Source organism: Thalassobacillus pellis, from assembly GCF_016908295.1.
In the GTDB taxonomy this organism is placed as follows: Bacteria; Bacillota; Bacilli; order Bacillales; family Halobacillaceae; genus Thalassobacillus; species Thalassobacillus pellis.
The window spans coordinates 1-230,686 of record NZ_JAFBDO010000005.1; the positions used below are offsets into that span (position 1 = coordinate 1).

The following is a 230,686-nucleotide window of genomic DNA, read 5'->3' on the forward strand; positions in this document are numbered from 1 at the left end:
AGGTCACACCTGTTCCCATGCCGAACACAGCAGTTAAGCTCTCCAGCGCCGATGGTAGTCGGGTTTATCCCCGTGAGAGTAGGACGCCGCTAGGCTTTTTTTCTTATATTTTTTGAAATAAAAGTAATACCAGAGCATATTTTGTATTCACTAACCAAAGATATACATACTTGCCAATTATTCCACCTTAGCTAAGCCGAACACCTTGAATTGACTGCGAGTAAGGCTTTGCACGAGCATCCAGCACGACGAGCACTTGGGTTTCTGGCTAAAACACAATGATATCCTATTAAAATTATTCCACCGTAGCTCAGTGGTAGAGCAATCGGCTGTTAACCGATTGGTCGTAGGTTCGAATCCTACCGGTGGAGCCATCTGCTTCCATAGCTCAGTGGTAGAGCACTTCCATGGTAAGGAAGGGGTCGCCGGTTCAAATCCGGCTGGAAGCTCTTCTTGTGAAACTGTCGAGATATTCTCGACAGTTTTTTTAGTTTTCGCTAAAAATGTTGAACACAATAAACCTTCTTATGAGCGCCCCTTCTATAGACCTATCTTTATATGCGTTTTTTCCTCTTTTTTCCTAAAAATGTATCCTTTTGTGTAATAATTTAGTAACTTTATGGCAACATCTTAGGGAAATTTTCCGAAATTAAATAAATTAGAAAGGAGGCAGAGTGGGCGGAAGTTTCTATTAATAATTAAAATGGAGAGGGGTTTTGCATTGGGCACGAAAAAAAGGTTATTAAAATGGCTAAGTATTGCATTGGCTTTGTTAATGGTATTTCCTTTTTTCAATTACAACAGTGCCACAGCTAAGAATTCCCCAAGTGTATCCATCAAAGACAGCAAACAGGTGAGCAGTAAAATCAATTCAGATTTATCTGTACAATTTGATAAGCAAAAGGAAGTAACATACCTTGTTAAGATGAAAGAGCAGGGCAATACGAAAAAAGCAGTTAAGCAAGCTATGGAAAAAGCCAGAAAGAATAAGGCTTCCTTATCTGCTCAATCTCTGAAGCGAATTAAAACTTCAGCTGTTGTGACGGAGTTACGTGCCACGGCGGTAGACACCCAACATAACTTAAAGAAGTTACTAAAAGAGGCTGAAAAGGCGGGAAAGGTTTCTTCCTACCATTCTTACTACATTGTCAATGCAATGGCAGTAACCAGTAATGAAGCAGTAATGAAGCAGATTGCCGCTTTACCTGAAGTGGACAAAGTGCTCCCGAACAGAACGCGGCAACTTCACCCTCAAGTCGCTGAAGCAGCGGTAAAACAAAAAGCAGCAAAGGCTAAGAAAAAGGCAGAGACGAACAGTGTGGAATGGAATATTGATCGGATCGGCGCTCCACAAGTATGGGAAGAAACTGGTATCGACGGCACTGGTGTAGTGGTCGCTAATATCGATACAGGCGTCGAATGGGACCATCCGGCACTTAAAGAGAAGTACCGAGGTTTTGATCCTGCCGCTCCTGGTGAACCCGACCATGAATTTAATTGGTTCGATGCTACAGCAGGAGAGGAAGCCCCCTATGATGATCATGGTCATGGGACACATACGATGGGAACTATGGTAGGAAGCGGGGAGGATGGGGAAAACCAAATCGGTGTAGCTCCCGGTGCTACCTGGATCGGCGTCAAAGCGTTTACGGCAGCAGGAGGAACGGATGTTGACTTGCTGGCGGCAGGGGAATGGATCCTAGCCCCTAAGGATGAAAATGGAAACCCACATCCAGGAATGGCTCCTGATATCGTCAATAACTCTTGGGGCGGAGGACCTGGACTTGATGAATGGTATCGCCCTATGGTACAAAACTGGAGAAATGCAGGAATTGTTCCAGTATTTTCAGCTGGAAACGATGGACCAGGGGACGGGACGATTGCTGCCCCTTCCAATTATCCGGAATCCATTGCAGTCGGTGCTACCGATGCCAGTGATGGTCTTGCCAGTTTTTCCTCTCGTGGACCGTCACCATATAATGGAGAAATAAAACCGGATATATCTGCACCAGGAGTTAATATTCGGTCTTCAGTTCCTGGAGGAGGGTATGAAGGTGGATGGAATGGCACTTCCATGGCAGGCCCACATGTAGCTGCTACAGCTGCATTACTTCTTCAGGCAGACAGTTCCCTGACTATTGACGAGCTGGAAACGATTTTATTAGAAACGGCGGATACGACTACAAACGGGCAATACCCGGAGGATCCAAATGAAGGATTTGGTCATGGGATTGTCAATGCTTATAATGCCGTATCTGCGGTTGTAAGCGGTCTCGGGGAGATCAAGGGGCACGTTTATAAAGAAGGGGAAGATACGGAACCCCCAGTCATAGAACATCAAGCACCTAGTGAAACATACGAAGGTGTTCCTCTGCCGTTATTGGCAGCAGTTAGTGACAATATAAGTGTAAGCTCGGTCGAACTTTCCTATCGATTAGATGGTAATGGTCAATGGCAAACGCTTACCGCCGAATTAGTCGAAGGTGATTATCTGGAAGGTAATTACCAGGCAGTTTTGGAGTCAGGGATAGTTACAGGCAGTCAACTCGAATATAAGTGGGTTGTCAATGACTTTGGCGGTAACGAGATCGAGTCAGAAATCTATTCCCTTGAAATCAAAGAAGCCATTACTATCGGCTACCAACAGGATTTTGAAACAACACCTAGTGGTTGGATGTCCTTTGGTGCTAACAATAGCTGGCAATGGGGCATTCCACAAGACGGACCGGAAAGCGCCGCTTCTGGAGAAAAAGTGTATGGTACTAATTTGACAGGCGAATATGACGATGATGCCAATATGACCCTTGTCATGCCGCCTGTTGATATAGGAGAAGGAAATACTTTTCTCCAATTTAATTCATGGCATAACCTCGAAAATAACTATGATTATGGCCATATAGTTGTTTCAACGGACATGGAAAACTGGGAACAGGTTGCCGAATTCAATGGAACAACGGATGGTTGGGAACAAACGGAAGTGGACCTTTCTGGTTATGCGGGGCAAAGAGTCTATGTCGGGTACCATGTCGACACAGACTATAGTGTCGCAAGGGAAGGCTGGTTTATCGATGATGTGACCTTATCCGATGAACCACTAGGAACATCTGCTTCCAAAAAGAATAAACAAAGTAAAAAAGTAGACACCGGTAACGACCTGAAACTACATGGAAAAGACTCTAAACAAATGAAAAAACCGGTAAATGCCAATAAACTTCTACCGGATAAAGTGGAAAACGTAAAAGCACCTGCGTTTGGTGGGGGCAAGGTTAAGGAAAAAGGAAATTATCCTGAAGCCCTGCCATTGAATGCAACAGTTACAGTGATGGAAACGGAACGATCTGTGAACACGAATCCTGCTGATGGCAGCTATAGTCTGGTACATGCTGCAGGCGACTTTACACTCCAGGCAAATGCGTACGGTTTTTACGCCAGCGAACAAACAGTGACCGTTCCGGATGATGGATCGATCCGTGCAAACTTCACTTTAGAACCGATTCCTAAAGGGACAGTAGAAGGAACCGTTACAAATGAACAGACAGGAGAGCCAATTGCTGATGCGACCATTATGCTTGTTGAGGATGCGGCCGTAGCTCCGGTTATGACCGACGAGGAAGGCAACTTCACTTTAGAAGCATATGAAGGGGATTATACTCTCAAAGTATTGGCACCTTCCTATCACAGCAAAGAAACTGCCGTGACCATTGAAGGTGGAGAAACTTCCACGGTTTCTATTGAGCTTGCCCCATTTATCGGATATCCTGGCGAAATAGGTTATGATGATGGGACAGCTGAAAATGCCCGTGCTTTCTATGATGCAGGCAATGGCTGGGCTGTAAAAATGTCTTTAGAAGAGGGGCAGTCTTCAGCGATGGTGACAGGCGGCCTGTTCCGTTTCTGGAATGAAGAATGGCCTGTGCCAGGGGGTACGGAATTCCAGGTGGCAGTCTATGACGCAAGTGGACCTGATGGGGCTCCTGGAGAAAAGCTTGGCGGCCCATACGATGCAGAAGCATTACGTAATGGGGAGTGGACCCACGTGGATTTGGCTGATAAAGGTATCGTAGTGGAAGGCGACTTCTACATGGTATATATCCAGTCCAACCCTAACCCATATGCCCCCGGCCTTGCAACAGATGAAGATGGTGACTATGCAGGACGCAGCTGGCAGCTTGTTGGCGGCGGCTGGAGTCCATCTCCTGAAGCAGAAGGTAACTATATGATTCGGGCAGTGGTTAATTATGCAGCTGAAGCACCTATCATAGAATCACCGGCTGACGGCACCCATACCAATGAGAAAACCGTTACGGTAGAAGGTGAAGCTGCACCAACGACCACGGTAACCGTTCATAATAATGGAGAGGAAGCTGGAAGCACGACAGCTACGGAAGACGGTCGTTTCAGTCTTGATATTTCCTTACAAGCTGGGGAAAATGAACTGACCGCTGTTTCCTCCACAGATAATGGTTCCACTAATCCTTCAGCTCCAGTAACCATTACTTTGGATCAGGTTAAACCTGAATTGACGATCACTTCACCTGAGGATGGAGATAAGACCAATGATGAAGTGATTACTGTGGAAGGGCAAGTTACCGAAGAGAATCTAGACCGAGTGGTTGTAAATGGCAAGCGGGCAGAAGTCGGGGAAGATGGAACCTATTCAAAACGAATCATGTTGTCAGAAGGCGAAAATGAAATTAAAGTCAAAGCGTTCGATTTAGCAGGAAATAAAAAGACGAAACGTGTAACGGTTGATGCTAAATTCGAGGCAACAGAGATAGAAAATGTTCAACCGGAGGAAGACACCTATTTGCAAGCCGGGGAATCGGTAAAAATAGAATTTGACGCTGACCCTGGCCTTGAAGCTACATTCTACATCCGTATGCCGTTAACTAATTTTTTATCGCAGGCGACAGAATTACCAATGATGGAAACAGAAGACGGCCATTATGTCGGTTACTGGACAGCTACTTCAAATCTAGTGGCAGAAGGAGCCGAAATAATTGTGAAAGCGGAAGATGAATACGGAAATGTTGCAGAAGAAGCTGCGGCGGGTAAACTTTTTATTAATGTAGAAGAATAAACACAGGACGCCCCCTCCTTTGCCGGGAGGGGGTTTTTCTACCTGAAAACATCCTTTCATGACAGGTGCTGAGCGTTTCTTGAAAAAAGATGAATTTTCTCTTTACAAAACTTGTCCCGTCTGTATATAATAATATTTGTCAGTTTGAGAGCAGAAGCTTTTATGAGCTTTTTCGCTGCTGAAACGGCCCGTTGGTCAAGTGGTTAAGACACCGCCCTTTCACGGCGGTAACACGGGTTCGAATCCCGTACGGGTCACCATTCATTTGGAGGATTAGCTCAGCTGGGAGAGCACTTGCCTTACAAGCAAGGGGTCGCAGGTTCGAACCCTGCATCCTCCACCATGACGCCGGTCTAGCTCAATTGGTAGAGCAACTGACTTGTAATCAGTAGGTTGGGGGTTCAAGTCCTCTGGCCGGCACCATTAAAAGTTTTCTAACTACGTCGAGTATACTTCTCTGTTAGAAAACAATTGTAGTGCTTTAGTGCACCATTAAAAGTTTTCTAACTACGACGATTACACTACTTTGCTAGAAAACAATGGTAGTGCTTTATTGCACCATTAAAGGTTTTGCATTTGGCATTTGGCATAAATTACCCTTTGACGAATATACGGGAAAAATGTTATATTTATATAGTCGCTGTAAAAAGCATTTTATACTTTGGAGGGATAGCGAAGTTGGCCAAACGCGGCGGACTGTAAATCCGCTCCCATCGGGTTCGTAGGTTCGAGTCCTACTCCCTCCACCATATACTTACTTAAATGAATTAAATTAGGAAAAATGTAGATAGTACTTATAGAATGTACTATTTTTTTCTTTTGGTTATTGGGCCATAGCCAAGCGGTAAGGCAGCGGATTTTGATTCCGTCATGCGCTGGTTCGAATCCAGCTGGCCCAGCCATTTTTATTATTATAGATACGAGCCATTAGCTCAGTTGGTAGAGAAGCCGTAATACTTCTTGAGTTCTCTTCATCGTAGGCTTTGCGAGGAGCGCGGGCGTCACCGAATAAGCTACCAACGTGACGAGCACCATACTCATAGTGATTGTATTACTACTTATAAATTCGAGCCATTAGCTCAGTTGGTAGAGCATCTGACTTTTAATCAGAGGGTCGAAGGTTCGAATCCTTCATGGCTCACCATGATATTCTCCGATAAGCGGGAGTAGTTCAGTGGTAGAACACCACCTTGCCAAGGTGGGGGTCGCGGGTTCGAATCCCGTCTCCCGCTCCATACAAATACGGGGCCTTAGCTCAGCTGGGAGAGCGCCTGCTTTGCACGCAGGAGGTCAGCGGTTCGATCCCGCTAGGCTCCACCATACATAAGATGAAACTGACGGGTGAAAGCCAGGTCAGTTTTTTTATGGCAGAAAACAAAAGTATCAATTATTGTAGGTAATTCGTGTATTCAATTTAGGTTCGCCAATGAGCGAAATATGCTCGCCCAGTTACTTTTATGCTCGCCAATCAGCAAAATATGCTCGCACAACCTTAATCGTTGACCTGCCTATCTCCAGAATGTCATCTATATTATCCTTATTTGTCCTGAAAAATCGTATTCGTTCAACGTGCTTTTAAAATGACATATATTTGGAAATTTTCGTATATATATGCAGAATCCTGTCTAGTTGAGTCAATTGATGTTAAAACTCTACAATAGTAGGTAGTAGAAAAAGGAGGATAATAGATGAAGAAATTGACGATCGTTGGAGTTCCTATGGACCTTGGACAGAACCGCCGCGGGGTAGATATGGGACCAAGTGCCATTCGTTATGCTGGTGTATTGGAACGTTTAGAACAATTGAAATATGATATCGAGGATCTTGGAGACATTGAAATCCCTTATCAGCGGGGGGAACAGCTGGAAGATAACTTGCGTAACCTGAAAGAAGTGACAGAAGGTAATGCTAATCTTGCTCAGAAAGTAGACGATGTCGTTGCTGAGGGAAGTTTTCCACTTGTACTGGGAGGAGACCACAGTATTGCCATCGGAACGCTTGCGGGTGTTTCTAAGCATTACAAAAACCTTGGCGTTATCTGGTATGATGCCCATGGTGATTTAAATAACAATGAAACGTCTCCTTCAGGTAATATTCATGGTATGCCACTAGCGGTTAGTCTTGGAATTGGACATGAGCAGCTGGTAAACATTCACGGGTATCAGCCGAAAGTAAAACCTGAAAACATCGTCATTATCGGTGCTCGTTCTTTGGATGCAGGTGAACGTGAATTAATTAAGGAAACTGGTATGAAAGTATACACAATGCATGAAGTAGATCGTATGGGAATGTCCCAAGTTATGCAGGAAACGATTGATTATCTGAAGGATCGGACAGATGGACTGCATTTGAGTCTTGATCTTGATGGATTGGATCCTGACATTGCTCCAGGTGTCGGCACACCTGTAATGGGAGGTTTGAACTACCGCGAAAGTCACCTGGCAATGGAGATGCTTCATGAGTCGAAGCTTGTCACATCCGCGGAATTCGTCGAGGTGAACCCGATTCTTGATGAAAAGAATAAAACGGCGAGTGTTGCGGTCGGATTGATGGGATCTTTGTTCGGAGAAAAACTGAAATAACTTTCATAAAAAAAGCAGCAACTTATTATCCATTAATAGGTTGCTGTTTTACTTTGCATTTTGATATTTGTTTAACAGATCATCCAGCTGCTTGCTGATGGATACGACCTCCTTGGATGACAGGGCAAGTTTTTTTGACATGGCGTTCATTTCTTCACGGCACTTTTCAATTTCAATTAAAATTCCATTTTTTCGGTCCATATTTCCTCCAATAATTAACGTAATGTCATAATTTTCTTTATTTTTATATACTTCGAGTCATACCCATGTTAAAAAGATGTTAAACTTGATTCAGGAAGTTTTTCTTAAATAAATTTTTTTTTGGAAAAAATGAAACCTCATTAAGTGGTCATTCGTAAGTAGAGGGACCGCAAGTGCGGCGGAGGTATAGATATGGAAACAGTTATAAAGCAAAAAATAAAACAGATAAAAAAAGGAGATCATGCTGCATTTGAAGATGTAGTCACTTTTTATCAAAATAAAGTATATCAGATATGTTTCCGTATGATTGGAAATAAACACGAAGCAGAGGATCTTGCACAAGAAGCCTTTATTCGGGCATATACCAACATTGACCGGTTTGATGAAAAGAGGAAGTTCTCTACCTGGCTGTATCGTATTGCTACCAATTTGACGATTGATCGAATCAGGAAAAAGAAGCCTGATTACTTTCTTGACGCGGAGGTAAAAGGTACTGAAGGTTTGAACATGTACTCCCAGTTGGCCGCAGATCAGGCGCTGCCCGAAGAAGAAGTGGAAAGTCTGGAGCTGCAGACATACATCCACAAGGAAATATTAGCTTTGCCTCCTAAATATCGCAGTGTCATTGTGCTGCGGTTTTTAGACGAACTGTCCCTACAGGAGATTGCCGATGTGCTTGAAATTCCTGTAGGCACAGTAAAAACCCGGATACATCGGGGGAGGGAAGCGCTTCGTAAAAGGCTTCGCCATGTGTAAAGGAGTGAGAGGGAATGGATTGTAAGAAAGAAGCCTTGGCTTTGATGCATAAATATTTAGACGACGAGTTGACTCAAAAAGAAGAGAGAAAGTTACGTGGCCACCTCCAAGCTTGCGGACAATGCCAAAAACATTTTCATGAATTGAAACGGACCATAAGTCTTGTGCAGAGTTCCAGTCAGGTCTCTGCCCCGCCTGATTTCACGAAAAAGGTAATGGAACGTCTGCCTAAAGAGAAAAAGCGGACAAATTATTCCCGCTGGTTCAGACACCATCCTTTCCTGACGGCAGCAGCCGTATTTTTCATTTTGATGTTCGGGGGTGTATTTTCCGCCTGGAATGATGATCAGCAGGTTTCTGTTTCTAAACAGGATAATCTGGTCATCCAAAATCAAGTAGTTATTGTGCCGGAGAATGTTACCGTGGAAGGGGATCTGGTTGTCCGAAATGGAGACCTTAGGATTGAAGGCTTGGTAAATGGCGATGTTACAGTTATCAATGGCGAAATATTAGAAAAAGAAAACCAGGATAATCCTCTTGATGGTGATAAATATATGGCTTATGTCAGTGGGGACGTAAACGAAGTGAATCAGGTGTTTGAGTGGATGTGGTACCAGGTTAAAAAGACGGTTACGAATATTTTTACACTAGAAGAAGAATAGCGACACTTTTGAAGAGACTGCAGTTTTGCAGTCTTTTTTTATATTTGTAAAAGGATTAAAATTTGACTCCCGCAGTTGGCATAGCTTTCTTATGATGTAAATCTTTTATATGCTATAATTATTAAGGATTTGAATTTTTTTATTTTGGCAATCATTCATAGAAGGAAGTGTAGGCATGCTTGGTGGGGGACAAGAATTTTTCGATTATTTACTTATAGGTATTGATATTGCCCTCGTCTGGTTTGTTGTCTATAAATTGATCATGTTGATCAGGGGAACGAAGGCTGTCCAGCTGTTGAAAGGAATCTTTGTTATCCTGGCGATATGGCTGTTTAGCAACTTGTTCGGGTTGACGACACTTAGATGGCTTACCTCTCAGGCGATCACCTGGGGGTTCCTGGCTATTATTATTTTGTTCCAGCCTGAATTCAGACGTGCTCTGGAGCAATTGGGAAGAGGGAGCTTTTTCAGCAGAACCTCATCTGAAGAGCAGGGAGTGGATAAATCCATTCAGGCAATAATAAAGTCATGTAATTACATGGCGAAACGACGCATAGGTGCGTTGATTACGATTGAGCGGGAAACCGGTATGGGAGATTATGTGGAAACGGGTATTCCGATTGGTGGACGGCTGACGAGCGAATTACTTACAAACATATTCATCCCGAATACACCCTTGCATGATGGGGCAGTCATTCTCAGAGGGGAAGAAATTGTCGCCGCAGCGTGTTATCTCCCACTATCTGAAAGCCCATTTATATCAAAAGAATTGGGAACGCGGCACCGGGCCGCACTGGGAATCAGTGAAGTGACCGATGCCCTGACGATCATTGTTTCTGAAGAGACAGGAAATATCTCCTGCACCAAGAATGGAGAATTGCATCGTGAGCTGGACCAGGAAAAGCTGGCTGACATTCTCCGAAAGGAATTGGATGTAACTGCCAAAGCCCCTGCTGCAAAAGGATGGAATTGGAGGGGGAAGAAAGATGGATAATTGGTTGAAGAGCCCCTGGTTCATTCGAGTCATCTCCCTATTGATGGCTGTTTTATTATGGACCACAGTCAATCTGGATGACAGCAACCAGTCAGATGCCCTGTTGATCAATGATGGTTCAGAGGATGTCGAAGTCCTGAATAATGTACCTGTGGAAGTCCGCTACGATGAAAAATCCTATACGGTAAGCGGCGTGCCGCAAAATGTCAGTGTTACGCTGCAAGGCCCTAATAGTGTGTTAGCGCCGGTAGTGCGGCAAAAGAATTTTGAATTGTATGTCGACCTGGAAGAGCTCGGTCCGGGAACTCACAGGGTCAACATCCAGCATAGCGGGATATCGAACCGGCTTGCTGTCCAATTGGAACCAAAAACGATCAATGTGACGATAGCTGAACGGGTGAAAGAAGAATATCCGGTCAGTGTAGATTTTACCAATGAACAAGAATTACTCGAAAACTACAATGTAGGAGAGCCAAAAGTGAATCCTTCTGAGGTGACGATTACCGGTGGGGAAGATTTAGTCGACAGCGTTGCCCTGGTACAGGCGATTGTCGATGTGAGCGGCGCGACGGAAACGATTGAAAACGTCGAAGCCCCGGTAAAGGTTTATGACTCGGAAGGAAATGAACTGAATGTACTTGTGGAGCCGACGACCGTCCAGGTAAAGGTACCAATCGAGACGCCGAGCAAAACAGTGCCGATTGAAGTAAAGACTACAGGAGAAGCTCCAGAAGGGTATGCTGTTAAAACCGTAAAACCAGAGGTACAGGAGGTAACGGTTTTCGGACCGGACCAGGTACTTGAAAAAATTGAAAAAATAGGTAATATTACTGTAGATGTATCAGATATCACTGAAACGACCACAGTAGAAGCAGAAATACATCTCCCAGAAGGGGTCAAAAGTGTCGATAAGGAAACGGTAGAAGTAACAGTTGAGATGATGAAAGTGGAAAATAAGGAAGAAGCAGCGCTTAAGGAGATTGATATCGAGGTAACTAATCTTCCGGAAAATCAATCCATCGATTTTCTTAACCCGGAAGGTCAACAGATTGATATCACCGCGATAGGGGAAAAAGAGGCGTTAGCTGACCTGACCGCTGAAGATATTACAGCAAGTATCGATGTGGAAGGCTTGGAGCCAGGCGAGCATCAGGTTCCAATCTCACTAAGCGGTCCTGACAATATCGCGCTTAAAAGCAGTAGTGAAAGTGCCACCATACGTATAGGATAATTAGGAATGCCTGTTTGAATGAAGGAGAGATATAACATCATGGGAAAATATTTTGGAACAGATGGAGTACGAGGAATTGCTAATAAAGACCTGACACCGGAGTTAGCTTTCAAACTGGGACGTTTCGGAGGCTATGTCGTTACAAAAGGCGTAGAACGACCAAAAATACTTATCGGACGTGACACAAGGATTTCAGGACATATGCTTGAAGGCGCTCTTACTGCCGGACTTTTGTCCATTGGTGCCGAAGTAATGCGGGTTGGAGTGATCTCCACACCAGGGGTCGCGTATTTGACGAAAGCACTTGGAGCGGCAGCAGGAGTCATGATTTCTGCTTCTCACAATCCGGTTGAGGACAATGGCATCAAATTTTTCGGGCCGGACGGTTTTAAACTGTCCGACAGCCAGGAGAACGATATCGAGGAACTTCTGGACAAGAAGACCGATGATTTGCCGAGACCAATTGGAACAAATCTTGGTCAGGTAAATGATTATTTTGAAGGCGGCCAGCGTTACATGCAATACCTGAAACAGACAGTCGATTATGACTTCGATGGCCTGCATATTGCGCTTGATTGTGCTCATGGTTCGACCTCGTCGTTAGCATCCCATCTATTTGCAGATCTTGAAGCCGATATCTCTTCCATCGGGTCTTCTCCGGATGGACTGAATATCAATGATGGAGTGGGATCCACACATCCGGAAGCTGTCCGCGAGCTTGTACTTGAAAAAGGGGCTGATGTCGGTCTGGCGTTTGATGGAGATGGAGACCGCCTGATCGCTGTGGATGAAAAAGGAAATATCGTAGACGGGGATCAGATCATGTACATCTGTGGTAAGCATATGAATGACCATGGTTACCTTAATCATTCGACGGTTGTATCTACCGTGATGAGTAACCTTGGCTTCTACAAAGCGATTGAAGCACAAGGCATGAAAAGTGACAAGACAGCCGTCGGAGATCGTTACGTAATGGAAGAGATGCGTAAAGGCGGCTATAATCTTGGTGGCGAACAGTCCGGTCATATCATATTTCTTGACCATAACACCACAGGAGATGGCATGCTGAGTGCCTTGCAGCTGGTGAATGTCATGAAAGAGACAGGGAAACCATTATCTGAGCTTGCAGGAGAAATGAAAAAGTATCCTCAAATATTGAAGAATGTCAGAGTCACTGACAAAAACGCAGTACAGACCCATCCGCGCATCCAGGAAGCTATTCAGGCAGTGGAAGAGGAAATGGGTGACCAGGGCCGTGTGCTTGTCCGTCCATCGGGAACGGAACCGCTTGTACGGATTATGGTAGAAGCACTGACGATTGAGGACAGCGAAAAATATGTCAACAAAGTTGTGGAAGTCGTACAGGAAGAATTAGGGTTAGTGGAATAACTATAAGCGCAGGCCATTATGATGGCCTGCGCTTTTGTTACGATGGGATGACTTTTGTGTTAAAGGAGAAAATAATGATTGACCTTTAAAAACATTCTCGCGTACAATGATTAGTAGCCTTGTGTTTTTAATTTCCAACACGTTTACTTTCAAGCGTTTGCGGTTAAAGACTAAGGTGCATTCATAGAAGGTAAGGAGGATAGGGGAAAACAGTAATATAAAGCGCCAGGACTATTTTCGAACGGAATGAAAATAGTTGACGAGGAGGAGGTTCATCGAGCTTTCGGCGGATGCCTCCCGGTTGCCAGGCACTTCAACCGTTTGTCCAGAATCTAAAACAAAGAGGCGACTCTTTTGTACAACCGATCTGGATAAAGTGCAACTTAAATGACACGAGAATGGGGCTGATCGACGCCCCTCATGGGTGTCGGGATGCCCTTTTCCTAAGGAGGAAATACCGACATGTGTGGAATTGTAGGATATATTGGATACGATGATTCAAAAGAGATTTTACTAAAAGGGCTTGAAAAACTGGAATACAGAGGCTATGACTCAGCAGGTATTGCTGTTATGAGCAAAGAAGACGTCTATATTTCAAAAGTGAAGGGACGCATTGCGCAGCTTCGTGAGGCGGTTGACGGGAATGTCCATGCGACACTCGGGATCGGGCACACACGCTGGGCGACTCATGGACCGCCGAGCCAGGAGAATGCGCACCCGCACCAAAGTAAATCAGGGCGTTTCAGCATCGTTCATAACGGTGTCATCGAAAACTATCTGGAAGTTCGCGATGAATACCTTTCCGGCATCGAATTGAAGAGCCAGACGGATACAGAAATCGTTGTACAGCTGATTGAAGTACTGTATAACGAGATGAACGATGTATCTGCTGCCTTCCGTAAAGCAGTTGAGCTGTTAAAAGGCTCTTATGCGATTGCGCTTATTGATGCAGAGGATGCAGAGACTATCTATATCGCTAAAAATAAAAGCCCATTGCTCGTAGGACTTGGCGACGGCTTTAATGTTGTAGCAAGTGATTCTATGGCGATGCTTCAAGTAACTGACCAGTATCTTGAGTTAATGGATAAAGAGACCGTCCTTTTGCGCCGTGAACGCGTAGAAATCCAAAAGCTCGACGGTACTGTTGTGGAGCGTGAGCCATTCACAGCTGAACTCAATGAATCTGACATTGAAAAGGGTACGTACCCTCATTTCATGTTGAAGGAAATTGATGAGCAGCCACTTGTCCTGCGTCGAATCATCCAGGAATACCAAGATGAAAACAACGAAATTAAATTGGACCCGGACGTGCGCCAGGCGATGAAAGATTGCGACCGTATTTATATCATCGCAGCAGGTACCAGCTATCATGCTGGACTGATTGGAAAGCAGTTCCTTGAAAAATTCGCGCAAATCCCGGTTGAAGTACACGTAGCAAGCGAATTTTCCTATAATATGCCTTTGTTGTCTGAAAAGCCATTATTCGTTTATATTTCTCAAAGTGGTGAAACGGCAGACAGCCGCGCAGTCCTTGTACAAACAAAAGAATTAGGACATCCGGCACTTACGATTACGAATGTGCCAGGGTCCACCCTTTCTCGTGAAGCGGATTATACCCTGCATCTGCATGCAGGGCCGGAAATCGCTGTAGCTTCTACAAAAGCTTATACAGCTCAAATGGCGGTCTTAGCCATTCTTGGTGTAGACACTGCAAATGCAAAAGGAATCGAGCTTGACTTCGATCCTATGCAAGAATTAGCTATCGTTGCAAATGCCATGGAAGCAATGGCTGATCAGAAAGATGTATTTGAAGATCTGGCCCGTGAGTTCCTGGCAACCACACGCAACTGTTTCTTCATTGGACGCAGCATCGATTACTACGTAGGAATCGAAGGTGCCCTGAAGTTGAAGGAGATCTCTTATATCCAGGCAGAAGGCTTTGCCGGAGGAGAATTGAAACACGGGACCATCGCTCTGATTGAAGAAGGTACTCCAGTCATCGCGCTGGCCACACAGGCTGGTGTAAACGACTCGATCCGTGGTAACGTCCAGGAAGTCATTGCACGTGGAGCCAATGCCTGCGTAATCAGTATGAAAGGACTCGATAAGTCAGGTGACAGTTTTGTACTGCCGCAGGTACATGAAATCCTGACGCCGATCGTTTCTGTGCTGCCATTGCAGCTTATTTCCTATTATGCAGCGCTTCACCGTAACTGCGACGTCGATAAGCCGCGTAACCTGGCTAAAAGTGTAACAGTAGAATAACAAAAATTCCCCGGAGAATAATTCCGGGGAATTTTTTTATGGGATATGTATAACCTGTTCTTTATTATCCCCAACGTTGACGATTTTATTCGTTTCCAATGCTTCTAGCATGGCAAGAGAAATAGACAGGGATTCGACGCTATCCTGGTAGCTGGAGCGGATAGGTTCCTGACTCTTTTCTTGTATGGCTTTGGAAAATGCTTCAAGCTCTTGTTTATACAGTTCGTCTTCTTCTACGTAGGAAATGCTATCCCCATCGATATGTCCTCTCACACTGCCTTCCGCCAGATCCAGTGTAAGGTGCATGTCGCTTGAAACAAACGTAAACTGGCATACAAAGCCCGAGTAGACCCATGAATGGGTATGCGTCTGGAGTGGGCCGTTCTTATAATTCAAGGCAAGGCTGAAGCTGTCCTCGATAGTAAAATCATGGCTTTTCTGTATGTGTTTATTCCCTTGAAATCCGCAGACCATTTCTACTTCGCCGAGCAGGTAACGGGATAAGTCGAAGATATGGATCGTCTGGTCAAATATCGGACCGCCGGAAATACCTTTGTTGAAAAACCATTTTGGCCAATTTTCCCTCAAGGCAATTCCGTCCAGCATGGTGCTTTGTACATTGGTTATGGATCTGCCAGCTAACAGTTCCCGGCATTTTTCGGCAGCTTTACTATAGCGGTACATAAACCCGACACTATTGATGATCCCCGTTTTATTAATGACTTCTGTTACTTTTTGAGCTTCCTCCAACGTGCGGGCCGGAGGTTTTTCAATAAAACAATGGATGCCACGTTCGGCAGCTTCCCTTACAAGCTCCAGCCTGACTTCTGGAGGGGTGACAAGGATGACTCCTTCCGGTTTTGTTGCTTCGAGCATTTCCACATAATTCTTGTAGACTGGGACATTGAATTTTTTTAGTACTTTGGTCAAATGGTTTTCATTTAAGTCACAGACACCGACTAATTCTATCTGGTCAATTTGGGTGATGGTATTGATATGACCCTGACCATGCCAGCCGGCGCCGACTACAGCAACACGCACCATGCTATTCACGCTCCTTTTTATTATGATGAGTGGGTATGGCTGCTAAGTAAATTCTCCGCTAATATTCTTCCGTTCTCACATTCCTTTAATGGATTGCGGTCGGCCGCTTCATTTTCAATAGATAGGAAGCCGGAATAGCCGATATCTTTTAGGACAGAGATACACGCTTCTATGTCAACAATCCCTTTCCCCGGCTCCACTGTATAATGCCTGCCAGAGGCGTCTACGTCTTTCAAATGGACGTGGAAAAGGTGGTTCTTCAGATAGGACAATGCTTCCTCAGCCGGGAACCCTTGAGTCCCGAACCATCCGGTGTCCACACCTGCTCCAATGTAATCTCCATATTCGCCAATGATCTGGCGAATTTCATCGGGGTGTTTTTCTGGATGGTTTTCAACGGCCACTCGGATATCAAATTCCTTGCAAAGCTCATACACATAAGGAGCTGCCTCTTTCGATATGCCGCTGGTTATCAGATCGATTCCCAGCATTTTGCTAGTCTCGAAACATAACCTGGTCCAATGGGGGAAATGGATGGGATCTCCTAACGAGCAGGAATAACTGATTGCTGTTAAGTCATGTTCTTTTAAGATATCTTTCAGTTCATCGGCCCAGTAGGATGTCATGTGTTTTGGAAAGGCATGCCCCATCCACAGCTCTATGTTTTTGAATCCTGCCTGATATATGTCCTCACAAATCCTTCTGAATTCCATAAGACTGAAGTTTTCGATGATACGTCGTTCTGCGGCTCCCCAATCGTCGATAGAAGTCTGGTAGTTCGATGCCCGGGCAAAAAAGTTAGCCGTATGAAAGGCAGTCTGCATTTTCATAATCACCTCTAATAAGTTTAAAAAATATCCACACGAATCAAAATAATATTTATGGGTTTATGTGGATTACACCCTCAACTTTACCAATTAATGTTTGAATAGTCAAAAAATTATAGAGGAAGCTTATAACGTTATACGGTTATCATGGTTGATTCCACGATGAACGAGTGGCCGTGCCCGCGGTAAGCGACTCATGAGAATCAACAGCAAGCTTTAACAGTTTCCTTCGATTATAAAGGATCTTTTCAGCGGCTTCTTATGGGCACTGGAAGTCTATGATCTTTGTGAATGGTGATAATGATTTTGTGAAATTCAGCAGCCGTTTCCGCCTGGTTATGGTAATATGAATATGATTCACCAAATGTGTTTTCCAATATGTTTTATTTCCCGGATGCAGGGAACATATCATAGGAATATGAACGCGGAAAACCTTCATATCTTGAACTGTCCTGTGATATAATTTTATAAAGATAGAAAGAATTCAGGATGGGAGATTTTATAGGAAACAAGTGATTTCCAAGCGGCAGATGCCGTTTGGGCTTGTGGATTGTAACTATCTCAAAGGAGTGTATATATGTTAAAGGAATCTGACTTTCCGACTGATGAGCTGAGGGAGCAATGGATCAAGGTAAGAAACAAGAAACTGGAAGAGATGGGTCAATATATCCAGAGATACTTCCACCTCACTAAAGTTAGAGAGAATAAAGGAAGTTATGAGGTGCAGGGGTATGTATACCAACCAGGCTATGGCGAAATAAAGATGGCCTTCGAATTCACTTACGAAAATGTAGCTAAATTTACAGATGCCTTTGAAGATTTGAAAGCTCAATAATGATATAGGCAGATTACCAGGAGCCCGGCTTACTTTGAGCCGGGCTCCTGGTATGATCAGCATAAATCAACAGTATCCACCGTCATTTCTCCGATTTTCCGGATATCAACATTTCCACCTGAGATAACCACAGCCATCTTCTTTCCTTCAAATGGCAGCTTATTATTCATGATGGCAGCAACGGCGACAGCGCTGGAAGGCTCAATCAGCTGCTTCATCCTTTCCATGACAAAGCTGAATGCAAGCTTGATTTCTTTTTCCGAAACCAGGAAAAGGTCGTCCAGGTATTTCTGTAAAACCGGGAAGGTCAAATCTCCTGGCTGGGAAGCTCTCAGGCCATCCGCAATTGTCTGAGTAGGAGGTATAGTGGTTATTTTACCGTTCTTAAGCGATAGGAAAGTGTCATTGGCAGTTTCCGGTTCCACACCATAAACCTTGATACGTGGTTGTGTTTCCTTAATGGCTGTCAGGATACCGGATAAAAGGCCGCCACCTCCAACAGGGACTACTACGGCATCAACATCCTCTATTTGTTCCATTATTTCCATACCCACCGTTCCCTGACCTGCCATCGTGTACGGGTCATCATAAGGAGGGATATAGACGCCTGAAGTTTTTTCAGCAAGCATCTTTGCCTGTGGTATCCGTTCTGCAGACGTTGTGCCGCAGGTTTCGATTTTACCCTTGTAAGCCCGGATGGCATCGACTTTGCAGGGAGTGGCATCCTCTGGTACTACAATCGTCGCAGGGACACCAAGACTATCAGCAATATATGCAACTGCCTGGCCGTGGTTACCGGAAGAAGCAGCAGTAACCGACTCTGCCCCTGCCCTTACTGCCTCTGTAACCTTATTGGTGGCTCCACGAATTTTGAAAGATCCTGTTTTCTGTAAGTGTTCGGCTTTTAGAAAAACATCGTTGTTACATAGTCTGGATAACTGGTCGGACTGAAGGATGGGTGTTGTATGGATGGTGTTTTCAATCGTTTCCCGAGCCTGTATGATATCGGCAATATGGATCATGCTTCATCACCTTTCTAGGTTTTTCCGTATAAATTTCATTCTAGAGAAGCAGAAAGGTATAATCAATTTTCAGACTTTCTCGGTCGTATTATGATGGCGGAATGCCACAATATCAGCCAGGCAGGCTGCAACACCCTCTGCATCAGAAATTGTATTCTGTTTACCAAAGGATATGCGTATGAATGTTTTGGCAGCTTCTTCTGAATATCCCATGGCAAGTAAGGTTTTTGCAGGTGCCTGCTCATTGATGGAGCAAGCGCTCCCTGTCGAGATGGCATATCCACGACGATTGGCTTCCAGCATCGTCCATTGCCCCTCGATACCTGCCAGGCAAATTCCCAGGATAGGAGATTCCTCCAGAGGGGTTCCGACCAATGTAAGTTTATCCCATATGGGTTCCAGCGTTTTAATAAAAGTTTCCTTTAATTTCCGGATGTGTGCAGCCTGTATTTGTATGCTATCGATACAGTCTGTCGCAGCAGTGGTGAATGCCGCTATTCCCGCTACATTCACCGTACCTGGACGGACACCGCTTTCGTGGGTGCCATTCGGGTAAAAAGGAGAATAAGAGATTCCAGGTCTTATATAGACTGCTCCGACACCTTTTGGCCCGTACACCTTATGGCTCGATACAGAAAAGCTGTCCATGAATCCGGATACCTGTTTTAAGTCGCTTTTACCTAAGGCTTGCACACAATCGCTGTGAAAAAAAATTCCTGATTTTTCACAGAGAGCACCAATCTTTTCCACAGGCTGAATGGTTCCGATTTCCGCGTTTATATATTGGATGGAAACCAATCCTGTGTCCGGGCGAATTTCAGCTTTCAGCGTTTCTATATCAACTGTTCCCTGTTTGTTAAGGGGGAGCTTCGTAATCTCAAAACCTTCCCCTGATAATTTTTCAAGAATGTTGTGAATGGAGGAATGTTCCGCCTGAGAAGTGATGATGTGCTTTCCTTTTCCTGCGTGGGCGAGGGCATAAAGGGCAATTCCATTGCTTTCTGTTCCTCCGCTCGTAAAAAAGATCCCCTCTGAATCAACCCCTGACAGATCGGCGAGAGTCTGCCGGCAATGCTCCAATAAATTTCCTGCCTTCGTCCCGGTGTCATGCATGCTGCTTGTGTTGCCGAAATAAGCTCTGGCAGCTTCGTTATAAATCTTTAAAGCTGCATCATCAATGGGACATGTTGCCGCGTAGTCAAAATATTTCATTTCTCCACCCCTTTTTTTTGCCATCAAGGAAAAATCACTTGTCATAATTGTAATTCTGTGTAAATATAAGTGTCAAGACACATGTAAAAAATCAGAGGTGACCTGATGAAGCGTGTAGACGTAATTGTAGTCGGAACTGGTATCGGTGCGTTACAGCTGCTAAAGAATTTACGTACGGAATTGAATGTGATGGTTCTCACAAAGTCAAGTATAAAAACGAGTAATTCCTCTAAAGCTCAAGGAGGAGTGGCTGCAGCGATAGGATCTGATGACAGCTCATATGATCATTACTTGGACACCTTGGAAGCGGGGCGGTTCATTAATGACCATGAAGCGGTCATTCAAATGACAAGGGAAGCACCTGAAATTATTGGAGAGTTACTGGGGGATGGCTGTCGCTTTGATAAAAGAGAAAATGGCATGATCTCTCTTGGACGTGAAGGATCCCATCATAAAAATCGCATCGTCCACGGTGGTGGCGACCAGACTGGGAAACGCATTGTGGAAAGTCTGCTTAAGAATGTTGGATCGAATATTACTGTTAAGGAGAATGAATTTGTGTATTCCTTGCTCACTTGTGAACAAGGAAGCTGCATGGGAGTGAGAAGTAAAGACAAAGCCGGGTATGTTAACACCTATACAGCCCCTCATATTGTTCTTGCAACAGGTGGATGCGGTCAGGTTTTTGCTTCCACATCCAATGCGGAAACGGTGACAGGTGACGGACTCGCGCTTGCTTATCAAGCGGGAGCGGAACTTGTTGATATGGAGTTTGTCCAATTCCATCCGACTTTGCTTCAGGCTGGAGAATCGGCAAAAGGTCTCGTTTCTGAAGCAGTCAGGGGGGAGGGAGCCATTCTTGTGACGAAGGATGGAGTACCGATCATGGAAGGTGTACACCCATTGAAGGATTTAGCACCACGGCACGTCGTTTCCCAGACAATCTATGAAAATATCAAACAGGGAGAAGATGTATTTTTGGATATTCGTCCTGTCCGTCATTTCGGTGAACGATTTCCCACTGTCGCCCGCCTTTGTAGCAGATATGGCGTTTCATTGGAGAAAGGGAAAATCCCTGTGGTACCGGGCTGTCACTTTTTAATGGGCGGGGTAAAGACTGACGCTCATGGAAGAACGAATGTGAAGGGACTGTATGCTGTAGGGGAAGTCGCCTGCACAGGGGTTCACGGAGCGAACAGACTGGCGAGCAATTCGCTGCTGGAAGCACTTGTCTATGGAAAGCGGCTTGCCGCCCATATCAACAGTCAGCCAGTCGTTCGTGCCTGCAGTGAAGTTATTGTTTCTTTAAAGAATAGGGAGGCAGAACTGAAACTGCCTCAGGCAATAGAAATCAAAGAGTCCATGATGGAGCGGGTCGGTATCATGCGTTCTAAAGCAGATTTACTCACGCAGAAAAAATGGCTGGATTCCTTTGCCTTTCCAGATAACCTGGATTCTCTATCCAAAGAAGAGACAGAAGTAGTGTTTATGCTGGTAACGGCAAGGCTGATTACAGATGCAGCAATCAAAAGGGAAGAAAGCCGCGGCGGACATTACCGGAAAGACCTCCCTTTTGAAAGAGAAGAATGGCGGCATAAGCATATTCATTTTCAAAAATATAGAAAGCAGGGTGAAATGTATGAATCGGTTAATGCTCCGGCGCTCACTTGAAGAGTTTTTTATAGAGGACATCGGGGAGCGGGATGTAACGAGTGATCTATTGTTTGATCCAGGCACACCTGGAGAAATCCAGTTCCTGGCAAAGCAGGATGGTGTACTTTGCGGGACAGCGGTGATTCAGGAGGGTTATAAGCTGCTCAATGAAGCGATTGAGATTAATTTATTCCTGAAAGACGGCGACAGGCTGGCTGCCGGGGATCTGATTGCACGTGTCAGGGGAGATATGGCCGCTTTACTGAAAGGAGAGCGAGTTATCCTTAACCTGTTGCAGCGGATGAGCGGAATCGCTACGCTGACTCAGCAGGCTGTGCGGAATCTGAACAGTTCCCATACGAGAATCTGTGACACACGAAAGACGACCCCTGGTCTTCGTATGCTGGAGAAATATGCCGTCCGTACCGGAGGTGGATTCAATCATCGGAACGGGCTGTACGATGCTGTGATGCTGAAGGATAATCATATCGCCTTTGCAGGTTCCATCACGGCGGCAGTTAAAAGATTGCGGACAGAGCTCGGGCATATGGTGAAAATCGAAGTGGAGACCGAAACCCAGGAGCAGGTGCTTGAAGCTGTGGAAGCAAAAGTGGACTGCATTATGTTTGATAATCGTACACCGGAAGAAATAGCCAAATTCGTAGAGCTCGTCCCGGAATCTATAACAACAGAGGCATCAGGCGGCATTGAGCTTGATCAGCTGGAATTATATGGGGGCTCCGGGGTGGACTACGTATCCATGGGATGCCTGACCCATTCTGTCAAAGCGCTTGATATCAGTGTGAAAGTACCAAGCTTAGAAAGGACTGCTGCAAAATGAACATATTGGAAGCTTTGGAAAAGAAAGTACCGACACTCCCGGAAAAGTATAGGCAGATGAGTATGGAGGAGCTGGAAGAGCGTGTCCGTAACGTGAAGACACGGATGGGAAACAGACTGTTCCTGCCTGGCCATCATTATCAAAAAGATGAAGTCATTCAGTTCGCTGATGCCAGAGGAGATTCGCTGAAGCTTGCCCAGTTATCTGCTGAAAATAAGGAAGCAGAAGCGATTATCTTTTGCGGCGTCCATTTCATGGCGGAAACTGCTGATATTTTGACGCATCAGGATCAGAAGGTTTACTTGCCTGATATGCGTGCCGGCTGTTCGATGGCTGACATGGCTAATCTAACACAGACAGAAAAGGCATGGAAAAAGTTGATGGATCTCTTTCATGATACAATCCTGCCACTGACCTACGTAAACTCAACCGCAGCCATCAAAGCATTTGTCGGAAAGCACGATGGTGCCACGGTAACCTCCTCCAATGCGGAAAAAATGGTAACCTGGGCTTTCACGCAAAAAGAGCGGATCCTCTTTTTGCCTGACCAGCACCTGGGAAGAAATACAGCATATAACCTTGGTATCCCGCTCGAGCATATGGCAGTATGGGATCCAATTAAAGAAGAACTAGTCTATGATTGTGCACTCGAAGACGTCAAAGTGATTTTGTGGAAAGGCCATTGCTCTGTTCACGAGAATTTCACAGTAGCTAACGTCCACCAGGTTCGAGAACAATATCCAGATATGAAAATCATCGTTCACCCTGAATGCCGTAGGGAGGTAGTCGCTTTATCTGATGAAGCCGGATCAACCAATTTCATCATTAATACTATCGAAAAAGCCCCTGCCGGAAGCTCATGGGCAATCGGAACGGAAATGAATCTTGTCAAACGGATCATCAGCGAACATACAGACAAACATATCATCTCCCTGAATCCGAATATGTGCCCGTGCCTGACGATGAATCGGATAGACCTGCCGCACCTCACGTGGTGTCTGGAAGCCATCGAAGCAGGGGAACCGCACAACTTGATTGAAGTGACACCGGAAATAGCAGAGGATGCCAAAAAAGCACTGGATCGGATGCTGTCCAGAGCCTGATAACGAACATGGTTTGAGTAAAAAAGACAGAAAAACCAGCCCGAAATGAAATGTAACCCAGACAATGGACATTTCAAATAGGCTGGCTTTTCTTTTAATTAGGGGTTAAGCAAGGCGCTTCCGCTTTTGTCTCATCCAGCTGCAGCGCCTACCCCCTCGAGGTCTTAAGTCAATCCTCTCTGTGACACAGAACGTCACGCCGAGGCTTGACTTAAGCTGGTCGGGGGTGAGCAAGGCGCTTCCGCTTTAGTTGTTAGTGGCGTTTGTGGAGCCATAATACGCCAGATTTTGCCAGGCGTGGTAATAGTCCGGTAACCGGTTTTTGCAGCATGTTGCCAAAGCCGTCGGATTTTCCTAAGGAGCCAAGGGAGCCTTTCAGCTTCAGTTCTTTCGGCTCTTCTGGTTCTTTTCCTTTTAAGACAGCATCCAGAATATCTGCAATCTGCTCTCCTTGCTGCCCGGCGAGCTGGGCGCTTGGGGAGTGAACAGATGATGCACAATCGCCGACCACATAAACGTGTGGTGCTTCCGGAACTTGATAGAGCTCATTCACAACGACTTTTTCCTGGGAATCTTTTTCGTATGGCAGCTCGCGTGCGAGATGATTAGGTCTGACGCCTGCAGTCCAGATGGTGACATCGTTGACGTAGCAAATGCCATTATTACAGACACCGTCTTTCTCGACATACTCAACGTTGGCGCCGTGAATGACTTCTACATCATTTTTTTCAAACCATTCTTCTACGTACTCCTGAATTTTGGTATCGAACGCCCTGAGCACGGTTTCCCCGCGGTCAAGCAGTCGGATGTTTAAGTCTGGTCTGCTTTCCCGTATTTCTGAAGCTACTTCGATCCCACTGAGACCTGCCCCGACGACAGAAACTTTTCCATAAGCCTTCAAGTTTCCAACTGCTAGGCCAGCACGTCTAGCCCGGGAGAAAGACTGCACACTTTCAGTGAAATCATTTGCTCCTGGAATTCCATGATAATTATCTTCACAGCCAAGCGCTATGACGAGAAAGTCGTAGTTTACAGGCTCAACAGTCTCATTCACATGAATCTGCTGTTTTTCGGTATCAATTGTTTCGATTTCTCCAAAAACGTAATCGACCTGATCGTGTTCCGGAAAAGAAATGCGGGCATTTGTATCTGCTTCCGTGCCTGCAGCGATCGCATAAAACTCTGTTTTCAAAGAATGGTATGGATTGCGGTCAACAATAGTAACGTGGACGTCTTTAGGCAGCTCTTTGTCCAGCAGTTCCAATAGAATTTTCAGTCCGCCATAGCCGCCGCCCAAGATGACTAATTTTCTCATTAAATAAACCCCTTACATAACGTTTTATATAGGAATGAAGCGTTGATATATCTGCATATTCGCTTAAGCGCTTTCGAATATTAGTCCACTTTACAGATTACCAAAAAATAATACGAAAAACTAGACTATGATAGTATTTCTAAACGTTCTTTTTCCTTATTTAAAAATGTTCCCTGCATCTATATTCTGAAACTATTTTCCATTATAAATACAGAAATGCGTAAGGAAGTTCATAACAGCGTATGAGTGGTGTCGAATCAGGAGAGAAATTAGTTGTTTAAACGTTTGTTGAATTTACCTTAAGGCCTGATATAACAACAGCACTTCTCTTAAAAATTCTTCCTTATACCGGGTCTTGCTGCCAATCCTGGCCACCCATTCATCGATGGTGTTAATCGGAGGGTCATTGATTAACCCGCTTGTTGTACTGAGAACACTTTTCCAGTCGTCAAATTCCCAGTGAGCCATTTCATTTTTATATGGAATACGGCATTCAAGCAAAGGGATGGGATGAATATTTTGCTGAGAGCCCTCTGCCACCTTTAAAAAGTAATCTATTTCAATTGGTTTCGTTTCGTAGAACTGTTGCGACTTTTTCCCATTCGGCCGATGATAATTAACCTCAATCGATAAATCATCAGTTGTAATCTGAACGTCCGCTGCTGGAAAAAAACCGCTATGTGGTTCTTTTATAAAACCAGGATGAGAGGGTTCAATCAAAATTGGTTCAAGCCATTGGTCGCCTAAGTCACAAAGGAATCTGTTTCCATAGATGTCCAGCGCAATCACAGCTACGTGGACGTGAGAGGAGTCAAGATTGCTTCCGATAGGATAAGCTTCTATACCATCTTGTTTAAACTCGTCCAACAGCCATAAAGCAAGGTCAAAGCAATTTCCTGTGATTCCATAGGTTTCCCTGTGTTCTTTCATCAGTGCCACACTGCGCTGTTTTTGCTGTGTCGACTGATGGAAGAACCAAAGCTTGGTCAATGTCTCCATCGGAAAATCATCGAACTTCCTCCACGTGGCAAGAATCTGATCCGGTGCTTTCATCCATCACTAACCTCCATCTTTATCTATGCTTTCAAGTTAGCATTCCTACTCCATAAAAGCCAGAACCTTTTAATTCTAAAAATATTGAATATATAATTCAATTATTATAGAATTATTGTGAGGTGATAGGAATGGAAATATTTTCAGCAACCAGCAGGCCGCGGGAAACATACAAAGTGGAATTGGAATACTCATTATTGTGGGAATGTGCACTTGGAATAGCTGCGATCACTAATACAGCTCTCCTCAAGAGTCTGGAAAAAGAGAAGGAGTATTGGAAGGGGATTAAACAGTCTTTATCTGCTGAAACGAGAAAAGAGCTAGAATATGTCCGAGAGAGGAACACCTGGAAGGCATTACTGCAGCTTTTGCACGAGCGTAATTTTAAGAGTCTGGATGAGTACCTTTCTTATATTGAAAATTTATCGGAAGAAAAACTGAGGTTCATTTGCATTCCATTTCTCGGTGACAATCACCAGCAAACAAGGCAAAGAGCAGCAAATGGGGAAGGGGAAGCAGTCTTAGCCTTGCAAAAAATAACAAAGGAAAATCCTTTTTTTCCCGAGTACATTTCTTTTATAAGCAAGGCTGATATCCATGAATTAAAGCAGCACCTGATTACAATTATGGCTTCCTGGTATGATTCGGTAATCAGACCGGAGGAGGAAAGAATTTCTGATATCCTCGATCGAGATCACATGATAAAGGGGAGAATGGCAGAAAAAATGTCCAGCCAGGCATTTGTTGAATGGGCGACAGGGGGGATTCAATATCCGCCGGAGCCAGGTGTTTATCAAGTAATCCTAATTCCCCACATCATTTACCGGCCCTGGAACGTGGAGGCAGATATCGAGGGAACAAAGGTCTTTTATTATCCTGTTTCCAATGATAGTCTTCACCCTGACAGGAGAGATATCCCTGATATGCTCCTTGTTCAGAAACATAAAGCGCTTGGTGATGAAGTACGTCTGCGAATCCTTAAGCTCCTTTGCAAAAAGGATCACACCTTGCAAGGTTTAACAAACGAATTAGGCATGGGTAAAACTACCGTACATCACCATTTGAAAATGCTTAAATCAGCCAGGCTGGTTGTAAATGAAAAATCTATTTACCGGGTAAAACAGCATGCGCTTACATCCATGGCTCAAGAACTTGATATATACCTGGAAGGAATGTAAGGGAGCGGGAAGCGTATGGAACAAGCTAAAAAGAAGCAGAAACAAATACCGACTTTCCGAAGAAATTATCCTGCTTTCCGGTTGATTGGGGGAAACCTCATCTCTTTTTTAGGTGACCAGATCTACCTGATCGCCTTGCCTTTGATTGTCTTAGCTTTGACTGGATCGCCAGTAAGTATGGGTATTGTTGCAGCACTTGAAAGGCTTCCTATCCTGTTCCAGCCGTTGACAGGAGTATTAGCTGACAGATTTGACAGAAAGAAATTGATGCTCCTGTGCGATTTCGGAAGGGGATTATTGCTTGGTGTAATGGGGCTGAGTCATATTTCAGGAATACTTGAGCTATGGCATTTATATAGTGGAGCCTTGATGATTGGCATGCTGAGCCAGGTATACAACACTTCTCAATTTGCTTCCGTTCCAAGCCTGGTGAGAAAGAAGGATCTGCAATGGGTAAATGCGTTAAATACAGGCTTTTTTAACACGGCAATATTAGTGGCACCTGGACTTGGCGGATTGCTTCTCAGCTTTTATCATCCCGGATATGCTCTTATCATTAACGCTGTCAGTTTTTGCCTTGCAGGAGTCCTCGTAAAAACTATTTCGGTCGTACCATTGCATTCCACTAAGGAACATAAAGCGTTTTTGAAAGATATAAAACTGGGATTTCAATTCGTTTACCAGACGAAGGCAATACTGTTTACGAATGTAGCCCTCCTTGCACGGGTATTCGGTCTGACGCTTTTTCTTACATTAATGATTTTCCATTTAAAAGATACGATCGCGATGAGTACAGCACAAATTGGAATACTTTTATCCTTAGGGGGAGCAGGCGCAATAGGAGGAGCTTTAGTCACTAATAGACTCAGCAGAACTTTTTCTTATCGGAAAATAATGTTTACCGCATCTGTCTGTGGTGGGGGTTCCATTATTTTGTTCAGTATCTCGGAAACATTTTTATTCTTAGTCTTCTACAATTTAATCGGTACAACTGCAGCAGCGATGCTGAACCCTTGTATTGCGACATTGAGGCAGACATTGACCCCGAAACACATGCTAGGACGGGTCCAGGCAACAAGCCAGTTTATGACCTGGTTACTCATGCCTGCAGCAGCACTGGGGGCAGGATTAATAGCTGAGCAGATTGGTACATCTTCTACTATATTGATTGGCGGCAGTATCGCAACGATAGCCTCTTTTCTGTATCTTCATCCTGCAATTGATCAAAATTGCCGGAACAGAGAAGAATCGGTATCATAATCAACAAGGAGGCGCATTATGAATAAAAAATGGTGGAAAGAAGCTGTAGCTTATCAGATTTATCCAAGAAGTTTCATGGATTCGAATGGGGATGGAATTGGTGATATCCAGGGTGTGATATCAAAGCTCGACTATTTAAAGGAGCTGGGGATTGATGTAATCTGGATCTGCCCGATCTACACCTCACCAAATGACGATAATGGGTATGATATCAGTGATTATAAAGGTATAGCCGAAGAATTCGGAACTATGGAGGACTTTGATGAGCTTCTTGAGGAAGTACATAAGCGTGGAATGAGGCTGATCATGGACCTTGTCATTAATCATACTTCTGACGAGCACCCGTGGTTCATTGAGTCCAGGTCTTCGAGGGGTAACCCATACCGGGGTTATTATATTTGGCATCCTGGGAAAAATGGCGGGGAACCGAACAACTGGGAATCGATTTTCGGCGGTTCTGCCTGGGAGTATGATGAAAAGACAGAGGAATATTACATGCATGTTTTTTCCCGGCGGCAGCCTGATTTGAATTGGGAAAATCCGAACGTAAGAAAAGATTTATACCAAATGGTCAATTGGTGGCTGGATAAAGGGATTGACGGCTTCCGGATCGATGCTATTTCCCATATTAAAAAAGTTGCTGGTTTCCCTGATGTACCCAATCCTGACAAGAAAAAATATGCTCCTTCCTTCAAAGGACATATGAACCGTGAAGGAATTCATGATTTTCTTAAGGAACTGAAAACGGAAACCTTTGATCATTATGACATCATGACCGTAGGCGAAGCGAATGGTGTCAGTGTCGAGCAGGCGGATGAGTGGGTCGGGGAAGAAGAGGGAAAATTCAATATGATTTTTCAATTCGAGCACCTCGATCTCTGGGGCAAGGACACCTCTAAAGGGCTTGATATCCATGGGCTGAAAAAAACTCTGACAAAATGGCAGAAAGGCCTTCATGGCAGAGGCTGGAATGCACTTTTCCTTGAGAATCATGACCAGCCAAGATCTGTTTCTACGTGGGGAAATGATAAAGAGTTCTGGGAAAAATCGGCCAAATGCCTGGCTGTCATGTATTTTTTCATGGAAGGAACGCCGTTTATCTATCAAGGACAGGAGATCGGCATGACCAATGTGCAATTTCCATCCATTGAAGATTACGACGATGTAGCCATCCGGAACATGTATGAAGAAAAGCGGGCTGAAGGGCAGTCTAATCAGGAAGTAATGGAGGTCATCTGGAAGACAGGAAGAGACAATTCCCGGACGCCGATGCAGTGGGATGCAAGGGAGAATGCAGGATTTACGGACGGGAAACCATGGCTGAAAATCAACCCTGACTATAAGACTATTAATGTAGAAAAAGAAATGTCTGAAGAAGGCTCTATTTATCACTTTTATAAAAAATTGATAGAGCTGCGAAAGTCTTATTCGGCACTTATTTACGGCGAATATGAACTACTATTGGAAAATCATGATAAAATTTATGCTTACACAAGAACGCTCGATAAGGAAGCTTTCCTTATCATCACAAATCTGTTTGCCGAAGAAGCCAGTTTTGAACTTCCACAGCATCTGACTAAGCCATCCGCTGAATTGATATTGAGTAATGACTGCGTGGATACAGATGAAAATATAAGCAAGCTGACTCTGCGTCCATATGAGGCCAGAGTTTACAAATTACAGCGATAACAAGTAGTAGGCCGGCAAATGTGCAATGTGTCTGTAGGTTATTATTAACTTCAACAGTTGACGATTGCCAAAAGGTGATCATCTTCGCGGAAAGAAAAAACGGTCTGGATGGATAGAGAACTCCATACAGACCGTTTTTTAATTCATATCTTTTCTAAACCTTTAGTTTCTCAGCAGTCTTGGCGAGGCTTGTCTTAAGCTCGTCCGGGTGAGAAAAGCGCTAGCGCTTTCTTTACTATTTTTCCTTAGTGGCTGCTGCTTCATTCGCGGCATGGCTTTGGGCATTCAGCCGGATTTGTTCACGAACCGATGTAACATCTTCATAACGCTTATGCCCTGTATGGTAAAGCTTTTCACGCTTTACCTTGTATCTCGCCTTGGCGTTTGCAAGTAAGTTCGGATTGTTACCGACCTTACGAGGGTTCTCCACTTTTTTCTTCGGAGCGATCATGGATCCACTGAAAAAAGAAGCAAGGAAAATGGACCCGAGCATCGCCCATTTTTTTTTATTTGCGGGCGGTTGTTTGTCTTTCTTCATGATGACAATCTTTCCTGTGTCATATCCTTCAGTGCTTTACGCTTTTGTGTGAAATAATAGCCTAAAGCTACAGCGCCGTATAACCCGCCAAGGTCCTGACGATGCGCTGTTTCTTTTCCTTCTGAGGTGGTTTTTTTCCAGGACATGGTGACATCAACCAGCGAGGAAGAAAGCTTTCTTGAGGATTCCCCAATATCCCCGACAATGTAAAACAGTGGGCTGAGAGTCCTGATTTTTTCATTTACGTCTGCAAGGGTATCGTTACTTTTGTTCAACAGCTGCCCTGTTTCCTTCATGACATCATCCAATTGATCTGGCAGCTTCTGTACCGTTTTATTGACCCCGCTTAAAACTTTTGACAGGTTTACGAGCACCTTTGCAAGGAAAATTGCCAGAATGATGAATGCAATTCCGATGATCAGTACCCCGATTCCTACTAAATCCATTCTAATCCCTCATTTCCTTAAAAATTTTCGCTTTTCCTTTGGTTATGGGCTTCCATCTGGCCGGTAATACCGGCCATTTTCCATGTGGCATAGACACCCGCTGCCGCTTCACCCCAATGTATGAATTTCAGAATATCATCCTTTCGATGGGATGTATGATAGGAAAAGTTATCTGCAGCCCCGCTCAAAACATGGTTCAGGTTTACTACTGATTTCCCTACATCATGCAGAGAGTCGAACAGGCTGTCGGTTGAATCAATTTTATGGTGAAGGTCATCGGTGATGGCATGAGTTTTTTTAATAAGCTCTTCTGACTCCGTCGTAATACCATTCATTTGTCTTTCCATTTCATCCATCGTGGTATCCAGACTTTCAATCGTATTGGTAACTTTATGGAGAGTAATGACAATGAAAATGACGATAAATGCAAATGCCAGTGCAGCCAGAAATGTACCGATATATACAAGATCCATCTGCTTCACCTCCTCTTTAGGTTCTTTACCCATTTTTACCATGTTAAAACGGATAATTCCATTGATCAGTTTGCTTTGTTTCAGCAAAACAAGGTTATAATCCCATTTATTGTGGGTAAGGAAATTACACACACTGATAAAGATCAGGGAGGCTGACTATGAAATTAAAAAATTATATTAAAGAAGTAATACATGAGTTCCAAAAAGATGATGTGCCAATATTGGCTGCTGCACAAGCCTATTATTATCTATTGGCAATTGTACCGTTGATGATTTTGTTACTTTCCATCATTCCCTATCTGAGTATCGATCCGGACCGGGCTGTCCGTTTTATCAGTAATAACATCCCGGGCCAGACTGCAGAAATTTTCAAGGAGAATATTATCAGTTTGGTGAGCCAGCCGAAAGGTGGGTTGTTGAGTATCGGTATCATCGGTACTCTTTGGGCAGCTTCCAATGGTATGAATGCCTTTATGAAAGCGTCTAATCATGCCTATGAGGTTGAAGAGACTAGGTCCTTCATTGTAGCCAGGTTATTGTCTATCATTTTGACGATAGGAATGATTATTGCTTTTGTTGTAGCTCTGGTTCTTCCCGTCTTTGGAAAAGCTATCCTGTCTTTCTTAGATTCAGCATTGAATCTGCCGATGGAAATTATGATACTTTTGCACTTGTTACGATGGATTGTCAGTCTTATAGTGATGATCGGTTTATTAACTGTCTTGTATAGAGTCGCGCCTAACAAGAAACTGCCGTTTGGTCATATTATACCTGGAGCCATAACTGCTACAGTGCTCTGGCTGCTGATTTCGTGGGCGTTTTCTTTTTATGTCAGTAATTTCGCTAATTACTCAGCTACTTATGGAAGTTTAGGCGGTATTATAATCCTGATGCTGTGGTTTTTCCTGACCGGACTGATTCTGGTGCTTGGCGCAGAGGTCAATGTGGTGCAGCACAGAAGAAAGTTGAATGAAAAGTATTTTGAAGACAAAAAAGCCCAAGAATCATGACCTCTCCCCGGGACAACCAGATATTTCCACCCCGGGACAACCAGATATATACAAAAAAAGCTGCCGAGAATTTTCTCGGCAGCTAAATTTTTATATAGTGAGTTATCTTACGGCTGCATAGGAATTGATGCGGCCATGTTCGAAGTAATAGCCAGTACCACTGATCGCGTCAGCAGTTTGTTCAATGTCCTGGCGGATTTGCCAGTTGCTCTTGCCTTGGGCAGCAAGTAATCCGGCAAGACCGGCTACGTGCGGAGATGCCATGGATGTTCCGGACATGTAAGCGTATCCCCCGTCAGGTACTGTAGAGGCGATGTCTACGCCTGGTGCGGCAACATCCACCCATGTACCGTAATTGGAGAAGGAAGCTAATTGGTCATAGCGGTCGACAGCAGCAACAGCGATGACGTTGCTATAGGAAGCAGGTTCAAATGTAGTGGATACACCATCATTCCCGGCAGCGGCAATGACAACAGATCCTTGGTTCCACGCATAGTTTACTGCGTTTTCAAGTGTAGCTGTATCACAGTTACATCCGAGGGAAAGGTTGATGACTTCTGCATCCTGGTTGGCAGCGTAGACGATCGCATCAGCAATGTCAGCTAAGGAGCCGCTTCCGCTTGCATTAAGGGCACGGACAGCAAGCACCCTGGTGTTTGGTGCCATGCCGGCAACACCTGCAGAGTTATTCGTCTCAGCCGCAGCAGTACCAGCAACATGCGTACCATGGCCATTTTCATCCATTGGATAGTAATCGTCATCTACAAAATCATAACCTCTGATAGTCTTACCATCTAAGTCAGGGTGCGTATAGTCCACACCAGAGTCGATGACTGCGATTTCCTGGCTGCTGCTTCCACGGGTGATATCCCATGCCTGCTCTGTATTCGTAAGCTGCGGTCCATACTGATAACCGCTATAGTAAGTATCGTTCGGAACCCAATTCACTTCAAACGTATAGTTTGGTTCCGCATATTCTACATTTGGGTTATTACTCAGCGCTTTAGCGACTGCCTCTACGTTTCCAACTTTAAGTACTTTAAAAGAAGAGTCGACTGGGTCCTTATCAGGAACCATTTTTGCACTGATAGAATTAAGTACTTTGTTTTGTTCGGAGCGATTGGCACTTTCCTTGAACTTGACAATGACCTCACCTTTTACATATTCCGCGGCATTTTTTTCTGTTTTCTTAGCGGGCGAAGCATCTGATTCAGGGAGGTCAGCCTGTACAGCTGCTTCACTTACTGCTGGGAAAACGGCCAATGACAATGCGAGTGACAACGACAAACTAGCAATCTTCTTAAACTTCATTCAACATCCTCCTTTTTTGGGGTTACTTAGAAATTCATGGTGGAGGCTGTTGAATCCTGCTGATTTCTGTTGAGAAAAACCGGCCAAAATAATGGTCTTATCCGCATTTTTCGAAAGAATTTGCGCAACCGGTAAAATAAGTCGAATGATAGATTTGGGTATATGTACCTAAAAAAGTCATAGAACATAAGTACACTTTCTGATTTATTAGATAAAGGATTAAGGTAAAATTAGGGTAATGACTTTTTAATCTTCTTAAAAAGAGAGATGTGCTCATCAGGAATTGGAGGGGCTGACGTGTTACTGGCAGATAAATATAAGAAAGTAGATTACGGCAAGCTTATTTATCTGGAAAGAGTAAAACAAGGATTAACCCAGGAACAACTTTCCCGTGGCGTTTGCTCAATCACTTATTTGAGTAAATTGGAAAATCATCGTATCAGTGATCCTAATCAAGAAACCGTTGAATTGCTACTGAATAAACTCGATCTCACTTACTATGAACAGGAATCCATTGTAGCCGAATGTCTGGAAAATATGGAGCGGTTGTATAAAAATATAACCAGCAAAAATGAGTTGGACATGAAAAGATATTACAAACGTTTGAAAGCGCTTTCCGAAAGTTTTTCTCCGGATCTTTCCATCTGGTCTGATTTAGTTTCAATTCGTTATTTTGTTTATTGGAAAAACTTCCAATCAGCGAAAAGATTGCACGCCAAACTACATAATATCCAAGACAAGCTTGATGACTATCAATCTTTTTACTTCCACTATTTTTCCGGGCTTGTCCATTGTCTTAATAAAAAATATGACCAGGGGACAACTGATCTGCACGTGGCAGAAAAGCTTGCAGCTGCTCATAACCTGGTCGATCCCGAACTTTTCTATCATCTCGCACTGACCTACAGCCATTTGAACAATGCCTCACTCGCCATCTATTATTCTCAGACCGCCAAAAGCCACTACGACCAGTCCATGAATATTTACCGAAGTCTTGATTGCCAAGTGATCGTGGGAATCAATTATTTACGGATTAAACGCTATGAAAAAGCTGAAAGAGTGTTCACAGATATTCTGGAGGTTGCCGGATCCATTCAAAATTCCTTTATTACCGGAAAAGTCTGTCATAATCTAGGCTACTTATATGCTGAGAAAGGAGAAACCAGCCTTGCCCTGAACTATTTCCATCAAAGTTTGGAGAATAAGGAGCAAGGGACGGAAAACTATTACCGAACCGTACTGCAAATCGTAGAAACCCATCAGAAGGCTGGCGAAATCCAGGCGGCAATGGACTGGGTGGAAAAAGCATTACTGGATAGCCGGGTGAATGACAACGAGTTGAACATTCCGTTCCAGTTGAAAAAGTTAGAACTGGAAGGGGATAAAAATGCTTATTACACGTATATCAAAGAGACCGCAATCCCCCACTTTTTAAGAGTCAACAATCGTAAGGACGTCAAGAAATATGCAGAGAAAGCAGCTCTGTACCTGGAGGAAAACTTTCATTACAAGAAAGCCAATCATTATTATAAATTGATATTAATGCAAGGAGGTGATTCAGGATGAAAAAAGGTTTGTTGAAATTAATGCTGCTTTTATTCGTAAGCAGTTCCGCAATTTATAGCATGCAAGGGCTGGATGATGTACAGAAGCTTGGTGCAGCAGACCAGCCAAATTATTCCGATGAAGACCATCCGGAATATTAATACTTAGAAGCGGACGGGGCAAAACTCTTCCCAAGAAGGAGGCAGCCCCGTTTTTCTATTTTCCCTCTTCCCCGGGAGAACCAGAATCTGGTTCTCCCGGGGAAGAGGGAAGGGGTTTGGCAATCCTTCGATTCGTGGAAGCTTTTTAACCGATGCAGGTATTTTAGCGAATCCTGTAGAATAATGAATTGATTGCTAGAAAAAGGAGTGTTGTTGATGAAATACCAGGCTACACCTTACCTGATGTTTGATGGAAAAGCGAAAGAAGCTCTTGAATTTTACAGGGACGCCTTTGATGGTGAAATCCTTGCAATGGAGACTTTCGGTAATGCCGATTATCCTACTCCTCCTGAAGCAGAAGACCGCATCATGCACGCCCAGTTTAAAAAAGGTGAGCTGTTTTTGATGGCATCGGACAGCTTTCCGGATCAGAAAGTTCAGGTTGGGGATAATGTCTCACTGGTATTGGAGTTTGAGAGTGAGGAAGAGATCAAAAAGCTTTATGACAGATTCCGTGAAAGAGGGACTGTCTTGATGGAACTGCAGGATACTTTTTGGGGAGCTAAGTATGCCAAAGTAAAAGATCCGTTCGGTGTCACCTGGGATTTTAATTACACAATATCTGCAGAATAGCGAGTTTTTTTCACGTTTAATAGGAAAGAGCCACGTGAACACAGTTGTTGCGTGGTTCTTTTTTATAAGAATCTGAACTTGCCGTATTCTCGGCTTTGGAAGAAATGTTCCGATCTATGAAAAAAGTGACAGGTTATATTGAGTTATAAGGAGGCGCTTCCATGACTGCTAGAATTACATTATCTTTTTTCTTCTGGTTAACCAGTTTTCTTGCACTTATTCATTTTTTACATCCGACCCTCCATAAGTACATATTTATTGTTTCCGTAATACCTGTTTTCTTCTTTCTTTTACTGAGAAATCAAGTCACTTTCCTTATAATGATTGCCTTTACGATACTTTCCTCTCTTACCTTCTTGGGAATTGCTTTCTGGTGGGGGTGGTCATCAGGTAATCAACTGACTTGGATTGGTGTTCACGCCCTTCTGATGCTGCATTTTTGGTCTGTGTACATATTAGCAAGCAGTATTCGTTCTTTAACAGAAGCAAACAAGTCACTAAAACGCCGTATAACGGAATTGGAAGAATACGTGTCTGGTACAAAGGCACTGTCCAGAAGGGAATTCGAAAAGCAGAGTGAGATTATCATCAACACAATGAAAAGAAGACAGGAAAAGGGATATATGGTATCGGTGGAGTTTGGGGAGCTGCCGGAAAGGGTCAAACCGACAAGCTTTGCCAAAATAGCGACCGCCATTTATGATTCTATTCGCAAGCATTATGATCTGGTAGGAAAATACGATAACGAGACAGCCATGTACCTGCTTCAAAACACGAATGAAGAAGGTTTACAGTTGGTGAACGATCGAATCATCAGGAAACTGAAAGAAAGCTTTACGGATGAGGCGATTTCCTTGATGAACTGGGTGACTGAAGAAATAGGGAAACCAGATGATCAGGCCAAGAAGGGGATACATTTATGAAAAAGGCTTTTATAGTAATCCTGTTCGCCTTTACAGGGCTCGCCGTTTTATCTGTTATAGGATGGTTGACTGTGGATACCATTTTCTTATTTACCACTGGATTATTTGTAAGCTTATTGTTCTATTACTCGTTACTTGCAGTAGCGGGATTATATTATCGTTCCAAAAAGACAGGAAGTAAGACTCTTAAACACTATCCCCGTGTGGATATACTTATCCCGGCCCATAATGAGGCTGTAGTAATTGAGGATACTTTAAATGCCATGGTGGGGCTCGAGTATCCTGGTGAACTGAACATATATGTGCTGAATGACAATTCCACCGACGGGACAGCGGATATTGTGGAGCAGTATGTACGAACCTACAGGCATCTTCATCATATCCAGGTCCCCCGAGGGGAACCAAAAGGAAAATCCAGGGTGCTGAACCATGGGTTGTCCATATCAAATGGAGAATTGTTTTGTGTGTATGATGCCGATAATCAGCCAGAACCACAGGCTCTCAGGCTATTGGTCGAAACGGCTATGGAATCTGAAAATGCTGCAGGAGCTGTGGGCTATGTAAAAACTTTAAATGAAAAAAAGAATCTCCTGACAAGGATGATTTCAATCGAATTCCAGGTATTCCAACTGTTAATGCAGTCCGGTCGCTGGCAATTATTTCGAACAGGTTCTCTGACAGGAACGAACATGCTGGTAAAACGGTCAGTGATGGAGGAATTGGGGGGGTACGACCCATATGCCATTGCGGAAGACGCAGAGTTAACGCTCCGCATCACGAGACAAGGTTTCTACTTACCGATTGTACCTCACTCTGTAACATGGGAGCAGGAACCGGAAACCCTGCCAGTCTATATTAAGCAGCGGACAAGGTGGCTTCAGGGGAATCTGTATATCGTTGAACAAACATTACGCGTCCCCGGCTACTTCCGTGGGAAATTGAAGATACACTCCATTCATCAGCTGATGGTATATGTGGTCTTTTGGATCTTTCTCATCCTATCGTCCTTATGGTTTATCTTAGGTGTGCTGGGTGTTTTTTATGTCTCTTATTCCGTCCCGTTATTATTTATCTGGTATGTTTCCTACATCATCTATACGGCGCAATTAATGAGTGCCCAGGCTGCTGAACGATCTTTCACGAGTGGTAATATAGCTGTCAGTTTCATCATGTATTTCACCTATGCCCAGATGTTTTCTTATTTGTTCGTACGAAGTCTATGGCTCTATTTAAAAGCCAAAAAGAATCAGCAGATAATCGGGTGGGATAAAACATCACGCTTTAAGCAAAAAATTTAGCGTTCCTCTTGTAAGAAATTACAGGAATGATGGGACAAAAAAATCTTATTCAAAGAAAGACCCGAACCACGTGTGCACAAATGGTTCGGGTCATCTTTCTACTTTAGGATTTTTTTTTATTTCTCATTTTTTAGAGGCCAGAGTTACATATAACTGCTGATAGGCTTTTGCTTCTTCCGGCATTCCTTTTTCATTATAAATTTTTGCAAGCCACTGGACAGGAACGGGGTCATTCTTTTTCAGCTCCATTTCCCAGCTGAAGCAATCAATTGCGCCATCGAGATATTGGAATTGATAATACATCTCTCCGAGGAGAAGCTGACGATCAGGGTCCTCAATTAATGTTTGGATAGTATTCACTTTTTTGATGATTGGCTGGGCCTGAGGTATCGCAGCAAGCGGCTGAAGCCAATGGGTTACGTATTCCAGGTCATGCTCTTTCATTAGTAATGTAACAGCTTGATGCAGTAAACTGGAAGCCTTAACTGGATGGGAAGGAAAGAGTGATACGAGTAAGCTGTTCAGCATATCGCTATGGATGGCAGCTGATTTAACATCGACTTTGTCTAACAATCTAGTCAGCTGATCGCTCTGCTTCTTCGTGAGTTTCACATTTTGTTCTCCAATCAGTAAAAGAAGCTTCTCGATTTGTTCATTGTTTAAATAGTGGTGTATCAGGTCTGCATGGAGAGGAGTAAAGGCAGGAAGGTGCTGATAAAGCCCTTCAAGGAAGCGGCTTATTTCGTTTTCATTGAAATGGTTGTTCAGGTAAGTGATGAGAGATGCATACTTTTCTTCAGAAGGGTCGGTAATCAATGCGTCAATGGACAATGCAGTATAGTCGATCCACCTCTCTTGCTGATTTATCAACTCTGCTAATCGATCGTACCTTTTGCTCGAAAACAGTGCTTTCTCATAATAAAGAGGATCTTTTGCTGCTAAATCCGTATCAAGCTTTTCATACTTCTCCTGGTATTTTTGTAATTCCATCTCATTTATCAATCCACTGGTCCATTCTTTGAGTGGTTCAAAATCTTCAAGAACCCGGATTATTCGGTAACAGGAAAATAATTTCCCTCCACGACGGTCCTCGTAATATAGGCTTTGTATATGTTTCGTTAATGTCTCGTCTGGTACATAGGATTCAAAAAATGTAGCTATCATTACGGATTCTTGGGCGGAATAATAATTATTTAACGAATGGAGCAGCTTATTTATGCCTGGTTTTTTGATGGGCTGGTTAACAGAAGCTATAGAAAAGATTAAAGGGTGGGGAGATTCAAAGATGATGCCATGCCTAAAAGCTTTCTCGATATAGGGTCCTGAATGATTACTGTCAGGCTGGACGACCGTCAGAAAACGGTCCTTGTAATAAATGGCAAAATAGGGGTTGTTAGTTGAGTCATAAGCCTCGAGTATTTGGCTTTGCAGGTAGACAGCCATCCTTTCCACCTTCAAAGGTATGGTTTTTTTGTTATCTTTCAAAGACAGGATGATTGATTCCACACTATCCCTCCTTCTAATTAGTTCAACTATAACACATTAAGGACTTCTACTGATGAAAAGACTGACCAACCTAAATCAGGGAAGACATAGCCTGAGGAAAAACAACTTTTCTTCCGCAAGTTTTTCTTACGACCAGGTGCGATAGACACTTCCCTTTCCGCGGACGAGCGCCCGAGCTTTTTCGCAAAGCCCACGCTTGGCGATCTCGGCTCACTCGTTCTTCCGCAGGAGTGGATGTGTCCTCGCTCCTTGGATATAATACATAAGTCTAAATAAATTTAGACAGCAGAAAAATAAATAGAGACTCCCATGCAAGCGGAAAGCGAAGGCTGTTGGGGGTGCAGTCTGCTGTAAAGTGTTTTATCACTATCAATTCTTATAATTACCTAGTGGAAAACCCGAACAATTTACACATAAATTGTTCGGGTTTTCCACTAGGTAATATTTTTTGTATCAGATTTGTGAATGCCTATGTCAGGCCATTCAATTGATGGGGATTATTCGAATTTGCTCGGGAAATTCGTCAAATCAATCCCCCATACAGCCGGGAGCAAGAAGTAAATGAAAATTGCTAGGACGACAATCGATAATAAGTTAAGCCATACACCAGCCTTGGCCATATCTGGGATCCGCAGATAACCTGATCCAAACACGACCGCATTTGGCGGGGTGGCGACAGGAAGCATGAAGGCACAGGATGCGGCGACCCCTGCAGCAATCATAAGACTGTATGGATGAACACTTAGTGCGGATGCAAGGGAAGCCATAATCGGGAACATCATCGTTGCAGTAGCTGTATTAGATGTGATTTCGGTCAAGAAAATGACCAGTGTAATGACTGAAAGCAGGATAACGAAGAATGGAACGTTATCGAGTACGGTCAGTTGTTCCCCAATCCATTGGGCAAGTCCTGACTCCACGAACCCTGCAGCGATGGCAAGTCCACCACCAAATAGTAACAGGATGCCCCAAGGCAGCTTTTTCGCTGTGTCCCAATCAATCAATGCTTCACCCTTATAACGTTTGGAAGGGACGATGAACAGAACAATTGATGCACTGATAGCAATAATGGCATCGTTAATTCCTGGAACAATTTCATTCAGGAAAAAAGAGCGGGTTATCCAGGAAAAGGCAGTCAGCACGAAGATCGTCATGACAGCTTTTTCTTCTGGGGACATTCCGCCCAAAGCCTTTCGCTCGTCCTGTATCACTTTTTTGCCGCCTGGCAGCTGATTCAGCTTCATTTTGAAAGCGAATTTAGCCAAATAGACCCAAGTAATGAGTAATAGCACAATAGCAATCGGTACTCCGAACAGCATCCAACGGGCGAATGAAATTTCTATTCCATAAAGCTCAGTGACCATTCCGGCAAAAATAGTATTCGGCGGTGTGCCGATCAACGTTCCAAGTCCGCCAATCGATGCCGAATAAGCAATCCCTAACATCAGCGCCTTGCCAAAATTGAAATTCATCGGGCTTGTATCAATGCTGTCATCGTCCTTTAGAATATCGGACACTTGGTAGATGATCGCGAGCCCGATCGGTACCATCATCATGGATGTTGCGGTATTAGAAATCCACAAGGATAAAAAACCGGTAGCAACCATGAATCCTAGCACAATCCGTTCCGTATTGGTGCCAATAGCTGCAATTATGGCGAGTGCTATCCTTTTATGCAGGTCCCAACGCTGCATGGCGAGTGCGATAATGAACCCACCCATGAACAAGAAAATGGTGTCATCCCCGTATGAGGAAGCAGTGGGACCAATTTCAAGGCCTCCAGTTAACGGGAACAGAACGATTGGTAACAAAGACGTCGCTGGAATAGGAATAGCTTCTGTTATCCACCAGGTGGCAATCCAGATGGTTGAAGCCAATATAGCGATTCCTTGCTGAGAAAGGTTCTCCGGGTCAAAAAACAATAATATAAGAACAAATAAAAGCGGTCCAAGCCAGAGTCCAACCTTTTGCCTTGTGTCCCATCCAGGCGGTTCTTCCTGATTGGTATTCGCTGTTTTGTCTTTGGAATCCGATGAATTCCAGTGCTCTGTGTTACCGCTTGCAAAAAAACGAATCAGATTTTTTACTTCTGCATGCTTTTCCCAAAGCAGCTGCCATAAAGCAGCAATTCCGTATGCGGCTTTCATCATACAACCTCCTGTAATAGTAGTTGGAAAAAATAAGATAAAGATATCTCTTACTTTTTCCCTATTCCAAATGAAAATAAACCATTATTTTCCCCCATCTCACTTTTTTCTGCTAATAGTGAATCTATTTTTTACATGGAATATGAAACTTTTACCATATACCGCCCGTATAAATAAGAAGATCGCACCAATTCAGGAGAGGATGTGATAAAGATAGAAATAGTGATTATCTACTGGTGGTTATTATGGGGAAGCCTTGGGGCCGCAGTTCTTTCCCTGTTTTTTAGTGAGTTGATCGAAGGCCTGTTTGGTGGGCTGGATGAATTATTCCATCCGTTATTATTATTTGGCACTTTATCCGTTATAGGTGGGGCTGGTGTTCTGTTGACTAAGTATACCGGTCTTGGAACAATTATTGTTTCACTGGTCAGTATTATCGCTGGTATAGGTGCTTATATGATGATTTACCATTACTTAGTCATTCCAATGTCGAAGGCGGAATCCTCTACAGCTATATCTGTCCAGGACTTAGAAGGGAAGATTGGGGAAGTGATAACGACCATTCCATTAGATGGCATGGGAGAGGTGTTCATCGAGTCCACGAGTGGAAGCAGGAGTGAAAGCGCCAAGAGCTTTGAAGAGAAGACAATCAAGCAAGGCTCACGAGTAGTTGTGGTAGAAGTAAAGGAGCACATATTGTATGTATCAGAATGGGAAGATCAATTAGGGTAGGAGGAGAAGTATGGATTTATTAATAGTATTAGGTGTAATTGCCGGTGTCATTCTGGCGTTCTCAATTATGTTTATCGTCAGATATAAAACTGTCGGAGCAGACGATGCCATGATCATAACTGGCAGCTTTCTAGGCAGTAAGAACGTACATAGAGCCGATGATGGGAGCGGGATAAAAATAGTCAGAGGAGGCGGGGCATTTATCCTCCCTGTTTTTCAACAGGCTGAATTGATCAGTCTGCGCTCTCACAGCCTGGATATCTCTACGCCGAATGTTTATACCGAAAATGGCGTTCCGGTCATGGCAGATGGAACGGCTATCATCAAAGTTCAAAGCACAACTGAGGGTATTGCAACTGCCGGGGAACAATTTTTGGGAAAAGATGATTCTGAGCTTCGTAAAGAAGCTCAGGAAGTTCTTGAAGGTCATCTCCGGGCTATTCTCGGTACGATGACAGTGGAAGAAATCTACAAAAACCGGGAACGTTTTGCCCAGGAAGTACAAACCCAGGCAGCGGTTGATCTTAGAAAAATGGGGCTTCAGATTGTTTCTTTTACCATCAAGGATGTGCAGGATGAAAATGGCTACCTGGAAGCTCTAGGAAAGCCTCGTATTGCAGAAGTGAAACGGGATGCGCAAATAGCAGAAGCAAATGCTATGCGAGATGCCCGCATCCAAAAGGCGAGTGCAGAGAGGGAAAGTAAACGGGCCGAGCTTCAGAGTGAAACTCAAATTGCCGAGTCTTCGAAGGATAAAGAGTTGAAAGTAGCTGCTTATAAACGGGAACAGGATACCTCGAAAGCTGAAGCGGACATGGCTTATAAATTGCAAGAAGCAAAATCCCAGCAGCAAATCAAAGAAGAAGAGATGCAAATCCAGCTTGTAGAAAAAAATAAATTGATCGATCTGGAAGAGCGGGAAGTACGAAGGAAAGAACGTCAATATGAAGCGGAAATTTCCAGAAAGGCCGAAGCTGAAAGATATGCTGCCGAACAAAAAGCTGAAGCAGATAAACTGACTCGGGTCAAAAAGGCAGAGGCTGAAGCGGAACAGATTCGACTTGATGGTCAGGCAGAGGCAGCTGCAATCAGACAAAAAGGTCTTGCCGAAGCGGAAGCCAAAGAAAAATTAGCTGACGCCATGGAAAAATACGGGGAAGCCGCTATTCTGGAAATGATCATCAAAATGCTGCCAGAGTTCGCTGGTAAGATAGCTGAACCAGTCAGCTCCATCGATAAAGTGACAGTAGTCGATCACGGAAATGGAGAAGGCGATGGGGCAACCAGAATGAGTAATTATGTTACGAGTTTAATGAGTCAGCTTCCTGAAACGTTGAAGGATGTGTCAGGATTTGATATGAAAGGTATGCTTGATAATGTAGCTGCCAACAGCGAGAAAAAAATCAATGACAGCTTTCGACAAGCAGAGAAACAGCCTGTCAAGACAGAATAATGATATTTGTGAAGTAACCAAAAAATCTCTCGAAGAAATTTTCATTTTCTCCGAGAGATTTTTTTTGATTGTACAGGAATTATTAATATAGTTTACCCTGGCGATAAAGAATGGTTGACAGTTTTGTCACAGAGTGAATGTAACAGTTTTGCCTTAGAGGAAATGGGTCCCCGTAGAATTGCGGCAGGATAGTATCCAGTGTGTGCTGCATTTTATCGTATAATAATTCGTATATTTCATCTTCGTTATAAAATTGTGTTTCCCTGCCCTGCATCCATTCGAGATACGATACGATAACACCTCCGGCATTGGCAAGGATGTCCGGGATGATTACTACTCCTTTTTCACTTAAGAACTGATCTGCATCCTCTGTAATCGGTGCGTTCGCTCCTTCGACAATCATATTTGCTTTTATATCTTCTACGTTATTCATATGGATCTGATCTTCCAGAGCAGCAAGTACTAGAGTATCGACCTCAAGAGTCAATAGGCTGTCCCTATCTAAAATGTCAGCTTTTAAATCATATTCTTCCAGTGCATCTTTGGTAGTCGGCAAATCGCCATCATGCTTGGAAGTATATTTCAACAGCCCGGGGATGTCCAACCCTTCTGAGTTATAAACGGTTACGTTCTGGTCACTGACCGCAACAACTTTATTTTGCATGTGATTACACTTATAGGCTTCCATAGCCGCCACGGAACCGACATTACCGAAACCTTGGACAGCCATAGTCAGAGGACGGTCGATATAACCAAGGGCCGTTTTTGCGAATATATTGTCCCCTTCAGAGAGCCAGTTCTGATTCTCTTTGACAAAATTATGAAGCATGTAACGATAGCAGAAATAGACACCTTTCCCGGTTGCTTCCCGTCTGCCTAAGGAACCGCCATTAATGACACTTTTTCCGGTGAAGCTTCCCCGATAGGGCTGGCCAGGATGGATTGTTTTGTATTCTGCCATCATCCAGTCCATTTCCCGTTCGCTCGTACCGACATCGGGTGCCGGAATATCCTTATCTGTGCCGATGATATCGGAGAAATACTGGACGTATTTTTTACAAATCAAATTCAGTTCCTTTGTGGAATAATCCCTAGGTTTAATGATGACTCCGCCTTTTCCGCCTCCGAATGGCACTTCGTGAAGCGCGTTTTTCAATGTCATCAGCTTAGCGAGATTCGACACTTCATCTTCGTTGACAGATTCGTGGAAACGAATACCGCCTTTGTACGGTCCTAGGGTATTATTGTGCTGGACGCGAAAAGCAGGAACACGGACAACTTGTCCATTTTCTAACGCGATACGGAGAAAGGATTTGTTGATATGATTGGGGGTGGATAAGATGGATGCTAGGGACTTGAAGGCCTGCTGCCTGGTATCACCCTGTAAATCAGGTAAAAAATTCTCATCTTCAAGTAATGCGTTCAATGATTGCTGTATGATGTCTTCTGTCTTTTTTTCCATCATAAAAAAATGACCTCCTTATTATTAATTTGAACGAAGAGTAATAGGAAAAAAGGGCATAAGAAAATGCCCCCTATAAACTCAGTCTCTCGACCCACTACTATAATCCTTCCCCGTTTTTCATTACGATTAATCCTTTAATCTGCTTTTAAAAGAGTAATAGTAAAATAGGAGAAGGATACACATAGATAGCCATGCCGTCTGGCAGCCCGAACATCATGGCACAAAAAAACTCCCAGACTATTGTCCGGCAGATGGTAAGGCAATTATTCACTTTCTGTTGGGATTGGTTGTCAGACGCAGATTCCTCCTGCCATCATATAAATTTCAATCCCGGGTTGGTTTTTCCAAAGCTGGTATATTGCAATGCTGACTTTCGCAAAATAGTCTTCGGAAAATTCAGTTAGCTTAACCTGATTAAAGCGGTTGCACCTACCAATGTTATACAGCATATTATTTTGTTTAAGAAACCATGGATGTGGAAAAATGAGGTCACAGGGGAAGGAGGATAATCATGTTAATTCGTTTCGGCTATGTAGCACACGCCCTCGATTTATGGGAAGCATCTCCGCAGAAAACGTTGACGTTTGCGCGCTGGAGTAAGCTTGGATCAGAGGAACGTAAACTCCGGCTGGAGGAAGTTACTAGAAAAAACCTGGAACATACCATTCGAGCGCTCCATTATAATATTGCTCATGAGATTGATATTTACCGCATGTCTTCTTCCATCGTCCCATTAGCAACGCATATGGAGGTCCCTTGGGATTACATCAAACCTTTTAAAGAACTTTATCAGGAGATCGGCGAACTTGTTAAAAAGCATAAGCTTCGGACGAGTTTCCACCCCAACCAGTTCACCTTATTCACCAGCGACAAGGGACATGTAACAGAAAATGCCGTCCGGGATATGGAATATCATTACGCCCTGGCTGAAGCGATGGGCCTGGAAAAAATGATACATATCAATATTCATGTTGGCGGGGCATACGGGGACAAAAAGAATGCGGTAGCCCGCTTCCATGACAATCTGCGTAAACTTCCAAACCATATTAAAGCCCAGATGACTTTGGAAAATGATGATAAAACCTATACTGCTACAGAAACATTGGAAATCTGTGAAAAGGAGAATATTCCGATGATGTTCGATTATCATCACTTTGCGGCAAATCATGAAGACGATGAGTCGTTAGAGGGTTTGCTTCCAAGAATATTCCAAACCTGGGCAGGAAAGGAATATGTGCCGAAAGTCCATGTTTCTTCACCAAAATCAGAGCAAGCTTTCCGCAGCCATGCTGAGTATGTAGACGTAGATTTTTTAATGCCTTTTTTAACAGAACTGAAGAATATAGGTCAACCAATAGATTTCATGGTAGAAGCAAAAGGGAAGGATCTTGCATTGCGAAGGCTTGTAGAGGAAATTTCAGCTATTCGGGGAGTGAGACGTGTAAAAGGGGCGGCAGTGGAATGGTGATCTGCCGCCGATCCATCAGGGACATTCCCTGCTATTAACTTCATAAGCTGTTCGTATGCCCGATTCAATAGCTCCTTCAATCCAGCCATGGAACGAGGAAGTGTGCTCTCCTGCGAAATGCAGTCTTCCCTCAGGCTGCTGGATGATTTCCTTGAAGTTTTTCTGTTGAGGCGGTGTGAAAAGCGTGAAACATCCGGCAGAAAATGGATTCTGTCCCCAGTTAAAGGAAACCCCCTGCAAAAATTCTCGATAGACTTGTGGTCCATAAACTTTCGACAGACCATCCAATGCATAACTGATATGTTCACTCTGCGGCAGACTGTTCCAGAGTAAGGCATTTTGCCCCCAGGTATAACTGGCAAGCATTACACCTGGCCCTGGGGTGCCGATGTTATGACTGGGTATATAGGAAAAATTCGTGAGAGTGTCGGTTGTTGCATTTCCCAGGTTTTGCTGTTCCCAGAATTTATTCCTGAATTCTATACCGATTTTAACTGCCGGGAGGACATTGAGTTCTCGTATCGCTCTTCTTTTATTAAAGGAAATGGAATTGTGGGGAATGACATCTACAAACTGTAATGATGTAAACGGAATAGTAATAATCGCATAGTCCCCAGTAAAGCTATGTGTAGCACCTGTCATTGGATTTCTCGTTTGCATGATGACCCCATTGTCCGTCTGGATGATTTTTTCAACCTTCTGGTTATAAAGAATATTATCTTGTAATCTAGCTACAAAGGCTGCCGGAAGCTGGTCGTTCCCGCCGGTGATCTCGTAAAATTGAACTTCTTCACTAAAGATCGGGTAGGCAACGTCTGTCAGGATATCTACAAAAGAAAACTCTGGGAAACCTTCTATCCCCAGAAGCACGCTGATGCTGGCGATGGCAGCTGGAGATAACGACCTGCCATAAGGATTATCTGATAAAAACTCTTCCATCGAATAAGAAGAAAATTGCTGTTCCATCTGTTCCTTTTCTTCATCGCTTGCCTGCCTATACCGATCGAGAAATGGACGGACAGCATTCAGGAACAGATCCTGGGCAGTTATTCCCTTTTCCCAATCTTCCACGGGGAATTGGAGTATATCGGGGTTCTCGTTGTAAATGGCGCGTGTAGTCAGGATATTATTCGCGAAAAATAAATCCTGTGGATTTGTGTTGTTGAATTTATTGACAGGAAGGTTAAAACGACGTATGTATTCAAAAACAAGTTTATGGGTATCTGGAAGCCGCATCGCTCCCATTTCCATGTAGTTTCCGGGATGAAACGGCTCCCTGATTGTATAAACCCGTCCACCAAACCGGCCGTTCCCTTCTAGTATGGTTACTTCGTTCCCTGCTTCTTTCAACAATAGTCCCGCAACCAGACCCGCCATGCCGGCCCCGGCGATAAGCACTTTTTTCGGGCAGTTGGTTTTTGGCAAACCATCCCGGATAAGGGCTAACATATCTTCTGGATACTCCAAATCTGCATATCCCTTTCCGACGGTTGGAGAATCTCGGTTCATAGCGTCACCCCGCTTTTTCTTCATATTATTCATATGAAAAAGCAAATATGCTCCTGTGCTCTGCAGGCAAGAAAAAACGAGCCCAAATCCAGGCTCGTCTCAGCTTATGGAGAAACCCCTGGTTTTCCCCGAAGCCATTGAAGAAGTTCTTTCTAAATGAGTTGCTAATGTTAGTTGTTCATTCCCAAGAATCGCTTGTCTGTGGATGCTTGCCGTGTCCTCTTTTCCCCAAGCCAGCCTTTTTCTTATCGCCACGAGCGAAAGACCCATCCCTTTTCGTGGACGAGCGCTCGAGCTTCCTCGCGAAACCCACGCTCGGTTGTTGTTCTATTCTTAATTGGAACAAAAAATCACCGCCTAAATAGATTATGATCAACAAGATAACAATGAATAATGAAAGAAAGCAGAAAAAAATCAGGCTGCAGAAACTTTCCGACAGCCTGAAACGAGCATACGAACCTAAATTCAGGCTCGTATGTTTATCATAAATTTTCATTCATAAAGCGGAGGTTAATACTAACGGAGCAGCTTTTCGATATCTTTTTCGATACTCTCCGGGTTTGTTTTTGGCGCATAGCGTTCGAATACTTGTCCATCTTGATCGACTAGAAACTTCGTGAAATTCCACTTAACCTGATCGGAAACTACTCCTGGAGCCTGCTTAATAAGGTATTGAAAGAGGGGGTGGGCTTCCTTGCCTCTTACGTCCGTTTTGCTGAACATTGGGAAGCTAACACCGTAATTAAGCTTGCAGAACTCCTGGATTTCCTCATCGGAACCTGGTTCCTGGTTCATGAACTGGTTACTGGGAAAGCCGAGTACTTCGAAACCATTTTCATGGTATTTATCGTACAATTCCTGCAGGCCTTCATACTGGGGGGTAAACCCACATTTGCTCGCAGTATTGACAATCAACAGCACCTTACCGGAATATTCGCTTAAGGGTTTTTCTTCGCCGGTGATTGTCTTGGCTGAAAAGTCGTGAACACTCATGTTTAAACGCCTCCTTTTATTAAAAAACTAGCAATAACCAGCCTGTTCGTCAAAAATTTATATGCAAATCCAGCTTGTAGAGAAACCACGTGTTTTCTACGAGCTTTTTTTGTGCGTACCGGGGATTGAATACCACTCGCTTTCCGAGGGCGAACACCCGAGACCCTCGTGAACCCCCACACTGCAGGGGCTCGGATCGCCTGTTTTTCCGCAGGGTGGGGGATAAAGAAAGAGGCTGTCCCAAAAGGTGGAAAGGGAATCGCTTCCCATTCCAATTTTCCGGTATCAACTATACAGAAAAGGCTGCCCCGATTCGTCAATTAATGACTTAGGGGCAGCCTCATCCTCTGGATTCGTCTTTAGTTGTTAGCAGCAGCTGAATCAGCAGAGTGTGTTACCGAGATACCATGTCCGTCGGCCTTGAGGAGTTCGATTTCATACCCTGTCTGGAATTGGCCGGTCAATTTTTGTTTTATCCGTTTTCCTTTTCCGGAAGGGGTGAAGCATAGCAGGATCGGGCCAGCACCGCTGATGGCTGCGCCATAAACTGGCAGTTCATCGATTAAAGCGAGCAGCCTCTCCCACTCTGGTATTACAGAAGCCCTGTAAGGCTGATGGAATAAATCTTCGGTCATCATTTTACCTGCGAGCTCCCAGTTATTTTGTATTAATGCTGCAACCAGCACATTACTTATACTACTGGCTTCCACTGCTTCTGGATAAGAGAATTGTCCAGGAAGCAGATCTCGTGACTCATCGGTTTTTAACTCATTTGGCGGAATAACAGCCAGAATATCGACCTCAGGGACACCGCCTGTGACAATGTAAGTAGAATGTTCCTGATGACAGCCGATGATAAGCCCGCCATATATAGAAGCAGACACATTATCCGGGTGACCTTCATATAAGCTTGCCAGTCTGGCTTTTTCCTTATTAGTCAGCATCAGATTCAGCAGCTGGTTGGCGAGCTCTATCCCTGCAACGATCGCAGAGGCACTGCTGCCAAAGCCTTTGGACATCGGAAAGTCACTGTAAACGTGCACTAGTTTCGGAGGAAGCTCTTTTCCATAAACATCTGCAACCTTGGCAGCTGTCTTATAAATAAGGTTTTCGGTTCCAGAGGGCAGACCTGACAAATTGTCACTTTTTGTATGGAATAGCCACTCATCGTTATCATATACCTTTAAGGTCAAATAACGGTTGATTGCTAAACCGACAGAATCAAAGCCTGGGCCAAGGTTAGCTGTGCTGGCCGGAACGGTTATGGTGAACATTCCACTCGCTTTCATTGCGGGACACGCCCTAAAATATGGTCAAAAACAGTCTCTTCCTCATTAGGGAGTACTTTCGGCTTAATGGTTGAGTTGTCAATTGCGCAATCCGGATCCTTCAGTCCATTACCTGTCAGTACAGCAACCACTCGGGAACCTTTTTTGATTTTTCCCAGTTCTAAGTCTTTTCGGATACCTGCGATGGAAGCACAGGAGGCTGGTTCGGCAAAGACACCTTCTGTCTTAGCCAGCAGCTGGTAGGCAGAGAGTATCTCTTCATCTGTAACGGAATCAATCTTCCCGTTTGATTCACTCGCCGCCGAGATGGCTTTGTCCCAGCTTGCCGGATTACCGATCCGGATAGCTGTGGCCAGTGTTTCTGGATGCTCGATGACTTGATTACGTACGATGGCTGCAGCCCCTTCAGCTTCAAATCCATGCATTTCAGGCAGACCGGTGTTTTTTTGTTCATGATACTCTTTGAAACCTTTCCAGTAGGCTGTAATGTTTCCGGCATTGCCGACCGGGATGGCAAGTACATCCGGCGCCTTACCGAGTTGATCACAGACTTCGAATGCAGCAGTCTTCTGGCCTTCAATCCGGTAAGGGTTTACCGAATTAACCAGGGTGATCGGGGATTGTTCACTCAGATTCCGTACCATTTGCAGGGCATTGTCAAAGTTACCTTTGATCGCATATATTTCAGCTCCGTGCATAACTGCCTGAGCCAGTTTTCCCATCGCTATTTTTCCGTCGGGAATGACAATGATGCAGCGCATGTTTGCTCGCGTAGCATAAGCGGCTGCCGCAGCAGAAGTGTTTCCGGTAGAAGCACACATTACAGCCTCACTGCCCTCTTCCTTTGCTTTTGCAACAGCCATTACCATTCCACGATCCTTGAAAGACCCGGTCGGGTTCAGTCCTTCGTATTTTACATAAAGTTCGATTCCTAACTCTTCTGATAGGTTATCGAGCGGGATAAGAGGGGTATTTCCTTCCCACAAAGACAGTTTAGGTGTTTCCTCTGTCACTGGTAAATAATCTTTATAATGTTGTAACAGACCTCGCCAGACCATTACTATTCATCTCCTTCGACCCGGTAGCTGCTTTTGATTTCGGAAACGACATCCAGACCTTGCAGCTGCTCGAGGATCATTTGATAGTTTCGCTTAGATACAGTATGAGTGGTCATCACGATATCTGCAAAACCTTTTTCTTCTGACGGCTCCTGCAGAATTTTTTCCAGACTCACTTCATACTTGGCGAATAGGGAGGTCAAGGCTGAAAAGGTACCTGACTGATCCTCTGCCTTGATTCGTAAAAAGTATTTAGCTTCTATTTCATCATCGGTTTTCAGATTCTTTTTGTATTGAGGAATAACGGCACTGTTACCATTAACCCCAAGTCGTATATTTTTGACAACTTCTACCAGATCCGATACAACTGCAGTCGCCGTTGGCAGTTTACCAGCCCCTGGTCCATAAAACATCGTCTCCCCAACAGCTTCTCCATACACGTAGACGGCGTTAAACTCTTCGTTCACAGCTGAGAGCGGGTGATTATCCGGGAACAAAGCCGGCTGGACACTGACTTCGACTTTATTTACGGTACGCGAGGCGATACCGATTAATTTCATCGTATACCCGAGCTGCTTGCTATATTCCAGATCTTCTCTGGAAACAGAAGAGATCCCTTCGATTGCCACATCTTCCAGTTCGATATGCATGGAAAAGCCGAGCGTTCCCAAAATGGCAATTTTTCGGGCTGCATCAATTCCTTCAACATCGGCGGTCGGATCCGCTTCTGCATACCCTAAACTCTGAGCTTCCTTCAGGACTTCTTCATAGTCTGCGCCTTCCTGTGTCATTTTGGTCAGAATATAGTTAGTTGTACCATTTAATATACCCATCATTTTGGTGATGCGGTCTGAAGAAAGCCCTTCTACAAGGCTCCGAAGGATTGGAATTCCACCGGCTACACTGGCTTCGTAAAATAGATCACAACGGTTTTGGGAAGCTGTTTCTAATAGTTCGCTCCCATAGACTGCCATCAAATCTTTATTGGCGGTTACAACGTGTTTTTTATTCTTGAGTGCCTGGACAATATAGTCGCGGGCAGTTTCAACTCCGCCGATCACTTCAATAATGATATCCAGTTCTGGATCGTTCAGGACATCGTTGGCATCCGTAGTCATGGTAACTCCATCCAGGGGAATGTCGCGTTTTTTCTCTGGGTTATTTACAAGGACTTTCTTTACCTTTACGTCACACCCTACTTGATGCTTCAGCTTATCCTGATGCTCTTCTATAATATGGACGACACCGCTTCCTACCGTGCCTAATCCGAGCAATCCTACTGAAATGGTTTGTGTCATGTCCATCGCCCTCTCTTTGTATATTCAGAAAATACACTCGTTTACGTATAAAGGACATTATAGTAATGGGGAGATTTTTTTACAACCCTTTTGTTTAAATCTTTTGAAAAAACATTCGTTCCGTGGAATATAATCCCAGTTTAGACAACTAGGTTTAAGAACTGTTCGATTATGGGAATCTAATCAGTAGTCAGTGGAAAAGAAAGGATGGAATAATATGATCCGGACGATTTTAATGATCATCGGTGCGATTGTAGTAATTGGTGCAATCCTATCTATGTTATAAATCAAAATTTTGATCTGAAAACGACATCTTCTTTAGGAAGTGTCCTCGGCTTGTGGAGAACCCCTTGGTTTTCCGCAAGTTTTTTTTGTTTAAAGATTCACTTAGTCAAGCGATCTTCTTGACCAGGAAGGCTTGAGGCCGTGCCCGCGGGAAGCGAAGTGCTTGGAAAAAGCAGTGCCAAAACTTATTTATCGGAAAACTCCCGAACTGATTTCAATGAAATTTGTTCGGGTTTTTCTTTTCCACGGAGTTTTCCAAGCCCTAAAAAAGCAGGTGTTTACACTTTGAAAAAAGATAAGGGTTTTTTCACCAGATGATAGGGAAGTTCCCCGATTACGGAAAATCCGACCGCTCACTATAATTAAATTATCAAGAGTTACGGAAGAAGGGGAATTCAAATGGCAGAAACTGCTCTAAGAAAACCAGTAAAAGTTGCGCATTCCTATAATGGCGCATTCGCATCCAAATTTGCAAAGTCAATGTTTACTACAGTCACCTTGCTCGTCATCCTTTCCTTTATTGGAACGAGAATGTTCACACACGTGGACTTGAATCTATATGGTTACATGGTCGGAACGTTCGTGTTCCTTGGCGGCTTTTTTTACCGCTTCATCGCCTGGGGAGAACGCCCGCCGACAAAGATCATCATTACAAAGGGAATCAAACTGATGTTTCGGAAATCAACGCCGAAAACGTCCGTAGAACACCTGGCCACCTACAAATTCATCTGGAATAGGGGAATTTACCGATGGACTCAGCATGTGATGCTGGGGTGGGGCTGCATCCTTTCCTGTCTTGTCACTTTCCCGCTTGTGTTCGGCTGGATGTACTTCACGATGGATGAAGGAGGATACTACACCGTTGTCGCAATGGGAGTAAACGTTATGACAGTAGATGCAGATGGAATCATCGCTTTCTTTTTCTATAATGCGTTGAACTTCACCGCCATCATGGTGATTATCGGAGTATGTATGGCATTGTATCGCCGGCTGAAAAACATGCAGGCACGGGCAGAGCAAAAATTCATGTACGACTTCCTGCCGCTTTACTTACTACTGTTCATCAGTATTACCGGTCTGATTCTGACCTTCATGAACGTATTTCTTCACGGAGCAGGTCATTACGCCATGTCCATGATCCACCAATATTCTGTGGTAGTAACTTTAATTTACCTGCCATTTGGCAAGCTTGCCCATATCCCATTCCGCCCGCTCAGTGTTTTCGCAAGGAACTACCGGGAGCATTATGGAGAACAATCCATGAAGAAATGTAAAGTATGCGGCGACGAATTCGTATCAACAGAACAATCGCAAGACGTAATCAATGTACTGGGAACGAACGAAATGGATTTTACAATGGAAAAAGACGGCTTCAACCTTGCGGAACTATGCCTGCCATGCCGGAGGAAATACCGCATTGCCAGATTCTCAGGGTTCGCAACCCATGAGGTGAAAACCAAGGAGGCAAATCAGAATGCAAAGGGATAAATTCTTCCGTGAAATAGAAAACGTCAGGCACCCAAATGAAAAGCTGATTAAAACGCACTGCAGCTATTGTGGTATGCAATGCGGAATGAACCTGCGGGTGAATACGATGACGAATAAAATCATTGGTGTCGAGCCGCGCTATGATTGGCCGGTGACCGTCGGAAAAATGTGTCCGAAAGGGGTTACTGCTTACCAGCAGACCAACCACAAGGACAGAATACTTCGCCCGCTTATCAGGGATGATGCTTCCTTGAAAGGAACAAAAGAAGGCTTCCGTGAAGCAAGCTGGGAAGAAGCTTACGATTTGATCGCGAAGAAGTTCACGGAGATGCAGGCCACTTATGGAAAAGATACACTGTCTGTTTTCAGCGGAGTATCGATGACAAACGAAAAGTGTTATTTGACAGGGAAATTCGCAAGGGTAGCCCTTGGAACGAGGTATATCGATTATAATGGCCGTTTCTGTATGTCAAGTGCTGCTGGAGGGTTCCTGCGCTCCTTCGGCGTCGACCGTGGTTCCACACTTCCATGGACGGATATTCATGAAACAGACTGCCTGTTCATTGCTGGAAGTAATACTGCGGAGTGTCACCCGACATCCATGTTCCGTGTCTGGCATGTACAGGAGCGCGGAGGCTACATCATCGTCGTCGACCCGCGTGAAACGCCAGTAGCAAGACGAGCTGACTTGCACCTTGACCTGAAGCCTGGTACTGACCTTGCTCTTGCTAACGGCATCCTGCACTTATTGATTGAAAATGGTTATGCCGATGAAAATTTCATCCATGAACATACCAATGGATTTGAGGAAACAAAAGAGCTTGTGAAAGAATTTACGCCTGAATATACGAGTCTATTAACAGGAGTTGCCCCGGAGAAAATCATCAAGGCAGCTGAAATTTACGGAAAAGCACCGAATGCTGTCGTCATGTTTGCACGCGGAATCGAACAGCAGCATAAAGGTGTAGATAATGTTTCTGCCTATACAAACATGGCTCTAGTAACAGGAAAAATTGGAAGACCGAAATCAGGAGTGGCAACATTCACAGGACAGGGTAATGGCCAGGGAGGCCGCGAACACGGTCAGAAATCCGACTTACTGCCAGGCTATCGTAAACTTACGAACCCAAAACATGTCGAAGAAGTCAGCAAAGTGTGGGGGATTAAGCCAGAAGAGATGCCGAAGCCAGGTGTATCCGCTTATGAGATGTTTGAGCTGATGAATGACAAGACGATTCGAGGGTTATATCTACTCTGCTCGAATCCAGCCGTTTCCGCCCCTAACCTAAATGTAGTCAGAAAAGCATTGAAATCCCTTGATTTCATGGTTTGTGCCGACTTTTACCTTTCAGAATCTGCCGAATTCGCAGATGTGATCTTGCCATCCGTCACCTGGTCAGAAGATGAAGGAACAGTGACGAACCTGGAAGGGCGGATCATTAAAATCAATAAAGCACAGGAGCCGATCGGAGAATCGAAGCCAGACTGGCAAATGCAAGTAGAGCTGGCTGAACGATTGGGAAGAGGAAAATACTTTTCTCATCTACAGACAGCAAAAGATGTTGCCGACGAGTTCCGCTTCGCATCAAAAGGAGGTTATGCCGACTACTATGGTGCCACATGGGATAAAATCGACAAGCAAGACGGCGTATTCTGGCCATGTAAAGATGAAAATGACAAAGGCACACCGCACATGTTCCTGGATAAAAAATTCTATCACCCTGATGGGAAAGCTAAAATCTGTGCTCTGCCTTACCGGCCACCGGCAGAAGAACCTTGTAAGGAATATCCGCTTCGTCTGACAACTGGGCGAGTAGTCTATCATTACTTGTCTGGTAACCAGACTAGAAGAATTCAATTTTTAAAAGATATGTGTCCCGAGCCTTATGTGGAAGTACATCCGGAAACAGCAGCCAAGTATGAAATGGTCCATGATGAGCGAGTGCGATTGTATACACGACGGGGCGAAAGCATATATAAAGTGAAGATAACGGAAGCAATCCGCAAAGATACCGTATTTGTCCCTTACCACTTTGGCCATGAAGCATCTATCAACCTGCTGACAATTGCAGCTCTTGATCCGATGTCACGGATGCCGGAATTTAAAGCATGTGCTGCGCAAATGCAAAAACTAGAACCTAAGAAGGTGCTATAAATGAAGAAGAGATTATACATCGAACTTGAAAATTGTATTGGATGCCGTTCCTGTCTTGCCGCCTGTACTCAGTGCGGCGGGCATGAACAACGAAACAGGAACTACGTCTATGATGTTAATCCTCATGTCAGCCGTCAGACTATGCCCCTCATGTGCCTGCACTGTGAAAACCCGGCATGTGCCAGAAGCTGCCCAGCCCAGGCTATCCAGATCCATGAAACAGGTGCTGTTCTTTCGGCACTGGTAGAAAAATGTATCGGATGCCAGAACTGTACAATTGCTTGTCCATACGGTATTCCTAAGTTTGATGAAGAAGAGAACCTAATGTATAAATGTGACCTTTGTATCGACCGTACAAAAGATGGCATACCGCCGATGTGTGCCAGTGTATGCCCTTCGAATACCCTCCAATGGTTGACTGAAGAAGAAATCGAAAGAAAACAGCAGCAGTATGACCTGGATAATGGTAAATGGGTGACTAGTATGCCGTACTTAGAAGGCGCCACTAACGTCAAAGTCAATCTCCCTGGTATTTTACAAGGGACGGAGAAACTCTTTTAAGGAGGATTTATCATGAATGATCGGAACAATAAAATCCCATTCGATGAAGATAACTACACCCATAATATTAACAGGAACAACGAACGGCTGCTGGACCGGAGAGGGTTCATGAAAACACTGGCAGGAGCTGCCGGAGTTTTCGCAGTGTCCACTCTCCCATGGGGAGCTGTCGCTGCAAAGGAACTGCTTGGGCTCGGTGATAAAGAATATCCTCATCAGAAAATAGCGGATGTAAAAGACATCGCGGTAGGAGATTCCGTCAAGTTCCATTTTCCAAGCGAACATGACAGCGCGATTCTGATTCGTCTCAGTGAGAATAAATATGTCGCATATCAGAATGCATGCACACACTTGAGATGTCCCGTCTACTGGGTTAAAGAAGAGAAAGAAATGATTTGTCCATGCCACCATGGGAAGTTTGATGCCAGCACCGGAGTGCCTACTGCCGGTCCGCCAAGACGACCACTTCCGGGGATTGAAGTGAAAGTAGAAGGCGGGGCAATTTTTGCAGTAAGGGTGAAGCGTTATGAAGCGTAGTTATCTAGGAGTGCTCGCACTCAGTGCTGTTTTGATGTTAAACATCGTATTTACACAAATGGTTGTCCACCAGTATTATTATGAAAACTATGCGATTACAATTCTATATGCCTGCGTAAACATTTTATTGTTTCCGATCGCAATCTTAATTTATAAGAAAGAAAAAAACAGGGGAGGCGGCAATGGTTATGAAAAATGAAACATATCTCGACTTTTGTTTCATCCGGTCACTGGCAGGTGGTCTTGCTGCCGAAGTAGAAAAGATGTTTACGGATTTGTTCAAGAACCAGCGTCTGAACTGGTATTTGGATTACAAAGTCCAGGATGGTGCAGAAATCGTTGTCGCTGAAGTGAAAGGAATGAGCAGCTGGAAGTCAGAAGAAGCAGTCATTGACCATCTGGAGACCAATGCAGATGATTCCTTCTGGAAAGTGCTGCAAGGTTACCAGTTCCATGTTTATCCGGCAAAGGGGTGCAGTACTTGTGGAACGCGTTAGACAAGAGGATTTGAATCGGTATATTGCAGAGTCTGTAAAAGTGTGTATCCATGGTGGACAGGGAGAAGATATGGCACCGTGGCTTGATAAGCGTATCAAGCGCGTGGGCCTTTGTCCCGATCAGACCCACCTCCGCATTTTTTTTGATGACCATTATTTCTTTGCCGTTCCGCTATCAAGTGAGGTCAGCCAAACGGAACAGGAATGGTCTGCTTATGATCGTTATGCAGGTTTATATTATGTAGTGAGAAACAAGGAGGAGTAAAAACCATGGTAAAACAGCTTCAACTACCGTTGCAGACAATGAACCTGATGGTTGGATTCATGGTCTGGGTGCTGATTTCATCTCTTTTGCCATTCATCACGGAGGATATTGCCATAGCCCCGGATCAAATCGCCTGGGTAACTGCCATCCCGGTTATTCTCGGGTCATTGCTCCGTATCCCAATGGGGTATCTGGCTAATCTTCTCGGTGCGAGGCTGATTTTCATAAGCAGCTTCATTCTATTGATGTTCCCCGTATATTACATCAGTATCGCTGATAGTTTTAATGATTTGTTGATTGGCGGTCTGTTCCTCGGAATTGGCGGGGCAGTGTTTTCCGTAGGAGTCACCTCCTTGCCGAAATATTATGGTAAAGAGCGTCACGGGTTCATCAACGGAATTTATGGGGCAGGGAATATTGGTACAGCAATCACTGCTTTCTCCGCTCCGGTAGTCGCAGGTGTTCTTGGCTGGTCTGTAACGGTACAGTTATACATGGTTCTGCTTGGTGTTTTCATCATCGCAAACTTTTTCCTTGGTGATAGGCGTGAAGTGAAAGTAAAAGCTCCGTTGATCGGTCAAATCAAAGGAGTCTATAAAAATGAAAAACTATGGCTTTTCTGTTTATTCTATTTCATTACATTCGGTTCATTTGTAGCGTTCACTGTCTATCTTCCTAACTTCCTGGTCGCGAACTTTGGACTGGAAAAAATAGACGCAGGATTAAGAACTGCAGGCTTCATCGCCCTTGCTACATTCATGCGCCCAGTAGGTGGATGGCTTGCTGACAGGTTCCACGCGCTGATTCTGCTGATGTTCGTATTTGGTGGATTTACGTTTGCTGCAATGCTTTTGTCCTTTGCTCCATCCCTTGAATGGTATCGAGTAGGGTGTTTAGCGATTGCCGTAGGATCTGGAATAGGCAATGGTGTTATTTTTAAATTGGTCCCAATGTATTTCCAGAAGCAGGCAGGTATCGCCAATGGTATCGTTGCAGCGATGGGTGGATTGGGAGGCTTTTTCCCACCGTTGATTCTGGCAGCATTGTTCCAATTGACCGGACATTACGCAATCGGCTTTATGGCGTTATCTCAAATCGCTCTTGCCAGTTTCGTAATTGTTATCTGGATGTATTATCAGGATAAACTTACATTGTCCCATCAGGTCATGGAAACCACACCGCTTGGTATGATGGTGACAGATACTAATGGGAAAATCATTGCCGTGAATCCTGCTTTCACAAAGCTGACTGGTTACAGTGCGGAAGAATCAATCGGAAAAAGTGCCAATATCCTGAAATCAGGCAAACAGAAGGAGTCATTTTATAAAGAAATGTGGAGTGCTTTAGAAAAGCAAGGATACTGGCAGGGACAGATTTGGAATAAACGGAAGGATTGCAGCCAGTATTTAGAATGGCTGACTATCAATGCAATCAAAGACGATTCCGGTGAAGTGATTCAATATGCTGGCGTGTTCAGTGACGTAACAGAGGCTAAGAAAAGAGAATTCAGCTGATTTTATATTGGAGGAGGATGGAAAATGGAGCTTAACGCTGCGAATCATGCGTGCTCGTATATCATTCAGTCGCAGGAAGATGAAATCAAAAGGATAGCGCTTGAGCTCCATGAAGGTATCAACCAGAACCTTTATAGCCTCTATACAGGTCTTGGCTATCTCGAATCAGGCATCAAAGAACCTCACATGAAAAGCTATGCCAAAGAAATGGCTTCCCTGATGGAGCGGACTATCCAGGAGGTACGTTTGTTATCAGTAGGACTTTACCCGAATACCATAACAACACTTGGGTTAGAAGCTGCGATAAAAAGCTATGCAAAGCTGTTTACAGATACTTTTGGAGTGCTGATTGCTATCAAGTCAAGTGGCAGGGAGCGGACCATGGCCGAACAGCGAAGTATGACAGTTTTCCGCGTATGTCAGGAAGCCTTGATCAACATTGCCAAATACGCGGATGCCTCTTCTGCTGAAATACAGTTTACATGGAAAGAAAAATCGTTGAAAATAGAAATTAAAGATGCTGGAAAAGGCTTTAATTTGGAGAGTGGGATAGAGCGTTTCACTGGCATAGCTGCTATGAAAGAAAGAATGCTGATTGCAGGCGGCCAGTTCTATATCTCTTCAGAAGAAGGGAAAGGGACGACTGTTACCATTACTCTGCCAATTTAGGAGGGGATAGCAGTTGATTAAAGTTTTATTAGTCGACGACCACGCTGTAGTAAGAATGGGTCTGAAAATGTTATTGAATTCCCTTGAAGATATGGAAGTAATCGGGGAGGCATCAGAAGGCAATGAGGGAATCGAGAAAGCGCTGGCGGAAAAGCCCGATGCCATTTTGATGGACCTCAGTATGCCGCATGGTATGGATGGGTTGTCAGCGACCCTGGAACTGAAGAAGCAGCTGCCAGAAACAGCCATTCTTATCCTGACTATGCATGATGATGAAGAATATCTATTCCGTGCCATCCAGGCTGGGGCCTCCGGGTGTGTTTTGAAAAGCGCTCCGCATGATGAGCTGGTAAGTGCGATTCGCTCTGTCTACAACGGGAATGCTTATTTGCACCCATCCGCTACGAAGCGATTGATGGAGGAGTATCTGGGTAACCTGAAGCAGGACGGCTCAGACACCTATCAATTGTTATCGGAACGGGAAAAGGAAGTTTTGACCCTGATTGCCAAAGGTTATTCCAATAAGGAGATTGGAGAGAAGCTGGTCATCAGTGTCAAAACAGTGGAAACGCATAAAAGCAATTTGATGGAAAAGCTCCAAATGAAAACGAGGCCAGAGCTGGTGGATTTTGCTTTGAAAAAAGGTTTGCTTGGCTATGGCATTCAATAAAGACGAAGCAAACAGGCAAGCTTTGATACTCGATGACCTGACTATACTGGAAAAAGCACTAGCATGTGATTTTGTCGGTGTTGCCCTTCAGAAACAAAAAGGTTTGGAAATCACCTGGCCATTTGTACGAGGTAATCGTAATGAAAAGTATAAATATATTTCCATCCGGTATGGTAAGGGGATTGCCGGAAAGGTTATTGCTACCGGAAGCCCGATGGAAATCAATTTATTTCCCGTGAATATCTCTGGAAAATCAACGGATTATCCGATTATGCTGGCGGAACAATTGAATTCTGCCTATGCCTTGCCACTCTACTGGAACGGGATTCCAAAAGGGGCGCTGTTAATAGCATCCAGAACAGGGCATTTTTTTACGGAGGATGAAAAGAGATCGGCAGACCATATCAAGAGGCAAATAGAATCGCATCTGCCTGAATATTTTAACCAGGGCGAGGAGGGGTAGCCATTGAGTGTCCGAAACTATAATAACCATCATTCAACAGTCAGGACTTTAGATGAAGCTACTTTTGTGGTGAATGGGGAAGGATTCATCCAATCGGCTAATGAAGCAGCAAAGGAGCTTTTTGACATCAATGAAAAGCCTGCTCTTCATATTCAAAATATATTGCCTGATATTGACTTATCCGTGCTGGAACAAGGAACAGTTGTCCAGCATTTTGGCGTTGGAGAAGCAGAGCGGACCTTTCCTGTTTTTTTACGTAAAAATACCTTTGAATTACACGGAAAACAGTATGACCTTCTAACTGTAAATCGGAATAACGCTACCAGTTCCATTTCCGGATTAGACCCTCAGCAAGTCATGAATGAACTGCTGGATATGAAATTTGCATTGGATGAGTCGACAATTTTAGCCATTACAGATCAACGGGGAAAAATAAAATATGTAAATGATAAATTCTGTGACATTTCCAAGTATTCAAAAGACGAACTGATTGGTCAGGATCACCGTATTATCAATTCCGGTTATCACGACAAAGCATTTATGCGTCATTTATGGCGTACGATCGCTAATGGCAAAGTATGGCGCGGAGAGATAAAGAACAAGGCAAAAGACGGGACTTATTATTGGGTGGACACCACCATCGTTCCGTTTTTAGATAATAAAGGAAGGCCGTATCAGTACTTGGCGATACGGAAGGAGATCACTGAGTTTAAGCGTGTCGTTGATGAATTGGAACAATCGATGCAGGAACTTGTCGATCTGAAATTTGCTCTGGATGAATCTTCGATAGTGGCGATTACGGATAACCGTGGGGTCATTACCTATGTCAATGACCGGTTTTGCCAGGTGTCCAAATACACAAAAGAAGAGTTGATTGGCAGAGATCATTCTCTCATCAACTCCGGTTATCATCCAAAATCATTTTTCAAAGATCTGTGGCGGACAATCGGCAGCGGTAAAGTATGGAAAGGAGAAATCAAAAACAAAGCAAAAGACGGTACATATTATTGGGTTGATACTACGATTGTGCCATTTTTGAATGATAATGGAAAACCATACCAGTATTTAGCGATTAGGTCAGAGATTACGCAACGTAAGCGTGTGGAAGCGGAGTTACAACAGACAATGACTCGAATTATCGATGTGCAGGAAGAAGAAAGAAAGCGCCTGTCCCGCGATTTGCATGATGGTATTGGCCAGAACCTGTACAGCCACTTAATCACAATCAGCCGTCTAAGTTCGGAAGTAACTCATCCGCTCATTGACCAGCTTCGAGACGAAGCTACTGCGCTGATTGAAGAGGTTCGGGAAATTTCATGGGAGCTCAGGCCATCTGTATTAGACGATTTAGGTCTGTTGCCAGCTATCCGCTCGTTCTTAAACCGTTATTCAGAGCATTATGATATTGATGTCTACTTTGAGTGTGTACTAGGGCACAGGCTTCGTGATCAGGTGGAAATCACGATTTATCGTATAATTCAGGAAGCATTGACGAATATTCGTAAGTATGCCCGGGTCAATGAGGCTTCTGTTACCATCCGTGAGTTAGATGATGGCATCCGGGTCATGATCCAGGATAAAGGCGAAGGGTTTGACATGCAAAGTCTTCCAACCGGCGTAGGTCTTGTCAGCATGGAGGAAAGAGCTAAATCTGTCGGGGGGAATTTGGAAATTCACTCTCAGCCGGGCGAAGGAACAAAGATCATCTTAGAAATACCGAATTAAAGAACCGTCTGAGGCTGGATAAAGGTCTGGGCTATAAGTAAATCAATGGTATCAGAAACGAACGTTTAAAATTGAATAGTATTTACGCATAGTATTAGCGTAGTCCAAATACGCAGTCTCCAGCGGGAGCAGCACGAGTCGAAAATCCACTTGGTCAAGCGACCTTCATGACCAAGAAGGCTTTAGGCCGTGCCTGCGGAAAGCGAAGTGTTTGGACGGAGCGTTGGTCTGGCATACATATAATCCGAACTGATTTTTAACAAAATCGTTCGGATTATTTTATGTATTAAGAATTATAAATTTTTGCAAAGAAGTTTTTCGACGTAGGGAAAATTTTAAAGTTTCAAGTATTGGAAGAACTAACGCAATCCGCAGCGAAGCCCCGTTTCTTCCATGATGGTATATCTCTTCGTTTATCTGCATTGATTATTATAAAGGAAAAACTAACATAACCTTTTGATAAAATATTCCAAAAATAAATGAAAATAATGGTAAGATAAGGTTGAATCACCCGTCACATAAGTGTATTATTACACCAATAGGAACATAAGTTATTTAAAGCGAGGGGGATTAGTATGGGGGAGCCCGGTAACAGGAAGAAGCTGGTTAGGGATGAAATGCGTAAAATGCTCCAAGAAGAATTCATAACTAAAAATGACTATGACTATTTCATGGCTGCCTATCAGGATTACTATTTACATCACGAAATTCAGCCAAACCCAGAACCTGGAGAAATTAAGCAACAGCTTCCTGAAGCACCTGCCAAAGAGGAGGCACTTAAGAAAAAGCCTAAAAAGGAGAAGAAAGTTCGGACTCCAGAGCAGATTCGGGAAAGGAATATCACCTGGTCTCTAATTCTTGGTGTATCGTTGCTGTTGATCAGCGGGCTTGTCATTGCTACGAGCAACTGGGACCAGATGAGTGATGAGGTGAAGACAGGTTCCATAGCTTTTGTTGCTTTATTTTTCTTTGTCTTAAGTGGAATTGGCAGTAAGGTGCTTAAGATTGACAAAACGGCTTTCGCATTTTTGACACTTGGCAGTCTATTGCTGCCGATCACTGTTATTGCTATTGGTTTTTTTGAGTTGTGGGGTCCCTACCTCTCTTTAAAAGGAGAAGGAAAATACATATTGGGTTTACTCGGTACGCTGCTCCCGCTTCCGTTATATGTGTGGAATGCCTATAAACATCAGTCGCGTCTCTTTGTTTGGGTTTCCTACCTATTTTTGTCCGGAACAGTAAGCTTTGGGTTGGCTGCTTTTGATATCTCCATCGATCTGTTCTTTTTATTAATGATGGGTTTCAATGCTGCTTTACTTTACAGCTTTTATAAATTACGAGACAAAAAAGTATTTATTTTATTCACTAAGGAACTTCCTGCCTATGCTCAACTTAATTTGATTATTTCAACGTTGCTGCTGCTGTTTTTTTATGACAACGGTATGTTTTATAGCTTCAATCTCTTACTGACGGCGGCAATCTATATTGCCATGGTATTTGTCTATGATACGAAAGAGTATCAATTTGTATTTTCGTCCCTGTTTGCCTATGGGGCCTACCAGCTTGTGGAAAATACTATGCTTGAGAATGTTGATTTTGTTGTCTATGCCATCGTGGGTTTTCTTTACCTGGGGTTTGCAATGGCATCACAAAAAGAAGCGAGTATTGCGAGAATGTTCCGTTACACGAGTGGAGCAGTGTCGGTCCTCGTATTCATTTATATTAGTTATGAAGGAATAATGCTCCGGGCGGAAAACAGCAGTACATTGCTTTTGCTTGGTTACATTATAATCACCGCTAATTATATCGCGCTTGCCTATCTGACCCGGCATCAAATTTTTCGGTATCTCGCTTCTGTCTTCTTATTTGTAACTGGCTTCCAGACATGGGATGTTATCAATCAGATACTTCATTTGGGAAGCCCGGCCATTTACATGTTTCTTTATGGATCAGCAGTATTGCTTCTGCTTGGGATCTTTACTGAAAATAAATACCTGCTCCCGATAAAAACAGCGTGTTTTTATACAGCAGTTACTGTAATCGGATTTTGCGTATTATACAGTTACGCCTCCAGCAGTTTTTTAAAGCTCGCATTTATGCTTGCTGTCAGCAGTGGGCTAGCCTATATCATTTATAAAACAAGGCCGAATTTAAGGCGGTATGCTTCCTGGGTAAATGGATTAAGCATGGCGGCAGCACTTTTGTCCCTTGGCCCTGAATTGTTTGAGCGTTTCCCTGGCTATTCTCAGGCTTTTCATTGGCCGGCTCACCTTGGAATGACGGGTCTGATTGTACTGGCTGGAAGTGCGGGATGGGAAAGGGTTAAGGAAACAGGACTGGCGCACGCTGCTTTCTACTCCGGACAGGTGACCTATATGCTAGGCTTGTGTGCTCTTGCCAGTCTATTTCCAATAGATGGATATATCGTTAGGCCGATGATGTTGTTGATTGGAATAGCTTTGTCAGTATGGCTGGTGCATAGGGCAGGACAGTCTATCTTATGGGTGATTGTCCCTGTACTCACTTTTCTGTTCTATTTTTCCATGATTATTCCGTTAAGGTTAGATAGCTTCCCGGGAGTAATTACATTTCTAATGGGTTCACCTGTCTTACTCCTTGCGGTCGAGCGAATGGACGGCCGTAATAAGCGGGCATGGAAGCCTTACTTTTTCTGGTTTGCACACGTAATTACATTTCTTTTGACAGCGGTCATTCTATTAGATCAAACGTTTGTTCAACGAATTAATCCTCTGCTGTTGCTAGTGCCTGTGCTCCTGTTTATGTATAGCGCTGTCATCAGGCTTAGGGAATGGCAGAAAAAAGCATTTGTCTATGCAGCCATGACAATGATACCTTTGCTGATTGTAACGAATGCCGCTTATTTCCATCTGTTTCCTTCCGTTCCGGATACCTATTTCTGGTTTATTTCAAGTTTGGTTATGGCAGTCATATGGTTAGTCGCTCAGGAAGAATGGCAAGGAAGAATGATCGAATATTTGATTGTGTTTTCCAATGTCGGATTATATGCCATGATTATAGAACGTGGCTCTTTTCCAGCACTGGAAATTATACCGATCATTGCTTATATTTTGTTAAACCTGTACTTCCTCCATTACAGAAAATGGACATGGGGAGCCATACTGCCTTTATTTGCGTCTATTCTTGCATGGGAGCAGGAGAGGTTTGTATGGAATGATTACTTTTTAATATCAGTCAGTATCGCAAGCTATCTTGTGCTCACCTTGATCGGAAGGGAATTTTATAAGCAGTTTTACAGGCATGAAAAAGGAGACCACCATTTAGACTGGTACTCTGTTGTCGCATTGCTTTATATTTTTTACACGGGGACGTACATTGATTTGCAAGAGTCCGTCTGGTTACAGATTATCCCGTTTTTTATGCTTGCACTATGGCTTCTCGTTCAAGTGGAACGTTTTCCGAGGAAGGTGGTCCAGAAATCGATTCAGACAATGGCGCTCCTTAGTTTACTGCCTCCATATTATCTACTCGCAGACAGTTATGAGATGTGGATTCCTGGTCTGTTATCTGCAGAAGTAAGAGCGCTTCCAATACTTGGACTTTCCGTCCTGCTGAGCACTCGTACGTGGAGTAACTACCAAAAAATCATGGCTTACGTACAGCTTGCCGTTTTACTTTTTGTCACAGCCTATTTGGTGATTGATGCTATACAAAGCCACACGCTTTACGATGCGATTATAGTTGGAGTTTTGTCGTTGTTTTCCATAGTCGCGGGGATGCATTACCGGGTAAAAGCTTACTTTTTTGTAGGTATCGGGGTTCTGATATTCAATGTGATGTACCAGACCAAACCATACTGGGGAAATATGCCCTGGTGGGGTTACCTTCTGTTTGCGGGCTTCACATTAATAGGAATAGCCAGCTATAACGAGTGGCAAAAACAGCGGAACAAGCAAGGTAAAACAGGAGTGCTTGAACAGAAATTAAAGCAATTGGTGCTTTCCTTTAAGAATTGGGATTAATTCTTGGCCAGCCCTCTTGTTGATAAACACATGACGGCTGGCCAGGATTAATCTCTGCCGACTTTTCTTCCTCTCATCATCTTTTCAAAAGGTTTCATTTTCGCGCTCGTTTGCAGTTTAATGCGCGGTTTGTGACGATGGAATTCTTGTGATTGCTCGACCACGATTCCCGTTTGCTTGCCTTCAGGGTCACTAATGATGCTTTCGATTTCTCCGTCAAAATGTGGGGTTGTTTCCACATGCACATTTCTATCTTCTGGCATAAGATCAATTCCTTTTTTATTTTTAACATGTGGAATTCAGGTAAGATTATGCGGCATGGCTTGCCTTATAGGTACATAGTATGTTTATACGGAAATGAAAAAGGAGGAGAGATCATTCGCTTATTTCACGAATTCCGTCAGTTTGTAAAGCGAGGTAATGCCGCAGATATGGGGATAGGAATTGTGTTAGGAGCAGCCTTCAGTGGGTTTATCGATTCTTTGGTTACGGATATTCTCCTGCCGCCTATTGGGCTGGTCCTTGCCAAAATAAACTTTTCAGATTTGTACATCAGTTTAAATGGAGGTAACTATCCATCCTTATTGGCAGCTAAAGAGGCTGGAGCTGCTACTGTCAACTATGGCCTCTTTCTCACCGCTGCCGTCAGATTTTTACTTGTCCTATTTACGGTTTTTTTGATTGTTCGACAAATAAATCGGTGGAAACAGCCGAATCAAGATGCCATTGCAGCTATGACGAAAAAAGAATGTCCATACTGCTGTACTTCTATTCCATTCAAAGCAATAAAATGTCCCAATTGTGGAACCTTATTGAAAACACCTAAAGGTTATAGTCGAATGTCGGGGTGAAAGCACCTTTGACTAGTAAAAGCATGTATCCAGCTGTTCAATCGGCTGGATGCATGCTTTTTACATATATTGGTGGGCAGCCTCAGAATAGTTCTTAACACATATGGGAGAATACAACTTATATAATTCTTTTATACAGTCAGGGTAAGGTATGAAGGAATGAATAAAGGTGCAAGGTGGAGAGTAACAGATGGATAAGAAAAAGAAGTGGGACCTCATAGCATTAGCCTCCATTCCCTTGGTGATGACCTTGGGTAATTCTATGTTAATACCTGTTTTACCTATCATCGAAAAAGAAATCAACATTTCCGCATTCCAGTCGAGTTTGATCATAACCGTTTATTCTGTTGTTGCCATCATTTTGATCCCGATAGCCGGTTACTTATCCGATAAAATTGGCAGAAAGAAAGTAATTATACCCAGCTTGATCATTGCCGGAGCAGGCGGGGTCATCTCTGCTTATGCCGCCTGGAAAATGGAAAACCCTTATTTCATGATTCTGGTGGGAAGGTTTCTGCAAGGAATTGGTGCTTCGGGGGCTTTTCCAGTTGTAATTCCTACGGTTGGGGATATGTTCAAGGATGAAACAGAGGTCAGTGAAGGGCTTGGTTTAATAGAAACCTCTAATACGTTTGGAAAGGTATTAAGTCCGATTTTAGGTGCTCTACTAGCCGTCCTCATCTGGTTTATTCCATTTGCAGCTATTCCAGTTCTATCCTTGGTATCAATTCTGTTGGTTCTATTTTTGGTGAAGGTACCTAAAGAGGAGAAGGAGGAGCCAAAAAAAGGATTTGCTGAATTCAAGGCTTCTATCAAAGATGTCTTCCATCATAACGGAAGGTGGATATTTTCCATATTTATCATCGGTTGCATTAATATGTTTGTGTTGTTCGGTTTTTTATTCCACTTATCCTCCTTGTTGGAAGAAAAATATCAGGTCGTTGGAGTCAACAAAGGTTTGGTGCTGGCGATACCACTATTATTTTTGTGTATCGCTTCCTACATTTGCGGTAAGAAAATAGGTGAAAATAAGACTTATATGAAATGGGCAATTGTGATAGGAAATGGGGCGGCGGCAGCTTCCCTGTTATTCGTAAAAACAGACAGCAGATTGTGGCTGCTGGTTGCATTCCTATCCATAGCCGGAATTGGAATCGGTGTATCCCTGCCCAGTCTGGACTCTCTAATTACCGAAGGAGTGGAAAAAGACGTAAGAGGTTCTGTCACTTCCCTTTACAGCAGTATGAGATTTCTGGGAGTGGCTGCTGGTCCTCCGATCATCGCTATCCTAATGGCAAAATATCCTGGAGGGCTCTACATTACTCTGGCTTGCCTCAGTGCTCTGGCAGTTCTTGTTACTTTTTTTGCGGTACGTCCATCTAATGAGGAACCACAGGTCACACCAGAACCAGGTAATTAAAGAAGGGAGTGCGTAGTAATGGATATGCTCGAACTATCAGGCAGGGTGGTAGTAATTTTTGTCGTACTATATGGATTGGCACGGACGCTGAATAAAAAATTGATTTCTCAAATGACTTTCTTCGACTTTGTAGCGGGAATTACACTGGGTTCCATGACAGCCACTATTACGTTCAATACTAACCTTGAATTCTGGAAGGGGCTACTTGCCTTAGTGCTGTTCGCGGTGCTTGTTTTCCTGATTGAAATGGCTACGTTGAAAAGCTTTAAAGCCAGAAAAATTTTTAATAGTGAACCAACTATTTTGATAAACAATGGTCAGATTTTGGAAGATGGTATGGCAAAAGTACGGATGAACGTGGATGAGCTGTTATTTCAATTAAGAAAAAAGAACTTTTTTTATTTAAGCGATGTGGACAGTGCCGTTTTAGAAACAGATGGGACTGTCAGTGTACTTCCGAAGACTTCCGCCCAGCCGGCTACTAAAAGTGACGTCAACATAAGCCAACTTTCGAGGAATATTCCCCAGACCTTCATCATCCAGGGGAATGTGCTTGAGCACAGTTTGAAAGCAGCTGGAAAAGACAAAGCTTGGGTCAAACAATTAATGAACCAATGGGGGATCAACAAGCTCGAAGACATTATTGTTGCTCAGGTTGATCAATTAGGCGGTGTATATATCGACACCAAGACTGATGTAATCAGCTTCGCAGGCGATGAATGAATTTATTGTGATAAGAATTGAAATCGGTGGCCTGCATACACCCCGGGAGAAACATTTTTTTCCAGGGTGTTTTTTTATTTCGAGGGTTTCATGAGTTTTTTGGAAAGGGGGTAGACACCCAGGCTTTGCACCACTAGGGAAATCAATACGGCTGCAAATCCCAGCGAAAGAATCATATCTACTTCTCCTGATCCTTTGGATTGAAGGTTTAATAGGAGATAAACAGACATCGTTCCCTTTAAACCGGACCAGGTGAGCATGATTGATTCTCTCCAGCTGATTTCTTTTCTCCAGTGAGGGAAAAGCTGGGTTGTCCCGTATATGATTAGGAAACGTACAATCAGGGAGAGTGCAAAAATGATTAATACAAAGCCCCATGCTCCAAATACAAGGTGCTGGGCAGATTGAATACCAATTAAAAGAAAAATCAGTGCTAACACAGTCAATTCAATGATATTCCAGAAGCCATCCAGTTTGTCCCGCAGGTTATCTTCCTTGATTGTGTGACCAAATTCAAGAGAAAGCATAATCCCAGCGAACACTGTGGCAAGTACTCCAGAAAAATGGAAGCGTTCAGCCAAATTGAACACACCAAACGCTAACACAATAGATAACATGACTTGGTATTCACGGTTGTGTGTAAAGTGAACAGCCTTACTTACAAGCCAACCGAACAAGACTCCAATGAAAACCCCGCCGAGGGATACAAGCAGGAATTCACCTAAAAACGAAAGAAGGCCGAATGATTTCCCCTCTGTCAGCATTCCCGCCAGTACAGTAAAAATGACAATGCTTGTTCCATCATTTATCAGCGATTCCCCTTCTACTACATCGGCGATTTTTTCATCTCCGGTGGAATACTTTAGTATGGAAGTTACGGAAACTGGATCCGTAGGGGTCAAAATGGAGGCCACCATCAAGGATCCAACAAATGACATGGATACAAACGGACTGCTGAGCGCAAATAAGGCAGCACCAAGCAGAATGACGGTAAGTATGATACCAATTGATGCCAGTACGCTGATGATTCCTGCATTGTTTTTAAAGCCCTTGGCAGGGAAGCGGTATGCGGAAGTAAATAACAACGGAGGGAGGAAGATATGATATATTAAATCTTTTGTCACTTCCATGGAAGAAAAGTAAGGGATCAAGGAAAGGCCTATCCCAAGAAGAACTAAAATTGTAGGAACAGGAAAGTTTTTTTGTTTCTTATCAATGGTAAAGATAATGTAGCCGACGAAAATCAGCAAAATATAATGCGTTGTATGCAAAACAGCGTCTCCCCCTCTAATTACAATTCCACGAACAACTAGTCCCCTTATAACGGACAATGGATAATTCCAGTTGTCCAGGAAGTTACAAAAAATGGATAACTCTTTTACGAAGGTCTTCATCCAGTACCAGCGCCTACCCCCTCGAGGTCTTAAGCCGATCCTCTCTGTGACAAAGAAACGTCACGGCGAGGCTTGGCTTAAGCTTGTCGGGGGTGAGCGAGGCGCTTTTAGCTTTTGTTCTTATAGTGGTTGATTATCCGGTTTATCTTGGTATAAAACTTCCTCTTATAGCCGATTTTTAGAAGGTTCACAAATGAGTGGACAGGGTATAAAGGTATAAGACTGGAGGGGAGTAAATGACAGAGAAAAAAGATGATCGTAAGAATTTAGATAGAGAAATGAAGGAAGCGGAAAAGACTCCGATAAAAAAGGCGGATAATCCAGATCGCCAATTTTATATTCCCTCACAAATTGTGAATGAATTCGGGGAGAAGGGGAGAGACCATCTGGCAAAACCATTCCGTGCACAGATGCTGTTGGCATTTACTGCAGGATCGTTTATGACATTTGGAGCAGCTTTTTCCATCTTACTCGGTATTGATATAGAAGCTGAAGGAATTTACTATTTGTTATCCGGTCTCGGTTTTGCCGCTGGTTATGCGATGGTGTTTATTTCGGGAGCGGTTTTGTTTACGGAGATTAATGTGCTTCTTCCAACCTATAAATTCCATATTGCCGGCTTGATGCATAAGAACATGGTGAAATTCTGGCTGGCTACCTATCTTGGTAATATTGTGGGTGCACTGTTTGTTGCTGTTCTGATTCAAACCTCCGGATCATTATCTGACCCATTTTATATGGAAATGCGAGAATTATTGCATAAAAAAATGAAGTTCATGCAATTTGGCGTGAAGGGCTGGTTTGAAGTGATCATTTCCGGTATCCTGGCAAATTGGATGATTGGTATGGCAGCATTTTTAACGACAGCAGCCCGTGACATTACTGGGAAGCTGTTAGGGACAACCTTGCCAGTCATATTGTTCGTTGCGGGAAACTTCCAGCATAGTGCAGCAAATATGGGTTATTTCAGTCTTGGTGTACTTTCTGATACACCTTATGCCTGGTATGAGTTCATATTATTCAACCTTATTCCAGCCAGTATAGGAAACATCATAGGAGGAGCACTGCTGGTAGCATTGATATTCACCTATGCCTATAAAGAGGATTTGAGCTCACAAAATGACAATTAAAAAAGCCCCTAACAATTGGTGGGGCCTACTGAAAAACTGAAAGGTTATAAAAAGGTGTGATTTAAAAAACGGTCTGTATGGAGTTTTGTATCCATACAGACCGTTTTTGTCTTTAACATATTATGGTTGATTCCACGATGGAGCGGGAGACTGTGCCCCCGGCAAGCGTTTCGTGAGAATCAAAAGCATGAATCAATTGGTGGACACGTTGCTCGATGATAAGATTCTCTTCAAGCCTTTTTTAAGCGATGGCTATTTTCATAGTGATTCCGAATGGGTCTTTTACCTGTACGCTGTCTGCCAGCATCTCAACGGAAGCACCGGTATTTTGTAAATTCTCGAGTACATGATTATAAGTTTCTTCATCAGGCACTTCAATCGTGTAATATTTCAGACCATATCCGCTACCTTCCATAACATCCATAGCTTTTGTCCAGGTATTGAGAGCGATATGATGGTGATAACCACCAGCTGACAAAAACAATGCGCTTCTTCCCATTTCAAACATTTTGTCAAAACCGAGTCCATCGACATAAAAATGTTCAGCAGCAGATAATTCTCCGACATGGAGATGGATATGTCCAATAGTAGTTCCTGAAGGAAGACCGTTCCACGTTTTGCTCTCGGACTCCTTCAGTAAACCTTCAGCATCCAGAGGATAAGTGGCGGCAGTGATATTACCGGAAGTGTCTTTCGGCCAGTTGTCTCTTGGACGATCGGCATAAATCTCTATCCCATTATTGTCAGGGTCCTGTAGATACAGTGCTTCACTGAAGCCATGGTCAGAAGCACCTTGCAAAGGATAATTCTTTTCCAGCAGCCGGCGTAATGCGAGTGAAAGACTGGTACGATCCGGCACTAAAATTGCCAGATGATAAAGCCCGTCAGATACTTTATTTTCCGATAGCTTTCCGTTACCTTCCTCCAGCCATATCAAAGGTTTCTGCCCGTCTGCTGATAAAGACACAATGTGTTTCTTCTTTTCGAGAATTTCAAAGCCGAGATAATCCACATAAAAATGTATGGAGCGTTCAAGATCTTTGACAACTAAATGGACAGCGCCGATTGCTGTATCAGGGTGAATGTTCATATCGTTATACCTCCATCATATAAATTAGAAGATGATTGCATCTACAGAATAAGTTCCTGCTCCAATAAGTGCAACACCGATTGCTGCAACAATGATGATAGCGTTATATTCATAGCCGCCCTCTGTTGCCCAGAAACCGTTTGATCCGTGCACTTTTGCGATGGCGACAAGCATTGGAACGACAATCAAAAGAGCTGCCAATGGTGTCAAAAGACCAAGCGCAAACAATAATCCGCCAATGACCTCACTTATACCGGCTGCAAGTGCCATTGTTTTCCCAGGTTTGATTCCGATAGATTCGAAAAATCCTCCTGTACCTTCAACTCCATGTCCGCCAAACCATCCGAACAATTTTTGTGCACCATGAGCGGCAAAGGACAATCCAAGGAATAAGCGGATGATTAACAGGCCCAAACTAGCTAATGCTGTCATAATGTAACTCCTCCTTTATCTTTTGTATGATAAAAATATAACAGGTTACTAAAAGTAAGTCAAGATAAAAAACTAAATTAGTTACTTTTTATCACCTTAAACCCAAAAAGAAACCTCTCCTTAATAAATCAGAAGAGATTTCTATTATTTCTCGATCCATTGATCAGCCCAATATTGGATTTCTGACAAGGCTGGGGTAATGGCAATGCCTTTTTCTGTGAGGCTGTATTCAATTCGTACAGGTGTCTCCGGATAAACTTTGCGTTCGACAAGTCCGTTTTCCTCTAATTCCTTCAAACGTTCTGTCAGCATTTTTTTGCTGATTTCCGGGATCTGGTTGGCGATGGTGTTGAAACGCATTGGTCCTGATTCCAAAACGTAGAGAATAACTCCCATCCATCGTTTGCCGAGTATTTGGAACGCTTTTTCGAATTTTGGACAAAGTGATTTGTATTCCATAATCTCCCCCCAGGCCTGATAACTTCTTGTTATCCTCATTATAATACAGTTCTTTGATTACTAAAAGTAATTTAGTCTATTAACTATACCTGAAGAGGGAGTTTTTCAGTCTTCCATGACATTTCCTTGGGCTGGAATCGGATTTTCTTTTAAAATTTTGGCAAGATGGATGAGGTTGTAAGCTTCCATGACTACATGATTGCGTGTGAATTCATTTTCAATTCCATCTGCTTCTATAAAGGAAGGTCCCGGACCAGCTGTACCTACCCAGTAAGTATCAGCGTTCGGCGGAATATTGAATCCAAAATGAGAAAGGGCAAACAGGATGGAGCTTGCTGCATTTTTAGCCCCGTCTTCATTTCCTGTAACCACCGTACCGGCAACTTTATTATAATAAATGGATTGACCTTTTTCATTTGTTACCGATGCCCCGCCATTAATTCGTTCGATAGCAAGTTTGGCGAGACTGCTTTTTTCCCCGGCCCATACAGGAGTGGCAAGAATCAGGATGTCTGCTTCCTTAATTTTTTCAAAAATTTTCGGCCATTCATCACCTTCTCCCAGGTCATCGCTCACTCCGTATTTAATGTTATAGTCAGCGAGTCTGATGCTTTCATGGTGTATGCCTTCTTTATCAAACACATTTGTCACTTCTTTGGCCAATGCCTCGGTGTTCGATTCTTCATCCTCGCTTGTTTTAAAGGATGCATTCAATATAATTGCTCTTAATTCGGTCATTTACATTCCTCCTTTTACCAGTTTCCTATCTTCCTTTTCCCGAATTGGCCAAATTAAATCTGGCACCATTTACCTTATAAAAGATGGTAAAAAATGCTTAGAACTTTCCTATTGCTCCATGGCTTTCTCGTATGTTAAATTTGCATTAAATAAAGGGGAATAACTCTATAACGTCGCAATGCATAAGAAACATTCTGAAAGTTGTGAACGTTACATTCCACCTTTATGATGCCTGGTTAGGGGGCTTCTATACTAGGATGGAAGCAACCTAATACACTTAAAAAAGGAGGGTGAGCTGCTGTGACGATCCTGTTTACCAAAGGCCGCGAACTGTTTGAACAAGATTCCAAGAACCAGGCGTTCAACAAACAGACTGAAGAAACTCAGAAGCCTAAGACGCGTAGTCGTAAGATGTTTAAGAGAAAGCGTAAGTAAGTTATGTTGAGGCATGGTCTTTGGAAAAGTGAATATCGGCAGGATCAACGAAGCATGGGATGAGAGACAGCAGGTCATCAATAGAACTAAACATCAGTCCTTGATGTTAAAATTCCAATATTGCATTTTTAAGTGGCATTGACCCAAGATAATCCTATGTTTGCAGTTGACATTGCAAAAAAAGAAAATCGATAAATTCATTAATGCTGTTCTGAAAGTGTTCCTCACTTTTGGAACAGCATTTGTTTTTAGGGTGGCTCTCTGCCCCGTTTCTCGTAATGTGTTCATGAGAAATAACAAATCCTTTTTAAAGGAATCTTTCAGTGGTTCAGAGACGTGAGACGTAACGTCTTACAAAAATTGGTTGATTTTTTAAGTTTTAACTAATTAAATACGGGAATCGCCTAATACATTTCTTAAAAGGAGGGCTGATCAAATTGACGATCCTGTTTACCAAGGGCCGTGAACTGCTTGAAAAAGATGCTAAAAACGAAGCATTCAAAAAGCAGGCAGTGCAAAAAGGCCAAGTACAGACAACCAGCGGTAAAGTCACTAAATTTTCCAAGCGAAAATAACATTGTTCTGTGAAGAAATTTAATAGGTACAGGATCAACTATTTCATGGGGATGGCTTAGTGGCAGTCATGAACCGATGGCGATGCAGTAGTATCGCTACTAAAAATCTTTATTGAGGATGATAATAATTCAACTACTCATTCGATTTTTACACGAAGTCCATTTACGACCTATGTTTTTAGTTGTTTCAACGACATGAGGCAGAACCTTTTTACCATGGAAAAAAGGTTCTGTCTTTTTTGATGCTTTAAAAAAGTTTTACTTTGTCAAAGGATTAAGTTTAAGTAAAACTGAGGTTTTCCCTATAAGGACTTGGCGACAAGCCAAGTTTTTCTAATGGAAAGTTCGTGTTAATTCCCCTTAATCAGCAAATGATAAAAAGAACACTCATTGCCGGAAAAAAGGGGGGATTATGATGAAAAGATGGATGAATTATACTTATATTTTTGTTGCTTTTCTAATTTTACTGCCTTCTGGCGGTGAGGCCTATCATGCTTCACTGGTAGTTGAGGAAGAAACGATTGCAACAACTGCAAAGAACGGAAAATTGGAAGTTCATTTTATTGATGTCAGTCAGGGAGACAGTATATTTGTAAGATTCCCTAATGGGAAAACAATGCTTGTAGATGGCGGTGACAGAGAAGCCGGTAAGAAAGTGGCCAGTTATTTGAAGAAAGCAGGCGTTTCTAAAATTGATCAAGTTGTTGCCACACACCCGGATATCGACCATATCGGCGGATTGCTGGAAGTTTTAGATGAATTCAAGGTGAAAAAAGTACTCGATAGTGGGAAAACCCATACAACGGACACATATGCAGCATATTTGAAAATTATCGCAGCAAAAGAGATTCCCTTTCATATCGCTAAAGAAAGGCAAAAATTGAAACTTGACTCTGATGTAAAGGTGCAAGTTCTACATGTTGATCGGAACGAAGAGGAGAATAACCCCGCGTCGATTGTCTTAAAGCTTACCTATGGAGAAATGGATATACTATTGGCAAGCGATACAGAAACAAAAAATGAGAAGGAAATGATGAAACGATATGATGTCCGTTCAGAGATTCTGAAAGTTGCCCATCATGGCTCGTTCACGAGTAATTCACAGGCGTTTATCGATAGGGTAAATCCGGAAGCCGCCATTTTGTCATACGATAAAAATAATGATTACGGTCATCCTGTCAGCAAAGTGGTAGCAAGATTTTATCACCTCGGCACCACTCTGTATTCAACTGCAGAAGCAGGGGATATCGTCGTAACAGTGACAAAACAAGAATACGAAATAGATGCGGATCCATACATGCCAAAGTTCAAACCTGGGCCAATAGAAAAGGAACCCACCCTGAATGAAACTTTCAATTAAGTCCTTAGTTTCTATATAGAAATAAAACGCCCCGAGCAATGCGCTCAGGGCTAATTTTATTCTAATGTCCTATTCATTTCATCAACGTCGAGCCGTTCGCTTGGCTCTGGGCTTTCTCCCTGGAGAAATACTCCATCACCACCGCAGATACTGCACGTGTATCGCCATTCCTCATCATCCATCAATAGTCCGGATCCATCACATGCTTTGCAAATATTATTACGTTGTACCATTTTATATTCCTCCCTTAACTTCTTTTTTATGTCTTGCTTTTACCCAGTTAATCAATCCGCCTTTAAGCATCATATCAATCTGACGTTCCGATAAGGCGTGTACTGCCGTGAATGACTGGTTGGTTCCCTTAACTGTGACTTTCACTTCTTTACCGTTTTGAATAGTGGTCCTTAAATCCTCGAGCAGAATAGTATCTCCCTGGCTTAAGGAATCATAATCGCTATCATTTTTGAAAGTAAGTGGTAATACTCCAAAGTTGACGAGGTTTTGCCAATGGATACGGGCAAAGTCCTTGGCAAGAACAACGCGCAGTCCGAGATATCTTGGCGCAAGCGCGGCATGCTCCCTGCTAGAGCCTTGTCCGTAATTATAGCCGCCGACCAAGGCATGCCCTGTTACATCCCGAATCTCCATTGCTCTGTCATAATAAGTGTCATCGATGATTTCAAATGAAAACTTGCTGATTTCCGGAAGGTTGCTTCGGTAGGGAAGGACGCGGGAACCACCTGCAAGGATTTCATCTGTTGAAATGTTATCGTTCATTTTTAATAAAATCGGAACCTCCAATTTATCCGGAAGAGGTGACATTTCCGGAATAGATGCGATATTCGGTCCCTTCTCAAGGCTGATATTTCGTGCCTCTTCCATTGGTAGTGGTTTTTGCAGCAGTCCATCATCAATGGAAGGGCGGGATACTTCCTTTACCTTAGGATATTTCATATCGAGGGTACGGGGGTCCGTGACTTTTCCTGTTAATGCGGAAGCAGCAGCTGTTTCTGGGCTGCACAAAAAGACACTATCCTCGCGTGTACCTGACCGTCCGGGGAAGTTCCTTGGTGTTGTACGCAAACTGTTGCGGCCGGTTGCAGGAGCTTGTCCCATCCCGATACAACCATTACATCCAGCCTGATGAAGTCTGGCACCTGAAGAAATTAGGCTGGCAATATGGCTTTCTTTGACAAGATCGGTGAGCATTTGCCTGGAGGATGGATTAATATCGAAAGAAATTCCATCTGCAACGTGTTTTCCTTTAACAATTTCAGCGGCGATGGCAAAATCTCGATAGCCAGGGTTAGCTGATGAACCGATGTAGGACTGATAAATCGGTTCCCCTGCTATAGCTGTAACAGGTACAACATTCCCAGGGCTGGATGGTTTGGCGATCATCGGTTCAATCGTCGACAGATCGATTTCTTCATTCAGATCGTAGGTTGCACCATCGTCAGCAACAATTTCCTCCCAATCTTTCCCTCGGTCCTGACTTTTCAGGAACCGGTGTATCTCTTTATCTGATGGAAAAACCGTCGCTGTAGCCCCAAGTTCAGCACCCATGTTGGCAATAACGTGACGATCCATTGCACTCAAATGCTCAAGCCCAGGTCCGTAGTATTCGATTATTTTTCCTACCCCGCCCTTTACATCGTGCCGTCTTAACAGCTCCAAAATCACATCTTTAGCACTTACCCAATCTGGGAGCCTGCCTGTGACTTCAATTCCCCAGATTTCCGGCATCTTTACGTAAAATGGTTCTCCCGCGATGGCCATAGCCACATCGATTCCGCCTGCTCCCATAGCCAGCATCCCCATACAACCATTGGCACAAGTGTGGCTGTCTGAGCCGAGTAATGTTTTGCCGGGTTTAGCAAGCTGCTGCATATGGACGGGGTGGCTGACACCGTTACCTGGCCTGCTATAGTAGAGCCCAAACCTTCGAGCAGCACTTTGTAAAAATAAATGGTCATCTGGGTTTTTGCTGTCTTCCTGAATGATATTGTGGTCTACATATTGAGCCGATGCCTCTGTTTTTGCCCTGTCCAGGTTCATGGCCTCCAGTTCAAGCATTACCATGGTTCCTGTAGCATCCTGGGTCAGTGTCTGGTCAATCTTTAGACCGATTTCTGTTCCGGGAACCATTTCTCCGGAAACAAGGTGGTTTTTGATTAGTTTTTGCGATACGTTCATTGCCAACGTTGTTCTCCTCCTATTAGTCCAATTCTAAGCTTTAAGATTGCCTATTTTTGGTGTTTTTATGTATGAATCGTCTGGTATAAATGATGGGCTTTCTCGTACATTAAGAAAGTACAAAATTCCACAAAGAAGCATTGCGGCGTAGTGAAAAAATCCTAGTATAAGTAAAACTAAGGCTACTGCCATTAGGACTTGACGACAAGCCAAGTTTTTACTAACAATACTATATCGAAGGGGCACGGTTATGGAAAAAGGGAAGAAGGAAAATAAAAAAATACAATGGTGGCAGCTCTCTTTGATAGGTGTTGGATGCACAATAGGAACAGGTTTTTTTCTTGGATCAGCGCTAGCTATCAAACGTGGAGGTCCAGGGGTTCTTCTTACGTTTCTTCTCGCAGCGATAGGTACATATCTCGTTTTTGACGCGCTGGCGAAAATGACAGCAGAACATCCTGAAAAAGGATCGTTCCGCTCCTATGCAAAGAAAGCTTTCGGAAGGTGGGCGGGTTTCAGCAATGGGTGGGTATATTGGTCATCTGAGCTATTAATCATGGGCAGCCAGCTTACTGCATTAGCAATATTTTCTCAGTTCTGGTTTCCGGGAATGCCGCTTTGGCTGTTATCTGCTATTTTTGGCGGGTTAGGTATAGGTGTCATCCTTACCGGTGTTACTGGTTTCGAACGCTTTGAAAATGTGTTTGCGGTTATTAAAACCGCTGCGATCCTCATGTTCATTATCATAGCTGTTCTTGCGGTTTCAGGAATGCTTGAAGGGGGAAGACCGGACAATACGGTTGAAATGAGCGGGGAGGGGCTGTTTCCAACAGGTCTGACGGGACTGTGGGCAGCTTTTCTATATGCGTTTTATGCATTCGGTGGAATCGAAGTGATGGGGATTATGGCCAATGAACTAAAGGAACCGAAAGACGCGCCTAAATCCGGGAAAGTTATGCTTATCACTTTGGCAGTTATCTATATACTGTCTCTCGGGCTGGCAATATTTCTGATGTCCTGGAAAAAGTTCAACCCTGACGAAAGCCCGTTTATTACTGCCTTGAGTAAGTATGATCTTTCTTTTGTTCCTCATATATTTAATGGCGCGCTTATTATCGGAGGCTTTTCTACTATGGTCGCTTCTCTTTATGCGATAACAACCATCTTGTCCACATTGTCAGAAGACGGGGATGCTCCGGCATTTTTTGCAAAAACCGGGAAGCGAGGTGTGCCGTTCCATGCCTTATTTCTTACCATCGGTGGACTTGTTGCATCCATACTTGTCGCTCTTATACTTCCGGAAAAAATTTACGAATACTTGACGACTGCTGCTGGTTTGATGCTTTTATATACTTGGCTGTTCATTTTGATTACGTATCATAAGCTGATGAAGCTGAACGGAAAAGACCAAGTTAAACGCCTTGTCGGCATGGTCTTGATTTTATTGGGGGTGAGCGGGACATTATTTGATGCCACAAGCAGAATCGGATTTTTCATCAGTTTGTTATTTTTATTGGTAATTGGCGCCATCACACTGTGGATGAGGAAAAAATGGCGGACTTCTCATAGTCCTCAGTAGTTTTTTTATTCAAGTCGGCAAACGGGAATCCGCTTATCGAGCTTTAATTATCGCCAAAAGCCGGCTGAGCCAATCATGCTTTTTCAAGCTTTGTTAGTTGCTCTGCTGTAAACAAAACGGACTTGGCAGTACCATCCTTTCCGTTATAGCCTGGTAAACGAGGAAGGTCGGGCCTGTCCTAAAGATGAAATAACAGTTTGACTGCCTGCATACCAAAATAGAATGCAAAACCGAATAAGCATAACCCTGACAGGACAGAAATCCCTCTTAATGCTCTGGTATTGAGGAACCTGCGGAATCCGCTGGAAATACAAGCCATGGTCACATCCCACAGCATCAAGCCGACCAGAATAGCACCGCCGTATAAGACTAAATGAAAATGGTCATAGCGGTTGATTGTATTGGCAAGTACAGAGCCGTAAATACCCAGCCAGAACAAAATGGATAGAGGATTCGTGATTGAGATAAGGAAGCCGGTCATAAACGTTTTTCTTAACGAATCCTTATTTCTGCTGTGACTGACCTCTAATTTTTGTGAATTGGCAATACTTTCAAAACCTGTATACAAAAGAACAAAAGCGCCGAAAAGCCAGAGGAAGGTTTTCATAAACGGAATTTCTAAAAAATGTACAACACCGAAAAAAACGGCGATGATAAAAAATAGTTCTGCCAGAATCGAGCCAAGTCCGATCAGCCAAGAATGAAAAAAACCGTTTTTAATTCCCTGGTCGATTTGGGCTGCATTAATCGGGCCGAGCGGAGCGGCCAAGGATAATCCGAGCAGGACATAGCTGATGAATACTGTCAAAGCCTTACCTCCTCAATCTTTAGTAGCTTGTACCAATGTATTCATTCATCTAGGTTTATATCACCTATGGCAAAAAGAAAGAGTACCCTGCTTTTATTTCACAGGATACTCTCAGTTTTCTTCACTTTTTTAAAGCCTGGTTCGTTTCTTCGATTAAGCGCAGCAGGTCTGTCGCCCGCTGCATCGCTTTCTCATCTGTAAACGATGGGTCATGCTTTGCTGAATTCAGTACTTCTTCAGCATGCTTTACATGCTGCTGGGCTTCCGTAAACCCCGCCTGATCCTCCTGGGCGCGTTCCACTGCAAGTTTCGCGTTGTTCAATTCATCCAAAACACTATTGAAGTCATGTTTTTCTGGGCTCATTTTTCTTCCTCCTTATTATTTATTTTCATGGTTTCTGCCGTTTTTTATGCAGAGGTATGTAAAAAGAAACCATCCCTCAGAAGGGATAGTTTCTTTGGATGGTTGTTTAATTAGAAGCCAAAGCCCCCACCATAACCACCACCGTAGCCTCCGCCGTACCCACCACCGACGTAAGAAGCTCCGATAATGATCAGTAGAATGAAAAGGACGACCAACAGGGCAAATCCAGATCCGTAATTAGAACTCATCAAACCACCTCCTTTCTATGTTTATATGTCAAAAATAGAAAAAGGGGTGGGTTTTCCAGGCAATAATGTTTATATGTTTAGAAAGTATAAATGTTTTTGCAAAGAAGCCCCTGAAAAAAACCAGACGCATTCACGAAGGACGAGCGAATGTGAGTTTATTATAAACCAATACATGGAATGAAGTTATGGATGCCTGATGCAGGTTTTTATAGGTACCAAAACGAATTCTTTATAAAGGGGGGAGTTTTTTGTCAAAAAAACACGAAATAAACGTTGCCGGACTGGAATTTTCATGGAATATTAATAAAGGGCAATTCCTTTATGAAGGAGAAGAAGCTGTCCTGTTTTGGATAACTTCCGCGATGAAATCATTTTTAGATACCATAGAAGAAATATCCGGTGAAGAGGCGGCGAACCTTGTCCTTGAAACGACAGGTTTCCGGCAGGGTACTGTTGTAGGTAACTATTTTGCCAGCAATTCAATTGATATCCATGAAGTCGCCGAAATCATACCTGATACTTATGCCTCAGCTGGCTGGGGACTTGCCAGGGTAACGGATATCGATATAGAAAGCCAAACTTTGTGCGTCCATTTGAAAAACGACTGGGAGTACAAAATAAACAAAGCCCAAGGGAAAAAAACAGGTGGAACCTTTTTACCTGCCCATTATGCCGGAATATTTACAGGAATGTTCCAGACAAATATCTGGTATGAAGTAGAGCATTCTCAATTGGAAGGATATGACGAAAGCGTTATCCGCTATTTCCCTTCAGAGATAAATGTACAGCAGAATATCCATCAGTTAATTCGAAAAAAAGAAGCTGAGCAGATCATACATTTAGAGGGGCTCGTAGAAGATAAGACTCGGGATCTAAAAGAGCTGGTAAAAACTTTGTCTTCTCCGATCATCCCCGTATTGGAAGGGATTGTCGTCGTACCATTGCTTGGAAGGTATGATGAGGAACGGGCGGAAGAACTGATTTCACAGACCCTTCAGCATTTGCCAAAACATAAAGCGGAATTTCTTATTTTAGATCTCACCGGAATCAATAATTTATTGACCCCTTACACCATTAGCTTTATTGAAAAAATGGGATCAACAGCCTCCTTGATCGGAATTAAGCTTGTTCTGGTAGGCATTTCACCAAAATTAGCTCAGAGCATTACGGAAACTTCCATCGACTTATCACCATTCGATTGTTTTCAAAACCTGCAGCATGGTATTCATTACGCCCTTGCACAGAAAGGGAGGAAAATTGTATAAAAATAAAAAATGTGCATTCCAGGAATTGGATTGCACATTTGTTTTAGGATCGAAGAGGAAGGGTAAACATATATCAAATAAACACTAATATCACACAATGGGGTGAAAGTAATGGGAAAACTTCTTAAAAGGGTTTTCAAATATGGCCCGGTCATTTATCCGATGATCCGGAAATTCTTAAATAAACGTCGCCATTAATCAAACAGTTTTTATAGATGCTGCTCTATCCTGAACAGGGATAGGGCAGCTTTTTAATTGTCAAAATTGATGGTTATAATACACCTCTGCAGCAGACTTCTTTTATTTTCAGCGCCTGTCATCGAAAGTCTTACTCTTTGTGACAAAGCTCGTCACGCCAGGGTCGTCTTAAGTATGTCGGGGGTGGGCATGGCGCGTCCGCTTTTAGGTATGTTATTTGCGCAATTTTTCCAAGTTTTCTTCGTGAAAACTGGATCCTTCGACCTCATTTACTACGCTGAATGGATTACCATCTGGGTCCAGGAATTCAAAGCAGCCCATACCCGAGTAATCCGAAATCTCACTGACGACCACGCCTTTTGTATAAAGAGAATGATGGGCTTTGTGAATGTCAGTAACGAGAAAGTTATAATAACTATTTTTTTTACCTTTTTTAACTTCAAACTCTGTTGGCTGGGGACGGTCCACTTCAACCAACCCTAGTTGGGCATCCCCTTTTTTGAAGACAAACCCTGCACCACGCTCACCGAAATCCCACCTGTCAACAAAAATTGCTCCCAAATAATGTTCATACCATTTAATCGATTCATCCAGATTAGAAACAGGAATGAAAATACTTCCAACTTTGAACATGGCACTCATCCTTTTCCTTTTATTATTTTTACTTTTCGATTAGGAGAATATGTTTTCCTGCTTGCAAATAGAAAAACCGCTTCTAATATTTGTCAGGTCGTATGCCACATGATAACAGGTAATTGTGCAAGAATATGTAAAAAATGGAGGCGGGTAATATGAAAGTGGCAGTAAGTTTGGTTTTGATTTTGTGTCAATTCCTCCCATTCCCTTACGTGGGAACAGCAGCTGACTTTGAAGGAAATAAACCTGGTCATAATCAAAAATACCACATGCATTTTATGAAGGAATTTAAGGAGTATGAAAAGCAAGGCTATGAGAAAGAAGATATTCGTAAAGCAATTCTGATATCCAAATATGCAAAAAAGGATATCGGAATCATACTAGCAAAATTTAAAGAAACGGGATCCTGGGAGGAAACTGCCGAATATTTTGGGGCTGATTTAATGAATTTGAAAGAAGCCCTTAAAGAAAATAGGCTGGGATTCCTGGAGGAAAACAAAGATAAAGTCATAGCTCAGTTAAGTCAATATACTGGCGAAAGTGAAGACGTTCTCGCCGATCACTTAGAAGGAGGTATCCCGCTACATTTCCTGGTAAAAGCTGCTGTCTTATCAAAATTGGCAGAAGTTGAATTGAGCCGGATCATCCAGGATAAGCAAAAGGGCAAAAGCCTGAAACAACTGACTGAAGAGATGAATATTGAACGCCATAAATTGAAATTAGAGCTTCGAATGTTTATGGAAGCAGTTAAGTCTGGTCACTGAAGTAAATATCTGCTTTATCGAGTAGGAGACATGCGATTAATTGGATTAATCCCGATTGGTCTAGTATGCTTTTAATAAATCATAACTAGGCTGGGGTGAATAGAATGAATGACTTATATCGTCCATTTATTAAAAATGACAGTCATAGAAAATATTTCGATAAAGCCGGGCAGTTATCCTCCAAGGTGAAAAACCGGGCAGACAAGCAGGATGAAGCTGCAGTATTTTCTCCTGAGAACCTGAAGGATCTAAAGACGGCCAGATACTTTTCTCTCCCGCTGCCTGAAGAATACGGCGGCGAAAACATTTCGTTATATGAATTCCTGCTGATGCAGGAAAAACTGGCAGAAGGTGACGGAGCCGTAGCGCTGTCAGTCGGCTGGCACCTTGGAATCGTGATGGAACTAAGAGATGAACAGTTATGGGATAGTAAAATGTTTGAAAAGATCGCACAGGAAATCGCCTCATCCCAAAAAGTATTAAACAGGGCTGCTTCAGAGCCGGCAACTGGTAGTCCAACCCGGGGAGGCATTCCAGAAACCCGCGCCGTCCCACAAGATGGTAAATATATCATTAACGGGAAAAAGACCTTTACGACCATGGCAGATGTTTTAGATTACTACGTCGTGTCCGCTTATATAGAAGATCGCGATGCTGTCGGCTGGTTTCTGATTGAAAAAGGACTTAGCGGTGTTCAGGTAGATCATACATGGGACACCCTGGGTATGCGTGGAACCGGAAGTGATGACCTCGTATTGACTGATGTGGAAGTAAAGGCTGACAGTCTTGTCGAAATGGCAGACGGGAAAAAGTCTAATCCTAAAGGTTGGCTGCTGCATATTCCCGCCTGTTATCTGGGTATCGCAATTGCAGCCCGGAACGATGCCATTGCGTTTGCCAAAAACTTTCAGCCGAACAGCCTGGATCACCCTATTTCTGAGGTAGGACATATCAAACAGAAAATCGGCGAGATGGAATTAAAGCTGATGAGTGCACGCTACTTCATGTACTCAGTTGCTGAAAGGTGGGACAATGAGCCAGCTGAAAGAACACATATGGGAGCTGAACTGGCAGCAGTGAAAGTAGTAGCGACCAACGCAGCAAACGAAGTTGTCGATCTTGCCATGCGGATAGCTGGCGGGAGAGGATTATCTAAAAAGTATCCCTTTGAAAAATATTATCGCGACGTACGTGCAGGCCTCCATAACCCGCCGATGGACGACGCTGTCCTCAACATGCTTGCAGCCCGCACTTAAAAGCCAGGCACTCCAGAGAATGGGGTGCCTGGTTCCTTTTCGGTCGAAAGTCTGAGGTTTTTCCCGGTCGTTTTCCGCACAGTTTTTTCACACCTATCACCGATGTGCTTTCTTATCTTTACCCCTACAATAAAATCAACGCTATTATCGAAAGGAGAAATAATGAAATGGAAAATAAAGTTGTGTTGATTACAGGGGCATCAAAAGGGCTTGGGCGCGCACTTACATTGGCATTTGCTAAAGAAGGGGCTAAGCTTGGCATTGTTGCCAGAGGGAAAGATAGCTTGTTAGAAGTAAAGAAGGAGGCGGAAGCGCTAGGAGCAGAGGTAGTTGCTGTTACAGGTGATGCTGCTGATGTAAAAGATGTGGAGCGTTTTGTGTCAGTTGTTGAAGGAGCGTTCAACCGGATTGATGTTTTGATCAATAATGCATCCATTTTTGGTCCTGGACCAACTCTTCTTGCTGACTATCCACTTGGTACATTTGAAGAGGTGATCCGGGTAAACGTCCTCAATCCATTCCTTGTGACGAAACGTGTGCTACCGGGAATGCTTGCTCGAAATGACGGATCCATCATCAATGTCACTTCAGAGGCAGGACATACTGGATTTGGAGAATGGGGGGCATATGCAGTATCAAAATTTGGACTGGAAGGAATGACAGAAGTTTGGGCAGATGAACTAAAAGGGACCGGGGTTCGGTTAAACATGGTCGATCCAGGAGAAATGGACACGGATATGCATGATATGGCAGTACCTGATTGCGATTATGCATTAGCCGATCCCGCTGATATTGTCGGTGTGTTCCTTTTTCTTGCCTCCGAACAGGCAAAAGGTGTCCATGGTACAAGAAAAGAAGCCCAATTGTTTATTCAGGAAGGCAGGGAAATATGATGCAGGCGGTATCTTATCCTTTTGATATACCGGAAAAGCTGAACGCTTCCATTCCGGCTGAACTGAAGAAAGGATCGAGGGACCAGGTGAAAATGATGGTACTCGATCGTACAATAGGGCATACCAAGCATGATGATTTTTTTCATATCGATAACTATTTGCAGGAAGGGGATTTGGTCGTCCTGAATAATAGCAGGACAATTCCTCCTGTCCTGTTTGGCAAGCAGGGTAATACGACAATTGAAGTTCGTTTGTCACGGACCTCAGATCCATCAGAATGGGAAGCTCTTTTAATCGGTGATTTCATCCAGGTTAATCAGCCGATTTCCTTTGGTCATGGCTTGCAGGCAAACATTATAGGACCGGGGGCAGAGCGCCCATTAGTGAACTTGAAGTTTTCTGAGCAGGGTCCAGAATTAATCGATTATATTTTTAAATACGGCGAGCCCATCAGGTATGAATATATTGATACCCCATGGCCGCTTGAGTATTATCAAACGGTTTATGGATCGGTACCTGGTTCGGTAGAGATGCCTTCAGCTGGCAGGGCTTTCTCGTGGCGGGTCATCAATAAACTGAAGCAACGGGGTGTCAAAATCGGCTATTTGCAGCTGCATACAGGTTTAAGCTATTACGGGAAAGACCGGTGGCCGGATCCGAAGGCTCATCCCGAAGAGTTCACTGTTCCTGAAAAGACGGCACAGCTCATCAATGAGACGAGGGAGAAAGGTGGAAGGGTGATTGCTGTAGGTACGACGGTGGTCCGCGCTTTGGAATCATCGTTCGCTTCAGATGGACTCATAAAAGCAAAGAGTGGCTTTACAAACTTGTATGTGGATCAACATCACCATTTGCAGGCAGTTGACGGTTTATTGACCGGTTTTCATGAACCGGAGGCCAGTCATTTGGATATGCTGACAGCTTTTATAAAGGAAGAGTTGCTGATGAAGGCTTATAAGGAAGCAATCGAATCCTGTTACTTATGGCATGAGTTTGGGGATGTGAATTTAATCCTTCCAAGGAAACCGATATTATGAAATGGCATCATTTTGGCTTTTATGTCAGCGACTTAGAAAGATCACTGGCCTTTTATCAAAAACACTTCGGTTTTCAAAAAATACAGGCGCTCACTTTCCGTAACGAGAAGATTTATTTCCTGGAAAAAGGCGAGGTAATGATTGAATTGATTTATAGAAAGGGTGAGGTCCTGCGCTATAGTCAGAATCATATTTGCTTTAAAGTAGATAAACTCATTATCCACGGGATGTCTCTCTTGCCGATCGAAGGGCCGATCCTTTTAGATAATGGTTGGAAAACAGCTTTTTTCGAGGGACCAGATGGCGAAGTTATAGAACTGATTGAACAAAAAGGAAGCTGACCCTGACTGAAGGGCAGCTTCCTTTTAAGATTAGGATTGCTGGGCTAAGCGGTCCGCAAATGCCTTGGCATAAGGGGGAAGGTCTGGTGGGCGGCGAGCTGAAATAATATGGCCGTCTTCCACCACTGCTTCGTCAGACCAAACAGCGCCAGCGTTCATCATATCATCTTTGATGCCTGGAGTGCTTGTGACACTGCGGCCTTCCAGTATTCCTGCAGAGATCAGGACCCAGCCGGCATGACAGATTTGACCGATAGTTTTCTTCTCCTCATCCATATGTCGTACAAAGGAAAGTACTTCTTCATATCTGCGAAGTTTGTCCGGAGACCATCCTCCAGGAACGAGGATGCCGTCATAATCTTCCGCTGAAATATCTGAGAAAGCATAGTCAGACTCTACTGGAACTCCATATTTCCCGGTATATTTCGTGTTTGCCTCTTTCCCGACAATATGGACGGTCGCACCTTCTTCGCGCAGGCGAAGCACCGGATACCATAATTCAAGGTCCTCAAATTCATCACTGACAAGTGCAATCACTTTTTTATTTTGTAAACGCATGTACAGCCTCCTTCCAATCATCCATGAATATTATAATTTTACCAGAGGAGTGGTGGCGTTTCTAATGTTGCACTTTACATAAAGGGATGGAAATCGGCTGTTTCCCCTAGATCCCTGCTCATAGTGGTTTGAAAAATGCTTTGAAACATCGGCAGGTACAAAAAACGGGGCTGGCCCAAAAGGCTTCTTTGAAAGGAAAAACTACGAAGATGTTTTCTGTTCTTTGTGGTTTTTTCGTACATGAAAAAGAGGATCTTTGTATTGTTGATTGCCAATTTGGGCAGGGAAACGATGAGACTCCTGCAGGAGGGAGACTTGTCGTCTTACCTGCAGAAAGGGAATCGTTTCCCAGCCATACTTTTCCGGTATCAAAAATTGGAAAAACTTGGCTTGCCGCCAAGTTCTTATGGCGAAAGCCTTAGTTTTACTTACACTTTAATCCTTTAAAAAAGTTTAACTTTCTAAAAGTGTAAAAAAAACAAGAGGCTGCCCGTAAGTCTATTTTAGACTTATGGGACAGCCATCTGTTTTTCAACTTATGAATTTCCGATTTTTTCGATGAAGGCTTCCAGCTTTTTCGTAGTTTCCTGGGCAAGCTGTTTTAATTTTTCCGTATCTGGTTCTTCTGCTTTTGATTCATTGATTAATGGATATAGACTTTTCTCGATGTTCTCATAATCTTCCGGATATTGTTCCTCTATTTGTTTTTCGATTTTGTCCCATTTCTTTTCTATCGTTTCACCAATTTGGTTGATTTCTGGAGTATCGGAGTTTTCTTCGATGGCAGGGGTCAGTTCTTCTACAGCAGACTTGGCATCTTTAACACCTGGAAGCAGTTCGGAGGATTCTCCCTCTCCTTCCGTGCCTTCACCAGTAGTTTCTGTGTTTTCAGTAGATTCCTGGTTTTCGTTTGTTTCTTCCGTGTTTTCATTGTTGGTGGTTCCTGAGTTCTCAGCATTGTCCTCAGAACCGCCGCATGCGCTTAAGAGAAGTCCAGTTGCCAGTAATACACTGAATAGATTAAATAATTTAATGGGAATCACTCCTTTGGTAGTTTGTACCATTATTCCCAATAAATTGTCGAAAAAAACGAGGCAAAAAGCATTAATCCAAAAAACTTCCTCTTTCATGTGCAGCTACATTTAGAAAAGCAGCAGTGTAGCGCCTGAGAGCAGAAGAGATGTAATCGTCATGGCGAGCATTGGTTTCCATGCCCTCGCGCGGAGGGTCTTTATGCTTACGTCTAAGCCAAGACTTGCCATAGCCATTGTCAGTATAAAAGTAGTGATACTGGAAATGCTCTCCATAAAGAATTCTGAAACAGGAATATAGGTGCCAAGTACATATGTTCCAAAAAGGCTCATTATAATAAAGCCAATTAGAAACCAAGGAAAAGCTATTTTTTCGTTGCTGCCGTCTTTACTCTTTTTTCTCATTAGATATATGAACAGAAAGCTGAGAGGCACCAGAAGTAAGACCCTCCCTAACTTACCGATTAAAGCCATGGCAAGTCCTGCTTCACCGGATGGAGCCGCGGCAAGTGCCACGTGTGCCACCTCATGCAGGCTGATTCCAGCCCAGGAACCGTAATCAACTGCGTCAAGAGGGAGAAAAGGGCGAATGATTGTATAGCCTATAGCAAAAATTGTTCCGACAACGGAAATAATTCCCGCACTGATAGCCGTGTCTTCAGCTTTCGCCTTCAAAATCGGTGATACGGCAGCAATCGCAGATGCTCCACAGACCCCAGTTCCTACTCCAAGCAATAGTGCCAACGCAAGGTCTGCACGAAACAGTTTTGCAATCAGAAGGGTGATAGCGATCGCAAAGACTATCACGGCGATGTCTTTCACTAACATCGGCAGTCCTTCCTCAAAGATGATCTGCATATTGAGCTTTAATCCGAACAGGATGATTGCAATCCTTAACAGTTTTTTCCCACTGAATTGAACACCTTGGCGGATTTTTTCAGGGTAGCCAAAAAAATGGCTATATCCGATAGCCAGGAGGATGGAGACGGCTAGTGGGCCGACGAAGGAAAAACCAGGGAGCATGGCAAGCAGGAAGCCAATAGCTGCTATAAAGGCAGTAAAAGCGATGCCTCCAAGCCAATACCGATATTTTTCTATGATGATAAACATGATTAACACGTCCTATATCGTATAGATGCCATTAAAAACTATACGCCAGGCATAAACATTAGTAAAATACAATTATATAATCTTAAATATTAATATTATTAATAGTAGGTGAATGACATGGATGTAGAAGCTTTCCGGACGTTCATTACCGTTGTGGAAGGAAAAAGTTTCACAAAAGCCGCAGTAACGCTCTCCATTTCTCAACCGAGCGTCAGTCTCCATATCAAACATTTAGAAGAGGTTTTCGGTACTAAGCTGATAGATCGTTCCCCAAAATACTTTAATATCACACCAACAGGGGAAATTGTCTATCAACGTGCCAAGCAAATGATGGGAGCCATGGAAAAAGCGAAAGAGGAAGTTTCTGAGTATCATAACCAGTTGACAGGAGAGCTTACAATCGGTGCAAGTTATACGGTCGGCGAATATATTCTCCCGTCTTTGCTTAAGGAGTTTGATGACAGCTACCCAAAAGTCAATTTAAGTGTCCATATTGACAATACGGAAAACATCAATCGCTCCGTTTTGGCACATACCTATGATATCGGTTTTGTCGAAGGGAAGGTCGACAGCAAAGAATTAAAGGCCTTTTCCTTTTTAGAAGATGAAATGGTTATGATTGCGCCGCCGGAACATTTGCTTCACAGGAAGAAAAACGTCCAATTTAAAGATCTCCATAACCTTACCTGGATAGGAAGGGAGGAAGGATCGGGGACGCGTGATATCATGGATGCTACCCTTCGTATCTATGATGTGGAAGTCAAAAAGGAGATTACGATCACAAGCAATCATGGTGTTGTTCAGGCAGTCAGGCAGGGGCTTGGGGTCTCTTTCATCTCAAAATCGATCGTTCAGAATCAACTGGGGGAAGAGCTTATGGTGCACTTGCCCTATATCCAGGTGCCGAAGCGTCAGTTTTCCTGTGTAGTCCCCGCAGAGGGTAAACTATCAAAAAATGTGGAGGTACTGGTGAAAACCGTTAAAGAACAGTTTTCTGTTACATGAGGAACGATTTAATTTAATGTATGTTTTTTTTGAATAACGGGAACTTATGCAAGCATGCTTGCGTAGTAACTGTATGGCTCGTAAAGGTAGTAAAAATGACCATAAGTCTCAAGTCTGATTTTATTATTGGAAATCATGAGTACAATGGAAAGCGTGAGGGCGAGCCTCACCGAAATGTCATTAAAAAGGGAGATAATATTCATGATAAAACGAACAACAATCGTCTTGTTGGCGCTGCTTGTCTGGCTGGGCGGGAGTATGAGCCAACTGGCATATGCCTCAACTAATGGAAGCGGTGAAGGGATCAACGAGAAACTCGGAGTCCCGATTGTCGTTTATGGACAGGAATTGACAGAGGCTCAGGAAAAGGAAGTACGGGAACTGCTAGATGTGAAAAGTTCTGATAAAGTTGATGAATTCACAGTAAACGGTCAGGATCTGGCCAATTATATCGGAGGCAATCCCAATGCAAGGATGTACTCTTCCGTTAAAATCACCCACAAGGATACAGGGGAAGGGCTAGAGGTTAAGATTGTGACCCCTGATAACATAACGAAAGTAACCAAGGAAATGTATGCTAATGCCTTACTGACAGCAGGTGTGGAAAATGCCGTTGTTGAAGTGGCTTCACCTGTGAAGGTGACTGGCCATTCTGCTTTGACCGGTATCTATAAAGCTTACGATGCCAAAGGGGTAAAGCTGGATGAAAACCGGATGGAAGTAGCCAGTGAAGAATTAGATGTAGCAACAAAGCTGGCAGAAGACGCCGGGGTCGATACGGAAAAAGTCAGCGAACTGATCACGGAGATCAAAAAGGAAATGGCAGCCCAAAATCCAGCCACGAAGGAAGAAGTGGAGCAGATCATCAATGAAAAGCTCAATTCCTTAAACATTGAATTAAGTGAACAGGACCGCCAGCTGCTGATCAACCTGTTTGAAAAAATGCGAGCCTTGGATATTAATTTCGACCAGGTGCAGAAACAGCTCGAGGATATCACATCCAGTGTCAAAGAATTGCTGGGAGATAAAGGATTCTGGCAAAGTGTGACCACTTTTATCCAAAGTATTTTTCAGGCATTTGTAAAATTCATTAACAGTATATTCGGCTAAAAAAGTAAAGTCTGTTCCGTTCCTCGGGGCAGGCTTTTTTTGTTATGGAATTATAAAGGATGGAGGTAGATACCTTTATGCAGAGGGCCGAATATCCACTTGGTCAGGTGGTCTTCTTGACCAAGTAGACTTGTTGAGGCCGTGCCAGCGGCAAACACCCGCCGGCAAGCATTTCGTGTGAATCAACATTGTTTCTGTATGAAAAGCGGGAATTACTTAAAAAGCTTTATTTAATAATTTATTAAGATTTTGATAATCAGGAGTTCAGATATTAGCTGTAAGCTGATTAAAGATACAAACCAAAGGGGGAACCAAATTGGCAAAGAATACTGCAAGAGTACGGATCAGCAGAAATATCTATCTAGTACTTGCATTCATCTTTTTATCATGCGTAGCAGTGCAAATTTTTCTGGCGGGAATGGCAATTTTTATCACTCCTGCCCACTGGATGAACCATATATTTTTCATCCATCTGTTTGGATTCAATCTGCCTGTGCTGATGCTGTTGTTTGCATTGGCGGGAGCTATGCCACGCTGGGCGTATTGGCAGCTTTTTGGAATCTTTTTTTTGGTGTTTCTAATGTATTTTACAGCTAATATAACCGGGAGTCTGCCATGGGCAGGAGCAATGCATCCGGTCATAGCGGTTTTGTTATTTCTTCTGTCATGGAAGATTGTCCGAAAGTCCATTACATTTATTCGAAAAAATAATCAATGAAAAGAGGGAACACTATGAGAATAATTCTTTCCATTTTAGGCGGTTTCATCGGCGGTTTTATCCTCGGGATCGCTTTGTCGAGTGTGTTTGGTGTAATTGGCATGGTATTGTTTAATGAACCGATGGGTATGAAATTTCTTTCTTATTATACTGCCGTGATTGTTGCTGTCCTGGTTCCAGTTATCGACCAGAAAAGCGTCAAGAAGCAGTCTTATTGAGCATCTAAGGACATACTCTATTGCACTTTCATCAGGTACAATAGAGAGACTGCATAACTTATAAGGAGGGTGGGAAGATGTCGATAAGAAAACGGTTATTACTTTCTAATATAGGGATGATTGTCGTACCAATCATCTGCTTCTTCCTGCTTGAAATTTTGCTTGGCTATCTCATGTTCATCGTCTTCAATGGGGATCCAAAAGGGGAAGACATGAAGCTGTTCCTCTCTCTCCGCTTTTTCGGGCTGGTGATCGTGCTGGTTATAACGAACGGTTTGCTCACCTACTTCGTATCAAAAAGTATCCTTTCTCCGATCAGGGAACTGACAGAAGCTGCTAAGAAAATAAGCGATGGAGATCTGGATTTTCAGCTGGAGGCAAAAAAGGCTGATGAGCTTGGCCACCTTGCTGCAACGTTTGATTCCATGCGGGCAAGCTTAAAAGAAGCCAGAGAAGAGCAATTTCGCTATGAAAAAAACCGCCAGGAATTAATTGCAAGCATTTCCCACGACCTCAAAACGCCGCTAACCTCCATAAAAGGATACGTAAAAGGAGTACAGGACGGTGTTGCAAACACCCCTGACAAATTAGAGCGTTACATGGAGACGATTTATGCAAAAGCGGACGATATCGACCATATGATAGAGGAACTTTTCACTTATTCCAAGCTCGATTTGGAAAAGGAGACTTTTCATTTTGAACAAATAGACATTCGTGCCTTTTTAGACGATATGGTAGGAGAGCTAGCCTTTACCTTGGAAAAGGACGGCGGATCTGCCTGTTTTGCTGCTGAAGGAGAAGATCCTTTGCTGGTAAAAGCTGACAGGGCTATGCTTAAACGTGCTTTAAATAATATCACTCAGAACAGCCTGAAATATATGAACGAAAACAAAAAGCAGATCAAAGTGGGGATACAGGAAGGAGCAGAGTTTGTAACGGTCAGTATACATGATAATGGGGAAGGAATTGCTGCCAAGGATCTGCCCTTTATTTTTGAAAGCTTTTTCCGCACAGATGATTCGCGGAATTCCGCGACAGGCGGAAGTGGGCTTGGCCTTGCCATTGTTAAAAAAATCATTGAAGCTCATAGTGGTACCGTCTGGGCAAGTAGTGAGCCGGGAAAAGGGACAAGCATTCATTTTACTTTAAAGAGGGTGTCATAATGGCTAAGATTTTAATCATTGAAGATGAACGCAGTATTGCGGAGCTGGAAAGAGATTACTTGGAAGTGAATGGTTATACCAGTGATATAGCGACAAACGGGAATACTGGAATGGAGCTCGCCAGGAAAAATAAATACGACCTCATCCTGCTTGACTTGATGCTCCCTGGTACAGATGGTTATGAACTTTGCAGAAAGCTGAGAAAATTATTGGATATCCCGATTCTGATGGTTACTGCTAAAAAAGAAGACATAGATAAAATCAAGGGGTTTGAGCGGGGGGCGGATGATTATATCGTCAAGCCATTTAACCCGGGCGAACTCGTCGCCAGAGTGAAAGCTCATCTTGCAAGGTATGAGCGGCTGGTTAACAGACAAAGCGAACCGGAAGACATCCGTATTAACGGGCTTCACATCGATCTTATTTCAAGGAGAGTTTATGTCAATGGGACCGAAAAAGTGATGACAGCAAAAGAGTTTGATTTATTGCTTTTACTGGCGACTCATCCCGATCGGGTATTCACACGTGATGAACTGTTTGAGCGGATCTGGGGTTTCGACTCGATGGGCGATATGACTACTGTCACCGTTCATATCAGAAAAATTAGGGAGAAGCTGGAAGAAGACTCTTCTGCTCCAGACTTGATTGAAACAGTCTGGGGAGTGGGCTATCGTTTAAAGAAAGGCTAAAATCAAAGCATACCGGCCAATTAAAACAGGTCAGTATGCTTTTAAAATATCCAGGAATCCTCTCTGTGACACAAAACGTCACGCCGAGGCTTGACTTAAGCTTGTCGGGGGGTGTGCAAGGCGCTTCCACTTTTGCTTCATCCAGTTCCAGCGCCTACCCCCTCGAGGTCTTAAGCCAATCCTCTCTGTGACACAAACGTCACGGCGAGGCTTGACTTAAGCTGGTCGGGGGTGAACAAGGCGCTTCCACTTTTGCTACTTATAGATTTGGTTTCTCTAAATACCTGACATTTTCGGGTCCGCCGAGGATAACAATATCCGCCAAGTCTAAAAAAAGGCCGGTTTCCACTACGCCTGCAAGCTGGACTAATTGGTTATGAAGGGAGTAAGGGTCATCAATGGCTGGAAACTTACAATCTATGATGTAATTGCCATTATCCGAAATGAAAATATTTCCTTCTTTCTCTCTCAGCTTAACGGTTGCCTTTAATTGGGTTATTCTTTTTGCTGTGACCTCCCATCCAAAAGGGAGCACTTCTACAGGCAATGGCCTTTTTCCGAGTTCTTTGACATATTTGCCTTCGTCAGCGATCGTAATCACTTGTTTCGCAGCCGTATTGACGATTTTTTCCCTTACGAGCGAGCCTCCTCCCCCTTTTAAAAGCTGGAAGAAAGGGTCGATTTCATCTGCTCCATCTATCGCCACGTCAAGTTCCTGTACTTTATCAAAGCCAGTCAGGGGAATCCCGAATTTCTGTGCCCAATTTTCTGTTCTGACAGATGAAGGAATGCCTTTTACTTGCAATCCTTCTTTCACATGTTCACCAAGCTTTTTCATCATCCAGTAGACGGTGGAACCTGAGCCGAGGCCAATAACCATGCCGTCCTCCACATAAGAGACTGCTTGTTCTGCGGCTTTCCTTTTTCCCATATCGGCGACTGTCTCTATTTTTTCATAATCTTTTTCTTGTGCCATCATTTTCCCCTTCTTTCTATGGGTGCATGTATATGATATTCCCTTACTTAGATACAATCAGGAATACTACAACTGTATGTCGTATTTTTCAAGTAAATCTCCCAAAGCGGGCCGCGTCTGTCCGTCTCTTCCAATAACCTGTGTGGCGGTCACTAAGGAATTGAGCAACGCTTCTTCAACCGCTTCCCCGATTGCACGGAATGCGATATCAATGTCTTCTTCGTGGATAGTTGGAATGGATAGGTGGTCGTGCGGTTTATCATGTTCGATTCGTGTTGCCGTCGAAAAGCCGATGATAATTTCACCGCTGCCCGTCGTTATAATTGATCCTGTCCGCGATAACCCTGTAACCGCCCGTTTGATAATCCGTTTCAGCTGCCGATCTGAAACTGGCAGGTCGGTCGCAGCGATGATCATAATCGAGCCTTTGTCTTTTTTCTCCCCAGTCTCACCGATCAAGGATATTAGTTTTTTACCGACAGCGTTTCCATTTACGGTCAGATCACCTAATGTTCCGAAGTTGGACAGCACCAGTACTCCCAGGGTGTAATCTCCATGCTTCATTTCCATTTTCCTCGATGAAGACCCTATTCCCCCTTTTAAGGAATAACAGAGCATACCAGTTCCTGCACCGGCTGTCCCTTCCTTAAAGTCAGTCGATGCTGATTCCATTGCCTCAAACACATGTCTTTTTTCTATGTATCTGGCGCGGATATCATTCAGCACCATATCATTGCACTCGCCGATAATTGGGTTCACCGTTCCGGTTGATCTTCCAATCTCCTGATTATGGTCAAGCATATAATCTATCACCGCATCTGCTGCAGTTCCGATACTTAACGTGTTTGTCAGCAGTATGGGGGTTTCCAGTGTGCCAAGTTCGTTCATCTGGATCGTTCCCATCGTTTTTCCGAAGCCGTTGATAACGTAGCTTGTGGCGATCAATTTCTCTTTAAAAAGACTTCCCTGATGGGGGATGATTGCCGTTACGCCAGTCTGCATGCTTCTTTTGCTGAGGGTGCTATGACCGACTTTAACACCGGCTACATCAGTGATGGCGTTCCTTTTCCCTGTTTCTAAAGATCCGATTGTAATACCATAATCTCTGATTCGCTTTTGTCCATACATAAGGGATCTCCTTTCGAGACTGTATGTATTTACCATTCTAACATTGATGAGTTAAAAAAGGCCTGGAGGTTTTTTGGGGGATATGAAGTAATTGCGAGAGTTACTATTCGAGCAGAGCAAAAGCTGCATTATGAAAAAATCGTCTACCAGGCAGCTTGAAAAATAAAAGAAAAAGCAGGTTGAAGGTAAGATGCCTCCATCCTGCTTTTTAGTGCCCTCGTAGTGAAAATTTTAAAGCACGAAAATGCGAGTTTTCCTAATAATAAGGCGAAATCATTAAGTAGACGATAACCCCTGTTAAGCTGACATAAAGCCAGATAGGCATCGTCCAGCGTGCAATTTTACGGTGTTTGTCCACTTTCATGGCAAGACCCCGGAATAATGTCAGCAATGCCAACGGTACAATGATCGCAGCAAGCACAATGTGGGTGATCAGGATGAAATAATAGACGTATTGGATGAATCCTTCTCCTCCAAAGGAAGTAGATTCTGCCATGGAATGATAGGTCAGGTAGGATATGAGAAACAAAGCAGTCGTTGTAAATGCAGCAAAAATGAATCGTTTATGCCAGCGGACGTTCTTTCGTAAAATCATGAATAGAGCTGCAAGCAGAAATACGAAAGTAAAAGAATTCAGTATAGCATTTAAAAGTGGCAGCAGCTTGATATTAAATCCAGTCCCACTATCAACATTAGGCAGAAACAAAAGGGCAACGACGATAGCGTTAATTGCGATTGATAGTCCGACTACCCATGGTACATAATTATATTCTTTGTTCATCTTCATCGAAATTCCCCATCTCTAGTTAAAAAATGATCCAAAACAAGTATATCGAAAACAATGATGGAATTCATTATTCAAAACATTAAAACGTTGACAGAAATGTTAACTTTCGGCTTTTCAAGGGTATTGTCCGATAAATGAAAAAGGAGGAATTGGATGGTTTTTTTCGATAAGAATGCATTAAGTGGAAAACATATTCTGGTTACTGGAGCGACAGGGGGAATCGGCTATGAAACTGCAAAAGCTGCTGTCGGGGCAGGTGCTTTAGTTACAATCACTGGAAGAAACGAGGAAAAGCTGGCTGAATTGAAACAGGAATGCCTCGGTTTATATACGGAAGCTAAAGTTTATGCTCACCCAGCAGACCTGACCAGTCCGGATGACCGTAATGCCTTGGTGGAAGCTGCTATTGATGAGAATGGCTCCATTTACGGACTTGTCAATTCCGCTGGTATCGGCGGTGGCGGTCCGGTTGATCAGCTTGCAGAAGAGGAGATACGAAAAATAATGGAACTTAATTATACCTCCACCGTGCTCCTCACCCAGGAAGTGTATACCAATATGAAGAAGAACCGTGAAGGCGCAGTCGTCAATCTTTCCTCATTATCAGGCTTGAGAGGTACAAAAGGGAATTCTGCCTATAGTGCGTCCAAATTTGCTATAACAGGATTTACCCAGGCTTTTGCTCATGAAGCGATTGAAAATAATATCCGCGTCAATGCTGTCTGCCCAGGTTTTGTCGACACATCCATGGGATTGAATGCGATTAAAAAGAAGGGGGATAGGGAAGGGAATTCCTTTGAAGAACAAATGAGAATCGTAGAAGAAGGTATTCCATCCGGCCGGATTACAAGGGCAGAGGAAGTTGCCAACACCATATTGTTTCTGCTCAGTGAGGCTGCAGCCAACATCGTAGGTGAATCCGTAAAAATTTCCGGAGGCAGTGTGATGAGATAAAGAAAATGTGTGAACGAGCATAAGCCTGAACGAGCTTAAATGAGGTGCCGGCGAGCATATACCCGCTGTCCTTATAGAAGACTGCTCCTTCATCCCGGCTAAAACTCCTTTTTGACAACTCCAATTAAAAAATTAGTGCTTCCCGGTCTTAGTCCATGACTTTGGCCGGGGAATGCCTGTTAATCAAACATTTGAACAACTATTTTTCTGCAATAGGCGACAAAATTCCTCATTCATCTATTGAATAGTAAAAAATTATCGCTGATACCATGCTGAAGCGTTGCCCCACATAATCTTCTCGGTCATTTTCTCTCCTGCGGCATCCACAATCAAGTTGATATCGCTATCCTGGAAAACACGGGGTGCACGAGTGGATGGTAAATCTGTGCCAAACATCAATGCGTCCGGGTTGACGGCGGTTATTTCGCGGATAGCTTTGCATACATCTAATTCGACCCTGCCAAAACCGGTCGCTTTTATTTTTACACCTTTTTCAGCCAGGTCGAGTAACACAGGAAAACCTTCTTTCGTTAAACCGAGATGGTCGATTGATACTGCTGGCAGCCGGGAGAGGACAGGATGAATTTCAGCCAAATCTTTTGCTTCGATATAAAGTTCCACATGCCACCGGGCAAGGTCGTATACTCTTTTTGCCATCCTCTCCAGTTCTTTGAGTGTAGCCGAACCCCCGCGTTTAACGTTGAACCGGACTGCTTTTACACCTTTTTTATTAAGATCGAGAATTTTTTCATCGGGTGTCTCGGGAGGAAGCTGGGTAACCCCGACAAACCCAGATCCGAGCTGCTGCAAAGCATCAATCAGGTATTCCTGGTCAAATGCCTGAAACGACCCGGAAACGACTGCCCCGCCGATTACGTCCAGATGGCTAATGCGTTTTTGGTAATCAGCGCAGGTAAATGTCGGTGGAAGGTAGCCTTGATTCTTTTTTAACGGAAAACGGGGATCAATGATGTGCAAATGGGCATCGAAAATTTGAATAATGATCATCTCCAGATATGTATAAGTCTACTTTATTTTACATTAAGACAGCATAAAATTTTGAAAAGGAGCTTCTCGACGTAGTTAACATTTTAAAAGTTCCAAGTATAAGAAAAATTAAAACACTCGGAAGGGCGAGTGAATGCGAGTTTTTCTAACCCTTTTAGAAAGTTTAACTTTGTTAAAGGATTAAAATATAAGTAAAAATAGGGCTTCGCCATAAAGAATTGGCGGTAAGCCCGGTTTTTTTAATATCATTATTCAACTTTCAAGGGTGCGGTTGACTGTGAAGAGCATTGTGGTCATCGCAACCATCAGGATTGTTAAGGTGGAAAGAATCAAGGTTTCAGCTGAGAACAAGTAGCCGCCTAACAAAATGACAAAAAGGTCGATTAGGAATATGACAAATCCGACGTTGAGTTTGAGAAGATCAGCGATCATCTGTGCCAGCAAATCTGTTCCACCGGTGCTTGTCTGAAAACGAAGCATTAACCCTATTCCTCCGCCTACGAACACACCGCCGATGATTGAGCTGATGGCCGGGTCCATTGGCAGGTGATAAATCCGTAAAGTATAAAATAAATCAATGAAAAAGGATGAAATCAGCAGGCCATGAAGACTGTTATAAAAATAGGAGCGGTAACGAAACCAGGCGATGAAAAAAATCGGTATACTGCAGCAAAGGATAGTTAGCCCCGTTTCAAGTCCCCATACATAGTGGATGATCAAACCAATGCCAATGATACCGCCATCCAATACATGGTTTGGAACAAGAAAAAAGTTGATACCGAAGGCCAGGAAGGCACTCCCTACAACTATCGCAATGCCTTTAGTCAATAACTCTTTCACTATCATCCCTCCCTGGGATTGGGACAGGTCTCTATCATTCATATGCAAGGTTAATCCAAATTATGGCCTGACCTGCATGGTTAACCGGGAGGAGGTTAAAATAAGTGTGGAAATTTCCTTATAGAAAGGATGATATTATGGAATTTAGTTTGTTTTGGAAAGCGGTGATGGTCGTTATTGGGGGGACACTGCTTTTAAGGCTTGCAGGGCGAAAGTCGATTTCCCAGATGAGTCTTGCCCAGGTTGTCATCATGATTGGGCTTGGATCCTTGCTAGTTCAGCCGATTGCAGGGGAGGAGCTTTGGGTGACCCTGATTGTCGGGCTCATACTTGTACTTACACTGATTGTTATTGAATATCTTCAAGTGGCATCCAACCCTATAGAACGGTTCGTTACAGGACATTCAAAGGTAATAATTGATAATGGCGTTTTACAAGTCGACCGGTTGAAAAGGCTTCGTATGACCGTCGATCAATTGGAAATGAAATTGAGACAGCAAAGCGTGACAGACATCAATGACGTACAATATGCTACTCTTGAACCGAACGGTCAAATAGGAGTGGAACTGAAAAGGCCGAAGCAGCCCTCTACCAAAGAGGATTATGATGAGTTAATGGCCGAAATTGCCGGACTGAAGCAGCAGCTGGCACAGCTTGGCAGCCAGTCTTCCATAAAGCCCAGCTTGACAGGTCAGGCCATGAAAAAGGATATATTTGCCGAAGTAGCTCAAAAAGGAAGTCTGGAACAGCCGCCTGATAACTTACAATAAACTGCTCGTTTAAAATAAAATCCTCACCTTCTGAATATGCTTGAAAGGGATAACATTTCAGCAGGAGGGGATAGTGTGAAAGGATTCCATGAGAGTGCCAGGTTTGAGCATTCTTTCTGGCTCCAGATTTTGGGCGACCACGCCCGGTTTATTCGTGATTCCTTATATCCGTCAGAAACAGAGGATATAGCAATTTCCAAGCAGTTTGTCCAAGTGTTTGATGATCTGTTGGAAAAGGCCCGTCAGTTACCGGCATCCCAGGCTCAGTCGTTTACCGAGCATGCAGGTAACACAGCAAGGGAGTTCAGAAGATATAAGCTTTCCATTATCAGAAGGCTGCTTGAGGGGGAAATCGGTTTCCATCTTACTCCTACATTCATCAATCATATGGTCAATGAATTGGAGGAATATTTGCTGGTGATCGGTTACTTAAGTAAAGGCGAATCTCCTCCTGTTTTCCATGAGTTACACCATCATATGCTTTGGCTGCTTGATGCTGCCGGGCATGCCGGTGCTATTAATGATACGATGGACGCTGTAGAACAAAAGATGAAAAAAGCAAGTGATGCTTTCCGCAGAACGTTTGATGACTTTTACTTAAAAGCGGTTGAAATGACGGGGTACTTACGGGCAAATATTGATTCTTTTCCTGCCTTGAGAAGGTTTAATAACCAGGCAAAAACGGAAATCAAACTGTTTCAGACCTTCTTAGAGGAATTAGAAGAAATGGAACTATCTGAAGAAGTGCTAAGCAGCTTTACTGCGCTTATGGCTGATCATATGTTCCGGGAAGAATGTTACTACCTTTATAAAATAGCGGAATCAACCGAAGGCGATTTTCCAGCATGTGATCCAACAAAGCCTCGTGTTGTTGATCCTTCCTGATAATAAAATGGATGATGGACGGATAAGCTAAACATCGATGACATCATTACACCAGTAAAGTAGGAATGTATATGCCAGACTTCAAGTATGACGGTTACACGATAGCTTATGATGATTTTGGAAAAGGAATTGCAGTCGTATTCATTCATCCACCAGGAATGGGGCGGAGGGTATTTATTTACCAGGAGCCACTCTCGGCGCAATATCGGCTGCTCATCCCTGATTTGAGCGGTCACGGTGATTCATCGATTTCATACGAGCCTGTCACTATTGAGCGTTACGCTGCAGAAATTAAAGCCTTATTGGATCATACCGGCGTTCAACAGGCAGTGATTTGCGGATATTCGGCGGGTGGGTCAGTTGCTCAGGCTTTTGCACTTACTTATCCGGAGAGAACCCGGGCTCTCATGTTATCAGGCGGTTACCCGAAAGTGGCGACAAAGCTTCTCGAATGGGAATATAAAGCTGGTATGAAGTTTATTTATGCGAAGCCTGATGTAATGATCAGGGGACTTGCGCGTGCTCATTTTCTCGATACCAATGTACAGCAAATGATCATGGGACATATGGGTAAAGCAGATTTGAATAGCTGGTATCAGTTTTATAAAATCTCTGCGGAGTTTGATTGTTCGAGGGAAATCGAAAAATTAACTATTCCATTACATTTGGTTTATGGAACGAGGGTGTTTTGGATCAATTCACATAGCAAGTTTTACCATGCTTGTGAAAACGCCAGACTTACTCATATTGAAAAAGCTACTCATCAAATCCCCACCAAACATTGGCATACTTTTAATCATCACCTGTCAGACTTTATAAAAAGCACCATATGATTTACCCCGGGACATCCATTTTATGGATGTCCCGGGGTAATATTTTATGTTGCTACTCCGTATCTATTTTTATAGTTTGGTTCATATCCACGGAGTATGTGAGATTGCCGAGCGTAATGCTAATTTTATCGGATTTACTTACAAAATTCTTTGGAATCATAAAACGTAATGTTTTTTCGTTGTTCAGGGAAAGATCATTAATTCGTGCAAGGTCGTTATGTTCATTTTTTACTTCAAGAAAGGCCCTGTTCCGATGAGCCCTCTGCTCTCTGAAAACGGTGGGAAAATCCATGATAAGCCGTTGGTTGTCACCATGAGCATTAAACGACAATTCAACTTCTAAACCTGTATGCTCATTCATATCGATTTTCTGTAAGAATATATCAGTATTTTTGACAGTCCGTGGTCTGGAGTCATATTCCTTCTCAAATTTATATGATTCCTTTAGTTGTTCATTCCCTTTGTATTCGGAAACATCAAGTTCAAAGCTGACCTGGTCGTCCCCCACAATATTCACTGAACTTAAATCAAGTGTCAGCTTTTCCGGGATCTTTCGAAAGGATCTGGTCTCTGCCCGCTTTATACCATTGTTTTCTCCTTTTTTATCAGTAGTGAAACCAGGTCCGTTGGTATAAAGGCGGTTAACTCCCATACTGCTTTTCAAATGCATGCCAAGGTTGTAACTAAATGCTTTACCTTCTGGAAGGTTCGCTTCGTACAACAACTCCGAATGAGTAGTATAAAGCTGTAATTCATGAAAGCTCAGGGAGATATCATCTTTGGTTACAGTTTTATCGATAGCGATAGTTTGAATGAGATTATCTTTCAAATCATAATTGATGGAAAAAGGGACGTCTTCTACTTCAATTCTTTCCCCACCTGGAAGATAAATATCAAAGCTCGTATTCATCACTTGATCAAGCTTTTCCAGGGGCTTGTGCTGTTCCCCTCTAAGAGAGGAAGCGGCAACGACATGATGCCACTTTCCGTTATGAACAATCCCTCCCTTTTCCATTACAGGATGAGTGTTAAGGAATGTATTATCAATCTCCATACCTTCAGGAGGATCAATGGATATACTTTTCATTGTCATGTCCGTTAAAGACTCGGAAGTTAGGTCTTTCAGAGCGATTAAGTCCAAGCTATAAAAAATAAAGGTTGTGTATTCAGTGAACCACATTTTGTCGATATGCAGCCGGCCATCCCTTTCTGCCAGGTCAAAGGAGGCATCGGTTTTTTGGATGACATCATGCTCACTTGCAACCTTAAAACTATGTATTCTTGAATCGAAATAGTTCATTACTTCTTCCATAGTATCTGCTTGTCGCCACTTTTCCGGTACTTCCATGGCCTGGCTTTCCAGTTTTGCTTTTTTTTCAGGATCAGCAACCAGTGTTCTTTGGGAACTATCAATAAAAAACTGCGATCCGATGAAAACACCGGCCAAAAGGAGGAGAGGCAGCAATATTTTAAACGGATTTATTTTCTTTTTCATGGATGAGGTACCTCCTGGTTTGTTTTTTCAAATAGGGATAAAGACTTTTTCACATGCCATACTAAACAAAAAGGGGTAGTAAGATGAGCGATATAGCGATCAAAGAATTGAATGCATTTCTGAAAGGGCAATATATGGGTATCCATGCTTATGAGCATCTCATTCAACGTATCGAGGACCCCAAAATAAAACAAGAGCTTCAGAATATTCAGCAGGAGCATAAAATGCATGCCATGGAAGTCGCAGAACGCATCCAGCATTTAGGTGGAACGCCAGTCGATGATGAGGGGATTACCGGCTCCATGCAGAACTTTTTCAGCAGGTTCACCTTACCTGACTCACCTCAGGGGATGCTTGAAAAGGCATATAAAGGGGAGGATGTTTATGGTATTCAACTATCCGAAGAAATCGTCAAAGGTGATTTGGACCCGACAAGCAAGCAGCTGATTGAACGCATTCTGCAGGAGGATCAACATCACCTCGAAACGCTTAATCAATTAATGAAGACAACGTAAAATGGCACTTCAGCAGTGAGTTCGACAGAAACACTCCTATTTCACTATTTTCTGTAAACTGGTTGTAATATCCTGCCTTTGTCAAAGAAAAAACCTTGCCACTATTAATTTAGAGGCAAGGTTTTATTAGTTGTTGTCCTTATAATCCGTTTCCAGCGAACGATACATCAGTTCTCCCTCTGTCAAGTGATCCTCACTATCAGGCTTCTGAGGTATAAATGATTTATTGAAAGATACCCCTCTGCTGAACACTTCAGCCTGTTCGTTGGAAGTATGGACTTTCGCTCTTTTGGTTTTTTTTTCTTTCATAGATGAACCCTCCTTCAGATGATTTGTTCTGTTAATCATTGTTCCACTTCTTTACTTAATATAAACAGCTAGTATGATGGAAGAAAGAGCCACCCCGCGAGAACCAGTTTTTGGAATTTCCAAATACCAAAAACTGGTTCTCGCGGGGTGCAGAAAAGTTGCGTAGGAGAGGAAGAGTTTTTTTGAGTGAATTACTTCAGGTATTCGATGAACATGGGGATAAAGCTGGGGTAGAGGAACGGGATGAAGTACACAAAAAAGGGTTATGGCACCAGACTTTCCACTGTTGGCTGGTGGAGCTTATTTCCGGGGAACCGCATTTATATTTTCAGTTGCGGGCCAAGGATAAAAAAGATTTTCCTGCCACCTTTGATATTACTGCTGCCGGCCATATTGAAGCTCATGAAGGGGTAGTAGAAGCAGGAATCAGGGAGATGGAGGAAGAGCTGGGATTTAAGGTGGCAAGACAGGAACTTTCTTTCCAGGGCTGCTATCGCCAGCAGGTAATTACAGAACGAATGATAGATCGGGAATTCTGTCATGTGTATTTTTACGAAAATACAATTAAACCCGTCTTTCAATTGACAGAGGAAGTGGATGATGTCATTCGCATTAGCTGTAAAGAATTTGCCAAGGTTCTGAATGGAAAAACCATAGTGGTTGATTCCTTAATCGATGGAAGTTCAAGGAGTGTGAGCAATAATAACCTGTGTCCAAGTGGAGAAGGATATTTCTCTTTTATATTAGACAAGCTTAAGCTGTATTATAAGGGCACCTGCTTTGACAGTTACCAGGGCTAAAGCTATAATCAAACTATTCAATCAATAACCGGCAGTTGTTAAACGAGCCTCTTCAAAAGAAGGGGTTTTTTCTTTTAATATGTAAGAAGGAGAGACCGACATGACAAAATCATTCGAAACAAAAGTGGTACATAATAAATGGAAACAAGAAGCAGGAGCGATAAACAGCAAAACGACACCGATTTACCAGACATCTGTGTTCTCCTTCCAAAGCCTTAATGAGATGGAGAGCTATTTTGACGGAGAGGCTCCCTATTTATACTCCAGGAACGGGAATCCTAATACCGATGAATTAGGCCAGGCTGTTGCGGAGCTTGAAGGTGCCCCATCTGGAATAGCGACTTCCTCAGGGATGTCAGCGATTTTGTGTGGTATTCTTGCGGCAGTAGGCCACGGCGGTCATATTGTTGCAGCAGACGACTTGTACGGAGGTACGTTCCAGTTGCTCACCAAAGAACTGAAGGAATTCGGAATCGATGTGACACTGGTGTCCTTTGATGACCCAGATGCAGTGGAAAATGCCATCGGGGAACGGACCGAACTGTTATATAGTGAATCAGTCACTAACCCGTTTTTAAGAGTGGAAAATATCAAAAACCTCGTAGACATGGCTGACCGCTATCAGCTAAAAACAATGGTTGATAACACTTTTGCAACGCCGTATCTGCTTCAGCCGTTTCAGGAGGGAGTCGACCTTGTCGTCCATAGTGCTACGAAATATATCGGGGGGCATAGTGATGTGTCTGCTGGCGTGTTGGCAGGGCGCAACGATCTTGTAGAAGCAGCCAGGGGAAAAGCGGTTGCTCTTGGTGCCAACCTGAGCCCTTTTGAAGCATGGCTCGCTCATCGGGGATTAAAAACCCTGGCATTACGGATGAGACAGCAGGCAGAAAACGCTGATTATGTAGCCGAATCACTTCGCAATCATGCGGACATCCAGCATGTATATTACCCTGCCTATGTTTCCGAAAAAGGAAACGGTGCGATCATTACGATAGAACTGAGCGAACGTTGTGACATGGATGCATTTTTCTCTTCCTTAGGATGGATAAAAATTGTCCCTTCTCTGGCAGGCGTCGAAACCACTGTTTCTTATCCGAAAGGAACTTCTCACCGCGCATTGACCGAGGAGCAGCGTCAGAAAATCGGCATCAATGCACGTGTCGTAAGGGTTTCTATCGGAATTGAAGGTGCAAAAGATATTGTGGAGCAGCTGACGTCTGCTGTTGAAAATTCGTTATCTGAGGAATAAGTCCTGAGGATTCTAGGTGATAAATTCACTGCATTAGCTGTGATATAATTTTTGGTATGGAGCACGTCCTTTTAGGGAGGATCGGCTGCCCCCATTTGTTTCGGAAGGGGGGGTGATGCCTACGAGCATTTACGAAGTGCTGACCGTCATCTGGTCTTTCGGCACGTTTTTGATTGCATTGCTCGCGTTGATTGTTCAAATGATCAATAAAAAATAGACCTCCCTATTCACTCAGCCAAAAGTCGAAAGGGGAGAGGCCTATTCTGGAAAATGGATAGCTGATCCCCTGAGGGGACGTGTATCCTGATGCCGCAGCAGCTTGCTGCGGCTCTTTTCAATTTTATGAATTCTATATCTATATAATACCACAGAAAATCTGTTTGTTAACTGGAAAAGCATGAAAGAAGAGAATTTGACTATTTTTTAAATTAAAGTGATCCTGTACAGGCTGCCTTTACGATAGCTGATCAGAACGACCCAACACATTATTCCGTTATTATGGAATAGTAACGTGCTACTATAACTGTATCAAATTACTGTAAGGAGCATGCTTCAATTGCATCTGGTAATATTACCATTAAAATGCAGGGAGGAGATTTTACATGAATGTATTAGATGCCATTAGGAATAGAAGGGAAATTACAAAGTTTCTAGATGAAGAGATTCCAGCAGATACATTAGAAAAAATACTTGAAGCGGCTTACATGTCTCCATCCGGGAACAACCTCCCGTCTCGTGAATTCCTGCTTACGGTACAACGGGAAAAGCTGGATCAGCTTTCTCATGCAACGCCATTCGTTCCCTGGCTGAAAGAAGCGACTGCTGCCATCGTGGTAACAGGACGGCCTGATGTGAGTAAATACTGGCTTCAGGATGCATCCATTGCCTGCGGATATATATGGCTCTCTGCTGTAGAGCAAGGATTGGGTGCTGCATTCGGGGCAATATATCATGCCGAGGATCCTGCAGAATCCACAAAGCGGGAAACATTAGTAAGAGAGGTGACCGGTATACCGGAAGACCGCAAAATTGTGGCCATTATCGGGATGGGTTATCCAAAAGGGGAAGTGAAACCGAAAAAGCTGCTATCAAGAGAGGAAATCGTTTATTACGAAAATTTCTAGTTTATATAATTATGATCGAAGCTGTGTAAGCAGAGGGTTTTAACCCATATTTACACAGCTTTTTTTATACATAAAAAAAGAATAATAATTTTGGAAAGAAGCTTTTCGACGTAGTGAAAATTCTAAAATTCTAAGTATATGAATAACTAACACAGTCACGGAAGGACGATGAATGCTGGTTTTTTCTAATGTAACAAGTGGCTGAAACTCCACATTATTGGCAGAGCTATCGTGTTAGAGCATAGCCTTCTAAGGGTAGGGAATAGTAGAAAGACAATGGCTGATGCAAAGGAGAGATTAGATGAAGAACATTATGTACTCGGTAACGATCCAGAAATTGTTGCAGCTGATTGGAATCGGTGTATTAGTCGGCTTTATACTCGGACTAATCGCTTTTACTTCGCAGAGCTCTTTCGTGATGGTAATTACGATTTTATTAAGCGTTATTATCCTCCTTCTCGCAGCGATGTTTGCAGAATTATATCACATTCGCGAAGCAATCAATAAGCAGCGCGAGGAAGAGAAAGAAAATCCACATTTATGAACAAACAAGCGGTCCCTGTTGCCAAAGGGACCGCTTTCGTTTTCTTATCGAAAAAAACTGCATGTAAACATCTGCTGTAATTTCATGTAGTTGTATAAAGTTCGGGCATGTCGGCCTTCGGGCGTGTATGGATTAATTTTTCTGCGCAGGCAATCCATAAATACACGGTCGCAATAACAGGAGGGACCATATTGCTGGTAGCAAATATCATGCTGCATACAGCAGGAATCGACTTCATTGATTGGTGCTCCAGGACCGCTGCATCCAGGACCGCACCAATTGTAGCCTGGAAATACACAAAAGCCACGTCTTTTGCGTTTGGGTTGTGGAAACAATCTTTTCACCGCCTGTTTTTTTATACTTTAGGAAAGTTTAACTTTGTTAAAGGAATAAAGTATAAGTAAAACCAAGGCTGTCGCCATTAGGACTTGGCGACAAGCCAAGTTCTTCTAATAACATATGCCACTGTGCAATAAACGACAGAGTAAATGCCTAGTATTTGCAGGAATTAACTGGAATAACGTAGAAATTGTCGTTAAAGAGCAGAAGGGAGGCAGTGTTGTATGAATAAAAATAATATAAAAGTTTCAAGTATCCCCCAGGTAGTAGAAAAGCCGGGCTTTAAGGTGATCGGGACCTCGTGTGAAACGACGATGGATGAAAAAGATATTAAAATACCGCGATTGGTATCGGATTTCCAAGTGAATAGAATTGCCGATATTCATAATCGCATCAACGCACCTCGCTCCTATGGAATATTTGTTGACCCTCCAGGGTGGAATCCAGATACGGAACCGTTCACATGGATTGCAGCTGTAGAGGTGGATAACCTGGATTTTATTCCAGAAGGGATGGTGTGGAAAGCGCTCCCTGCCCACCAATACGCCACATTATCCTACAACCCCTCCGTTGATGAAATGGACCCTTATCAATTTCTACATGGCTGGATAAAAGAAAATGGATACCATCAGCTTGGGAGCTTTGGTTTTGAAATGTACGAACAATACACGGGACCAGATACGGAATACACGCTCTATTTACCAGTCGGCCGGTAATAAACTGACTCTAAGAAATTGAGTCATGGCTTCCTCTCTAGTAAAATAACTATGAAAACTAAGAGGAAAAGGTGTGTGCCATGAAATATATCGTAGTAGGAGCCGGGATCCTTGGTGCCTCCACAGCGTACCACCTGGCAAAGGCAGGAGAGGAAGTAATCCTTGTCGATAGACATGATGAGGGGCAGGCAACCGGTGCAGCTGCAGGGATTATTTGTCCATGGCTTACCCAGCGGCGCAATAAAAAATGGTACCGTCTGGCAAAGGGTGGAGCAAGGTATTATCCTTCCTTGATTGAACAGCTTGAAGAAGATGGAGAAACAGATACCGGCTATCGCCGTGTAGGTGCCATCAGTATCCACACCGATGAGGAAAAGCTGAAAAAAATGGTGGAGCGTGCAGTAAAACGTCGGGAGGAAGCGCCTGAAATCGGAGAAATCACCCTATTATCACAAAAGGAAACAAAGCGATTATTTCCCCCTCTTTCAGAGGAATATAGTTCCGTTCATGTCAGTGGAGGTGCACGTGTGAACGGACATGCATTACGAGACGCTTTGGTACGTGCTGCGCAAAAGCATGGCGCTGATTTTTACCAACAAAGTGCTTCCTTAACTCATGAAAATAACCGGGTGACAGGCGTAGAGGTCAATGGAGAATTCCTCGGTGCAGATCAGGTGATCCTTACAGCGGGTGCATGGACGAAAGAGCTTCTCAGCCCACTTGGTATCACATTCCAGATTCATCCGCAGAAAGCACAAATTGTTCATCTTGAAATCCCTCAAACAGATACGTCTGATTGGCCGGTAGTCATGCCTCCGAATAATCAGTACCTGCTATCGTTTAATGGCGGGCGTATCGTTGCAGGAGCTACTCACGAAGATGAAGCTGGTTTTGACAGACGAGTCACAGCAGGAGGCGTCCAGGAAATCCTTGGTAAAGCGCTGGCTTCCGCACCAGGACTTGCCAGCAGTACTATTCTTGATATAAAAGTAGGCTTTCGACCGGTAGCGCCTGGTTTTCTTCCTGTGTTTGGACCGCTTCCAGGTTATGATGGAGTAATTGTTGCAAACGGTCTTGGGGCGTCAGGATTGACAGTTGGTCCTTACCTGGGAGCTGAGATTGCAAAGCTTGCGATGGGAAAAAATACAGAGCTTGATCCTGCTGATTATGATGTAGGGGAAGCCCTTGAATAAACATGGAATGAATGGAAGAGGTTTTTCAATATTGCCTCTTCTTTTTTGTGCTTTAAGATAAGCTGGTATCCTTCTCTTTAGTCGAAAAACATCATGGTATTTTTACATAGGTACCTCATTAAAATTTTTCCATACTGACTTGAGTTTTAAGGCAGATGGAAAGTGGTAAAAGAATAAAGCTATGTCAACAATGAGGAGCTTATTTAAATGGGAATATTGATGTTTGCTTTATTTTTTATATCTGCGGCTGCCGCTTATTATATATCCGTTCAGCTCGCATCTTATGGGGATGGTGTTAAAGAAAAAACGAAAGCCTCCTCTGCTTTTGTCGGTATCATCATCGGGGTTGCCGTTTCTCTCCCGGAACTTACAGCCAGTGTCACAGCTGTTGTCATTAACAGCCCGGATTTAGCGATCGGTAATCTGGTAGGAAGTAACTTGTTCAATATCCTGGTGCTGGCCCTGCTTGATATTTATTATCGGCGTCAGCAAATCATGGGAAGTACCAATTTTGAAAGTGAATCGTATTGTTATCTTTTGATTATCATGACCATGGTAGTGATGCTCGGTTTGTCATTAACCTTGCCAGAGGGGGTCTATCATGTTGGGTACACATCTGTCGTGCTGACTTTGCTTTACTTTGGAGGTATTAGATGGATCAATGCCCACTCAGACGAAAAGGTGAAACCGAGAAAGCAAGAAAATAGAAGATTTGAGAATAAAACAAAGCACCAGGTAATTCTGTGGTTTTTATTTTATGGGCTGCTGATTATGATTGTAGGTACTGTTTTAACAGTAGCTGCCGATCAAATAGCGGTGATTACAGGTTTAGGTGCATCCTTCATTGGTTCGATTTTAGTAGGGGCAAGTACTTCCTTACCTGATGCAGTTAGTCTTGCTACGGTATTAAAAATGCGCAACTACAATATGGGTGTCAGCTCCCTGCTCGGAAGTAATGTCTTTAACCTGCTGCTTCTAGCATTCACGGATGTCATTTACTTTCAAAATAACTTATTTCAACATGCCGGCTCCACTCATATCGTCACAAGTGGCGCTTCCATAGCCATGATTTTACTCTTGCTTTACAGTATTAAACGGAAAAAGCACAGTTCTACATTTATGTATATGCTTCCTTCCTTGCTGATCGCTGCAGTCTATGTGGCAACGACTGTAATCATTTTCACTATGAAATAAGTAAGGTAGTTAAAAAAGCACAAAGGAGTAGAATTACTTCTTTGTGCTTTTACTGTGGATAGTTATATTATTTTGTTAAAGGAAAATATTCGCTATTAACGTGTTTTCATAAAACATGGTACCTTTACTGCTCTATGTCGCCTTGCTTTTTTTCTTTTTACCAAAAGGAAACCACCAGTTCCATCTGCCAAGCAGCTTCATCAGACTCGGAACCAGGAGCAGCCGGATGATCGTAGCATCGATGAAAATAGCAATTGCAATGCCGATACCTATCTGTTTAACCGGCACCACACCGGTAAATGCGAATGCACCTGTAATGACAATCATGATTAAAGCTGCGGATGTTATGATTTTACTCGTATTCGCCAGACCTTCAATGGTGGCAGTCGTATTATTTCCTGTCTCCAGATAATATTCCTGCATTCTTGAAATCAAAAATACTTCATAGTCCATGCTCAGCCCAAAGACAAGACTGAAAACAATCACAGGAAGAATCAAGGCAATTTCAGCTTCTGAAAGTCCAAGGTGTCCACCTTGAAACAGCCAGACTAGAACGCCGAACGTGGACGCTAATCCGATGATATTCATAAGAATCGCCTTTAACGGGATGATAATGGAGCGGAATGCAAGCATCAGAATAAAAAAGGTCGAGACCAGGATGATAGCAAGGCTGACAAGCACTTTGTCTTTTATTTCATCATATATTTCCTGATTGAATTTCGGCTGTCCGCCTAGCATGACATCGACTTCCCAATCGGTCTCCTGCCATTCCCGCATCAAGTCTTGTGCCGCTTCAGAACTGCTTTCCACCGAGAGTTCGATCGGAATCAGCAGCTGATCCCCTCTTACGAACTGGTTAATCAGCGGATCCAGTTGTGCCTTGGATTGAGGTTGTTCCAAAGCTGCTGACAGCTTATCTGCTGAGTCCATTTTGCTACCTGTGTATAAGGTGGTGACAGATTCAACGATGGAAGGTTTCTGTAATTTTTCCTGCAGCTGTTTCATCTGTTCTAAGCCTTCTTGGCTGAGCCAATCGCCATTACGTTCAGCAATCAGGTAAGACGTACTTTCAGATCCTCCCATAAATTCAGCTTCAATCGTTTCAAAAGCCTGTCTGGAATCGTAGCTTTTAGGCAATGATTCAATATCTGGAATAGTAAGATCAATATTTTTCAACGGAATTACACCTATTAAAAGAACCAATAGTGCTGCCAAAGTAATTTTTCCAGGATGCTTCATTACCCATCTTCCATATTTTCTCCAGCGGGCAGTTGTATCTTTATCGGTCGCCAGGATACGCCACTTGTGGATGCGCGGTCCAAGTACATACAATAGGGAAGGGAGCAGTGTCAGGGAAGCGAGTACCGCACCAGTAATGACCACCGTTCCACCGATTGCAATATTTTTAAATATATCTACTTCTATCACAATCATTGCAGCCAGGCCAATGAAAACGCAAAGTGCCGAGAACAAGATTGATCTGCCGGCAGTCTGGATCGTTGTCATCAGTGCTTCATCTTTTTCCTGGGATTGAATTTCTTCTTTATAACGGTTAATGAACAGTAACGCAAAATCAATGCTCAATGCTAAGCCAATCATTGGTGCTATATTCAATATGAAAATAGATAGCTGGATATTTTCACCGATAATAGCTAGGAGTCCAAATCCGAAAGCGATCGTAACCCCGCCGATAATCAGAGGCAGCAGCGAAGCAATCACCGTTCCGAAAGCGAGCAGCAGTACGATTAGAGCGATAGGAAGACCGATCAGTTCTGCCCGTTTCAAATCATTTTGGCTTGCATGGTTGATATCCTCTGATATCACAGGTGCCCCGGTCAGGGTTATGTTTTCTTCATCATTCGTGATTTCTCTTAATTTATCGATGGTCTCTGCCATTTCCAGCGATTCATCATTATAATTTATGACTGCGTAAGCTATCTTTTCTTTCCTCAAGGATTCATCTTCTAAAGGTGAAGTGATGGTCGAAGATACACCAAGTTCTTTTATTTCATTCAAGGTTGTTTCGATAGTTTTAGAGAATTCTTCCTTACTTTTATCCTCATTTTCAAATAGTACAAGAATACTTGATTCAGGAAAATCGAAGGTCTCCGTCAGATCAGATTGAACCTGTTCATATTCCCCGTCTGTGCGGAAGCCATCTCCTTCCAGCAGGGAAGGCAGCTGGATGGCGAAATAGCCCATTCCTAATGTAAGTAATATCCAGAATGTAAGTAATAATTTATAGGATTTTACAATGATAGTGGATAGCTTTTGCAAAGTTGATCATTCTCCTTCAAATAGGCTCACTTTAAAATCATACTCCATTCTGCCTGAACTTGGAAATGAATCGTTTTGTAATAAACGGAAGACTGTTTTGCTATAGCGGGGGCAGGGTAAGGTTTTAGAGGTAATGATTAAAGCCTGATGAGGTGGAGGAAATGGAAATACCTGAAAAGATTTTGAAACTTGCAGAAAAAAGGATGGAGCCCCATGATACGGAAGGGCTGGTCATTGGCGAAGGGAACGATCAGGCAGAGATTCTGATCGTAGGGGAGGCCCCCGGTGAAAAAGAAGCTGTGGAAGGAAAGCCATTTATTGGACGTGCCGGCAAAGAGCTGGATGATCAACTAGCTTATATTGGACTGGAGCGGAAAGATATTTACATCACGAGTGCCGTCCGTAGCAGGCCATACAAATGGGTGAAAACAAATAAGAAGGGATCCGGAGGGACGCGTAAAGCAAACCGGAAGCCAAACCAGAAGGAAATACTCGCTCACGCTCCCATCCTGGATTACCAGATCGATAAAATAGATCCGAAACTGATCATTGCCCTTGGCGGTGTTGCGTATGAAAGGTTGACTGGGCGAAACGATAAAATGACAGATATCGTTGGCAAAGTAGTCGAAACACCGGTAAAAAAACTGGTCGATGTTCAAGGTTCCGAATATACTTTTACGAAAAAAGAGTATGCTATCATCCCGATGTATCACCCTGCCGCCGTTTTCTACAATCCATCTATCAAAGAGAAGATATATGAAGCGCTTGACCATTTGAAAGACTATTTGGATAAATAATGTCATGTGTGAATCGAGTTTTTCAATAGCTGGTATAACCCAGCAAGAGGCTGTCTCAAAAGTCAAAAACAGGTTTGCCAGAGGCGAGGCAACTGAATAATGGAAGTCTTAAAAAAAGGTTGATTTTAAAAAACGGTCTGTATGGATTTTTATGTCCATGCAGGCCGTTTTATCTGGAATTTTATAAAAATGGGTGGTGCCCACATACGATTATATCACTGTAGATTCTATGATAAGCGTGAGGCGTTGACGCCTGCGGGGACAGCACGAGCCGAAAATCCACTTGGTCAAGTGGTCTTCTTGACCAAGATAGCTGAGGTCGTGCCCGCGGCAAGCGATTCGTGGAATCAACGACAAGCTTTAACAGCTCCTAAATAAAGATTTTTTCAGTGGCCTCCCAAAAGCAGAAGTGTAAAAGTCTGAGGATATATTGTGGACATATTTAAAATTTTCTGAAAAAATATTGACTTTTTACTATACTCACGTTATTGTTAGGTTAATTAATATGACACTTAAATAACATGACGATATAACAACGTTATATATTAGCCGGTGACACTTTGAACTTACATAGTAATCAATATAGCTATTCTATGAATCCAATGACCAACCAGTGGATTTTTTGATATGACATCATCAAGTTAATGCGTTTGTTATTCGTAATGAAACCCAGGGAGGTAAGTAAGATGTCAATGACTTTATCTTACGATCGCTTGTCAGAAGAGGAGAAACACAGGCGCTTTCTCGACCGTATCGAAAAGGGAGAAAAAATTGAAGCAGACGATTGGATGCCGGATGATTACCGACAGACTCTGATCAAATTGATTTCCATGCATGGGATCAGTGAAATCATGGGAGCACTTCCGGAAAAAGAATGGGTGCCGAAAGCTCCATCATTAAGAAGAAAACTTGGAATCATGGCTAAGGTGCAGGATGAAATGGGCCATGGCCAGCTCCTTTTACGTGTCGCCGAGGATTTAATGAAGCCATACGGAAAGACGCGGGAAGAAATCATGCAGGATTTATTCCGCGGTGATCTAAAGTTCCATAACGTTTTTCACATGCCTGCCCCGACCTGGGGGGATGCCGGGTTGATCGGATGGCTTGTTGATGGAGCTGCTATCATCACACAGACTAATATGCTGAAGGCTTCCTACGGTCCGTATGCGAGAGCATTGAAGCGGATTTGTGCAGAAGAAGTTTTTCACGCACAGCATGGAGAAGCCATTATCCTTGCGCTTGCGGAAGGGACGGATGCACAACGAGCGATGATTCAGGATGCCATTGATCGCTGGTGGGAATCACTGCTGATGTTTTTCGGTCCGGCAACCTCTACGACAACCGGTACTTCTAAACAGGATATTACAATCAAATATAAGATCCGCACGAAAACGAATGAACAGCTTCGCCAGGACTTCCTGGACAAATATATACCAAGGGTGCTTTCGCTCGGATTGACTATTCCGGATGAAACGCTGCGCTATGACAAAACCGAAGAAAAATGGGTTTACAAGCAGCCGGATTGGAGTGAATTCAAAAATATCGTCAGGAACAATGGACCAAAATCAAAGGATCGTTTGAATTTGCGCATCAATGCTTATGAAAATAACGCCTGGGTAAGGGAAGCCTTAAGCCCGGATGAAGCGGTTGTCTGATAAAACAACTGGTAAAAGGGGGTCAAATGATGACGAATGAGGGAAGGAATTTTTATCAGGAATTCGAGGTATTCAGCAGCAAAACGGATGGAGGACAGGTTCAGCACCAATTCAGCCTGCTTGCCCCTAATGAAGAAATTGCTCTGGTAATGGCTCAGGAGAACTTCATGCGCCGTGAACCTGCCGCTGATATCTGGGTCGTTAAGCGTTCCCATGTCCGCAAAATGACACAGGAAGAAAAGGAGTCCTTACAGCGTCTAGACAACAAAGAATACCGGACGACAAAAGGATACGGATACCTGAGGAAGAAATGGCGTGAATACGAACAGAACATTTTAGACGAAAAAGAAATCATGTCGTGGGGGGAGGACAAACAAAAATGAAATCACCACAAGAAGTAAATGCTGATCCGGCATACAAGCAGGCACTTACTGAGCTTCTTTACCAGCTCGCTGATGATGATTTTGTCCTTGCTTTCCGTGGTTCAGAATGGCTGGGACTTGCCCCTCATATTGAGGAGGATGTCGCTTTTTCATCGATTAATCAGGATACGATGGGGCATGCAGCCATGTATTATCAATTGCTCGAAGACCTTGGGGAAGGGAAAGCCGATGATTTAGCGCATGGCCGTAAAGCTTTCGAACGAAAAAACGCCATATTGCTGGAGGAAGTGAACGGACCGGGCCACTATTTGAAAGAGCCATATTATGACTGGGCTTTTGCTGTTGTCAGGCACTATTTTTACGCTCAGGCTAAAAAAGTCAAAATAGATTCTTTAAAGAATTCCTCATACGAACCACTCGCTCAGGCTGCGGTGAAAATTAATATGGAGCTTTATTATCACCTGTTGCACTGGAAAACATGGTTCACTCAGCTTGCCTCTGCCAAAGGGGAAGCACCGGAGCGGATGAAGAAAGCTGTCGTAAAGGTGTGCCAGGATTTTGCCGGTGTATTGACGCTTGGACCGAAAGCGGATGAAATCGCAGGCTTCCATTTGATTGAAGATGAGAATCAATTAAAGCAGCGCTGGGTCAATGAAATGGAGAAAGTATTCTCTCCATCAGGGCTGCAATTGCCAGAAGTGGAAATGGTCCGCGGTGACGGTCGGAATGGCATCCACACTACTGATTTAGACACTGCTCTTGAAACATTGAGCGAGGTTTACCGACAAGACCCTGCAGCCAGCTGGTAAAAAAACCTCGGAACAAGAAAGGGAAGATGGGCATGATGACCACCTATGAACAATCCGTGCGGGAAATGCTTGCTGAGGTCAAGGATCCGGAAATCGATTCTGTCAGTGTGCTGGATTTGGGAATGATCGAAAAAATCATTATTACTGATAATGCTGTCCAAGTGGAAATGCTGCCTACATTCATGGGTTGCCCGGCTCTTGAAATCATCAAGAAGAACGTCGAAACAAAGGTTCTTGAGCTTGAATGGGTGGAACATGCAGAAGTAACTTTCATTTATCATCCGCCTTGGACATCCGATCGTATCACGGCAAAAGGAAGGGAGCGGCTGAAAGAATTCGGCATCGCTCCTCCCCCAACACAACCTGGCCCTGACGGGGAATGGCATGTTGACTGTCCTTACTGCCAATCGACCTACACGACGATGGATAACATTTTCGGGCCGACCGCATGCCGGAGCATTTTGTATTGTAAGCATTGCAAGAATCCGTTTGAGGCAATGAAGCCCGTATCGACAATAATGTAACTAAAAAAGAGAGGGAGATACCTATGGTGAAAATGATTGCGCTTTATAAGCATCCGGAGGACAAAGAAAAATTCGACGAGCATTACTTTAACACCCATGCTCCGATAACCGCTAAAATTCCGGGGCTCAGGGAAATGAAGGTGACAAGGGTGACTGGTTCGCCGATGGGAGGAGAAGGAAAATACTATCTCATGTGCGAAATGTATTATGACAGCTATGAAGCGCTGCAAGAAGCAATGAAAACTGATGAAGGCAAGGCTTCCGGTAAAGATCTGATGGGTTTTGCAGGTGACTATGTCACGTTGATGGTTGGAGAGGAAGTAAATGAGTGATTTTTCGTTCATCAAAACGAGCGTGGATGAACAAGTGGCCACCATCGTACTTAACCGGCCAAAGGTGCTGAATGCGTTGAACCGACCGATGGTTACGGAGATTATCACTGCCATGGAAGCATTTGATAAAGATGAAGCGGTAAAAGTAATCCTTTTGCGTGGAGAAGGTAGGGCATTTGCGGCCGGAGCCGATATTGATGAGATGGCCAATGACGGTCCCATTGACTTTGAGCTGTTGAACCCTTTTGCCGAATGGGACAAAATCAATTTTATTAAAAAGCCAATCCTGTGTGCTGCTCATGGTTTTGTACTGGGGGGAGGGTTCGAGCTTGCCCTTGCCTGCGATATGATGTTCGCTGCAGAAAATACTTCTTTCGGCTTTCCGGAAGTGACTCTTGGGGTCATGCCAGGGGCTGGAGGGACGCAGCGGCTGACGAAGCTGCTCGGGAAAACAAAAGCACTGCATTGGCTATGGACCGGAGATAAGTTTTCTGCCAAAGATGCGCTTGATTACGGTATTGTGAACCGCCTGATTGCCCCGGAATTGCTGCAGGAAGAAACGGAAGCTTATGCCCGCAGGCTCGCTAACCAGCCGCCACTCTCTTTACGGCTGATCAAGGAAGCTGTTAACAAGGCTGTCGATCATCCGCTGGAGGAAGGAATGCAGCTTGAACGCAAGAACTTCTATCTGCTATTCGCTTCGGAGGATCAGAAAGAAGGAATGAATGCTTTCCTTGAAAAGCGACGGCCGAACTTCAAAGGGAAGTAAGGAGGGATTAGGATGTACGAAACTATCAACTACAAGATACATAACAGCATAGCCTGGATCACCTTGAATCGACCGGAAAAATTGAATGCGTTTACATCACAGATGAACATAGAAATCCAAAAAGCAGTCAAACAGGCTGGATCGGATGATTCGGTCCGGTGCCTGGTGTTTACTGGTGAAGGAAGGGCGTTCAGCTCTGGCCAGGATTTATCTGATGTTGCGGAGGATGCGAATCTTGGAGATATCATCCGCAATTACTATGGTCCGATGGTAAAGGAAATCGCCCGCTGTGATAAGCCGATTGTTGCAGCATTAAATGGAGTTGCTGCCGGCGCGGGTATGAGTCTGGCGTTAGCTTGCGACTTCCGAATTGCCTCTGATAAGGCGAGCATGGTGGAGGCGTTCATTCACGTCGGCCTCATCCCTGATGCAGGAAACCTTTATTATCTGCCGCGGATCGTTGGGCATGCGAAGGCGCTGGAGCTAGCCATATTGGGTGAAAAGATTACCGCCTCCGAAGCAAAAGATTACGGTCTGATCACCCAGGTCGTTCCAGAATGGTCCTTCGAGTCTGAAGTAGAAAAATTCGCCTCCAGACTTGCATCCATGCCGACACAGGCCATCCAGCTTATCAAACGCAGCCTGAAGGACAGCTGGACGATGGAACTGGACGAATATTTGGAAAAAGAAGCGCAAGGACAGCGGATAGCCGGGATGTCAGCTGACTACAAGGAAGGCGTACAGGCATTTTTAGAAAAAAGGAAACCGCAGTTCAGCGGGAAGTAGGACAAGTCGATTGGCTGGTATGGAACGATTCAAATTTTTAGATTTATAGCAGCCACCAAGCATCCTGCTTTTAATTATTAAAAAGGAGTGGAGAGAATGGCACAAGTAAAAGAACAGAAGTTAGAACAATTGGACATGAAGCGGGAGATGTATCATATGATCATCAATGGCGAACGTGTCGAAGGTTCGAATGGAGAAACGTTGACGGTCCACAATCCTGCTACAGGAGAGCCTATAGCAAAGGTTGCCAAGGCATCGATCGAAGACGTCGACCGTGCAGTAGAAGCAGCTCGAAACGCTTTTGATTATGGGAAATGGAAGCGCTATCCCATCAATAAGCGTTCCCGTGTCCTGAACAAAATCGCTTCTATCATGCGTTCCCGTTTCAATGAAATTGTGGAATTGGAAATTCTTGATTCTGGTAAAACGATGGCTGCTGCTCAAGGACAAGTCATGCAGGCGATTGAGGACTTCGAATTTTATGCAGGAGCAATTGTAGGCCACCGTGGAACAGTCAACAATATGCCTGGTGCCTTCCATAATTACACAGAAAAAGAGCCAGTAGGCGTGTGTGCGCAGATCATTCCATGGAACTATCCGTTGATGATGGCAGCATGGAAAGTTGCCCCGGCAATAGCATCCGGGTGCTCTGTTGTCGTGAAGCCAGCCTCACTGACTCCATTGACAGCGATCATTCTCGGTGAAATCTGCATAGAAGCAGGACTTCCGGAAGGCGTCGTTAATATTGTACCGGGCTCCGGTTCTGAAGCCGGGAATCACCTCGTAGAACATCCAGGCGTCGACAAGGTTGCTTTTACCGGCTCGACTCCAATCGGTAAAGATATTATGGCAAAAGCATCGCAGACTCTGAAGCGTGTCACGCTGGAGCTTGGAGGTAAATCACCAAGCATCGTATTCGATGATACCGATATTGATGCAGCAGTCGATGGCTCACTCTTTGGAATTTTCTATAACACTGGCCAATCCTGTGAAGCTCGTTCCCGTTTATATGTGCATGAAGATATCTATGATGAATTCATGGAAAAGTTCGTCGCAAAAACGAAAAAGCTGAAGCTCGGCAATCCTTTCGAAAAGGATACTCACCTTGGAGCAATCATCAGTAAACAGCAAGTGGATGTCATCGACAGTTATGTCAAATCCGCTGTAGATGATGGAGCTGCTGTCCTGACTGGAGGTAAGCCTGCCGAAGTGGAAGGGTATGAAGACGGCCACTGGTATGAGCCGACAATTATCGCTGATGTTACCCATGAGATGAAAGCTGTGCAGGAAGAAATTTTTGGACCTGTGGTCGTTGTCATGAAGTTCAGTGATGAAAAAGAAGTCATCAAGCTCGCTAATGACAGTGAATATGGACTTGGCTCTGCCGTATGGACGAAGGACCACGGCCGTGCGACGAGAGTCGCTAACCAGATCCAGGCTGGAATCGTCATGGTAAACTGCCCATTTTCCGCATTCCCTGGCACACCTTTTGGAGGCTATAAACAATCAGGCTTTGGCCGTGAACTATGTATAGAAACACTGGACCTATATACAGAAACGAAAAGCATCATTTCCTATTACGGAAGTAAGCCGATCAACCCACTCGGCGTATAAATGCGTGTAGGCTGCAGGCTGTCTCAAAGAGGCAGCCTTCGCCTTTCCTGTTTTAGCCGGACCGTGATTAGAGCTTCCCGGGAGACACTTGTTGCGACAGAGAGTCTTGCAGCTTTCACTAGGGAAGCGTGTCATCCTGAGGGTGTTACATTCAACCTTTATTAAAGATATTAAACAGATCAGGAGGTTGTCACCGTGATTAAAAAAATCGTAGTGGTAGGTTCTGGTGTGATGGGCAGAGGAATCGCCTATGTCAGTGCCGTCGGCGGATTTAGAACTGTACTCGTGGATATCAGTGAGGAACAGCTGACAAACGCCCTATCAGAACTTGAAAAAGTTTTTCAAAAAGGAATCGAAAAAGGTAAAATCAGCGCCGCGCAGCAAGAGGAAGCAAAGGGGCTTCTAAGCTATAGTACAGAATTAGCTGATGCTGTCATTGATGCAGACCTTGTTATAGAAGCTGTTCCTGAGAAAAAGGAAATCAAACAGCAGGTATTTGAAACCATAGCACAGCACGCAAATGAATCGTGTTTTTTTGCCACTAATACATCGACGATGAGTCCGACAGAAATTGGCTCTTACACAAACCGTCCAGAAAGACTGATTGCCATGCATTTTTTCAACCCTGTCTACAAGATGCCCCTCGTAGAAATCGTGAGAGGTTTGGAAACCAGTGACGAAACGGCTGAAGTGGTTAGCAATGCAGCCCGTCAGATGGGGAAAGAAACAGTCGTCGTCAACGAATTTCCCGGTTTTGTGACGAGCAGGATCAGCACCCTTGTCGGCAATGAAGCCTTCTATATGCTGCAAGAGGGCGTGGGCACACCGGAGGAAATCGATAAGGCAATTAAGCTGGGACTGAACTACCCGATGGGTCCATTTGAGTTAGTAGATATGGTCGGTCTTGATGTCCGTTTGAACAACTTGAAATACCTTCATGAAAAGCTGGGGGAAAAATACCGTCCCGCTCCATTGCTTGAACAGTATGTAAAGGCAGGAAGGCTCGGCCGGAAAACAGGCCGTGGTGTCTATGATTACGGGAAAAAGGAAGTGCTCAAATGAGGGAAGTCGTCATCGTTGATGCGCTTAGGACACCGATTGGAAGATACCGTGGAGCATTAAAACATATCCGTCCCGACGATCTTGGGGCGCTGGTCATCAAAGCCCTTCTTGAACGGAATCCGGCTCTCCCGGCAAGGGATCTTGAGGAAATAGTGCTGGGGAACGCCAATCAGGCAGGAGAAGACAACCGGAATGTCGCCCGGATGTCAGCGCTCCTTGCCGGTTTGCCTGTCGAGGTTGGCGGTATCACTGTCAATCGATTGTGTGCCTCTGGTCTTGATGCAGTGAATTATGCTGCCCGAGCAATTTTAGCGGGAGAAGGAGAGGTTTTCATTGCCGGGGGGACAGAAAGTATGACCCGTGCCCCATTTGTGATGGGAAAACCAGCTTCCGAGTTCCCGCGTGGTAATCAGGAAATGTTCGATACGACAATTGGCTGGAGGTTTATAAATCAGAAGTTAGCCGACACGTATGGGACGGACAGTATGCCAAGGACAGCTGAAAATGTTGCTGAACGATATGACATTTCGCGGGAAGCCCAGGATCAATTCGCTCTGGAGAGCCAGCAAAAGGCAGAAAAAGCAATGGAAACAAACCGCTTCCGCGAGGAGCTAGTTCCAGTAACCTATCACGACCGTAAAGGAAATGAAGTAATGGTGAAAAAAGATGAACATCCGAGGCCAAATACGGACCTGGAAAAACTAGCAAAGCTTCGTCCGATATTTGAAGGAGGAACCATTACTGCAGGAAATGCTTCCGGAATCAATGATGGAGCTTCAGCACTTCTTTTGATGTCAGCAGAAAAAGCGTACCAGCTTGGGCTGAAACCGATGGCAAAATACATCGTATCCGCATCTGCCGGTCTGGAACCAGAAGTTATGGGACTAGGACCTATTCATGCTTCCAGGAAAGCATTGAAGCGCGCCAGTCTGACAGCTTCTAAGATGGACTTAATAGAATTGAACGAAGCATTCGCCTCCCAATCGCTTGAATGCATCAAACAGTTGGAACTTAATCCCGAAACAGTCAATGTCAACGGCGGCGCGATTGCATTCGGACATCCATTAGGAGCGAGTGGAGCGCGGATTCTGACCACTCTCGTCCATGAAATGAAAAAACGGGATGTGCAATATGGCCTCGCTACGATGTGTGTTGGTGTTGGGCAGGGCGTCGCGACTATTGTTGAAAATGTACAGAATTAATGCTGGAAGGGGAAGTAGCCTATGTCTGTCATTGACTATCATGTAAAAGGTCACATTGCTTATATTACTCTCAATAGACCAGCTTCTTTAAATTGTTTTAACTATGAATTGCTCGAAGAACTGGGACAATGGGTAGAAAAAATTCACCTGGATGATTCTGTACGAGTTGTCATTTTTACAGGGGCAGGCGAGAAAGCATTTAGCGCAGGAGCGGATTTAAAAGAGCGAAAAACCTTAACCGAGCAGGAAGTCAGGCGAAACGTCAAAAAAATCGCTGATGTGTTCCATGCTGTTTATCATCTGCCTCAGCCCACAATTGCAGCTGTTAATGGTTACGCATTCGGCGGAGGTTTTGAACTGATGCTCGCCTGCGATTTCCGTATTGCAGTAGAAGAAGCTAAAATGGGGCTGACAGAGCTGAGCTGGGCGATCATTCCAGGCGCCGGAGGAACGCAGCGGCTGCCACGATTAATCGGCGAGGCACGGGCCAAGGAACTGATTTTGACAGCAAGTAAATTTTCAGCAGAAGAAGGGTACATGTATGGACTGTTACATAAAGTGGTAGAAAGTAAGGAGTTAATCCCCGCATGTGAAGACCTGGCAGGTAAGATACTCCGCCAGGGGCCGATCGCTGTCCAGCAGGCGAAATATGCGATTAACCAGGGAATGGGTGTTGACCTGCAGACAGGACTTGCGATTGAAGCTCAGGCTTATGAACGGACGATACCTACCAAAGACCGTGTAGAGGCTTTAACTGCTTTCTCAGAAAAAAGGGATCCTGATTTCCAGGGAAAATAAACAACACCACCATAGCTAGTTCTACTTACATGTATTAAAAAAATGAACTGTATTATATCAGATATGTTGATATATAACAGACTTGACTCTACAATGATTTGTAAGCGTTATTAAATCTGATCAAAGGAGTGCTGATTTAATGCATGTACCGTTAGTACTGACAGATTTTCTTGACCGGGCTGTCCAATTATATGGGAAAAAGCCTGCTATCATCGATGATGACCGCGTGTTCACCTATGGGGAGCTGAATGAGCGAGTTAACCAGCTTTCCAGAGGACTGCAAACTCTTGGGGTGAGCAAAGGGGATAAAGTAGCCTATTTGGCTCCAAACACAACAGAAATGCTGGAAGGTTTTTATGGTGCGTTCCAAAATGGCGCAGTCATGACACCTCTAAACACGCGACTTCAGCCCGCCGACTACAAATTCATCCTCACTCATAGCGAAAGTAAGGTCTTATTCGTCGATGCGAACTTGTATGCTTTAGTGAAGGATATCCTGCCTGAAGTTCCTCAATTGAGTGAAGTCATTATACATGGGGAGGGTTATGAGGAATGGCTCGGTTCTTTTTCTTCGGATCCATTTGAGAGGGTTGAACTGGAGGAAGAAGACATAGCTTCCCTGTTATATACCAGTGGGACAACAGGTAACCCAAAAGGCGTGCTTCTCAGTCACCGTGCTAACTATTTACATGCTTTATCCACCATGCATCATCTACAAATTTCGGACAAAGATACGTTGCTGCATGTTCTCCCTATGTTCCATGTGAATGGCTGGGGTTCTCCTTTTTATTACACTGCCAATGGAGCGACACAGGTAATGCTCCGCACCACAAACGCTAAAAATATCCTTGAAAAAGTCAAAAAACACAACGTTTCTATCTTGCATATGGCACCAACAGTATTGAATATGGTTTTGGAAGAATACCAGAGGAATAATCCCCATATGGAACATGACGTTCGAGTCGTGATAGCAGGATCGGCACCGCCGCCAGCCTTTGTAAGGAAAGTAGAAGAAGACCTGAAATGGAAATTTATTCAGGTCTACGGAATGACGGAAATTTCCCCGCTCATAACCACTTCAGAAATCCGTTCACATGAATTAGATAAAACGAAAGAAGAACAATATCAGCTGAAGGCAAAAGCCGGGTATGCCATGATAGGGTGCAAAGTACGGGTGGTAGATGAATCAGGAGAGGAAGTCCCTCATGATGGGAAAACAATCGGTGAGATCGCCACGCAAACCAATGGCATGATGGAAGGGTATTATAAGAACCCGGAAGCGACCAACGAAACGATCCGCGATGGCTGGTTGTATACAGGTGATATGGCCGTTATTGATAATAATGGTTATATTGAAATCGTAGACAGAAAAAAAGATGTCATCATCAGTGGTGGTGAAAATATATCTTCTATTGAAGTGGAGGGCGTGCTCTATGAACATCCCGGTATCCTGGAAGCAGCTGTTGTCGCAATCCCTCATGAAAAATGGGGAGAGGTTCCTCACGCGGTAGTAGTCTTAAGAGAAGAGAATAGTTTATCGGAAGAGGATATAATCTTGTTTTGCAGGGAAAATCTAGCTCATTACAAAGCTCCGAAAAGTGTTACATTCATCCAGGAACTCCCAAAAACAGCTTCAGGCAAAATACAAAAAGTTGTTATCCGCAAAGCGTTCTGGAAGAGTCATAGCCGAATGGTCAACTAGTTGCTGTTAGTCTGGAGCAAACAGACACCGAAAGGAAAGAGGCTGGGACAAAACTGAATAAATCATTAGAAAAACTCGCATTCACTTGTCCTTTAGTTAATGCGTTTAGTTTTTCTTATACTTGGTACTTTAAAATTTTCACTACGTTGAAAAACTTCTTTGCAAAATTTTATACTTTCTAAATGTATAAAATAATCCGAACGATTTTATTGAATCAGTTCGGATTATTTGTTTGCCAGGAATGCCATCGCTTCGTCCAAACACTTCGCTTTCCGCGGGCACAGTCTCAGCTAACCAGGTCAAGAAGGTCGCTTGACCTAGTGAATTACTTATGTATCAGCTTCTTTCTTTGTGTGCAATCAGTATCATCAGTACTTTCTTCACTTCTATCAGTTAGCTTGTGAGTTCATGGAAGGATGTATGATAGAATATGCGATAAGGAAGCTGAACAAAGATTATGTGAGAATTGCAGGGAGACTGATGTGAATCTTACATAAATTCTAGCTGGGAGGCGTTTATGTGACTGAGAATGTAGAACTGAGGGTCGATGCCAGGGCGACACTGGGGGAGGGGCCGAGCTGGGACGAGGCTAATAGGCTGCTTTATTGGGTCGATATCGAAGGGAAAAAAGTATTTGTATACAATCCTGCAGTAAATGAAAATAAAACGATCGAGATGGATCAGATGGTAGGGGCCATAGTGCCGCGAAGTGGAAATGAAGCGGTTATTGCCATGGAGAAAGGTCTCCAGTTTATGAATACGAAAACAGGTGAGCTTCACCCGATCAGTGACCCGGAAAGCGATATACAGGAAAATCGATTTAACGATGGAAAGTGTGACCCTGAGGGAAGATTTTGGGCAGGAACGATGAGTTTTGATGCAAAGGAAGGAAACGGTTCCCTTTACTGCCTGGAGACAGACCAGAATATCACGAAGAAAATTGGTAATGTTACTATATCTAACGGGCTTGCCTGGTCTCCTGACAACCGATATATGTACTATATCGATACCCCGACTAGAAAAGTCGACCGCTATGAGTACGACCTGGAGACAGGTGACATCAATAACCCGGTGACAGTCGTGGAGATTCCGGAAGGGCAGGGAAACCCGGACGGAATGACTATCGATGCAGAAGGCAACTTATGGATCGCCCACTGGGGAGGGGCAAGGATATCTGTCTGGAACCCTGAAAATGGTGAACTGCAAAAAATCATCCCGGTTCCTGCATTAAATGTGACTTCCTGTGTATTTGGGGGAGACGAGCTCAATGAACTGTACATCACCACCGCGAGTACTGGGATGACTGAGGAAGACTTAAGAAAATATCCGCACGCTGGCGGTCTCTTTAAGCTGAAAACAACAGTAAAAGGCTCACCAACCTATTCTTACAAAGGGTAAGCAAAGACATTTTAACGATTTCGATTGATAAAGGATAGGGCGTTTGGAGTTGTTCCCGGGAGGGGATGATTTCATGACAACATACCAGGCTTTAACGCTTATTGTTCTCCACGATGGTCATAACGCTGATCGCAGTTGTTGTCGCTATTTTCAGCCAAAAAAATAGCCCCCTGTCTGCAAATGGGTAAGGGCTATTTTTTTTTGTAGAAAGATAACGCCAATCCCTTATCAGGAATGGGTATCTACTTGACCACAGTTGGAGCTGTGGTCATTTTTTTATTATAGGACTATAATACAAAATTTTCATCAAAAATAAACGGGGCGTACACATACTCCATACCATTTATTGAAAACGGGCAGTGTCCTCTGGTTTTCGAGAGGAAGTTCGGACGTTCGTCTGCGGAAAGGGAAGGGGATTAGCTTCTGCCGGCAAGAAAGAACTTGCAGAAAAACCAGATGTTTCTCCACAATCTGCAACCCCAGAAAGGATTTCTGAGGTTGATTTTTCTTTACTGATTCACTTAGTTCATAGGTGTTTGCATTTGTGCCGGCGCATAACTTTGCATCATTTGAGTCATATCTTGCTGTGCAAGTTGAGGAACCTGGTAATTCCCTTGTTTATTTTGATAAAGGAAAATTTCGTAACTCATTTCAATCATGTTAGGGACGCTATCAGCAATCACTCTGCGCAATACAGGGTTGGTAATCTCTGTCGCAGCCATTGCCATCACTGATGATAACCCTTTCACCTGGCCCAGCATGAACGAGGCGTATTCCGTATCTGTCAATTCACCGGCTGATTGGATCGGCTGTTTAGGCTGAGTTGGCTGTATTCCATAAACTACGTCGTTACTCTGCGTCATTTTGTACACATGGGTCGATTGGGAAGGCTTTTGACCGGATTGGAAGCATTCGATCATCGTGTTGTAAAGCTCGGTGGTAAATGCTGACTGGCGCATCAGCATGTCTTTCAATTCCTGGTCTTGGATTTGCTGCTCATACATTTTATACTGGTTCAGCATTCCCATGACCCCGCTGATCACCTCATGGGCATCGAACATTTCATGACCGCCATGACTCATGTTTGGAGCCATGTTTTCAGATAGCTGTTTACCGGCCTGCTGACCTTGGTTGTTCATTTGATTTTGCATTTGTTTCCCTCCATCATAATGGCATTCCTGATTATTTTTCGTCATTAACCGGAAAACATGTACGGATAAAAAATTTTTAAAAGGAAAATGGGGCAAGCTATCATCATCACATCAACCGGTATTCCCTCTATAATGATACACCCTTATCGGAAATTCTGATAAACTCTAGTTACTGAGAAACTGAACAGGAATGTGATGCAGCAATTAGGGGGTGGACCATGGATTTCAGAGATCGGACCCACAAATATGAATCGAAGCTGAATGACACAGATGATCAGATAATCGATTACATCATTGAAAATAAGCGACAGGTTGTAAACACATCGATCCAGGAACTTTCCAGGCGATTTTATACAGTTCCCAATACGATTACGAGACTATCTAAGAAATTAGGGTATGATGGTTTCTCCCAGTTAAAAAACAGTTTGAAGGCAGAACTGGAAGAGGAGCAACTCGGGAGCGAAAGTACGATTGCATCGAATATCAAGCGCACGTTTGAACTTCTGGACCAGGAGAGCTTATCTGTCATTGCAAGGAAAATCCGTCAGGCAGAGCATGTCTTTATCTGTGGGGTAGGGGATACCCTGCCTTTCTGCGAGCTGCTGGCAACCCATCTGAAAATTGGCGGGAAAAATGCAGAGTTTTTTCTACATCGTCATGATGCTGTATATGCGCTCAATCATTCCACACAAAAAGATCTCCTTTTTCTCATTAGTATGTCTGGAGAGACGGAACAGATATTAGAAATGAATGAGCTTGCCCAATCGAGGGGGATTACGACGATATCCCTGACCCATTTCAACCGGAACAGCTTACAGGCAAAGGCCGACTACCGTTTCTTTTTCTATTCCCCACGAAGAATGCGCGAAAATTACAATACATCTGACAAGACGCCGGTGATCCTGGCGATTCAAGTACTTTCAGATATTTTCTGGGAAACTGATTGATGTGTATAAATACACATGTAATCGGTTTCTTTTGTTTATAGATGTGTTCCATTTTAAAGATAAGCAAACGCTTTCTTTCGGTGTGCTACGATCATAGACAAATAACAGTATTTACGAAGGAGGCAGGGGGATGCGTTTACAAAGTTTGACCTCTCAGGACCTTATCAGCACGAATCAATCGTTCTCGACGAAAGATGAAACTATCCGTTACTTGGTCCATCAACTGTACCAGGAAGGAAAGCTTCATTCCGAAGAGGATTTTTACGAAGCGGTCATAGACAGGGAAAAGTTATCACCGACCGGCTTTGAAGGAGGACTTGCCATCCCGCACGGCAAATCGACTGCGGTCAAGGAAGCAGCGTTTGCAGTAGCGACTATGGAAGTACCATTAGAGGATTGGGAAAGCATTGACGAAAATAATCGCGTAGAACTTGTGATGCTGCTTGCGATTCCAGAAAATGAAGCAGGGTCTACGCATTTGAATTTGTTAGCCGAATTGATGACTCGAATGGCAGACCCGGCTTATAAAGCCAGATTGATGGAAGCCAAAACGAGTGAACAATTCTTCACTGCCCTGGATCACCAGGAGGAAGAAAAGAAAACCGAACAGCAGACACCTGCGAAAAAGATGTTAGCTGTCACTGCTTGTCCGGCAGGCATTGCCCACACTTATATGGCTGCTGAAGCATTGATACGGGCTGGTCAAGAGCTTAATGTCGAAGTGACTGTAGAGAAGCAGGGAGCCAATGGCATTGAGGATCGTCATTCTAAAAAGGCGATCGCACAGGCCGATGCCGTCATTTTTGCAGCAGATGTAGCTGTAAAAGATCCAGATCGTTTTTCTAATCTCCCGCGAGTAACGACAACGGTGGCTTCCCCGTTGAAAAATGCGAGAAAAATTATCGAAGAAGCCATAGAAAAATCTGAGCTTGCCCCAGATCGTGATGAGTACGATCCGGAAACATTTATCGATGAGGAAGACGACGATAACAAATCGTTTAAAACAGAAATAAAAGATTCCATCATGACAGGTATTTCCCACATCATTCCTATTATCGTTGCAGGTGGGATGACTCTTGCGTTTGCGGTACTTGTCTCCCAGGCATTCGGGCTGCAGGATGTCTATGCCGAGGAAGGTTCATGGCTGTGGCTGTTGCGGCAATTAGGCGGAACAATGCTCGGAACGCTCATGGTGCCAGTATTGTCTGCTTACATGGCTTACTCCATCGCTGATAAACCAGCACTTGGACCTGGTTTTGCTGCTGGTATTTGTGCGAATTTGATTGGCAGTGGCTTTTTGGGCGGTATGCTCGGTGGTTTCCTTGCTGGTTACCTTATCAAATACATGAAAAATAACTTGCAGACAACTGGTACATTCTCGGGATTTGTCAGTTTCTGGCTATATCCTGTTGTCGGGACACTGACAGTCGGATCAATTATGTTGTTTGTCATCGGGGAACCGCTTGCAGCTATCAATAATGGGCTTATTAACTGGTTAGAGGGATTATCCGGCGGTAATGCCATCCTGCTTGGCGCAATTTTAGGAGCCATGGTTTCCTTTGACCTGGGCGGTCCGGTCAATAAAGCTGCTTATACGTTCTGTATTGCTGCAATGGCAAGTGGTAATCTCATGCCTTACGCTGCTTTTGCATCCGTGAAAATGGTTTCTGCCTTTGCTGTCACAGGTGCAACGATTGTCGGAAAAAAATACTTTACAAAACCAGAGCAGGAAATTGGAAAACAGACCTGGCTTCTCGGCCTTGCCGGTATTACGGAAGGTGCGATTCCATTCGCCATTAATGATCCATTGCGTGTCATCCCGTCCCTCATTGCAGGTTCGGCAGTTACAGGTGGAATCGTAGCCTTTTTCGGAATTGGATTGAATGTTCCTGGAGCAGGAATATTCTCGCTTGCTCTACTTAAGGGGCAGCCATTATTCTTAGCGGCAAGCGTCTGGCTTGGAGCTGCGCTGCTTGGAGCGTTCATTTCCATGGTTCTTCTGATTATCACCCGTAAGAACCGTTTAAAAAAGCAACCACGTACAGAAAAAGAAAAATCTAATGTTCAAATGAAAACAGCTGTAAACTGATCATTGATTTAAAGGGAAGGGATTAGACATGACACAAGTGCACGTTGTGCCTCATATGCACTGGGATCGGGAATGGTATTTTTCCACAGAAGAGTCCCGGATATTATTAGTAAATAACATGGAAGAAATCATGGACCGTTTAGAGAATGATCCTGATTATCCTTATTACGTACTCGATGGTCAGACATCGATACTGGAGGACTTTTTCGCCGTAAAGCCTGAAGAAAAAGAACGTGTGAAAAAGCTGGTCCAGGAAGGAAAGTTGATTATTGGACCGTGGTACACTCAAACGGATGAAATGGTGGTCGGCGGTGAATCAATTGTCCGCAATCTCTTATATGGAATAAAAGACAGTAAAGAATTCGGCAGTCCGATGATGATCGGTTATCTCCCTGATTCTTTCGGTCAGTCTGCGCAAATGCCGCATATCTTTAATGGATTTGATATCAAGTATACGATTTTCTGGCGAGGTACTTCTGAACGCCATGGCACGGATAAAACAGAATTCCACTGGGAAACGAAGGACGGCTCTAGCGTGCTTGTCCAGCTTCTTCCGCTGGGATATGCGATAGGAAAGTATCTGCCTCAGGAAGAAGAGGCGCTCGGCAAGCGAATGGAAAAGTATTTTCCGGTACTTGACCGGGGCACGACAACCAACCACTTGGTCTTGCCTAACGGGCACGATCAAATGCCAATCCAACAGGACATTCATGAGGTTATCAGCAAGCTGGAAAGCATGTATCCGGATCGGGAATTCTTTCTAAGTAAATATGAAAATATTTTCGCCGAAATTGAAAAAAACAATCAATTGGCCACGTTGAATGGCGAATTCCTGGACGGAAAATATATGCGGGTGCACCGCAGCATTTATTCTACACGGATGGACATCAAAGCAGCCAATACTCGTGTCGAGAATAAAATAACCAATATTCTGGAACCATTGGCAGCAATGGCATATGACCTTGGTTTTGAATATCACCATGGTCTGATTGAATTGATTTGGAAAGAAATCATGAAAAATCATGCCCATGACAGCATTGGTTGCTGCTGCTCAGATAAAGTCCATCGTGAAATTGCCAACCGGCTGTTTCTTGCGGAAGAAAAAACCGATCAGCTGATCGAGTTTTATAAACGAAAAATCGTTGATGCAATAGAAGTAGAGGATGATGGAGACCGCCTCACATTGTTCAATTTCGTTCCTTACAATCGTGAAGAAGTGGTGACAACCGAGGTGATAACCAGAGCAAAATCATTTGTCCTTGAAGACGAAGACGGAAATGAAATCGAGTATGAGCTGCTGGATACAGAGGAGCTGGATCCTGGGCTGATTGACCGCCAAATTGTCCACTATGGCAATTATGATCCTTTCTACCGCTATCGTATTCAGTTGAGGCAGTCGCTTCCGGCAATGGGATACCGCACATTAACCGTGAAAGACCGTGAATATTCTCCCGTCAACTCTTACGAGAAAAAAGACCAGGTGGATACAGAATTTTTCTCGATATCAGTTAATCGGAATGGGTCTTTGAATATTTTTGATAAACGGATAGAGCAAACCTTCAATGAGGTTTTGCTGCTGGAAAATTCCGGAGACGATGGTGATGAGTATGACTTTTCTCCATTAGCCAATGATTTAGAGATCTCCAGTAAAGACGTAAAAGCAGAGGTAAATATCAAACAAAATCGCCATGAAGCCTCTATCGATATCCGTTACCAGTTAGCAGTACCGGAGAATCTGGAGGAAAGAAAAGCAGGGAAGCGGAGCAGCACAGTCGAAGTCCGTTTCGCGATCACTGTGGCTGATCATAAACCGATCATCGAAGTGAAGTGTGAGTTGGATAATCATGCGAAAGACCACCGTCTCCGTGCCCTCATTCCGACAGGTATTCAATCTGCATTTTCGATTGCAGACAATCAGTTCGGCCATATAAAAAGAGATGTCAGGGATGCAGCAATGGATGTATGGCAGGAAGAAAACTGGAGCGAGCGACCGGATTCGATTTACCCGATGCTCAGCTATATCGGGCTGTCCAACAACGATTATGGCCTTAGTGTGCTTACGAACAGTACAAGGGAGTACGAAATTATTGGTGAACAGAATGATACGATTGCGATCACCTTATTCCGAAGTATTGGTTATCTCGGCAAGGCTGAGATGGTCCGCCGTCCAGGAAGGCCGTCCGGTATCAAACTCCCGACACCTGATTCACAGATGATCGGCAGCCTGTCTCTTGATTTTGCACTGTTTTTCCATAAAGGAAGTACATTAGAAGCAAATACAGCAAAAGTGGCAAAGGAGTATGTGACGCCTGTCCATACTTATAATAAGATTCCATATAACGCCATGAAGCTGAATGAATCAGACATCAGAACACCTGCAAGCTTTCAGTTGCTTGAGGAAGAAGTTGACAGCTCTGCTGTCTTAAGCACCCTGAAAAAAGCGGAACAGGATGACGCACTGATTTTACGATTGTTTAACCCTTGTGATCGGGAGACAGAAACGCAAATCAAGGTTGTTGATGGTTTGAAGGATGCCTGCTATACTAATCTGAACGAAGATGAAATTGGACAGCAGGTTACTACAGAAAAAGAAAAGCTTTGCGTTCCGGTGAAAGTTAATCAATCGCGGACGATTGCTATCAAAAGGTAATACACACAAACCAGAGATACGCTTCTCTGGTTTGTTGTATGGAGGTGAAAAATAGTGAACTTTCTACTTGCACCTGACTCTTTCAAGGGAAGTATGACTTCAGCAGAAGCAGCAGAATCGATGGCTGAGGCGGTGAGAGCAGTGGATTCCTCTAATCATGTCAAACTCAAGCCAATGGCTGATGGTGGAGAGGGAACACTAGATGCTTTGATGAAAGCAGGTAACGGAGAGAGTGTAGCGGTTACTTGCAATGGCCCCCTCGGAAAAACTATCGAAAGCTGTTATGTGATTTTGGACGATCAGACAGCAGTCATTGAATGTGCAAGCATTTCAGGACTGCCAATGATATCGGAGGGCAAAAGAAACCCTGACCACACGACGACTTATGGCATCGGGGAGGCAATCCTGCATGCATTGGATCGCGGAGTGCGCAGCTTTATCATTGGGCTGGGAGGCAGTTCCACCAATGATGGCGGCATGGGAATGCTTCAGGCTTTAGGAATGAAAGCATTCGATAACCGCGGGAATGTTGCTGGAAAGTATGGCAAAGATTTTCTCAAGGTAGAGGACGTTGATTTTTCTGAGTTGGATTCCCGCTTACAACAGTCTGAGTTCAAGGTTGCTTGTGATGTCGATAATCCTCTTACCGGAGACCGGGGTGCATCCTTTATTTTTGGCCCCCAAAAGGGAGCGACCGGGAAACAGGTTATTGATTATGATCAGGCGATGACACGCTATGGAAAAGCCGTTGAAAAAGCATTAGGAAAAAGTATGATGGATACGGAAGGTGCCGGGGCTGCTGGTGGCCTTGGGTTTGCATTACTAGCTCTAGGCGGGAAACTTCAATCTGGCGCGGAATTGGTGGGAAAAGCGGTTGGCTTACAGGAAGCAGTCCAGTGGGCGGATGTCGTCATTACTGGGGAAGGCCAGAGTGACAGGCAGACATTATATGGAAAAGCTCCAGGGTACGTGGCCAGTCAGGCATCCCTATATGGAAAACCGACAATTTTATTGTCCGGGAGTATAACGGGGGATTTCGAAAGGCTGAATGAAAAATTTCTAGGGTGCTTTTCCATTGTAGCTGGACCAAATACATTAAAGAATTGTATGAAGAACGGTCATCAATATTTGTACAATGCTACAAGTCAACTGACCAGGCTGATTATGCGGTGGAACTGACATATTAACACACAAAAAGGATTGGTCTCTGCAAGTTGGAGGCCAATCCTTTTTTATCACGGAAATTATCAACAGTTAAGCCAAGCCCCTGTGACAAATAACGTCATGATGAGGCTTGGCTTGAGATTGTCGGGATTGGTCAAGGCACTTCCGCTTTTGTTCACCCTTTTAGAAAGTTTAACTTTGTTAAAGAATTAAAGTATAAGTAAAACTGAGGCTTTCGCCATAAGGGTTTGGCGATAAGCCAAGTTGTTCTATCAGGTCCGTATAAAGTCGCCATCTCTGTTTTTGACAATTTTATTGAACTCATCCTTGAACACGATGTGCTGCCGGTTAAACTTAGTCGGGCTGTCTATGCCTCCTACTGCAGCGAGGTCATACAAACCTTCACGCAACGCGACTAAATAATTACAGACACGGTATTTCTTTTCTTCTATATCAAGCGCTTCCTGTAAATCGGGATCTGTCGTTGCTACCCCAACTGGGCAATTATTGGTATGGCATACCTGGGACATGATGCAGCCTACACTTAACATGAAACCGCGTGCGATGTTGATCAAATCTGCCCCTAGAGCCAGAGCCATAGCGATTTTATCCGGGGTCAGCAATTTTCCGGAGGCAATGATATGGGTCCGTTCACGAAGATTGTATTTTTTCAGTGTATCATCAACCAGCGGGATTGCCGCAAACGCAGGGAGTCCGACAGATTCAGCCAGAGCATAGTAGGAAGCTCCCGTTCCCCCTTCACCACCATCAATCGTGATGAAGTCCGGTACAATATCTGTTTCTTTCATCTTTTGAATTAGCTCATCCACCTGAATGTCATCCCCGACAACAATTTTCATCCCTACTGGTTTTCCCCCTTCCTCTCTGAGCTGGTCCAGAAAGTTCAGGAGTTCTTCAGCCGTAGAAATGCCAGGAAAACGATTGGGGCTGTTTATGTCTTTTCCAGGCTCGACATCACGGATCTCAGCAATTTCTTCAGTCACTTTTTTACCAGCAACATGTCCGCCGCGCGTTTTTGCACCTTGCCCAACCTTTAGCTCGAAGGCTCTGATCTGTTCATTGTGGCTGTGTTTCTGGAATTCTTCCCAGGAAAAATTTCCATCCTTGGTCCGCACTCCGAAAAGCCCAGGGCTGATTTGCATAATGATATCTACGTCCCCTTTTAAATGATAAGGGGACACACTTCCTTCCCCAGTGTTCATCCATGTTCCCCCCGCCATCCCAAGACCCTGGGACAAAGCCGTTATAGCATGATCGCCAAGGGATCCGAAACTCATAGCCGATTGTCCGATCAAGCCTTTGATACGAAACGGGTGTCTGGCGGTATTTTTTCCAAGTACAACCGCATCTTCATCGCTTAAGTAATGGGGGTCAACCTCTGCATCTTCTCTATGTTCCTTTCGGGAGAAAAGCTTTTCTTCATCGATGTGATACAGACGCGTTTTAATTTTCGGCTGTTGATCGACGTTCATCTCATCACTCATGCTTGGAAACATATTGTTAACAAGAAACATCCCGCCTTCATGGAAATTCCGCTCTGAGCCGTAGCCAAGCATCCGTGTCTTATATTTTGCGGCTTTATAGACATATTCGAATTGCTTCCTGTTAAATGGCTTGCCTTCTTTATCGTTATTGTAAAGATACTGGCGTAATTCCGGACCTGCTTTCTCAATGATATAACGGAATTTCCCTAATAAAGGATAGTTCCGTAAAACAGAGTGCTCTTCCTGTTTTTTATCATGAAAATAAATCCTCAACAGCATGGCTAGTGGAATGAGGAAAAGAGCTGCCATTATAATTAACACTATCAACAATCCGATTTCCATATAGCCGTATCCTCCTTCATGTATGTAACTGCTGGTGAAATTTAATCAAGTAAGCTTGGTACATGTTTTCCCAGGAGGGGATAGCTATAAACGCCGTTTCCCCTGGTGCAAATTTCCTATTCCTATCCTGAAATTTTTTACACGCCCATCCTGCCTGAATTAAGTATAATAAATGTATAGAGTAAAAGATTTGGTGATAGGTGAAACGAAAGAAGGAGGTAGTGACAATGGACCCCTTGGACATTATTGGGAATCTACATAAAGTGAAGCCTGTCTACCAGCCGGTGGTCAGCGCGATCCGGCATAAAATAATCGGTTATGAAGTATTAGGGAGATTTCGGCAGGGGGAGGAGAACTGGTGCAGCTTAAAAAACTTCTTCCACGATGGGGATGTACCCGAGGAATTCAAAGTGGATGTCGACCAGCATCTGTTGAAGTTAGCAATTAGTGAAATGCTTGATTCGAAGAGGACTGGTTTTCTATTCATCAACCGGACTGCGAACGAACTTCTCTTCAACAATGGTGAAGATTTATTGGAAACGTTACTTTACTATAAAGAGAAGGGCTTTTCATTGAACCGTGTGGTACTTGAGGTGACCGAGCATGATTTTGAAGAAAGATTTGAAGAGCTTAACCATCTTCTGCTTTACTATAAAACCTATGGAATCCAAATTGCCATCGATCACATCGGAGTGAAAAGTTCTAACATCGACCGCATTCGTCAGCTCGAACCACATATTTTAAAAATCGATACAAAAATGATCCGCGACCATAACCGGGAGGGATTTCAAGATGTGATGTTTTCCCTTTCCATGCTGGCTCAGAGGATTGGTGCTGCCTTACTATTTGAAAATATCGAAGACGACTTCCAGCTTCATTTTGCATGGAAACATGGCGGCCGTTTCTATCAAGGCTTTTACCTCGCTAAACCGGAGTTCCAGATGCGATCAAATGATTATTTGACTTTAAATACCCGAGATAAAATCAATAGTTATATCCAAAGAGAAAAGAACTTGATAGAACAAAGGCTAAGCTTTGTACTTTTCTGGGAACAGAAAGTGAAGGAATTGCTTCCAAAGTGGGATGGGGCGAAAAAAGTGGACCCATTCATTGAGCTAGTCACAGAAAAATTTGACCAGGAAAGTTTCCGGATGTTTGTCTGCAATGGCGATGGGCTGCAAATCTCTTCTAACTTTAGAAAAAGAGATGAAATATGGGAGCCAGAACCTCATAAAAAAGGGTCTAACTGGGCTTTTCGCCCCTATTTTTTGGAAAATGTCATGCAGATGAAGACTTGGAACAAAGGCAGGTTATCAGACATTTACTCCGATATAGAGACGAAGGACATGATCCGCACGTTCAGCTATCCACTGACCGGCCAGTATTTCCTTTTCATAGATATCCCGTACACGTTCATTTATGAAAATGAGTGCCTGTTAATTTAAGTCGCAATTTTTGTGAAACAATTAGGGGAGGCATAAACAACCAGTCATCTTGCCATATACTAAAGCCGGATAATAGAAAGGAGGAAAGGGATGGCTACAGCCAAAGGGAAGTTTTTGAGAGAATTTAATGAAGCTTTCGTAAGGGGAAATATTGATTTCCTTATGGACAATGTTACGGATAACATCCGCTGGGAGATGGTTGGCGATACAGTAGTCGAAGGGAAGGAAGCATTCCACCTAGCCCTTAAAGAGATGCCCACTGACGTCAAAAATCATGAGCTGGCAATCAATAACATCATTACTCATGGCATAACAGCAGCAGTGGACGGAACAATAACCGTCACTAATGAAACCGGGGAAGTCAAGGAGTATGCCTTCTGTGACATCTATCGTTGGAACAAATTCAAAGATGGCAAAATCAAAGACATGAGATCCTATGTGGTCGAAACACCCCGAACTCAATAAAGGAGACGACAAATGAGGCTGTCCCGTAAGTCTATTAGACTTAGGGGCAGCCTCTTGTTTTTTTTGTTAAAGAATTAAAGTAAATTGGCATTCAACAATGCAGAATCTTCTTTTTTATATACGGTAAAACCACGAAGAAAATAAACTTTTTCGTGGTCTTCAATCAAAGAGACCTTTTGGGAATAGCTTTTTGTTTTACATAAAATCTTTTCGAAAAATTTAAATTTATAAGTTTAAGAAATACTAACACATTCACGGAAGGAAGAGTGAATGTGAGTTTTACTAATCTTGTTTAACTATTGACTAAGCGTTTGACGAGTTCCTTATTCTTTTGTTTGAACACTTCATTATGGGAGGAGACCATAGCTGCAGCGCTTGCTTCAGGTTCAATATACTGCTTCGCTTTATTGACGGCATTTGCTGCGTCCTGAAAAGCGCCTGCAATAAGGTTCAACTTGCCATCATACTTTATAATATCTCCCGCAGCATAAAGTCCTTCGACAGATGATTCACTCATTGGAGTACCCTCAATGAAACATTGGTCGACCAACCGGATACCGAGCGGACTTTCTGTTAATAAAGATGCATCCACATCATATCCGTGGTTGATGATAACGTCATCGACGTCAATTTCAAAGGTTTCTCCCGTATTGTTATTTTTCAATTCTACCCGGTCGATTGTTTCGTGGTCCGCTCCAGCTTTAAGCTTTGTGATGGAACAACAGAATAAGCAATCTGCAGAACTCTTAAGGAGCTGGGAGATTTGGGCTTCATGTCCGCAAAGGTTTTCCCTGCGGTGGGTCAGGTAAACTTTATCAGCGACCGGTTCCAATTCATTTGCCCAATCAATGGCGGAATTCCCTCCACCGGATATGAGGACCGTTTTATTTTTAAAATGCTGAAGAGATTTCACTGTATAATGCAGATTTGAAATTTCAAATCGTTCCGCTCCTTCGATATTGAGCTTGTGGGGTTTTAAAATTCCGCTCCCAACAGCCACTATGACGCTTTTGGACAAATGTTTGCGGCCGGATGCTGCCGTAAGCACAAATTGACCATCTGTCTGACGGGAAATAGAAACTATTTTTTCATTCGTTACCACTTCGGGTTGGAAAGTCATTGCCTGTTCTGTCAGCTGTTCAATCAATTGCGCCCCGCTTATCGGTGTTAACCCACCAATATCCCAAATCATTTTTTCTGGATAAATTTGAACTTTTCCCCCGAGCTGTGGCTGAAATTCTATGATTTTTGTCTTCATTTCCCTTAATCCACTATAAAAAGCTGAATAGAGTCCGGCTGGCCCTCCGCCGATAATCGTCACGTCAAAGCATTCGTTCTCCATCAAAATTCACTCCGATCTGATTGCTCCTGTTTACACTATGCATATGTTAAAGACATCTGTTGACAAACAGGGCAAAGCACCTTATAGTATCATTATAAACGACACTGATAATCATTCTCAACAATTATTTTCTGGAGGTCTCCATTATGCTGCGTTTATCTACCGAAAATTTACATATAGGTTATGATGACCGTATGATTGTAAAGGATTTATCGTTGCAAATCCCAGATAAAAAGATAACCACGATAATAGGCTCGAATGGCTGTGGAAAATCGACTCTATTAAAAGCGATGACCCGGATCATCTCCCACCAGGCCGGTTCCATTATCCTGGATGGTGGCAGTATTTCTAAAGAGGATACGAAAGCTCTGGCGAAGAAGATGGCAATTCTTCCCCAAAATCCAGAAAGCGCAGCAGGTCTGACGGTTGGAGAATTAGTGTCTTACGGTCGTTTTCCCTATCAAAAGGGTTTCGGGAGGCTTACCAAAAAAGATATGGATGTCATTAATTGGGCACTGGATGTTACCGGCACAGAAGCCTTCAAATACCAGCCTGTCGATTCATTGTCCGGGGGACAGAGGCAGCGCGTATGGATCGCTATGTCATTAGCCCAGGAGACGGACATGATTTTTCTTGATGAACCGACCACTTATCTTGATCTGGCTCATCAGCTGGAGGTTCTGGAACTGTTACAAAGACTCAACCAGGAACAGGAAAGAACCATTGTCATGGTACTTCATGACTTGAATCAGGCTGCTAGATTCGCAGATTACATCATAGCTCTGAAGGATGGTCAAATTGCTAAGGCAGGATCATGTGAAGAAGTGATCGATCGCGAAGTGTTAAAAGATGTGTTTCACATCGATGCAGCAATAGGGAGAGATCCTAGAACTAATAAACCAATGTGCCTAACATACAATTTGCTAAAAGGAGAAGATCAACATGAAGAAAGCAATCATGCCATTCCTGCTCTTGCTCGTGCTCATTCTTAGTGCCTGCGGAGGGAGCGGTGGAGAAAAAGCCAGTGACGCCACTGGTGATAAGAATACTAAAAAAGAAACACGTACCTACCAATCCGAAAATGGTCCTGTAGAGGTGCCAGCTAACCCGAAAAGGGTAGTCGTATTATCCACATATGCCGGAAATGTCATGGCGCTTGATGTGAACCTTGTCGGGGTTGATTCCTGGTCAAAGATGAACCCTCGCTTTCAAGAAGAACTGAAAGGCGTGGAGGAAGTATCTGATCAGAATCTTGAAAAAATCATCGAGCTGAAGCCTGACTTGATCATTGGACTTTCTAACATAAAAAATGTAGATAAGCTGAAGGAAATAGCACCGACAGTCACCTATACTTATGGAAAACTGGATTACTTAAGCCAGCATATCGAAATAGGCAAACTGTTAAATAAAGAAGAAGAAGCACGTGCCTGGGTTGAAGACTTCAAACAACGAGCCAAAGAAGCAGGCGAAAAGATCCGTGCTGAAATTGGGGAAGACGCTACTGTAACTGTCATTGAAAACTTCGAAAAACAATTATACGTTTTTGGTGACAACTGGGGTCGCGGCACAGAAATCCTTTATCAGGAAATGGGATTGAAAATGCCGGAAAAAGTGAAGAAAATGACTTCCGAAGCAGGATTTTATGCGATTTCCCCGGAAGTCCTTCCAGAATATGCAGGTGATTATATCGTCTTCAGTAAAAACCCAGATACAGAAGCTTCCTTCCAGGAAACGGAGACATATAAAAATATCCCTGCTGTTAAAAACGGCAATGTCATTGAAGTAAATGCGAAAAAGTTTTATTTCAACGATCCACTGACACTTGAATATCAACTGGAAACTTTCAAGAAGGCATTTCTTGGAAAGTAGGCAAACAAGAAAGGGATTCTTTTCATAGGGATCCCTTTCTTCACTACGGTAAAGAAGAGTGAGATACCAATGACTAACTTAAAAATAACCCCTTTTTCATTTATACATAAATTCATTCTTTCCCTTCTCATACTCTTAGTTTCGTTTCTCACAGCAATGGCATTTGGAGCAGCTGATACTACGATGTCAGAAGTGTGGAAAGCGATATTCTTAACAACAGACTCTGACTCTGGAACTGTAACAATTTTACGAGAACTGCGTCTCCCTCGTGAGTTGGCTGCAATCTTTGTAGGGGCAGGCTTATCAGTGGCAGGCGCTATCATGCAGGGAATGACACGGAATCCGCTGGCAGACCCTGGTCTGCTTGGTTTGACAGCTGGCGCCAATGCTGCACTTGCTGTAACGGTAGCATTTATACCAGCGACTGATTACATCGGTATTACTATCGCTTGTTTTATCGGATCAGCTATAGGGGCTGGGATGGTATTCGGAATCGGTTCAATGAAGCGGGGGGGATTTTCTCCCTTTAGGATTGTACTAGCTGGAGCAGCAGTATCGGCATTTTTATTTGCTGTTGCTGAAGGAGTCGGTTTGTATTTCCATATCTCAAAGGATGTTTCCATGTGGACAGCAGGCGGACTAATTGGTGTTACCTGGAGACAACTGCAAATGATATTTCCTGTAATTGTTGCCGGAATTATAATTGCTATCTTCCTGTCCAGGCAGCTGACCATTTTAAGCCTGAATGAAGAATTGGCAGTAGGGCTTGGCCAGAAAATTACTCAAATCAAGGTCGTACTATTCGTCATCATCATCTTGCTGACAGGGGCATCTGTATCTTTAGTTGGTAATATTGCTTTTCTAGGGTTGATGGTTCCGCATATCGTCCGGCCGCTAGTAGGCACGGATTATCGTTTCATCCTTCCGATGTCTGCTACTTTAGGTGCGGCATTCATGCTGCTTGCTGATACAATCGCAAGAACGATCAATGCGCCGTATGAAACTCCAGTCGTTGCGGTCGTTTCTATAATGGGGCTTCCTTTCTTCCTGTTTATTGTCCGCAAAGGAGGGAAGGCTTTCTCATGATACATCCGACACTTATTAAAAAACAGCGGCTGCTTATGCTGGCACTATTTTTGCTTATAATCGTAACCATTATTTTAAGCTTGGGACTAGGTTATTCTTCAGTATCTTATGGGAGAATACTTCCAGCTCTTTTAGGAGAAGGAACCTTCAAAGAAGAGTTTGTCCTATTTTCTATTCGTCTTCCCCGCATTATAATCACACTGTTGGCAGGAATGGCATTGGCAGTGTCTGGAGCAATCCTTCAGGGGATTACGAGGAATGACCTGGCCGACCCAGGTATCATCGGGATTAATGCCGGTGCCGGGGTCGCTGTTGCCATCTTCTTTTTATATTTCCCGATTGAAGCAGGATCTTTCGTCTATATGTTGCCGTTTGCAGCATTTCTGGGTGCATTTTTAACTGCAGTATTAATTTATTTGTTTTCCTATAATAAAACGACAGGAATGCAGCCAATCCGGCTTGTATTGGTCGGCATTGGTTTTTCCATGGCTTTATCTGGTGCGATGGTAGTCTTGATTTCATCTGCGGAAAGAGAGAAAGTTGATTTTATCGCTAATTGGCTGGCAGGGAATATCTGGGGTACAGATTGGCCGTTCATTTGGGCCATATTGCCATGGCTGTTTCTTTTGATCCCTTTTACACTTTTCAAAGCCAACAGGTTGAACTTACTTGGAATGAGTGATCCAGTTTCCATTGGTGTGGGGCTTTCTATAGAAAAAGAAAGAGTTACGCTGCTGCTGGCAGCAGTCGCTCTGGCCGCCGCAGCGGTATCCGTTACAGGTGGAATAGCATTTATAGGCTTGATGGCACCTCATTTAGCTAAAGCATTGATTGGACCGCGAAGTCAGTTATATATGCCATTATCCATCCTGTTAGGTGGATGGATTTTGCTTGTAGCTGATACGATTGGCAGGAATGTCGCTGATCCAAGCGGAATTCCAGCAGGTATAATGGCCGCTTTGATTGGTGCTCCATATTTTATTTACTTACTGCTGAAAAGGGTATAGGCGAGGCTCCCGAAGAAGGTTCGGGAGCTTTTTTAGTTTATAGAAAATCAGAAAAAGGGTTGTTGTAGATCAACCATTAAAGCGGCTGCATCCTGTTTCAGCGACTCCCCCCTCAAGGTCTTAAGCCAATTCTCTCTGTGACAATTTGCGTCAAGGTGAGGCTTGTCTGAAACATTTAGATGGGGTCAAGGGACTTCCGCTTTTGGTTTTAAAACCAAGTAAAGAAGTCGGTCTTATATGTTATAATACTATTAAACGCATTTCTGAAAGGAGAAAGTGAATGTCCAAAATATATGTGATCCACGAAAATGACGAATGGACGGAGCACTTGACGGATCGTTTAGAAGAATTGAATCTTCCGTATGAGCTTTGGCACCTGGATGAAGGAATAATTGATTTATCAGCAGAACCTCCAGACGGAGTTTTTTATAACCGAATGAGTGCTTCCTCCCATACAAGGGGCCACCGATTCGCCCCTGAGTTTGCTGAAGCAGTCCTTGCATGGCTGGATAGAAGCGGCAGGGTGGTATTGAATGGCAGCAGGGCACTACGGTTGGAAGTAAGTAAAGTTAATCAGTATATGGCATTGAACCAGTCTGGCATCACCACACCGAAGACCGTTACAGCAGTTGGAAAAGATAATATCATTAAAGCTGCAAAGAGACTGGATATGTATCCTTTTATCACTAAACACAACCGGGCAGGAAAAGGGCAGGGAGTCCAGTTGTTCCATTCCCTGGAGGCCTTGAAAGAATACGTTTATAGTGATGACTTCGATACACCCATCGACGGCATTACACTCATACAGCAATACATTGAAGCACCCGAACCTTATATTGTCCGCCATGAATTCATCGGCGGTAAATTCTTTTATGCTGTGAAAGTCGATACTTCTGAAGGGTTTGAGCTTTGCCCGGCGGATGCTTGTACTATAGACGATATGTATTGCCCTACAGATAATAAAGAATCGCAGGGAGCAAAGTTTGAAATTCTGGAAAACTATGCACCACAAATATTGAATAAATATGAACGATTCCTGCAAGAAAACAAAATCGATGTTGCAGGCATTGAAGCGATTATGGATAAGGACGGAAACTTATATACGTATGATGTTAATACGAACACAAATTATAACTCAGATGCAGAAGCTGCTGCAGATGAATACGGCATGCTGCAATTAGCCAAATACCTTGGAGAAAAATTGCAGGAGACTGGTGTGAAAATTTGAGAAAATTATAAGCAGAGGCACATCCAACACCGGGTGTGCCTTTTTTACTTCACTAAAGAGGAAAAATTACCTTCAAACACGAATTAGTGAAAAAATATAATGCATTTGGTGGAGGGGAAATCATTGTTACATGAACAGGATTTAAAGGAAAGAATAGAAAATATTGTTGATGAAAAAAAACTTTCCGGTACGGTAATATTAAAACAAAATGATGACTGGTGTTTGGAAATCACACGCGGATTCGCCAACCGGAGTGAGCGTATTTCTAACAACAGTCACACTCGTTTCGGAATAGCTTCAGGCTGCAAATTATTTACTGCCATTGCCATCTGTCAGTTAGTGGAACAAGGAATGATATCACCTGATTTGCATTTGGAAGACTGTCTGGATATAGAGTTTCCATATTTTAATAAATCGGTGACCATTGATCACCTGCTTACCCACCGTTCAGGTATACCTGATTATTTTGATGAGGAAGTGATGGAGGACTTTGCAGACCTATGGAAACATAAACCTATGTATACCATGGACAATCACCACAGTTTTCTGCCTTTTTTTCAATACGAAAAAATGAAATTTCCACCGGGGGAAAGGTTCCATTATAATAATGCTGGTTATATTCTCTTAGGCTTAATTGTAGAAGCCGTAACAGGGACAAGCTTTACAAATTATGTGGAACATCATATTTTTGAGCGGACCGGGATGAAGGACTCTGGATACTACGCATTGGATCAGCTTCCGGAAAATACGGCTATCGGCTACATAGATAAGGAAGATGGCACGTGGGTGACTAATATTTATTCGATTCCTATAAAGGGCGGGGCTGATGGAGGAGCGATTATATCCGCTCCTGATATGATTAAATTATGGGAGGCAATCTCTGACCGTCTGCTATTGAGTGAAGATATGACAAGGAAGCTTATCCATCCCTATGTTCATGTGAATAAAGAGATGTACTACGGCTATGGGGTTTGGGTTATCAGAAAAGAAAAATCAGTTTATAAGTATCAAGTAATGGGCTATGATCCTGGAGTAAGATTCCATTCATCATACTATCCTGAATCTAACGTGAAGCTCGTCATTACCGCTAATAACGAAGCAGATACATTAGACATAATGAAGAGAATTGAAATATTAATGGATAAATAGATACTGGCCGAGAAGTAAAGGCAGCATAAGCACTGTGAGACAGTTGGGGAGACCATTCACTGAGTCTGCTGCCTTTTACTAAAACAAGCATAACAGAACGTACGTTCTTATTCAAGTGGAATTTAGCAAGTTATGAAAAAATTATGAAATCCAGTGATAACAGGAGGTGCTTTTATGCTGATTAGAAAAATAACCGAGCCCGATTATGAATTCCTGATGGATATGATGTATGAATCGATCCACATACCAAAAGATAAACCCCCAAAGAGCGAGCTTCTCAACGAGCCAGCAATCAAAAAGTATAATGAGGAATGGGGAAGGAAGACAGACAGAGCATACCTGGCAGTCGATTCTGATGGTAACATGCTGGGGGCTTCCTGGTATCGGTTATTTGAAGAGAACAACAAAGGATACGGGTTTGTGGATAGCCATACTCCGGAGCTGGGTATTGCTGTCCGGCAAGCTGCCAGAGGGAAAGGGGTCGCATCATCCCTGATGGCAAAATTAATCGACCAGGCAAGACAGGATGGTTATTCAGCTTTATCACTGAGTGTCGATCCTGATAACACTGCTGCTATCCAACTATATACAAAATTTGGATTTGTAAAGGTGGGAATCTCTGGGACATCATGGACAATGAAGTTGACTTTCTAACAAAATTCCAGTAGATTAATAGACTTTTGTTAGAAAAATGATACAATTTAAGATAGTACATATGGTGAGGGGATAAGCGCATGGAGCATTGGTTGAGGAAAATATCTGTCATACTTGTGGCCATATTAACATTGGGCATGTATATTCCACCGACTTACTTGGAAGCAGATGCTGCAGAGAGTAAGGAAGTCTCTTCCTCAAGAAACAACCATAATGAAGCTCTCATCACTTCGTCTGCCGGTGTAGATGAAGATCAACAACTGGATAATTTATTAGAGGACATCGGGGAAAATCCCATTGATGTGGTTGCAGAGAGGGCGAAAACACAGACTGTAACCAAACTTGGACCGAAAATCATCTCCAAAGTAGAACATGAGATAACGGATACGATTTTTCCTGAAATGGAAGAAGTAATCCATAACATAATAACTCATGCAGGGGATGAAGTACCATATTATGAGATAACCGAAGAGTTGTCTCCTGGTTATGGAGAGAAAATTTTTAACTTGTACGATTATCGTACAGGTGAGGAGCTGGCCAAGTTCCATGTCAGGCGGGATAAACGCCCGGGGGAAGGATATTGGTTCAATTTCCATTATCATTTGCGTGATGATAATTTTGAAAAGCACCATACCATTGGTGAGGTTTATTGGGACAAAAATACTCCTCCTAAATGGATGGCTTGAGTAAAAACAATATGGAAATAAACACGGAGTCTCGGGTGGGTTCGCATCTTACCTGGGACTTTTTTTGCACTTCCATAGGCAGTTATCTTCAGATTTTTCAAAAAGGTGGGTGTTTGTTTTCTAAAGATAGTGGTATATACTTATAGTTCTATGTCCGTAAAAATAATTACTCTTACGAGGTGTTTTTTAATGAAGAATGTATCTGCAGTGTTTTGGTACGCAATTATACTTTGTGCAATTTTTGTCGTATGGGGAGCAGTAGAACCAAATCAATTGGAAACTGTTTCTAGTAAGGTGACATCTTATATCTCTGATGTATTCGGCTGGTATTATTTATTAATAGTGGTAATCATGTTGGCGTTTTGTGTATATTTGATATTTTCACGGTTCGGACACATTAAACTTGGAAAGCAATCTGAAACTCCTGATTTCAACCTTCCCACTTGGTTTGCCATGTTGTTCAGTGCCGGAATGGGAATGGGACTGGTATTCTGGACAACCGCTGAACCGATTTCCCATGCTTTTAAAAGTCCGCCGGAAGCTAAAACCGGGACAGATGAGGCAATTAAGGAAGCGCTTCAATATTCCTTTTTCCACTGGGGACTTCATGCATGGGCTGTCTATGGAGTAGTTGCTTTGGTCCTCGCTTATTTTAAATTCCACAAAGGGTATCCTGGTTTGGTAAGTGCCACACTTGTTCCTCTATTTGGAGAAAAAAGCATGGGAGGGTTGCCAGGCAAGCTTATTGATACATTAGCTGTGTTTGCCACGGTAGTCGGTGTTGCTGCTACATTAGGATTCGGGTCCGCTCAAATCAACGAAGGGCTTGCCTTCTTATTTGGCACCCCTAGCAATTATGGCTTCCAATTATTGATATTGGCTGTATCGACGGCATTATTCGTTTTTTCTGCCTGGTCAGGAATCAGCAAAGGTATTAAATATTTGAGCAATATTAACATGTGGCTGGCCTTTTTACTGTTAACGCTTTTATTCATTGTCGGCCCTACTTTATACATTTTGAATATGTTCACGAGCACGCTTGGTGGTTATATAACGAATTTCTTTGATATGAGTTTCCGGATTGCTCCTTTGAATGAAGATAGCCAGACTTGGATCAAGGGCTGGACGATTTTCTATTGGGCATGGTGGATTTCATGGTCCCCATTCGTGGGTATATTCATTGCGCGTATTTCCAGAGGACGTACAATCAAAGAATTCATGCTTGGTGTGCTGTTTGTTCCGTCTATCGTATGTTTTATATTCTTTGCGGTGTTCGGCGTTTCAGCATTGAATCTGGAACAAAATGGAATCGATCAAATTTCGAAATATGCCTTAGAAACAGCTACGTTCGGTGTCCTGGATCATTATCCGCTTGGATTCCTGATGTCCTTAATCACAATTTTCGTCATCGCAATCTTTTTCATTACGTCTGCCGACTCAGCAACTTTCGTACTTGGTATGCTTAGCACAAATGGCTCCCTTAACCCAGCTGGTTTTGTGAAAATCCTCTGGGGACTGACTCTTTCAGCAATGGCTGCTATAATCGTGTATTTTGGTGGAACCCAAGGCCTGCAAAACGTGCTGATTATCGCAGCTTTACCATTTTCCATCATTGTCATACTCATGGGAATGTCATTCTACAAAGCTGCCTGGCGAGAAGTTGGTAGAAAGAAAAAAGTCGATAAAAGAAAAAAAGGTAAACAGGAAGATGCACCAACAAACGCTTAAAACTATAAAAGCCCAAGAAACCAATCGGTTTCTTGGGCTTATTAAATTATTTCCAGAATAACGTCAACCTGGCAATTTTCCGCATGAACTCGTCTAAAGTGAAGGTTTCATCGGCTGTCTGGTTATACCATTTCCTGATTGTTTCCAGCAGCCAGAATGGAATCGGCTTACCATCGATGTAGTGATAGTACGCAGCATATCCTTTGGCAAGGTGCTCCCATCTGAAATCATTTCCTGGATTTTCGTATTCTGACAAATCCAGGATTTTTGCACGTCCATCTTGCAAAATGATGTTTTTTAAATGAATATCACGCGGGTTTAGACCTTTTTGCCGAATGTATGCTCTTGTATCATTGACATCCTTAATAGCCTGTCCGGGAATATGGATACCTTGCAACAGGCAATCGTAAAGTGTAGGTCCCGGCTCATAATGAAGAACAAGGAAATTATCACCAGCAGCATGCAAGCGTGAAAGTGTCGGGAGTTCTCCTAACTGTTGATAGATCCTCTGTTCAATCTCTTTTTTATATTGTTTTTCCTGTGCATATAACTTAAAGGCATACGCCGGGGCTTCCATATGGCGGAATACAGCCGCATCTGTCCCCACTCCGATACAACGCAAGCCATCTGCACTTCCTGTGATAGTGACAGGTCCATTGTTGGGGGTCGCAGAGATCTGGATACTGGTTAATGCATGAGCTGCTGTATGCCAATCTTTGGCCATTTGACCAACGCCCTTCTATTAATTTATTTGCTTGTTTATACTATTCGGGATTTGTGACCCTTATGTGTAGGTGAATAGCTTCCAAATTGAGGAAGTATGAGGTCACTTTCTGACTCTATTTTACCACCACTTATGATATCTTTAGTATTTTTCTGCTCTCTGTCAGGCTATTAAGTTTTTAAATAAATGTAAAACACTTTACCTGCTTCCGATGCGAATTATTTGTCATGGCTGCCTGTTGCATCTTTAATAGAATTATGTTGATTATTAAATATTTTTTAAAATGAGGGAATTCATTGTTTAGGAAAATTAATAATGTCGTTGCATGGCTTATCATGTTAATGACCATAGGGTTTATTATTGTCCTTTTTATAGATGGGGAAGACGGTTGGCAGCCTTCCCTGCCAGAACTACCTGACCCGAACGCCCCGATGCCCGAGAAACTTCACCCTAAAGTCGCGGAAAAAAAGGATATATTAATAGAGAAAGCAGAAGAGAAAGGGATTAAGGTTGTCATCACAGAAGGGTTAAGGTCAAAAGAGGAACAAAACGCTCTTTATAAACGCGGTCGATCTCAGGAAGGCAATATCGTCACTTATGCAGAAGGCGGCGAGTCTTATCATAATTATGGGTTGGCAATTGATTTCGCTTTACGCAATGATAAAGGGAAAGTAATCTGGAATACCGCCTATGATGGCAACGATAATGGAAAGTCTGACTGGATGGAAGTCGTATCGATTGCCAAAAGCCTCGGTTTCGAATGGGGTGGTGATTGGGAGCGATTCAAGGATTATCCCCACCTCCAGCTGGATATGGGCTACAGCATCAGAGAATTGCAAATGGGCTTTCGTCCGGACATACTTGAGGAAAAATCAGAAGAGCAGGGAGGAAATGAGGGTTAATTAATAACGTTTATTTTCGCTGCGTTGCAAAAACGTCATGGATATGTTATCATTATTTTCTGACAATTAAGAGCGAACCTATAGTTAACTGGAAAGAGGTTAGATGGATGGGTATGAATACACGGTCAATGGTTTTTACGCTTTATGGTGATTATATCCGTCATTACGGCAGTGAAATCTGGATAGGGAGTTTAATACGCCTTTTAAAAGAATTCGGCCATAATGAACAGGCTGTACGTGCTGCAATTTCCAGGATGTACAAACAAGGATGGGTAGAGTCCAATAAAAAAGGCAATAAAAGTTATTATTATTTAACGGAACGCGGAGTCAGAAGAATGGAAGAGGCCGCCCAGCGTATCTTTAAATTCAAGCCTGAACAATGGGATGGTAAATGGCGGATGCTTATGTATACTATTCCCGAGACACGAAGAAATGCCCGGGACGAGTTCCGTAAAGAATTAGTGTGGAGCGGGTTTGGAGCAATGTCCAATAGTACCTGGATTTCCCCGAGCAGCTTGGAAAAACAGGTAGCTGACTTAATCGAAAAATACGAAATAGAACCTTACGTGGATTTTTTCATTTCCGAATATAAGGGTCCTGCTGATAATAAGGAATTAGTGGAGAAATGCTGGAATCTTGATGAGATCAACCAGAAGTACAACGAATTCATTTCCTATTACAGCCAAAAGTTTATCATCGATAAAAACAAAATCCAGAAAGGCGAAATGACAGACGCGGAATGCTTTGTGGAACGCACCAGCCTTGTGCATGAATACCGGAAATTCTTGTTTGTCGATCCTGGCCTTCCGGAAGAACTGCTTCCGGAAAAGTGGCTTGGCAGTCATGCAGGTACCTTATTCAGTGATTACTATAAGGTGCTTGCTGAACCGGCATCCCGTTTTTTTGAGCAGGTTTTCAAAGAGGGAAATGAAATCAAGCACAAAGATAAATCCTATAATGCCATGCAGCACCCACTGATGATGGAGAACAAAGCATAGAAAAAAGGAGACAGGGCAAAGCTCGCTGTCTCCTTTTTTTAATTGTAAATATGAAGACTCTCAGCTGTCTGTTATATCCTCCCTATACTGCTTTCCTTTTTGGACATATGTATCGATGGACAGCTGAATTAATTCGAAGTCCTTCTCATCAAGCTCCCTGACTACTTTTCCGGGCGAACCAACAACTAAAGAACGAGGAGGAATTTTTTTACCAGGCGGAATTAATGTGTTTGCCCCGATGATCGACGCTTCTCCAATAACAGCCCCATCAAGAATGGTGGATCCCATGCCAATGATACAGCGGTTTTCTACCGTACAGCCATGAAGGATAACATTATGTCCGACAGTGACTTCGTTCTTTACCACCAGCGGATGCTCCTCATAAAGGTGGCAAGTGGCATTGTCCTGGATACTACAGCGTTCGCCGATATGAATCGGAGCTTCGTCCCCGCGCAAAACAGCGTTAAACCAGATGCTGGATTCTTTTCCAATAGACACATCGCCAATAACATGAGCCCCCGGGGCCATAAATACACTATCGTCTACTTGTGGTATTTTCCCGCCATATTTGTGAATCATCTTATTCCTCCTTATTATTGTGAAAAGATTAAAAATATTATAACATTAATTATACGAAGGAGGAAAATCATGAGATATCTTTGCGAGTTTTTGGACATCGACTATCCTATTTTACAAGGTGGCATGGGCAATATCAGCAATGCACCATTAACTGCGGCTGTTTCAGAAGCCGGTGGCCTTGGCACTATTGGTGCAGGCACCATGGAACCACAGGAACTGGAAGCCATTATAATCGATACGAAAAAGCGTACCCAAAAGCCGATAGCTGTAAATGTTCCAATTAAAGTGACCCCATATTTAAAAGAAGTGTTAAATCTTATCATCAAACATGAAGTACCGGTCGTTTCCTTATCAGCAGGCAATCCAGTGCCGATAATCCCAACTCTGAAGGAACATGGCATTAAAGTGATAACGGTGACTGCGTCAGTAAAACAAGCTGTGAAAGCAGAGCAGGCTGGGGCTGATATCATTGTAGCGGAAGGGTATGAAGCGGCAGGTATCAATTCTAATCTGGAACTGACAACGCTTACGCTGATTCCCCAAATAATCAGGGCAGTGGATGTACCAGTGGTTGCAGCAGGCGGGGTAGGAGACGGCAAATCATTGGCAGCACTGCTCACTCTTGGAGCCAGTGGAGTACAAATGGGCACGCGTCTTATCGCGACGGAAGAAGCTCCGTTTCACCAAGCGTATAAACAAGCGCTGCTTAACGCTAAAGATAACGATACAGTGGTTGTCGGCAGATCAGTCGGACAAGTTCGCCGCGTTATGAAAACTCCTTATGCCGAAGAACTGCTTGAAAAGGAGAAAGCAGGTGTTCCGCCGGAGGAGTTTGCCGAAATGACTTCTGAAAAATACCATAAAATCGGTGCTATAGAAGGAAAGCTGGGGCAGGGATTCATAAATGGAGGACAGGTTTCCGGCCTGGTTTCCGATGTTCCTACTGTTGCACAGTTGTTTGCTTCCATGATAGAAGACGCTAAACAAAGAATCAGTCAATTACATAATATTTTCCAAAATGAGTTATGACCTGCGGAGCAACCCGTGGGTTTTTTCTCTGTCTACGAAATTATAAAAAGGGGTGGTAGTGGATAAGCCTTTTGTTTCATCCAGCTCCAGCGCCTACCCCCTCGAGGTTTTAAGCCGATCCTCTCTGTGACAGAGACCGTCACGACGAGGCTTGGCTTAAACTAGTCGGGGTGAGCAGGCGCTTCCGCTTTTGTTTCATCCAGCTTCAGCGCCTACCCCCTCGAGGTTTTAAGCCGATTCTCTCTGTGACAGAAAACGTCACGACGAGCTTGGCTTAAACTAGTCGGGGGTGAGCAAGGCGCTTGCGCTTTTGTTTCATTATTCCCTTGGTTTTACAGGAATTTTGACTTAAAAAGTAGAACTATATAATTATAAAATAATAATAAATATTCTGAAAATAAATTGACGATTTCTGGTGGAAATGATAGTATAACGGTAATATTACGTTATGCATGTTGTCTATCATAAATTTTGGTAGAAATGCTTCCTGAAGAGGGGGAAGGGCTTCAGCAGCATTGATATACTCATTAAATCAAAACAAGGGGGACCAAAATGAAAAAGGGATTAGTTGGGATCGCATTGCTTTTAATGTTGAGCATGACATTGCTTGCGGGATGTAATAGTGATGCTTCAGGTGATGAAAAAGTGACCATCGGTGTCACTCAGATTGTGGAACATCCGTCCTTGGATGCGGCTTTTGAAGGTTTTAAAAAGGCGCTTGCTGACAATGGGTATGTGGAAGGCGAGAATGTTACATATGATGTGCAGATCGCCCAGGGAGATATGAATAATGCCCAGACTATTGCTAACAACTTTGTCGGCGATAATGTTGATATGATTTTCGCAAATGCTACACCGAGTGCCCAGAGCGCTCTGAATGCCACGAAAGAGATTCCTATCATTTTCACATCCGTTACTGACCCTATCGGGGCTGGTCTGGTAGAATCCTTCGATAAGCCTGGTGAAAATATTACAGGAACTTCAGATACTCACCCGGATGCCATTCCAAAAACAATTAACTTTATTGTTGAAGAGCTTCAAGTTAAATCAATCGGCGTTGTTTACAATTCAGGTGAACAAAATTCTGCTGTGCAGGTGGAAACAATTAAAGAAATATTAAAAGGTACAAACGTTGAACTTGTAGAAGCCTCTGTATCTACCTCCGCCGAGGTAAAGCAGGCTGCTGAATCCTTGGTCGGTCGTGCAGATGCTATCTATATTCCTACTGACAATACAGTCGTTTCTGCCTTTGAATCAGTCGTTGATGTTGCGCAGACAGAGGATATCCCACTCTTTGCCGGAGACCTTGACTCTGTAGCTCGCGGTGCAATAGCAGGAAGCGGATTCAATTATGAAGATCTTGGCTATGAAACTGGAGAAATGGCAGTCCAAATCTTAAAAGGCGAGAAAGAACCTTCTGAAATACCTGTTTCCTATCCGAAAAGCTTAAAACTCGTAATCAACAAGGAAGCTGCCGAAAAACAAGGTGTGGAAGTAAAGGAAGAATGGGGCGAAATTGCTGAGTTCTACGAGGCAGAATAAGCTGAAAGGATGATTCTTAGTGTTTACCGCAATGTTTGGATCCGTAGAATCAGGCATCATATACGCAATTATGGCCCTGGGAGTCTATTTATCATTCAGGATATTAGATTTTCCCGATCTTACCGTTGATGGCAGTTTTGTTACAGGTGCTGCGGTTGCCGCCATTATGATTGTCAATGGCAGCAACCCATTTGTCGCCACTCTGGTTGCGTTAGGGGCCGGGTTTATTGCCGGATGTATTACCGGAATTCTGCATACGATAGGTAAAATCAATTCCTTATTATCGGGGATACTTATGATGATCGCCTTATATTCTATCAATCTTCGAATAATGGGAAAGTCAAATGTCCCATTGCTGAACCAGGACACGTCATTCACCTTAGTTACTGATTTTTGGGAAGGACTGGGTATTGATGAAGTATTGAATAATGGACTTGCACTGATTGGTCTCGGGGACAGTGCACCATCCACCTGGTCAATATTGTTTTTCATGATTCTGATAACCCTCCTGATCAAGTTTCTCACCGACCGTTTCCTGAAGACGGAAATAGGATTAGCTGTTCGGGCTACAGGTGATAACAAACGGATGATCCGCAGTCTTTCAGCGAATACCAACTTACTCGTCATCCTGGGCCTGGGTTTATCAAATGCCATGGTAGCTTTCTCCGGAGCACTGATTGCCCAATATGGTTCTTTCGCCGATGTAGGTATGGGTATCGGAATGATCATCATCGGGTTAGCCTCTGTCATTATCGGTGAAGCGTTGTTCGGGACAAAGACAATTGCCAGAACGACTCTTGCTGTCATTGGAGGAGCAATCATCTATAGGATTGTCGTCAGCCTTGCCTTGCGGGTTGAGTTTCTTGAGACAGGCGACATGAAAATGATTACCGCTGCAATCGTTATTCTTGCCCTTATCATGCCGCGTATCATTGACAGGCAGAAGGAGAAAAAGCGACGGAAACTGAAGCAGCAGGAAAGAATGCTCGAGATACCTGTTGATGGAAAGGATGATCAAAGTGCTGCAGCTAAATAGAATCCATAAGGTATTCAATGAAGGTACACCTGATGAAAAAGTTGCCCTCGATGATATCAATCTTACCATGGAGAAAGGGGACTTCATCACAGTCATAGGCAGTAACGGTGCAGGGAAGTCCACTTTAATGAATGTGGTGTCTGGGGTGCTGCTGCCGGATACTGGTCTGGTAAAACTTGCTGATAAAGAAGTTGCCATGGTTCCTGAATATAAACGATCGAAGATGATCGGAAGAGTTTTCCAGGATCCAATGGCAGGGACTGCGCCTTCCATGACAATTGAAGAGAACCTTGCGATGGCGTTCTCCCGAAATAAAACGCGCACTTTAAGAAAAGGAGTTACGAAGAGCCGCCGGGCTTATTTTAAGGAAGTGCTTGAAACCCTTCATCTAGGACTTGAAAATCGTTTGAATGTAAAGGTTGGATTACTATCCGGAGGGGAGCGCCAGGCACTGTCCCTGCTAATGGCCACCTTTACGGAGCAGGCTATTTTACTTTTGGATGAACATACAGCTGCTCTCGACCCATCCAGAGCATCGCTGATTACTAATCTGACAAATGAAATAGTCGATAAGTACAAGCTGACCACGTTGATGGTCACTCATAACATGCAGCAGGCTTTGGACCTTGGTAATCGTCTCATCATGATGGATAAAGGTCAGATTATTTTAGAAGTTGATGAAGAAGAGAAGAAGAAACTGACTGTAAAGAAGCTGTTGGCTGAGTTCCAGCGCATCCGTGGGGAACAGCTGGCAAGTGATCGGGCGTTATTAAGTTAACACGTTGATATCTGGAGCAGGAGTTCACCAATGCAGGAAAATGCCACTCAGGCATTTTTTTGGCGTGAGTATAGATGTGGAATACCTGTGATTTAAAGGGGGCACGTCATGAAAGAAGGAATGGAAAAAGGGCAGACACAAACCATGACAATAGAAGTGACAAGCGAAATGTTCGCCCAGTTTGGAGGAGATGTTGTCCACCGTACATTTTCTACCGTATCCATGGTTTATTACATGGAATGGGTTTCTAGAAAAATCATACTTCCCTACCTGGAAAACAACGAAGAAGGGATGGGGGGAGCGGTAACTGTTAAACATGTAAATCCCGCTCCGGAGGGTGCTCATATAACGATCACTGCGACGCTTACGGAAAAAAAGAGAAATGTCGTTATCACCAAAGTAGAAGCTGTCATGGAAGAATTGCTGATTGGAACAGGTGAGGTGAAACAGGTCATCCTTCCCAAAGCCAAAATAAAAGAAATGCTAATGGAAGACAGCATGAGGTAAGTTTTTTGCACTTTTGAAAGCGCTTACCAATTCTTTAAGGGGGAAAAGGTCATGGAAATGGATTTATTTGAAAAAATTCAAGAGCATCAGCAGGTACTGTTTTGTAATGATCAATCCACAGGACTGAAGGCGATCATCGCTATACATAATACCACCCTTGGTCCTGCACTCGGCGGCTGTAGGATGCAGCCTTATGAGAGTGTTGATGCAGCACTTGAGGACGTACTACGACTCTCAAAAGGAATGACTTATAAATGTGCAGCTGCAGATGTCGACTTTGGCGGTGGAAAAGCGGTGATCATCGGGGACCCGAAAAAAGATAAAAATCCTGAGCTGTTCCGGGCTTTCGGTCAATTCGTAGAGTCTTTGAATGGTAGGTTTTATACCGGAACAGATATGGGAACCACCCCGAGTGATTTCGTCCATGCATTGAAGGAAACTAATTGCATTGTCGGTGTCGAAGAGGAGTATGGAGGAAGTGGAGACTCCTCCGTGCCGACAGCACTTGGTGTCATTTACGGCTTAAAGGCAACCAATCAGGCGGTATGGGGAAGCCAGGAACTGAGCGGCCGGACGTATGCAATCCAAGGGCTTGGCAAGGTTGGCTCAAAGGTGGCTGAACACCTGCTTCAGGAAGGAGCCGATATTTATGTCACAGATGTTAACCAGACTGCCATAGACGATATTATCACTACTTCCAAAGAGCTTGGAGGGTCGGTCAAAGTCGTAAATGATTCCGATATTTATGGAGTTGAGGCGGATGTTTTTGTCCCATGTGCACTGGGAGGCATTATCAATGACGCTACCATCGATCAGTTGAAAGTACGGGCTGTGGCTGGCTCAGCCAACAACCAGCTGCTTGACTTGAGACATGGCAAAGCTCTACAGGAAAAAGGAATCCTTTATGCACCGGATTATATCGTGAATGCAGGCGGACTGATCCAGGTTGCAGATGAATTGTATGAACCGAACAAAGCCCGTGTTTTACGGAAAACAAAGGCCATTTATGTTTCATTGATGGACGTATACCAACAAACAATGGAGAGAGGTATTTGCACAGTTGAAGCTGCAAACAACCTTTGTGAACAAAGATTAGAATCACGTTCCAAGCGTAATAGCTTTTTCACCCATGAAAAGCGTCCGAAATGGGCGGTTCGCTGCTGATCAAATACGAAATTGTAAGCAAGGTAACCAATTGCCTAAAGTAAAGGATGAATTTTATGGAAAAACAATTTCCGATACAGACATGGTTAGATGGAAATGGAAATATTACAGCTGATGATTATGAAAATAGCTTGACGGAAGAATTGGCGAAGCGATTCTACAGGCATATGGTACGAATTCGCACGTTCGACCAGAAGGGTATCAGTCTTCAGAGGCAGGGGAGAATTGGCACATATGCTCCGTTTGAAGGACAGGAAGCCTGCCAGGTAGGGAGTGCACTTGCTTTAGAAGAAAACGACTGGATGTTTCCTTCGTATCGGGATCACGGTGCGACGATGACATTTGGACATACATTGTTAAATATTCTGTTGTTTTGGAACGGTCGTAATGAGGGTTGTGTCCCGCCGAAAGGGAAGAACATTTTTCCACCTGGAATTCCGATCGCCACCCAACTTCCTCATGCAGTTGGCGCAGCTTTTGCAGAGAAAAAGAAAGGTACAAAAAACGCGGCCATCGTCTACTTTGGGGATGGGGCGACCTCTGAAGGCGACTTTCATGAGGGGTTGAACATGGCGAGTGTTTTTGATGCACCGGTAGTGTTTTTCAATCAAAACAACCATTACGCCATTTCGGTTCCGATGGACAAACAAATGAAGACGAAAACAATTGCCCAAAAGGCTCTTGCCTATGATATACCGGGTGTGCGCATAGATGGTAACGATGTTTTTGCCGTTTATTTCGAAACATTGAAAGCTCTTGAGAAAGCCCGTAATGGTGAAGGCCCGACATTGATTGAAGCAGTGACTTGGCGGTATGGGGCACATACGACTGCGGATGACCCTGCAAAATACCGCAATCAGGAAGAAAGTGAAATTAGAAGGACTCAGACAGATCCGCTGACACGACTGGAGCGTTTTCTGAAGAATAAAGGCTGGTTTAATGAAACAGAGGCAGTAAACTGGCAGGAAGAGGCATCCAAGGAAGTGGATGCAGCTGTAGAAGAAATGGAGCAGTTCCCTGCGGCTGATCCTGCTGATATTTTCAACTATGTTTTTGCAGAGCCGACATGGATACTTCATGCACAAAAAGAACAATTTCTCCAGGTGAAAAAGGGGGATCCGTCATGGAATCAACAGTAGCAAATAAACAGAAGCTGACAATCGTCCAGGCGGTTACTGATGGAATGCGTACAAAACTGACGGAAGATGAACGGGTCCTTGTTTTCGGGGAAGATGTTGGGAAAAACGGTGGGGTATTCCGTGCAACCGATAAGCTGCAAGAGGAGTTCGGTGAAGCCAGGGTGATGGATACGCCTTTGAGTGAAGCCGGGTTTGTTGGCGCTGCTATTGGTATGGCTGTCAATGGACTGATCCCAGTAGTGGAAATACAATTTCTTGGCTTCATTTATCCCGCTTATGAACAGATCATGACCCATGCTTCCAGACTCAGAGCAAGAACAATGGGACATTACACGGTCCCACTCGTCATCCGTGCCCCTTATGGTGCAGGAGTGCGGGCACCGGAAATTCACTCAGACAGTACAGAAGCTATTTTCACCCATATGCCCGGCCTAAAGGTGGTGTGTCCATCTTCTCCTTATGATGCAAAGGGCTTGCTGATTGCTGCCATTGAAGACCCGGACCCTGTCCTGTTTTTAGAACCGATGAAATGTTACCGTTCTTCCCGTGAAGAAGTTCCAACAGGAAAGTATGTGGTGCCAATAGGAGAAGCCAATAAACTTCAAGATGGCGAGGATGTGACTGTCATTTGCTGGGGGGCAATGGTTCCTGTGGCAATGAAAGCAGTAAAGGAAATGGACAAGAAAGGAGTTTCCTGTGATGTCATTGACTTGCGGACCTTATACCCGATTGACAAGGACGCCATTGCTGAATCGGTCCAAAAGACAGGGAGGACTGTTATTGTCCATGAAGCCCATGGGACTGGCGGAGTCGGAAATGACGTACTCGCTATAATCAATGACACCTCCTTCCTGTATCAGAAGGCGCCGGTAGAGCGGGTGACAGGGTTTGATGCTCCAGTTCCTTTTTTCGGGTTCGAGGACGACTATTTACCGACTGCGGAACGCGTCATGCACGCAATTGAAAAAGTAATCAAGTTTTAGGCGGGAGGTGAGAAGGATGATGGAAATAAAACTTCATGACATTGGGGAAGGAATGACGGAAGCAGAAATCACACATTTCCTTGTCCAACCTGGTGACAAAGTGGAAGTCGATCAGCCGATAGTCGAGGTTTCTACAGATAAAATGACAGCGGAAATACCTGCTCCACAAAGGGGCATTGTCAAAAAACTGTTGGTAGATGAAGGAAACACAGTAGCTATTGGTACGACGGTACTGCTACTGGAAGCGGAAGGGGCGATGGACGAAGCTGCTGCAACGGTGGAGAAAGATATCGTCACAGAAGAGAGGCCGGTCCAAAAATTTCGCATGCCTTCTCCTGATAGAAGAGTAAAAGCCGCTCCTTATACGAGGAAAATAGCACGTGAACTGGATGTAGATATCGAAAGAATTGAAGGAACGGGAAAGCGAGGGAGGATAACAGTCGAAGATGTCAGACAATTCGCGGAGGGGGAACAGATTGTTACCCCTGTGTCTCCATCGCCAAAAGAAACTGAACAGGAAAGTACTGTTACTGTTTCAGAAACAGAAGCGATTCCGTTTAAAGGCCGCCGTAAGCAGATAGCAGCCAAAATGACACAATCACTGTTTACGATTCCTCATTGCACCCATTTTGAAGAAATAGATGTCACCCAGTTGATCGAGATTAGAACAGACTTGAAAGACTCGGGGATATCTGTATCAGCTACAGCCTTTTTCCTTAAAGCTGTGTCACTGGCACTGTCGGATTTTCCGATATTCAATGCTAAATTGGATGAGGAAAAGGAACTGATCCATCTGGAAAAACAGCATCATATTGGAATCGCGACTGATACAGAGGAAGGGCTGATTGTCCCTGTCATCCGTAACATAGAACAGAAGTCGATCAAATCGATTCATGATGAAATGAAGATACTTACTAAGAAAGCCCAGGAAAATAAACTGAGCAGAAATGAAATGAGCGGAAGCACATTTACCATCAGTAATGTCGGTCCGCTTGGTGGAAGCACAGGAGCTACACCGATCATTAATTATCCTGAAGTGGCATTGATGTCCTTTCACAAAACGAAAAAGCGACCTGCTGTGATCAATGAGAATGAAATTGCTATCCGCTCTATTATGAATATATCCATGGTGTTCGACCATCGGGTGACAGACGGCGCGACAGCAGTTACCTTTACGAACAGGGTCCAGGAATTAATTGAAAAACCGTATCTAATGCTGACATATCTAAAATGAATGTATAAAAATGGAGGGGAAGAAAATGAAAGAACAAGTGACAAATGCACCGGAAGCAATGGAGGACTTTTTTCCAGTCAGAGAAGTGGATTATCTTGAATACTATACAGGAAACGCCAAACAGGCAGCTCATTTCTTCTGTACTGCTTTTGGGTTCAAGCTGGTAGCTTATTCGGGATTGGAAACAGGTAACAGAGAGACGGTCTCTTATGTTCTCCAGCAAAGGAAAGTAAGGATTGTCGTTACTGGTTCCTTGACGGAAAGCAGCCGTGTTGCCGAATTCGTCAAGAAGCATGGCGACGGGATGAAAGATGTAGCCCTGACTGTAGATGATGTGGAGACCGCCTATGAAGGAGCAGTAAGCAGAGGGGCAATTGAAATCCAGCCGCCATTCTCACTGGAAGATGACTACGGTACTCTCAAAAAAGCGGTTATCGGAACCTATGGGGATACCATCCATACTCTTGTCGAACGGAAAGATTATAAAGGCATATTCATGCCTGGCTTCCTGCCTTCAGAAATGGAAATTCCTTCTGAAGAAACGGGCATTGCAGCCATTGACCATGTCGTTGGGAATGTGGAGCGGATGGAAGAATGGGTTTCTTATTATGAAAAAGTAATGGGCTTCAAGGAAATGCGTCACTTTTCCGACGAAGATATCACTACCGAATATTCCGCTTTAATGTCCAAGGTTATGCACAATGGGGGAAGAATCAAATTCCCGATCAATGAACCTGCAGAAGGAAAACGTAAGTCCCAGATTGAAGAATACCTTGACTATTATAACGGTCCTGGTGTCCAGCACATCGCTCTGATAACTGGAGACATCGTCAGCACTGTCACCCATTTGCGTAACAATGGGGTAGAATTCCTGCAGACTCCCGATACGTATTATGATGAACTGTCCGATCGGGTCGGAGAAATTGATGAAGAGATCGAGAAGCTGCGCGAACTGAAAATACTTGTTGACCGCGATGACGAAGGATACCTTTTACAAATATTCACCAAGCCGATTGTTGACCGTCCGACTTTATTCATTGAAATAATTCAACGAAAAGGTGCCCGCGGTTTTGGAGAAGGAAACTTTAAAGCACTTTTCCAATCCATTGAACGGGAACAAGAACGTCGAGGAAACCTGTAAATAGAGAGGGGAGAAGAAATTCTCCCTATTTCCAATACGTTAAGAAAGTATGAAGTTACGCTAAAGAAAGTTTACCTTTGTTAGAGGATTAAAGTATAAGTAAAATTAAGGCTTTCGCCATAAGGACTTGGCGCCAAGTTGCTCTAATAGAAGGCAGACAGTTGAACCTGGAAAGAGTGGTGGTTGAATCGTGGAAATTAAACCGGACACACTGGCGTGGAAGGATGCCTATAAATTGTTGATCGGCTCGGTATTGCCAAGGCCGATAGCATTTGTTTCCACTTTAAATGAAGACGGGGAAGCGAATCTTGCACCGTTCAGCTTCTTTACCGGAATTTGTGCGGATCCAATGCTCGTTTGCTTTGCTCCCATGCTTCGTGGAACGGACGGGAGTAAAAAAGATACACTGAGTAATATTGAACAGACGAAAGAGTTTGTAATCAACGTGGTAAGCGAGGAGTTTGTCGAGCGGATGAATAACACAGCTATTGAATATCCGTCAGATGTCGATGAATTTGAAGCGGCGGGATTTGAAAAAGAGCCGAGTGTTTCCGTCCGGCCTCCCCGTGTAAAAGAAAGCAAGGTTCACCTTGAATGTAGCCTTCACGAAGTACTGCACTTCGGGGATGAACCTGGTGCCGGGAGTCTTGTAATCGGTAAAGTGAACCGGGTCAATATCCGCGATGAATTGTATGCTGATGGCCGGATTGACACAGAAAAACTGAATCCGATCGGACGGCTTGCCGGTCCGTCCTACACGAAAGCAATAGCAGAAACGTTTACCTTAGAAAGAAAAAAACGACCTGGGGAATTGAAATGAAGTTTATTACTTTTAAAAAAACAGACGGCAGTACAAAAGCCGGCTGGATGGAAAATGGACTGGCCGTGGACATGGAAGAATTATCGGACGGCAAACTTCCGGGAGATTTGTTGACCTTTTTAAAATCCCATCAGGACTATTATTCTCAGATTGAGACATTAAGGAAAGATATACATTTAAGTGCAAAAGGAGTATATCCGCTTGAAGAAATAGAATTGCGGGCACCTATCCCCTGTCCTGTAAGTGTCCGCGACTTTTATGCCTTTGAAGACCATGTTAAAACAGCCAGAGGGAAGCGGGGGCTGGAGGTCGTTCCCGAGTGGTATCAAATCCCCGTTTTTTATTTCACCAATCATCTCGCCATCAAAGGCCCAGGCGACACAATCAAGAAACCGGAAAAATGCGACTGGCTCGATTATGAACTGGAAATCGCCTGCGTCATCGGCAAACAGGGAAGGAATGTAACGAAGGAACAGGCAGAAGATCATATATTCGGCTACTGTATCATGAACGACTGGAGTGCGAGAGACATCCAAAAGCAGGAGATGAAAGTTGGCCTTGGCCCGGCGAAAGGCAAAGACTTTGCCACCTCGATCGGTCCATGGCTGGTTACAAAGGATGAACTGACATCTTATCGCAGGAAGGATCGCTACAATTTGGAAATGGTAGCTGAAGTGAATGGAAAGCTATTATCAAGAGGGAATTTACTGGATATCCATTACAGCTTTGCTGAAATGATCGAGCGTGCCTCGGAGGAAGTCACCTTATATCCGGGGGAAATTATCGGATCAGGTACCGTGGGCACTGGCTGTATTTTGGAGCTTGGCACTGAAGTCCATCGCTGGCTCAAACCCGGAGATGAAGTGGAGCTCTCCATTACCGGGCTGGGGAAGCTGAGTAATCGTATCATATAAAACTAGAGAGGGGGGGCGCCCATGTTTTATCGTAAAATGGGAGAAGTCCCACACAAACGTCATACGATGTTCAAAAAAGAAGATGGCACTTTATATCGCGAGCAGGTAATGGGAACGAAAGGGTTTTCCGGGACCCAATCGATACTATATCACCATTACATGCCGACAGAAGTATCAAAAGCAGAACTAATAGGAAATTATTTACCTGAATTTGAAGAAACAGGCACTTTGCGGCACCGACATTTTCTTACTCCTGAAGCGGAGAAGACAGGAGATGCGTTGGAAGCCAGGGTATACACGCTAGGAAATGATGACTTACTGATGGGTACAGCGAAGGTCACTACGTCAATGGATTTTTATTACCGCAATGGTGATGGAGATGAAATGCTGTTTATACATTCTGGTTCAGGAAAAGTGGAAACAATGTTCGGGACTATTACGTACCGGAAAGGCGATTATGTTGTTATTCCGATTGGAACGATTTTCAGAGTGATCCCTGATAACCATACCGACATATTCTTCGTTGAATCGTTCAGCCAGATTACGACACCGAAGAGATACCGGAACGAATACGGGCAGCTGCTGGAACACAGCCCGTTCTGTGAACGCGATATCCGTGGCCCGGAAACATTGGAAAGCTTCGATGAAAAAGGAGAATTCGAAGTGATTACAAAATCGCGAGGACTCCTGCATAGGCATACATTCGCACATCATCCTTTAGATGTGGTGGGCTGGGACGGTTATTTGTACCCTTGGGTATTCAACGTCGAGGATTTTGAACCGATCACTGGCCGGATCCATCAGCCACCACCGGTACACCAGACGTTTGAAGGAAACAATTTTGTCGTTTGCTCCTTTGTCCCACGACTGTTCGATTATCATCCGGAATCCATACCCGCCCCCTATTATCACAGTAACGTAAATAGTGATGAAGTCCTTTATTATGTCGAAGGGAATTTTATGAGTCGTAAGGGAGTCAATGAAAAGTCGATCACTTTACACCCAAGCGGAATTCCCCATGGACCTCACCCTGGAACAACAGAAGCAAGCATCGGTAAAAAAGAAACACTTGAGCTCGCTGTAATGGTTGATACATTTCGGCCGCTTAAAATTGTCAAAGCTGCCTGCGGTTATGAAGACAAAGATTATATGTACAGCTGGATCGAAAAATAACTCATTTAGAAAGTCTCGGCGGGATTCTTTTAAGGTCACAAAAAAATTAAGGTTAGAAAAACCATGATTTTAAAAAACGGTCTGTATGGAGTTTTATGTCCATATAGACCGTTTTTATCTTTGTCCAAAAGCCTTGCCCGCGGCAAGCGTTCTGGTGAGCTTATTCTGGCAATGGACGAGCATATTATACCGATCGGCGATCCATTTCTAATCAGCTGTGAGAATCATCATCTTAGGAGGCTGATGATAGAAAAACTAGTAGAACCGCCTTGATTTAATAGAAATGGGTTGCCCCTTTTCTATTAAAATAAGGCAAGTGGCCAAGCGTTGTCATGCTTTCGGCATAAGTTAGCACTGTAAGAGATATCTCTTCATCTCTTTAAGGGGAGGGGGGATTTAAATGGCATTAGTAGCGGTTGTTATTGCGCTGCTGTTCCTCTTGGCATTACTTGTTGCTGTATTGCTCGGTACAGAGGAGCAACAACAGGTAGTCATTAACTGTATCAATGAAATTCTTGGTACTATCTAAGTGATAATAGGCTGAAGAGGAACTAGTATCCCCCTGGAATGGCCTGTGCCTTCCAGGGGTGATTTTTTTACAATAGGAAAAGATGAGTGAGGTGAAACTTGTGGAAAAGGATAATAAACAACTAGATTCACAAGATGGTAACAAACAAAAAGAGCAGTCTCTTGATATAAACAATCTATTGAAAGTGACCTCAAAGCTCTTTGAAAATAAGGAACTTTCCTCCTTATTGGGTGGATTGGACAGTGATGGTACCAGAAATATCCTGAAAGAAGTCCAGAAAAACACTGGGCTTGTCGATAAAGGTTTGAATGAGAAAAGTGTGGAATGGAAGCAATCAGCTGAAGACCTTCAAAATCAGATAGATGATTTAAAAAAAGAGCTGGAGACTTTGAAAAAACATCATTTAGGCAGTTTCTATTAATTTTTACCCAGTAGGTTCTCCTTGAGTAAAGGAGGACCTCTATTTTTGAACATTAAGACAGGTTAACTTTGTTAAAGAATTAAAGTATAAGTAAAACGAAGGATTACGCCATAAGGACTGGCGACAAGCCAAGTTTTTCTCACGTGATTTTTCCTGCGAAACACATTAGGAACATACGAAACGGTCTGCTAAAATGGTAAACGGACATAAATAGAGAAATGGAGAACGATATATGTTGAAATGGAATTCTTTTTTATATGCAGGAATTGGCCTTGTATTTATGATACTGTGGGCTGTGCTTTTTCGAGAAACTACCGTAGATATCGCCTTGTCGTTCTGCTTTTTTGTGCTGGTACCTTTATTACTGGGCGAAATACTCCAGGAAGAAAGTGCAAATCCCGCTGAGCAATATTTACGGTGGGCTGCACCCTTCTGCTTGCCAGCAGCCGGTGCAGGAACGTTGTCGCTGACGCTTGCTCCTGGGATGGAAGGTGGTTTATGGGCTGGAGTCTGGTGTATTTTCACCCTTATGATCGCATTCGGAGGTTTGATGCGGTTGTTGGGCAAAGGTATAAGGCCGATAGAAGAGTCGGTCCTGGATGTGGCAATGATTTATTTAGCTGTAGGTGGAGGATGGCTGGTTCTTGCTCAAAGTCCAGCATTGGAATGGCTTCCTTATACGCCTATTATTGTCCAGCTAACAGCCATCCATTTTCATTATGCCGCTTTTCTGCTGCCAATTTTAACAGGAGTTTTTGGCCGCTGGAGGGCAGGAAGGGTTTCGCGTTTTAGCAGGACAGGGAACCAATCTTATACTGTATTGAGTATTGGAATTCTGCTGGGTCCGTTTTTAGTAGCTGTGGGTCTTAATCAGGGACCCCCGACAGAAGTGATTACAGTTGGTATCTATTTGGTGTTTATCCTCTGGTTGTGCGGCTGGTGGCTGTATTCTGTAAAATCAATGGAAGGATGGGCAAGGTGGGGGATTGCTTTGGCTGCCGCTCTTTTATTGGTTACTATTGGACTTTCCTTCATATACAGCCTCGGGCTTGCGACCGGTGGGCTATGGCTGTTAATACCAGATATGATTAAATGGCATGGGGCTGTTAATGCCTTTGGTTTCTCGCTGATCGCGGTACTCTCATGGATTTTTTTAAGAGTACCTAAGCGATATGATTATACCTCCTTCCCAGTTATTCCATACTCTGAAGAGAGTTCAGGGAAAAGCGCGGCAGGATTAATAAAAAATTGGAGCAGCTACAGGAATAAGCAATTTGATCCGGGAAAACTTGACCCACTTGTGCATGACTTTCACATTCATACCGACGAGTTTACCATGGATGCTGAAATTCAATGGAAAAAAGGGTTTCACCGTTTTTCGAAGCTGAGCTACCGAATGACAAACAAGTGGAAACAAATAAATATACCTCCTGATGGCCGCATCGAAATGTCAGGGGAAATCACCTACAGCAAGGAAGCACCAGGTATCAATGATAGCAGGGCATGGGTCCGCAGAAATAAACAGACAGGCGAAAGAATCTTTACTGCTCTGTATGGGCACCACGAAAAAGACGATGAGGTATACATGAATATCCGCCTTCCGTTTCCTGCAGGAATGTTAATCGGTGTTTTACGTGTGCTTCACGACCACTACGGCGGATTAATATTAACGAGCACTCTCCGTCCGAGCGCAAAAGGGGACGAAGGCATTTATTTTTCGCTTGGAAAATGGGTTATCCGTACACCTTTACAGGAAACTTTTCAGCTAAGGGAGAATCATGAGTCGAATCGTTTGATTGCTATCCATGATATAACACTCTTTGGGATACCAATGCTTACAATTACATATCGTTTACATCGCAAATAAAAGAGTCTTACGTATAAACCTTTTGTGATGGGATAATACCGCGGAGTAATAAGAATTCTCCGTGGTATTTTTTTGCTTATTTCCTGTAACAGACAGAAGACTCCATTTGATAGTCTTTTTGCTATTGACTATATTGTGTTTATTGTATATATTTAATATATACAATAAACACAATGTATGAACGGAGAGCTGTTATGGATATCCTGATTTCGCAAACGAGTAAGACACCTTTGTACCAGCAAATAAAAGAGCAGATCAAGGAACACGTATGGAAAGGTAAACTTCAGGAAGGGGATTCTCTCCCATCAATGCGGACGTTGGCAAAAAATTTGCAAGTAAGTGTTATAACTACTAAGCGCGCTTATGAAGAGCTTGAAAGTGAAGGATTCATTTTTTCTTCTGTAGGAAAAGGGACCTTTATTGCCGGGCAACAATCCCATGTACTGAAGGAGTGGCAAATAAGAGAATTGGAAAACCAATTGGAAAAAATAGTACTAGAAGCAAAAAGGCTTGGACTTACAGATACTGATATAAAAGCGATGGTGGAAATATATTATAGGGATGGTGACACGAATTGAATGTGGTAGAAATGAGGGAAATAACAAAAAAAATGAAAGATTTTTCAGTGGAGAACTTGTCGCTGGACATCCCCCGCGGATTTATCACTGGCTTTATCGGCCCAAATGGTGCAGGTAAGAGCACAACCATCCGGATGATCATGGATATCGTCAAACCGGATGATGGGGATATCAAATTGTTTGGGAAGCCCCATACAGATGCAGAACTCAAACAAAAAGTCGGTTTTGTTTATGATGACCTCTATTTTTACGAAGATTTTACGATAAATAAAACAAAATCAGTTCTTTCAACCTTGTACAAAAATTGGGATGAAGAATTATTCCAGCGTTATTTTAAAAAATTCCAGCTTCCAATAAGCAAGAAAATCAAGCATTTTTCTAAAGGAATGAAGATGAAGTGCTCTTTGCTGTTTGCTCTTGCCCATAGACCGGAATTCATTATTATGGACGAACCGACGTCGGGGCTTGATCCAGTATTCAGGCGGGAATTATTAGAGGAGCTGCAGGAGCTGATGATGAATGAAAACCAGACAATATTCTTTTCGACCCATATCACGACAGACCTGGATCAAATTGCTGATTTTATCGTGTTTATTCATGAGGGAAAGATTAAATTCCGAAAAAATATCGAGGACGTGCGTGAACAATATTATATTGTTAAAGGGGAAGAATGGCAGCTTGATGCTGATCTGAAACAGATGTTTCTCGGGTATAAGGTTACAAATCAGGGCTTTACCGGGCTGATGGAGAATAACAGGGAATTGTTCGATGGGATAACAGAACTAATGATTGAACCTGCCAGCCTCGAAGACATCATGTACTATATGACAAGGGAGGAAGGGGTAAAATGAACAGCCTGTTGAAGAAAGAATTGTTAGTCAATCAGCAGTTTTTATTGCTTGTGATTGTTTTTATTCCGGGTGCGTATGTTATGAATCTGTCGCCAGTATTCATCTATGCCGGACTTATGCTGGGGCTGGTGGTAAACTTATTTTACTGCGATGATAAATCAAAGGCGAATCAGTTCATGGTCAGTCTGCCGGTTGACCGGAAATCGTTAGTGACAGCTCGCTTTTTGTTCAGTTTTCTGGCCATTTTAATTTTTTTGGCGTACACTGTACTAATTGATCAAATTGCCCATTTATGGCTTGCTTATTTTTCCTACTCGCCTATCACAGTCTCAACGGCGTTATTGGCTCTTGGAGCTGTTCTTATCCTTAGTTCGTTAAGTTTTCCGATTTACTATAAGCTTTCTTTCATGAAAGCATTAACTGCTAACATCATCATAATGGTAGTTACTCCGGTTGCTTTGATTACAGCAGGATCGCTTCTGTATCATAGAGAAGAAGCAATCATAAAAAAGTTAGTGGATACTGTTATCAGCATTGTCCAAAACCAGCCGGTCGTTATCGGTGGATTAGTGATTCTACTGACGGTGATTGGATCCTACCAACTATCCAAACGAATATATACGCATAAGGATTTGGTTTCTTAACGACAAGTGTAAAATCATTCACAAAGAATCTCAAATAAAGTAAGTTATTGTATACTATTTTCGAGATTTTATGGTATCATTAAGATGACATAGACATATGGTAAGAAGACCGCAGCGCCAACTGCGGCCTAATAGATATCGATTCCCCAGGGGATCGGCCATTCAGGAATAGACCTCTCCCAATCAACTTGTCCAGGGTTAATAGGGAGGTCTATTTTTTATTGGTCAGTTTGATGACCAGAGCGAGTAGCGTAATGGTAAAGGTGCCAAACGCAAGCATCACCATCAGGACTTCATACGTACCCATAGGCATCACCCCCCTTTTTTTAGTGACATGGGGCTAGCCGACCTCTCCCTACAAGAGCGATATCTATTTATAAGGATACCACAATTTTTCAAAAAGGGGAACAAGCGTTCTGGTAAATAGTGATAAAAGAGGAAAAAGACAGGTATAAAGTATGGCTGAATTTATAAACAAAAAGTTGTCCCATTTATTTGGGACAACTTTCTTCTTGCCGATGAGAGTAAGGCCAGTTTCCTTTTCAGCACCTTAGCGAGGCATGGCTAAGTGGTGATTGCTGTTGAATACTGCAAAGAAATCCGGCCTTTTTAACTGTTCGGGTTTCTTCAGGGCAAGCAATTTTATAACTCATCGAAACCGTTATCTTCTGATACTTTCGTATATTGTCTGGATTTCTGTTCGAAGAAGTCCGATTTCCCTTCATCCACTTCCTGATAAGCGCGGATCCATTTGAGAGGATTTTTGTCATACCCTTTGAATGGTTTTTCTGCTCCAAGCTGCTTGCTCCGCTTATTTGCCATAAAGCGGATATAATCCTCAAGATCCTGCATTGGGATACCGGGGAAACGATCACCGATGATATAGCGTCCCCATTTAATTTCCAATTCAGCGGCCGTTTTAAAGGTTTCTTCGGTGAACCGGAGGAATTTATCCTTATCCAGATCAGGATTCTCGTTTAGTGTTTCCTTGAAGATATTAGCGAACAGTGTAACATGGATTTGTTCGTCCCGATTAATATAGTTGATCATGGTACTTGTTGCGACCATTTTCCCGTTTCTCGCCAAATTGTAAAAGAAGGAAAAGCCGGCATAAAAGAAAATGCCTTCTAATACGACATCATATATGACTGACTTCAGAAAATTCTCCGGTGTAGGGGAAGACGTAAATGCTTCGTAACCTTGTGTGATGAAGGCGTTTCTCTCCTTTAATACCTCGTCATGCTTCCAATATTCAAATATCTCCTCCTGTTCTGATTGATTAACCAGCGAAGAGAGTACATAGGAATACGATTGGTTATGGACGACCTCCTGAAAGGCAAGGGTCTGCATTAGGGCGGACAGGCTTGAATCAGTCAGATAATCGGCGATTTGCCCCGAATAATCCGTCTGGATGGAATCTAGAAAGGCAAGCAGGCCAATGATTTTCTTGAATGTTTCCTGCTCATCATCTGTAAGAGATGCCCATTGCTTTCGATCGTTACTCATATTGATCTCATTCGGTACCCAAAAGTTAGCAAGCATATTCTTATACATTGGGTAAGCCCAGGAGAATCGGGTATTGTCCCAATTCAGCACGTTAGAGCTTTTTCCGTTAATAATTCCTGTGGAAGCGTTTGGTGCCGTATGATCGACCATTTTGCGCTGCTGTAGAGTTTTTTCCATGATAGTACCTCCTTAAGATGAACAACTTTCACATTCAAAGTCCTGCTGACTTGAGGTTGAGCGGGTATAGTAGGTTGTTTTTAAACCGCTTTTCCAGGCGTGCAAGTGCAAATCCAGCAATTCCTTCGCCTTGATTGAATTTCTGACATAAAAATTAAAGGAAATAGACTGGTCGATATATTTCTGACGGGCACTATTTTGTTCGATGCTCGTATGCTGGTCAATTTCATGCCCCGCTTTGTAGTACCAGTAATTTTTAGGTGAAAGCTCTGGAGCTGTTACGGGAATTTTATAATCCTTCTTCTCCTCCGAATAGAACTTCTTGAAAATAGGGTCGATACTGGCGGTGCTGCCTGCAATCAACGAGGTGCTGGAATTCGGAGCCACTGCCATCAAGTAGCCGTTTCGTAATCCGTTTTTACTGACTTCCTTCTGTAAATCTTTCCAATCGAATGATCCCCCGGCCGAAAGCTTCCGTCTGGAAAAATACTCACCAGTTTCCCAGTCAGATCCTTTAAATACCGGGTAACTTCCTTTTTCCCTGGCAAGCTCCATGCTGGCCCGAATAGTATAATAAGCGATCTCTTCGTACACATCATGTGTGTATTCCACTGCTTCCTCAGACTCCCATTTAATTTGTTTCTTGGCTAAAAGATGTGCCCACCCAAACGTGCCGAGTCCGATGCCGCGGTATTTCTGATTGGTCAATTTTGCTTGCGCAACCGGAATCGTATTTTGTTCGATGACGTTATCCAGCATCCTTACCTGGATCGGAATCAAACGCTCCAGCACATTTTCTGGTACTGCTTTACCAAGGTTGATGCTGGAAAGGTTGCAGACAACAAAGTCTCCAGGGGCACGGGTGATATGGATCTTTCCATCCTCTACATATTGCTGTTCTTCCACAGTTGGACTTTGGTTCTGCGTAATTTCAGTACATAAATTACTGCAGTAGACCATGCCAGCGTGACTGTTAGGATTCATTCGGTTAACCTCATCACGGTAGAACATATAAGGTGTACCTGTTTCCAACTGGCTGACCATGATTCGTTTCATGATTTCAATAGCCGGGACTGTTTCTTTTGTCAAAGCGGGGTGTTGGCGGCACGCCTCATATTTTTCGCGAAAAGTACCTTGTCCTTTCTCTTCGTCATAATAATCCTCGAGGGAAAATCCCATTACACTTCTAACTTCGTGCGGGTCGAATAAATACCAGTCTTCCCGCTTTTCCACAGCTTCCATGAAGATATCCGGAATACATACACCTGAGAATATATCGTGGGTCCGCTGGCGTTCATCTCCATTATTTAGCCTGCTGTCTAAAAAGGAAAAAATATCCTTGTGCCATACATCTAAATAGACAGCAATCGCTCCTTGGCGCTGGCCAAGCTGGTCGACGCTGACAGCAGTATTATTCAATTGCTTCATCCATGGAAGCACACCGGAAGAAACGCCTTTAAAGCCTTTGATATCGCTTCCGCGGCTGCGAATCTTACCGAGATAGACTCCGATTCCGCCCCCGTGTTTACTTAAATTTGCAATATCGGTATTGCTGTCGAATATGGATTGGAGGCTGTCATCTATCGTATCAATGAAGCAGGAGCTCAGCTGTCCATACGTTTTTCCGGCATTGGCCAGAGTAGGGGTAGCTACTGTCATGTAAAGGTTGCTTAGCGCCCAGTAGGCTTCAAGAACCAGATCGATACGTTTCTGTTCAGACTCCTCTTTCATTAAAGTCATGGCAATAATCATGAAGCGTTCCTGTGGCAGTTCAAACACATCACCTTGTTTGCTTTTTGCAAGATACCGGTCCGCAAGTGTTTTTAAACCGATATAAGTAAACAGGTTATCTTTTTCTGGTTTCAGACACTTGCCTAACCTGCCGATTTCTTCCTCGTTGTAATACTTCAGCAAGTCTGTTGTATAGATGCCTTCTTCCATAAGACGTTCAAGAAGGTTATAAAAGTTATCATAAGCTCGTGATGTTTGACGATTTTCTGCAGAGGCTTTGTATAACCGTTCTAATTCAAGCTGAGAGGCAATATAAGTCCAGTCAGGTGATGTCTCATCCATTAAGGACAGTGCTTCCAGGATCAGACGGTGTGCTTGGTCGTGGAAATTGCTCTCGCCAAGGTTGATGCCAGGTAATTTATCCGCTAATTCCTCCATAACCAGGTGGGGGAATTTTTCTTTTTTATTCATCAGCCAGTTTTTCCAATATTGTTCGATTTTTGTTATGGTTGCTTCCATGGTTTCACTCCTTTAGTCTTGGTGGTAAAGATAATAATGCATAAAAAAAACCGCTCTAATTTGAGCGGATGAAACCATGGAACAATGAAAGCCGCAGGTGGTGGAGGGTGAACTGGCCCATCATTCCATCGTTTCATCTTCTCAAACCCCGAAGAAGGCGAAACTTTAAACGAATAGAGACAGGTCTCCTGACTTGTGCTTATAAACCTAATCCGATCCTTCCCATGCATTAGCACAGTGGATTTTCGTTTCGTCAGCACTTACAGTTGCGGGGGCAGTTCTGGTTTCACACCAGATTCCCTATTAAGCCGTTAGGCATCCGCTATTCGTCATACTATATATTGTGTTTTTAATCATTGGTAGTTAGCTTATCTTGTGTTTATAATGATATAGGAGTTAATCAGGACATGCAAGTCTTTTTTATATAATATAATTCAAAAAAGGAATTAGACGTTCAGTCACGAATGAAATAGTGTTAGTTATCAGGCAGGAGGATGAACATGGGAAATACATTCGAGTGGCACAAAGAAGCCGAAAAACAATGGAACAGCCGGGCAGATTTTTGGAATGAAAATAGTAAGAATATGTGGGATGAGGGAAGCCGACAAACCATCATACCGTTTTTCCAGCAGTACGTATCTCCGGGAGATAAAGTAGCTGATATTGGATGCGGTGATGGCTATGGTTCTTTCAAACTTCACCAATCCGGTTATGATGTAACAGGGGTCGATATTGCGCCAGAAATGATTGAACGGGCTAAACAGCAAGTAAGTGCCGATGAATTGACTTTCGTTCAGGGAGAAATGACAGAATTGGATTTTTCCGATGAAAGTTTTGATGCTGTAATGGCGATTAATAGTCTGGAATGGCTTGAAACACCTGCTAAAGGTCTAGCTGAACTGAAACGGATTGTACGGCCTAAAGGAAAGTTATGTATCGGAGTACTCGGGCCGACTGCTGCACCAAGACAAAACAGTTACCGGAGATTATTCGGTGAGAATGTTATCTGCAATACAATGATGCCCTGGGAATTTGAATTAATGGCTGAAGAAATGGGATTGAACTTAATTGGTGGGGAGGGTGTATACAAACGTGGTATCAGCGAAAAACGGCTGAAGGGATTGCCAAAGGAACTGCGGCAGGCAATGACATTTATGTGGATTTTTATGCTGGAAAAGTAGAATCGAGCATAGAGGTAATATAAAAGGCACATTCCCGTGTTTAGATGTTCCCTTCTTAAGGAAAACTAGACGTACAGTTTTTCTGATTAGAAAGGAGCGGAATATGAGATGAACGAGCAGGAACTTAAAGATAAAATTATGAAGATACTCGAAAGCAATCAAGTAGGAACACTTGCTTCAGTGAAAAATAACCGGCCGCATTCCCGATTCATGACGTTTTTTAATGAAGGAACAACCTTTTACACGCCGACAAGCAGAGAGACCCATAAAGCAGAAGAAATTGATGCTAACCCTTATGTCCATATCCTGATTGGCTATGGCGGGGAAGGCTTTGGAGATGCCTACCTTGAGGTAGAAGGAAAGGCCGTCATTAAAGAGGATCAGGAATTGAAAGAGAAGCTTTGGAACGAATATATGGAAAATTGGTTTGAGGGTCCCTCAGATCCGGAATATATTGTACTGGAAATTGAACCAGAACAAATCCGGCTGATGAATGCCAAAGAAAAGTCACCTCAAACCTTGAAATTATAAACATGAGGGGACGCCTCCTAAGTCTGCAGTAGACTTAAGAGACGTCCCCTTTGGTTTTCTTAAGCCCTTCACGGTGAGGCTCGCCTTAAGCTTGTCGGGGGTGAACAAGGCGCTTGCGCTTTTGCTTCATCCAGCTCCAGCGCCTACCCCCTCGAGGTCTTAAGTCAATCCTCTTTGTGACAAAGCCCGTCACGGCGAGGCTCGCCTTAAGCTTGTCGGGGGTGAACAAGGCGCTTGCGCTTTTGCTTATTGATGAAGGGCGTGTTGGATTGTCTCGTGAAGGACATTCAGGACATGTTCATCGTCATGGGAATAGTAGATGGTAGTACCTTCCCGGCGGAATTTCACCAGCCGCAGGTTTTTCAAAAAACGCAGCTGATGGGAAACCGTCGACTGCCTCAAGTGGAGTTGCTCAGCAATTTGGTTGACACTGTATTCCCGTTCAAACAGGAGGTTCAGTATTCGGATTCTTGTCGGATCTGATAGCGCCTTGAAGGTTTGTGAAACAAGGAAAAGTGTTTCCTCGTCTAAATCTGTTTTATTCGGTTCATCCATAACCATCAGCTCCTTCTTGGCGTTCATTTTCTAACATGGAACAATATTCATCCTCGTACTCGATTTCGATTGTGATGTGATCAAGGTGGATATGCTTGATGATCGCTTTAATTTCCTCCTTGATATCACACACTTCCTTTTTCGAGGCTTCCGGTCGAACGACGATATGCGTCGAGAAAGCATGGTGTTCTCCGTCCAATGACCATAAATGGGTGTGGTGGGTGGATAGGACGCGTTCGAGATTGTTGATTTTCTTTACGATATTATCCAGGTCAATATTCTCAGGAACGCCTTCTAGAAATAAACGCATTGTTTTAACAAAATTCAGGATGACATTATAAAGGATATACAACGTAATTCCAATTGAGGCAATTGGGTCAAGTATAGGTAAATCGGCAAAAAACATGATTATGCTGACAATCAGTACAGCAACCCATCCAAGTACATCCTCAAGTAGATGCCAGGTCATCACTTTTGAATTCATCGATTCTCCCCCGCGAAGCCGGAAGACAGCTGCGCCATTGACTATAATTCCGAGCACGGCCAGAAGAATCATCCCTGTCGCGTTAGGCTGGGCAGGGTTCAATAATCTGGGTATTGCTTCGGTCAGGATAAAAATGGAACCGACAATCAGCACGACACTATTGATTAGGGCAGCCAGCAGGGAAAAGCGCTTATAACCGAAGGAAAAGCTGTCAGACTTCCCTTTTTTTGAAAACTTCTGCAGGAACCAGGCAAGCCCTAGGGATAGTGAATCTCCCAAGTCATGGAGGGCATCTGAAAGAATTGCCATACTGTTCGTCATCAATCCGCCGATAATCTCAATAATTGTAAAGCCAAAATTCAGAAAAAAAGCAACCTTTATATTTCCAGTTGTATGGTCATGGTGATGATGGTGATGGCTCAAAACTAAATCCCCTTTCAGTTAACATGTGTATATGATTATGTGTTCATATATATCGTATTCAACTCATGGCCGTATGTCAATGAGAGACAAGACAATTATTCGATATGTTTAATGTAGACAGAAAAACTGAAATTATAGCAGCTTTGGTGTAGAATGGTCAGACAAAGCTGGAAAGTATCTGGAGGTGTTGTATTGAAAATCGAACAGCCCTATATTGATACAAAGCGGGAAATAAGCATCGAAGGTCAGAAATATGTGGAAACCAACCATTTACTGACATTGACTGATTCAGAAATCACATCACGGGACTACCAATTCTCCCTTAAGAATGTTTTCGATATTTCCTATCGGCCTATTAAAGATGGGCTTGGTCTGTTGTATCTGCATACAAACAGGGGGGTGTTCGCTTTTAAGCTGAACACCCCGCCCGATAAGTTTATTCGTGTTTTTAAAGATTTGAAGTAAGTTAGAAATGACTGGGCAGCAGTTTCAACAGCCTTCTTTCCACGCCGTAATAGTCCATTTCATGATTGGTTATGAGGGCTAGCTCGTATAATTGTTTTAACAAGAATTCTCGATCTAAGTCGTAGATAAATTCAGACGAAATATGGTCGACTGTGTTACTGGCAAAGTTCCAGATCATATCATGCTTGTCACCGCTTATGGATTGAGCCACCATAGAAAGGGCAGTGATGATTTCTGTAATGATCGGGTAGTTTTCGTTTGCGTAGTGGCGGATATAGCCAAAGCCTCTGTAAAGGTAGAAATCAAAATCTTCCGTATCCATCAATACACGAACTTGTTTTTCTTTATCGTTCAAAAAACGGGTGAAAGTAATATTGTCTTCCACGGCTACAAGAAGATCTGCCATCTGGTGAATGGTGTTGATAACGGTTTTCGGATCGTTATTACCAATACCTTTAATGCCGATTTCTGAAAGCTTAGTCATCCCCATGTTAATATCCTGAACCTCGGTTTCTTTATGGCCGATTTCAAACATGGCACAATATTTCTCTTCGTTCACTTTATCCTTACCTGGCCCCCAGTAAGAAAAGAGACGGTTATTTATTAAAGTGAAATCACCTACTTTGGCATGAAGTTTGATAATGATGTCATCTTTCCTGGCTTCCTCAAGCATTTTTCTGAAATCGACGACTTGGATATACCCTGTTTTAGTAGCTGTGGCGATTTTTTGATGCCTTTCCCGATAACTCTCATAAAGATCCCCGGGTTTCTCAGCACGATATGCTTCCAATTCATTACTCAGGGAAACTTTGACAATTTTTTTGGAGACATTTTTCATAGTCAAGGTTATATTATGGACTTGCATCCAAGTGGTCGCGTGATTGATGAAGAAGATGAATACCATTACAGTAAAGAAAGCCAGTAGTACAGTGGTGAAAGGGATAGCGACATAAACTTCATTCTGTTGCCCGGTGACGAATAAAAAGACCACCAGTACATATACGAAACTGCCATGGAAGATGCCGAGCACATGCTGGGTTTTGCGATCTCCTACGAAATTCAACAGCATTCTTGGCGAAAATTGCCCGCTGAATGTCGTGAGCACGACAAGCAAGGAGTTCAAGGTAAAGGCGCTTAATGTTAGAATACCGCCGATCAGAGCGCTAACCAGCATTCGAGTCGGCTGTGCATTTGCATGGAAAAAAGAAGGTATATATTGGGATAAATTTACAAAATAGTCCAAATACAACGTTAATGCAACGAGGAATAAGGAACAAAATACATATAAAAATGGTGTGAACCATAATGTTTTTTGAATTTCATGCTTCCGTTGCTGCTTGGACATTTGGAAGTACTTTTGTAATTCCGATGGCAATAATTTTAAAAACATGACATTTGCACTCCCTGAGAAATTTTAATAATAGCCTATTTCCCTGCCTGGAAAGTGATAAAACGGAAAAGTAGGGATAATTTCCAGTAAATTTTTACTAGAATCTATAGTTGAGATTATAGGAGTGATTAATCTATGGTTTGGAAACAGAAGCATTTCCACGAATTAGATAGAAAGGAACTCTATAAGATTTTGCAAATACGCGTAAATATATTTGTTGTAGAGCAGAACTGCCCATATCCCGAACTTGACGGGTATGATGAGGATGCAATCCATTTGTGGATGGAGGAAGGGGACGATATTGCTGCCTACTGCCGGCTTGTCCCTGGTGGCACGAAATATGAACTCCCTTCGATTGGCAGAGTACTCGTCCATAAAGAATACCGTGGAAATGGTTACGCACGTACGCTAATGGAAAAGGCCCTAGCCGTTTTGGAAGAACAGTGGAAGGAGAAGGGAATTTTTCTGCAAGGGCAGGAACACTTGAGGGGTTTCTATCAATCCTGTGGTTTCCAGCCAGTTTCAGACGTTTATCTCGATGATGGTATTCCCCATGTGGATATGATTAAGAAAAGCGATACCCAGTGAATACCAGATAGATAGAGGGCTAGTCGATTTGCTTGTTTTTTCTGCACATTAATAAAGACTGTCGGGGGTTGCCGGCAGTCTTATAGGCTTTAATATTTGAATGCAGCCGCACCGATGATGATCAATAAAATAAACAGTACGACAATCAACGCGAAACCGCCGTAATAGCCTCCGCGCCGTCCATAACCACATCCGTAGTAACCGTACATGAACTCCCACCTCCTTTGAATATAAAAGGGAGTATTTCACTCTCTACCGTTAATTTATGTGGTTATAGCTGAAGTGCCTGGGCTGGAGTGAATGATAGGTATGCGTAAGATAGCCAATTTATGGGTATTCTTTTAATAGGGAAGCGCTGTTTAACTTTGCTTGCTGGCAGTGGGAAAGCTGGAGCATTCTATGTTCTTTTCTTAGTGTCAGCACTCCAAGTTCAACAGGTTATATTAATTGGAGTAGAACAGAAAGGAGAGAGGAAAAATGGCTGAAATAAAACAAGCTCCTGGGCGTTTTTATGTGGGCAGCGAAAATGATGCGGATGCCGAAATAACCTTTAATGAAAAAGGCAATTCCAACTATGTCATTGCTTCTACAGTGGTGAATGACAAACTGCAGGGTGAGGGAATCGGTTCTCAATTGGTACATCGAGTGGTGGAACATGCCAGACAGCAGGACAAGAAAATTGAACCAGCGTGCAGCTTTGCCAGGAAAAAATTCGAAGATACTCCGGAATATGAGGATGTCTGGGAAAAATAGGTCATGCCCCCCCTAAGAAAAAAGGGGGTCTTTTGTTTGGTTTTAAAATTTAGCGTTTAATTCCATTTAACGGGAGGTAGTGTATATAAACAACGAAAGATAAATAAAACCCTGCGTTATATATTTTGTAAGGAGGATTTATATGGTACAACAGACAACACAGCCACAACAGCCCAAGACATCTCAACAAGCGGAACAAGAGCAGAAAAACAGCAAGCTGCTAATGGGCATCATGGTCGGTGCATTAGCTGGAGGGGCGTTGGCGCTGATCGATTCCACGACCCGTACTAGAGTAAAACAAGGTACATCCAATGCAAAAAATACCATCACACAAATTGCCAGCGACGTAAAAGAAGATCCGTCCGGTACAAAAAGTCAAGTTTTAGAGCGCGTGCAGGATACATCCCGTATTTTGCGTGAAGCGGTTAACGACCTCCGTAGCATATATGAAAAAGCTACCGGAGATATTGCCGGAAAAGTGAATGAAGTTCAGGAGGATTCCAAAGAGGCAATTGCAGCAACCAAAGAAGCCGGCGAACAATTGCAGGAAGTTGGCGATAAGGTAAAGGAAGCGAAGGAAGAGTTGGTGACTGAGAATGATGCAGAGAATCAGGAAAATAAAAATCAATCAGTGAATCCTTAAATGACAAATCCCCGGATGCCAGGCATCCGGGGATTTGTTTTTAATGGAAGTCTCTTGAATTTTCTAAACTACGGCTGGTGATAGCATAGCCGACGATCGTCACAATTGCCGTGAGAAAAAAATAAAGTGTCCCTTTTTTCATAAAAAGCTACCTCCTCGTGCAGGATTGTTTACTTAGATTAAAATGGTCGGATTTTTCCTTTTTTAAGGAACAATTTCGGGCCGCCAAGCATCAGGATATAACGGTTATCGACGACTTTCTTCATGGATGCCGCCGTTTTGCCATATAGCTTCTTATCGGAGAAGACTGTACCCATGGCATCTGACTTGCCTAGTGATGCAACAACCCCTTTGTTATCGAACACGAATGGCTCAAGCGATTCTCCGTGCAGCAATGCTTTGATGTTGTTGGCGCAAGTTGTTGCATGCTGGATAGCACCTTGTGCATTAGGCGGGTAAGGCTTGCCGTCTTCTTTATTCATAACCCATGCACAATCGCCTAATACAAAGATATTCTCATTGCCAGGTGCCTGCAGTGTATCCTCCACAGTCACTTTACCTTTCGTCAGCTCAAAGCCGGATTCACCAAGGACAGAGTTACCAGTGACACCGCCTGTCCAAACAATGGTTCCTGCTTTGATTTCTTCCTCATCATTGATGACGAAAGCATCTTCCTTACATTCGGAAATTTTTGCACCTTCACGAAATTCGACGCCTCGTTCCTGAAGAGACTTTCGAGCATAATCGACGAGATCTTCGTCAAACCCCGGCATGATGGACGGCGCTGCTTCAACGTTAATGATTCTGGCTTTAGCAGGGTCGATGTCGTATTTCCTGCATAGCTTTGGTACTTTTTCTGCCAGCTCACCGACAAATTCAATGCCAGTAAATCCGCCGCCTCCAACCAGAATATTAAGACTGTGGTCTTCCGCATTTTCTTCATTGTTATATTTAGCAAATTGATATTCAATATGCTCGTTGATATGACGGCAGGAATCCACATCCTGGATAAAGAATGCATTCTCTTTCATACCTTTGATACCGAACGTGTTTGTCTCAAACCCTAGAGCTACAACAAGGTAGTCGTATTCCAACTCGCCGTTTTCCAGTTCTACACGCTTCTCATCTTTCTTAACTTTTACGACGGAATCATAAACCAGCCGTACCCTGTCAGGGTTGATAACATCGCTGATCATCACCCTGGCCTGATTGGTATTGATAGTGCCCGCAGCTACTTCATGGAGCCATGTTGTCTGGTAATGATAATTGTGTTTGTTCACAAGTACGATCTCTGCTTCTTCTGGGTTGAGCTTTTGCGTCAAACGCTTAGTCGTCATCATACCGGCATAGCCAGCACCCAAGACGACAATTCTTGGTTTGTTCGTGTTCATTGTGCATGCTCCTTCCACTATGAATTCATCTCAACTATCAATGATAGCAGAGTCTTTCCTATTGTACTAATATTTGCTGGAAGAACTTTTTCCAATATTTTTCCTATAGTAAAATTCCCCCGTATTTACCCTTTTAAACTATAGGCTGTATCTGTGTGTCTGCTGTTAAAAGTCAGCTTTATAAAGCCTTGATGAAGTTTCACGTGCATTTGTTTGTGGTACAGGAAGGTTAGTCTTTCTAAAAAAATAGGGTTACAATATAAATTTTAAATACCAGGAGAGTGGGAGTCATTGAAAGCAATGATCATTGCAAATCCTTCATCAGGAAAAGAAAATGGTTTAGAATATATTGAGAAAATTGAAGCAGTACTAAGAGAAAAAGGTTATGAATCAACTGTCAGTCAAACGGAAAAGGAACTGGATGCGACGAGATTTTGCCAAGGAGCTTGCGCGGAAGAATATGAACTGGTCGTTTCCCTGGGCGGTGATGGTACGTTGAATGAAACGATCAATGGGCTTGTTGACCAGACCCACCGTCCGAAGTTAGGAATCGTACCGACAGGGACAGTCAATGACTTTGCCAGGGCTTTGAATATTCCACTTGATCCGGATAAAGCTATTGAACTTCTCGGCTCGGATGAATCAAAGAAGGTGGATATCGGGAAATTCAATGATCGTTACTTTGTCAATATTGTAGCCGTCGGTGCTATCGCAGAAGCGACTTATGATGTGACACCAGAACAGAAAACAAAGCTTGGCCCGCTTGCCTATGTATTAGAAGGGATTAAAGAATTAACGACGAATAACACATACCCGCTGACAATCGAATACGATGATAAAAGATGGGAAGGTGATTCCTTTCTATTCTTAGCCGCACTGACACGTTCTACCGGAGGTTTCGAGAACCTTGCACCGGAAGCGGAAGTGGATGATGGTGTCCTCCATTGCTACGTCATCAAGCATGTCAACATGATTCGTCTGGCATCAATTGTCACCGCTATTCTTAGAGGAAACCTGAAGGATGAAGAAAAAGTAGAATATTTTACAGCAAAGCAGCTTCGGGTGTCATCATCAGAATCATTGGTAACAAATGTCGATGGGGAACAAGGGGAAAAACTCCCTGTTGAACTTGAGGTGAAAAGCGGTCATATCGAAGTAATTGTGCCTGAGGAGCATAAAGGGTAAGCTAAGAGAAGCATTTTCAGGATGCTTCTCTTTTTCTGAAGTGTTAGCGTATTCTCTGATACAGAGGAGGTTGTCTGTTGAAAAAAGCGGATGTAGATGATTACTTAAAAAATGGTATTTATGGCAGTAAAGTAACAAAGCCGTCCGAGCGAAAGAAATATCTTGGTACGATAAGGGAGCGGATTTTGCTTGCTTTGACGAAAGGGCAGGTTATGCAAGGGCGGGGAATAGAGGAATTAGCAAATACCATGAAACAGCATAAAGATGCGAAATTACTGCTGAATGGTAAAGTCAACTATCGATTTTTAAGAGAGTACAGAAGTTTAGCGAATAAGCATGGTGTTTCCCATACGACTATCTCCAATCAGCAAGCAAAAACGGATATCGGAGCAGTGCTAACGCTGGATTACGCCATAGACAGGGAAAAGATCCACCTGGAAGAAAAAGAAGTGGAGACAGAAGAAAAAAAGAAAGGGCTGAAAGGTTTTTTGAAATCACTTTTCACCCCCATAAGGTAAGTGCTGCAAGGTGTTTCCATTAGATGGAAGTGCCTTTTTTTATACATTTTTTACTAAGGGACCCAACGGTGTTGTGAGAATTTTATAGTCTTAGTATAAGAAAACTCGCACATTCACAAAGGAATGAATACGAATTTTTCCAATGGCACGAGAATTTAATAATTAGAAAGAATGAAGCTGCCCCTAAATGGACAGCCTTCACGTATCAGTGGGATTCTGCTGGTTTTGTTTTCGCCTGTTCACGCTTTTTCATTCGTTTAGTCAAAAAGCCGCCTTTGAATGTGCGTGGCTCAAAGGAAACAACGAACGCTTTTGGATCCATTCTGTCAATAATGTCCATAAATTCACGCTCCCGATTTCGTTTTGCTAATACATCGAGGCGGTAACGATGATCTTCAATGCCTTCACCGATATACGTCGTCACTCCGAAACCGGATGCCCTTAACGTCTTGACCAGTTCCTCATTCCGGGTCATCAGGTTCACCTGAAACGTAACATATCCAATTTGGAGTTTTGTTTCCAGAATACTTCCTAAAAATAAACCGCAACCAAAACCGAGAGCGTAGGCGACCATGTTCCATATATTGGATAAATCACTGAATACAAGCCCTAAAGAGATTACATATATGAACCCCTCAAAAATGCCGATGAAAGCAGCAATATTACGAATACCTTTTACGACGAGAATGGTCCGGATCGTAACGATTGGCACGAGGACCAGCTGTGCGACAAAAATGATTAACGCATCCAAGTATACTCACTCCTATGTAATGACTTAATAGCTATAATATCTAATTACCTCGCAGAAGATGTTAAAAACATTTTTTATGTAAATAGTCTATGACAAAAAACCTGAACAACGGGTACTTCCCATTGTTCAGGTTTCCTATTCATTCTTCTTATAGGGTTTTTGCTTTCTGGTTAAAGCAGCGATCATAAATCCATACGTAATCTTTTTCTTTTAAGTCCCGTGGATTACCAACTGTTTGTGGATCTTTCATCGCTTCTTTAGCAAAACGGGTGTTTTGGTCAGTCGGTACTCCTTGTTCTTCAAGTGTGGGGACATCAAGGTCATCAACCAGATCATACATCCAGTTGACTGCTGCTTTGGCTGCTTTTTCCGTAGTCATATCGCTGGTGTTAATTCCGAATGCCTGTGCCATGCGTGCGAATTTTTCAGGGTTGCCTTTCCAGTTGAATTCCATTACAGGTCCCATCATTGCCGCTACACATTGTCCGTGGGCAACCGGTATGATTCCGCCGAGTGTCTGGCTCATCGCATGTGCAGCCCCTGCTGATTCACTGCCATAGGAAAGGCCGGCAAGCATTGCAGCCTGTGCCATACCATAACGTGCCTCCAAGTCTTCCCCGTCAGCATAGGCACGTCTGATATATTTGGCGCCATATTCCATGGCCATCAATGCTACAGCGTCAGTAATTGGCTGGGCGAATTTCATCGTATAGCACTCGATTGCATGTGCTAATGCATCAATCCCCGTCATCGCCGTTACATGAGGAGGCATAGACACATGCAGCTTCGGATCGATGATAGTCAAGTGGGCGGCAATCAAAGGCCCGCCTGTGTTAAATTTAAATTCACGGTCTTCATCTGTGATGACTGCCCATTGGGTTACTTCTGAACCGGTACCCGCTGTAGTCGGTATGGTGGTAAGCGGAGGAATCCGGTTTTCTAAAGGCTTTTTGCCTTCTGCTGCTTCATAATCAAGGACAGATCCTTCGTGGGAAGCTTCTACACCAATTCCTTTTGCCGTGTCCATAGAGCTTCCTCCCCCGACAGCTACAAGCCCGTCACAGCCTTCTTCTTTAAACTTTTTGGAACCTTCATTTACGAGACGAACCGGTGGGTTAGGCTCGACCTTATTAAATACGACTACATCAATACCGGATTCTTTTAGGCTGCTGACAACCGGGTCAGTAACGCCTGCTTCGTAAATGCCAGGGTCAGTGACAAGCAACGCTTTTGTTACGCCAAGACTTTTCACTTCTTCACCGACGTAATTGATTGCCCCAATCCCATGTTTGATGGCAGTTGGGATTTCAAACTGGTGGAAATTCATCATTTGTTCGACTTTCATGTTTAAACTCATGTTCAAACCTCCTGTAGTAGAAAAAATTATCCGATTTTGTGTGTGAGAAAATAAAAATAAAAAGTTATTCGAACCAATGGATCGGTTCGGGGTTACGGTTTCTGAAAATATGCTTCGTTTCCTGGTATTCTTCCAGTCCGGCATGACCAAGTTCTCGGCCTAGCCCGGATTGTTTGTAGCCCCCCCATGGTGCTTGTGCAAAGTAAGGGTGGAAATCATTGATCCACACAGTACCCATTCGCAGTTTAGATGCTGCCCATTCAGCCTTACCAATATCTGTAGACCATACTGCTCCTGCTAGTCCGTAAATAGTACTGTTTGCTCGCTCTACTGCTTCCTCTTTAGTTGAGAATTTTTCAATAGTCAGGACAGGACCAAAGACCTCTTCCTGAACGATTTTCATATCAGAACGGCAATGAGTGAAAATGGTTGGCAGGTAAAAGAAACCGTTCTGAAGTTCTTCCTGGTCCGGACGTTTTCCACCTAGGATAAGTTCTGCACCTTCTTGTTTGCCGGTTTCTACATATTCTTCCACTTTGGCGCGGTGTTCTGCTGAAATCAGCGGACCACTTTGGGTATCTTCATCGAACCCGTTACCAAGCTTGATATTTTTGGCCCGCTTCACAAGTTCATCGACAAAGGAATCGTGGATGCTTTCCTCTACAAGCAGTCTTGCTCCAGCTGAACATACCTGACCGGCATGGAAGAAGACTGCGTTCATTGCCTGATCTACTGCTGTTTCGAAATCAGCATCAGCAAAAACGATGTTCGGGTTTTTGCCGCCTAATTCGAGTGCGATTTTCTTCACATTGGTGCTTGCTGCCTGCATAATCTTTTTGCCTGTTTTTATGCCCCCGGTAAAAGAGATCAAGTCGACATCGGTATTTTTAGATAATTCACTTCCTACATTGTAGCCAGGTCCAAGCACCAGGTTTACAACTCCTTTTGGTACTCCTGCCTGTTCCATTAACTCAAAGATTTTCACGGTTGTCAGTGGTGTGATTTCACTTGGCTTGACCACAATGGTATTACCTGCAGCAAGAGCAGGGGCGATTTTCCAGGACGCTTGCAGGAGCGGGTAGTTCCATGGAGAGATCTGACCGCAGACCCCAACTGGCTCTTTTACTACCTTACTTTCAGAATCAGGAAGCGGGGAAGAAATGATACTTCCACCATCTTTATCGGCGATTCCGGCAAAATACAGGAAGACATTGGCGATATCGTTCATATCGGCACGGCTTTCCTCTAATGTTTTACCGGTATCGAGTGTTTCCAGCTTTGCTAATTCTTCTTTATATTTTCTAATCAGGTGAGCGATTCGATAGACGACCTCTCCCCGTTCATTAGCGGGAGTAACGGGCCATTCTCCCTGATCGAACGCTTTTCTGGCTGCCTCGATTGCCTGTTTGGAATCACGTTCATCCCCTTCGGCAGTAATCGCTACAATTTCTTGATCGAAAGGACTAATGATGTCACGCGTGTTTTTAGATACAGCTTCAACCCATTCACCATTGATATACATTTTTTGTTGTTCCACACGCTTCACTCCTTTGCTTTCTTATTTGTTAAATTTGTTAAGAAAAAACTTAATGTTTTTAACGATCTTTAAGCTAACACGAAAAAAAAACTTTGTCAAAATGAAAAAAAGATTAAAATTCTTATATTCACTGATGCAACAGGGGGGGGAAGAAAATTTTATTTTTTTTGTGTTTTGACATAAGCTAAATATTCGTTAAGATAAAGTTTGTAAAGAAAAAACTTAACAAACTGAACCTTGGAAATAGGGGGGTAGTAATGACAGACAAAAAGAACGAGGAAGCTAAAGCATCGATAGAAGATGCAAAAGCACGCGTAATTGATTCGATTGCTGAAACCATGGATCTGTATGGAGTGACACGCAGCGCAGGGACACTTTATGGAACCATGTATTTTGAGAAAGATATGACCCTAGATGAAATGCGGGAAAAACTGGGCATGAGCAAACCGAGTATGAGTACGGGGGTTAAGAAACTCGAGGACTATAATATTGTGAAGAAAACTTTTAGAAAAGGGACAAGGAAGCATACGTTTGTAGCTGAAAAAGATTTCTTCCGTTTCTTTGAAAATTACTTCACGAAAAAATGGATTCGAGAAGCAAAAATTAATCTTGAAGCGATTGAACAGTCCCAGAAAGAATTAATCAGGGTTATAGAGTCTGAGAATGTTGAAGATGACTTAAAGCAGGAAGCCGAAGAATACTTTCAGCAGATGGAAGCTTCCAAGCCTTATTATCATTGGCTGCAAAAATTAGTTGCTGCTATTGAAAATGGTGACTTATTCGATTATTTACCTGTTGATCAGGAAGAATAGCTGCGTAGACCCTGGCATAACGAGTTTATGCTGAGGGAATACGCACGTCCGTTATAATTTACGGAAAATTCATAATATTCAAACTTCAGAGGTGATGCTAGTGTTAGAGAGTAATAAAGAGAGCTTTTGGAAAAAGAATGCACCCGTATTATTTCTTGTAGCGTTATTTGCCATTATTCTTATTTATATTGCTGCAACCAACAAAGACATCCATTGGGGCGGTTTCATTGGAATGATTGCCTTCTATGCCCTTGTCTACTATATTGGTGCTTTTTATGCCGGTAAAAAATCCAATACACTTGGAGATATGATGGTTGCAAAGCGTAGTCTCCCGTTAGGTGTCGCTATGTTCACGATGGCAGCGACATGGGTAGGAGGAGGATACATCAATGGAACGGCTGAATTCACCTATAGTGATGGCCTTGTTTGGGCACAGGCTCCTTGGGGATATGCCCTGAGTCTTATTATAGGCGGTATTTTCTATGCAAGAAAAATGCGCCGCTACGAATTTATGACAATCATCGACCCATTGGAGCAAAGGTTTGGCAAGAAGATGGCAGGTGTTCTGTATATCCCTGCTTTATTAGGAGAATTATTCTGGAGTGCAGCGATACTTACTGCACTTGGAACTACCTTTGGAACAATTCTTAATATCGATTTTACGACCTCTATCATACTATCCGGGATAATTGCTGTCGCGTATACGGTTCTAGGAGGAATGTGGGCTGTTGCTTATACAGACTTATTCCAGATGGCTGTACTCTTGCTCGGCTTGTTCCTGATTGTACCATTCGCACTGGGGCAGGCTGGCGGTCTTGAGTCAGCATGGAGCAACTATTCTGCTGAGCTGGGCTCTTATGCCCAATTGTTTCCGCCAATCAATGGCTGGCAGGATCCAGCCTGGGGCAACTGGTATTGGAATTGGATTGACTATGCTTTACTGCTGATTTTCGGTGGAATTGCCTGGCAGGTTTATTTCCAGCGTGTGCTTTCAGCAAAGAATGAAAAAACTGCTATGTGGCTGTCTATTTTTGCGGGAATCATCTGCCTAATTGCTGCAGTCCCTGCTGTAATAATTGGAGTTATTGGATTTAATGTCGACTGGGCAGGCATGGGATTGCCGGCTCCAGAGAATGCTGCCGTCATTTTGCCGCACGTACTCCGTTACTTGACCCCGGAAATTGTTGCTGCCATAGGGTTGGGTGGACTTGCTGCAGCAGTGATGTCATCCATGGATTCTTCTATTTTATCTGCATCTTCCATGGCTTCCTGGAATATTTACCGCCCACTTATCAACCCGAAGGCCAGTGATGATAAACTGAAAAAAGTAATCAAAAGGACAATCATTTTCATTGGGGTAGGGGCTATGATCATTGCCCTTAATGTTAAAAGTGTCTACACGCTCTGGTATTTGGCGTCAGATCTTGTCTATACTGTGTTGTTTCCACAATTGACTATGGCGCTTTTTTATAAGAATGCGAATCTGTACGGGTCCATTGCGGGGTTTGCAGTAGCTGTCTTCCTGCGGTTGGGAGGCGGCGAGCCGTCACTTGGACTATCGCCATTCCTTCCTTATCCCATGATGACTGATGAGGGAATTGTATTATTCCCTTTCCGTACTCTTGCTTGTATTTCAGCTTTTATATTTATTTTTGCTGTATCTGAACTTACGAAGAAAAAGTGCAAACCTAGGCCCTTAAAGCTTCCTAGTGAAAAAGAAGAGACTGCCAAGGCCAGCTGACAGCTCCAATATGGCTGCCTGTGCTTTGTCCTGACTTTTACAATAAGGTCAAAGATTGAGCAGGCAGTCTTTTCCACGTTTAATAGGGAAATAATTTAAACATTAGAGAGGATTATTTCCTGGGGAATATTGTAGAGAGATGAAAAGAATTGTAAAATAAAAGCACAATGTTAAAAGTGGGTGGATGGATGGACATCAGAAAAATGCAATATCTAATTCAGTTACAGACAATGTCAGCGATCAGGGGGCAAAGTACCTCAACTATGACAGATAGTGTAATGAACTTGGCTTTTCAAAGTGTTTTGGAAGCGGCCATGTCTAATGTTACTGCAGAGGCGAGGCCATCTCGGCAATTGACCAGCTTGAATGCTTTTCAGCCTAAGCCGGTCCAGGTGACTTATGCACCGGATAACAGTATACCAAAAGCAGAAAGCAGTTCTGGCATTGACAAGCTTATTGAAACAGCTGGAGAAAAGTATGGTGTCGCACAAAATCTGATCCGTTCTGTCATAAAAAATGAATCAAATTTCAACCCACTGGCAGAAAGCCATGCAGGCGCCCAGGGATTGATGCAGTTAATGCCTGGCACAGCCAGATGGCTTGGAGTGGAAAATGCATTTGATCCCGCTCAAAATATCATGGGCGGCACAAAATACTTAAAGCAAATGCTTGATCGTTATAGTGGAAATACTGAATTAGCCCTGGCAGCTTACAATGCTGGCCCAGGGAACGTGGATAAATACGGGGGAATCCCGCCGTTTGATGAAACACAAAACTATGTTAGAAAAGTGATGGCTCATATATAAAGAAGAAGGCTGGCGAACGCGATTTCTACATAAGCCAGCCTTCTTCTTTTTATTTGTCGGAGTCCAACTGTTTACTCATTTCTATATATTTCACAAAAACACTGGACAGTTCTTTCAATCGATTGATGACATCCTCATCAATCAGTTCACCTTGTGTGGAGAAATGGCTAGTGTGCGTATAAACGTAATTCGGAGTTACAAGGCAGCGGAAATAATTCAATATCGGCTTGAGCTGGTTCTCGATAACCAGATGATGCTGCAGGGTGCCTCCATTTGCCACGATGGAAACTGGTTTATATCGCATGGCTAATGGAGAAAGTCCATCGAAAAGGTTCTTCAAAGTACCAGGGATCGAACCCTGGAAAATCGGCGTTGCAATGATGTATGCATCTGCTTCCTCGACGTGGCTGATCAGTTTCTGCATGTCTTCATTGTATTGATCGTTCGGACGACCATCGATGAATTGCATTTCATAATCAGAAAGGTTGATGATGTTTGTTTCATATTTGTCCGAAATGTCATTTATATATTTCTCTGTTGCTTCCAGAAGTGTCTTTGTTTTGTCACCGACAATAGTGCCGTTGATTAATGCTACTTTCATCTCTTACATCTCCTTTACGCAAACTGAAAAGCTTTGATTTTTTTGCATAATCCATTGATAATGTTAAACGAAAGCCGGGAAATTCGCAATTATCGTCATTCGAATACATGAGGACCAACCATTAGAAAAACAATTCAAGAAAAAAGAATGACAAGGAGCTGACTGCATTGATCAGAATATGGAAACGCGTGAAATTCCTATTTAACCTAAAAAGATCGCTCCCTTTCCTGAAGGATTTTTTCCTTTCAAACGAAATCAGCCGATTGAAAAAAGTCATATCGGTGAGTTTTGTTTTAGCCTATTTGTTAATTCCATTTGATTTGATTCCGGACTTTTTGACAGTGCTGGGAATCGTTGATGACGTCACCATTTTCACCCTTGTTTTTCAGCAGATTGTTAAAATGGCACCACAGACCCTTAGGGAAAAGCATGGGCTATAGGAAGGTTTAAATGGCTTGTTAAACAGGGTACATGGTGTAGTGAAAGGAAAATTATGCAAGGAGTGATAGGATGAGTGACGTAATATTTACTACCACAGCAACAGCCAAGGGCGGACGTGACGGTCATGTAAAATCTGAAGACGGCCTTATTGACTTTAATGTCGTCATGCCTGGGGAAGATAAGAGTGAAACTGGCACCAATCCCGAACAACTATTTGCAGCTGCCTATGCCACATGCTATGACGGAGCATTGAATCTTGTGGCAGATAAAAAGAAAAAGGATATTGACTCCACGTTGACTGCAGATGTCAGTCTTTTAAAGGACCCAGAAGATAATGGTTTTAAAATTGGTGTAGTCCTGCATGTAGAAATTAATGGTGTTTCCCAAGAAGAAGCGGAAGAGCTGGCACAGGAAGCGCACAAAGTTTGCCCATATTCAAAAGCGACACGAGGCAATATTGAAGTTGAATTGAAGCCCAAAGCAGTATAAATAACATTAAAAAACGTGAGCTGCTAGTAAGAGGCCATTGAAAACTGAATTTTTAGAAAAGGCACCATTTAAAAAACGGTCTCTATGGAGTTTGATATCCATACAGACCGTTTTGTCTTTGTCCTATTTTTATAAGATGGGCGGCGGTAAATAAAACTCTCTGCTTTCCTGTAAGGCTGTGCTTGCGGCAAGCATCAGCCGGTAAACGATCTAGAGAGCATATTTTCACGCTGAGCGAGCGTATTTTGGAAGCGGGCGAGCATATTTTCATTCTGGGCGAACGTATTTTGGCAAAGGACGAGCATATTCCACCGCTGGGCGAGCATATTCTGTTCAGCGAGCATCTCCTGCCGTGAGAATCAACGAAAAGTTTTTAACAGTTCCTTTAATTATAAGGGCTTTTTCAGTAAAAGGAGGTATTTGATGACTTATCCACGCTCATTTTCCCATATTGGGTTGACTGTCCCAGATATAGAGAAAGCATACAAATTTTATACAGAAGTCATGGGATGGTATACGGTAATGGAGCCGACGGAAATTATAGAGGATGAAAGTCCTGTAGGCGTTATGTGCAAAGATGTATTCGGCAAGGGCTGGGAGAAATTGTGGATTGCCCATTTATCGACAGCTGACAAGGTAGGTATTGAATTATTCCAGTTTCCTGAAAATGAAGGGAGCGGAAATGACTTCACTTATCAGAAAACAGGTATCTTCCATTATTGTGTACAGGACCCTGATTTGGAAGGCTTGCTTGGAAAAATTGTAGACTACGGCGGAAAACAGAAAATGCCAGTCAGATATTACTACCCAGATGAGAAACCGTATAGGATGGTCTATTGTGAAGACCCATTTGGAAATTTAGTTGAAATATACAGCCATAGCTATGAGATGACTTATTCCGATACACCATGAATCTTATGCTATGATGAAAATAAAGAGGTGGCGGTAATGAATATTACAGATAGGGCAAGGGATCTTTTGGATGATATCCTACACGAACAAAAAGGCAGCTGTATAAGGGTATATTTTGCAGGTTACGAACAAGGTGAACCCCAGCTTGGGGTAACATTTGCTGATCCGGAGGCAGATGATGAATTAACGAATATCAACGAGATTCCAGTCGCTATCGATCAGCGTATTATCCATCTGACGGAAAACCTTACCTTAGATGGACAGCCGTCACCAGATGGCCCAGAATTCAGCTGGAAATAACCGAAAGACTAGAAAGCTGGATTGCGTATAATCGCAGTCCAGCTTTCTTTCGTAAGGGGGAGACTCTTTTGTCAGTTGCAGTATTTATAAGTGATTGGAAAACACCTCTTTCTAATGCATTGGAGGAGCGAATTAGGGGGTTGATTGGGAAGGATAAGCCATTGATTGGTTACATACCTTCCCGGACTGATGAAGAACGCAGGTATTTTTACCCGATCAAACAACAATTTGACAGGCTTGGTGCAGCAGGCTATGTATATTGTGATGTTGATAAAGCGTTTGACCCTTTTGTATTGGGGAATTTATATAATTGTAAGGCAATCTTTCTATCAGGCGGAAATACATTCCATTTTTTAACTGTACTAAAATCAAATGGCATGATCGAATGGCTGAAAAAATATGCCGAGGATGGAGGGGTGCTCATCGGTCTAAGTGCAGGCGGAATGATCATGACAGCTGATATCCTGGCTGCAGAATTCGTTGATGCAAAATATTTACCTGAATCAAGCATGGAAAAAAGTGAATATGGCGGGATCGGGCTGGCTGATTTTCATTTCTATCCCCATTGGGAAGGGTCGAAGAATCAGCTTTGTGCTGTCGAGGAATTAAAAAAACTAACTTCTTCCCCTGTTATTGCATGTCCAGACGGGAGTGGAATGGTTATTATGGGGGACCGATTTGAATTCTACGGCAATCTCATCGAATTTTAGAGGAGGAAACCCGTTATGACAGAGAGTGTCATTGTTATTGCTGTTGTGTTGATTCTATTAGTGGTAAGCATGAGCTACCTTGTCCGCGCCAAAAGGAAGCGAATGGACTCGGCAGCAGCGGCTGAGCGTGAAATGGAAAAGGATCGAAATCAACAACGTCCACCTATGCCTTAATGAATTCAGTAAAACAAAAAAGGGGCTGACCTGATAAGTCTGTCTAGACTTTCGGTCAGCCCTTGTATTGTATACATCAGATAGCCCCTCTGTTGTAAAGATTAAAGGAACAATGTCAGAATTTGTTTAGCTAAATAAAGTGTAAGTAATAAGCAGATCAAGGTACTGATCCAAATGATGTGGTAAAGGTATGTTTTCAGGGAAGTGGCTGTCTCTTGAGTCTGCTGGGTTTGAGTATTTAGTTCCTGACTACGATTATTTTTGATGATATACCCGATTAAGATAAACAACACGACTGTAACTGGGTTCAGCTGCCCTTCCTTGAAAAGCTGTGTCAATGCTTTGTCATATAGTAGGGTAATGGGATCTGCTACAAGGCTGCCAGGATTAATAAAAGAAGGGTTGATTGATTGGTAGTACGGGGAAGTGGGGGATACTTGCAAGGAAGAGGAAGGTGTATTTATTTCTTTGGTATCAGAGGAGCTGGTATATGTCAATTCTTGGCTGTTTGATTTCTCTGTATTATCTGGTGAGTCATCGACAGGCATTGCGCCCTCGAGTTCCAAAGAGTTGGCGGGAGACTGGCTGGACGCTTGGACATGGTCAGGGGAGTCTGCAACCGACTGATCTGCACTGTTAACAGCATCACCAAAAATCAGGCCTGTACCTAAAGCGACAACAACGAGAAATGATTTCATTGTCATATCAAGACCTCCCTTTGCTTGGTATACTATAAATATATCATAAAATTCTGACAATATTATTGGGAAACAAGGAGGCTGTTTTTGGTGTAAAATGGCTCTTTCTGGGACGAGGTTGGGAAAAATTTCTAAACAGGTATTTATTTATGGAAGATTACTAGAAAAGTATGGTATCGAAGAAAAAAGGAGATAATTCCATTTACAGAGTTATGCCAATATATTTCCATTCCATCATTAGCTTCAAAATGTTCAGAGAAAAACCGTCTCCGATAAGACGGTTAAGGGGAATATGTCTGTTCTATATTTAAGATTGGATGTGCCAGTCTGGATAGTCTGAATCATTACCTGCAACATCGGCATACGAATTCCCTGCAGCAAACATAAATAATACGCCAATGATAAGCAGCAGCTTTTTCATACGATGACCCCCTTCCCCTTGAAATTGTTTTGGGATGCTATTTTAAAGTATTGGGCGGCAAGTTTATACTTTTTGTTATCAAAATGAATAGCACCCAATAGCTTTAAAGCGTCACTTCGCTCGGCCGTTTCATTCACTTGATCAAAGTAAGGGATGATTTCCTCCGTCAGCAGCTGGATGAAGGCTTCTTCCGTATGGGTCCCTTCTATTTGATTAAGCAGCATCATGTGTTTATACATATATTTCTTGTCATCGTACTTTGTGGCCATGATATAGCCCATTTCAGAGAATTCTTTGGCTTTAGCCAGTTCATCCTGGGATTTTGAGTGGAGCGCGAGTAGATACAATGTATTTGTAGCATTAATGTTTTCCTGCTCCTTCAGTGCAAGTGCGGTTTCTAAGTAATCGGACGCTTCACTGTACTGATTATTGTTTATGCAGATATAACCGAGATTATGATAAACTCTGGCCTTAATCACATTCGTCAAATACCCGTTTGCGGAATGGAGAATTTTGTGGAAGTATTCTTCTGCGATTTCGTAAACATGAAGCAGATTGTAGTTGATGGCAATCAACATGCAGCACTCAATTACTTTTGTATAGTTCAGGGTAGTTTGATACATATCCAATGCTTTTTGAGCATAGATTATCGATTCAGCAAAATTACCGAGCTTGCTGTAGACGAGTGCGATGTGATAATACAACTCGCTATCATCTATCGGCAAATCAATGATAGTAGCCTTCGCCAGTTTCAGTTCATCTAGTGCTTTATCCAGTTCATGCTCACTTAAATGGTAGATTCCTAATATTTTGTGGTAGTAGTATTTAAATTCGAGGTTGGACGTTTCTGCCATGTTATGAAGTATGATCAAGGTTTCCTGAGGATTAGAGAGAATGTTTAGAGTGAAGGCATACCTGAATTCGAAAATCATATAAAGGTTGTTCAAATCAATATGGAAATTGTAACGAAGTGATTCTGTGACTGATTGATAGATGTCTTTCATGGTGGTAAAATCTTTCCTCTTGATTGAATCGTGCCAGCTATGCAAGCGTTCATAAATAACATTGTCAAAAGTATCGTTAAGTGAGCTTAACTCCAGACCAAGCCGTTTCCCGAGCAAGTCGTAGATCTCATCGCTGGGCTTAATGGATTCATGTTCTATCTTACTCAAATAGGAAACAGAACAAATACCATACGCAAGATCCTCCTGAGTCATCTGCTGCATGATCCTTTGTTGCTTGATAAGCAGGCCCTTTATGATGATTTCCCCCTTTAGGTTTTTTCAAAATTATAGCATAGGAATAGCAGGATGTGTTTTTTTCGACAAAAATAGAACGAAACAATGGAAACCTCTTCCATTCCGCTAAAATAGGTGGAAAAATTTGAGAACATATAATTATTAGAATATTGTTAGATATATAATTAAAATTTGTAAATTCGTATAGAAATAGGAGGAATTTTAATGAATTTCGATACTTTGGATCATCCATATCCATCGCGGCGATATACTGTATACGGAACGAAAGGAATGGTAGCGACATCGCAGCCGCTCGCAGCCAAGGCCGGCCTGTAAATTCTTAAGGGACAAGCTTTCTGCTGATAGAAAAGATGAACGTCCATCCGGCGTTCGTCATCCTGTTATCCCTTGTTTACGGCGGACTTTATTTAGGATAACATGAGAGAGCATATACAATGTAGAAAACATATGTGCTTACATAGCGGGCGATATGCCCTGAACCAAGAAAATTATCAACAAAAGAGGTTAGATCATCATGCTTGCAACTGGACATCAGGTTATGGGTTTTACATTTGGAATGATTACGATAACGATGCTGCAAAATTTCAGCATAGCGCCTGGCGATACAATGGATGTTATCCTGTTTTTTGTATTTGTTTTGTTTGGATCGCTGCTTCCGGATATCGATACACCGAGATCACGCCTTGGAAATAAATTCTGGCGGGGACTGGTGCTGGTATTTCTGCTGATCCTGCTCGCTTATCTCTTTTTTCCAGAGGTGCTGAATACATATCGGGATGAGATGAAAATTTTTGTTTGGATGATGATTCCTGTATTTGTTATGATCCAAGGCCACCGGAAAATGACACATTCTTTCCTTTTCCTAATCGTTCTTTGGGGTTACTGCCAAATCATTGTACAATTTCTTGGAGTCCCATGGTTTTTTCTCTACGGACTATTGGCAGGGGCAGTCTCCCATCTGGCAGGAGATTATTTAACTAAAAGGGGGATCCCCCTTTTTTATCCAATATCAAAAAAATATTTTCGGTTTCTGTTTACATTCCGGACAGGATCCAATATCGAAAAAATCATCGTAACAGTACTTGTCGTCTACAATGTTTGGGTCCTTATTTTAAAGACCACTTAATAGGCAAAAAACTATTGACTTATTGGAAAATACAGGATATCATTTTTTCAATTAAATAATTTGCGCGATGACGGAGAATAGTAGGTGGGAGAACCTTCTAAGCAGAGAGTTGATGGCTGGTGAAAATCAACAAAGGCTGACATTGAATGGACTCCGGAGCGTTCATCCTGAAATTTTAGTAGGGATGACGGATTTTCTACCGATACAAGGAAGTCCATAGTGACAGCTGTGGAAAAGTGCGCATGCATATGCGAATTTAGGTGGCACCACGGGAGTTCTCGTCCTTATTTCTAGGGCGGGGGCTTTTTTTGTATTTCAAGCTTTATAGTGAAAGCAGCACCTTTCACAACTCGGCGGCAGTGTCATATTAAAAAATGTTTGGGGAGGAGTGAGAGCAATGAAGCGGAGGACCATTACCGGAGTAAAGCCGACTGGAACACCACATATCGGTAACTATATCGGCGCTATCAAACCGGCAATTGACCTGTCTAAAAATAATAGCAGGGAATGTTTTTATTTCATCGCTGACTTACATGCGCTGAATTCCATTTACAAAAGGGCTGAACTGAAACAATTGACGTATGAGGTGGCTGCAACCTGGCTTGCTTTAGGCCTGGACACGGAGGAGTCTTTATTTTACCGACAGTCGGATATACCCGAGCTGGTTCAGCTTCAATGGGTTCTCAGTGCAGCTACAAGTAAAGGGCTGATGAACCGTGCTCATGCTTATAAAGCCAAGGTGGCAGAAAATCAGGCAGATGGAAAAGAGGAGGATGACGGCGTCAACATGGGGTTGTTCAATTATCCGATTATGATGGCTGCGGACATATTGATGTTCCAGTCTGACGACGTTCCGGTGGGCAAAGATAATATTCAGCATATTGAGATGGCAAGGGATATCGCACAATCTTTCAACAGAAATTACGGCTATACTTTCAAGCTTCCGGAGGCTGTCATTGCTGAGGATACGGCGGTTATCCCTGGTACGGATGGCAGGAAAATGAGCAAAAGCTATGGGAACACGATCCCGATTTTTACCGAAGAAAAAGAATTGGAAAAACGGATAAAGCGAATTCGGACGGATTCAACCGCGCCTGACGAACCTAAAGACACGAAAGGATCGACCTTGTTTGAATTATACAGGGCATTTGCGACCAAGGTTGAAACGAAACAGATGAGTGAAGCTTTTGCAAGTGGAATTGGGTATGGAACAGTGAAGCAAGAGCTGTTTATGGTTATGAACCGTGAACTGAGCGGGCCGCGAAAGGAATTTCATACCCTGCTTAAAGACAAAGTAATAATCGATCGCCTGCTTACAAAAGGGAAAGAAAAAGTACAGCCGGTTGCAAATTTGATGATGGAGGAGGTTTATCGCAAAATAGGTTTAACATAATTTCCATTCCCGTTGGGTAAAAGAGGACTTACTGGTAAAACTAAACCCACTACCGTTAATGGAAGGAAGAATGAATATGAAATATCAACACTTAAAAAAACAATTAGAGGAGCGGAAACGGGAAATCGAGGAGGAACTCGAACAGAACGACCACTTCGGATTAAACCGTGGTTTTGCGAGCGATACTTCATCGGGGGAGTTGTCCCAATATGATAATCACCCGGCGGATTCGGGGACAGAACTGTATGAACGTGAAAAAGATATTGCTTTAAATGAACATATGGAAGAGGAATTGACTGATATTGAATATTCCTTAAAGCAAATGGCCGAAGGTACGTATGGCACCTGCGAAGTGACGGGTAAGGAGATTCCGATGGATCGCCTCGAAGCTTTGCCGACAGCCCGAACTGTAGTGGAAGCCTCCCCTAATCAGAGTGCATCCCATGACAGTCCCGTCGAGGAAGACGTACTTCGCTCCACAGAAGAGGAATATTATACAGGTGGAGAAGAAACAGAGTATAATGAACAAAATACCTATCATCAGGTGGCTTCCTTCAACGAAAGCAGCATGACTTACGAGGGCTCTTCCTTAATCGACAACCATGACGGGAGCGGATATGTAGAAACGTATGAACAATTTGCTTCAACTGGAATTGAGGGCTATGTCGGTGATGAAGCAGTCCAATTTCAGCGGAATGTACAATATGACCAATATATGCAGGAACAGGATAATATCGAAGAAGAAGAATGAATTCTGCAAAAAACAAAGACACTGCTAAGAACACTCAACGTGTAAAGGAGCAGGTTCAGGCCGGCTCCTTTTTTTCGTGTTTCAACAGCCATTCTTTTCTCCAGATACCCCAGGCAAAACCGGTGATTTTCCCGCTTTTTCCTACTGCCCTGTGACAAGGAATTAGTATGGCCAATGGGTTTCGTCCAATTGCTGTGCCTGCTGCCCTGGCCGCACCTGCATTTCCCGTTAGTGCAGCGAGGTCGGCATAAGTGATTGTTTTCCCGTATGGAATGGCCATGATACCTTTCCAGATATGCTGTTGAAAATCTGTTCCTTGTAAGGAAAGCGGTACTGTAAATATTTTTCTCCTCTTGTGAAAATAATCCTCTAGCTGTTCCAGACAGTCTTTTATTATATGGTTAGTGGTCCCTGTGGTTCTCTGATTTACGAATTGCGCCGAGCAAATGCCTTTTTCTGTTCCACGTACTTCAAGGATCCCGACAGGTGTATCAAGCTGTCCCATGTATACCCTCATATATTCAGCCTCCTTATTTCCAGTATAAACGTCTCTTTAACAAATGCCTTTTCAAATATTGGTTTGTAATTCTCACCCAGCTTTCATTACAGCAATTTGTGATAAGATGTTTCCAAGGAGATGATCACTTTGGAAGACCGTTACTGGAATGCAATTGTCGAATGTGATAAGAGGTTTGATGGATTGTTTTATTATGCGGTCAGGACCACTGGCGTTTTTTGTCATCCTTCATGCAAATCTAAGCTCCCAAATCGGATTAATGTCAACATATACTATGATAGCCAGCAGCCAGTTGAAGAAGGGTTCCGTCCGTGCAAGCGTTGCCGTCCAGACAGAAGGTCCGGCTGGTCACCAGGAAGGGAACTGGTGGATAAAGCTATAGATATTATGACTTCCGAATATGATAAATCATGGAGACTGGAGGATCTTAGCGAAAGACTTTTTGTTGACAGGTATTATCTGCATCGCGTGTTTCGTGATCATATACATATGACTCCGAACGAATTTTTACAAAAGATACGCATGGATGCTGCCAGGAAAATGATAAAGGAAACAGACTGGACAATAACGGAAATTGCCTTGAAGGTTGGGTTTAAAAATTCAGCACACTTTTCAACAGTATTCCAAAAAGCAGTCGGTGCAGCGCCAAGGGATTTCCGTTCTAAGGAAATAAGCTCTTAACGACTCATAAAAATTACAATTTTTAAAAGTGGAGGAAATGATGAAGTTATATGCCGCTCTAATTGGACTCAGTCTCATCTGGGGACTGTCGTTCGTTTTCATAAAATTAATGGTAGAACCTGCAGGAGTGTGGGGAACGGTGTTTTTACGCTGTCTTGCAGGTGTAATGATTCTGCTCCCGTTCTTATGGATGAAAAGGAAAAGTATAGTTCGGCCGATTCCATGGAAATCACTGATTATAGTAGGGATTTTCAACGCAGGACTGCCCTGGGGACTCATTTCTTTAAGTGAAACAGAGATTAATAGCAGCACCGCAGCTGTGTTGAATGCCCTGACGCCGATTTGCACGGGGCTGATCGGCTATTTGGTATTTGCCGTCTCGCTAAAAGGAAGGCAATGGCTAGGGATCATTCTTGGATTTATCGGGATCATGATTCTGATGGATTTCAATGTTGCCCAATTGGCAGGAGAAAATTTCATTGGGGTAGGTACGATGGTGCTGGCAACCATCTGTTATGGCTTTGCTTCCCAGTATACGAAAAAGAACTTGAGGGAGGCAGGGGTTTTACTGATTACTGCCTTTTCACTTCTGGTAGGAGGAGTGGTCGGCGGTATCGGTATGATGTTTACGGAACCCATCGAGGCAGCGGCATTCCTGGAGCCGTCATTCCTGATCTCGCTAATCGGTCTAGGTTGTTTTGGATCGGGAATTGCTCATCTGTTGTTTTATTATATGACTACAAAAAGAAGCGCTGAATTTGCCACATCGGTCACGTATCTTATTCCTGTGACCGCGATGGTTTGGGGACATTTGTTATTAGGGGATGCCATTACAAAGAATTTGATTATCGGACTACTGATCATTTTTCTGGGTGTCTACCTTGCCACAAGAAAACCGAAAAGGCAGCCTGACTCATTGCTGCATCAAAGGACCGGGTAAGAAAAAGGGCTATTCAAAAAGCGAAGCACCACGAAGAAGTTAATTACTCTTTGTGGTGTTTTTACGTATGCCTTTTTATAAAAATTTATTTTTTGATTGAAGGATAAGCTCTTTGGCGAACAGAATTTAAATACGAGAGTAATTAATTCTGATCGAGGGGGGCCGACATGGATGCTATAAGTATGGTAAGCCCGTTATTTCATCAGCCAATTGAGGAATTACTTCCAGTGAACAAGGGTTTTTCATCCAATAAAAAGTACAAAGTGAAACTTCAGGATGGAACTTGTTATTTTATTAAAATTGGCGGCATCGATTCGGCGGAAAAAAAGAAAGAAGAATTTCATTTCATGGAGCGTTTTATCGAAAGGGGAGTGGCAGTCCCTGCTCCAATAGAAGTATATATAATAGAAACACATGCCAAATGCGTCCAAGTATTTTCCTTTATTGAAGGGACTGATGGGGAAGAGAAACTTCCTTGTCTGCCGGAAACCTATCAATACGAAATTGGAGTCGAAGCAGGAAAGGCGCTCGCGAAGATTCATTCAATTTCGTTAGATTCCCCTTCCCATACTTGGATGGATTACCGTTACGGAAAATATCAAAGGTATTTAAGGGCACTTAAAGAAGTGAAGAATATTCCAATTGATCTAAACATGGTTAACAGTTTTATTATGGAGCACAAGCATCTTCTTGAAAATCGGCCTCTTGTGTTCAACCATGGTGATTTTCACCCATCGAATCTGATGGTTTCTGATAAAGGTTTGGAGGCTGTCATCGATTTTGAACGTTTTGATTGGGAAGATCCCTATCATGAATTTTATAAAATGGCACTGTTTTCAAGAAATGTCAGTGTTCCATTTTCCGTTGGACAGATTCACGGTTATTTCGGAGGGGATCCTCCGGAAGTATTCTGGAATTATTACGCGCTTTATGCAGCCATGGTGTTTTCAGCTGATATCGTCTGGGCTAATCGTATGACCCCTGCTCTGATTGAACATAGCTTTCATCGTTTGAAGACCATCCTAAGGGGTCATGATAACTTTCGTTTCTATTGTCCAAAATGGTATAGCAGCTATGTAGGGGAAAGGAGTGGAAATCATGTTTGAAGCATGCCAGGAAGCAGCCAGAAGAATGGCTGCCTTCCGTGGGAAGTGGTTTATTGCGGGAGGATGGGCAATCGATTTGCACATAGGAGAAGAAACCCGGGACCATGAGGATATTGAGGTGGCCATTTTTCGTGGCGACCAGGATGAGCTCCTGCACTGTTTAAAAGGCTGGAATATCAATATTATTGAAGATAAACTGCTAAAGCCCTGGAATACGTCGAAATATCTGGAGCTTCCTATACATGAAATCCATGCTTCCAATAACAATGAACAGCTAGAAATACTGTTGAATGAAAAAGAGGGGGAGCATTGGGTTTACCGACGAGAGCCCATCATTCGTTTTCCATTGACGCACATGCATCTGCATTCGGAACAGGGGATTCCCTATTTGAATCCGGAAATTGTCTTGTTATATAAAGCCAAGGTTACTCATCCGAAAGACGAACTGGATTTTGAAGCGGTTTTCCCGTATTTAAGTGAGCGTCAAAAGGAATGGCTGAAACAGGCGTTGATTCAAAGCGAACCGGAACATTTGTGGCTGGAAAAACTGCTGTTATAGGAGGTGGAGGAATGAATGACCCAAGCTTTTATCCGTTTCCGGAATTTGAGACGGACCGCCTGCTGCTTCGAGAAGTCGAAATTGGTGATGCAAAACGGTTATTTGAAATTTTTAATGATAAAAATGCGATGGAGTACTATGGCATGCTGCCACATGAGGATATAGCTGAGACGAATAAATTAATCAACATTATCAAGGAAAATCACCAGACAGGCAAAGCTATCCGGTGGACCCTGGTAAACAAGGAGACAGGAAAGTGTATCGGCACCTGTGGATTCCACCGCTTCGATGAACAAAGAAAAAGGGCAGAAGTCGGATATGAATGTCACCCTGCCGAATGGCGGAAGGGATATATGTCAGAAGCGCTTCGCACCATCCTTGCCCATGGCTTTCAAAGCCTCAAGTTACACAGGATAGAAGGAATAGTGGATGGGGACAATACGCCATCTAAACAACTGCTTTTGAAGCTTGGATTTACGTATGAAGGGTGCATGCGGGAGCGTTTTTATTTCAGGGAACGTTACTTTGATGAACACTATTATGGGTTATTAAGCCCTGAGGGGGAGTATAAGTGAAGGTTCTTATTTTAGGCGGTACGGTGTTTGTGGGACGTCATTTAGTGGAAGCGGCACTTGACAAAGGCCACGAAGTGACACTTTTCAATCGGGGAAAAACGAATCAGGAGCTTTTTCCGAATGTTGAAAAGCTGCAAGGAGACCGGGAAGGTGGATTGACAAGCTTAGAGGGAAGAAAATGGGATGTGGTGATTGATACTACCGGGTATGTTCCCCGTATCGTCGAGCAATCTGGCAGATTGTTAAAAGATGCTGTCGATCATTATGTGTTCATTTCCACGATTTCTGTGTACCGGGATTTTAAAGAAAAATATCTCGATGAGAAATACCCGCCAGGTTCCTTGAAAAAAGAAACGGAAGAGATAAATGGGGAAACATACGGTCCGTTGAAAGCAGCTTGTGAGCAAAAGCTGAATGAGATTCTGCCTGAAAAAACATTGATCATCCGTCCGGGGATCATCGTTGGTCCTCATGATCCTACAGATAGGTTCACATACTGGGTCGATCGTTTTAATAAAGGTGGGAAAGCTGTGCTTCCAAATATTCCAAACCAGGAATTACAATGGATTGATGCTCGTGACCTTGCCTCTTGGACAATGAAAATGGCAGAAGCGAAAGAAACCGGTGTCTATAATGCAGCAGGTTATGAACACGAAGTTACCATGGCAAATCTAGTTGAGCAGCTGCAAACCTCCAGCAGCAATCCAGCGAAACCGGTATACGTAGAAGAAAAATTATTATTGGAGAAAGGTATTCAGCCATTCACCGATATACCATTATGGATTCCTGTAAGTGAAAAGAATCCGCATGGTTATTTTCTCGTTAATAACCGGAGGGCAATAGATAAAGGCTTACGGTTCCGCCCCATGAAGGAAACAATCGAAGATACCTGCATTTGGGTGAAGGCTACTAATCGGATTGTAAATAAAGCGGGATTGTCAGAAGCGAAAGAAAAAGAGGTCTTGACCGTACTTCATCCTTAAGGTGGGATAATTCACCAGTTTCAATGGCAGACTAGCAGGTAATAGCTCGCTATACCCTTAAGGAAATGAGTTGACTAGCATGAATGCATCTGCACACTCTCAAAAAGCGAAAGTAAATATCCGTGACAGCTTTTGGTTTCTGCCAACAATCTATAGTTTGATTTCCATTATCGCAGTAACAGTCGTGACTGTCGCCGATTATACGCTGTTGCCAATGATTGAAAAAGCGATTCCTGACATATTTCTTACCAATCAGGACATTGCAAAAACATTATATGGGGCACTAATTACAGCGATTCTGACAATGACTACAATCAGTTTTTCAACGATTATGGTTGTTCTAACAACCTATACGACCCAATTTTCTCCACGAACTCTTCAGAATTTCATGAAAAGCAGGGTCACCCAGCATGTTTTAGGAGTCTATTCTTTTGGTTTTATTTTTGCATTGCTGAACTTGATTCTTTTGACAGAGGACAAGAAAAAGGCACTCGCAAGTCCGTTTTTTACAGTCATTGTCTCGATTGTCTGTCTGGCATTTTTTATCCTGTTCATTCATCATTCCTCCAGATTTGTCCAGGTGAACAACCTGATAGGGGAAATCAGAAAAAACGCTTCAGATACTATCAGGCAAAATTTCACTAAAAAGCAATATATCCATGCAAGGGATTGGGAGAAAGATGATATCGAAGCATTAACCATGGGGGAAGTAAAGTATATTTATGCAGAAAAGTCAGGGTATGTACAGAATATAAATATATCCGGGCTTGTGGATTGGACTAAAGCAAATGATTTGTTATTAGAGGCACAGTTTTTTATCGGGGATTACGTCCAGAAAGGTATGCCGTTATTCAAATATTGGCCACAAGCAGACAAAACAGCTGAATTATCACCAGAGGAATCTCATCCATTTCTGCTGGTTGGAAATGAGCGGACAGATCTCCAGGATATCGAATTTTCGATTCAAAAGCTTGTGGAGATAGCCGTAAAAGCAATTTCCCCTTCCATTAACGACCCTCATACTGCTGTGAATTGTATTAACAGGATCGGTTCCCTGCTTGCAGAGCTTGGTAGCAAGTATGAAGTGATCCGTTACTATGGCGATGAAGAGGAAAACCTTCGATTAATAATGGAACCGAAACATTACCAGGAGTATCTCTATAAAAGCTTTTATCAAATTCGAATTTATGGAAAACATGATATATCTGTCATGAATGGGGTGCTTGATGCATTGCACCGGATATCAGCAGTCAATGATAAGAGCGTCAAGGAGGATGTTTGGAAATTCGGGAAGTATATGATGAATGCGATTGATGAGGACGAAATGGATGAATTGGATTATAACTATTACAAACAAATCGTGGAAAAATTAGCTGCGGCCTGTCATAAAGATTTGTGAATACTGTTTTCTGTGTATGAGGAAAGTTTAGCCCTTTCTTTGCAATAGTATCAGGCTCTCAAATTGTCATGCCTTGTATTTCCTGGTTGGTGTTGTCAGCCCCTCAAGCTAGACCAGCATGAGATAGTAGTGCTGGTCCTTTGCATTTAAAAGAGAACGCTTGGTTGCTCTTTTTTATACATGAATAATGTTTAAAAATTATGCAAAGAAGCTTTTCACGTATTTTAAAGAACTAAGTATAAGAAAAACTAACACATTTGTGGTAGAACGAGTGAATGCGAGTTTTTCTAATTACATCATATCAACGTTCCAGAACTATAGTGGGATATGTATTTCTCAGCAATCAATTTAACTATGTTTCCATTTAGGCAATAAAATTATCTTTACCGTATTTTTTTGTTAAAATGTACTACATGTCAAGTTTGTGTTAGAAAAGGAGATTGGCAGAATGCTAGAGTGGAAAAATATTTACCGTGGTATGCTGATGGGGGCAAGTGACGTGATTCCAGGGGTCAGTGGTGGAACGATAGCTGTTGTGCTCGGGATATATGATCGCTTGATTGAAGCTATCAATGGAGTCTTTTCGAGGAAATGGAAGGAGCAGCTTGGATTTTTAATTCCATTGCTATTAGGGGTGGGAACGGCCATACTCCTTCTGAGCAGGTTGATTGAATGGTTGTTTCATCATTATCCGGGACCGACAAAATTCTTCTTTTTAGGCCTGATCATCGGGGTGCTGCCTTATTTGTTCAACAAAGCAGACATGAAAAAGAAATTCCGGTTACAGCATTATCTATTACTGGTGATTGGCGCTATCATCGTTGCTTCAATGGCTTTTTTCCAAACAGGTGAAACAGAACCAATTAGTCACCTGACAGCTTCCACCTATGTTCTGTTATTCTTTTCAGGCTGGCTCGCCAGTAGTGCGATGATTCTTCCTGGAATCAGTGGCTCTTTCATTCTGTTAATCATAGGAATGTACTCCACTATCATAGGTGCTATTTCTAACCTGCAACTCGATATTATTGCAGTTGTAGGTGCTGGAATTCTTATCGGGATAGTTGTGATGAGTAAAATCATCAAATTTTTCCTGGAGAATTATACCTCCGGGACCTTCGGATTGATTATTGGGCTGGTAATCGGGTCTGTTTTTGTGATTTTTCCAGGAGTCCCAGCAACTTCTGGGTTAATAACCGCCAGTCTCTTGACTTTTGCGAGCGGTCTTTTTGCAGCATATTTGCTCGGGAGAGTAGAATACAAGTAAATGGAAGGGGTTTTTTATAATGGAACAAATTAAAACAGAAGAAGCATTCAATAATATTATTGCAGGTGACCAGCCTGTCATTATTAAATTTGAGGCAGACTGGTGTCCGGATTGTAAACGGATGGATATGTTCATCGGTGATATTTTAGAAGAATATCAAAATTATCCCTGGTATAATGTCAATCGCGACGTGCTTCCTGATATCGGCAGCAAGTACGAAGTTATGGGCATTCCAAGTATTCTGATTTTCCAAAACGGGGAAAAGCAGGCACACCTTCACAGCGCAAATGCAAAGACGCCTGAAGAAGTACAGGAATTTTTGCAATCAAGTCTATAATCTGAGATAGGAATTTTCAAATGCTGGCATATTTGAAGCGTGAAGGAGGATGAAGGTTTTGACTTCGAGAATGATATTAGTGGGTGGAGGAAATGCCCATTTGCAAGTCCTTCAAAAACTGCTGGAAGAGCATTCGCAGAATGTGGAAGTACTGTTAATTTCTCCTTCTTCCCGTTCCTATTTTTCAGGTATGCTGGCCGGTTTTGCAGAAGGAATTTATACAAAAGAACAAATAAGCTTTGACCTTCGCTCCCTATGCAAACGAGCAGGAATTCATTTCATTCAAAAAGAAGCTGACCGTATTTACCCTGAAGCACATAAGCTTGTTTGCAGGGATGGTGCGGTCTATCCTTTTGATTATTTAAGTCTTGATTTAGGATCTGATTACGGTGAGGAAATGCTTAGCGCCCAGAGGACAGGAGATAAACCGTTGATTGAAAGGCTGGAGGGTTTGAGAGACACGACAAACCCTCTGATCATCGGTGGTGGGGCTGCAAGTATGGAGTTGGCACTTTCCATACAAGCCTATAAACGGAAAACTCCCATTAAGGGGAATGTCAGGCTGATTTGTGAGGGAAAAATACTGCCTGGTTCACCAAAACTTACTTCGAAAAAAATGGCTCGCCTTTTAAGGAAGAGTGGAGTACAGTTTTGGGAAAATGAGCATATAAAAAGCACCCATGATGGTTATGTATTGACGGACAAGAACAATAAAGTCAGACATACTGGTATTGTAGGAAGGGAAACACATGAACCTAATCCCATCATGAAAAAGTCAAGCCTTCCACTTGATAAGGAGGGATTTATCCTGGTGAATTCCTTTTTGCAGCTGGCCGGTCACCCAAATGTTTTTGCGGCAGGAGAAGGTGCCGCCATCCTGGGAGAAGAGAATATGCTGAAAAACCATTATTGTTCGATTCGCCAGGGAGAAGTATTGTGGAATAATATCCTCCATCTTGTCCATCAAGAAGAGCTGGAGCAATTTCAGCCTCCAAAACGAAATACTTTCGTACTTTCAACCGGGTTTAAAGAAGGATTTCTCTTGTATGGAGGAATGAGTATGAACAATAAACAGACCTGGAAAATGAAAAACAAGATGGATAAATCTTTTATGGACGGTTTTCAGCTTGCCCACTAAAAAAGACTTCTGCATGAAGGCGGAAGTCTTTTTTAGTGGTCAAGCAATTATAAAAAGTCGGGGGCGGACAAGGCGCTTTCGCTCTTGATCTCTGATTTCTTAGCTGAAATAGTGATAGGTGACTAAAACATTTGCTTCGATTTTGAGTTGGCCCGGTTCGATAGGAGTAGCAGATGCATCTGCAGACAATACTGCGCTTTTATAAACGGGGACTGGTATTCGTGTGGACGGGTTTTCTACAACCGAAACAGGTACGTTATTCAAGGTCACATTCAATGACTGGGCAATTGCCATAGCTTTGGCTTCCGCTTGGTCAATGGCACTTTGAAGGGCAAGGTTATAATAGGAATCTTGGTTTTGAAGGGAAAAGTCGATTCCTCGCACGATATTTGCCCCACTTGCTGTGGCTGTGTCAATGACAGGGCCTGCCAATGCAAGGTCATTAAGTGTTATACGCAGAAGATGAAACACTTGGTAACCGGTGAAAATTTGTTCTCCGTCCTTGAAATCATATTCGGGGTTGATTCTAAAATCGGCAGTCTGTATTTGTTCCGGCGACACACCAAGTTCGATTACTGCCTGGATGATCTGTTGAATTGCAGCATTGTTTTTTCGCTGTGCTTCTTCCAAACTTATGTCCTTCGATTCTGCACCAAGTGTTACAACCGCCTGATCAGGGGCTGCGTCTATTATCCCTGTGCCGGTTACTTCAATTTTATTTTTCGCGGGGGCATCATCCATCGTCCTCCACATCGGATACATATACACCTTCAACACCTCCACTTTAACATATGTAAGGTGTTTCTTATCCATGCTCCTCAGTACAGCCTATTGGTATAGCTTTCATCAAGGTCTTTTTGTACATCGTTTTCATCCATATCAGAGAGTGTAGCATGTGTTGCCATCATCTTTGCAGGAGAAGGCTTCATTTCCTGAGGCAGCCAGGATTCAGGATCCCAAAGCTGCGAACGTTTCAATGCTTTTGCGCAATGGACATAACATTCCCTCACTTCCACGGCAATGGCAAGCTTTGGCGTCTTTCCCTTCGATTTCACTTTATCCAGCAGATCCGGATCCTTTGTTAATACAGCAGTGCCATTGACACGCAGGGTCTCCTCCAGACCAGGTATCATAAACAGTAGACCGACTGCTGGATTGTTTAGTATGTTCAGGAGTGAATCCATCCGTTTGTTCCCTGGCAGTTCTGGAATCAGCAGATGTTTTTTCGTCCAAATATATACGAACCCAGGAGCATCTCCTCGCGGTGAACTGTCTCCATTACCGTTCGAGTCAGAGGTGGCTAAAACAAGAAAAGGGGAAAGCGAAATGAAGTGTTGGGCCGATGTGTCAATATGGTCAATTACCTTATGAATTGCAAGACGGCCTGGTTCCCCTTGAAGGGCATATAGTTCTTCCGGGGTAGTGATTGTTTGCTTTATCTTCGGCATGTGAGTCCTCCCTTTTTGGTATATGAAACTATTGTCATGAACAAAAAGCGCTAAGTCAAGTATGTTTTTAATACGGACAGCAAAAACTTCATGCTATGATGATGGTATAGTCATTCCTAAAAAGAAATGCCTGCAAACGTAGTTAAAGTTTCTACATAGAGAATAGGGAGGAATTTTTTATGATTAAAAAAATGAGCAAAGAAGAGAGAGATAGGATGGTGGATAGTATCCAGGCTTACTTTGAACTGGAAAGGGGAGAGGATCTGGGTACGCTTGCAGCTGAACAGCTGCTTGATTTTTTCATGTCAGAGCTTGGACCATATCCTTATAATCAGGGATTAAAAGATGCCAAAGGGCTGGTCGAAGAAAAAATGATGAACTTGGAAGAGGATATATTAGCTTTGGAGCGTCCTGTTGGTAAAAATCGGCTGCGATAAAACAAACCTCTCAGTCACATGAATGCGAGACTGAGAGGTTTCCTTTTACCAGCTAGCTTTTTGTGCGTAATAGACGAAGCCCGTTCAAGGTAACAAGCAGGGTGGCTCCCATATCAGCAAAGATGGCAATGAATAAAGTCAGCCATCCAGGAATGACGAGAAGTAATGCTATCAGCTTGACGACGAGCGCAAACGTGATATTCTGCTTAATAATGCTCAATGCTTTACGGCTCAGTTTGACTGTATATGGCAGTTTCACTAAATCATCACCCATCAGGGCAATATCTGCTGTTTCGAGAGCCGTGTCCGTACCGCCGCCACCCATGGCCAGCCCAACTGTTGATGCAGCAAGGGCTGGGGCATCGTTTACCCCATCACCAACCATGGCCACATTATCATACTTATTCCTGTATGTCTTAATAAAGGACAGCTTATCTTGTGGAAGGAGTTCGGATTCAATTTGCTCCATTCCGATTTCTGATCCAATTGCTTCAGCAGTCTTGGCATTGTCACCTGTCAGCATGATGGTATGCCTGATCCCCAGCTTATTCAGCTGTTGAATTACTTCTCTGCTTTCCTCGCGTACATTATCTCTGATTGCCAGTAAGGCCTGAAGTTCATCTTCAGTTCCAGCCAAAATAACGGTTTTTCCTTCCGATTGCCATTGAGAGATTACCTGTTCTGTTTCTGGAGTCAGTTCCATAGTATTCTGGAACAAAGAAGGTGACCCGATATAATAGGTCTTTCCTTCGATAGTTCCGGTGATCCCTTTCCCTGTTAGAGAACGGAAATTTTCAACCTCAATATTACGGTAACTGATACCATTTTCTTCGGCAGTCTTCAGGACTGCACCTGCCAATGGATGCTGCGACTTAAATTCCAAAGCTGAAATCCATCGCAGCGGTTCTGTCTTGGTGAGCTTTTTAAAGTCGGTCACTTCAGGCTTGCCATAGGTGAGTGTTCCGGTTTTGTCAAATGCTATAGAGCGGATAGCACCCATTTCTTCCAAATAGACGCCGCCTTTAATAAGCACACCATTTTTCGCAGCATTTCCGATGGCAGTGACGATTGCTACTGGGGTTGAAATGACCAGTGCGCAAGGACAGCCGACGACCAAAATAGCTAGCCCTTGATAGATCCACGTATTCCAATCTGCTCCAAACAGGAGAGGGGGAGTAATAGCCGCAACCAAGGCAATGATGATGATAGCAGGCGTATAATATTTGGCGAATTTATCGACAAAATGCTGGGAAGGTGCCCGCTCTGCCTGTGCTTCTTCTACCAGATGGATGATTTTAGCCAGGGTTGTATCCTTAGCGGTTTTGGTCACTTCCACTTCAAGATATCCATCTTCATTGAGCGTTCCAGCAAACACTTCTTCCCCAGACTCTTTACTGACAGGGATAGATTCCCCAGTGATTGCTGCCTGGTTGATCGAAGAGGCACCGGAAAGAATGACCCCATCCATCGCAATTTTCTGTCCTGGTTTGATAAGCATGACATCCCCGATGACGATATCATTCACATGCATGAGCTGTTCCAGCCCGTTACGCCTTACCAATGCTTCATTGGGAGCGATATCCATCAAAGACCGGATAGATGCTCTTGCTTTATCCATCGAGTAGGTTTCCAATGCTTCACTAATGGCAAACAGAACGACTACGATTGCAGCCTCTCCCCATTCACCGATGATGGCCGCACCAATAATAGCGATGGTCATCAGTGTACGCATATCAAAATCGAGACGCATTAAATTTTTCAACCCCGTTATGAAAAGGGAAGTACCACCGATCAGGATCGCAGCTGCAAAAGCCAGGAAGGTCCATGGAGCGGATTCGCCGACACTGAAATGGGAAACATATCCGATTACAATGAATAAAATGGCTAGAATCTCTTTAGGGTATCTCTTCCAAAATGGTACATGTTCTTTTTCAGGAAGCGGTTCCTCCTCAGGGGTGACTTTGATATTTTCAAATGCACCTGCCTGCTCAAGCTCCGCAACCGTTGCTTCTCCGAAGACTGTCAGTTTAGCTGCTCCAAAATTGACTTTAGCTTCTTCCACACCATCCAGGTGCTGGACGTTCTTTTCGAACTTTGTAGCACAGCCAGCTCAGGTGAATCCCTGGACACGAAAGGTGCTTTTCTTAGCTTGTTCGCTCATGCTGCTTCACCTCCTTCGAATGCATAAAAGCCATTTCCACTAATTGGGATACATGATCATCATCCAGTGAATAATAAGCTAGCTTTCCATCCTTGCGATATTTGGCTAGGCCAAGACGCCTTAACTGCCTCAAGTGATGAGAAGCAGTAGCATTCGAACAGTCAAGTATATTCGCTACATCACATACGCAAAGCTCCTTTTCTATCATCAATGCGTAAGCTATCTTCAATCTCTTCTCATCCGCAAGGGCTTTGAATATCTGGCCCACATCAGGGAAGGAGTGGTTCTCCATATTCTCTTTTACATAATCTACTTTATCGCGGTGGATACAGGAAACATCACACGTATCACGAGCCATCAACTCACCTCTTCATATTCAAATATATCTTTGAATGTATTATATTCAAATATATGTTTGAATGTCAAAGATTTCTGTGTATTTAGAAGAATTATTTTATGGGAGTGGGTGAGAAGATACTCCATTATCAGCGGTCGAGGTGAAGAATCAGCGGAAGGAGCGGAGGAATCAGCGGACGGAGCAAAAAAAGGAGCTGATCCCGGCAAATCCTTATCTAGATTCACTGGGATAGCTCCTTTTGTAATGAATGAAGGTTCCGCCACCATTGCTTAACGTTAGTGCACATTTCTCCTATCTATGAAAGTTCGAATTCTTTTGCTAATAATTCATAGGATTTCAAACGTTCTTCAAATGGATAGACGATGGTATTCACGATAATTTCATTAACTCCGTAACCTTCCGCCAGCATTTCTAGTTGCTGTCTTACCTGCTGAGCTGTTCCGACTACCATCCGCTTCCGATTCTCCTGGATGCGTTCTTTCTCAAATAGGGAGTAATACTGGTTCTGGGCTTCTTCCGGCGTAGGGAATCCTTGTGCGTTACCACCCTGCTCGATTCTTAAGAGAGCAAGGTCAAGGCTTGAAGCCAGATACTCTGCTTTCTCCTCGGACTCCCCACAGATGACGAAGACAGATACATTTCCATTGGGTCTTTCCTGCTGTTGGGGTTGGGAAGGTGTGAAACGATCATAATACCGCTGCATAGCTCTCGTGCCTCCATACCCATTAATAAAATGAGCAAAAGAGTATGATAACCCCATATCAGATGCCAGTTGGGCACTTGTTCCGCTTGATCCTAGCATCCAGATCGGTGGTGTCGTTTCTCCGAGCGGGGTAGCAAACACATCCATATCATGAGGGTCTTCACCATGAAGGTAGGCAACCAGTTCTTTAACCTGACGAGGATACCCTTCCACATTCGGTCTGTGGCCATTATTCAAAGCAAGGTTAACGTTAGGCATGCCGCCTGGCGCACGTCCGATACCAAGGTCAACCCTGTTCGGATGCAGTGTTTCCAGCACGCGGAATGTTTCTGCTATTTTATAGGCGCTGTAATGTGGCAATAAGATTCCGCCCGTTCCAACACGGATGTTTTCTGTATGGGCTGCCAGATGAGCCACTAATATTTCTGGAGCCGACCCTGCAAGACTTCGGGTACTATGATGCTCCGATACCCAGAAACGGTGGTAGCCAAGGCGATCGGTATGTTTTGCTAAGGCGGTTGTTTGACGTAATGCCTCAGTTGGGGATATGTTAGTTAAAATAGGTGATTGATCTAATACGCTTAATTTCATAAAAAAAGCCCCCTTACTTTCGTTCATCCTGCCATGCTGTAACTTATATTGCAAAGCATTTGCCTATAAATCAGGAAAAGGAGCAGATCATTATGAAACAAGCTTTTTCCATAGAAGAAGTGAAACAAGAAATTCAGCAAACGGGTGTCACATTATTGTTTATCGGCAGTGAAACGTGCAGTGTCTGTCATTCTCTCCTGCCACAGGTGGAGAAGGTTAGCAGCAAATATCCCAGCCTTTCAAGCGTACGTGTAAAAGCGGAGGATGCCCGTGAAGTTGCGGGAGAGTTTTCCGTGTTAACCGTTCCCGTAGTCCTTCTATTTATTGAAGGTAAGGAAGTTTATCGGAAAGCGAGGTTTGTCCCGATTGGTGAATTGGACGGCCAGATTGCTAAGCTTATCTCCTCCGTGTAAAAAGACCGCTTCCTATTCGGACAGCGGTCTTTTATTTACCTGGTCATTAAGCCCATTAACCCATATTTCTTGATAACGGAGGGGCTTACATCAGGAATCTGTTTTATATATAGATCTTCCCATTGGATTGGTGTTAAAAAAGTAGCGCCTTTTCTGAATTGATCCCGGGGGTATGCGGCAAGCCATTCCCCGGTTTCCAGACCTTTCGTTACTTCAGTCATCCCGTTGACTTCCAGTCCTGTTTCAATTGCTCTGTAAGTCAGGGTCCCCTTCTCATTCATTACCCAGGCGAATAAATCATCTTCCGTAAGCAATAGATAATCGAAAGCAGTGACAGCTTCCTCTGCACGGGCTGTTATGATTGAAAGGGAAGCGTGGTATCCTGGCAGAATATTTTCCGTTGCTCCTTCGATGGATACCTCGAAAGGATATTCGCTCTGCCAGCCCACTGACACATGATCAGGAAAATTACGGAGGGATGAAATCGTCCCACGCAGGAGGGGAGGTTGTTCAGGCAGTTCTTCGTTAGGCAGCTTAATTTCCACTTCCATATCTGGCTGAACTTTTTTCCGCTCCGACTCCGTCAGCTTTCCCTCAACCTGTAAGGTGGTTGTTTTCATTGTGATCAATGGGGATTGCAAACTCTCTGATATTTCTGTGATCACACCATTAAAAGGGCTTTCGACGGTGATAGTTTTGCCGCCAGCTTCCAATTCGGCAAGCTGGCTTTCCACCATGGTGAGCTTAGCTTCTTTTTGGGCGAGTTCGAGCTCTTTTTCTGCAATCTGTTCTTGTTTCATAAATTCTGTTTCGATAGTTTTCGGCTGATCTTCTTCCTCTGCTTCATCTTGAGAGAAGAAACTTGATCCACCATTGTCTGTTTCAGGGATATCAAAGCTCTCCAACTCGATGATGTACTGTTCAATTGCTTCGATTTCTTCCTCCAGACGTTTCGCTTCTGCTTTCAAAGATGCCGTCTGGGAAGAAAAATTTGTAACCTCGTACTCGTATAATCCGTCGCCTTCACTTATTTCGTCACCGGGTGCTACTAAAAATTGCCGGAAGGATCCTTCATTTTTATCAAAATAAACATGATTGGATTCAGCGGAAGCAAATACTCCTGTTGTTTCCAGCTTTTCAACCAAGTCATATGTAAAAGGTTCCGACCATTCATTGACATATGATTTTTGTTCTACTTTATTACCAGTGTCAAAGTATAGGAGCAAGGAATTCAACAGTGCGAATCCGATGACCAAAAGGACCACATACCGTATTTTTCTTTTTCTCTTCAAATTATATCACCGTCCTGTTAGCTCGTAATGATACGGAGTAAAAATATATCGTAGTTGGAAAGAGCGGCAGTGCCTGCCCATAATAAGATATGCCAGAAAATGACGCCGAACCAGATCCAATGTTTTTTGGTGGCAGAAAGGTAATTCAGACATCTTACCTGGTACCAAATGATCCACAGTTGAAAAACCGAGATAGCTCCGAATATGTAAATGATCCATTGGATATCTGTGAAATAGGAGGCTGGCACGCCAAAAGAAAGCGGGGAGACGTACCAATCGACCCCTGCATAGACGAGTAGAGGTATCCATGTCAGTCTTTCGAGCAGCATTACCAATAACACATTCATCTGGATAATGACCAGCTTGTTATATGGCACGTTATTGAATAGCCACCATACAAATGAGGTTATAAATAAAACGAATATAGCCAGTAATAACGCAAAGGCAGTTCTTCCTATCAGAAACCAGGCTTTGCGGAATTCATATTCCATTCTCGTAAATTCAGTTGCGTTGACAGAAATAGGATCCATTCCAAGCCCGACCCAGCTGGTCCATATGTATGTAAGGATCGAAGTGGCGAGGAGTAATACTACCCATTTCCAAAAGTTTTGTAACCGTTCAGCCCGCTTTATTTTGAATAAATGATCCTCTCTTCGAAACAGCAGCTGCAATAGATTAATAGAATATAGCATGTGGAGTCCATCCTTTTCTCTTTGTATGTTTTTCATTTTAACTGACTTTCGACATGCTTTCTAGATAATTCCATAATTACTAAGGATATCTTGTAAAAAAATGCAAAAAAATCTGCGCATTTTTTCAAATGCGCAGATTTTGTAATTTTCCTGTTTAATCCCGAAGTGAACGGGTATAAAATTTCTAAAGTGTATTAATAAGTTTTCGCGCCAAGGTAACGGGAAGTCCAGTAGTTTCCGTTCATATTGGCGATGGTTACTCCGTCGCTTCCAGAGTGAATAAACTGGCCATTTCCAATATAAACACCAGCATGGGAAGGACCTGCTTTATAAGTTTCATAGAATACGATGTCACCAACAGAAGGCTGGCTTACTGATGTACCTGCATTCCAGATAGTTGCGACAGTTCTTGGAATGGAAACACCGTGTTTCGCGAAAATGTATTGCAGGAATCCACTGCAGTCAAAACCGCTCGGAGATTCTCCACCCCACTTATATGGTACGCCAATATAAGATTTTGCAGTTGAAACGATGCCGGAAAGGTCAGAGCTTGTTTCGCTGGAACCGTTATTGGATGTTTGGGTCGGTGCAGAGCTTGATCCATTTATGCTCAATTTTTGACCTACATAGATAACCGTGCTGTTAAGGTTGTTCCAACGCATGATATCTCTGTAGTTCACACCATACTGTGCGCCGATTTTAGACAAAGTGTCCCCGGATTGCACTGTATAGGTAGAAGCAGAAGCGCTGTCGTTTGAGTCGGAAACCGCTGGAGCAGAAGTGTCAGCTTCAGAAACCCCGTTCAATTTCAAGACTTGCCCTACATAAATCAAATGTCCGGAAATGTTGTTCCATTCCTGGATATCTCGGTAATTAACGCCGAATTTAGCGCCGATTTCAGAAAGAGTGTCTCCGGATTGTACTGTATATGTAGAAGTTGCAGAGGAAGTATTAGAAGAATTAGAGCTTGTATTAGAGCTTGCTTCCTCATTTACTTTCAATACCTGACCTGGATATATGATATCAGAGGAAAGTCCGTTAAGTGATTTAATTGTATATATGGAAACTCCGTATTGTTGAGAAAAACCCCACAATGTGTCGCCGCGTTCTACTGTGACACTTTCTGCATCAGCCACGCTTGCACCGAAAGTAAGTGCGCCCACAAAACTAGTAGTAACGATTGCCTTTTTAATTAAGTTGTTATTCATATGTACCCCCAAGGTTTTAGTTATTTTCTAGTAAATTTTGCTAAACTCATATTATCATAGGTTCATAGAGAATTAACATTACAGTATAATTACAAAATCATTACAATGCCCATAAAAGCTTTTCAATAAGAGAAAATTTATAATTTGAAAAACAAATTTGTTAACTGACGGAAAGGCCCGCGAGTCGATAATTCTCGCGGGCTTTTCTATTTATTTTTGACAAAATTCGTTATTATTGGCCAGGTGCTTTTAAAGGCTTAAGCCTGGGATGGTGATTCGCGGAAAGAGAAAGGTTCTGTCGATTGTGTATTCTGCTCGACAAGAGTTGATAAAAACATTCAGCTAATCGTTCCATGAGGTGAATGTCTTAGTTTATGAAAAGGTATTGCGTGGTAGAGTTTGGATAGGTATTAAGTGCAGGAGGATTTGCTTATGGAAACTTTACAGGTGATTTCCATTATTGCTTTGATAATTGGATTGCTGTCATCTCTCATTATCGCTATAGATATTTACAATCATCCTCAAATGATGGGCATTATGAATGTTGTCTGGCCGATCAATGGCTGGTTTTTCGGTCCGTTCGCACTATGGACGTATTACAAATGGGGACGATTGAAAGCGAAGGATAACGAGGAAGAAGACAACCGTGGCAGACCGGCAAAGGTGTTTTTATCTACAAGCCATTGTTCTTCCGGCTGTACTCTAGGGGATGCGGCAGGGGTGCCTCTTGTAGCACTGGCTGGACTGACGATTGCCGGTTCAACGTTGTTCGCCCATTATGTCGTTCAGTTTGTTTTAGCGTATATTTTTGGCATCCTTTTTCAATTTTATGCCATTCACCCAATGAACGAAAAAGGTCCCAGAGCATCCATAAAAGATTCCATCAAAGCGGATACCCTTTCCCTGGTGGCATTCGAAGTGGGGATGTTTGCGTGGATGGCACTAGTCCATTATGTGCTTTTCCCTGTACCGCCGAAGCCCACGGAGGCCACATATTGGTTTATGATGCAAATTGCAATGATCCTTGGTTTCCTTACGAGCTATCCAGCGAACTGGTGGCTTGTCAAAAAGGGTATCAAGGAGGAAATGTAAAACTTTCCTTTTCCCCTTGAGATCAGGTTGCCGGGTGCATATTCTCAAGGGTGCGGGTTTGATTATGATGGATTAGGCAAATATATAAGGAGCGGAAGTGTTTGAAATTCACAAGAAATGAGGGTAAATGATGCCTCGTTACCAGAACGCATTATTCCTTTATAACGGAAATGCCGGGAGCGATAATATAGAACAGAAACTTGCCGAGACTTTACCTATTCTGTCTCAGGAAATAAAGCAACTGACGATTTTACAGACTAAAAGTGTGGAAGAAGCAAAAGAAGCCTGTGAGAAATTCTCAAAAATCGTCGAGTTGATAATCATATTAGGTGGAGACGGGACGTTACATGAATGCATCAACAGTATCTCCCAACTCGATTCCCGCCCGGTAATTGGCATATTACCGGGCGGGACAAGCAATGACTTCAGCAGAATGTTAGATATACCGCAGAATCTGGAGCAGGCAGCCAGGACTATTATAAATGGCAGGGAAGGTCCAGTGGATATAGGGAAGCTGGGAGAGGAATTCTTCCTTAATTTCTGGGGCATCGGCCTGGTAACAGAAACATCATCTAATATTGATGAAAATCAGAAAAATAGATTCGGTGTACTCAGTTACTTTATCAGTGCGCTGAAAACGGTTAATCAGGCTGCTCCTTTTTCTTTTCAAATGAAAATTGACGGAAAAGAAATTGAAGGAGAAGCGATAATGATTCTGGTTATGAACGGCTGCTTCATAGGAACAAGGCAGGTGCCGATAGAGTCTATCAAACCAAATGATGGGCTGTTAGATGTGTTGATCGTTAAGAATTCTAACCTTACTTTATTTAAAGAATTGATGGTGGTAGATCAGCCGTGGGCTGAGGATGAGCGTTTCCAGGAACTCGCCTATACAAGGGGAGAACGCATCGATATAAAGACTAATCCTGTACAGGACATAGATACGGACGGGGAAATCAAACGCACAACACCGGAGGTTATAGAGGTATTGCCTAATCATTTAACCTTTCTTCATGCTGAATAAGTAAGAGGTTGCGGCCAATTAAAGCCTTACCCTAAAGAAGAGGCTGTATCAAAAGGCCTCGTTGAAATGAAAAACCACGAAGAAGTTGACTTTTCTTTGTGGTTTTTTTACTTTAAGAAAGTTTAACTTCGGTAAACGATTAAAATATAAGTAAAACTAAGGCATTCGCCATAAGGACTTGGCGACAAGCCATGTTTTTCTAATATGTAAAAGAGAAGACCTTTGCACTGTTGATTGCTATTTTGGGTAGCCCGAAGAGACTTGTCGTCTTCCCTGCGGAAAGGGAATTGTTTCCCGGCCATTCTTTTGCGGTATCAACCTTACAGAAAAAGGCTGTCCATTAGTCTATTACAGTACAGACTTATGGGACAGCCCCTTATTCTTTCAGTAATCATCGTCATTAACGTTTTACCTATATTCTTCGCTTTCCAAGTATGCTGCCTCTACTATCTGCAGATATTGGCGGCGTTTTAATTGTACTTTTCGAAGCTGTTTTTTGCATTCGTATTTCGGCTGCATTTGCCGTTACCGCTTATCTCAGTTTTCGTTGTTCATTAAAAAAAGGTATTTACCGGCCGTTTATCATCGTCGTCCTCTTCATCATCTAATGCTTTATTGACTGCATCGGCCGTTTTGTCGACAGTGTTCATTGCAGCGCTTTCGGCAGCTTCAGCTGCTCCTTGAACAGCATCAAATGCTGCGTCTGCTCCATCTTTGATCGTTTTTGCTGCTTTAGTGGTATTCTGCTGTGCTTTATTTCTCTTTGCCATCTTATTTTTACCTCCCAGTTGATAGTGGGGATAGTGTGCTACATATATTGTCTTTTATACCGATATTTTTATTACTATTTAAAATATGTAAAAAAGCAGGAATTCAACATGAGAATGTATAATCAAACGAACATGGAAGGAGGAAGGGGGAATATGCTGGTCGTCAAGGATTTAAACTATTCCATTAAGGAAAAAGCCATTCTTAAGGAGGTTACATTTTCGGCTGCTTCAGGAGAAGTGACCGCACTTGTCGGTCATAACGGAGCTGGTAAATCGACTTTAATGAAGGTGATTATGGGGTGGCAGGAAAAGCAGCAAGGGAAGATTATAATCAATGGCTGCAGCCAGGACGGTGATTTCCTGGCATTTAAACGCCAGTTTGCATACATACCGGAAGAACCACTGCTATTATCCGAATTGACCGTCCATCAGCATTTCCAGCTTTACCAGGATAGCTACGCAGTACCAAATGGAGTCGAGAAAGCCCTGCGCCTGGCTGAACAATTTGATATTGCACATAAATTGGATGAATATCCGGAGTCCCTGTCCAAAGGAATGAAGCAAAAAACGCAAACCATTTGCGCGCTCATACCCGAAGTTCCATTCCTTATGATCGATGAACCCTTCATGGGGCTGGATATTCATGCGGGAAAGCTCCTGGAAGGTTTACTGCTGGAAAAAAAGGCTGCAGGTATTGCTATCCTGCTTACGTCCCATCAGCTTGAAAAAGTGAAACAATTATCAGATCGGTTCATCATGCTGAATGACGGAAAATTGACCGAACAGGGTGCAATCACTGAATTTCAGGACCTTTCAAGGAGAAAAGAATGAGTTCAAAGAGAACGTGGTTCACATATCATTGGATAAAAAAGCAACGCAGAAGAAAGAAGTGGAAAGTATATAAACAAGCGTTCAGTTTAAGCTTTGATAAAACAATTTTCATCTATACAGTTGTGTTTGGTGTATGGCTTTTTTTTATGATATACGACTGGATGAAACAATTTGGGCCTTATCTGGCAGAGGTAGAGGATATATTCAGGGCTGAACTGTTCCTCTTTGCACTCGGTCTTTTAGCGAGAAGCTTCACAGCCAGTTCTTTAAGACCGGGTATCCGGTTTACGTCTGCGGAGCTGCACCTCAGCATGCTTCCTCATTCAAGAAAAAAACTGCTTGGCATTATCGTAGTGGAGCATATGGTTTACCACGCTATTTTGGCTTTTTTAGTATTAATACTCATCGGCATCATTACGCCTGTGAGCTTTTTATTAACACTTCAGGCAGCTACTATTTATTCAGCTATGACTGCTGCCGGCCTGCTTCTTCAATGGAAATGTTTTTCCCTGACTACCAGAAAGAAGATCCTGTTGATCCCCGCCTCTTTCCTTCTCCTTGGGGTATGGCGACTTGGGATAGCCGGTCATATACCGTCAGTCATGAACTGGATACTGTTGGTGGGAATGTTGACCTTTATCAACATCTTGTTAGCCAGCAGGATTCTAAAAGATGTCAATTGGTCGAAGGTGATCCAGTATAATGACGCCGTTGAATGGAATATCTGGTTTGTCCAGCAAGTCACGAAGGTCGAAATCAAGCCACCGAAGAAGCTTGCCTGGACCCAGCAGCTTTTCCGCACAAAAAAAGCGAAGCTGCCCTTTCAATCTGTTGATCGGATGTATCATCGTCTCTGGCGGATTTACCTGGCAGAGAAAAAAGAATTTACTCTGAAAACGATCGGTTTCTGCTGTTTATTCCCGGCAGCAACTTTATTCCTCGATGAGCGAGTGGCTGGCCTTGCTGTGCCTCTGGTGGTTTTCGTTTATATCAAGATGAGCTCAAGTTTATTTGGTAACATGTTCATCAACGACAAACTGATTTTCTCCCTTCCGTGGAATAAAGAAAAATTGCAGAAAACATATATGAAATGGGCTATGAGTGGATTTATTTTACCGCTCCTCATTATCCTGGTGGTTTATTCGATGAGAAATGACATCTGGTGGCTTCCTATCCAGGTGGCAGGCATAGGCTGTTGGTTTTATTTTTTTCTTCATTATGAAATGAAACGGCAGTGGGTACTGCTGCAGAGATACGGAGATCCACCTGGAGTTGTTCAGGGTATATTGTTGGCAATCGGTTTCATTCTAGCAGGTCTGGCTGTAGTGTATCCGTATTTCTCAATTGGAGTGATCCTGTTATTTGCCATCTCAACTACTATCAAAGGAGGAAAGTAAATTGATGGAAAGAGGATTTGAACCAAAAGTACATGCTGTATTTGTCCATACGAAAAATTTAAAGAAATCTGCAGGCTGGTATAGCAGGCTGCTTGGCCTCCCGTTCGATGAAAAAGAGGTCCGTTCACCAGTCTATAATGTACCAGTCACTGGCGAAGTGTATATGACAATAGATGACCATGCTTTTGATGATGAATATCAGTTTAAGCCGGCTAAAACACCTGTCTTCAATTTCTGTTCTGATAATTTGGAACAGAGTCATCGGTGGATAAAGGAAAATAACATCCCTGTCACAAGGCCGATAGAGAAACATGGCAATTTCGGCTGGTTTCATATTGAAGATCCAGATGGCAATGCAGTCATGATTTGTGGAAATTGTACAGAATGAAAAAATAAGAGGAGCTTTCCATGACAGGCAAAGCTCCTCTTATTTATGACAGACGGCAATTCCAAGGGGGTAATGGACTATATCACGTGAAGGCTCAATCAAAACCCCTTTTTGGTAAAAAAATTCTTTTGCACTATATTCAGGAAATAAGTCCCGAAATT

231 protein-coding genes, 10 tRNA genes, 1 rRNA gene, 2 pseudogenes, 1 riboswitch and 1 other annotated feature (1 of these 246 cut by a window edge) are annotated in these 230,686 nt (G+C 43.3%); of the genes and pseudogenes, 171 read left to right on the forward strand and 73 right to left on the reverse strand.

Translation table 11 applies throughout. The features are described from left to right. The 13 genes from rrf to rocF form a co-directional block, all read left to right on the forward strand. Positions 1 to 95 (forward strand): 5S ribosomal RNA (gene rrf, locus JOC33_RS14940); the annotation flags it as partial. A gap of 204 nt (positions 96 to 299) precedes the next feature. Beyond that, positions 300 to 374: transfer RNA gene (locus tag JOC33_RS14945), tRNA-Asn, on the forward strand. Between the two features lie 3 nt (positions 375 to 377). After that, a tRNA-Thr gene (locus JOC33_RS14950) sits at positions 378 to 449 on the forward strand. Between the two features lie 254 nt (positions 450 to 703). Further along, on the forward strand, positions 704 to 5,080 hold the full coding sequence (locus JOC33_RS14955; protein ID WP_205093365.1) for a S8 family serine peptidase: 4,377 nt from the start codon (positions 704 to 706) through the stop codon (positions 5,078 to 5,080). Between the two features lie 185 nt (positions 5,081 to 5,265). Next, a tRNA-Glu gene (locus tag JOC33_RS14960) sits at positions 5,266 to 5,340 on the forward strand. Between the two features lie 7 nt (positions 5,341 to 5,347). Beyond that, positions 5,348 to 5,423, forward strand: a tRNA-Val gene (locus JOC33_RS14965). A 4-nt stretch (positions 5,424 to 5,427) separates the two neighbouring features. Continuing rightward, positions 5,428 to 5,503: transfer RNA gene (locus tag JOC33_RS14970), tRNA-Thr, on the forward strand. Between the two features lie 240 nt (positions 5,504 to 5,743). Next, positions 5,744 to 5,829: transfer RNA gene (locus JOC33_RS14975), tRNA-Tyr, on the forward strand. Between the two features lie 78 nt (positions 5,830 to 5,907). Then, a tRNA-Gln gene (locus tag JOC33_RS14980) sits at positions 5,908 to 5,982 on the forward strand. 166 nt (positions 5,983 to 6,148) lie between these two features. Next, a tRNA-Lys gene (locus tag JOC33_RS14985) sits at positions 6,149 to 6,224 on the forward strand. A gap of 16 nt (positions 6,225 to 6,240) precedes the next feature. Continuing rightward, positions 6,241 to 6,315, forward strand: a tRNA-Gly gene (locus JOC33_RS14990). 9 nt (positions 6,316 to 6,324) lie between these two features. After that, positions 6,325 to 6,400 (forward strand) — tRNA-Ala (locus tag JOC33_RS14995). 368 nt (positions 6,401 to 6,768) lie between these two features. Continuing rightward, entirely contained in the window at positions 6,769 to 7,662 is an 894-nt protein-coding gene (gene rocF / locus JOC33_RS15000) for an arginase (protein ID WP_205093366.1), read from the forward strand. A gap of 48 nt (positions 7,663 to 7,710) precedes the next feature. On the opposite strand, the gene JOC33_RS15005 is transcribed toward rocF, so the two are convergent. Beyond that, positions 7,711 to 7,863, reverse strand: coding sequence for an aspartyl-phosphate phosphatase Spo0E family protein (locus JOC33_RS15005; protein WP_205093367.1), 153 nt, complete (start codon positions 7,861 to 7,863; stop codon positions 7,711 to 7,713). Between the two features lie 192 nt (positions 7,864 to 8,055). Between JOC33_RS15005 and sigW the strand changes: the two genes are divergently transcribed. From sigW to glmS, 6 genes are all read left to right on the forward strand, one after another. Continuing rightward, positions 8,056 to 8,619: an RNA polymerase sigma factor SigW gene (sigW, locus tag JOC33_RS15010; RefSeq protein WP_205093368.1), complete on the forward strand. Its 564-nt coding sequence runs from the start codon at positions 8,056 to 8,058 to the stop codon at positions 8,617 to 8,619. Positions 8,620 to 8,633: 14 nt separating this feature from the next. Next, the gene (locus tag JOC33_RS15015) at positions 8,634 to 9,281 is read left to right on the forward strand and encodes a zf-HC2 domain-containing protein (protein WP_205093369.1); all 648 of its coding nucleotides are present in this window, start codon (positions 8,634 to 8,636) and stop codon (positions 9,279 to 9,281) included. Between the two features lie 175 nt (positions 9,282 to 9,456). Continuing rightward, positions 9,457 to 10,275 (forward strand): diadenylate cyclase CdaA, encoded by an 819-nt coding sequence (gene cdaA / locus JOC33_RS15020; protein ID WP_205093370.1) that lies wholly within the window; start codon positions 9,457 to 9,459, stop codon positions 10,273 to 10,275. Next, positions 10,268 to 11,506 carry a CdaR family protein gene (locus JOC33_RS15025; protein WP_205093371.1) on the forward strand — a complete coding sequence of 413 codons (1,239 nt, stop codon included), beginning with the start codon at positions 10,268 to 10,270 and terminating at the stop codon, positions 11,504 to 11,506. The genes cdaA and JOC33_RS15025 overlap by 8 nt, the downstream gene beginning before the upstream one ends. 39 nt (positions 11,507 to 11,545) lie before the next feature. Next, the gene (glmM, locus tag JOC33_RS15030; protein ID WP_205093372.1) at positions 11,546 to 12,895 is read left to right on the forward strand and encodes a phosphoglucosamine mutase; all 1,350 of its coding nucleotides are present in this window, start codon (positions 11,546 to 11,548) and stop codon (positions 12,893 to 12,895) included. Positions 12,896 to 13,357: 462 nt separating this feature from the next. Further along, positions 13,358 to 15,160 carry a glutamine--fructose-6-phosphate transaminase (isomerizing) gene (gene glmS, locus JOC33_RS15035; RefSeq protein ID WP_205093373.1) on the forward strand — a complete coding sequence of 601 codons (1,803 nt, stop codon included), beginning with the start codon at positions 13,358 to 13,360 and terminating at the stop codon, positions 15,158 to 15,160. 36 nt (positions 15,161 to 15,196) lie between these two features. Here glmS and JOC33_RS15040 read toward each other — a convergent pair whose 3' ends face one another. Both JOC33_RS15040 and JOC33_RS15045 read right to left on the reverse strand, forming a co-directional pair. Then, positions 15,197 to 16,204: a Gfo/Idh/MocA family protein gene (locus JOC33_RS15040; protein WP_205093374.1), complete on the reverse strand. Its 1,008-nt coding sequence runs from the start codon at positions 16,202 to 16,204 to the stop codon at positions 15,197 to 15,199. 20 nt (positions 16,205 to 16,224) lie between these two features. Then, a complete protein-coding gene (locus JOC33_RS15045; RefSeq protein ID WP_205093375.1) occupies positions 16,225 to 17,028 on the reverse strand; it encodes a sugar phosphate isomerase/epimerase family protein in 804 nt (267 codons plus the stop codon). Between the two features lie 580 nt (positions 17,029 to 17,608). Here JOC33_RS15045 and JOC33_RS15050 point away from each other — a divergent pair. Then, complete coding sequence (locus JOC33_RS15050; RefSeq protein ID WP_205093376.1) at positions 17,609 to 17,866, forward strand: hypothetical protein; 258 nt, start codon at positions 17,609 to 17,611, stop codon at positions 17,864 to 17,866. A gap of 56 nt (positions 17,867 to 17,922) precedes the next feature. On the opposite strand, the gene JOC33_RS15055 is transcribed toward JOC33_RS15050, so the two are convergent. Together JOC33_RS15055 and JOC33_RS15060 are read right to left on the reverse strand one after the other, a co-directional pair. Then, positions 17,923 to 18,888, reverse strand: coding sequence for a threonine/serine dehydratase family protein (locus tag JOC33_RS15055; protein WP_205093377.1), 966 nt, complete (start codon positions 18,886 to 18,888; stop codon positions 17,923 to 17,925). Between the two features lie 69 nt (positions 18,889 to 18,957). Then, positions 18,958 to 20,100, reverse strand: coding sequence for an IscS subfamily cysteine desulfurase (locus JOC33_RS15060; protein ID WP_205093378.1), 1,143 nt, complete (start codon positions 20,098 to 20,100; stop codon positions 18,958 to 18,960). A gap of 105 nt (positions 20,101 to 20,205) precedes the next feature. On the opposite strand from JOC33_RS15060, the gene nadB reads away from it, so the two are divergent. From nadB to nadA, 3 genes are read left to right on the forward strand one after another with little or no spacing between them, the layout of a single operon-like run. Further along, the gene (gene nadB, locus JOC33_RS15065) at positions 20,206 to 21,771 is read left to right on the forward strand and encodes an L-aspartate oxidase (RefSeq protein WP_205093379.1); all 1,566 of its coding nucleotides are present in this window, start codon (positions 20,206 to 20,208) and stop codon (positions 21,769 to 21,771) included. Further along, on the forward strand, positions 21,740 to 22,594 hold the full coding sequence (gene nadC / locus JOC33_RS15070; RefSeq protein ID WP_205093380.1) for a carboxylating nicotinate-nucleotide diphosphorylase: 855 nt from the start codon (positions 21,740 to 21,742) through the stop codon (positions 22,592 to 22,594). The genes nadB and nadC overlap by 32 nt, the downstream gene beginning before the upstream one ends. Next, a complete protein-coding gene (gene nadA, locus JOC33_RS15075) occupies positions 22,591 to 23,697 on the forward strand; it encodes a quinolinate synthase NadA (protein WP_205093381.1) in 1,107 nt (368 codons plus the stop codon). The genes nadC and nadA overlap by 4 nt, the downstream gene beginning before the upstream one ends. A 253-nt stretch (positions 23,698 to 23,950) precedes the next feature. Here the strand turns inward: nadA and JOC33_RS15080 are convergent, their stop codons facing one another. Then, complete coding sequence (locus JOC33_RS15080) at positions 23,951 to 25,012, reverse strand: NAD(P)/FAD-dependent oxidoreductase (RefSeq protein WP_205093382.1); 1,062 nt, start codon at positions 25,010 to 25,012, stop codon at positions 23,951 to 23,953. 294 nt (positions 25,013 to 25,306) lie between these two features. Next, a complete protein-coding gene (locus JOC33_RS15085) occupies positions 25,307 to 26,065 on the reverse strand; it encodes a hypothetical protein (RefSeq protein ID WP_205093383.1) in 759 nt (252 codons plus the stop codon). A gap of 131 nt (positions 26,066 to 26,196) precedes the next feature. Between JOC33_RS15085 and JOC33_RS15090 the strand changes: the two genes are divergently transcribed. From JOC33_RS15090 to JOC33_RS15100, 3 genes are read left to right on the forward strand one after another with little or no spacing between them, the layout of a single operon-like run. After that, positions 26,197 to 27,243: an ArsR/SmtB family transcription factor gene (locus JOC33_RS15090; RefSeq protein ID WP_205093384.1), complete on the forward strand. Its 1,047-nt coding sequence runs from the start codon at positions 26,197 to 26,199 to the stop codon at positions 27,241 to 27,243. 15 nt (positions 27,244 to 27,258) lie between these two features. After that, positions 27,259 to 28,503 (forward strand): MFS transporter, encoded by a 1,245-nt coding sequence (locus JOC33_RS15095; RefSeq protein WP_205093385.1) that lies wholly within the window; start codon positions 27,259 to 27,261, stop codon positions 28,501 to 28,503. 18 nt (positions 28,504 to 28,521) lie between these two features. After that, on the forward strand, positions 28,522 to 30,192 hold the full coding sequence (locus tag JOC33_RS15100) for a glycoside hydrolase family 13 protein (RefSeq protein ID WP_205093386.1): 1,671 nt from the start codon (positions 28,522 to 28,524) through the stop codon (positions 30,190 to 30,192). Between the two features lie 235 nt (positions 30,193 to 30,427). Here JOC33_RS15100 and JOC33_RS15105 read toward each other — a convergent pair whose 3' ends face one another. From JOC33_RS15105 to JOC33_RS15115, 3 genes are read right to left on the reverse strand one after another with little or no spacing between them, the layout of a single operon-like run. Then, entirely contained in the window at positions 30,428 to 30,730 is a 303-nt protein-coding gene (locus JOC33_RS15105) for a hypothetical protein (protein WP_205093387.1), read from the reverse strand. Then, entirely contained in the window at positions 30,727 to 31,176 is a 450-nt protein-coding gene (locus JOC33_RS15110) for a DUF948 domain-containing protein (RefSeq protein WP_205093388.1), read from the reverse strand. The genes JOC33_RS15105 and JOC33_RS15110 overlap by 4 nt, the downstream gene beginning before the upstream one ends. A gap of 17 nt (positions 31,177 to 31,193) precedes the next feature. Further along, complete coding sequence (locus JOC33_RS15115; protein ID WP_205093389.1) at positions 31,194 to 31,649, reverse strand: DUF948 domain-containing protein; 456 nt, start codon at positions 31,647 to 31,649, stop codon at positions 31,194 to 31,196. A gap of 158 nt (positions 31,650 to 31,807) precedes the next feature. Between JOC33_RS15115 and JOC33_RS15120 the strand changes: the two genes are divergently transcribed. Next, positions 31,808 to 32,659, forward strand: coding sequence for a YihY/virulence factor BrkB family protein (locus tag JOC33_RS15120; protein ID WP_205093390.1), 852 nt, complete (start codon positions 31,808 to 31,810; stop codon positions 32,657 to 32,659). Between the two features lie 102 nt (positions 32,660 to 32,761). Here the strand turns inward: JOC33_RS15120 and JOC33_RS15125 are convergent, their stop codons facing one another. Beyond that, on the reverse strand, positions 32,762 to 33,970 hold the full coding sequence (locus tag JOC33_RS15125; RefSeq protein ID WP_205093391.1) for a S8 family peptidase: 1,209 nt from the start codon (positions 33,968 to 33,970) through the stop codon (positions 32,762 to 32,764). A gap of 297 nt (positions 33,971 to 34,267) precedes the next feature. On the opposite strand from JOC33_RS15125, the gene JOC33_RS15130 reads away from it, so the two are divergent. From JOC33_RS15130 to JOC33_RS15150, 5 genes are all read left to right on the forward strand, one after another. Then, positions 34,268 to 35,536, forward strand: a complete 1,269-nt coding sequence (locus tag JOC33_RS15130; protein ID WP_205093392.1) for a helix-turn-helix domain-containing protein — start codon at positions 34,268 to 34,270, stop codon at positions 35,534 to 35,536. Continuing rightward, a complete protein-coding gene (locus tag JOC33_RS15135; RefSeq protein ID WP_205093393.1) occupies positions 35,533 to 35,676 on the forward strand; it encodes a hypothetical protein in 144 nt (47 codons plus the stop codon). Before JOC33_RS15130 ends, JOC33_RS15135 begins: the two co-directional genes overlap by 4 nt. A gap of 216 nt (positions 35,677 to 35,892) precedes the next feature. Beyond that, the gene (locus JOC33_RS15140; RefSeq protein WP_205093394.1) at positions 35,893 to 36,309 is read left to right on the forward strand and encodes a VOC family protein; all 417 of its coding nucleotides are present in this window, start codon (positions 35,893 to 35,895) and stop codon (positions 36,307 to 36,309) included. A gap of 161 nt (positions 36,310 to 36,470) precedes the next feature. Next, complete coding sequence (locus JOC33_RS15145; RefSeq protein ID WP_205093395.1) at positions 36,471 to 37,232, forward strand: hypothetical protein; 762 nt, start codon at positions 36,471 to 36,473, stop codon at positions 37,230 to 37,232. After that, positions 37,229 to 38,530 (forward strand): glycosyltransferase family 2 protein, encoded by a 1,302-nt coding sequence (locus tag JOC33_RS15150; protein ID WP_205093396.1) that lies wholly within the window; start codon positions 37,229 to 37,231, stop codon positions 38,528 to 38,530. Before JOC33_RS15145 ends, JOC33_RS15150 begins: the two co-directional genes overlap by 4 nt. 123 nt (positions 38,531 to 38,653) lie before the next feature. On the opposite strand, the gene JOC33_RS15155 is transcribed toward JOC33_RS15150, so the two are convergent. Together JOC33_RS15155 and JOC33_RS15160 are read right to left on the reverse strand one after the other, a co-directional pair. After that, a complete protein-coding gene (locus JOC33_RS15155; protein WP_205093397.1) occupies positions 38,654 to 40,036 on the reverse strand; it encodes a hypothetical protein in 1,383 nt (460 codons plus the stop codon). Positions 40,037 to 40,533: 497 nt separating this feature from the next. Next, the gene (locus JOC33_RS15160) at positions 40,534 to 42,186 is read right to left on the reverse strand and encodes an SLC13 family permease (protein ID WP_239534237.1); all 1,653 of its coding nucleotides are present in this window, start codon (positions 42,184 to 42,186) and stop codon (positions 40,534 to 40,536) included. A 201-nt stretch (positions 42,187 to 42,387) separates the two neighbouring features. Here JOC33_RS15160 and JOC33_RS20410 point away from each other — a divergent pair, with 201 nt between their 5' ends. Both JOC33_RS20410 and JOC33_RS15170 read left to right on the forward strand, forming a co-directional pair. After that, positions 42,388 to 42,915: an NfeD family membrane protein gene (locus JOC33_RS20410; RefSeq protein ID WP_205093398.1), complete on the forward strand. Its 528-nt coding sequence runs from the start codon at positions 42,388 to 42,390 to the stop codon at positions 42,913 to 42,915. Positions 42,916 to 42,925: 10 nt separating this feature from the next. Continuing rightward, complete coding sequence (locus JOC33_RS15170) at positions 42,926 to 44,368, forward strand: flotillin family protein (protein WP_205093399.1); 1,443 nt, start codon at positions 42,926 to 42,928, stop codon at positions 44,366 to 44,368. An 82-nt stretch (positions 44,369 to 44,450) separates the two neighbouring features. On the opposite strand, the gene JOC33_RS15175 is transcribed toward JOC33_RS15170, so the two are convergent. Continuing rightward, entirely contained in the window at positions 44,451 to 45,830 is a 1,380-nt protein-coding gene (locus JOC33_RS15175; RefSeq protein WP_205093595.1) for a Glu/Leu/Phe/Val family dehydrogenase, read from the reverse strand. A gap of 514 nt (positions 45,831 to 46,344) precedes the next feature. Between JOC33_RS15175 and uvsE the strand changes: the two genes are divergently transcribed. Further along, positions 46,345 to 47,301, forward strand: coding sequence for a UV DNA damage repair endonuclease UvsE (uvsE, locus tag JOC33_RS15180; RefSeq protein ID WP_205093400.1), 957 nt, complete (start codon positions 46,345 to 46,347; stop codon positions 47,299 to 47,301). A 15-nt stretch (positions 47,302 to 47,316) separates the two neighbouring features. Here uvsE and JOC33_RS15185 read toward each other — a convergent pair whose 3' ends face one another. The 5 genes from JOC33_RS15185 to JOC33_RS15205 form a co-directional block, all read right to left on the reverse strand. Then, positions 47,317 to 48,810, reverse strand: coding sequence for a flavin monoamine oxidase family protein (locus JOC33_RS15185; RefSeq protein ID WP_205093401.1), 1,494 nt, complete (start codon positions 48,808 to 48,810; stop codon positions 47,317 to 47,319). A 516-nt stretch (positions 48,811 to 49,326) separates the two neighbouring features. Continuing rightward, entirely contained in the window at positions 49,327 to 49,803 is a 477-nt protein-coding gene (locus JOC33_RS15190; RefSeq protein ID WP_205093402.1) for a glutathione peroxidase, read from the reverse strand. Positions 49,804 to 50,162: 359 nt separating this feature from the next. Next, entirely contained in the window at positions 50,163 to 51,092 is a 930-nt protein-coding gene (thrB, locus tag JOC33_RS15195; protein WP_205093403.1) for a homoserine kinase, read from the reverse strand. After that, entirely contained in the window at positions 51,089 to 52,150 is a 1,062-nt protein-coding gene (thrC, locus tag JOC33_RS15200) for a threonine synthase (RefSeq protein WP_205093404.1), read from the reverse strand. The genes thrB and thrC overlap by 4 nt, the downstream gene beginning before the upstream one ends. A 2-nt stretch (positions 52,151 to 52,152) precedes the next feature. Next, entirely contained in the window at positions 52,153 to 53,448 is a 1,296-nt protein-coding gene (locus JOC33_RS15205; RefSeq protein WP_205093405.1) for a homoserine dehydrogenase, read from the reverse strand. A gap of 684 nt (positions 53,449 to 54,132) precedes the next feature. On the opposite strand from JOC33_RS15205, the gene JOC33_RS15210 reads away from it, so the two are divergent. The 13 genes from JOC33_RS15210 (at position 54,133) to JOC33_RS15270 (ending at position 68,278) form a co-directional block, all read left to right on the forward strand. Continuing rightward, the gene (locus JOC33_RS15210) at positions 54,133 to 55,221 is read left to right on the forward strand and encodes a hypothetical protein (RefSeq protein WP_205093406.1); all 1,089 of its coding nucleotides are present in this window, start codon (positions 54,133 to 54,135) and stop codon (positions 55,219 to 55,221) included. Beyond that, a complete protein-coding gene (locus tag JOC33_RS15215; RefSeq protein WP_205093407.1) occupies positions 55,208 to 57,376 on the forward strand; it encodes a molybdopterin oxidoreductase family protein in 2,169 nt (722 codons plus the stop codon). The genes JOC33_RS15210 and JOC33_RS15215 overlap by 14 nt, the downstream gene beginning before the upstream one ends. Beyond that, positions 57,377 to 57,937: a 4Fe-4S dicluster domain-containing protein gene (locus JOC33_RS15220; RefSeq protein ID WP_205093408.1), complete on the forward strand. Its 561-nt coding sequence runs from the start codon at positions 57,377 to 57,379 to the stop codon at positions 57,935 to 57,937. Positions 57,938 to 57,949: 12 nt separating this feature from the next. Then, complete coding sequence (locus JOC33_RS15225; RefSeq protein ID WP_205093409.1) at positions 57,950 to 58,474, forward strand: Rieske (2Fe-2S) protein; 525 nt, start codon at positions 57,950 to 57,952, stop codon at positions 58,472 to 58,474. Next, a complete protein-coding gene (locus JOC33_RS15230) occupies positions 58,464 to 58,673 on the forward strand; it encodes a hypothetical protein (protein ID WP_205093410.1) in 210 nt (69 codons plus the stop codon). Before JOC33_RS15225 ends, JOC33_RS15230 begins: the two co-directional genes overlap by 11 nt. After that, positions 58,663 to 58,971, forward strand: coding sequence for a hypothetical protein (locus JOC33_RS15235; protein ID WP_205093411.1), 309 nt, complete (start codon positions 58,663 to 58,665; stop codon positions 58,969 to 58,971). Before JOC33_RS15230 ends, JOC33_RS15235 begins: the two co-directional genes overlap by 11 nt. After that, on the forward strand, positions 58,958 to 59,236 hold the full coding sequence (locus JOC33_RS15240) for a hypothetical protein (protein ID WP_205093412.1): 279 nt from the start codon (positions 58,958 to 58,960) through the stop codon (positions 59,234 to 59,236). The genes JOC33_RS15235 and JOC33_RS15240 overlap by 14 nt, the downstream gene beginning before the upstream one ends. 5 nt (positions 59,237 to 59,241) lie before the next feature. Next, on the forward strand, positions 59,242 to 60,750 hold the full coding sequence (locus JOC33_RS15245; protein ID WP_205093413.1) for a nitrate/nitrite transporter: 1,509 nt from the start codon (positions 59,242 to 59,244) through the stop codon (positions 60,748 to 60,750). A 24-nt stretch (positions 60,751 to 60,774) separates the two neighbouring features. Next, a complete protein-coding gene (locus tag JOC33_RS15250; RefSeq protein WP_205093414.1) occupies positions 60,775 to 61,419 on the forward strand; it encodes a sensor histidine kinase in 645 nt (214 codons plus the stop codon). Between the two features lie 13 nt (positions 61,420 to 61,432). After that, entirely contained in the window at positions 61,433 to 62,089 is a 657-nt protein-coding gene (locus tag JOC33_RS15255; RefSeq protein ID WP_275577002.1) for a response regulator, read from the forward strand. Then, the gene (locus JOC33_RS15260; protein WP_205093415.1) at positions 62,076 to 62,552 is read left to right on the forward strand and encodes a GAF domain-containing protein; all 477 of its coding nucleotides are present in this window, start codon (positions 62,076 to 62,078) and stop codon (positions 62,550 to 62,552) included. Before JOC33_RS15255 ends, JOC33_RS15260 begins: the two co-directional genes overlap by 14 nt. 3 nt (positions 62,553 to 62,555) lie before the next feature. Beyond that, entirely contained in the window at positions 62,556 to 64,277 is a 1,722-nt protein-coding gene (locus JOC33_RS15265) for a PAS domain-containing sensor histidine kinase (protein ID WP_239534238.1), read from the forward strand. 575 nt (positions 64,278 to 64,852) lie between these two features. Then, on the forward strand, positions 64,853 to 68,278 hold the full coding sequence (locus tag JOC33_RS15270) for a hypothetical protein (RefSeq protein WP_205093416.1): 3,426 nt from the start codon (positions 64,853 to 64,855) through the stop codon (positions 68,276 to 68,278). Between the two features lie 47 nt (positions 68,279 to 68,325). On the opposite strand, the gene JOC33_RS15275 is transcribed toward JOC33_RS15270, so the two are convergent. Further along, on the reverse strand, positions 68,326 to 68,541 hold the full coding sequence (locus tag JOC33_RS15275; protein ID WP_205093417.1) for a hypothetical protein: 216 nt from the start codon (positions 68,539 to 68,541) through the stop codon (positions 68,326 to 68,328). A 60-nt stretch (positions 68,542 to 68,601) separates the two neighbouring features. On the opposite strand from JOC33_RS15275, the gene mscL reads away from it, so the two are divergent. The 3 genes from mscL to JOC33_RS15290 all read left to right on the forward strand — a co-directional run bounded on the left by mscL (position 68,602) and on the right by JOC33_RS15290 (position 71,272). Further along, positions 68,602 to 69,129, forward strand: coding sequence for a large conductance mechanosensitive channel protein MscL (gene mscL, locus JOC33_RS15280; RefSeq protein WP_275577003.1), 528 nt, complete (start codon positions 68,602 to 68,604; stop codon positions 69,127 to 69,129). 190 nt (positions 69,130 to 69,319) lie between these two features. Further along, the gene (locus tag JOC33_RS15285; protein ID WP_205093418.1) at positions 69,320 to 70,549 is read left to right on the forward strand and encodes a bacillibactin exporter BcbE; all 1,230 of its coding nucleotides are present in this window, start codon (positions 69,320 to 69,322) and stop codon (positions 70,547 to 70,549) included. Positions 70,550 to 70,567: 18 nt separating this feature from the next. Continuing rightward, positions 70,568 to 71,272 carry a DUF421 domain-containing protein gene (locus tag JOC33_RS15290; RefSeq protein ID WP_205093419.1) on the forward strand — a complete coding sequence of 235 codons (705 nt, stop codon included), beginning with the start codon at positions 70,568 to 70,570 and terminating at the stop codon, positions 71,270 to 71,272. A 74-nt stretch (positions 71,273 to 71,346) separates the two neighbouring features. On the opposite strand, the gene JOC33_RS15295 is transcribed toward JOC33_RS15290, so the two are convergent. Beyond that, positions 71,347 to 72,543 carry a cation:proton antiporter gene (locus JOC33_RS15295; protein WP_205093420.1) on the reverse strand — a complete coding sequence of 399 codons (1,197 nt, stop codon included), beginning with the start codon at positions 72,541 to 72,543 and terminating at the stop codon, positions 71,347 to 71,349. A 359-nt stretch (positions 72,544 to 72,902) separates the two neighbouring features. On the opposite strand from JOC33_RS15295, the gene JOC33_RS15300 reads away from it, so the two are divergent. After that, positions 72,903 to 73,796, forward strand: coding sequence for a formate/nitrite transporter family protein (locus JOC33_RS15300; RefSeq protein ID WP_338054536.1), 894 nt, complete (start codon positions 72,903 to 72,905; stop codon positions 73,794 to 73,796). 241 nt (positions 73,797 to 74,037) lie between these two features. Here JOC33_RS15300 and JOC33_RS15305 read toward each other — a convergent pair whose 3' ends face one another. The 4 genes from JOC33_RS15305 to JOC33_RS15320 all read right to left on the reverse strand — a co-directional run bounded on the left by JOC33_RS15305 (position 74,038) and on the right by JOC33_RS15320 (position 76,515). Beyond that, a complete protein-coding gene (locus tag JOC33_RS15305) occupies positions 74,038 to 74,886 on the reverse strand; it encodes a VOC family protein (RefSeq protein ID WP_205093421.1) in 849 nt (282 codons plus the stop codon). Between the two features lie 24 nt (positions 74,887 to 74,910). Then, positions 74,911 to 75,318 (reverse strand): DoxX family protein, encoded by a 408-nt coding sequence (locus tag JOC33_RS15310; protein WP_205093422.1) that lies wholly within the window; start codon positions 75,316 to 75,318, stop codon positions 74,911 to 74,913. A gap of 144 nt (positions 75,319 to 75,462) precedes the next feature. Beyond that, positions 75,463 to 75,780, reverse strand: coding sequence for a winged helix-turn-helix transcriptional regulator (locus tag JOC33_RS15315; RefSeq protein WP_338054543.1), 318 nt, complete (start codon positions 75,778 to 75,780; stop codon positions 75,463 to 75,465). 102 nt (positions 75,781 to 75,882) lie between these two features. Further along, positions 75,883 to 76,515 carry a flavodoxin family protein gene (locus JOC33_RS15320; RefSeq protein WP_205093424.1) on the reverse strand — a complete coding sequence of 211 codons (633 nt, stop codon included), beginning with the start codon at positions 76,513 to 76,515 and terminating at the stop codon, positions 75,883 to 75,885. 872 nt (positions 76,516 to 77,387) lie between these two features. On the opposite strand from JOC33_RS15320, the gene JOC33_RS15325 reads away from it, so the two are divergent. Beyond that, positions 77,388 to 77,525, forward strand: a complete 138-nt coding sequence (locus JOC33_RS15325; protein WP_205093425.1) for a hypothetical protein — start codon at positions 77,388 to 77,390, stop codon at positions 77,523 to 77,525. 412 nt (positions 77,526 to 77,937) lie between these two features. Further along, positions 77,938 to 78,885 (forward strand): ComEC/Rec2 family competence protein, encoded by a 948-nt coding sequence (locus JOC33_RS15330; RefSeq protein ID WP_205093426.1) that lies wholly within the window; start codon positions 77,938 to 77,940, stop codon positions 78,883 to 78,885. A gap of 56 nt (positions 78,886 to 78,941) precedes the next feature. Here JOC33_RS15330 and JOC33_RS15335 read toward each other — a convergent pair whose 3' ends face one another. Together JOC33_RS15335 and JOC33_RS15340 are read right to left on the reverse strand one after the other, a co-directional pair. Further along, positions 78,942 to 79,118, reverse strand: coding sequence for a hypothetical protein (locus JOC33_RS15335; RefSeq protein WP_205093427.1), 177 nt, complete (start codon positions 79,116 to 79,118; stop codon positions 78,942 to 78,944). A 1-nt stretch (position 79,119) separates the two neighbouring features. Further along, a complete protein-coding gene (locus JOC33_RS15340) occupies positions 79,120 to 81,087 on the reverse strand; it encodes an aconitate hydratase (RefSeq protein WP_205093428.1) in 1,968 nt (655 codons plus the stop codon). A 244-nt stretch (positions 81,088 to 81,331) separates the two neighbouring features. Here JOC33_RS15340 and JOC33_RS15345 point away from each other — a divergent pair, with 244 nt between their 5' ends. Next, on the forward strand, positions 81,332 to 82,660 hold the full coding sequence (locus JOC33_RS15345; RefSeq protein WP_205093429.1) for an amino acid permease: 1,329 nt from the start codon (positions 81,332 to 81,334) through the stop codon (positions 82,658 to 82,660). A 178-nt stretch (positions 82,661 to 82,838) separates the two neighbouring features. Here the strand turns inward: JOC33_RS15345 and JOC33_RS15350 are convergent, their stop codons facing one another. The 3 genes from JOC33_RS15350 to JOC33_RS15360 all read right to left on the reverse strand — a co-directional run bounded on the left by JOC33_RS15350 (position 82,839) and on the right by JOC33_RS15360 (position 84,080). Further along, positions 82,839 to 83,468, reverse strand: coding sequence for a LysE family transporter (locus JOC33_RS15350; RefSeq protein WP_205093430.1), 630 nt, complete (start codon positions 83,466 to 83,468; stop codon positions 82,839 to 82,841). Between the two features lie 121 nt (positions 83,469 to 83,589). Further along, positions 83,590 to 83,832 (reverse strand): hypothetical protein, encoded by a 243-nt coding sequence (locus tag JOC33_RS15355; protein WP_205093431.1) that lies wholly within the window; start codon positions 83,830 to 83,832, stop codon positions 83,590 to 83,592. A 110-nt stretch (positions 83,833 to 83,942) separates the two neighbouring features. Beyond that, positions 83,943 to 84,080 carry a YjcZ family sporulation protein gene (locus JOC33_RS15360; RefSeq protein WP_205093432.1) on the reverse strand — a complete coding sequence of 46 codons (138 nt, stop codon included), beginning with the start codon at positions 84,078 to 84,080 and terminating at the stop codon, positions 83,943 to 83,945. Positions 84,081 to 84,328: 248 nt separating this feature from the next. Between JOC33_RS15360 and JOC33_RS15365 the strand changes: the two genes are divergently transcribed. After that, positions 84,329 to 85,345 carry an STAS domain-containing protein gene (locus JOC33_RS15365; protein ID WP_205093433.1) on the forward strand — a complete coding sequence of 339 codons (1,017 nt, stop codon included), beginning with the start codon at positions 84,329 to 84,331 and terminating at the stop codon, positions 85,343 to 85,345. Positions 85,346 to 85,756: 411 nt separating this feature from the next. On the opposite strand, the gene JOC33_RS15370 is transcribed toward JOC33_RS15365, so the two are convergent. Next, a complete protein-coding gene (locus tag JOC33_RS15370; RefSeq protein WP_205093434.1) occupies positions 85,757 to 86,176 on the reverse strand; it encodes a VOC family protein in 420 nt (139 codons plus the stop codon). Positions 86,177 to 86,334: 158 nt separating this feature from the next. Between JOC33_RS15370 and JOC33_RS15375 the strand changes: the two genes are divergently transcribed. From JOC33_RS15375 to JOC33_RS15395, 5 genes are all read left to right on the forward strand, one after another. Beyond that, complete coding sequence (locus JOC33_RS15375) at positions 86,335 to 86,943, forward strand: hypothetical protein (protein ID WP_205093435.1); 609 nt, start codon at positions 86,335 to 86,337, stop codon at positions 86,941 to 86,943. Between the two features lie 104 nt (positions 86,944 to 87,047). Beyond that, positions 87,048 to 88,199, forward strand: a complete 1,152-nt coding sequence (locus JOC33_RS15380; protein ID WP_205093436.1) for an acyl-CoA dehydrogenase family protein — start codon at positions 87,048 to 87,050, stop codon at positions 88,197 to 88,199. Between the two features lie 167 nt (positions 88,200 to 88,366). Continuing rightward, positions 88,367 to 89,092, forward strand: coding sequence for an SDR family NAD(P)-dependent oxidoreductase (locus JOC33_RS15385; protein ID WP_205093437.1), 726 nt, complete (start codon positions 88,367 to 88,369; stop codon positions 89,090 to 89,092). Next, positions 89,089 to 90,129, forward strand: a complete 1,041-nt coding sequence (locus tag JOC33_RS15390) for an S-adenosylmethionine:tRNA ribosyltransferase-isomerase (protein ID WP_239534240.1) — start codon at positions 89,089 to 89,091, stop codon at positions 90,127 to 90,129. The genes JOC33_RS15385 and JOC33_RS15390 overlap by 4 nt, the downstream gene beginning before the upstream one ends. Further along, positions 90,126 to 90,470, forward strand: a complete 345-nt coding sequence (locus tag JOC33_RS15395; protein WP_205093438.1) for a VOC family protein — start codon at positions 90,126 to 90,128, stop codon at positions 90,468 to 90,470. Before JOC33_RS15390 ends, JOC33_RS15395 begins: the two co-directional genes overlap by 4 nt. A 30-nt stretch (positions 90,471 to 90,500) precedes the next feature. On the opposite strand, the gene JOC33_RS15400 is transcribed toward JOC33_RS15395, so the two are convergent. From JOC33_RS15400 to JOC33_RS15410, 3 genes are all read right to left on the reverse strand, one after another. Further along, positions 90,501 to 91,028: a type 1 glutamine amidotransferase domain-containing protein gene (locus JOC33_RS15400; protein ID WP_205093439.1), complete on the reverse strand. Its 528-nt coding sequence runs from the start codon at positions 91,026 to 91,028 to the stop codon at positions 90,501 to 90,503. 536 nt (positions 91,029 to 91,564) lie between these two features. After that, complete coding sequence (locus JOC33_RS15405) at positions 91,565 to 92,092, reverse strand: hypothetical protein (protein WP_205093440.1); 528 nt, start codon at positions 92,090 to 92,092, stop codon at positions 91,565 to 91,567. Between the two features lie 78 nt (positions 92,093 to 92,170). Continuing rightward, on the reverse strand, positions 92,171 to 93,169 hold the full coding sequence (locus tag JOC33_RS15410; protein WP_205093441.1) for a YeiH family protein: 999 nt from the start codon (positions 93,167 to 93,169) through the stop codon (positions 92,171 to 92,173). A 117-nt stretch (positions 93,170 to 93,286) separates the two neighbouring features. On the opposite strand from JOC33_RS15410, the gene JOC33_RS15415 reads away from it, so the two are divergent. The 6 genes from JOC33_RS15415 to JOC33_RS15440 all read left to right on the forward strand — a co-directional run bounded on the left by JOC33_RS15415 (position 93,287) and on the right by JOC33_RS15440 (position 98,072). Beyond that, entirely contained in the window at positions 93,287 to 94,174 is an 888-nt protein-coding gene (locus tag JOC33_RS15415) for a LysR family transcriptional regulator (protein WP_205093442.1), read from the forward strand. Between the two features lie 201 nt (positions 94,175 to 94,375). Further along, positions 94,376 to 95,284, forward strand: coding sequence for a DUF1002 domain-containing protein (locus tag JOC33_RS15420; RefSeq protein WP_205093443.1), 909 nt, complete (start codon positions 94,376 to 94,378; stop codon positions 95,282 to 95,284). A 316-nt stretch (positions 95,285 to 95,600) separates the two neighbouring features. Next, positions 95,601 to 96,002: a DUF6220 domain-containing protein gene (locus JOC33_RS15425; protein ID WP_205093444.1), complete on the forward strand. Its 402-nt coding sequence runs from the start codon at positions 95,601 to 95,603 to the stop codon at positions 96,000 to 96,002. Positions 96,003 to 96,016: 14 nt separating this feature from the next. Further along, positions 96,017 to 96,220, forward strand: a complete 204-nt coding sequence (locus JOC33_RS15430) for a DUF5957 family protein (protein ID WP_205093445.1) — start codon at positions 96,017 to 96,019, stop codon at positions 96,218 to 96,220. A 77-nt stretch (positions 96,221 to 96,297) separates the two neighbouring features. Then, positions 96,298 to 97,383, forward strand: coding sequence for a sensor histidine kinase (locus JOC33_RS15435; protein ID WP_205093446.1), 1,086 nt, complete (start codon positions 96,298 to 96,300; stop codon positions 97,381 to 97,383). Next, positions 97,383 to 98,072, forward strand: coding sequence for a response regulator transcription factor (locus JOC33_RS15440; RefSeq protein ID WP_205093447.1), 690 nt, complete (start codon positions 97,383 to 97,385; stop codon positions 98,070 to 98,072). The genes JOC33_RS15435 and JOC33_RS15440 overlap by 1 nt, the downstream gene beginning before the upstream one ends. A 259-nt stretch (positions 98,073 to 98,331) precedes the next feature. On the opposite strand, the gene rpiA is transcribed toward JOC33_RS15440, so the two are convergent. The 3 genes from rpiA to JOC33_RS15455 form a co-directional block, all read right to left on the reverse strand. Continuing rightward, positions 98,332 to 99,051 carry a ribose-5-phosphate isomerase RpiA gene (gene rpiA / locus JOC33_RS15445; RefSeq protein WP_239534241.1) on the reverse strand — a complete coding sequence of 240 codons (720 nt, stop codon included), beginning with the start codon at positions 99,049 to 99,051 and terminating at the stop codon, positions 98,332 to 98,334. A gap of 63 nt (positions 99,052 to 99,114) precedes the next feature. Continuing rightward, complete coding sequence (locus tag JOC33_RS15450) at positions 99,115 to 100,176, reverse strand: DmpA family aminopeptidase (protein WP_205093448.1); 1,062 nt, start codon at positions 100,174 to 100,176, stop codon at positions 99,115 to 99,117. Between the two features lie 256 nt (positions 100,177 to 100,432). After that, entirely contained in the window at positions 100,433 to 100,963 is a 531-nt protein-coding gene (locus JOC33_RS15455) for a DUF420 domain-containing protein (protein ID WP_205093449.1), read from the reverse strand. A gap of 153 nt (positions 100,964 to 101,116) precedes the next feature. Here JOC33_RS15455 and JOC33_RS15460 point away from each other — a divergent pair, with 153 nt between their 5' ends. Beyond that, positions 101,117 to 101,917, forward strand: coding sequence for an SDR family NAD(P)-dependent oxidoreductase (locus JOC33_RS15460; RefSeq protein WP_205093450.1), 801 nt, complete (start codon positions 101,117 to 101,119; stop codon positions 101,915 to 101,917). Positions 101,918 to 102,172: 255 nt separating this feature from the next. Here the strand turns inward: JOC33_RS15460 and JOC33_RS15465 are convergent, their stop codons facing one another. Beyond that, entirely contained in the window at positions 102,173 to 102,916 is a 744-nt protein-coding gene (locus JOC33_RS15465) for an amidohydrolase family protein (RefSeq protein WP_205093602.1), read from the reverse strand. A 261-nt stretch (positions 102,917 to 103,177) separates the two neighbouring features. Continuing rightward, positions 103,178 to 103,771, reverse strand: coding sequence for a YitT family protein (locus JOC33_RS15470; protein ID WP_205093603.1), 594 nt, complete (start codon positions 103,769 to 103,771; stop codon positions 103,178 to 103,180). Positions 103,772 to 103,902: 131 nt separating this feature from the next. On the opposite strand from JOC33_RS15470, the gene JOC33_RS15475 reads away from it, so the two are divergent. From JOC33_RS15475 to JOC33_RS15485, 3 genes are all read left to right on the forward strand, one after another. Further along, complete coding sequence (locus tag JOC33_RS15475) at positions 103,903 to 104,535, forward strand: DUF421 domain-containing protein (RefSeq protein WP_205093451.1); 633 nt, start codon at positions 103,903 to 103,905, stop codon at positions 104,533 to 104,535. A 75-nt stretch (positions 104,536 to 104,610) separates the two neighbouring features. Next, positions 104,611 to 105,420, forward strand: a complete 810-nt coding sequence (locus JOC33_RS15480; RefSeq protein WP_205093452.1) for a DUF2935 domain-containing protein — start codon at positions 104,611 to 104,613, stop codon at positions 105,418 to 105,420. A 71-nt stretch (positions 105,421 to 105,491) separates the two neighbouring features. Further along, entirely contained in the window at positions 105,492 to 106,253 is a 762-nt protein-coding gene (locus JOC33_RS15485; protein ID WP_205093453.1) for an alpha/beta fold hydrolase, read from the forward strand. A 52-nt stretch (positions 106,254 to 106,305) separates the two neighbouring features. On the opposite strand, the gene JOC33_RS15490 is transcribed toward JOC33_RS15485, so the two are convergent. Further along, positions 106,306 to 107,748: a hypothetical protein gene (locus JOC33_RS15490; protein ID WP_205093454.1), complete on the reverse strand. Its 1,443-nt coding sequence runs from the start codon at positions 107,746 to 107,748 to the stop codon at positions 106,306 to 106,308. Positions 107,749 to 107,831: 83 nt separating this feature from the next. On the opposite strand from JOC33_RS15490, the gene JOC33_RS15495 reads away from it, so the two are divergent. Further along, complete coding sequence (locus JOC33_RS15495) at positions 107,832 to 108,263, forward strand: ferritin-like domain-containing protein (RefSeq protein WP_205093455.1); 432 nt, start codon at positions 107,832 to 107,834, stop codon at positions 108,261 to 108,263. A gap of 126 nt (positions 108,264 to 108,389) precedes the next feature. Here the strand turns inward: JOC33_RS15495 and JOC33_RS15500 are convergent, their stop codons facing one another. Beyond that, the gene (locus JOC33_RS15500; RefSeq protein WP_205093456.1) at positions 108,390 to 108,572 is read right to left on the reverse strand and encodes a hypothetical protein; all 183 of its coding nucleotides are present in this window, start codon (positions 108,570 to 108,572) and stop codon (positions 108,390 to 108,392) included. Positions 108,573 to 108,754: 182 nt separating this feature from the next. Here JOC33_RS15500 and JOC33_RS15505 point away from each other — a divergent pair, with 182 nt between their 5' ends. The 5 genes from JOC33_RS15505 (at position 108,755) to JOC33_RS15525 (ending at position 112,292) form a co-directional block, all read left to right on the forward strand. Continuing rightward, positions 108,755 to 109,372 (forward strand): NUDIX hydrolase, encoded by a 618-nt coding sequence (locus tag JOC33_RS15505; protein WP_205093457.1) that lies wholly within the window; start codon positions 108,755 to 108,757, stop codon positions 109,370 to 109,372. A gap of 100 nt (positions 109,373 to 109,472) precedes the next feature. Further along, positions 109,473 to 110,624: a trans-sulfuration enzyme family protein gene (locus JOC33_RS15510; protein ID WP_205093458.1), complete on the forward strand. Its 1,152-nt coding sequence runs from the start codon at positions 109,473 to 109,475 to the stop codon at positions 110,622 to 110,624. Between the two features lie 115 nt (positions 110,625 to 110,739). Continuing rightward, positions 110,740 to 110,841, forward strand: a complete 102-nt coding sequence (locus JOC33_RS15515; protein WP_205093459.1) for a putative holin-like toxin — start codon at positions 110,740 to 110,742, stop codon at positions 110,839 to 110,841. 385 nt (positions 110,842 to 111,226) lie between these two features. After that, the gene (locus tag JOC33_RS15520; RefSeq protein ID WP_205093460.1) at positions 111,227 to 111,748 is read left to right on the forward strand and encodes a nitroreductase family protein; all 522 of its coding nucleotides are present in this window, start codon (positions 111,227 to 111,229) and stop codon (positions 111,746 to 111,748) included. Between the two features lie 301 nt (positions 111,749 to 112,049). Further along, positions 112,050 to 112,292 carry a hypothetical protein gene (locus tag JOC33_RS15525; RefSeq protein WP_239534243.1) on the forward strand — a complete coding sequence of 81 codons (243 nt, stop codon included), beginning with the start codon at positions 112,050 to 112,052 and terminating at the stop codon, positions 112,290 to 112,292. Positions 112,293 to 112,336: 44 nt separating this feature from the next. Here JOC33_RS15525 and JOC33_RS20415 read toward each other — a convergent pair whose 3' ends face one another. Next, positions 112,337 to 112,636 (reverse strand): phospholipase, encoded by a 300-nt coding sequence (locus tag JOC33_RS20415; protein WP_338054537.1) that lies wholly within the window; start codon positions 112,634 to 112,636, stop codon positions 112,337 to 112,339. A gap of 219 nt (positions 112,637 to 112,855) precedes the next feature. Here JOC33_RS20415 and JOC33_RS15535 point away from each other — a divergent pair, with 219 nt between their 5' ends. The 3 genes from JOC33_RS15535 to JOC33_RS15545 all read left to right on the forward strand — a co-directional run bounded on the left by JOC33_RS15535 (position 112,856) and on the right by JOC33_RS15545 (position 115,734). Beyond that, positions 112,856 to 113,347 carry a GyrI-like domain-containing protein gene (locus JOC33_RS15535; RefSeq protein WP_205093462.1) on the forward strand — a complete coding sequence of 164 codons (492 nt, stop codon included), beginning with the start codon at positions 112,856 to 112,858 and terminating at the stop codon, positions 113,345 to 113,347. An 80-nt stretch (positions 113,348 to 113,427) separates the two neighbouring features. After that, positions 113,428 to 114,540 (forward strand): NAD(P)/FAD-dependent oxidoreductase, encoded by a 1,113-nt coding sequence (locus JOC33_RS15540; RefSeq protein WP_205093463.1) that lies wholly within the window; start codon positions 113,428 to 113,430, stop codon positions 114,538 to 114,540. 207 nt (positions 114,541 to 114,747) lie between these two features. Continuing rightward, positions 114,748 to 115,734 carry a sodium:calcium antiporter gene (locus JOC33_RS15545; RefSeq protein WP_205093464.1) on the forward strand — a complete coding sequence of 329 codons (987 nt, stop codon included), beginning with the start codon at positions 114,748 to 114,750 and terminating at the stop codon, positions 115,732 to 115,734. Between the two features lie 132 nt (positions 115,735 to 115,866). Here JOC33_RS15545 and JOC33_RS15550 read toward each other — a convergent pair whose 3' ends face one another. Next, positions 115,867 to 118,011: an MMPL family transporter gene (locus JOC33_RS15550; RefSeq protein ID WP_239534245.1), complete on the reverse strand. Its 2,145-nt coding sequence runs from the start codon at positions 118,009 to 118,011 to the stop codon at positions 115,867 to 115,869. A gap of 161 nt (positions 118,012 to 118,172) precedes the next feature. On the opposite strand from JOC33_RS15550, the gene JOC33_RS15555 reads away from it, so the two are divergent. The 14 genes from JOC33_RS15555 to JOC33_RS15620 all read left to right on the forward strand — a co-directional run bounded on the left by JOC33_RS15555 (position 118,173) and on the right by JOC33_RS15620 (position 131,842). Further along, entirely contained in the window at positions 118,173 to 118,808 is a 636-nt protein-coding gene (locus JOC33_RS15555) for a uracil-DNA glycosylase (protein ID WP_205093465.1), read from the forward strand. A gap of 686 nt (positions 118,809 to 119,494) precedes the next feature. After that, positions 119,495 to 120,463, forward strand: a complete 969-nt coding sequence (gene paaA / locus JOC33_RS15560; RefSeq protein ID WP_205093466.1) for a 1,2-phenylacetyl-CoA epoxidase subunit PaaA — start codon at positions 119,495 to 119,497, stop codon at positions 120,461 to 120,463. Positions 120,464 to 120,492: 29 nt separating this feature from the next. After that, positions 120,493 to 120,846, forward strand: coding sequence for a 1,2-phenylacetyl-CoA epoxidase subunit PaaB (gene paaB, locus JOC33_RS15565; protein ID WP_205093606.1), 354 nt, complete (start codon positions 120,493 to 120,495; stop codon positions 120,844 to 120,846). Beyond that, positions 120,843 to 121,655, forward strand: a complete 813-nt coding sequence (paaC, locus tag JOC33_RS15570) for a 1,2-phenylacetyl-CoA epoxidase subunit PaaC (protein WP_205093467.1) — start codon at positions 120,843 to 120,845, stop codon at positions 121,653 to 121,655. Before paaB ends, paaC begins: the two co-directional genes overlap by 4 nt. A gap of 26 nt (positions 121,656 to 121,681) precedes the next feature. Then, on the forward strand, positions 121,682 to 122,179 hold the full coding sequence (paaD, locus tag JOC33_RS15575) for a 1,2-phenylacetyl-CoA epoxidase subunit PaaD (RefSeq protein WP_205093468.1): 498 nt from the start codon (positions 121,682 to 121,684) through the stop codon (positions 122,177 to 122,179). Between the two features lie 23 nt (positions 122,180 to 122,202). Continuing rightward, a complete protein-coding gene (locus JOC33_RS15580; RefSeq protein ID WP_205093469.1) occupies positions 122,203 to 122,511 on the forward strand; it encodes an EthD family reductase in 309 nt (102 codons plus the stop codon). Further along, positions 122,504 to 123,280, forward strand: a complete 777-nt coding sequence (locus tag JOC33_RS15585) for an enoyl-CoA hydratase/isomerase family protein (protein WP_205093470.1) — start codon at positions 122,504 to 122,506, stop codon at positions 123,278 to 123,280. Before JOC33_RS15580 ends, JOC33_RS15585 begins: the two co-directional genes overlap by 8 nt. Positions 123,281 to 123,292: 12 nt before the next feature. After that, a complete protein-coding gene (locus tag JOC33_RS15590; RefSeq protein ID WP_205093471.1) occupies positions 123,293 to 124,066 on the forward strand; it encodes an enoyl-CoA hydratase-related protein in 774 nt (257 codons plus the stop codon). Between the two features lie 96 nt (positions 124,067 to 124,162). Continuing rightward, positions 124,163 to 125,680: an aldehyde dehydrogenase family protein gene (locus JOC33_RS15595; protein ID WP_205093472.1), complete on the forward strand. Its 1,518-nt coding sequence runs from the start codon at positions 124,163 to 124,165 to the stop codon at positions 125,678 to 125,680. A 195-nt stretch (positions 125,681 to 125,875) separates the two neighbouring features. After that, the gene (locus JOC33_RS15600) at positions 125,876 to 126,742 is read left to right on the forward strand and encodes a 3-hydroxyacyl-CoA dehydrogenase (protein ID WP_205093473.1); all 867 of its coding nucleotides are present in this window, start codon (positions 125,876 to 125,878) and stop codon (positions 126,740 to 126,742) included. Next, entirely contained in the window at positions 126,739 to 127,944 is a 1,206-nt protein-coding gene (locus JOC33_RS15605) for an acetyl-CoA C-acyltransferase (RefSeq protein WP_205093474.1), read from the forward strand. The genes JOC33_RS15600 and JOC33_RS15605 overlap by 4 nt, the downstream gene beginning before the upstream one ends. A 21-nt stretch (positions 127,945 to 127,965) precedes the next feature. Further along, on the forward strand, positions 127,966 to 128,742 hold the full coding sequence (locus JOC33_RS15610; protein WP_205093475.1) for an enoyl-CoA hydratase-related protein: 777 nt from the start codon (positions 127,966 to 127,968) through the stop codon (positions 128,740 to 128,742). Between the two features lie 139 nt (positions 128,743 to 128,881). Next, positions 128,882 to 130,444, forward strand: coding sequence for a long-chain-fatty-acid--CoA ligase (locus JOC33_RS15615; RefSeq protein ID WP_205093476.1), 1,563 nt, complete (start codon positions 128,882 to 128,884; stop codon positions 130,442 to 130,444). A 519-nt stretch (positions 130,445 to 130,963) separates the two neighbouring features. Next, positions 130,964 to 131,842, forward strand: coding sequence for an SMP-30/gluconolactonase/LRE family protein (locus tag JOC33_RS15620; RefSeq protein WP_205093477.1), 879 nt, complete (start codon positions 130,964 to 130,966; stop codon positions 131,840 to 131,842). 521 nt (positions 131,843 to 132,363) lie between these two features. Here the strand turns inward: JOC33_RS15620 and JOC33_RS15625 are convergent. Further along, a complete protein-coding gene (locus JOC33_RS15625; RefSeq protein ID WP_205093478.1) occupies positions 132,364 to 132,993 on the reverse strand; it encodes a spore coat protein in 630 nt (209 codons plus the stop codon). A 218-nt stretch (positions 132,994 to 133,211) separates the two neighbouring features. Here JOC33_RS15625 and JOC33_RS15630 point away from each other — a divergent pair, with 218 nt between their 5' ends. From JOC33_RS15630 to JOC33_RS15645, 4 genes are all read left to right on the forward strand, one after another. Continuing rightward, entirely contained in the window at positions 133,212 to 133,940 is a 729-nt protein-coding gene (locus JOC33_RS15630; RefSeq protein ID WP_205093479.1) for a MurR/RpiR family transcriptional regulator, read from the forward strand. A gap of 130 nt (positions 133,941 to 134,070) precedes the next feature. Beyond that, on the forward strand, positions 134,071 to 136,029 hold the full coding sequence (mngA, locus tag JOC33_RS15635; protein WP_205093480.1) for a PTS 2-O-a-mannosyl-D-glycerate transporter subunit IIABC: 1,959 nt from the start codon (positions 134,071 to 134,073) through the stop codon (positions 136,027 to 136,029). 28 nt (positions 136,030 to 136,057) lie between these two features. Further along, positions 136,058 to 138,679, forward strand: coding sequence for a mannosylglycerate hydrolase (mngB, locus tag JOC33_RS15640; protein ID WP_205093481.1), 2,622 nt, complete (start codon positions 136,058 to 136,060; stop codon positions 138,677 to 138,679). A gap of 54 nt (positions 138,680 to 138,733) precedes the next feature. Then, the gene (locus JOC33_RS15645; protein ID WP_205093482.1) at positions 138,734 to 139,858 is read left to right on the forward strand and encodes a glycerate kinase; all 1,125 of its coding nucleotides are present in this window, start codon (positions 138,734 to 138,736) and stop codon (positions 139,856 to 139,858) included. A gap of 257 nt (positions 139,859 to 140,115) precedes the next feature. Here JOC33_RS15645 and JOC33_RS15650 read toward each other — a convergent pair whose 3' ends face one another. Further along, the gene (locus tag JOC33_RS15650; RefSeq protein ID WP_205093483.1) at positions 140,116 to 141,690 is read right to left on the reverse strand and encodes an FMN-binding glutamate synthase family protein; all 1,575 of its coding nucleotides are present in this window, start codon (positions 141,688 to 141,690) and stop codon (positions 140,116 to 140,118) included. A 227-nt stretch (positions 141,691 to 141,917) separates the two neighbouring features. Here JOC33_RS15650 and JOC33_RS15655 point away from each other — a divergent pair, with 227 nt between their 5' ends. Both JOC33_RS15655 and JOC33_RS15660 read left to right on the forward strand, forming a co-directional pair. Continuing rightward, positions 141,918 to 143,135 (forward strand): EAL domain-containing protein, encoded by a 1,218-nt coding sequence (locus JOC33_RS15655; RefSeq protein WP_205093484.1) that lies wholly within the window; start codon positions 141,918 to 141,920, stop codon positions 143,133 to 143,135. A 90-nt stretch (positions 143,136 to 143,225) separates the two neighbouring features. After that, entirely contained in the window at positions 143,226 to 143,600 is a 375-nt protein-coding gene (locus tag JOC33_RS15660; protein ID WP_205093485.1) for a nuclear transport factor 2 family protein, read from the forward strand. A 292-nt stretch (positions 143,601 to 143,892) separates the two neighbouring features. Here the strand turns inward: JOC33_RS15660 and JOC33_RS15665 are convergent, their stop codons facing one another. Next, positions 143,893 to 144,942: an NAD(P)/FAD-dependent oxidoreductase gene (locus tag JOC33_RS15665; RefSeq protein WP_205093486.1), complete on the reverse strand. Its 1,050-nt coding sequence runs from the start codon at positions 144,940 to 144,942 to the stop codon at positions 143,893 to 143,895. A gap of 146 nt (positions 144,943 to 145,088) precedes the next feature. Here JOC33_RS15665 and JOC33_RS15670 point away from each other — a divergent pair, with 146 nt between their 5' ends. The 9 genes from JOC33_RS15670 (at position 145,089) to JOC33_RS15710 (ending at position 154,349) form a co-directional block, all read left to right on the forward strand. Then, the gene (locus tag JOC33_RS15670; RefSeq protein ID WP_205093487.1) at positions 145,089 to 145,934 is read left to right on the forward strand and encodes an ABC transporter ATP-binding protein; all 846 of its coding nucleotides are present in this window, start codon (positions 145,089 to 145,091) and stop codon (positions 145,932 to 145,934) included. Continuing rightward, the gene (locus JOC33_RS15675; protein WP_205093488.1) at positions 145,885 to 146,811 is read left to right on the forward strand and encodes an iron-hydroxamate ABC transporter substrate-binding protein; all 927 of its coding nucleotides are present in this window, start codon (positions 145,885 to 145,887) and stop codon (positions 146,809 to 146,811) included. The genes JOC33_RS15670 and JOC33_RS15675 overlap by 50 nt, the downstream gene beginning before the upstream one ends. Before the next feature lie 69 nt (positions 146,812 to 146,880). Next, positions 146,881 to 147,897 (forward strand): FecCD family ABC transporter permease, encoded by a 1,017-nt coding sequence (locus tag JOC33_RS15680; RefSeq protein ID WP_205093489.1) that lies wholly within the window; start codon positions 146,881 to 146,883, stop codon positions 147,895 to 147,897. After that, entirely contained in the window at positions 147,894 to 148,904 is a 1,011-nt protein-coding gene (locus tag JOC33_RS15685) for a FecCD family ABC transporter permease (protein ID WP_205093490.1), read from the forward strand. The genes JOC33_RS15680 and JOC33_RS15685 overlap by 4 nt, the downstream gene beginning before the upstream one ends. A 280-nt stretch (positions 148,905 to 149,184) precedes the next feature. Continuing rightward, positions 149,185 to 150,132, forward strand: coding sequence for an ATP-grasp domain-containing protein (locus tag JOC33_RS15690; RefSeq protein ID WP_205093491.1), 948 nt, complete (start codon positions 149,185 to 149,187; stop codon positions 150,130 to 150,132). A gap of 123 nt (positions 150,133 to 150,255) precedes the next feature. Continuing rightward, a complete protein-coding gene (locus JOC33_RS15695; RefSeq protein ID WP_239534246.1) occupies positions 150,256 to 151,281 on the forward strand; it encodes a serine hydrolase domain-containing protein in 1,026 nt (341 codons plus the stop codon). Between the two features lie 174 nt (positions 151,282 to 151,455). After that, positions 151,456 to 151,935: a GNAT family N-acetyltransferase gene (locus tag JOC33_RS15700; RefSeq protein WP_205093493.1), complete on the forward strand. Its 480-nt coding sequence runs from the start codon at positions 151,456 to 151,458 to the stop codon at positions 151,933 to 151,935. A gap of 80 nt (positions 151,936 to 152,015) precedes the next feature. Beyond that, positions 152,016 to 152,621, forward strand: coding sequence for a YpjP family protein (locus tag JOC33_RS15705; RefSeq protein ID WP_205093494.1), 606 nt, complete (start codon positions 152,016 to 152,018; stop codon positions 152,619 to 152,621). A 189-nt stretch (positions 152,622 to 152,810) separates the two neighbouring features. Further along, on the forward strand, positions 152,811 to 154,349 hold the full coding sequence (locus JOC33_RS15710) for a BCCT family transporter (protein WP_205093495.1): 1,539 nt from the start codon (positions 152,811 to 152,813) through the stop codon (positions 154,347 to 154,349). A gap of 46 nt (positions 154,350 to 154,395) precedes the next feature. Here the strand turns inward: JOC33_RS15710 and JOC33_RS15715 are convergent, their stop codons facing one another. Beyond that, the gene (locus JOC33_RS15715; RefSeq protein WP_205093496.1) at positions 154,396 to 155,073 is read right to left on the reverse strand and encodes a serine/threonine protein kinase; all 678 of its coding nucleotides are present in this window, start codon (positions 155,071 to 155,073) and stop codon (positions 154,396 to 154,398) included. A gap of 296 nt (positions 155,074 to 155,369) precedes the next feature. On the opposite strand from JOC33_RS15715, the gene JOC33_RS15720 reads away from it, so the two are divergent. Both JOC33_RS15720 and paaX read left to right on the forward strand, forming a co-directional pair. After that, positions 155,370 to 155,975 carry a M15 family metallopeptidase gene (locus tag JOC33_RS15720; RefSeq protein WP_239534247.1) on the forward strand — a complete coding sequence of 202 codons (606 nt, stop codon included), beginning with the start codon at positions 155,370 to 155,372 and terminating at the stop codon, positions 155,973 to 155,975. A 113-nt stretch (positions 155,976 to 156,088) separates the two neighbouring features. After that, entirely contained in the window at positions 156,089 to 156,973 is an 885-nt protein-coding gene (paaX, locus tag JOC33_RS15725) for a phenylacetic acid degradation operon negative regulatory protein PaaX (RefSeq protein WP_205093608.1), read from the forward strand. A 60-nt stretch (positions 156,974 to 157,033) separates the two neighbouring features. Here the strand turns inward: paaX and JOC33_RS15730 are convergent, their stop codons facing one another. Beyond that, complete coding sequence (locus tag JOC33_RS15730) at positions 157,034 to 157,552, reverse strand: gamma carbonic anhydrase family protein (RefSeq protein WP_205093497.1); 519 nt, start codon at positions 157,550 to 157,552, stop codon at positions 157,034 to 157,036. A 69-nt stretch (positions 157,553 to 157,621) separates the two neighbouring features. Here JOC33_RS15730 and JOC33_RS15735 point away from each other — a divergent pair, with 69 nt between their 5' ends. The 20 genes and pseudogenes from JOC33_RS15735 (at position 157,622) to JOC33_RS15825 (ending at position 175,902) form a co-directional block, all read left to right on the forward strand. Next, positions 157,622 to 158,581, forward strand: coding sequence for an NAD(P)H-dependent flavin oxidoreductase (locus JOC33_RS15735; protein WP_205093498.1), 960 nt, complete (start codon positions 157,622 to 157,624; stop codon positions 158,579 to 158,581). 552 nt (positions 158,582 to 159,133) lie between these two features. Continuing rightward, positions 159,134 to 160,123: an ABC transporter substrate-binding protein gene (locus JOC33_RS15740; protein WP_205093499.1), complete on the forward strand. Its 990-nt coding sequence runs from the start codon at positions 159,134 to 159,136 to the stop codon at positions 160,121 to 160,123. 19 nt (positions 160,124 to 160,142) lie between these two features. Then, on the forward strand, positions 160,143 to 161,159 hold the full coding sequence (locus JOC33_RS15745) for an ABC transporter permease subunit (RefSeq protein WP_205093500.1): 1,017 nt from the start codon (positions 160,143 to 160,145) through the stop codon (positions 161,157 to 161,159). Next, complete coding sequence (locus JOC33_RS15750; RefSeq protein WP_205093501.1) at positions 161,143 to 161,937, forward strand: ATP-binding cassette domain-containing protein; 795 nt, start codon at positions 161,143 to 161,145, stop codon at positions 161,935 to 161,937. The genes JOC33_RS15745 and JOC33_RS15750 overlap by 17 nt, the downstream gene beginning before the upstream one ends. Positions 161,938 to 162,045: 108 nt before the next feature. Beyond that, a complete protein-coding gene (locus tag JOC33_RS15755; protein ID WP_205093502.1) occupies positions 162,046 to 162,444 on the forward strand; it encodes a thioesterase family protein in 399 nt (132 codons plus the stop codon). Between the two features lie 57 nt (positions 162,445 to 162,501). After that, a complete protein-coding gene (locus JOC33_RS15760) occupies positions 162,502 to 163,608 on the forward strand; it encodes a Leu/Phe/Val dehydrogenase (RefSeq protein WP_205093609.1) in 1,107 nt (368 codons plus the stop codon). A 56-nt stretch (positions 163,609 to 163,664) separates the two neighbouring features. After that, positions 163,665 to 164,747 carry a pyruvate dehydrogenase (acetyl-transferring) E1 component subunit alpha gene (gene pdhA, locus JOC33_RS15765; protein WP_205093503.1) on the forward strand — a complete coding sequence of 361 codons (1,083 nt, stop codon included), beginning with the start codon at positions 163,665 to 163,667 and terminating at the stop codon, positions 164,745 to 164,747. Then, positions 164,732 to 165,730, forward strand: coding sequence for an alpha-ketoacid dehydrogenase subunit beta (locus tag JOC33_RS15770; protein WP_205093504.1), 999 nt, complete (start codon positions 164,732 to 164,734; stop codon positions 165,728 to 165,730). Before pdhA ends, JOC33_RS15770 begins: the two co-directional genes overlap by 16 nt. Before the next feature lie 19 nt (positions 165,731 to 165,749). Then, a complete protein-coding gene (locus tag JOC33_RS15775) occupies positions 165,750 to 166,964 on the forward strand; it encodes a dihydrolipoamide acetyltransferase family protein (RefSeq protein ID WP_205093610.1) in 1,215 nt (404 codons plus the stop codon). A 25-nt stretch (positions 166,965 to 166,989) separates the two neighbouring features. After that, positions 166,990 to 168,105: a 4-hydroxyphenylpyruvate dioxygenase gene (hppD, locus tag JOC33_RS15780; protein ID WP_205093505.1), complete on the forward strand. Its 1,116-nt coding sequence runs from the start codon at positions 166,990 to 166,992 to the stop codon at positions 168,103 to 168,105. Between the two features lie 190 nt (positions 168,106 to 168,295). Continuing rightward, entirely contained in the window at positions 168,296 to 168,925 is a 630-nt protein-coding gene (locus JOC33_RS15785) for a flavin reductase (RefSeq protein WP_205093506.1), read from the forward strand. Continuing rightward, positions 168,922 to 169,874, forward strand: a pseudogene (locus JOC33_RS15790) (fumarylacetoacetate hydrolase family protein). Before JOC33_RS15785 ends, JOC33_RS15790 begins: the two are co-directional and overlap by 4 nt. Then, positions 169,861 to 171,012: a homogentisate 1,2-dioxygenase gene (locus JOC33_RS15795; RefSeq protein WP_205093508.1), complete on the forward strand. Its 1,152-nt coding sequence runs from the start codon at positions 169,861 to 169,863 to the stop codon at positions 171,010 to 171,012. Before JOC33_RS15790 ends, JOC33_RS15795 begins: the two are co-directional and overlap by 14 nt. Positions 171,013 to 171,075: 63 nt before the next feature. Then, the gene (locus tag JOC33_RS15800; protein WP_205093509.1) at positions 171,076 to 171,285 is read left to right on the forward strand and encodes a hypothetical protein; all 210 of its coding nucleotides are present in this window, start codon (positions 171,076 to 171,078) and stop codon (positions 171,283 to 171,285) included. A gap of 127 nt (positions 171,286 to 171,412) precedes the next feature. Further along, on the forward strand, positions 171,413 to 171,541 hold the full coding sequence (locus tag JOC33_RS20595; protein WP_275577004.1) for a hypothetical protein: 129 nt from the start codon (positions 171,413 to 171,415) through the stop codon (positions 171,539 to 171,541). 100 nt (positions 171,542 to 171,641) lie between these two features. Continuing rightward, the gene (locus JOC33_RS15805; RefSeq protein WP_205093510.1) at positions 171,642 to 171,962 is read left to right on the forward strand and encodes a hypothetical protein; all 321 of its coding nucleotides are present in this window, start codon (positions 171,642 to 171,644) and stop codon (positions 171,960 to 171,962) included. Between the two features lie 232 nt (positions 171,963 to 172,194). Next, on the forward strand, positions 172,195 to 173,829 hold the full coding sequence (locus JOC33_RS15810) for a YndJ family protein (protein ID WP_205093511.1): 1,635 nt from the start codon (positions 172,195 to 172,197) through the stop codon (positions 173,827 to 173,829). A gap of 194 nt (positions 173,830 to 174,023) precedes the next feature. Beyond that, positions 174,024 to 174,407 carry a GntR family transcriptional regulator gene (locus JOC33_RS15815; RefSeq protein WP_205093512.1) on the forward strand — a complete coding sequence of 128 codons (384 nt, stop codon included), beginning with the start codon at positions 174,024 to 174,026 and terminating at the stop codon, positions 174,405 to 174,407. 11 nt (positions 174,408 to 174,418) lie between these two features. Continuing rightward, entirely contained in the window at positions 174,419 to 175,258 is an 840-nt protein-coding gene (locus tag JOC33_RS15820) for an ABC transporter ATP-binding protein (protein ID WP_205093611.1), read from the forward strand. Beyond that, positions 175,255 to 175,902: an ABC-2 transporter permease gene (locus JOC33_RS15825; RefSeq protein WP_205093513.1), complete on the forward strand. Its 648-nt coding sequence runs from the start codon at positions 175,255 to 175,257 to the stop codon at positions 175,900 to 175,902. The genes JOC33_RS15820 and JOC33_RS15825 overlap by 4 nt, the downstream gene beginning before the upstream one ends. Positions 175,903 to 176,113: 211 nt before the next feature. Here JOC33_RS15825 and JOC33_RS15830 read toward each other — a convergent pair whose 3' ends face one another. The 3 genes from JOC33_RS15830 to JOC33_RS15840 form a co-directional block, all read right to left on the reverse strand. Continuing rightward, positions 176,114 to 176,209 carry a putative holin-like toxin gene (locus JOC33_RS15830; RefSeq protein ID WP_205093514.1) on the reverse strand — a complete coding sequence of 32 codons (96 nt, stop codon included), beginning with the start codon at positions 176,207 to 176,209 and terminating at the stop codon, positions 176,114 to 176,116. A gap of 335 nt (positions 176,210 to 176,544) precedes the next feature. Further along, entirely contained in the window at positions 176,545 to 177,585 is a 1,041-nt protein-coding gene (locus JOC33_RS15835) for a ribonucleotide-diphosphate reductase subunit beta (RefSeq protein ID WP_205093515.1), read from the reverse strand. 12 nt (positions 177,586 to 177,597) lie between these two features. Next, positions 177,598 to 179,835, reverse strand: a complete 2,238-nt coding sequence (locus tag JOC33_RS15840) for a ribonucleoside-diphosphate reductase subunit alpha (RefSeq protein ID WP_205093516.1) — start codon at positions 179,833 to 179,835, stop codon at positions 177,598 to 177,600. A gap of 161 nt (positions 179,836 to 179,996) precedes the next feature. Then, positions 179,997 to 180,174, reverse strand: a riboswitch (cobalamin riboswitch). Positions 180,175 to 180,335: 161 nt separating this feature from the next. On the opposite strand from JOC33_RS15840, the gene JOC33_RS15845 reads away from it, so the two are divergent. Beyond that, positions 180,336 to 181,016, forward strand: coding sequence for a class I SAM-dependent methyltransferase (locus JOC33_RS15845; RefSeq protein ID WP_205093517.1), 681 nt, complete (start codon positions 180,336 to 180,338; stop codon positions 181,014 to 181,016). A gap of 108 nt (positions 181,017 to 181,124) precedes the next feature. Then, on the forward strand, positions 181,125 to 181,547 hold the full coding sequence (locus JOC33_RS15850) for a pyridoxamine 5'-phosphate oxidase family protein (RefSeq protein ID WP_205093518.1): 423 nt from the start codon (positions 181,125 to 181,127) through the stop codon (positions 181,545 to 181,547). Positions 181,548 to 181,793: 246 nt separating this feature from the next. On the opposite strand, the gene JOC33_RS15855 is transcribed toward JOC33_RS15850, so the two are convergent. Both JOC33_RS15855 and JOC33_RS15860 read right to left on the reverse strand, forming a co-directional pair. Then, a complete protein-coding gene (locus tag JOC33_RS15855; RefSeq protein ID WP_205093519.1) occupies positions 181,794 to 182,129 on the reverse strand; it encodes an ArsR/SmtB family transcription factor in 336 nt (111 codons plus the stop codon). Next, on the reverse strand, positions 182,095 to 183,009 hold the full coding sequence (locus JOC33_RS15860; RefSeq protein ID WP_205093520.1) for a cation diffusion facilitator family transporter: 915 nt from the start codon (positions 183,007 to 183,009) through the stop codon (positions 182,095 to 182,097). The genes JOC33_RS15855 and JOC33_RS15860 overlap by 35 nt, the downstream gene beginning before the upstream one ends. A gap of 192 nt (positions 183,010 to 183,201) precedes the next feature. Between JOC33_RS15860 and JOC33_RS15865 the strand changes: the two genes are divergently transcribed. Continuing rightward, entirely contained in the window at positions 183,202 to 183,474 is a 273-nt protein-coding gene (locus JOC33_RS15865) for a hypothetical protein (RefSeq protein ID WP_205093521.1), read from the forward strand. 1 nt (position 183,475) lies between these two features. Here the strand turns inward: JOC33_RS15865 and JOC33_RS15870 are convergent, their stop codons facing one another. Beyond that, positions 183,476 to 184,864, reverse strand: a complete 1,389-nt coding sequence (locus JOC33_RS15870) for a DUF2254 domain-containing protein (RefSeq protein WP_205093522.1) — start codon at positions 184,862 to 184,864, stop codon at positions 183,476 to 183,478. A gap of 135 nt (positions 184,865 to 184,999) precedes the next feature. On the opposite strand from JOC33_RS15870, the gene JOC33_RS15875 reads away from it, so the two are divergent. Beyond that, complete coding sequence (locus JOC33_RS15875) at positions 185,000 to 185,452, forward strand: GNAT family N-acetyltransferase (RefSeq protein ID WP_205093523.1); 453 nt, start codon at positions 185,000 to 185,002, stop codon at positions 185,450 to 185,452. An 89-nt stretch (positions 185,453 to 185,541) separates the two neighbouring features. On the opposite strand, the gene JOC33_RS15880 is transcribed toward JOC33_RS15875, so the two are convergent. Further along, positions 185,542 to 185,661, reverse strand: coding sequence for a YjcZ family sporulation protein (locus JOC33_RS15880; protein WP_205093524.1), 120 nt, complete (start codon positions 185,659 to 185,661; stop codon positions 185,542 to 185,544). A gap of 268 nt (positions 185,662 to 185,929) precedes the next feature. Between JOC33_RS15880 and JOC33_RS15885 the strand changes: the two genes are divergently transcribed. Both JOC33_RS15885 and JOC33_RS15890 read left to right on the forward strand, forming a co-directional pair. Further along, a complete protein-coding gene (locus tag JOC33_RS15885; protein ID WP_205093525.1) occupies positions 185,930 to 186,205 on the forward strand; it encodes a GNAT family N-acetyltransferase in 276 nt (91 codons plus the stop codon). Positions 186,206 to 186,347: 142 nt separating this feature from the next. Beyond that, positions 186,348 to 186,848 carry a YtxH domain-containing protein gene (locus JOC33_RS15890; RefSeq protein ID WP_205093526.1) on the forward strand — a complete coding sequence of 167 codons (501 nt, stop codon included), beginning with the start codon at positions 186,348 to 186,350 and terminating at the stop codon, positions 186,846 to 186,848. 179 nt (positions 186,849 to 187,027) lie between these two features. Here JOC33_RS15890 and JOC33_RS15895 read toward each other — a convergent pair whose 3' ends face one another. Next, a complete protein-coding gene (locus tag JOC33_RS15895; protein WP_205093527.1) occupies positions 187,028 to 188,239 on the reverse strand; it encodes an NAD(P)/FAD-dependent oxidoreductase in 1,212 nt (403 codons plus the stop codon). A gap of 300 nt (positions 188,240 to 188,539) precedes the next feature. Between JOC33_RS15895 and JOC33_RS15900 the strand changes: the two genes are divergently transcribed. After that, positions 188,540 to 189,424: a diacylglycerol/lipid kinase family protein gene (locus JOC33_RS15900; protein WP_205093612.1), complete on the forward strand. Its 885-nt coding sequence runs from the start codon at positions 188,540 to 188,542 to the stop codon at positions 189,422 to 189,424. 77 nt (positions 189,425 to 189,501) lie between these two features. Further along, complete coding sequence (locus tag JOC33_RS15905) at positions 189,502 to 189,942, forward strand: YueI family protein (protein WP_205093528.1); 441 nt, start codon at positions 189,502 to 189,504, stop codon at positions 189,940 to 189,942. Positions 189,943 to 190,147: 205 nt separating this feature from the next. Here the strand turns inward: JOC33_RS15905 and JOC33_RS15910 are convergent, their stop codons facing one another. The 3 genes from JOC33_RS15910 to betB all read right to left on the reverse strand — a co-directional run bounded on the left by JOC33_RS15910 (position 190,148) and on the right by betB (position 193,572). Next, a complete protein-coding gene (locus tag JOC33_RS15910; protein WP_205093529.1) occupies positions 190,148 to 190,693 on the reverse strand; it encodes a DUF2179 domain-containing protein in 546 nt (181 codons plus the stop codon). Between the two features lie 148 nt (positions 190,694 to 190,841). Continuing rightward, complete coding sequence (locus tag JOC33_RS15915) at positions 190,842 to 192,050, reverse strand: iron-containing alcohol dehydrogenase (RefSeq protein ID WP_205093530.1); 1,209 nt, start codon at positions 192,048 to 192,050, stop codon at positions 190,842 to 190,844. 64 nt (positions 192,051 to 192,114) lie between these two features. Further along, on the reverse strand, positions 192,115 to 193,572 hold the full coding sequence (betB, locus tag JOC33_RS15920; protein ID WP_205093613.1) for a betaine-aldehyde dehydrogenase: 1,458 nt from the start codon (positions 193,570 to 193,572) through the stop codon (positions 192,115 to 192,117). A 272-nt stretch (positions 193,573 to 193,844) separates the two neighbouring features. On the opposite strand from betB, the gene cudC reads away from it, so the two are divergent. The 3 genes from cudC (at position 193,845) to JOC33_RS20600 (ending at position 196,946) form a co-directional block, all read left to right on the forward strand. Next, the gene (gene cudC, locus JOC33_RS15925) at positions 193,845 to 194,399 is read left to right on the forward strand and encodes a choline uptake/conversion transcriptional regulator CudC (protein WP_205093531.1); all 555 of its coding nucleotides are present in this window, start codon (positions 193,845 to 193,847) and stop codon (positions 194,397 to 194,399) included. 94 nt (positions 194,400 to 194,493) lie between these two features. Further along, a complete protein-coding gene (locus tag JOC33_RS15930; protein WP_205093532.1) occupies positions 194,494 to 196,140 on the forward strand; it encodes a high affinity choline transporter 1 in 1,647 nt (548 codons plus the stop codon). A 188-nt stretch (positions 196,141 to 196,328) separates the two neighbouring features. After that, positions 196,329 to 196,946: a lytic transglycosylase domain-containing protein gene (locus JOC33_RS20600; RefSeq protein ID WP_205093533.1), complete on the forward strand. Its 618-nt coding sequence runs from the start codon at positions 196,329 to 196,331 to the stop codon at positions 196,944 to 196,946. A gap of 49 nt (positions 196,947 to 196,995) precedes the next feature. Here the strand turns inward: JOC33_RS20600 and JOC33_RS15940 are convergent, their stop codons facing one another. Next, positions 196,996 to 197,547, reverse strand: a complete 552-nt coding sequence (locus tag JOC33_RS15940; protein WP_205093534.1) for an NADPH-dependent FMN reductase — start codon at positions 197,545 to 197,547, stop codon at positions 196,996 to 196,998. 167 nt (positions 197,548 to 197,714) lie between these two features. Between JOC33_RS15940 and JOC33_RS15945 the strand changes: the two genes are divergently transcribed. The 7 genes from JOC33_RS15945 to JOC33_RS15975 all read left to right on the forward strand — a co-directional run bounded on the left by JOC33_RS15945 (position 197,715) and on the right by JOC33_RS15975 (position 200,573). Beyond that, positions 197,715 to 197,987, forward strand: coding sequence for a YkvA family protein (locus JOC33_RS15945; protein WP_239534248.1), 273 nt, complete (start codon positions 197,715 to 197,717; stop codon positions 197,985 to 197,987). Between the two features lie 70 nt (positions 197,988 to 198,057). Beyond that, the gene (locus JOC33_RS15950; protein WP_205093535.1) at positions 198,058 to 198,477 is read left to right on the forward strand and encodes an organic hydroperoxide resistance protein; all 420 of its coding nucleotides are present in this window, start codon (positions 198,058 to 198,060) and stop codon (positions 198,475 to 198,477) included. A 182-nt stretch (positions 198,478 to 198,659) separates the two neighbouring features. Continuing rightward, positions 198,660 to 198,833 (forward strand): hypothetical protein, encoded by a 174-nt coding sequence (locus tag JOC33_RS15955; protein ID WP_205093536.1) that lies wholly within the window; start codon positions 198,660 to 198,662, stop codon positions 198,831 to 198,833. Between the two features lie 67 nt (positions 198,834 to 198,900). After that, positions 198,901 to 199,389, forward strand: a complete 489-nt coding sequence (locus tag JOC33_RS15960) for a lactoylglutathione lyase family protein (RefSeq protein ID WP_205093537.1) — start codon at positions 198,901 to 198,903, stop codon at positions 199,387 to 199,389. 36 nt (positions 199,390 to 199,425) lie between these two features. Further along, positions 199,426 to 199,689 (forward strand): iron-sulfur cluster assembly accessory protein, encoded by a 264-nt coding sequence (locus JOC33_RS15965; RefSeq protein ID WP_205093538.1) that lies wholly within the window; start codon positions 199,426 to 199,428, stop codon positions 199,687 to 199,689. Positions 199,690 to 199,757: 68 nt separating this feature from the next. Continuing rightward, positions 199,758 to 200,399 (forward strand): Type 1 glutamine amidotransferase-like domain-containing protein, encoded by a 642-nt coding sequence (locus JOC33_RS15970; protein WP_205093539.1) that lies wholly within the window; start codon positions 199,758 to 199,760, stop codon positions 200,397 to 200,399. A gap of 15 nt (positions 200,400 to 200,414) precedes the next feature. Then, on the forward strand, positions 200,415 to 200,573 hold the full coding sequence (locus JOC33_RS15975) for a hypothetical protein (RefSeq protein ID WP_205093540.1): 159 nt from the start codon (positions 200,415 to 200,417) through the stop codon (positions 200,571 to 200,573). Positions 200,574 to 200,674: 101 nt separating this feature from the next. Here the strand turns inward: JOC33_RS15975 and JOC33_RS15980 are convergent, their stop codons facing one another. After that, the gene (locus JOC33_RS15980) at positions 200,675 to 201,277 is read right to left on the reverse strand and encodes a hypothetical protein (protein WP_205093541.1); all 603 of its coding nucleotides are present in this window, start codon (positions 201,275 to 201,277) and stop codon (positions 200,675 to 200,677) included. A 411-nt stretch (positions 201,278 to 201,688) separates the two neighbouring features. Further along, the gene (locus tag JOC33_RS15985) at positions 201,689 to 202,957 is read right to left on the reverse strand and encodes a helix-turn-helix domain-containing protein (RefSeq protein ID WP_338054544.1); all 1,269 of its coding nucleotides are present in this window, start codon (positions 202,955 to 202,957) and stop codon (positions 201,689 to 201,691) included. 198 nt (positions 202,958 to 203,155) lie between these two features. Between JOC33_RS15985 and JOC33_RS15990 the strand changes: the two are divergent. The 4 genes and pseudogenes from JOC33_RS15990 to JOC33_RS16005 form a co-directional block, all read left to right on the forward strand. Then, positions 203,156 to 203,263 (forward strand): annotated as a pseudogene (locus JOC33_RS15990) (gamma-glutamyltransferase); the annotation flags it as partial. 202 nt (positions 203,264 to 203,465) lie between these two features. Further along, positions 203,466 to 204,077, forward strand: a complete 612-nt coding sequence (locus JOC33_RS15995) for a metal-dependent hydrolase (RefSeq protein WP_205093543.1) — start codon at positions 203,466 to 203,468, stop codon at positions 204,075 to 204,077. 58 nt (positions 204,078 to 204,135) lie between these two features. Beyond that, positions 204,136 to 204,366 (forward strand) — a binding site (T-box leader). Between the two features lie 108 nt (positions 204,367 to 204,474). Further along, entirely contained in the window at positions 204,475 to 205,470 is a 996-nt protein-coding gene (locus tag JOC33_RS16000) for a tryptophan--tRNA ligase (protein WP_205093544.1), read from the forward strand. Between the two features lie 76 nt (positions 205,471 to 205,546). Then, entirely contained in the window at positions 205,547 to 206,221 is a 675-nt protein-coding gene (locus JOC33_RS16005) for a TraR/DksA C4-type zinc finger protein (RefSeq protein WP_205093545.1), read from the forward strand. A gap of 55 nt (positions 206,222 to 206,276) precedes the next feature. Here JOC33_RS16005 and JOC33_RS16010 read toward each other — a convergent pair whose 3' ends face one another. Further along, entirely contained in the window at positions 206,277 to 206,738 is a 462-nt protein-coding gene (locus JOC33_RS16010; RefSeq protein WP_239534249.1) for a methylated-DNA--[protein]-cysteine S-methyltransferase, read from the reverse strand. Positions 206,739 to 206,867: 129 nt separating this feature from the next. Here JOC33_RS16010 and JOC33_RS16015 point away from each other — a divergent pair, with 129 nt between their 5' ends. From JOC33_RS16015 to JOC33_RS16060, 10 genes are all read left to right on the forward strand, one after another. Next, entirely contained in the window at positions 206,868 to 207,419 is a 552-nt protein-coding gene (locus tag JOC33_RS16015; protein ID WP_205093546.1) for a bifunctional transcriptional activator/DNA repair enzyme AdaA, read from the forward strand. A gap of 37 nt (positions 207,420 to 207,456) precedes the next feature. Further along, a complete protein-coding gene (locus JOC33_RS16020) occupies positions 207,457 to 208,359 on the forward strand; it encodes a DMT family transporter (protein ID WP_338054539.1) in 903 nt (300 codons plus the stop codon). Positions 208,360 to 208,526: 167 nt separating this feature from the next. Next, positions 208,527 to 209,465, forward strand: coding sequence for an aminoglycoside phosphotransferase family protein (locus JOC33_RS16025; protein ID WP_205093547.1), 939 nt, complete (start codon positions 208,527 to 208,529; stop codon positions 209,463 to 209,465). Beyond that, positions 209,458 to 210,024: a nucleotidyltransferase domain-containing protein gene (locus tag JOC33_RS16030; protein WP_239534250.1), complete on the forward strand. Its 567-nt coding sequence runs from the start codon at positions 209,458 to 209,460 to the stop codon at positions 210,022 to 210,024. The genes JOC33_RS16025 and JOC33_RS16030 overlap by 8 nt, the downstream gene beginning before the upstream one ends. An 11-nt stretch (positions 210,025 to 210,035) precedes the next feature. Next, positions 210,036 to 210,599: a GNAT family N-acetyltransferase gene (locus tag JOC33_RS16035; RefSeq protein ID WP_205093548.1), complete on the forward strand. Its 564-nt coding sequence runs from the start codon at positions 210,036 to 210,038 to the stop codon at positions 210,597 to 210,599. Continuing rightward, the gene (locus tag JOC33_RS16040) at positions 210,596 to 211,582 is read left to right on the forward strand and encodes an NAD-dependent epimerase/dehydratase family protein (RefSeq protein ID WP_205093549.1); all 987 of its coding nucleotides are present in this window, start codon (positions 210,596 to 210,598) and stop codon (positions 211,580 to 211,582) included. The genes JOC33_RS16035 and JOC33_RS16040 overlap by 4 nt, the downstream gene beginning before the upstream one ends. A gap of 79 nt (positions 211,583 to 211,661) precedes the next feature. Further along, positions 211,662 to 212,981, forward strand: a complete 1,320-nt coding sequence (locus JOC33_RS16045) for a DUF2254 domain-containing protein (protein WP_205093550.1) — start codon at positions 211,662 to 211,664, stop codon at positions 212,979 to 212,981. A gap of 448 nt (positions 212,982 to 213,429) precedes the next feature. Beyond that, on the forward strand, positions 213,430 to 214,245 hold the full coding sequence (locus JOC33_RS16050; RefSeq protein WP_205093551.1) for a DUF368 domain-containing protein: 816 nt from the start codon (positions 213,430 to 213,432) through the stop codon (positions 214,243 to 214,245). 19 nt (positions 214,246 to 214,264) lie between these two features. Further along, positions 214,265 to 214,582 carry a thioredoxin family protein gene (locus tag JOC33_RS16055; protein ID WP_205093552.1) on the forward strand — a complete coding sequence of 106 codons (318 nt, stop codon included), beginning with the start codon at positions 214,265 to 214,267 and terminating at the stop codon, positions 214,580 to 214,582. Between the two features lie 58 nt (positions 214,583 to 214,640). Continuing rightward, complete coding sequence (locus JOC33_RS16060) at positions 214,641 to 215,720, forward strand: NAD(P)/FAD-dependent oxidoreductase (RefSeq protein ID WP_205093553.1); 1,080 nt, start codon at positions 214,641 to 214,643, stop codon at positions 215,718 to 215,720. A gap of 99 nt (positions 215,721 to 215,819) precedes the next feature. On the opposite strand, the gene JOC33_RS16065 is transcribed toward JOC33_RS16060, so the two are convergent. Together JOC33_RS16065 and JOC33_RS16070 are read right to left on the reverse strand one after the other, a co-directional pair. Beyond that, positions 215,820 to 216,533, reverse strand: a complete 714-nt coding sequence (locus JOC33_RS16065) for an SIMPL domain-containing protein (RefSeq protein ID WP_205093554.1) — start codon at positions 216,531 to 216,533, stop codon at positions 215,820 to 215,822. Positions 216,534 to 216,538: 5 nt separating this feature from the next. Beyond that, on the reverse strand, positions 216,539 to 217,168 hold the full coding sequence (locus JOC33_RS16070) for a pyridoxamine 5'-phosphate oxidase family protein (RefSeq protein ID WP_205093555.1): 630 nt from the start codon (positions 217,166 to 217,168) through the stop codon (positions 216,539 to 216,541). 179 nt (positions 217,169 to 217,347) lie between these two features. Here JOC33_RS16070 and JOC33_RS16075 point away from each other — a divergent pair, with 179 nt between their 5' ends. Next, entirely contained in the window at positions 217,348 to 217,605 is a 258-nt protein-coding gene (locus tag JOC33_RS16075; protein ID WP_205093556.1) for a DUF2164 domain-containing protein, read from the forward strand. 52 nt (positions 217,606 to 217,657) lie between these two features. Here the strand turns inward: JOC33_RS16075 and JOC33_RS16080 are convergent, their stop codons facing one another. Together JOC33_RS16080 and JOC33_RS16085 are read right to left on the reverse strand one after the other, a co-directional pair. Then, entirely contained in the window at positions 217,658 to 219,766 is a 2,109-nt protein-coding gene (locus JOC33_RS16080) for a heavy metal translocating P-type ATPase (RefSeq protein ID WP_205093557.1), read from the reverse strand. After that, positions 219,750 to 220,124, reverse strand: coding sequence for an ArsR/SmtB family transcription factor (locus tag JOC33_RS16085; RefSeq protein WP_205093558.1), 375 nt, complete (start codon positions 220,122 to 220,124; stop codon positions 219,750 to 219,752). The genes JOC33_RS16080 and JOC33_RS16085 overlap by 17 nt, the downstream gene beginning before the upstream one ends. Positions 220,125 to 220,232: 108 nt before the next feature. On the opposite strand from JOC33_RS16085, the gene JOC33_RS16090 reads away from it, so the two are divergent. Beyond that, on the forward strand, positions 220,233 to 220,397 hold the full coding sequence (locus JOC33_RS16090) for a hypothetical protein (protein WP_205093559.1): 165 nt from the start codon (positions 220,233 to 220,235) through the stop codon (positions 220,395 to 220,397). A gap of 22 nt (positions 220,398 to 220,419) precedes the next feature. Here JOC33_RS16090 and JOC33_RS16095 read toward each other — a convergent pair whose 3' ends face one another. Next, a complete protein-coding gene (locus JOC33_RS16095; protein ID WP_205093560.1) occupies positions 220,420 to 221,418 on the reverse strand; it encodes an LLM class flavin-dependent oxidoreductase in 999 nt (332 codons plus the stop codon). Positions 221,419 to 221,510: 92 nt separating this feature from the next. On the opposite strand from JOC33_RS16095, the gene JOC33_RS16100 reads away from it, so the two are divergent. Further along, positions 221,511 to 221,831 carry a thioredoxin family protein gene (locus JOC33_RS16100; protein ID WP_205093561.1) on the forward strand — a complete coding sequence of 107 codons (321 nt, stop codon included), beginning with the start codon at positions 221,511 to 221,513 and terminating at the stop codon, positions 221,829 to 221,831. Positions 221,832 to 221,866: 35 nt separating this feature from the next. Here JOC33_RS16100 and JOC33_RS16105 read toward each other — a convergent pair whose 3' ends face one another. From JOC33_RS16105 to JOC33_RS16115, 3 genes are all read right to left on the reverse strand, one after another. After that, positions 221,867 to 223,123 (reverse strand): efflux RND transporter periplasmic adaptor subunit, encoded by a 1,257-nt coding sequence (locus JOC33_RS16105; protein WP_205093562.1) that lies wholly within the window; start codon positions 223,121 to 223,123, stop codon positions 221,867 to 221,869. A gap of 17 nt (positions 223,124 to 223,140) precedes the next feature. Then, a complete protein-coding gene (locus tag JOC33_RS16110; protein ID WP_205093563.1) occupies positions 223,141 to 223,815 on the reverse strand; it encodes a hypothetical protein in 675 nt (224 codons plus the stop codon). Between the two features lie 194 nt (positions 223,816 to 224,009). Next, on the reverse strand, positions 224,010 to 225,023 hold the full coding sequence (locus tag JOC33_RS16115; RefSeq protein ID WP_239534251.1) for a LysM peptidoglycan-binding domain-containing protein: 1,014 nt from the start codon (positions 225,021 to 225,023) through the stop codon (positions 224,010 to 224,012). A gap of 432 nt (positions 225,024 to 225,455) precedes the next feature. Here JOC33_RS16115 and JOC33_RS16120 point away from each other — a divergent pair, with 432 nt between their 5' ends. Both JOC33_RS16120 and JOC33_RS16125 read left to right on the forward strand, forming a co-directional pair. Then, positions 225,456 to 226,115 (forward strand): DUF4396 domain-containing protein, encoded by a 660-nt coding sequence (locus JOC33_RS16120; RefSeq protein WP_205093564.1) that lies wholly within the window; start codon positions 225,456 to 225,458, stop codon positions 226,113 to 226,115. Positions 226,116 to 226,242: 127 nt separating this feature from the next. Beyond that, positions 226,243 to 227,139: a YegS/Rv2252/BmrU family lipid kinase gene (locus tag JOC33_RS16125; RefSeq protein WP_239534252.1), complete on the forward strand. Its 897-nt coding sequence runs from the start codon at positions 226,243 to 226,245 to the stop codon at positions 227,137 to 227,139. A gap of 554 nt (positions 227,140 to 227,693) precedes the next feature. On the opposite strand, the gene JOC33_RS16130 is transcribed toward JOC33_RS16125, so the two are convergent. Then, complete coding sequence (locus JOC33_RS16130) at positions 227,694 to 227,909, reverse strand: hypothetical protein (protein WP_205093565.1); 216 nt, start codon at positions 227,907 to 227,909, stop codon at positions 227,694 to 227,696. 108 nt (positions 227,910 to 228,017) lie between these two features. On the opposite strand from JOC33_RS16130, the gene JOC33_RS16135 reads away from it, so the two are divergent. From JOC33_RS16135 to JOC33_RS16145, 3 genes are read left to right on the forward strand one after another with little or no spacing between them, the layout of a single operon-like run. After that, positions 228,018 to 228,740, forward strand: a complete 723-nt coding sequence (locus tag JOC33_RS16135) for an ABC transporter ATP-binding protein (RefSeq protein ID WP_239534253.1) — start codon at positions 228,018 to 228,020, stop codon at positions 228,738 to 228,740. Beyond that, positions 228,737 to 230,137, forward strand: coding sequence for a hypothetical protein (locus tag JOC33_RS16140; RefSeq protein ID WP_205093566.1), 1,401 nt, complete (start codon positions 228,737 to 228,739; stop codon positions 230,135 to 230,137). The genes JOC33_RS16135 and JOC33_RS16140 overlap by 4 nt, the downstream gene beginning before the upstream one ends. Positions 230,138 to 230,141: 4 nt before the next feature. After that, on the forward strand, positions 230,142 to 230,525 hold the full coding sequence (locus tag JOC33_RS16145) for a VOC family protein (protein ID WP_239534268.1): 384 nt from the start codon (positions 230,142 to 230,144) through the stop codon (positions 230,523 to 230,525). 39 nt (positions 230,526 to 230,564) lie between these two features. On the opposite strand, the gene JOC33_RS16150 is transcribed toward JOC33_RS16145, so the two are convergent. Then, on the reverse strand, positions 230,565 to 230,686 hold the 3' portion of the coding sequence (locus tag JOC33_RS16150) for a methyltransferase domain-containing protein (RefSeq protein ID WP_205093568.1). It continues 490 nt past the right edge of the window; 122 of the gene's 612 nt are visible here — the last part of the coding sequence; the start codon falls outside the window, past its right edge; the stop codon is at positions 230,565 to 230,567.

Bases quoted from the DNA above. Each gene is read 5' to 3' on its own strand.
- JOC33_RS15485 (WP_205093453.1), top strand. From the start codon at position 105,492: ATGCCAGACTTCAAGTATGACGGTTACACGATAGCTTATGATGATTTT.
- JOC33_RS16085 (WP_205093558.1), bottom strand. From the start codon at position 220,124: ATGGCTCGTGATACGTGTGATGTTTCCTGTATCCACCGCGATAAAGTA.
- JOC33_RS15455 (WP_205093449.1), bottom strand. From the start codon at position 100,963: ATGAAGATGAACAAAGAATATAATTATGTACCATGGGTAGTCGGACTA.
- JOC33_RS15520 (WP_205093460.1), top strand. From the start codon at position 111,227: ATGAATGTATTAGATGCCATTAGGAATAGAAGGGAAATTACAAAGTTT.
- JOC33_RS15055 (WP_205093377.1), bottom strand. From the start codon at position 18,888: ATGATCCATATTGCCGATATCATACAGGCTCGGGAAACGATTGAAAAC.
- JOC33_RS15105 (WP_205093387.1), bottom strand. From the start codon at position 30,730: ATGAAGAAAGACAAACAACCGCCCGCAAATAAAAAAAAATGGGCGATG.
- JOC33_RS15205 (WP_205093405.1), bottom strand. From the start codon at position 53,448: ATGACACAAACCATTTCAGTAGGATTGCTCGGATTAGGCACGGTAGGA.
- JOC33_RS15870 (WP_205093522.1), bottom strand. From the start codon at position 184,864: ATGTTTTTAAAATTATTGCCATCGGAATTACAAAAGTACTTCCAAATG.
- JOC33_RS15300 (WP_338054536.1), top strand. From the start codon at position 72,903: ATGACAGAGAAAAAAGATGATCGTAAGAATTTAGATAGAGAAATGAAG.
- JOC33_RS15610 (WP_205093475.1), top strand. From the start codon at position 127,966: ATGTCTGTCATTGACTATCATGTAAAAGGTCACATTGCTTATATTACT.
- JOC33_RS16030 (WP_239534250.1), top strand. From the start codon at position 209,458: ATGTTTGAAGCATGCCAGGAAGCAGCCAGAAGAATGGCTGCCTTCCGT.
- JOC33_RS15025 (WP_205093371.1), top strand. From the start codon at position 10,268: ATGGATAATTGGTTGAAGAGCCCCTGGTTCATTCGAGTCATCTCCCTA.
- paaD (WP_205093468.1), top strand. From the start codon at position 121,682: ATGGGCATGATGACCACCTATGAACAATCCGTGCGGGAAATGCTTGCT.
- nadC (WP_205093380.1), top strand. From the start codon at position 21,740: ATGAATCGGTTAATGCTCCGGCGCTCACTTGAAGAGTTTTTTATAGAG.
- JOC33_RS16005 (WP_205093545.1), top strand. From the start codon at position 205,547: ATGAAATATCAACACTTAAAAAAACAATTAGAGGAGCGGAAACGGGAA.
- JOC33_RS15290 (WP_205093419.1), top strand. From the start codon at position 70,568: ATGGATATGCTCGAACTATCAGGCAGGGTGGTAGTAATTTTTGTCGTA.
- JOC33_RS15495 (WP_205093455.1), top strand. From the start codon at position 107,832: ATGAGCGATATAGCGATCAAAGAATTGAATGCATTTCTGAAAGGGCAA.
- JOC33_RS15815 (WP_205093512.1), top strand. From the start codon at position 174,024: ATGGATATCCTGATTTCGCAAACGAGTAAGACACCTTTGTACCAGCAA.
- JOC33_RS16145 (WP_239534268.1), top strand. From the start codon at position 230,142: ATGGAAAGAGGATTTGAACCAAAAGTACATGCTGTATTTGTCCATACG.
- JOC33_RS15490 (WP_205093454.1), bottom strand. From the start codon at position 107,748: ATGAAAAAGAAAATAAATCCGTTTAAAATATTGCTGCCTCTCCTCCTT.
- JOC33_RS15355 (WP_205093431.1), bottom strand. From the start codon at position 83,832: ATGAGCCCAGAAAAACATGACTTCAATAGTGTTTTGGATGAATTGAAC.
- JOC33_RS15095 (WP_205093385.1), top strand. From the start codon at position 27,259: ATGGAACAAGCTAAAAAGAAGCAGAAACAAATACCGACTTTCCGAAGA.
- JOC33_RS15335 (WP_205093427.1), bottom strand. From the start codon at position 79,118: ATGGTACAACGTAATAATATTTGCAAAGCATGTGATGGATCCGGACTA.
- paaX (WP_205093608.1), top strand. From the start codon at position 156,089: ATGAATACACGGTCAATGGTTTTTACGCTTTATGGTGATTATATCCGT.
- JOC33_RS15900 (WP_205093612.1), top strand. From the start codon at position 188,540: ATGATCATTGCAAATCCTTCATCAGGAAAAGAAAATGGTTTAGAATAT.
- JOC33_RS15475 (WP_205093451.1), top strand. From the start codon at position 103,903: ATGGAATTTAGTTTGTTTTGGAAAGCGGTGATGGTCGTTATTGGGGGG.
- JOC33_RS15940 (WP_205093534.1), bottom strand. From the start codon at position 197,547: ATGAAAGTAGCATTAATCAACGGCACTATTGTCGGTGACAAAACAAAG.
- JOC33_RS15895 (WP_205093527.1), bottom strand. From the start codon at position 188,239: ATGAACACGAACAAACCAAGAATTGTCGTCTTGGGTGCTGGCTATGCC.
- JOC33_RS15510 (WP_205093458.1), top strand. From the start codon at position 109,473: ATGACAAAATCATTCGAAACAAAAGTGGTACATAATAAATGGAAACAA.
- JOC33_RS16110 (WP_205093563.1), bottom strand. From the start codon at position 223,815: ATGCTATATTCTATTAATCTATTGCAGCTGCTGTTTCGAAGAGAGGAT.
- JOC33_RS15320 (WP_205093424.1), bottom strand. From the start codon at position 76,515: ATGACCGAATTAAGAGCAATTATATTGAATGCATCCTTTAAAACAAGC.
- JOC33_RS16065 (WP_205093554.1), bottom strand. From the start codon at position 216,533: ATGGATAAGAAACACCTTACATATGTTAAAGTGGAGGTGTTGAAGGTG.
- JOC33_RS15555 (WP_205093465.1), top strand. From the start codon at position 118,173: ATGGAAATACCTGAAAAGATTTTGAAACTTGCAGAAAAAAGGATGGAG.
- JOC33_RS15685 (WP_205093490.1), top strand. From the start codon at position 147,894: ATGATACATCCGACACTTATTAAAAAACAGCGGCTGCTTATGCTGGCA.
- JOC33_RS15225 (WP_205093409.1), top strand. From the start codon at position 57,950: ATGAATGATCGGAACAATAAAATCCCATTCGATGAAGATAACTACACC.
- JOC33_RS15120 (WP_205093390.1), top strand. From the start codon at position 31,808: ATGAAATTAAAAAATTATATTAAAGAAGTAATACATGAGTTCCAAAAA.
- JOC33_RS15005 (WP_205093367.1), bottom strand. From the start codon at position 7,863: ATGGACCGAAAAAATGGAATTTTAATTGAAATTGAAAAGTGCCGTGAA.
- JOC33_RS15630 (WP_205093479.1), top strand. From the start codon at position 133,212: ATGGATTTCAGAGATCGGACCCACAAATATGAATCGAAGCTGAATGAC.
- JOC33_RS15960 (WP_205093537.1), top strand. From the start codon at position 198,901: ATGACTTATCCACGCTCATTTTCCCATATTGGGTTGACTGTCCCAGAT.
- JOC33_RS15830 (WP_205093514.1), bottom strand. From the start codon at position 176,209: ATGGGTACGTATGAAGTCCTGATGGTGATGCTTGCGTTTGGCACCTTT.
- JOC33_RS15090 (WP_205093384.1), top strand. From the start codon at position 26,197: ATGGAAATATTTTCAGCAACCAGCAGGCCGCGGGAAACATACAAAGTG.
- JOC33_RS15015 (WP_205093369.1), top strand. From the start codon at position 8,634: ATGGATTGTAAGAAAGAAGCCTTGGCTTTGATGCATAAATATTTAGAC.
- JOC33_RS15085 (WP_205093383.1), bottom strand. From the start codon at position 26,065: ATGAAAGCACCGGATCAGATTCTTGCCACGTGGAGGAAGTTCGATGAT.
- JOC33_RS15400 (WP_205093439.1), bottom strand. From the start codon at position 91,028: ATGCGTTTACAAAATAAAAAAGTGATTGCACTTGTCAGTGATGAATTT.
- pdhA (WP_205093503.1), top strand. From the start codon at position 163,665: ATGGAAAAACAATTTCCGATACAGACATGGTTAGATGGAAATGGAAAT.
- JOC33_RS16000 (WP_205093544.1), top strand. From the start codon at position 204,475: ATGAAGCGGAGGACCATTACCGGAGTAAAGCCGACTGGAACACCACAT.
- JOC33_RS15840 (WP_205093516.1), bottom strand. From the start codon at position 179,835: ATGGAAGCAACCATAACAAAAATCGAACAATATTGGAAAAACTGGCTG.
- JOC33_RS15330 (WP_205093426.1), top strand. From the start codon at position 77,938: ATGATGAAAAGATGGATGAATTATACTTATATTTTTGTTGCTTTTCTA.
- betB (WP_205093613.1), bottom strand. From the start codon at position 193,572: ATGTATATCAATGGTGAATGGGTTGAAGCTGTATCTAAAAACACGCGT.
- JOC33_RS15590 (WP_205093471.1), top strand. From the start codon at position 123,293: ATGTACGAAACTATCAACTACAAGATACATAACAGCATAGCCTGGATC.
- JOC33_RS15800 (WP_205093509.1), top strand. From the start codon at position 171,076: ATGATTTTAAAAAACGGTCTGTATGGAGTTTTATGTCCATATAGACCG.
- JOC33_RS15665 (WP_205093486.1), bottom strand. From the start codon at position 144,942: ATGGAGAACGAATGCTTTGACGTGACGATTATCGGCGGAGGGCCAGCC.
- JOC33_RS15700 (WP_205093493.1), top strand. From the start codon at position 151,456: ATGCTGATTAGAAAAATAACCGAGCCCGATTATGAATTCCTGATGGAT.
- JOC33_RS15690 (WP_205093491.1), top strand. From the start codon at position 149,185: ATGTCCAAAATATATGTGATCCACGAAAATGACGAATGGACGGAGCAC.
- JOC33_RS15440 (WP_205093447.1), top strand. From the start codon at position 97,383: ATGGCTAAGATTTTAATCATTGAAGATGAACGCAGTATTGCGGAGCTG.
- JOC33_RS15755 (WP_205093502.1), top strand. From the start codon at position 162,046: ATGAAAGAAGGAATGGAAAAAGGGCAGACACAAACCATGACAATAGAA.
- JOC33_RS15915 (WP_205093530.1), bottom strand. From the start codon at position 192,050: ATGAGTTTAAACATGAAAGTCGAACAAATGATGAATTTCCACCAGTTT.
- JOC33_RS15850 (WP_205093518.1), top strand. From the start codon at position 181,125: ATGAACGAGCAGGAACTTAAAGATAAAATTATGAAGATACTCGAAAGC.
- JOC33_RS15345 (WP_205093429.1), top strand. From the start codon at position 81,332: ATGGAAAAAGGGAAGAAGGAAAATAAAAAAATACAATGGTGGCAGCTC.
- JOC33_RS15605 (WP_205093474.1), top strand. From the start codon at position 126,739: ATGAGGGAAGTCGTCATCGTTGATGCGCTTAGGACACCGATTGGAAGA.
- JOC33_RS15930 (WP_205093532.1), top strand. From the start codon at position 194,494: ATGCTAGTGTTAGAGAGTAATAAAGAGAGCTTTTGGAAAAAGAATGCA.
- nadA (WP_205093381.1), top strand. From the start codon at position 22,591: ATGAACATATTGGAAGCTTTGGAAAAGAAAGTACCGACACTCCCGGAA.
- JOC33_RS15385 (WP_205093437.1), top strand. From the start codon at position 88,367: ATGGAAAATAAAGTTGTGTTGATTACAGGGGCATCAAAAGGGCTTGGG.
- JOC33_RS16010 (WP_239534249.1), bottom strand. From the start codon at position 206,738: ATGAGGGTATACATGGGACAGCTTGATACACCTGTCGGGATCCTTGAA.
- JOC33_RS15995 (WP_205093543.1), top strand. From the start codon at position 203,466: ATGCTTGCAACTGGACATCAGGTTATGGGTTTTACATTTGGAATGATT.
- JOC33_RS15540 (WP_205093463.1), top strand. From the start codon at position 113,428: ATGAAATATATCGTAGTAGGAGCCGGGATCCTTGGTGCCTCCACAGCG.
- JOC33_RS15535 (WP_205093462.1), top strand. From the start codon at position 112,856: ATGAATAAAAATAATATAAAAGTTTCAAGTATCCCCCAGGTAGTAGAA.
- JOC33_RS16055 (WP_205093552.1), top strand. From the start codon at position 214,265: ATGGAACAAATTAAAACAGAAGAAGCATTCAATAATATTATTGCAGGT.
- JOC33_RS14955 (WP_205093365.1), top strand. From the start codon at position 704: ATGGAGAGGGGTTTTGCATTGGGCACGAAAAAAAGGTTATTAAAATGG.
- JOC33_RS15040 (WP_205093374.1), bottom strand. From the start codon at position 16,204: ATGGTGCGTGTTGCTGTAGTCGGCGCCGGCTGGCATGGTCAGGGTCAT.
- JOC33_RS15305 (WP_205093421.1), bottom strand. From the start codon at position 74,886: ATGAACATTCACCCTGATACAGCAATCGGCGCTGTCCATTTAGTTGTC.
- JOC33_RS15650 (WP_205093483.1), bottom strand. From the start codon at position 141,690: ATGGAAATCGGATTGTTGATAGTGTTAATTATAATGGCAGCTCTTTTC.
- JOC33_RS15890 (WP_205093526.1), top strand. From the start codon at position 186,348: ATGGTACAACAGACAACACAGCCACAACAGCCCAAGACATCTCAACAA.
- JOC33_RS15880 (WP_205093524.1), bottom strand. From the start codon at position 185,661: ATGTACGGTTACTACGGATGTGGTTATGGACGGCGCGGAGGCTATTAC.
- JOC33_RS15360 (WP_205093432.1), bottom strand. From the start codon at position 84,080: ATGAGTTCTAATTACGGATCTGGATTTGCCCTGTTGGTCGTCCTTTTC.
- JOC33_RS15735 (WP_205093498.1), top strand. From the start codon at position 157,622: ATGAGATATCTTTGCGAGTTTTTGGACATCGACTATCCTATTTTACAA.
- JOC33_RS15770 (WP_205093504.1), top strand. From the start codon at position 164,732: ATGGAATCAACAGTAGCAAATAAACAGAAGCTGACAATCGTCCAGGCG.
- cdaA (WP_205093370.1), top strand. From the start codon at position 9,457: ATGCTTGGTGGGGGACAAGAATTTTTCGATTATTTACTTATAGGTATT.
- JOC33_RS15680 (WP_205093489.1), top strand. From the start codon at position 146,881: ATGACTAACTTAAAAATAACCCCTTTTTCATTTATACATAAATTCATT.
- JOC33_RS15980 (WP_205093541.1), bottom strand. From the start codon at position 201,277: ATGACAATGAAATCATTTCTCGTTGTTGTCGCTTTAGGTACAGGCCTG.
- hppD (WP_205093505.1), top strand. From the start codon at position 166,990: ATGAAAGAACAAGTGACAAATGCACCGGAAGCAATGGAGGACTTTTTT.
- JOC33_RS16115 (WP_239534251.1), bottom strand. From the start codon at position 225,023: ATGAATAACAACTTAATTAAAAAGGCAATCGTTACTACTAGTTTTGTG.
- JOC33_RS15370 (WP_205093434.1), bottom strand. From the start codon at position 86,176: ATGTTCAAAGTTGGAAGTATTTTCATTCCTGTTTCTAATCTGGATGAA.
- JOC33_RS15450 (WP_205093448.1), bottom strand. From the start codon at position 100,176: ATGTATGGACAAAAGCGAATCAGAGATTATGGTATTACAATCGGATCT.
- JOC33_RS15150 (WP_205093396.1), top strand. From the start codon at position 37,229: ATGAAAAAGGCTTTTATAGTAATCCTGTTCGCCTTTACAGGGCTCGCC.
- JOC33_RS15395 (WP_205093438.1), top strand. From the start codon at position 90,126: ATGAAATGGCATCATTTTGGCTTTTATGTCAGCGACTTAGAAAGATCA.
- JOC33_RS15775 (WP_205093610.1), top strand. From the start codon at position 165,750: ATGGAAATAAAACTTCATGACATTGGGGAAGGAATGACGGAAGCAGAA.
- JOC33_RS15670 (WP_205093487.1), top strand. From the start codon at position 145,089: ATGCTGCGTTTATCTACCGAAAATTTACATATAGGTTATGATGACCGT.
- JOC33_RS15660 (WP_205093485.1), top strand. From the start codon at position 143,226: ATGGCTACAGCCAAAGGGAAGTTTTTGAGAGAATTTAATGAAGCTTTC.
- JOC33_RS15625 (WP_205093478.1), bottom strand. From the start codon at position 132,993: ATGCAAAATCAAATGAACAACCAAGGTCAGCAGGCCGGTAAACAGCTA.
- JOC33_RS15710 (WP_205093495.1), top strand. From the start codon at position 152,811: ATGAAGAATGTATCTGCAGTGTTTTGGTACGCAATTATACTTTGTGCA.
- JOC33_RS15875 (WP_205093523.1), top strand. From the start codon at position 185,000: ATGGTTTGGAAACAGAAGCATTTCCACGAATTAGATAGAAAGGAACTC.
- JOC33_RS15270 (WP_205093416.1), top strand. From the start codon at position 64,853: ATGGGGGAGCCCGGTAACAGGAAGAAGCTGGTTAGGGATGAAATGCGT.
- uvsE (WP_205093400.1), top strand. From the start codon at position 46,345: ATGTTAATTCGTTTCGGCTATGTAGCACACGCCCTCGATTTATGGGAA.
- JOC33_RS15080 (WP_205093382.1), bottom strand. From the start codon at position 25,012: ATGAGAAAATTAGTCATCTTGGGCGGCGGCTATGGCGGACTGAAAATT.
- JOC33_RS15405 (WP_205093440.1), bottom strand. From the start codon at position 92,092: ATGGTACAAACTACCAAAGGAGTGATTCCCATTAAATTATTTAATCTA.
- JOC33_RS15275 (WP_205093417.1), bottom strand. From the start codon at position 68,541: ATGCCAGAAGATAGAAATGTGCATGTGGAAACAACCCCACATTTTGAC.
- JOC33_RS15160 (WP_239534237.1), bottom strand. From the start codon at position 42,186: ATGATGAAAGCCGCATACGGAATTGCTGCTTTATGGCAGCTGCTTTGG.
- JOC33_RS15260 (WP_205093415.1), top strand. From the start codon at position 62,076: ATGGCATTCAATAAAGACGAAGCAAACAGGCAAGCTTTGATACTCGAT.
- nadB (WP_205093379.1), top strand. From the start codon at position 20,206: ATGAAGCGTGTAGACGTAATTGTAGTCGGAACTGGTATCGGTGCGTTA.
- JOC33_RS16125 (WP_239534252.1), top strand. From the start codon at position 226,243: ATGATGCCTCGTTACCAGAACGCATTATTCCTTTATAACGGAAATGCC.
- sigW (WP_205093368.1), top strand. From the start codon at position 8,056: ATGGAAACAGTTATAAAGCAAAAAATAAAACAGATAAAAAAAGGAGAT.
- JOC33_RS15515 (WP_205093459.1), top strand. From the start codon at position 110,740: ATGCCTACGAGCATTTACGAAGTGCTGACCGTCATCTGGTCTTTCGGC.
- JOC33_RS15975 (WP_205093540.1), top strand. From the start codon at position 200,415: ATGACAGAGAGTGTCATTGTTATTGCTGTTGTGTTGATTCTATTAGTG.
- JOC33_RS15430 (WP_205093445.1), top strand. From the start codon at position 96,017: ATGAGAATAATTCTTTCCATTTTAGGCGGTTTCATCGGCGGTTTTATC.
- JOC33_RS16130 (WP_205093565.1), bottom strand. From the start codon at position 227,909: ATGGCAAAGAGAAATAAAGCACAGCAGAATACCACTAAAGCAGCAAAA.
- JOC33_RS15435 (WP_205093446.1), top strand. From the start codon at position 96,298: ATGTCGATAAGAAAACGGTTATTACTTTCTAATATAGGGATGATTGTC.
- JOC33_RS15230 (WP_205093410.1), top strand. From the start codon at position 58,464: ATGAAGCGTAGTTATCTAGGAGTGCTCGCACTCAGTGCTGTTTTGATG.
- JOC33_RS15525 (WP_239534243.1), top strand. From the start codon at position 112,050: ATGAAGAACATTATGTACTCGGTAACGATCCAGAAATTGTTGCAGCTG.
- JOC33_RS15675 (WP_205093488.1), top strand. From the start codon at position 145,885: ATGAAGAAAGCAATCATGCCATTCCTGCTCTTGCTCGTGCTCATTCTT.
- thrB (WP_205093403.1), bottom strand. From the start codon at position 51,092: ATGAAAGCGAGTGGAATGTTCACCATAACCGTTCCGGCCAGCACAGCT.
- JOC33_RS15580 (WP_205093469.1), top strand. From the start codon at position 122,203: ATGGTGAAAATGATTGCGCTTTATAAGCATCCGGAGGACAAAGAAAAA.
- JOC33_RS15140 (WP_205093394.1), top strand. From the start codon at position 35,893: ATGAAATACCAGGCTACACCTTACCTGATGTTTGATGGAAAAGCGAAA.
- JOC33_RS15285 (WP_205093418.1), top strand. From the start codon at position 69,320: ATGGATAAGAAAAAGAAGTGGGACCTCATAGCATTAGCCTCCATTCCC.
- JOC33_RS15190 (WP_205093402.1), bottom strand. From the start codon at position 49,803: ATGAGTGTTCACGACTTTTCAGCCAAGACAATCACCGGCGAAGAAAAA.
- JOC33_RS15380 (WP_205093436.1), top strand. From the start codon at position 87,048: ATGAATGACTTATATCGTCCATTTATTAAAAATGACAGTCATAGAAAA.
- JOC33_RS15760 (WP_205093609.1), top strand. From the start codon at position 162,502: ATGGATTTATTTGAAAAAATTCAAGAGCATCAGCAGGTACTGTTTTGT.
- JOC33_RS15115 (WP_205093389.1), bottom strand. From the start codon at position 31,649: ATGGATCTTGTATATATCGGTACATTTCTGGCTGCACTGGCATTTGCA.
- JOC33_RS16095 (WP_205093560.1), bottom strand. From the start codon at position 221,418: ATGAAATTAAGCGTATTAGATCAATCACCTATTTTAACTAACATATCC.
- JOC33_RS15460 (WP_205093450.1), top strand. From the start codon at position 101,117: ATGGTTTTTTTCGATAAGAATGCATTAAGTGGAAAACATATTCTGGTT.
- JOC33_RS15060 (WP_205093378.1), bottom strand. From the start codon at position 20,100: ATGAAATATTTTGACTACGCGGCAACATGTCCCATTGATGATGCAGCT.
- JOC33_RS15375 (WP_205093435.1), top strand. From the start codon at position 86,335: ATGAAAGTGGCAGTAAGTTTGGTTTTGATTTTGTGTCAATTCCTCCCA.
- JOC33_RS15245 (WP_205093413.1), top strand. From the start codon at position 59,242: ATGGTAAAACAGCTTCAACTACCGTTGCAGACAATGAACCTGATGGTT.
- JOC33_RS16075 (WP_205093556.1), top strand. From the start codon at position 217,348: ATGATTAAAAAAATGAGCAAAGAAGAGAGAGATAGGATGGTGGATAGT.
- JOC33_RS15170 (WP_205093399.1), top strand. From the start codon at position 42,926: ATGGATTTATTAATAGTATTAGGTGTAATTGCCGGTGTCATTCTGGCG.
- JOC33_RS15615 (WP_205093476.1), top strand. From the start codon at position 128,882: ATGCATGTACCGTTAGTACTGACAGATTTTCTTGACCGGGCTGTCCAA.
- JOC33_RS15740 (WP_205093499.1), top strand. From the start codon at position 159,134: ATGAAAAAGGGATTAGTTGGGATCGCATTGCTTTTAATGTTGAGCATG.
- JOC33_RS15655 (WP_205093484.1), top strand. From the start codon at position 141,918: ATGGACCCCTTGGACATTATTGGGAATCTACATAAAGTGAAGCCTGTC.
- JOC33_RS16025 (WP_205093547.1), top strand. From the start codon at position 208,527: ATGGATGCTATAAGTATGGTAAGCCCGTTATTTCATCAGCCAATTGAG.
- rocF (WP_205093366.1), top strand. From the start codon at position 6,769: ATGAAGAAATTGACGATCGTTGGAGTTCCTATGGACCTTGGACAGAAC.
- paaB (WP_205093606.1), top strand. From the start codon at position 120,493: ATGACGAATGAGGGAAGGAATTTTTATCAGGAATTCGAGGTATTCAGC.
- JOC33_RS15410 (WP_205093441.1), bottom strand. From the start codon at position 93,169: ATGTTTATCATCATAGAAAAATATCGGTATTGGCTTGGAGGCATCGCT.
- JOC33_RS15835 (WP_205093515.1), bottom strand. From the start codon at position 177,585: ATGGAAAAAACTCTACAGCAGCGCAAAATGGTCGATCATACGGCACCA.
- JOC33_RS15595 (WP_205093472.1), top strand. From the start codon at position 124,163: ATGGCACAAGTAAAAGAACAGAAGTTAGAACAATTGGACATGAAGCGG.
- JOC33_RS15135 (WP_205093393.1), top strand. From the start codon at position 35,533: ATGAAAAAAGGTTTGTTGAAATTAATGCTGCTTTTATTCGTAAGCAGT.
- mngA (WP_205093480.1), top strand. From the start codon at position 134,071: ATGCGTTTACAAAGTTTGACCTCTCAGGACCTTATCAGCACGAATCAA.
- JOC33_RS15220 (WP_205093408.1), top strand. From the start codon at position 57,377: ATGAAGAAGAGATTATACATCGAACTTGAAAATTGTATTGGATGCCGT.
- paaA (WP_205093466.1), top strand. From the start codon at position 119,495: ATGTCAATGACTTTATCTTACGATCGCTTGTCAGAAGAGGAGAAACAC.
- JOC33_RS16070 (WP_205093555.1), bottom strand. From the start codon at position 217,168: ATGCCGAAGATAAAGCAAACAATCACTACCCCGGAAGAACTATATGCC.
- JOC33_RS16135 (WP_239534253.1), top strand. From the start codon at position 228,018: ATGAGAATGTATAATCAAACGAACATGGAAGGAGGAAGGGGGAATATG.
- JOC33_RS16035 (WP_205093548.1), top strand. From the start codon at position 210,036: ATGAATGACCCAAGCTTTTATCCGTTTCCGGAATTTGAGACGGACCGC.
- JOC33_RS15585 (WP_205093470.1), top strand. From the start codon at position 122,504: ATGAGTGATTTTTCGTTCATCAAAACGAGCGTGGATGAACAAGTGGCC.
- JOC33_RS15100 (WP_205093386.1), top strand. From the start codon at position 28,522: ATGAATAAAAAATGGTGGAAAGAAGCTGTAGCTTATCAGATTTATCCA.
- JOC33_RS15185 (WP_205093401.1), bottom strand. From the start codon at position 48,810: ATGAACCGAGATTCTCCAACCGTCGGAAAGGGATATGCAGATTTGGAG.
- JOC33_RS15390 (WP_239534240.1), top strand. From the start codon at position 89,089: ATGATGCAGGCGGTATCTTATCCTTTTGATATACCGGAAAAGCTGAAC.
- JOC33_RS20600 (WP_205093533.1), top strand. From the start codon at position 196,329: ATGGACATCAGAAAAATGCAATATCTAATTCAGTTACAGACAATGTCA.
- JOC33_RS15110 (WP_205093388.1), bottom strand. From the start codon at position 31,176: ATGGATTTAGTAGGAATCGGGGTACTGATCATCGGAATTGCATTCATC.
- JOC33_RS15145 (WP_205093395.1), top strand. From the start codon at position 36,471: ATGACTGCTAGAATTACATTATCTTTTTTCTTCTGGTTAACCAGTTTT.
- JOC33_RS15825 (WP_205093513.1), top strand. From the start codon at position 175,255: ATGAACAGCCTGTTGAAGAAAGAATTGTTAGTCAATCAGCAGTTTTTA.
- rpiA (WP_239534241.1), bottom strand. From the start codon at position 99,051: ATGATGGCACAAGAAAAAGATTATGAAAAAATAGAGACAGTCGCCGAT.
- JOC33_RS15965 (WP_205093538.1), top strand. From the start codon at position 199,426: ATGAATATTACAGATAGGGCAAGGGATCTTTTGGATGATATCCTACAC.
- JOC33_RS16045 (WP_205093550.1), top strand. From the start codon at position 211,662: ATGAATGCATCTGCACACTCTCAAAAAGCGAAAGTAAATATCCGTGAC.
- JOC33_RS15705 (WP_205093494.1), top strand. From the start codon at position 152,016: ATGGAGCATTGGTTGAGGAAAATATCTGTCATACTTGTGGCCATATTA.
- JOC33_RS15845 (WP_205093517.1), top strand. From the start codon at position 180,336: ATGGGAAATACATTCGAGTGGCACAAAGAAGCCGAAAAACAATGGAAC.
- JOC33_RS16140 (WP_205093566.1), top strand. From the start codon at position 228,737: ATGAGTTCAAAGAGAACGTGGTTCACATATCATTGGATAAAAAAGCAA.
- JOC33_RS15050 (WP_205093376.1), top strand. From the start codon at position 17,609: ATGTTAAAGGAATCTGACTTTCCGACTGATGAGCTGAGGGAGCAATGG.
- JOC33_RS15500 (WP_205093456.1), bottom strand. From the start codon at position 108,572: ATGAAAGAAAAAAAAACCAAAAGAGCGAAAGTCCATACTTCCAACGAA.
- JOC33_RS16120 (WP_205093564.1), top strand. From the start codon at position 225,456: ATGGAAACTTTACAGGTGATTTCCATTATTGCTTTGATAATTGGATTG.
- JOC33_RS15885 (WP_205093525.1), top strand. From the start codon at position 185,930: ATGGCTGAAATAAAACAAGCTCCTGGGCGTTTTTATGTGGGCAGCGAA.
- JOC33_RS15855 (WP_205093519.1), bottom strand. From the start codon at position 182,129: ATGAACGCCAAGAAGGAGCTGATGGTTATGGATGAACCGAATAAAACA.
- cudC (WP_205093531.1), top strand. From the start codon at position 193,845: ATGACAGACAAAAAGAACGAGGAAGCTAAAGCATCGATAGAAGATGCA.
- JOC33_RS15215 (WP_205093407.1), top strand. From the start codon at position 55,208: ATGCAAAGGGATAAATTCTTCCGTGAAATAGAAAACGTCAGGCACCCA.
- JOC33_RS16050 (WP_205093551.1), top strand. From the start codon at position 213,430: ATGCTAGAGTGGAAAAATATTTACCGTGGTATGCTGATGGGGGCAAGT.
- glmS (WP_205093373.1), top strand. From the start codon at position 13,358: ATGTGTGGAATTGTAGGATATATTGGATACGATGATTCAAAAGAGATT.
- JOC33_RS15820 (WP_205093611.1), top strand. From the start codon at position 174,419: ATGAGGGAAATAACAAAAAAAATGAAAGATTTTTCAGTGGAGAACTTG.
- paaC (WP_205093467.1), top strand. From the start codon at position 120,843: ATGAAATCACCACAAGAAGTAAATGCTGATCCGGCATACAAGCAGGCA.
- JOC33_RS15235 (WP_205093411.1), top strand. From the start codon at position 58,663: ATGAAAAATGAAACATATCTCGACTTTTGTTTCATCCGGTCACTGGCA.
- JOC33_RS15420 (WP_205093443.1), top strand. From the start codon at position 94,376: ATGATAAAACGAACAACAATCGTCTTGTTGGCGCTGCTTGTCTGGCTG.
- JOC33_RS16100 (WP_205093561.1), top strand. From the start codon at position 221,511: ATGAAACAAGCTTTTTCCATAGAAGAAGTGAAACAAGAAATTCAGCAA.
- JOC33_RS15715 (WP_205093496.1), bottom strand. From the start codon at position 155,073: ATGGCCAAAGATTGGCATACAGCAGCTCATGCATTAACCAGTATCCAG.
- JOC33_RS15810 (WP_205093511.1), top strand. From the start codon at position 172,195: ATGTTGAAATGGAATTCTTTTTTATATGCAGGAATTGGCCTTGTATTT.
- thrC (WP_205093404.1), bottom strand. From the start codon at position 52,150: ATGGTCTGGCGAGGTCTGTTACAACATTATAAAGATTATTTACCAGTG.
- mngB (WP_205093481.1), top strand. From the start codon at position 136,058: ATGACACAAGTGCACGTTGTGCCTCATATGCACTGGGATCGGGAATGG.
- JOC33_RS15795 (WP_205093508.1), top strand. From the start codon at position 169,861: ATGTTTTATCGTAAAATGGGAGAAGTCCCACACAAACGTCATACGATG.
- JOC33_RS15545 (WP_205093464.1), top strand. From the start codon at position 114,748: ATGGGAATATTGATGTTTGCTTTATTTTTTATATCTGCGGCTGCCGCT.
- JOC33_RS15210 (WP_205093406.1), top strand. From the start codon at position 54,133: ATGGCAGAAACTGCTCTAAGAAAACCAGTAAAAGTTGCGCATTCCTAT.
- JOC33_RS15415 (WP_205093442.1), top strand. From the start codon at position 93,287: ATGGATGTAGAAGCTTTCCGGACGTTCATTACCGTTGTGGAAGGAAAA.
- JOC33_RS15250 (WP_205093414.1), top strand. From the start codon at position 60,775: ATGGAGCTTAACGCTGCGAATCATGCGTGCTCGTATATCATTCAGTCG.
- JOC33_RS20595 (WP_275577004.1), top strand. From the start codon at position 171,413: ATGGCATTAGTAGCGGTTGTTATTGCGCTGCTGTTCCTCTTGGCATTA.
- JOC33_RS16020 (WP_338054539.1), top strand. From the start codon at position 207,457: ATGATGAAGTTATATGCCGCTCTAATTGGACTCAGTCTCATCTGGGGA.
- JOC33_RS15175 (WP_205093595.1), bottom strand. From the start codon at position 45,830: ATGGAAAAAAAGACAGAAGACATCATACAGCAATCATTGAACGCATTA.
- JOC33_RS15470 (WP_205093603.1), bottom strand. From the start codon at position 103,771: ATGATAGTGAAAGAGTTATTGACTAAAGGCATTGCGATAGTTGTAGGG.
- JOC33_RS15310 (WP_205093422.1), bottom strand. From the start codon at position 75,318: ATGACAGCATTAGCTAGTTTGGGCCTGTTAATCATCCGCTTATTCCTT.
- JOC33_RS15045 (WP_205093375.1), bottom strand. From the start codon at position 17,028: ATGCAGACTGCCTTTCATACGGCTAACTTTTTTGCCCGGGCATCGAAC.
- JOC33_RS15125 (WP_205093391.1), bottom strand. From the start codon at position 33,970: ATGAAGTTTAAGAAGATTGCTAGTTTGTCGTTGTCACTCGCATTGTCA.
- glmM (WP_205093372.1), top strand. From the start codon at position 11,546: ATGGGAAAATATTTTGGAACAGATGGAGTACGAGGAATTGCTAATAAA.
- JOC33_RS15730 (WP_205093497.1), bottom strand. From the start codon at position 157,552: ATGATTCACAAATATGGCGGGAAAATACCACAAGTAGACGATAGTGTA.
- JOC33_RS15950 (WP_205093535.1), top strand. From the start codon at position 198,058: ATGAGTGACGTAATATTTACTACCACAGCAACAGCCAAGGGCGGACGT.